Source organism: Roseobacter sp. HKCCA0882 (genome assembly GCF_037805225.1).
Classification (GTDB): Bacteria; Pseudomonadota; Alphaproteobacteria; order Rhodobacterales; family Rhodobacteraceae; genus M30B80.
In genome coordinates this window covers 1-228,170 of sequence record NZ_JBBLYI010000002.1, presented here as the reverse complement: position 1 = coordinate 228,170, position 228,170 = coordinate 1, and the positions used below count along the sequence as shown (strand labels likewise).

At 55.1% G+C, this 228,170-nt stretch carries 221 protein-coding genes, 2 tRNA genes, 1 other RNA gene and 2 riboswitches (1 of these 226 running past the window's edge); of the genes, 133 read left to right on the top strand and 91 right to left on the bottom strand.

Translation table 11 applies throughout. The features are described 5' to 3' along the window. A protein-coding gene (locus AAC622_RS09345) for an HAD family hydrolase (RefSeq protein WP_340261913.1) crosses the window boundary here: on the bottom strand, positions 1–285 show its 5' portion. The gene continues 423 nt to the left of window position 1, outside the view; only the first 285 of its 708 coding nucleotides appear in the window; it begins with the start codon at positions 283–285; the stop codon falls past the left edge of the window. A gap of 158 nt (positions 286–443) precedes the next feature. Between AAC622_RS09345 and clpS the strand changes: the two genes are divergently transcribed. The 3 genes from clpS to AAC622_RS09330 are packed head-to-tail and all read left to right on the top strand — an operon-like array spanning position 444 to position 2,640. After that, on the top strand, positions 444–764 hold the full coding sequence (gene clpS / locus AAC622_RS09340) for an ATP-dependent Clp protease adapter ClpS (protein ID WP_340256334.1): 321 nt from the start codon (positions 444–446) through the stop codon (positions 762–764). 21 nt (positions 765–785) lie between these two features. Beyond that, a complete protein-coding gene (locus AAC622_RS09335; RefSeq protein ID WP_340261912.1) occupies positions 786–1,808 on the top strand; it encodes a class I SAM-dependent methyltransferase in 1,023 nt (340 codons plus the stop codon). 19 nt (positions 1,809–1,827) lie between these two features. Continuing rightward, the gene (locus AAC622_RS09330) at positions 1,828–2,640 is read left to right on the top strand and encodes an SDR family NAD(P)-dependent oxidoreductase (protein ID WP_317656550.1); all 813 of its coding nucleotides are present in this window, start codon (positions 1,828–1,830) and stop codon (positions 2,638–2,640) included. A 58-nt stretch (positions 2,641–2,698) separates the two neighbouring features. On the opposite strand, the gene AAC622_RS09325 is transcribed toward AAC622_RS09330, so the two are convergent. Beyond that, positions 2,699–3,454, bottom strand: a complete 756-nt coding sequence (locus tag AAC622_RS09325; RefSeq protein WP_340261910.1) for a DUF1013 domain-containing protein — start codon at positions 3,452–3,454, stop codon at positions 2,699–2,701. A gap of 133 nt (positions 3,455–3,587) precedes the next feature. Between AAC622_RS09325 and AAC622_RS09320 the strand changes: the two genes are divergently transcribed. From AAC622_RS09320 to AAC622_RS09310, 3 genes are all read left to right on the top strand, one after another. Next, on the top strand, positions 3,588–4,235 hold the full coding sequence (locus tag AAC622_RS09320) for a ribonuclease T2 (RefSeq protein WP_340261908.1): 648 nt from the start codon (positions 3,588–3,590) through the stop codon (positions 4,233–4,235). Positions 4,236–4,304: 69 nt separating this feature from the next. Beyond that, the gene (locus AAC622_RS09315; RefSeq protein WP_340261906.1) at positions 4,305–5,300 is read left to right on the top strand and encodes a type I glyceraldehyde-3-phosphate dehydrogenase; all 996 of its coding nucleotides are present in this window, start codon (positions 4,305–4,307) and stop codon (positions 5,298–5,300) included. Positions 5,301–5,320: 20 nt separating this feature from the next. Further along, positions 5,321–6,769, top strand: a complete 1,449-nt coding sequence (locus tag AAC622_RS09310; protein ID WP_340261904.1) for an NAD-dependent succinate-semialdehyde dehydrogenase — start codon at positions 5,321–5,323, stop codon at positions 6,767–6,769. Between the two features lie 122 nt (positions 6,770–6,891). On the opposite strand, the gene recR is transcribed toward AAC622_RS09310, so the two are convergent. The 3 genes from recR to AAC622_RS09295 are packed head-to-tail and all read right to left on the bottom strand — an operon-like array spanning position 6,892 to position 9,623. Then, on the bottom strand, positions 6,892–7,503 hold the full coding sequence (gene recR / locus AAC622_RS09305) for a recombination mediator RecR (protein ID WP_340252709.1): 612 nt from the start codon (positions 7,501–7,503) through the stop codon (positions 6,892–6,894). Positions 7,504–7,508: 5 nt separating this feature from the next. Further along, the gene (locus AAC622_RS09300) at positions 7,509–7,853 is read right to left on the bottom strand and encodes a YbaB/EbfC family nucleoid-associated protein (RefSeq protein WP_317656544.1); all 345 of its coding nucleotides are present in this window, start codon (positions 7,851–7,853) and stop codon (positions 7,509–7,511) included. An 18-nt stretch (positions 7,854–7,871) separates the two neighbouring features. Next, positions 7,872–9,623 carry a DNA polymerase III subunit gamma/tau gene (locus AAC622_RS09295; protein WP_445322622.1) on the bottom strand — a complete coding sequence of 584 codons (1,752 nt, stop codon included), beginning with the start codon at positions 9,621–9,623 and terminating at the stop codon, positions 7,872–7,874. Between the two features lie 130 nt (positions 9,624–9,753). Between AAC622_RS09295 and AAC622_RS09290 the strand changes: the two genes are divergently transcribed. Then, the gene (locus tag AAC622_RS09290) at positions 9,754–10,071 is read left to right on the top strand and encodes a hypothetical protein (RefSeq protein WP_340261902.1); all 318 of its coding nucleotides are present in this window, start codon (positions 9,754–9,756) and stop codon (positions 10,069–10,071) included. Positions 10,072–10,073: 2 nt separating this feature from the next. Here AAC622_RS09290 and AAC622_RS09285 read toward each other — a convergent pair whose 3' ends face one another. Both AAC622_RS09285 and ffs read right to left on the bottom strand, forming a co-directional pair. Next, positions 10,074–10,790, bottom strand: a complete 717-nt coding sequence (locus tag AAC622_RS09285) for a CatB-related O-acetyltransferase (protein ID WP_340261901.1) — start codon at positions 10,788–10,790, stop codon at positions 10,074–10,076. A gap of 96 nt (positions 10,791–10,886) precedes the next feature. After that, positions 10,887–10,985, bottom strand: an RNA gene (ffs, locus tag AAC622_RS09280) — signal recognition particle sRNA small type. A 393-nt stretch (positions 10,986–11,378) separates the two neighbouring features. Here ffs and nudC point away from each other — a divergent pair. The 3 genes from nudC (at position 11,379) to AAC622_RS09265 (ending at position 12,927) form a co-directional block, all read left to right on the top strand. Next, positions 11,379–12,362 (top strand): NAD(+) diphosphatase, encoded by a 984-nt coding sequence (gene nudC, locus AAC622_RS09275; protein WP_340261898.1) that lies wholly within the window; start codon positions 11,379–11,381, stop codon positions 12,360–12,362. 94 nt (positions 12,363–12,456) lie between these two features. Beyond that, positions 12,457–12,660 carry a hypothetical protein gene (locus AAC622_RS09270; protein ID WP_340261896.1) on the top strand — a complete coding sequence of 68 codons (204 nt, stop codon included), beginning with the start codon at positions 12,457–12,459 and terminating at the stop codon, positions 12,658–12,660. Positions 12,661–12,714: 54 nt separating this feature from the next. Beyond that, positions 12,715–12,927, top strand: a complete 213-nt coding sequence (locus tag AAC622_RS09265) for a hypothetical protein (protein ID WP_340261894.1) — start codon at positions 12,715–12,717, stop codon at positions 12,925–12,927. A 2-nt stretch (positions 12,928–12,929) separates the two neighbouring features. Here the strand turns inward: AAC622_RS09265 and AAC622_RS09260 are convergent, their stop codons facing one another. Then, positions 12,930–13,850 carry a DMT family transporter gene (locus AAC622_RS09260; protein WP_340252700.1) on the bottom strand — a complete coding sequence of 307 codons (921 nt, stop codon included), beginning with the start codon at positions 13,848–13,850 and terminating at the stop codon, positions 12,930–12,932. Positions 13,851–13,922: 72 nt separating this feature from the next. After that, positions 13,923–14,777 (bottom strand): prephenate dehydratase, encoded by an 855-nt coding sequence (locus AAC622_RS09255; protein ID WP_340244834.1) that lies wholly within the window; start codon positions 14,775–14,777, stop codon positions 13,923–13,925. A gap of 116 nt (positions 14,778–14,893) precedes the next feature. Here AAC622_RS09255 and AAC622_RS09250 point away from each other — a divergent pair, with 116 nt between their 5' ends. The 5 genes from AAC622_RS09250 to AAC622_RS09230 all read left to right on the top strand — a co-directional run bounded on the left by AAC622_RS09250 (position 14,894) and on the right by AAC622_RS09230 (position 21,319). After that, the gene (locus tag AAC622_RS09250; protein WP_340261891.1) at positions 14,894–15,409 is read left to right on the top strand and encodes a c-type cytochrome; all 516 of its coding nucleotides are present in this window, start codon (positions 14,894–14,896) and stop codon (positions 15,407–15,409) included. A gap of 181 nt (positions 15,410–15,590) precedes the next feature. Next, a complete protein-coding gene (locus AAC622_RS09245; protein ID WP_340261889.1) occupies positions 15,591–17,462 on the top strand; it encodes an extracellular solute-binding protein in 1,872 nt (623 codons plus the stop codon). A 5-nt stretch (positions 17,463–17,467) separates the two neighbouring features. Continuing rightward, a complete protein-coding gene (locus tag AAC622_RS09240; protein WP_317656530.1) occupies positions 17,468–18,622 on the top strand; it encodes a microcin C ABC transporter permease YejB in 1,155 nt (384 codons plus the stop codon). Between the two features lie 7 nt (positions 18,623–18,629). Continuing rightward, positions 18,630–19,739 carry an ABC transporter permease gene (locus AAC622_RS09235; RefSeq protein ID WP_340263014.1) on the top strand — a complete coding sequence of 370 codons (1,110 nt, stop codon included), beginning with the start codon at positions 18,630–18,632 and terminating at the stop codon, positions 19,737–19,739. Beyond that, the gene (locus AAC622_RS09230; RefSeq protein WP_340261886.1) at positions 19,736–21,319 is read left to right on the top strand and encodes an ABC transporter ATP-binding protein; all 1,584 of its coding nucleotides are present in this window, start codon (positions 19,736–19,738) and stop codon (positions 21,317–21,319) included. The genes AAC622_RS09235 and AAC622_RS09230 overlap by 4 nt, the downstream gene beginning before the upstream one ends. A 68-nt stretch (positions 21,320–21,387) precedes the next feature. Here the strand turns inward: AAC622_RS09230 and AAC622_RS09225 are convergent, their stop codons facing one another. After that, positions 21,388–22,884 (bottom strand): D-alanyl-D-alanine carboxypeptidase family protein, encoded by a 1,497-nt coding sequence (locus AAC622_RS09225; RefSeq protein WP_340261884.1) that lies wholly within the window; start codon positions 22,882–22,884, stop codon positions 21,388–21,390. 262 nt (positions 22,885–23,146) lie between these two features. Between AAC622_RS09225 and hemF the strand changes: the two genes are divergently transcribed. Further along, positions 23,147–24,028: an oxygen-dependent coproporphyrinogen oxidase gene (hemF, locus tag AAC622_RS09220; RefSeq protein ID WP_340261883.1), complete on the top strand. Its 882-nt coding sequence runs from the start codon at positions 23,147–23,149 to the stop codon at positions 24,026–24,028. Here the strand turns inward: hemF and AAC622_RS09215 are convergent. Further along, a complete protein-coding gene (locus AAC622_RS09215) occupies positions 24,025–25,083 on the bottom strand; it encodes a glycosyltransferase family 4 protein (RefSeq protein WP_340261881.1) in 1,059 nt (352 codons plus the stop codon). The two genes, hemF and AAC622_RS09215, sit on opposite strands and share 4 nt — an antisense overlap. 48 nt (positions 25,084–25,131) lie before the next feature. Beyond that, positions 25,132–26,160, bottom strand: a complete 1,029-nt coding sequence (gene hemE, locus AAC622_RS09210; protein WP_340261878.1) for a uroporphyrinogen decarboxylase — start codon at positions 26,158–26,160, stop codon at positions 25,132–25,134. Positions 26,161–26,278: 118 nt separating this feature from the next. Here hemE and hemC point away from each other — a divergent pair, with 118 nt between their 5' ends. Next, positions 26,279–27,235, top strand: a complete 957-nt coding sequence (hemC, locus tag AAC622_RS09205; protein ID WP_340261875.1) for a hydroxymethylbilane synthase — start codon at positions 26,279–26,281, stop codon at positions 27,233–27,235. A gap of 78 nt (positions 27,236–27,313) precedes the next feature. Here hemC and AAC622_RS09200 read toward each other — a convergent pair whose 3' ends face one another. Next, entirely contained in the window at positions 27,314–28,783 is a 1,470-nt protein-coding gene (locus tag AAC622_RS09200) for an ABC transporter substrate-binding protein (protein WP_340261872.1), read from the bottom strand. Positions 28,784–29,076: 293 nt separating this feature from the next. Between AAC622_RS09200 and AAC622_RS09195 the strand changes: the two genes are divergently transcribed. Continuing rightward, positions 29,077–29,262, top strand: coding sequence for a hypothetical protein (locus AAC622_RS09195; protein WP_340261870.1), 186 nt, complete (start codon positions 29,077–29,079; stop codon positions 29,260–29,262). Here AAC622_RS09195 and AAC622_RS09190 read toward each other — a convergent pair. Then, the gene (locus AAC622_RS09190) at positions 29,259–30,542 is read right to left on the bottom strand and encodes an acetylornithine deacetylase/succinyl-diaminopimelate desuccinylase family protein (protein ID WP_340261867.1); all 1,284 of its coding nucleotides are present in this window, start codon (positions 30,540–30,542) and stop codon (positions 29,259–29,261) included. The genes AAC622_RS09195 and AAC622_RS09190 overlap by 4 nt on opposite strands. A 118-nt stretch (positions 30,543–30,660) precedes the next feature. Between AAC622_RS09190 and AAC622_RS09185 the strand changes: the two genes are divergently transcribed. The 3 genes from AAC622_RS09185 to AAC622_RS09175 are packed head-to-tail and all read left to right on the top strand — an operon-like array spanning position 30,661 to position 32,477. After that, entirely contained in the window at positions 30,661–30,939 is a 279-nt protein-coding gene (locus tag AAC622_RS09185) for a hypothetical protein (protein ID WP_340261865.1), read from the top strand. A gap of 42 nt (positions 30,940–30,981) precedes the next feature. Further along, positions 30,982–31,584, top strand: a complete 603-nt coding sequence (locus tag AAC622_RS09180) for a DUF1523 family protein (RefSeq protein WP_340244790.1) — start codon at positions 30,982–30,984, stop codon at positions 31,582–31,584. 11 nt (positions 31,585–31,595) lie between these two features. Continuing rightward, on the top strand, positions 31,596–32,477 hold the full coding sequence (locus AAC622_RS09175) for a LysR family transcriptional regulator (protein WP_340261863.1): 882 nt from the start codon (positions 31,596–31,598) through the stop codon (positions 32,475–32,477). Here AAC622_RS09175 and AAC622_RS09170 read toward each other — a convergent pair. Beyond that, complete coding sequence (locus AAC622_RS09170) at positions 32,474–32,818, bottom strand: ArsR/SmtB family transcription factor (protein ID WP_340261860.1); 345 nt, start codon at positions 32,816–32,818, stop codon at positions 32,474–32,476. The two genes, AAC622_RS09175 and AAC622_RS09170, sit on opposite strands and share 4 nt — an antisense overlap. Positions 32,819–33,062: 244 nt before the next feature. Between AAC622_RS09170 and AAC622_RS09165 the strand changes: the two genes are divergently transcribed. The 7 genes from AAC622_RS09165 (at position 33,063) to dnaE (ending at position 42,080) form a co-directional block, all read left to right on the top strand. Further along, positions 33,063–33,401, top strand: coding sequence for an AtpZ/AtpI family protein (locus AAC622_RS09165; protein ID WP_340261857.1), 339 nt, complete (start codon positions 33,063–33,065; stop codon positions 33,399–33,401). An 83-nt stretch (positions 33,402–33,484) separates the two neighbouring features. Then, complete coding sequence (locus AAC622_RS09160) at positions 33,485–34,264, top strand: F0F1 ATP synthase subunit A (RefSeq protein WP_411567109.1); 780 nt, start codon at positions 33,485–33,487, stop codon at positions 34,262–34,264. 56 nt (positions 34,265–34,320) lie between these two features. Then, the gene (locus AAC622_RS09155; protein ID WP_050928673.1) at positions 34,321–34,557 is read left to right on the top strand and encodes a F0F1 ATP synthase subunit C; all 237 of its coding nucleotides are present in this window, start codon (positions 34,321–34,323) and stop codon (positions 34,555–34,557) included. 89 nt (positions 34,558–34,646) lie between these two features. Continuing rightward, positions 34,647–35,195, top strand: coding sequence for a F0F1 ATP synthase subunit B' (locus tag AAC622_RS09150; protein ID WP_340244784.1), 549 nt, complete (start codon positions 34,647–34,649; stop codon positions 35,193–35,195). Positions 35,196–35,198: 3 nt separating this feature from the next. Beyond that, a complete protein-coding gene (locus tag AAC622_RS09145; RefSeq protein WP_340261854.1) occupies positions 35,199–35,774 on the top strand; it encodes a F0F1 ATP synthase subunit B family protein in 576 nt (191 codons plus the stop codon). Positions 35,775–35,958: 184 nt separating this feature from the next. After that, on the top strand, positions 35,959–38,475 hold the full coding sequence (locus tag AAC622_RS09140; RefSeq protein WP_340261851.1) for a GcvT family protein: 2,517 nt from the start codon (positions 35,959–35,961) through the stop codon (positions 38,473–38,475). A 110-nt stretch (positions 38,476–38,585) separates the two neighbouring features. Next, the gene (dnaE, locus tag AAC622_RS09135; RefSeq protein WP_340261848.1) at positions 38,586–42,080 is read left to right on the top strand and encodes a DNA polymerase III subunit alpha; all 3,495 of its coding nucleotides are present in this window, start codon (positions 38,586–38,588) and stop codon (positions 42,078–42,080) included. Positions 42,081–42,083: 3 nt separating this feature from the next. Here the strand turns inward: dnaE and AAC622_RS09130 are convergent, their stop codons facing one another. Next, complete coding sequence (locus AAC622_RS09130; RefSeq protein WP_317656489.1) at positions 42,084–42,284, bottom strand: SlyX family protein; 201 nt, start codon at positions 42,282–42,284, stop codon at positions 42,084–42,086. A gap of 137 nt (positions 42,285–42,421) precedes the next feature. Here AAC622_RS09130 and hisS point away from each other — a divergent pair, with 137 nt between their 5' ends. Genes hisS through hisG form a run of 3 tightly spaced genes read left to right on the top strand, consistent with a single transcriptional unit; the run spans position 42,422 to position 45,698 of the window. Next, positions 42,422–43,903, top strand: a complete 1,482-nt coding sequence (hisS, locus tag AAC622_RS09125) for a histidine--tRNA ligase (RefSeq protein ID WP_340261846.1) — start codon at positions 42,422–42,424, stop codon at positions 43,901–43,903. Next, positions 43,900–45,012, top strand: coding sequence for an ATP phosphoribosyltransferase regulatory subunit (locus tag AAC622_RS09120; protein WP_340261844.1), 1,113 nt, complete (start codon positions 43,900–43,902; stop codon positions 45,010–45,012). The genes hisS and AAC622_RS09120 overlap by 4 nt, the downstream gene beginning before the upstream one ends. After that, positions 45,009–45,698 carry an ATP phosphoribosyltransferase gene (gene hisG, locus AAC622_RS09115; protein ID WP_340261842.1) on the top strand — a complete coding sequence of 230 codons (690 nt, stop codon included), beginning with the start codon at positions 45,009–45,011 and terminating at the stop codon, positions 45,696–45,698. The genes AAC622_RS09120 and hisG overlap by 4 nt, the downstream gene beginning before the upstream one ends. Here hisG and AAC622_RS09110 read toward each other — a convergent pair. Continuing rightward, positions 45,695–46,126 carry a DUF1489 family protein gene (locus AAC622_RS09110; protein ID WP_340261841.1) on the bottom strand — a complete coding sequence of 144 codons (432 nt, stop codon included), beginning with the start codon at positions 46,124–46,126 and terminating at the stop codon, positions 45,695–45,697. The genes hisG and AAC622_RS09110 overlap by 4 nt on opposite strands. A gap of 117 nt (positions 46,127–46,243) precedes the next feature. Here AAC622_RS09110 and AAC622_RS09105 point away from each other — a divergent pair, with 117 nt between their 5' ends. Continuing rightward, positions 46,244–48,523 (top strand): adenosylcobalamin-dependent ribonucleoside-diphosphate reductase, encoded by a 2,280-nt coding sequence (locus tag AAC622_RS09105; protein WP_340261840.1) that lies wholly within the window; start codon positions 46,244–46,246, stop codon positions 48,521–48,523. 24 nt (positions 48,524–48,547) lie between these two features. On the opposite strand, the gene AAC622_RS09100 is transcribed toward AAC622_RS09105, so the two are convergent. Continuing rightward, the gene (locus tag AAC622_RS09100; RefSeq protein WP_340261837.1) at positions 48,548–48,730 is read right to left on the bottom strand and encodes a hypothetical protein; all 183 of its coding nucleotides are present in this window, start codon (positions 48,728–48,730) and stop codon (positions 48,548–48,550) included. 64 nt (positions 48,731–48,794) lie between these two features. On the opposite strand from AAC622_RS09100, the gene AAC622_RS09095 reads away from it, so the two are divergent. From AAC622_RS09095 to yghU, 6 genes are all read left to right on the top strand, one after another. After that, positions 48,795–49,628, top strand: coding sequence for a Hint domain-containing protein (locus AAC622_RS09095; protein ID WP_340261835.1), 834 nt, complete (start codon positions 48,795–48,797; stop codon positions 49,626–49,628). A gap of 20 nt (positions 49,629–49,648) precedes the next feature. Then, positions 49,649–49,885 (top strand): hypothetical protein, encoded by a 237-nt coding sequence (locus AAC622_RS09090; RefSeq protein ID WP_340261832.1) that lies wholly within the window; start codon positions 49,649–49,651, stop codon positions 49,883–49,885. 200 nt (positions 49,886–50,085) lie between these two features. After that, the gene (rpsD, locus tag AAC622_RS09085; RefSeq protein ID WP_340244762.1) at positions 50,086–50,706 is read left to right on the top strand and encodes a 30S ribosomal protein S4; all 621 of its coding nucleotides are present in this window, start codon (positions 50,086–50,088) and stop codon (positions 50,704–50,706) included. 131 nt (positions 50,707–50,837) lie between these two features. Next, on the top strand, positions 50,838–51,827 hold the full coding sequence (locus AAC622_RS09080; protein WP_340261830.1) for a YcjF family protein: 990 nt from the start codon (positions 50,838–50,840) through the stop codon (positions 51,825–51,827). A 212-nt stretch (positions 51,828–52,039) separates the two neighbouring features. Then, complete coding sequence (ileS, locus tag AAC622_RS09075; RefSeq protein ID WP_340261827.1) at positions 52,040–54,955, top strand: isoleucine--tRNA ligase; 2,916 nt, start codon at positions 52,040–52,042, stop codon at positions 54,953–54,955. A 44-nt stretch (positions 54,956–54,999) separates the two neighbouring features. Continuing rightward, positions 55,000–55,863: a glutathione-dependent disulfide-bond oxidoreductase gene (yghU, locus tag AAC622_RS09070; protein ID WP_340261824.1), complete on the top strand. Its 864-nt coding sequence runs from the start codon at positions 55,000–55,002 to the stop codon at positions 55,861–55,863. Here the strand turns inward: yghU and ygfZ are convergent, their stop codons facing one another. Further along, entirely contained in the window at positions 55,864–56,625 is a 762-nt protein-coding gene (ygfZ, locus tag AAC622_RS09065; RefSeq protein WP_340261821.1) for a CAF17-like 4Fe-4S cluster assembly/insertion protein YgfZ, read from the bottom strand. 137 nt (positions 56,626–56,762) lie between these two features. On the opposite strand from ygfZ, the gene AAC622_RS09060 reads away from it, so the two are divergent. Further along, positions 56,763–57,968: a pyridoxal-phosphate-dependent aminotransferase family protein gene (locus AAC622_RS09060; RefSeq protein WP_340261819.1), complete on the top strand. Its 1,206-nt coding sequence runs from the start codon at positions 56,763–56,765 to the stop codon at positions 57,966–57,968. 1 nt (position 57,969) lies between these two features. Here AAC622_RS09060 and AAC622_RS09055 read toward each other — a convergent pair whose 3' ends face one another. From AAC622_RS09055 to deoC, 3 genes are read right to left on the bottom strand one after another with little or no spacing between them, the layout of a single operon-like run. Continuing rightward, the gene (locus AAC622_RS09055; protein WP_340261817.1) at positions 57,970–59,073 is read right to left on the bottom strand and encodes a pyridoxal phosphate-dependent aminotransferase; all 1,104 of its coding nucleotides are present in this window, start codon (positions 59,071–59,073) and stop codon (positions 57,970–57,972) included. Positions 59,074–59,088: 15 nt separating this feature from the next. Further along, positions 59,089–61,452, bottom strand: coding sequence for an aldehyde dehydrogenase family protein (locus tag AAC622_RS09050; RefSeq protein WP_340261815.1), 2,364 nt, complete (start codon positions 61,450–61,452; stop codon positions 59,089–59,091). Between the two features lie 8 nt (positions 61,453–61,460). Next, a complete protein-coding gene (deoC, locus tag AAC622_RS09045; protein WP_340261812.1) occupies positions 61,461–62,474 on the bottom strand; it encodes a deoxyribose-phosphate aldolase in 1,014 nt (337 codons plus the stop codon). A 133-nt stretch (positions 62,475–62,607) separates the two neighbouring features. Here deoC and rpe point away from each other — a divergent pair, with 133 nt between their 5' ends. Beyond that, on the top strand, positions 62,608–63,294 hold the full coding sequence (rpe, locus tag AAC622_RS09040; protein WP_340261810.1) for a ribulose-phosphate 3-epimerase: 687 nt from the start codon (positions 62,608–62,610) through the stop codon (positions 63,292–63,294). Between the two features lie 51 nt (positions 63,295–63,345). Here the strand turns inward: rpe and ccrA are convergent, their stop codons facing one another. Then, positions 63,346–64,641, bottom strand: coding sequence for a crotonyl-CoA carboxylase/reductase (gene ccrA / locus AAC622_RS09035; RefSeq protein ID WP_340261807.1), 1,296 nt, complete (start codon positions 64,639–64,641; stop codon positions 63,346–63,348). A 348-nt stretch (positions 64,642–64,989) separates the two neighbouring features. Here ccrA and AAC622_RS09030 point away from each other — a divergent pair, with 348 nt between their 5' ends. Then, positions 64,990–66,957, top strand: a complete 1,968-nt coding sequence (locus AAC622_RS09030) for a protein meaA (RefSeq protein WP_340261804.1) — start codon at positions 64,990–64,992, stop codon at positions 66,955–66,957. Positions 66,958–67,079: 122 nt separating this feature from the next. Beyond that, a complete protein-coding gene (locus AAC622_RS09025; protein ID WP_340261801.1) occupies positions 67,080–67,388 on the top strand; it encodes an H-NS histone family protein in 309 nt (102 codons plus the stop codon). A 36-nt stretch (positions 67,389–67,424) separates the two neighbouring features. Here the strand turns inward: AAC622_RS09025 and AAC622_RS09020 are convergent, their stop codons facing one another. The 12 genes from AAC622_RS09020 to AAC622_RS08965 all read right to left on the bottom strand — a co-directional run bounded on the left by AAC622_RS09020 (position 67,425) and on the right by AAC622_RS08965 (position 77,342). Next, on the bottom strand, positions 67,425–68,609 hold the full coding sequence (locus tag AAC622_RS09020) for a type III PLP-dependent enzyme (RefSeq protein ID WP_340261799.1): 1,185 nt from the start codon (positions 68,607–68,609) through the stop codon (positions 67,425–67,427). A 178-nt stretch (positions 68,610–68,787) separates the two neighbouring features. Continuing rightward, on the bottom strand, positions 68,788–69,636 hold the full coding sequence (locus tag AAC622_RS09015) for an urea carboxylase-associated family protein (RefSeq protein WP_340261797.1): 849 nt from the start codon (positions 69,634–69,636) through the stop codon (positions 68,788–68,790). A gap of 222 nt (positions 69,637–69,858) precedes the next feature. Next, the gene (locus AAC622_RS09010; RefSeq protein ID WP_340252623.1) at positions 69,859–70,638 is read right to left on the bottom strand and encodes a succinate dehydrogenase iron-sulfur subunit; all 780 of its coding nucleotides are present in this window, start codon (positions 70,636–70,638) and stop codon (positions 69,859–69,861) included. 13 nt (positions 70,639–70,651) lie between these two features. Further along, the gene (locus AAC622_RS09005) at positions 70,652–70,951 is read right to left on the bottom strand and encodes a hypothetical protein (protein WP_340261795.1); all 300 of its coding nucleotides are present in this window, start codon (positions 70,949–70,951) and stop codon (positions 70,652–70,654) included. Positions 70,952–70,977: 26 nt separating this feature from the next. Then, positions 70,978–72,786, bottom strand: coding sequence for a succinate dehydrogenase flavoprotein subunit (gene sdhA, locus AAC622_RS09000; RefSeq protein WP_340261793.1), 1,809 nt, complete (start codon positions 72,784–72,786; stop codon positions 70,978–70,980). A 25-nt stretch (positions 72,787–72,811) separates the two neighbouring features. Next, a complete protein-coding gene (sdhD, locus tag AAC622_RS08995; protein ID WP_317656445.1) occupies positions 72,812–73,183 on the bottom strand; it encodes a succinate dehydrogenase, hydrophobic membrane anchor protein in 372 nt (123 codons plus the stop codon). A 19-nt stretch (positions 73,184–73,202) separates the two neighbouring features. Further along, the gene (gene sdhC / locus AAC622_RS08990) at positions 73,203–73,586 is read right to left on the bottom strand and encodes a succinate dehydrogenase, cytochrome b556 subunit (protein ID WP_340261790.1); all 384 of its coding nucleotides are present in this window, start codon (positions 73,584–73,586) and stop codon (positions 73,203–73,205) included. Between the two features lie 193 nt (positions 73,587–73,779). Then, a complete protein-coding gene (locus AAC622_RS08985) occupies positions 73,780–74,811 on the bottom strand; it encodes a MaoC family dehydratase (protein WP_340261788.1) in 1,032 nt (343 codons plus the stop codon). Positions 74,812–74,831: 20 nt separating this feature from the next. Further along, the gene (locus tag AAC622_RS08980; protein WP_317656441.1) at positions 74,832–75,047 is read right to left on the bottom strand and encodes a DUF1737 domain-containing protein; all 216 of its coding nucleotides are present in this window, start codon (positions 75,045–75,047) and stop codon (positions 74,832–74,834) included. Then, on the bottom strand, positions 75,040–75,594 hold the full coding sequence (locus tag AAC622_RS08975) for an NnrU family protein (RefSeq protein ID WP_340261784.1): 555 nt from the start codon (positions 75,592–75,594) through the stop codon (positions 75,040–75,042). The genes AAC622_RS08980 and AAC622_RS08975 overlap by 8 nt, the downstream gene beginning before the upstream one ends. Beyond that, a complete protein-coding gene (locus AAC622_RS08970) occupies positions 75,594–76,472 on the bottom strand; it encodes an HpcH/HpaI aldolase/citrate lyase family protein (protein WP_340261780.1) in 879 nt (292 codons plus the stop codon). Before AAC622_RS08970 ends, AAC622_RS08975 begins: the two co-directional genes overlap by 1 nt. A 117-nt stretch (positions 76,473–76,589) precedes the next feature. Then, positions 76,590–77,342, bottom strand: a complete 753-nt coding sequence (locus AAC622_RS08965; protein ID WP_340261777.1) for a sulfite exporter TauE/SafE family protein — start codon at positions 77,340–77,342, stop codon at positions 76,590–76,592. Positions 77,343–77,524: 182 nt separating this feature from the next. Between AAC622_RS08965 and mdh the strand changes: the two genes are divergently transcribed. From mdh to odhB, 5 genes are all read left to right on the top strand, one after another. Further along, a complete protein-coding gene (gene mdh, locus AAC622_RS08960; RefSeq protein ID WP_340261775.1) occupies positions 77,525–78,487 on the top strand; it encodes a malate dehydrogenase in 963 nt (320 codons plus the stop codon). A 277-nt stretch (positions 78,488–78,764) separates the two neighbouring features. Then, positions 78,765–79,958: an ADP-forming succinate--CoA ligase subunit beta gene (gene sucC / locus AAC622_RS08955; RefSeq protein ID WP_340261772.1), complete on the top strand. Its 1,194-nt coding sequence runs from the start codon at positions 78,765–78,767 to the stop codon at positions 79,956–79,958. Positions 79,959–79,962: 4 nt separating this feature from the next. After that, positions 79,963–80,844, top strand: a complete 882-nt coding sequence (gene sucD, locus AAC622_RS08950; protein WP_340261770.1) for a succinate--CoA ligase subunit alpha — start codon at positions 79,963–79,965, stop codon at positions 80,842–80,844. Between the two features lie 62 nt (positions 80,845–80,906). Next, positions 80,907–83,867: a 2-oxoglutarate dehydrogenase E1 component gene (locus tag AAC622_RS08945; protein WP_340261769.1), complete on the top strand. Its 2,961-nt coding sequence runs from the start codon at positions 80,907–80,909 to the stop codon at positions 83,865–83,867. Between the two features lie 5 nt (positions 83,868–83,872). Beyond that, positions 83,873–85,372: a 2-oxoglutarate dehydrogenase complex dihydrolipoyllysine-residue succinyltransferase gene (odhB, locus tag AAC622_RS08940; RefSeq protein WP_340261768.1), complete on the top strand. Its 1,500-nt coding sequence runs from the start codon at positions 83,873–83,875 to the stop codon at positions 85,370–85,372. 74 nt (positions 85,373–85,446) lie between these two features. Here the strand turns inward: odhB and AAC622_RS08935 are convergent, their stop codons facing one another. The 7 genes from AAC622_RS08935 to AAC622_RS08905 all read right to left on the bottom strand — a co-directional run bounded on the left by AAC622_RS08935 (position 85,447) and on the right by AAC622_RS08905 (position 93,893). After that, positions 85,447–86,388 carry a 2-hydroxyacid dehydrogenase gene (locus AAC622_RS08935; protein WP_340261766.1) on the bottom strand — a complete coding sequence of 314 codons (942 nt, stop codon included), beginning with the start codon at positions 86,386–86,388 and terminating at the stop codon, positions 85,447–85,449. Positions 86,389–86,462: 74 nt separating this feature from the next. Further along, positions 86,463–87,602: a rod shape-determining protein RodA gene (gene rodA, locus AAC622_RS08930; protein WP_340261763.1), complete on the bottom strand. Its 1,140-nt coding sequence runs from the start codon at positions 87,600–87,602 to the stop codon at positions 86,463–86,465. Beyond that, positions 87,599–89,566, bottom strand: coding sequence for a penicillin-binding protein 2 (gene mrdA, locus AAC622_RS08925; RefSeq protein WP_340261761.1), 1,968 nt, complete (start codon positions 89,564–89,566; stop codon positions 87,599–87,601). Before mrdA ends, rodA begins: the two co-directional genes overlap by 4 nt. A 2-nt stretch (positions 89,567–89,568) precedes the next feature. Next, complete coding sequence (locus AAC622_RS08920) at positions 89,569–90,096, bottom strand: hypothetical protein (protein WP_340261759.1); 528 nt, start codon at positions 90,094–90,096, stop codon at positions 89,569–89,571. Continuing rightward, positions 90,093–91,040 carry a rod shape-determining protein MreC gene (mreC, locus tag AAC622_RS08915; protein ID WP_340261757.1) on the bottom strand — a complete coding sequence of 316 codons (948 nt, stop codon included), beginning with the start codon at positions 91,038–91,040 and terminating at the stop codon, positions 90,093–90,095. The genes AAC622_RS08920 and mreC overlap by 4 nt, the downstream gene beginning before the upstream one ends. A 61-nt stretch (positions 91,041–91,101) precedes the next feature. Next, on the bottom strand, positions 91,102–92,166 hold the full coding sequence (locus AAC622_RS08910; RefSeq protein ID WP_411567104.1) for a rod shape-determining protein: 1,065 nt from the start codon (positions 92,164–92,166) through the stop codon (positions 91,102–91,104). A 161-nt stretch (positions 92,167–92,327) separates the two neighbouring features. Next, complete coding sequence (locus AAC622_RS08905) at positions 92,328–93,893, bottom strand: 2-isopropylmalate synthase (RefSeq protein ID WP_340261755.1); 1,566 nt, start codon at positions 93,891–93,893, stop codon at positions 92,328–92,330. Positions 93,894–94,216: 323 nt separating this feature from the next. Here AAC622_RS08905 and AAC622_RS08900 point away from each other — a divergent pair, with 323 nt between their 5' ends. From AAC622_RS08900 to gcvP, 10 genes are all read left to right on the top strand, one after another. Continuing rightward, positions 94,217–94,897 (top strand): SDR family NAD(P)-dependent oxidoreductase, encoded by a 681-nt coding sequence (locus tag AAC622_RS08900; protein WP_340261752.1) that lies wholly within the window; start codon positions 94,217–94,219, stop codon positions 94,895–94,897. Next, the gene (locus AAC622_RS08895; protein ID WP_340261749.1) at positions 94,891–96,420 is read left to right on the top strand and encodes a cryptochrome/photolyase family protein; all 1,530 of its coding nucleotides are present in this window, start codon (positions 94,891–94,893) and stop codon (positions 96,418–96,420) included. Before AAC622_RS08900 ends, AAC622_RS08895 begins: the two co-directional genes overlap by 7 nt. Before the next feature lie 105 nt (positions 96,421–96,525). After that, the gene (locus AAC622_RS08890; protein WP_340252579.1) at positions 96,526–97,077 is read left to right on the top strand and encodes a 2OG-Fe(II) oxygenase; all 552 of its coding nucleotides are present in this window, start codon (positions 96,526–96,528) and stop codon (positions 97,075–97,077) included. A 90-nt stretch (positions 97,078–97,167) separates the two neighbouring features. After that, positions 97,168–98,493, top strand: coding sequence for a glutamate--tRNA ligase (gene gltX / locus AAC622_RS08885; protein WP_340261746.1), 1,326 nt, complete (start codon positions 97,168–97,170; stop codon positions 98,491–98,493). Positions 98,494–98,570: 77 nt separating this feature from the next. Then, complete coding sequence (locus tag AAC622_RS08880) at positions 98,571–99,323, top strand: 5-oxoprolinase subunit B family protein (RefSeq protein WP_340261744.1); 753 nt, start codon at positions 98,571–98,573, stop codon at positions 99,321–99,323. After that, the gene (locus tag AAC622_RS08875; RefSeq protein ID WP_340261741.1) at positions 99,320–100,336 is read left to right on the top strand and encodes a 5-oxoprolinase subunit C family protein; all 1,017 of its coding nucleotides are present in this window, start codon (positions 99,320–99,322) and stop codon (positions 100,334–100,336) included. The genes AAC622_RS08880 and AAC622_RS08875 overlap by 4 nt, the downstream gene beginning before the upstream one ends. Beyond that, positions 100,333–101,085: a LamB/YcsF family protein gene (locus AAC622_RS08870; protein ID WP_340261739.1), complete on the top strand. Its 753-nt coding sequence runs from the start codon at positions 100,333–100,335 to the stop codon at positions 101,083–101,085. Before AAC622_RS08875 ends, AAC622_RS08870 begins: the two co-directional genes overlap by 4 nt. 93 nt (positions 101,086–101,178) lie before the next feature. Continuing rightward, a riboswitch (glycine riboswitch) is annotated at positions 101,179–101,270 on the top strand. A gap of 3 nt (positions 101,271–101,273) precedes the next feature. Next, positions 101,274–101,339, top strand: a riboswitch (glycine riboswitch). 66 nt (positions 101,340–101,405) lie between these two features. Beyond that, on the top strand, positions 101,406–102,509 hold the full coding sequence (gene gcvT, locus AAC622_RS08865) for a glycine cleavage system aminomethyltransferase GcvT (RefSeq protein ID WP_340261737.1): 1,104 nt from the start codon (positions 101,406–101,408) through the stop codon (positions 102,507–102,509). Between the two features lie 17 nt (positions 102,510–102,526). Next, positions 102,527–102,889 (top strand): glycine cleavage system protein GcvH, encoded by a 363-nt coding sequence (gcvH, locus tag AAC622_RS08860; protein WP_340244695.1) that lies wholly within the window; start codon positions 102,527–102,529, stop codon positions 102,887–102,889. A 22-nt stretch (positions 102,890–102,911) separates the two neighbouring features. Continuing rightward, positions 102,912–105,752, top strand: a complete 2,841-nt coding sequence (gene gcvP, locus AAC622_RS08855) for an aminomethyl-transferring glycine dehydrogenase (protein WP_340261734.1) — start codon at positions 102,912–102,914, stop codon at positions 105,750–105,752. Between the two features lie 3 nt (positions 105,753–105,755). On the opposite strand, the gene AAC622_RS08850 is transcribed toward gcvP, so the two are convergent. Further along, positions 105,756–106,280: a DUF4329 domain-containing protein gene (locus tag AAC622_RS08850; RefSeq protein WP_340261732.1), complete on the bottom strand. Its 525-nt coding sequence runs from the start codon at positions 106,278–106,280 to the stop codon at positions 105,756–105,758. Positions 106,281–106,499: 219 nt separating this feature from the next. Then, positions 106,500–108,155, bottom strand: a complete 1,656-nt coding sequence (gene ettA, locus AAC622_RS08845) for an energy-dependent translational throttle protein EttA (RefSeq protein ID WP_340261730.1) — start codon at positions 108,153–108,155, stop codon at positions 106,500–106,502. Positions 108,156–108,284: 129 nt separating this feature from the next. On the opposite strand from ettA, the gene AAC622_RS08840 reads away from it, so the two are divergent. Together AAC622_RS08840 and dacB are read left to right on the top strand one after the other, a co-directional pair. Further along, positions 108,285–108,905 carry a nicotinate-nucleotide adenylyltransferase gene (locus AAC622_RS08840; RefSeq protein WP_340261728.1) on the top strand — a complete coding sequence of 207 codons (621 nt, stop codon included), beginning with the start codon at positions 108,285–108,287 and terminating at the stop codon, positions 108,903–108,905. A gap of 62 nt (positions 108,906–108,967) precedes the next feature. Then, positions 108,968–110,449: a D-alanyl-D-alanine carboxypeptidase/D-alanyl-D-alanine endopeptidase gene (gene dacB, locus AAC622_RS08835; RefSeq protein WP_340261726.1), complete on the top strand. Its 1,482-nt coding sequence runs from the start codon at positions 108,968–108,970 to the stop codon at positions 110,447–110,449. Between the two features lie 3 nt (positions 110,450–110,452). On the opposite strand, the gene AAC622_RS08830 is transcribed toward dacB, so the two are convergent. Together AAC622_RS08830 and AAC622_RS08825 are read right to left on the bottom strand one after the other, a co-directional pair. Continuing rightward, positions 110,453–111,718 (bottom strand): SulP family inorganic anion transporter, encoded by a 1,266-nt coding sequence (locus AAC622_RS08830; protein WP_340261724.1) that lies wholly within the window; start codon positions 111,716–111,718, stop codon positions 110,453–110,455. 35 nt (positions 111,719–111,753) lie between these two features. Next, positions 111,754–112,173 (bottom strand): tellurite resistance TerB family protein, encoded by a 420-nt coding sequence (locus AAC622_RS08825; protein WP_340261721.1) that lies wholly within the window; start codon positions 112,171–112,173, stop codon positions 111,754–111,756. Positions 112,174–112,289: 116 nt separating this feature from the next. Here AAC622_RS08825 and AAC622_RS08820 point away from each other — a divergent pair, with 116 nt between their 5' ends. From AAC622_RS08820 to AAC622_RS08810, 3 genes are all read left to right on the top strand, one after another. Then, positions 112,290–113,870, top strand: coding sequence for a lysine--tRNA ligase (locus tag AAC622_RS08820; RefSeq protein ID WP_340261718.1), 1,581 nt, complete (start codon positions 112,290–112,292; stop codon positions 113,868–113,870). A 71-nt stretch (positions 113,871–113,941) separates the two neighbouring features. Further along, positions 113,942–114,376: a DUF4864 domain-containing protein gene (locus tag AAC622_RS08815; RefSeq protein ID WP_340252551.1), complete on the top strand. Its 435-nt coding sequence runs from the start codon at positions 113,942–113,944 to the stop codon at positions 114,374–114,376. Positions 114,377–114,471: 95 nt separating this feature from the next. Continuing rightward, on the top strand, positions 114,472–114,753 hold the full coding sequence (locus tag AAC622_RS08810; RefSeq protein WP_340261717.1) for a hypothetical protein: 282 nt from the start codon (positions 114,472–114,474) through the stop codon (positions 114,751–114,753). On the opposite strand, the gene AAC622_RS08805 is transcribed toward AAC622_RS08810, so the two are convergent. Beyond that, positions 114,750–115,229 (bottom strand): pyridoxamine 5-phosphate oxidase, encoded by a 480-nt coding sequence (locus tag AAC622_RS08805; RefSeq protein WP_340252547.1) that lies wholly within the window; start codon positions 115,227–115,229, stop codon positions 114,750–114,752. The two genes, AAC622_RS08810 and AAC622_RS08805, sit on opposite strands and share 4 nt — an antisense overlap. An 82-nt stretch (positions 115,230–115,311) precedes the next feature. On the opposite strand from AAC622_RS08805, the gene AAC622_RS08800 reads away from it, so the two are divergent. Beyond that, positions 115,312–115,908, top strand: coding sequence for a carboxymuconolactone decarboxylase family protein (locus tag AAC622_RS08800; protein ID WP_340261714.1), 597 nt, complete (start codon positions 115,312–115,314; stop codon positions 115,906–115,908). Further along, positions 115,901–116,389: a tRNA (cytidine(34)-2'-O)-methyltransferase gene (locus tag AAC622_RS08795; RefSeq protein WP_340252543.1), complete on the top strand. Its 489-nt coding sequence runs from the start codon at positions 115,901–115,903 to the stop codon at positions 116,387–116,389. Before AAC622_RS08800 ends, AAC622_RS08795 begins: the two co-directional genes overlap by 8 nt. Here the strand turns inward: AAC622_RS08795 and AAC622_RS08790 are convergent. After that, the gene (locus AAC622_RS08790) at positions 116,381–117,637 is read right to left on the bottom strand and encodes a lytic murein transglycosylase (RefSeq protein ID WP_340261710.1); all 1,257 of its coding nucleotides are present in this window, start codon (positions 117,635–117,637) and stop codon (positions 116,381–116,383) included. The genes AAC622_RS08795 and AAC622_RS08790 overlap by 9 nt on opposite strands. Positions 117,638–117,807: 170 nt before the next feature. Next, positions 117,808–119,997: an excinuclease ABC subunit UvrB gene (gene uvrB / locus AAC622_RS08785; protein WP_340263012.1), complete on the bottom strand. Its 2,190-nt coding sequence runs from the start codon at positions 119,995–119,997 to the stop codon at positions 117,808–117,810. Positions 119,998–120,440: 443 nt separating this feature from the next. On the opposite strand from uvrB, the gene AAC622_RS08780 reads away from it, so the two are divergent. After that, the gene (locus tag AAC622_RS08780; protein WP_340252539.1) at positions 120,441–120,752 is read left to right on the top strand and encodes an ETC complex I subunit; all 312 of its coding nucleotides are present in this window, start codon (positions 120,441–120,443) and stop codon (positions 120,750–120,752) included. Positions 120,753–120,812: 60 nt separating this feature from the next. Next, a tRNA-Arg gene (locus tag AAC622_RS08775) sits at positions 120,813–120,889 on the top strand. Positions 120,890–121,308: 419 nt separating this feature from the next. Here the strand turns inward: AAC622_RS08775 and AAC622_RS08770 are convergent. After that, positions 121,309–123,141, bottom strand: a complete 1,833-nt coding sequence (locus tag AAC622_RS08770) for a sigma-54-dependent Fis family transcriptional regulator (RefSeq protein WP_340261707.1) — start codon at positions 123,139–123,141, stop codon at positions 121,309–121,311. Positions 123,142–123,339: 198 nt separating this feature from the next. Between AAC622_RS08770 and AAC622_RS08765 the strand changes: the two genes are divergently transcribed. The 6 genes from AAC622_RS08765 to AAC622_RS08740 all read left to right on the top strand — a co-directional run bounded on the left by AAC622_RS08765 (position 123,340) and on the right by AAC622_RS08740 (position 129,868). Further along, positions 123,340–124,392, top strand: a complete 1,053-nt coding sequence (locus AAC622_RS08765) for an NAD(P)-dependent alcohol dehydrogenase (RefSeq protein ID WP_340261705.1) — start codon at positions 123,340–123,342, stop codon at positions 124,390–124,392. Positions 124,393–124,420: 28 nt separating this feature from the next. Further along, the gene (locus tag AAC622_RS08760) at positions 124,421–125,959 is read left to right on the top strand and encodes an ABC transporter substrate-binding protein (RefSeq protein WP_340261703.1); all 1,539 of its coding nucleotides are present in this window, start codon (positions 124,421–124,423) and stop codon (positions 125,957–125,959) included. A gap of 62 nt (positions 125,960–126,021) precedes the next feature. After that, positions 126,022–126,888, top strand: coding sequence for a carbohydrate ABC transporter permease (locus AAC622_RS08755; protein WP_340261701.1), 867 nt, complete (start codon positions 126,022–126,024; stop codon positions 126,886–126,888). A 1-nt stretch (position 126,889) separates the two neighbouring features. Further along, positions 126,890–127,735: a carbohydrate ABC transporter permease gene (locus tag AAC622_RS08750; RefSeq protein ID WP_340261699.1), complete on the top strand. Its 846-nt coding sequence runs from the start codon at positions 126,890–126,892 to the stop codon at positions 127,733–127,735. Positions 127,736–127,739: 4 nt separating this feature from the next. Next, entirely contained in the window at positions 127,740–128,792 is a 1,053-nt protein-coding gene (locus AAC622_RS08745; RefSeq protein ID WP_340261697.1) for an ABC transporter ATP-binding protein, read from the top strand. Further along, a complete protein-coding gene (locus tag AAC622_RS08740; protein ID WP_340261695.1) occupies positions 128,792–129,868 on the top strand; it encodes an ABC transporter ATP-binding protein in 1,077 nt (358 codons plus the stop codon). The genes AAC622_RS08745 and AAC622_RS08740 overlap by 1 nt, the downstream gene beginning before the upstream one ends. A 290-nt stretch (positions 129,869–130,158) precedes the next feature. Here AAC622_RS08740 and AAC622_RS08735 read toward each other — a convergent pair whose 3' ends face one another. Genes AAC622_RS08735 through AAC622_RS08725 form a run of 3 tightly spaced genes read right to left on the bottom strand, consistent with a single transcriptional unit; the run spans position 130,159 to position 132,589 of the window. Next, a complete protein-coding gene (locus AAC622_RS08735) occupies positions 130,159–131,328 on the bottom strand; it encodes an ROK family transcriptional regulator (RefSeq protein ID WP_340261693.1) in 1,170 nt (389 codons plus the stop codon). Continuing rightward, on the bottom strand, positions 131,328–131,807 hold the full coding sequence (locus tag AAC622_RS08730; RefSeq protein WP_340261691.1) for an RbsD/FucU family protein: 480 nt from the start codon (positions 131,805–131,807) through the stop codon (positions 131,328–131,330). The genes AAC622_RS08735 and AAC622_RS08730 overlap by 1 nt, the downstream gene beginning before the upstream one ends. Beyond that, on the bottom strand, positions 131,807–132,589 hold the full coding sequence (locus AAC622_RS08725; protein ID WP_340261689.1) for an ATP-binding cassette domain-containing protein: 783 nt from the start codon (positions 132,587–132,589) through the stop codon (positions 131,807–131,809). Before AAC622_RS08725 ends, AAC622_RS08730 begins: the two co-directional genes overlap by 1 nt. A 170-nt stretch (positions 132,590–132,759) precedes the next feature. On the opposite strand from AAC622_RS08725, the gene AAC622_RS08720 reads away from it, so the two are divergent. The 5 genes from AAC622_RS08720 to AAC622_RS08700 all read left to right on the top strand — a co-directional run bounded on the left by AAC622_RS08720 (position 132,760) and on the right by AAC622_RS08700 (position 137,452). Next, a complete protein-coding gene (locus AAC622_RS08720; protein WP_340261687.1) occupies positions 132,760–133,695 on the top strand; it encodes a sugar ABC transporter substrate-binding protein in 936 nt (311 codons plus the stop codon). 89 nt (positions 133,696–133,784) lie between these two features. Further along, on the top strand, positions 133,785–135,332 hold the full coding sequence (locus tag AAC622_RS08715) for an ABC transporter permease (protein ID WP_340261684.1): 1,548 nt from the start codon (positions 133,785–133,787) through the stop codon (positions 135,330–135,332). Beyond that, positions 135,322–136,293: a carbohydrate kinase family protein gene (locus AAC622_RS08710; RefSeq protein WP_340261682.1), complete on the top strand. Its 972-nt coding sequence runs from the start codon at positions 135,322–135,324 to the stop codon at positions 136,291–136,293. Before AAC622_RS08715 ends, AAC622_RS08710 begins: the two co-directional genes overlap by 11 nt. Then, entirely contained in the window at positions 136,290–136,958 is a 669-nt protein-coding gene (locus tag AAC622_RS08705; RefSeq protein ID WP_340252529.1) for a transaldolase family protein, read from the top strand. The genes AAC622_RS08710 and AAC622_RS08705 overlap by 4 nt, the downstream gene beginning before the upstream one ends. Positions 136,959–137,071: 113 nt before the next feature. Further along, complete coding sequence (locus AAC622_RS08700; RefSeq protein ID WP_340261680.1) at positions 137,072–137,452, top strand: HGGxSTG domain-containing protein; 381 nt, start codon at positions 137,072–137,074, stop codon at positions 137,450–137,452. Between the two features lie 267 nt (positions 137,453–137,719). Here AAC622_RS08700 and AAC622_RS08695 read toward each other — a convergent pair whose 3' ends face one another. From AAC622_RS08695 to AAC622_RS08680, 4 genes are all read right to left on the bottom strand, one after another. Continuing rightward, complete coding sequence (locus AAC622_RS08695; protein ID WP_340261678.1) at positions 137,720–138,889, bottom strand: tyrosine-type recombinase/integrase; 1,170 nt, start codon at positions 138,887–138,889, stop codon at positions 137,720–137,722. A 458-nt stretch (positions 138,890–139,347) separates the two neighbouring features. Beyond that, positions 139,348–140,196, bottom strand: a complete 849-nt coding sequence (locus tag AAC622_RS08690; protein ID WP_340261675.1) for a hypothetical protein — start codon at positions 140,194–140,196, stop codon at positions 139,348–139,350. Next, positions 140,193–140,927 (bottom strand): energy transducer TonB family protein, encoded by a 735-nt coding sequence (locus AAC622_RS08685; RefSeq protein ID WP_340261673.1) that lies wholly within the window; start codon positions 140,925–140,927, stop codon positions 140,193–140,195. The genes AAC622_RS08690 and AAC622_RS08685 overlap by 4 nt, the downstream gene beginning before the upstream one ends. Beyond that, positions 140,924–141,280 (bottom strand): hypothetical protein, encoded by a 357-nt coding sequence (locus tag AAC622_RS08680; RefSeq protein ID WP_340261671.1) that lies wholly within the window; start codon positions 141,278–141,280, stop codon positions 140,924–140,926. Before AAC622_RS08680 ends, AAC622_RS08685 begins: the two co-directional genes overlap by 4 nt. A 773-nt stretch (positions 141,281–142,053) precedes the next feature. Here AAC622_RS08680 and AAC622_RS08675 point away from each other — a divergent pair. Together AAC622_RS08675 and AAC622_RS08670 are read left to right on the top strand one after the other, a co-directional pair. Further along, on the top strand, positions 142,054–142,494 hold the full coding sequence (locus AAC622_RS08675; protein WP_340261669.1) for a hypothetical protein: 441 nt from the start codon (positions 142,054–142,056) through the stop codon (positions 142,492–142,494). Between the two features lie 92 nt (positions 142,495–142,586). Next, positions 142,587–143,540, top strand: a complete 954-nt coding sequence (locus tag AAC622_RS08670; RefSeq protein ID WP_340261667.1) for a hypothetical protein — start codon at positions 142,587–142,589, stop codon at positions 143,538–143,540. A 311-nt stretch (positions 143,541–143,851) separates the two neighbouring features. Here AAC622_RS08670 and AAC622_RS08665 read toward each other — a convergent pair whose 3' ends face one another. From AAC622_RS08665 to AAC622_RS08655, 4 genes are all read right to left on the bottom strand, one after another. Next, entirely contained in the window at positions 143,852–144,259 is a 408-nt protein-coding gene (locus AAC622_RS08665) for a hypothetical protein (RefSeq protein ID WP_340261664.1), read from the bottom strand. Positions 144,260–144,386: 127 nt separating this feature from the next. Then, on the bottom strand, positions 144,387–144,578 hold the full coding sequence (locus AAC622_RS12440; protein WP_445322621.1) for a helix-turn-helix transcriptional regulator: 192 nt from the start codon (positions 144,576–144,578) through the stop codon (positions 144,387–144,389). A 78-nt stretch (positions 144,579–144,656) separates the two neighbouring features. Continuing rightward, entirely contained in the window at positions 144,657–145,286 is a 630-nt protein-coding gene (locus AAC622_RS08660; RefSeq protein WP_340261662.1) for a hypothetical protein, read from the bottom strand. Next, positions 145,267–146,424 (bottom strand): tyrosine-type recombinase/integrase, encoded by a 1,158-nt coding sequence (locus AAC622_RS08655; RefSeq protein WP_340261660.1) that lies wholly within the window; start codon positions 146,422–146,424, stop codon positions 145,267–145,269. The genes AAC622_RS08660 and AAC622_RS08655 overlap by 20 nt, the downstream gene beginning before the upstream one ends. A gap of 420 nt (positions 146,425–146,844) precedes the next feature. Here AAC622_RS08655 and ihfB point away from each other — a divergent pair, with 420 nt between their 5' ends. The 4 genes from ihfB (at position 146,845) to trpB (ending at position 149,470) form a co-directional block, all read left to right on the top strand. After that, positions 146,845–147,123 (top strand): integration host factor subunit beta, encoded by a 279-nt coding sequence (ihfB, locus tag AAC622_RS08650; RefSeq protein WP_340261657.1) that lies wholly within the window; start codon positions 146,845–146,847, stop codon positions 147,121–147,123. Between the two features lie 23 nt (positions 147,124–147,146). Next, entirely contained in the window at positions 147,147–147,521 is a 375-nt protein-coding gene (locus AAC622_RS08645) for a LapA family protein (protein ID WP_340252523.1), read from the top strand. Positions 147,522–147,527: 6 nt separating this feature from the next. Continuing rightward, positions 147,528–148,169, top strand: a complete 642-nt coding sequence (locus AAC622_RS08640; protein ID WP_340261655.1) for a phosphoribosylanthranilate isomerase — start codon at positions 147,528–147,530, stop codon at positions 148,167–148,169. Between the two features lie 74 nt (positions 148,170–148,243). After that, positions 148,244–149,470: a tryptophan synthase subunit beta gene (gene trpB, locus AAC622_RS08635; protein ID WP_340261653.1), complete on the top strand. Its 1,227-nt coding sequence runs from the start codon at positions 148,244–148,246 to the stop codon at positions 149,468–149,470. Between the two features lie 56 nt (positions 149,471–149,526). On the opposite strand, the gene AAC622_RS08630 is transcribed toward trpB, so the two are convergent. From AAC622_RS08630 to AAC622_RS08620, 3 genes are all read right to left on the bottom strand, one after another. After that, a complete protein-coding gene (locus AAC622_RS08630; RefSeq protein ID WP_340261651.1) occupies positions 149,527–149,892 on the bottom strand; it encodes a DUF2237 family protein in 366 nt (121 codons plus the stop codon). A gap of 66 nt (positions 149,893–149,958) precedes the next feature. Then, positions 149,959–150,648, bottom strand: a complete 690-nt coding sequence (pth, locus tag AAC622_RS08625; RefSeq protein WP_340261650.1) for an aminoacyl-tRNA hydrolase — start codon at positions 150,646–150,648, stop codon at positions 149,959–149,961. 109 nt (positions 150,649–150,757) lie between these two features. After that, positions 150,758–151,384 (bottom strand): 50S ribosomal protein L25/general stress protein Ctc, encoded by a 627-nt coding sequence (locus AAC622_RS08620; protein ID WP_340243467.1) that lies wholly within the window; start codon positions 151,382–151,384, stop codon positions 150,758–150,760. 155 nt (positions 151,385–151,539) lie between these two features. On the opposite strand from AAC622_RS08620, the gene AAC622_RS08615 reads away from it, so the two are divergent. Then, a complete protein-coding gene (locus AAC622_RS08615) occupies positions 151,540–152,748 on the top strand; it encodes an MFS transporter (RefSeq protein ID WP_340261648.1) in 1,209 nt (402 codons plus the stop codon). On the opposite strand, the gene AAC622_RS08610 is transcribed toward AAC622_RS08615, so the two are convergent. Continuing rightward, complete coding sequence (locus tag AAC622_RS08610) at positions 152,745–153,908, bottom strand: alpha-hydroxy acid oxidase (protein ID WP_340261646.1); 1,164 nt, start codon at positions 153,906–153,908, stop codon at positions 152,745–152,747. The two genes, AAC622_RS08615 and AAC622_RS08610, sit on opposite strands and share 4 nt — an antisense overlap. Before the next feature lie 60 nt (positions 153,909–153,968). Further along, positions 153,969–154,763: a tryptophan synthase subunit alpha gene (gene trpA, locus AAC622_RS08605; RefSeq protein WP_340261644.1), complete on the bottom strand. Its 795-nt coding sequence runs from the start codon at positions 154,761–154,763 to the stop codon at positions 153,969–153,971. Between the two features lie 142 nt (positions 154,764–154,905). Between trpA and ychF the strand changes: the two genes are divergently transcribed. The 3 genes from ychF (at position 154,906) to AAC622_RS08590 (ending at position 159,263) form a co-directional block, all read left to right on the top strand. Continuing rightward, the gene (ychF, locus tag AAC622_RS08600; protein WP_340261642.1) at positions 154,906–156,003 is read left to right on the top strand and encodes a redox-regulated ATPase YchF; all 1,098 of its coding nucleotides are present in this window, start codon (positions 154,906–154,908) and stop codon (positions 156,001–156,003) included. 61 nt (positions 156,004–156,064) lie between these two features. Further along, positions 156,065–156,154: transfer RNA gene (locus tag AAC622_RS08595), tRNA-Ser, on the top strand. 76 nt (positions 156,155–156,230) lie between these two features. Further along, a complete protein-coding gene (locus AAC622_RS08590) occupies positions 156,231–159,263 on the top strand; it encodes a pectin acetylesterase-family hydrolase (RefSeq protein ID WP_340261640.1) in 3,033 nt (1,010 codons plus the stop codon). 56 nt (positions 159,264–159,319) lie between these two features. On the opposite strand, the gene AAC622_RS08585 is transcribed toward AAC622_RS08590, so the two are convergent. Then, positions 159,320–159,583 carry a hypothetical protein gene (locus tag AAC622_RS08585; RefSeq protein WP_340252499.1) on the bottom strand — a complete coding sequence of 88 codons (264 nt, stop codon included), beginning with the start codon at positions 159,581–159,583 and terminating at the stop codon, positions 159,320–159,322. A 162-nt stretch (positions 159,584–159,745) separates the two neighbouring features. On the opposite strand from AAC622_RS08585, the gene AAC622_RS08580 reads away from it, so the two are divergent. The 17 genes from AAC622_RS08580 (at position 159,746) to mnmH (ending at position 175,715) form a co-directional block, all read left to right on the top strand. Next, positions 159,746–160,777, top strand: coding sequence for a LacI family DNA-binding transcriptional regulator (locus AAC622_RS08580; protein WP_340261639.1), 1,032 nt, complete (start codon positions 159,746–159,748; stop codon positions 160,775–160,777). A gap of 115 nt (positions 160,778–160,892) precedes the next feature. Beyond that, a complete protein-coding gene (locus tag AAC622_RS08575; RefSeq protein WP_340261638.1) occupies positions 160,893–162,197 on the top strand; it encodes an ABC transporter substrate-binding protein in 1,305 nt (434 codons plus the stop codon). Positions 162,198–162,325: 128 nt separating this feature from the next. After that, positions 162,326–163,192: a carbohydrate ABC transporter permease gene (locus tag AAC622_RS08570; protein WP_317656336.1), complete on the top strand. Its 867-nt coding sequence runs from the start codon at positions 162,326–162,328 to the stop codon at positions 163,190–163,192. A 12-nt stretch (positions 163,193–163,204) separates the two neighbouring features. Then, complete coding sequence (locus tag AAC622_RS08565; RefSeq protein ID WP_340261637.1) at positions 163,205–164,035, top strand: carbohydrate ABC transporter permease; 831 nt, start codon at positions 163,205–163,207, stop codon at positions 164,033–164,035. An 11-nt stretch (positions 164,036–164,046) separates the two neighbouring features. After that, the gene (locus AAC622_RS08560) at positions 164,047–165,051 is read left to right on the top strand and encodes an ABC transporter ATP-binding protein (protein ID WP_340261635.1); all 1,005 of its coding nucleotides are present in this window, start codon (positions 164,047–164,049) and stop codon (positions 165,049–165,051) included. Next, a complete protein-coding gene (locus AAC622_RS08555) occupies positions 165,048–165,821 on the top strand; it encodes an L-iditol 2-dehydrogenase (RefSeq protein ID WP_340261633.1) in 774 nt (257 codons plus the stop codon). Before AAC622_RS08560 ends, AAC622_RS08555 begins: the two co-directional genes overlap by 4 nt. Next, positions 165,821–167,308 (top strand): mannitol dehydrogenase family protein, encoded by a 1,488-nt coding sequence (locus AAC622_RS08550; protein WP_340261631.1) that lies wholly within the window; start codon positions 165,821–165,823, stop codon positions 167,306–167,308. Before AAC622_RS08555 ends, AAC622_RS08550 begins: the two co-directional genes overlap by 1 nt. Before the next feature lie 70 nt (positions 167,309–167,378). Further along, a complete protein-coding gene (locus AAC622_RS08545) occupies positions 167,379–167,792 on the top strand; it encodes a VOC family protein (protein ID WP_317656331.1) in 414 nt (137 codons plus the stop codon). Beyond that, on the top strand, positions 167,789–168,229 hold the full coding sequence (locus tag AAC622_RS08540) for a YqaA family protein (RefSeq protein WP_445322620.1): 441 nt from the start codon (positions 167,789–167,791) through the stop codon (positions 168,227–168,229). Before AAC622_RS08545 ends, AAC622_RS08540 begins: the two co-directional genes overlap by 4 nt. A gap of 71 nt (positions 168,230–168,300) precedes the next feature. Further along, a complete protein-coding gene (locus AAC622_RS08535; protein WP_340261629.1) occupies positions 168,301–168,429 on the top strand; it encodes a hypothetical protein in 129 nt (42 codons plus the stop codon). A gap of 322 nt (positions 168,430–168,751) precedes the next feature. Continuing rightward, positions 168,752–169,105 carry a hypothetical protein gene (locus AAC622_RS08530; protein WP_340243444.1) on the top strand — a complete coding sequence of 118 codons (354 nt, stop codon included), beginning with the start codon at positions 168,752–168,754 and terminating at the stop codon, positions 169,103–169,105. 194 nt (positions 169,106–169,299) lie between these two features. Next, a complete protein-coding gene (locus AAC622_RS08525; RefSeq protein WP_445322630.1) occupies positions 169,300–170,370 on the top strand; it encodes a TRAP transporter substrate-binding protein in 1,071 nt (356 codons plus the stop codon). An 18-nt stretch (positions 170,371–170,388) separates the two neighbouring features. Next, complete coding sequence (locus AAC622_RS08520) at positions 170,389–170,943, top strand: TRAP transporter small permease (RefSeq protein ID WP_340261627.1); 555 nt, start codon at positions 170,389–170,391, stop codon at positions 170,941–170,943. Further along, the gene (locus AAC622_RS08515; protein ID WP_340261624.1) at positions 170,936–172,429 is read left to right on the top strand and encodes a TRAP transporter large permease; all 1,494 of its coding nucleotides are present in this window, start codon (positions 170,936–170,938) and stop codon (positions 172,427–172,429) included. Before AAC622_RS08520 ends, AAC622_RS08515 begins: the two co-directional genes overlap by 8 nt. Before the next feature lie 71 nt (positions 172,430–172,500). Next, entirely contained in the window at positions 172,501–173,385 is an 885-nt protein-coding gene (locus tag AAC622_RS08510; RefSeq protein WP_340261623.1) for an NAD(P)-dependent oxidoreductase, read from the top strand. Between the two features lie 3 nt (positions 173,386–173,388). Beyond that, positions 173,389–174,675 carry a glycerate kinase type-2 family protein gene (locus AAC622_RS08505; protein ID WP_340261620.1) on the top strand — a complete coding sequence of 429 codons (1,287 nt, stop codon included), beginning with the start codon at positions 173,389–173,391 and terminating at the stop codon, positions 174,673–174,675. Then, positions 174,672–175,715 (top strand): tRNA 2-selenouridine(34) synthase MnmH, encoded by a 1,044-nt coding sequence (mnmH, locus tag AAC622_RS08500; protein WP_340261618.1) that lies wholly within the window; start codon positions 174,672–174,674, stop codon positions 175,713–175,715. The genes AAC622_RS08505 and mnmH overlap by 4 nt, the downstream gene beginning before the upstream one ends. On the opposite strand, the gene AAC622_RS08495 is transcribed toward mnmH, so the two are convergent. Then, the gene (locus AAC622_RS08495) at positions 175,712–176,332 is read right to left on the bottom strand and encodes a GcrA family cell cycle regulator (protein WP_340252483.1); all 621 of its coding nucleotides are present in this window, start codon (positions 176,330–176,332) and stop codon (positions 175,712–175,714) included. The genes mnmH and AAC622_RS08495 overlap by 4 nt on opposite strands. 266 nt (positions 176,333–176,598) lie before the next feature. Between AAC622_RS08495 and AAC622_RS08490 the strand changes: the two genes are divergently transcribed. Next, complete coding sequence (locus AAC622_RS08490) at positions 176,599–177,396, top strand: ABC transporter permease (RefSeq protein ID WP_340252481.1); 798 nt, start codon at positions 176,599–176,601, stop codon at positions 177,394–177,396. Here the strand turns inward: AAC622_RS08490 and argF are convergent. The 3 genes from argF to metF form a co-directional block, all read right to left on the bottom strand. Continuing rightward, on the bottom strand, positions 177,393–178,319 hold the full coding sequence (gene argF, locus AAC622_RS08485; protein WP_340261616.1) for an ornithine carbamoyltransferase: 927 nt from the start codon (positions 178,317–178,319) through the stop codon (positions 177,393–177,395). The genes AAC622_RS08490 and argF overlap by 4 nt on opposite strands. 27 nt (positions 178,320–178,346) lie before the next feature. Then, positions 178,347–179,525 (bottom strand): aspartate aminotransferase family protein, encoded by a 1,179-nt coding sequence (locus AAC622_RS08480; protein WP_340261614.1) that lies wholly within the window; start codon positions 179,523–179,525, stop codon positions 178,347–178,349. A gap of 269 nt (positions 179,526–179,794) precedes the next feature. Continuing rightward, on the bottom strand, positions 179,795–180,661 hold the full coding sequence (gene metF, locus AAC622_RS08475) for a methylenetetrahydrofolate reductase [NAD(P)H] (RefSeq protein WP_340261611.1): 867 nt from the start codon (positions 180,659–180,661) through the stop codon (positions 179,795–179,797). Positions 180,662–180,756: 95 nt separating this feature from the next. Between metF and AAC622_RS08470 the strand changes: the two genes are divergently transcribed. Together AAC622_RS08470 and AAC622_RS08465 are read left to right on the top strand one after the other, a co-directional pair. Beyond that, a complete protein-coding gene (locus AAC622_RS08470; protein ID WP_340263003.1) occupies positions 180,757–181,668 on the top strand; it encodes a LysR family transcriptional regulator in 912 nt (303 codons plus the stop codon). A gap of 114 nt (positions 181,669–181,782) precedes the next feature. After that, positions 181,783–182,583, top strand: coding sequence for an inositol monophosphatase family protein (locus AAC622_RS08465; protein ID WP_340261608.1), 801 nt, complete (start codon positions 181,783–181,785; stop codon positions 182,581–182,583). On the opposite strand, the gene AAC622_RS08460 is transcribed toward AAC622_RS08465, so the two are convergent. Together AAC622_RS08460 and AAC622_RS08455 are read right to left on the bottom strand one after the other, a co-directional pair. Beyond that, the gene (locus tag AAC622_RS08460; RefSeq protein WP_340261606.1) at positions 182,580–183,506 is read right to left on the bottom strand and encodes a tyrosine recombinase XerC; all 927 of its coding nucleotides are present in this window, start codon (positions 183,504–183,506) and stop codon (positions 182,580–182,582) included. The genes AAC622_RS08465 and AAC622_RS08460 overlap by 4 nt on opposite strands. Positions 183,507–183,510: 4 nt before the next feature. After that, on the bottom strand, positions 183,511–184,224 hold the full coding sequence (locus AAC622_RS08455; protein ID WP_445322619.1) for a DUF484 family protein: 714 nt from the start codon (positions 184,222–184,224) through the stop codon (positions 183,511–183,513). 238 nt (positions 184,225–184,462) lie between these two features. On the opposite strand from AAC622_RS08455, the gene AAC622_RS08450 reads away from it, so the two are divergent. The 3 genes from AAC622_RS08450 (at position 184,463) to AAC622_RS08440 (ending at position 188,769) form a co-directional block, all read left to right on the top strand. After that, entirely contained in the window at positions 184,463–186,670 is a 2,208-nt protein-coding gene (locus tag AAC622_RS08450) for a primosomal protein N' (protein ID WP_445322618.1), read from the top strand. Between the two features lie 84 nt (positions 186,671–186,754). Continuing rightward, on the top strand, positions 186,755–187,849 hold the full coding sequence (gene hisC, locus AAC622_RS08445) for a histidinol-phosphate transaminase (RefSeq protein ID WP_340261604.1): 1,095 nt from the start codon (positions 186,755–186,757) through the stop codon (positions 187,847–187,849). Continuing rightward, a complete protein-coding gene (locus tag AAC622_RS08440) occupies positions 187,846–188,769 on the top strand; it encodes a prephenate/arogenate dehydrogenase family protein (RefSeq protein ID WP_340252467.1) in 924 nt (307 codons plus the stop codon). The genes hisC and AAC622_RS08440 overlap by 4 nt, the downstream gene beginning before the upstream one ends. On the opposite strand, the gene AAC622_RS08435 is transcribed toward AAC622_RS08440, so the two are convergent. Next, entirely contained in the window at positions 188,766–189,773 is a 1,008-nt protein-coding gene (locus AAC622_RS08435; protein ID WP_340261602.1) for a DUF2125 domain-containing protein, read from the bottom strand. The two genes, AAC622_RS08440 and AAC622_RS08435, sit on opposite strands and share 4 nt — an antisense overlap. Positions 189,774–189,832: 59 nt before the next feature. On the opposite strand from AAC622_RS08435, the gene AAC622_RS08430 reads away from it, so the two are divergent. The 3 genes from AAC622_RS08430 (at position 189,833) to AAC622_RS08420 (ending at position 193,217) form a co-directional block, all read left to right on the top strand. Continuing rightward, a complete protein-coding gene (locus AAC622_RS08430; protein ID WP_340261600.1) occupies positions 189,833–190,396 on the top strand; it encodes a gamma-glutamylcyclotransferase in 564 nt (187 codons plus the stop codon). 83 nt (positions 190,397–190,479) lie between these two features. Beyond that, the gene (locus AAC622_RS08425) at positions 190,480–191,682 is read left to right on the top strand and encodes a biopolymer transporter ExbB (RefSeq protein WP_340252461.1); all 1,203 of its coding nucleotides are present in this window, start codon (positions 190,480–190,482) and stop codon (positions 191,680–191,682) included. Continuing rightward, positions 191,682–193,217, top strand: coding sequence for a peptidoglycan -binding protein (locus AAC622_RS08420; RefSeq protein WP_340261598.1), 1,536 nt, complete (start codon positions 191,682–191,684; stop codon positions 193,215–193,217). Before AAC622_RS08425 ends, AAC622_RS08420 begins: the two co-directional genes overlap by 1 nt. Before the next feature lie 150 nt (positions 193,218–193,367). Here AAC622_RS08420 and clpA read toward each other — a convergent pair whose 3' ends face one another. After that, positions 193,368–195,704 (bottom strand): ATP-dependent Clp protease ATP-binding subunit ClpA, encoded by a 2,337-nt coding sequence (gene clpA / locus AAC622_RS08415; protein ID WP_340262998.1) that lies wholly within the window; start codon positions 195,702–195,704, stop codon positions 193,368–193,370. A 163-nt stretch (positions 195,705–195,867) separates the two neighbouring features. Further along, positions 195,868–196,656, bottom strand: coding sequence for a hydroxyacylglutathione hydrolase (gene gloB / locus AAC622_RS08410; protein ID WP_340262997.1), 789 nt, complete (start codon positions 196,654–196,656; stop codon positions 195,868–195,870). A gap of 63 nt (positions 196,657–196,719) precedes the next feature. On the opposite strand from gloB, the gene AAC622_RS08405 reads away from it, so the two are divergent. The 6 genes from AAC622_RS08405 to AAC622_RS08380 all read left to right on the top strand — a co-directional run bounded on the left by AAC622_RS08405 (position 196,720) and on the right by AAC622_RS08380 (position 202,666). Beyond that, positions 196,720–197,508 (top strand): methyltransferase domain-containing protein, encoded by a 789-nt coding sequence (locus AAC622_RS08405; RefSeq protein ID WP_340261596.1) that lies wholly within the window; start codon positions 196,720–196,722, stop codon positions 197,506–197,508. A 296-nt stretch (positions 197,509–197,804) separates the two neighbouring features. Continuing rightward, complete coding sequence (locus AAC622_RS08400) at positions 197,805–198,365, top strand: F0F1 ATP synthase subunit delta (RefSeq protein ID WP_340261594.1); 561 nt, start codon at positions 197,805–197,807, stop codon at positions 198,363–198,365. Then, positions 198,365–199,903, top strand: coding sequence for a F0F1 ATP synthase subunit alpha (atpA, locus tag AAC622_RS08395; protein ID WP_340252453.1), 1,539 nt, complete (start codon positions 198,365–198,367; stop codon positions 199,901–199,903). The genes AAC622_RS08400 and atpA overlap by 1 nt, the downstream gene beginning before the upstream one ends. A 12-nt stretch (positions 199,904–199,915) precedes the next feature. After that, positions 199,916–200,794 carry a F0F1 ATP synthase subunit gamma gene (locus AAC622_RS08390; protein ID WP_340261592.1) on the top strand — a complete coding sequence of 293 codons (879 nt, stop codon included), beginning with the start codon at positions 199,916–199,918 and terminating at the stop codon, positions 200,792–200,794. Between the two features lie 18 nt (positions 200,795–200,812). Then, the gene (gene atpD, locus AAC622_RS08385; RefSeq protein WP_317656290.1) at positions 200,813–202,237 is read left to right on the top strand and encodes a F0F1 ATP synthase subunit beta; all 1,425 of its coding nucleotides are present in this window, start codon (positions 200,813–200,815) and stop codon (positions 202,235–202,237) included. Between the two features lie 12 nt (positions 202,238–202,249). After that, the gene (locus tag AAC622_RS08380) at positions 202,250–202,666 is read left to right on the top strand and encodes a F0F1 ATP synthase subunit epsilon (RefSeq protein WP_317656289.1); all 417 of its coding nucleotides are present in this window, start codon (positions 202,250–202,252) and stop codon (positions 202,664–202,666) included. A gap of 106 nt (positions 202,667–202,772) precedes the next feature. On the opposite strand, the gene AAC622_RS08375 is transcribed toward AAC622_RS08380, so the two are convergent. Beyond that, positions 202,773–203,801 carry a ribose-phosphate pyrophosphokinase gene (locus tag AAC622_RS08375; RefSeq protein ID WP_340243405.1) on the bottom strand — a complete coding sequence of 343 codons (1,029 nt, stop codon included), beginning with the start codon at positions 203,799–203,801 and terminating at the stop codon, positions 202,773–202,775. Positions 203,802–203,905: 104 nt separating this feature from the next. Here AAC622_RS08375 and AAC622_RS08370 point away from each other — a divergent pair, with 104 nt between their 5' ends. Then, complete coding sequence (locus AAC622_RS08370; protein WP_340261590.1) at positions 203,906–204,505, top strand: 2-hydroxychromene-2-carboxylate isomerase; 600 nt, start codon at positions 203,906–203,908, stop codon at positions 204,503–204,505. Here AAC622_RS08370 and AAC622_RS08365 read toward each other — a convergent pair. The 6 genes from AAC622_RS08365 to AAC622_RS08340 form a co-directional block, all read right to left on the bottom strand. Continuing rightward, positions 204,502–205,557, bottom strand: coding sequence for a threonine aldolase family protein (locus tag AAC622_RS08365; protein WP_340261589.1), 1,056 nt, complete (start codon positions 205,555–205,557; stop codon positions 204,502–204,504). The genes AAC622_RS08370 and AAC622_RS08365 overlap by 4 nt on opposite strands. Further along, complete coding sequence (locus tag AAC622_RS08360; RefSeq protein ID WP_340261587.1) at positions 205,554–206,006, bottom strand: YcgN family cysteine cluster protein; 453 nt, start codon at positions 206,004–206,006, stop codon at positions 205,554–205,556. The genes AAC622_RS08365 and AAC622_RS08360 overlap by 4 nt, the downstream gene beginning before the upstream one ends. Further along, entirely contained in the window at positions 206,003–206,929 is a 927-nt protein-coding gene (locus tag AAC622_RS08355; protein ID WP_340262996.1) for a bifunctional riboflavin kinase/FAD synthetase, read from the bottom strand. Before AAC622_RS08355 ends, AAC622_RS08360 begins: the two co-directional genes overlap by 4 nt. Positions 206,930–207,000: 71 nt before the next feature. After that, the gene (locus AAC622_RS08350) at positions 207,001–207,453 is read right to left on the bottom strand and encodes a MaoC family dehydratase (RefSeq protein ID WP_340261585.1); all 453 of its coding nucleotides are present in this window, start codon (positions 207,451–207,453) and stop codon (positions 207,001–207,003) included. A gap of 124 nt (positions 207,454–207,577) precedes the next feature. Next, on the bottom strand, positions 207,578–208,468 hold the full coding sequence (locus tag AAC622_RS08345; RefSeq protein WP_340261583.1) for a TIGR01459 family HAD-type hydrolase: 891 nt from the start codon (positions 208,466–208,468) through the stop codon (positions 207,578–207,580). Positions 208,469–208,578: 110 nt separating this feature from the next. After that, positions 208,579–209,502, bottom strand: coding sequence for a manganese-dependent inorganic pyrophosphatase (locus AAC622_RS08340; RefSeq protein ID WP_340261581.1), 924 nt, complete (start codon positions 209,500–209,502; stop codon positions 208,579–208,581). A gap of 272 nt (positions 209,503–209,774) precedes the next feature. Between AAC622_RS08340 and groES the strand changes: the two genes are divergently transcribed. Next, a complete protein-coding gene (gene groES / locus AAC622_RS08335) occupies positions 209,775–210,062 on the top strand; it encodes a co-chaperone GroES (protein ID WP_317656274.1) in 288 nt (95 codons plus the stop codon). 53 nt (positions 210,063–210,115) lie between these two features. Next, positions 210,116–211,759, top strand: coding sequence for a chaperonin GroEL (groL, locus tag AAC622_RS08330; protein WP_340261578.1), 1,644 nt, complete (start codon positions 210,116–210,118; stop codon positions 211,757–211,759). Between the two features lie 91 nt (positions 211,760–211,850). Here the strand turns inward: groL and AAC622_RS08325 are convergent, their stop codons facing one another. Continuing rightward, a complete protein-coding gene (locus AAC622_RS08325) occupies positions 211,851–212,078 on the bottom strand; it encodes a DUF1150 family protein (RefSeq protein WP_317656272.1) in 228 nt (75 codons plus the stop codon). Then, positions 212,075–212,530, bottom strand: a complete 456-nt coding sequence (locus AAC622_RS08320) for an Hsp20 family protein (RefSeq protein ID WP_340261576.1) — start codon at positions 212,528–212,530, stop codon at positions 212,075–212,077. The genes AAC622_RS08325 and AAC622_RS08320 overlap by 4 nt, the downstream gene beginning before the upstream one ends. Before the next feature lie 205 nt (positions 212,531–212,735). Between AAC622_RS08320 and AAC622_RS08315 the strand changes: the two genes are divergently transcribed. The 4 genes from AAC622_RS08315 (at position 212,736) to carB (ending at position 218,076) form a co-directional block, all read left to right on the top strand. Then, entirely contained in the window at positions 212,736–212,954 is a 219-nt protein-coding gene (locus AAC622_RS08315) for a YdcH family protein (protein ID WP_340261574.1), read from the top strand. 59 nt (positions 212,955–213,013) lie between these two features. Next, positions 213,014–213,505: a 5-(carboxyamino)imidazole ribonucleotide mutase gene (purE, locus tag AAC622_RS08310; RefSeq protein WP_317656268.1), complete on the top strand. Its 492-nt coding sequence runs from the start codon at positions 213,014–213,016 to the stop codon at positions 213,503–213,505. Next, entirely contained in the window at positions 213,495–214,571 is a 1,077-nt protein-coding gene (locus AAC622_RS08305; RefSeq protein ID WP_340261572.1) for a 5-(carboxyamino)imidazole ribonucleotide synthase, read from the top strand. Before purE ends, AAC622_RS08305 begins: the two co-directional genes overlap by 11 nt. A gap of 175 nt (positions 214,572–214,746) precedes the next feature. Beyond that, positions 214,747–218,076 (top strand): carbamoyl-phosphate synthase large subunit, encoded by a 3,330-nt coding sequence (carB, locus tag AAC622_RS08300; RefSeq protein ID WP_340261570.1) that lies wholly within the window; start codon positions 214,747–214,749, stop codon positions 218,074–218,076. Positions 218,077–218,084: 8 nt separating this feature from the next. On the opposite strand, the gene AAC622_RS08295 is transcribed toward carB, so the two are convergent. Then, positions 218,085–218,522, bottom strand: coding sequence for a YHS domain-containing (seleno)protein (locus AAC622_RS08295; protein WP_340261568.1), 438 nt, complete (start codon positions 218,520–218,522; stop codon positions 218,085–218,087). A 140-nt stretch (positions 218,523–218,662) separates the two neighbouring features. On the opposite strand from AAC622_RS08295, the gene AAC622_RS08290 reads away from it, so the two are divergent. Next, positions 218,663–219,253, top strand: coding sequence for a thymidine kinase (locus tag AAC622_RS08290; protein ID WP_340262994.1), 591 nt, complete (start codon positions 218,663–218,665; stop codon positions 219,251–219,253). Here the strand turns inward: AAC622_RS08290 and AAC622_RS08285 are convergent. The 4 genes from AAC622_RS08285 to AAC622_RS08270 all read right to left on the bottom strand — a co-directional run bounded on the left by AAC622_RS08285 (position 219,245) and on the right by AAC622_RS08270 (position 221,458). Then, on the bottom strand, positions 219,245–219,580 hold the full coding sequence (locus AAC622_RS08285; RefSeq protein ID WP_340243381.1) for a tRNA-binding protein: 336 nt from the start codon (positions 219,578–219,580) through the stop codon (positions 219,245–219,247). The genes AAC622_RS08290 and AAC622_RS08285 overlap by 9 nt on opposite strands. Before the next feature lie 5 nt (positions 219,581–219,585). Beyond that, a complete protein-coding gene (gene proC / locus AAC622_RS08280) occupies positions 219,586–220,398 on the bottom strand; it encodes a pyrroline-5-carboxylate reductase (protein ID WP_340261565.1) in 813 nt (270 codons plus the stop codon). A 30-nt stretch (positions 220,399–220,428) separates the two neighbouring features. Then, on the bottom strand, positions 220,429–220,932 hold the full coding sequence (locus tag AAC622_RS08275; protein ID WP_317656260.1) for a type III secretion system chaperone family protein: 504 nt from the start codon (positions 220,930–220,932) through the stop codon (positions 220,429–220,431). Between the two features lie 280 nt (positions 220,933–221,212). Further along, a complete protein-coding gene (locus AAC622_RS08270; RefSeq protein ID WP_340261563.1) occupies positions 221,213–221,458 on the bottom strand; it encodes an accessory factor UbiK family protein in 246 nt (81 codons plus the stop codon). A gap of 141 nt (positions 221,459–221,599) precedes the next feature. Between AAC622_RS08270 and lgt the strand changes: the two genes are divergently transcribed. From lgt to AAC622_RS08250, 4 genes are all read left to right on the top strand, one after another. Then, positions 221,600–222,526 (top strand): prolipoprotein diacylglyceryl transferase, encoded by a 927-nt coding sequence (lgt, locus tag AAC622_RS08265; RefSeq protein ID WP_340261561.1) that lies wholly within the window; start codon positions 221,600–221,602, stop codon positions 222,524–222,526. Next, positions 222,526–223,614, top strand: a complete 1,089-nt coding sequence (locus AAC622_RS08260) for a class I SAM-dependent methyltransferase (protein WP_340261558.1) — start codon at positions 222,526–222,528, stop codon at positions 223,612–223,614. Before lgt ends, AAC622_RS08260 begins: the two co-directional genes overlap by 1 nt. A 1-nt stretch (position 223,615) precedes the next feature. Further along, the gene (pgeF, locus tag AAC622_RS08255; protein WP_340261556.1) at positions 223,616–224,392 is read left to right on the top strand and encodes a peptidoglycan editing factor PgeF; all 777 of its coding nucleotides are present in this window, start codon (positions 223,616–223,618) and stop codon (positions 224,390–224,392) included. A gap of 128 nt (positions 224,393–224,520) precedes the next feature. After that, entirely contained in the window at positions 224,521–224,661 is a 141-nt protein-coding gene (locus AAC622_RS08250; protein WP_340261554.1) for a hypothetical protein, read from the top strand. An 11-nt stretch (positions 224,662–224,672) separates the two neighbouring features. Here AAC622_RS08250 and AAC622_RS08245 read toward each other — a convergent pair whose 3' ends face one another. Then, a complete protein-coding gene (locus AAC622_RS08245; protein ID WP_340243371.1) occupies positions 224,673–225,173 on the bottom strand; it encodes an Lrp/AsnC family transcriptional regulator in 501 nt (166 codons plus the stop codon). A gap of 245 nt (positions 225,174–225,418) precedes the next feature. Here AAC622_RS08245 and trxB point away from each other — a divergent pair, with 245 nt between their 5' ends. Together trxB and AAC622_RS08235 are read left to right on the top strand one after the other, a co-directional pair. Continuing rightward, positions 225,419–226,384, top strand: coding sequence for a thioredoxin-disulfide reductase (gene trxB, locus AAC622_RS08240; protein ID WP_340261552.1), 966 nt, complete (start codon positions 225,419–225,421; stop codon positions 226,382–226,384). A 210-nt stretch (positions 226,385–226,594) separates the two neighbouring features. Continuing rightward, on the top strand, positions 226,595–228,170 hold a 1,576-nt coding region (locus tag AAC622_RS08235), incomplete at its 3' end, for a bifunctional sulfate adenylyltransferase/adenylylsulfate kinase (protein WP_340261550.1).

Here is a 228,170-nt window from a genome sequence, read left to right as displayed (position 1 = left end):
GTCCTGACCTGCGGCCAAAATCTCCCCGATTACTGCACCGCTGACTTTTCCTTCGGTGACTTCAATCGCGGTTTCAATCATGGAGAGCATGAACCCTTTAATGCCAAATCCGTAATGGCCGATATTGCGCCGTTCTGCCGCCAAGAGGCGGTTGTGCAAATCGTCTTCGGCGCAGCAATCCGCCAAAAGTTCTGCAAAGCGCGCTTGGGTTACGCGGTAAAATTCCTCGTTCTGCCAAAGCGTATCATCCGCGTCCAAACCGATTATTTGCAGCATTTTTGTCATTGGGTTATGCACGACCTCAGGCAGTTGCCTTGTGGCCCCTTTTCTGAATCACCTTGCGGCTTATATAAAGGCACATGGACAATGGCACCATGAGCACGCCAGTTTTAGACCAGATGGCCAGTTTTGGAGTAGATATGCGGCGCGATGGCTTGACGATGATGGCGAAACCTCCTGTGGAGGAAAACGACACCACCGTTATATCCAAAACAAAACCAAAAACGCAGCGGCCCCCGATGTATAAGGTGCTGCTTTTGAATGACGACTATACCCCAATGGAGTTTGTCGTTCACGTTCTTGAGCGCTTCTTCGGTATCTCTCATGCGCAGGCGGTCGAGATTATGCTGACTGTGCATAAAAAAGGGGTGGCCGTTGTGGGTGTCTTCTCTTATGAGATTGCCGAAACGAAAGTGGCGCAGGTGATGGAATTCGCGCGCCGCAATCAGCATCCGTTGCAATGCACCATGGAGAAAGAGGACTGATCCCCAGTCCCGCCGTCGCTTATGACCCCAGACAGATGGATTTCCGCGCTTGAGCAAAACGCGCTCAGCTTGCCGCCTCTTTCGGCGGTTTTGATTTATGGTGCCAGTGGCGACATGCAACTTGATGTGTTCGGACAGGCCCGTCTGTTGGCTGTGCAAGGGTTTTACCCCGATCACGCCCGCGTTGTGGCCCGTGGAATTGATGTGCATCCTGATCTGCCAGCCGATGCGGTGGATGCGTTTGATCTGGCTTTGGTTGCGGCCCATAAATCAAAAAAATTGACCCTGTCGCGGATCGCAAAATCCCTGATGGCATTGCGCAAGGGTGGCATTTTGATGGTGGATGGGGCGAAAACCATCGGGATTGAATCGATCCTCAAGGCCCTAAAATCAACCTTTGACGGCGTAGAAGTTTTTTCAAAATCGCATGGCAAATTGATTTGGTTCATGCGCCCAGATGTCCTGCCCCAAACCTGCGCGGAATGGGTTGGCAGCGCCACGAAAACTGAAGATGGCCATATCGTGCCAATTGGCAGCTTCTCTGCGGACGGGCCAGATCAAGGATCGGAAATTTTGATTGCACTGGCCCCTAAACTTAAGGGACGCGTTGCTGATCTTGGGGCGGGTTGGGGATATATCGCTGCGCATATTCTGGATGAACAGGATAGCATTGAAACCCTCGATTTGATTGAGGCCGATCACGCGGCGCTTGAGGCCGCGCGCCAGAATGTCGGTGATCCGCGCGCGCGTTTTTTCTGGGCTGATGCGACAGCATTCAAGCCCGACGCGCTTTATGATGCGATTTTGTGCAATCCGCCTTTTCATACATCACGCGCGGCTGATCCTGCCTTGGGGCAGGCCTTTATTTCGGCGGCAAGTCGCCTGCTTAAGCCTTCAGGACAATTTTTGATGGTCGCAAATCGCCACCTGCCCTATGAATCGGTGCTGAAGGCGAATTTTTCAACGGGTCGCATGTTGGCCGAGATGCAGGGCTACAAGCTCTATCAAGCTGGGAAACCGAAAGCTGCGCGATCTGCGCGATGATCGGCAAAGGGGTTTTGGAATGTCTTTATCCATCCAAGGAAAAACTGCGATTGTGACGGGGGCCGCCAATGGGATTGGCCTTGCGATCGCGCGTCATTTTTCTGACCTTGGCGCGAATGTCGTGTTCACAGATCGCGATGAAGAGCGGCTTTTTGATGAATGTGGCGCCTCAGATGATGAGCGCGCGCCAAATATTCGCGCCTTTGCAGGAGATTTGAGCGAAAAGCTGACAGTGGCCAATTTGATCTCGGCCACGATTGATGCCTTCGATCGGGTCGATATTTTGGTCAATGCGTGCCGCCAGATCATACCAACGGACCCGTTTGATCCTGCCGATACCAGCATTGAGCAAATGTTGCAGCAAAACCTGTTTACATCGCTTCGCCTGAGCCAAGCCGTTGCAAAAAAGATGATTGCCCAAGCCGAAGGGGATGACCGCGATGATGAGACGCGCGGCGCGATTGTGAATATCTCGAACATCGCTGCGATGCGCAGCCATCCTGATTTGATGGGCTATTCGGTGTCGTTAGCGGCGCTTGAGCAATCTACGCGGTCTTTGGCATTGTCCCTCGCCCCAAATCGTATTCGTGTGAATGCTGTATCTTTTGGGTCTGTGATGTCAGCGAGCCTTCAAGCGGGTTTGGCAGAAGATGAATTGAAGCGCAAAGACATCCAAAGCCACACACCGCTTGGCCGCATTGCTTCAGCGCGCGAAGTGGCGGGTGCGGCCCAATTCTTTGCCTCGGATGGGGCGGGATTTGTTACAGGGCAAGTTCTCTGCGTGGATGGTGGGCGCAGCTTGCTTGATCCTGTTGGCGTGCCTTTGCATTAAAAAACCGCGCAACCTTTGGGGCGCGCGGTTTTCAGATGGCAGGCTTTATAACGCCTGATTATTTGTCGTCTTTGTCTTTATCATCTGGCAGGTTAAAGAAGCTGTCCGCATCATAGGTCTTTTCGGTTTCGTCCTCGTCCTCATCGGCGGCAGACGAATTGCCTGAGAGGCTGAATGTTTCAAGACCCGAAATCGCGCTTGGCATTTTTGGCTCTGGATCACCTACAAGGCTTTGTTCGGTCGAGACCAATTTACGGCGCTCATCATCGGTCATAACCAGACCTTCTTTGGCGCGTTTCGCGTTGGCTGATTGCACGGCGGCATCCAATTCAGACTGCTTGCACAGACCAAGCGCAACAGGGTCGATTGGTTGAATGTTGGAAATGTTCCAATGGGTGCGTTCGCGGATCGCTTGGATGGTTGGTTTGGTGGTGCCAACCAATTTGCCAATCTGGCCATCGGACAGCTCTGGGTGGAATTTGACCAACCAAAGGATTGAAGCAGGACGATCCTGACGCTTGGACAGGGGCGTGTAGCGTGGGCCACGGCGCTTTTCCTCGCCCAGTGCGGCGGGGTTATGCTTCAGCTTTAGATTATGCGCAGGGTCTTTCTCGCCACGCTCAATCTCGTCTTGGTCGAGTTGGTTATTGGCAATCGGGTCAAAACCCTTGACGCCTGTGGCTACGTCACCATCTGCAATCCCTTGCACTTCCAATTCATGCAGCCCGCAGAAATCGCCGATCTGCTTAAAGCTGAGCGTGGTGTTATCCACCAACCAAACGGCGGTGGCCTTTGCCATGATAGGTTTTGTCATTTTTAGCTCCTTTTCGGATGCAATCGGGCGGGCGCTGAAACAACGCTGCGGCGGGGGCCGCAATTCCTCGATTTCGGGGAAGTTGCCCGTTATATAAGGCAGCGATTGGCGCAAGGAAAGAGGGAAACGCGAGATGGGGTGCAGATTGATACGTGCGGGGCTTTTGGCCTTTGCGCTATGTGGTGCGGCACTTTCTGCGCGGGCCGATCAGGCGGGCGTGCTTGACCTCTATGTCTTAGCCCTCAGTTGGAATTCGACATGGTGCGCGATTGAGGGGGATGAGCGTGGGGCGGCGCAATGCGAGACAGGCGCACACCATGGGTTCACCTTGCACGGGCTTTGGCCACAATATGAGGAGGGGTGGCCCAGTTATTGCTCAACACCCGCGCGCGGCCCAAGTGATGCGTTGACGGCGGGCATGGTTGATATCATGGGAAGCTCAGGCCTTGCCTGGCACCAATGGCGTAAGCATGGGGTCTGTTCTGGCCTGCCTGCTGAGGATTACTTCGCCCTATCGCGCCGCGCTTATGCGGCGGTGACTGTGCCAGCGGTTTTGACCCAACTTAATCGACCTGTGCGCCTGCCAGCCGAAGTGGTGGAGGACACGCTCCGCGAAGCCAACCCTGATCTCAGTGACAGTGGTGTTGTCACCACCTGCCGCGAAGGTCGCATCGCAGAGCTGCGCATTTGTCTGACCCGCGATTTAGAGCCCCGTGATTGCCCTGCCGATATGGGGCGCGATTGTTCTTTGCGTGAGGCGCTGTTTGATCCAATCCGCTAATGCGTGCTTGCACCTTCGCGGTGGGCATGCATCACTCGCCCGCTCACAGCAATCAGGAGATTCGGCATCATGACCGCCCCCATTCGTGTGGCAATAAACGGCTTTGGTCGCATTGGGCGCACCGTGCTGCGCGCGTGGCTTAAGGGCGGTTGGCCCGAGGTTGAGATTGTCGCCATCAACGACATAGCCCCCCTAAAGACCTGCGCTTACCTGTTCGAATATGACAGCGTCTTTGGCCCTTACGCGGGCGAGGTGAGCTGCGGTGATGGCGCATTGGTGATTGATGGGCGCCCGATTGCCTTTACCTGCGAGCCTGATCTAGCGGCGCTGCCCCTTGCGGGGGTGGACATTCTGATGGAATGCACGGGGCGCGCCATGGATCGGCGGATTGCTGAGGCAGGTTTGCGCGCAGGTGCCGCACGGGTGCTGATTTCTGGCCCCTCCCTTGATGCTGATGTGACGCTGGTCTTGGGGGCGAATGATGCGGCCCTATTGCCCGATGCGCGCATTGTGTCGAACGCATCTTGCACCACCAATGCCACAGCCCCCCTGATACGGGTTCTCGATGAGGCCTTTGGGGTTGAGACGGCTTTGATGACGACAGTGCATTGTTACACGGGCAGCCAACCCACCGTGGATATGCCGATGGGGGATTTGGTGCGGTCCCGCGCAGCTGCCTTGTCGATGGTGCCCACAACAACCAGTGCGGAAAAGTTGATTGATCTTGTGCTGCCCCATCTTGCGGGGCGGATCACAGGCTCGGCAATTCGGGTGCCAACGGCAAGTGTCTCTTGTATCGATTTGGCGGTCATCACCGAGCAGCGGCCATCGGTTGAGGCGGTGCGCGATGTCCTGCGCGCAGCCGAAGGGCCAATCTTAGGCTATACTGAGGCGCCTGTTGTCTCGACTGATCTTCGGGCGCGCCCCGAGTCGTTGATCGTGCAAGGGGATCAGATCAAACGCTCCAAAGGCGGGATGCTGCGCGTCTTTGGGTGGTATGACAATGAATGGGGATTTTCTGCGCGCATGTTGGATGTGGCGCGCAAGATGGGGGCGCAAGCCTAAATAAGAAAGGAGCGAGGAGCATGGCAGATTGGAAAAACTGGATGCGCGAGGCGAATTATATCGCAGGCGCATGGGTGGGCGCAGATGATGGTGCGACCTTGGATGTTACAAACCCCGCTACGGGCGAGGTGATTGGGCAAATTCCGAAATCTGGCCACTCAGAAACCATGCGCGCGATTGATGCAGCCCATGCAGCTTTTCCCGCTTTTGCGGCGATGGACTTGATGGGGCGCTTGGCGCTTTTGTGGAAATTGCACGATGCGTTGATGGATAACCAAGACAGTTTGGCCGAATTGTTGACCCGCGAGATGGGTAAACCTTTGGCAGAAGCGAAGGGCGAAATTGCCATCGGTGCGCAATATCTGCGGTGGTATGCAGAGGAGGCTCGCCGTGTGAAAGGCGAGATCGTTCCTGCAGGCGTCAATGGTCGCCGTATTTTGGTAACAAAGCACCCTGTGGGTGTTGTGGGCATGATTACGCCTTGGAATTTCCCCTCCTCGATGCTGGCCCGCAAACTTGCGCCTGCTTTGGCGGTTGGCTGCACAGCTGTCGCGAAGCCTTCGGAAGAAACCCCATATTCAGGCTTGGCTTGGGCAGCTTTGGCCGAGGACGTGGGCTATCCCAAAGGGGTGATTAACATCGTCACGGGGGATGCGCCCGCCATTGGTGGTGCGATGATGGCGCGCCCTGAATTGCGCAAAGTGACCTTCACGGGCTCGACCAATGTGGGCAAATTATTGATCCGCCAGTCAGCTGATACAGTCAAGAAAGTCTCAATGGAATTGGGGGGGAATGCCCCATTCATCGTTTTTGACGATGCTGATCTGGATCGTGCGATTGACGGGGTTATGGCCTCTAAGTTTCGCAATTCTGGTCAGACCTGCGTTTGCGCCAATCGTGTTTTTTTGCAGGCAGGCGTGCATGATGAATTCGTGGCGAAACTGGTTGAGAAAACCCGCGCGCTGAAACTTGGAAATGGCATGGATGCGGGCGTGACCCAAGGGCCGTTGATCAATCAAGCGGCGTTGAAAAAGGTCGAGGGCTTTGTGGAAGACGCCAAAGCCAAAGGTGCCACTGTGGCCACGGGCGGCATGCGGGATCAATTGGGCGGCACATTCTTTCAGCCAACGGTTTTGACAGGGGCCAAAGCCGACATGGAATTTGCCCAGGAAGAAATCTTTGGCCCTGTTGCGCCCGTGTTCAAATTTGAGACAGATCAAGACGGGGTTGATATGGCCAATAACACCCGCTTTGGCCTTGCGGCTTATGCCTACACCTCTGACTTAGCGCGCGCGATGCGCCTTGATCGGGATTTGCAATATGGCATGGTCGGGATCAATTCTGGCATGATCACCACGGTTGAGGCGCCCTTCGGCGGCGTCAAGGAATCGGGTCTTGGCAAAGAGGGCGGCAGCCAAGGTGTCGAAGATTATCTTGATACCAAATATGTCTGCATTGACGGGCTCTGATCCCACTTCCCTCGACCTGATGCGTGTGGGGGATTGCGCATAGCGTCGAGGGGCGCGTGGATGCGCATTAGGCATGCATATGCCCTGACCTGTAAAACGACAGCTTATATTTGAGATTTAGGTTAAAATGATTTCCGCGCGCTCAAGGCCGCGGAAATCGTGCCATCGTCAAGATAGTCCAATTCGCCCCCGATGGGCACACCTTGCGCCAGTGATGTGATTTTCACGTGTCCTTCGCGCGCCATTGGGGCGAGTTCGCCCGCAATGTAATGGGCGGTGGTTTGACCATCAACGGTGGCATTCAGCGCAAGGATCACTTCTTCAATTCCATCTCTTGCGACCCGCTCAATAAGGCGCGGGATACGCAGATCGTCAGGGCCAATATCGTCTAGTGCCGATAGCGTGCCACCCAAGACATGATAACGCCCGCCAAAGGCGCGGCCGCGTTCCATCGCCCAAAGATCGGCGACGTCCTCGACCACGCAGATTTGGCCATTGCCCCGCTTGGGGTCGGTGCAAATCGCGCAGACCTCATCGGTGCCGATATTGCCACAAGAGAGGCATTCACGCGCATCACGGGCCACTTCGGCCAAGGATTGCGCCAAGGGCGTCATCAGGCCTGCGCGTTTTTTGATCAGGTGCAAAACCGCACGCCGTGCCGAGCGTGGCCCAAGACCAGGCAAGCGCGCCATCAGCGCGATCAATTCCTCTATTTGGCGCGCGCCTTCGCTCATCGAAATCAGAAGGGCAGCTTCATGCCTGCTGGCAGGCCAAGCTCAGCAGTGATTTTTTGCAATTCTTCCTGACTGCGATCAGAGGCTTTTGCTTGCGCATCTTTGATGGCGGCCAAGATCAAATCTTCGACCACTTCCTTGTCATCCCCATTAAAGATGGAGGGGTCGATATCCAAACCCACCAATTCGCCCTTGGCGCTGGCTGTGGCCTTCACGAGGCCTGCACCTGCTTCCCCTGTGACGCGGATTGTGTGCAGGTTTTCTTGCATTTCCGCCATGCGGGTCTGCATTTCTTGTGCCTGTTTCATCATCTTGGTCATATCGCCAAGACCGCCAAGGCCTTTGAGCATATCCATCATCCTTTGTGGTTAATCGTCTTCGAACGGATCCCATTCATCTTCGATCTCGGGCAAGGCCTCGACCGCAGCATGGGCCTGAATATCGGTGTGACTGCGAATATCTGTAATTTGGGCGTGTGGAAAGGCCAAGAGGACGGCCTGCATCAGCGGATGGTCTTTGGTCTCTTTTTCAAGCTCGGCACGCTCCGCATTCGCCTGTTCTTCGATGGTGGGTGCGCCGCCCGAGGAGACGACCGAGACCACCCATCTTGTCCCTGTCCATTGCGTCAAGCGTTGGCCAAGGCGTGGCCCCAAATCTTCGGGCGCGCGGTCAGTAGGTTCAAATTCAATGCGCCCCGCGCGATAGGAGGCCAAGCGCAAAGTGGTCTTAACCTCAACCAACAATTTGATGTCGCGCATCTCTTCGATCAATGCGACCACATGCTCAAAAGTCGGGTATCGGGCCAGTAGGGCCTCTGGGGCCTCGGAAAGGGCCGCTTGCGGCGCGCCATTTGTGCCGCCTGTGCTGCTTGGAAGGCTTGAGCCTCGCGCGGGTGCGCCATGCGATCCGCCTTGTGTGGGGGCTGGCCCGCGCGGTGGTGCGGCAGGGGGCGGTGTTGTGGATTGCAGCTTACGGATCAAATCATCGGGGCTTGGCAATTCGGCCACATGGGTCAGGCGGATCACGGCCATTTCGGCGGCCATCATCGCATTGGGGGCAAAGGCCACTTCCTCAAGCGACTTCAGCAGCATCTGCCACATCCGCGACAAGGCGCGCATTTGCAAATCCCCCGATAGCGCCACCCCGCGGCTGCGCTCATCAGGCGAAATAGAGGGGTCTTCAGCGGTTTCGGGCGAGATTTTCACAACCGACAGCCAATGGGTTATATCGGCCAAATCCCGCAAAACTGCCATTGGGTCAGCGCCATCGGCGTATTGCGTGGCCAATTCATCCAATGCACCCTTGGCATCGCCGCGCATGATCATCTCAAACAGATCCATGACACGCCCGCGATCTGCAAGGCCGAGCATCGCGCGCACTTGTTCCGCGCTGGTTTCGCCTGCACCATGGGAAATTGCCTGATCCAAAAGGCTGAGCGCATCGCGCACAGACCCTTCCGCCGCGCGCGTGATCAGGGCCAAGGCTTCGTCCGTGATTTCGGCTTTTTCCAGATCCGAGATTTTGCGCAAATGCGTGATCATCACCTCAGGCTCGATGCGGCGCAGATCAAACCGCTGGCAGCGCGACAATACGGTGACAGGCACTTTGCGAATCTCTGTGGTCGCGAAGATGAATTTCACATGGGCGGGCGGTTCTTCCAATGTCTTAAGCAGCGCGTTGAACGCGCTGGTCGACAGCATGTGAACCTCGTCAATTATGTAAATCTTATAGCGCGCGCTGGCAGAGCGATAATTGACGCTTTCAATAATCTCGCGGATGTCATTCACGCCGGTGCGTGATGCCGCGTCCATTTCCATGACATCGACATGGCGCCCTTCGGCGATAGAGGTGCAATGTTCGCATTGCCCGCAGGGTTCAGTCGTGGGCTTGCCCGCACCATCAGGGCCAATGCAGTTTAGGCCTTTGGCAATAATTCGTGCGGTGGTCGTTTTCCCTGTGCCGCGAATGCCCGTCATAATGAAGGCTTGCGCGATGCGATCGGCGGCAAATGCGTTTTTCAGTGTCCGCACCATGGCCTCTTGCCCGATCAAATCGGCGAAACTTGCGGGGCGATATTTGCGCGCAAGCACCTGATAGGCTTGATCGGTGGTTTGGGTCATAGGGTTTTCCAACGGCTCTTGACGGTTTTTGCTTGGCAGAACGGCGCCCTGCCTGCAGGGTTATTAGCAAACTAGGCGCAGATGAGCGGCGCGGCAACCGCTTCCTGCGCGCAAAGCAAGCGGGGACGCGATGAGCGATAGATCACGGCTTTTGATATTCCTGTTTTTGATCCTGGCCAGCGTCTTTGTCGCGCTGGTTCATCTATGGGCCGCTCTTGTTGAGGGTGGGTTTCGGGCCATCCCGTTATCGGTGGTGTCGATCTTTGTGTTGATCCATTTGCCCGCAACCGCCGCAGGCACTTGGTTATGGCGCCAAGGGGCCTTGGGGCGGATGCGCTATTTGGTGCATGGGCTGACCCTCTATTTTTGCGTGGCCCTGTTCTTCGCGATGGCGGGGAATTTTATTTGGGCTTCACTTGTGAATGGCCTTTATGGTGGGGGCAGCTAAGGTCATGACGCCTCAGGCGGTATGATCCCAGACCAGTCCCATATGGTGCGCCGCTCATCGGGCATTTTAGGTGAGGAGGGTTTTGCCTCAAACCCATCCAAAAACGCCAAAGGATCGTCAAAAGTCAGGTCAGATAATGCTTCGGGGGTGATCTCCCACCACGCGCTGCATTGAAGCCGTGTTGCAATCTCAGGCGCAAAACGGGGGCGGATGACGCGGGCGGGGTTGCCGCCAACAATCATGTAATCTGCCACATCGCGCGTCACCACAGAACCCGCTGCAATCACCGCGCCATTGCCGATGGATATACCATCACGCAGCAGCACATCTTGGCCAATCCAAACGTCATGACCGATACGCACAGGCCGCGCCGCGCCATCATACCGGGAAGAGTCAGGCAAGGGGGGCAGGTCAAACATCCGCCGCCTGCGGGGTTGATATTGCACAGGCGAGGTTGTCACCCAATGATGCGGATGGCTGGCCCCCATTACGCGGACATTTTCGCTGATCGAGCAATATCGCCCAATCCAACCCACAATAAAAACGGAATGGCTGTAGGAATAGGCGCCAAGCGGCATCAGACCTCTTGGATTATGCTGACTGTGACGTTCAAACTTGGCGCTTGCATTGTTCAAAACATGGCCCGCGCGCAGCTTTGGGTAAAAACGCATGGGCAGCGCCTCGACCAACGCCAGATCGGTGCAGCGAAAGCGATTCATTGCAGCCTATTCCCCGAAATTCCGTAACCCAAGCCACAGCTTGGTTGCTTTTACGCACCGCCGCAAGGGTTCAGGTGGCACTTATTTTCAAGGGAAAGGTGAGAGGCTGGACAACGACCCAAGCGGGACTCGTTACGGCTGCTTCCTTCCGGATCTGACCGGGTTGGCGAGGAGCCTGTCCGCGCCAACCTCTCAACGCGTAAATAGTCAATCTTGGCTCTTGGTGCAAGGGCTGCACAAAAAATGCGGGCTAAAGCGTGATTTCAAATTGCTCGAACCCTTGGGCCGAGACGCCAGAATAGGCCAGACCATTCAAATCTCGCTCTTTCCCGACCTCCAGCGCAGTAGGTGGTGTCGTGAAAATAGTCATATTCGGTCAGATGAGCGTGTAAATCGGTGGTCGCAAAAAGCGTGACCTTCAGACGCGCGGACCGCGCCGTCCCTATGATGATCTGTCCCGCAGCCAAATCTCATCCCCTTATGATGGGGGCATCATACAACCATAAGGGTAGTTCTGCGCAATCCTATTCTTGTTGCACCCCGTTCACGTCTCTGTAAGGTTTGGGCGCGAAGCAAGGATCACATCACATGCCCCTTTTACAAACTGCCTCTGCGGTCACCTTTGGTGGATCGAATTTAGATCGTGCGGCGCATTTGCGGGATGATCCTGTGCAATTGGGGCAAATTGCAAAGGCGCATATCTTGGTTCTGTGGCGCGGCAAGGTGCTATGTCAGCGCGATGCAGAAACGGGTCTGGCGTCCTTGTGCTTTTTGCCAAAAGACGCAGCGCTTTTACGAGATCTCGCAGAGGAGGCGCGGTTGTTTTTGGGGCTGTCCGAGGATGGGGCGGCCTATTTTGTGCAAGACCTGAGCGATTGGAATCCTGAATTGCCAGAAGGGGTCAGCTTGAACTCCTTTGTTGATCTGTCCGAGCAGGCCCATCCAGATGCGCCCGAGGGCGCTGTGTTTTTGGAATTGCGCAGCATTATGATCACCCTGCCTCCACGCGCAGCAGAATTGGCGGCAACAGCCCGTGCTTTGTTGAATTGGCACAGCTCGCATCTCTATTGCGCCAAATGTGGCAGCCCTTCGCAGATGGTGCAAGCGGGGTGGCAGCGCAAATGCCCCGCCTGTGGCGCCTCGCATTTCCCGCGCACGGATCCCGTGGTGATCATGCTTGTGACCTATGGCGATCAAATTTTGTTGGGGCGTTCGCATGGTTGGCCCGAAAGGATGTATTCCGCACTCGCAGGGTTTGTCGAACCTGGTGAGACAATCGAGGCCGCCGTGCGCCGCGAAGTGTTGGAAGAAGCGGGGATCACCACATCCGAAGTGCGCTATGTTGCCAATCAACCTTGGCCTTACCCCAACTCTTTGATGTTTGGCTGCCTAGCCACCGCCACAAGCACAAAGATTACGGTTGATCCAAATGAATTGGACGATGCGCGATGGTTAAGCCGCCAAGAGGCGATGGATGTCTTTTGTGGGTCACACCCAGAAATATCTTCGCCGCGCAAGGGCGCAATTGCGCGGTTTTTGCTGGAAAACTGGCTCGCAGATCGGTTCATATAGGCTGCAAAAGGTGCGCGACTGGGGTGGTCTTTGGCCAGACGCCCTGCCTTCACAGCGCGCAAAGGATCGGCGTATAGCATTGGGGTGATCAGCTATGAAATTCAAAGCGACCGAAGATATTGATGCCCCGCTGGAACTGGTGTTCGAGCGGTTTTGCGATTTTACGCAGATCGAAGCCGATTTGACGGGACGCGGCGCCAAGCTCGTGCGGGAAGGCAGGTGGTTGCAGCCCCGCAAAGGCACAGGGTGGTCAAGTGAGATCAAATTGCGCGGCCGTGCGCGCCCTGTTTCTTCGTAAATCACGAATTTCATCCACGAAGAGGTGATGGTGATTGAAAGCCAAATCGGGAGAATGCAGACAATCTATGAGCTGCGCTTTCAAGGCATCAATCCGCAAATGTCGCGTGCCAGCGCGCCCTTGGAGTTGAAGCCAACCACGTTAAGTGCGCGGCTAGTGATTCAATCTTTGAAACTTGCGCGGGGCCGCGTTTTGCAACGGATGACGGGCTATTTGGTGCGCCGTGGCAATGAGGTCGAGGCGGAATATCGCGCCTCCTTGGGCTAGGTTTAGCCTTGCGGCGTCATGGCCTTGCGTTGACGTGCGCGCTCTATCCCCAATTGACGTTCTCTTAGTATGATGGCGATCCCTGCCGTGATGATGATGGCCGCACCCACCAACATGGTCGTGCTTGGGATTTCGTCAAATATCATATAGCCCACCCCAAGCGCCAAGAGCATCGAGCTATATTCAAACGGCGCTATCAAGGAAGCATCGGCTTCGCGATAGCTTGAGGTGAGCAGAATCTGACCCACGCCGCCTAAAACGCCAGCCAAGATCAAGAGCATCGCTTCGCGGGGCCCAGGGATGACCCACCCCCATGGTAGGGTCAAAAGGGACATTAAGGTCGCCGTGATTGAAAACCAAAAAACGATGGCCGATGTGGTTTCAGTTGCAACCATTTTGCGCACAAACACCTGTGCAAGGGCCGCGCATACCGCGCTCATCAAAACAATCATTGCGCCAAGCGCCTCGGCATGGGTGGTGTCAGCGCCGCCAAGGCTGAGGCGCGGAGAAAGAACAATCACCACGCCAAGCATCCCCAAAGCCACCATGCTGAGGCGAAAAAGCCGTACATCTTCGCCCAAGAACATGGCGGCAAAAACAACCACCAAAATCGGCGCGGCATATCCAATCGCGGTTACTTCGGGCAATGGCAAAAGGCCAAGCCCCGCGAACCCAAGCCCCATCGCACTGGTGCCCACAACCCCACGCCAAACATGGCCCAAGGGCGAGACTGTGCGCAGGCCGGTTGACAATTCATGTCGCATCCACAGCCATGCGATGATCACAGGCAGCGCAAAAAATGATCGAAAGAAAACGGCCTGACCCGGCGGCACATGGTCAGAGGTGGCTTTGATCAACGATGCCATTGCCACGAAAACGCATACAGATGCGATTTTCAGGGCAATGCCGCGAAGGGGGTTCATGTGAGGGGCGCTCGCGCAAATCTTGTGTCGGCGCAAACCTTGCGCGAGGCGCGATGGCAATGCAAGGGCGGATTAGGCCCCGTAATCGCGGCTAGGATCAGCGGGATAGCTGCCTAAGATTCGCAACTCGCTGGTGAAATATTCCAACTCTTCCAAGGCCAATTGCACAGCGCGATCATCGGGGTGCCCTTCGATATCGGCATAAAATTGTGTCGCCGAAAAGGATCCCCCAACCATATAGCTTTCAAGCTTGGTCATGTTCACGCCATTGGTCGCAAAGCCGCCCATGGCCTTGTAAAGCGCCGCAGGGATGTTTCGCACGCGAAAGACGAAGGTGGTCATCATATGTTCCGCGCGTGGGCGCAGATCGGCCTTTGGCTCCATGATCAAGAATCGTGTGCGGTTGCTATCTTGATCCTCGATATGACGGGCCAAAATATCGAGATCATAAATTTCAGCAGCAAGTTCCGAGGCAAGCGCGGCTTTGGCTTTGTCGCCCCATGCAGCAACATCGCGCGCGGCGCGGGCATTGTCGGTGGTTACACAGCCTTTAATGTTGTTTTCTTTCAAGAATTTCGAGCATTGCGGCAAAAGAACCAGATGCGACCACGCCTCTTTTACGTCAGAAATCTGGCTACCTTTGACACCCAAAAGATTGATGTGAACGCGCACAAAGGCCTCGCCCACGATATAAAGGCCGCTTTCAGGCAACAGACGATGAATATCGGCCACACGGCCATAGGTCGTGTTTTCTACGGGCACCATCGCGGCTTGAGCATCGCCTTGGCGCACCGCATCCATCGTTTCCTCAAAGCTTGCACAGGGCAGCACATCCCAATCGGGGCGTGCTTCGCGGCAGGCTTGGTGAGAATAGGCACCAAGCTCTCCTTGAAAGGCGATGCGGCGTGGGTTTGCGGTGGCAGTCATAATAAATCTTTCAGATGGGCGTTCTGTCGCGCTTCCTATACCTTGCCATCTTATGTTGGAAGAAGATAGATAGCCCTCAACTCGGGCTAGAGAACGGGAACGACATGTTTGATACAATGACTATCACGAAAGCAGGCGCATCGCTTTGCGCAGCCCTGCTTACACTTCTCTTCGCTGGTTGGGCCAGTGACGGGCTATATTCCGTTGGCACTGCAAGCCATGGTGAAGAACACGTTAGCGGCTATCCGATTGAAGTGGCCGATGCCGGTAGCGCCGAACCTGCCGAAGAGGTGGTTGAGGTTGCCTTTGCCGATGTATACGCCGCCGCAGATGCGGGCGCTGGTGAAGGCCTGTGGCGCCAGTGTCAGGCCTGCCATTCGCTGGAGCAAGGCGCCAACGGTGTAGGCCCCTACCTTTATCGCGTTGTTGGCCGCGCAAAGCATTCGGTTGACGGATTCAACTATTCGGATGGCCTCCGCGCCTTAGAAGGCGATTGGACACCAGAGAACCTCAATGGGTTCTTGGAAGCGCCCCGCGAATATGCTCCAGGCACCGCCATGGCCTATAACGGGATGCGCAAGATCGAAGACCGTGCAAACCTGATTGCGTATCTCGCGACTATCGGCAACTAAGCTCGTCTTTAGAGATTGTATTTTTCAGAAGGCCGCCCTGACATGGGGCGGCTTTTTTCATTCACAGATTCGCGCGCAAACTTCATGGGGTCTGGTTCTTTGCTGTGTGATCGCTAAGTTATTAGGAAATGACATATCGCCCTCTATGGGCGCACTCAGAGATAATGGTCGGGAGGTTGCGATGCACGAGAGACGGATGGTGCCTAAATCCTTGGCAACGGGCCTGATGGGGGCCGTGATAATTGGCATGGGTGTCACGCAGGCATTTGCGCAAGACTTGATCGAAACCCACGCCATATCTACCTTCGGAACACCAAAATACGTAGCGGATTTTGAGCATCTCGACTATGTGAACCCAGATGCGCCACAGGGTGGGGAGATGTCTTTTTCGTGGCCCTCGGGCACGTTTGACTCGCTGCACCCTTACACGCGCGTGGGTAATTCGGCGGTTTTGTCCTCGATTTTCTTTGAATCCATGCTGACAGGCACGGCGGATGAAATCGGCGCCTCTTATTGTCTTTTATGCGCAACCATGCGGTTTCCTGAGAACCGTGACTATGTGATTTTCACCCTAAGGCCAGAGGTGCAATTCTCAGATGGCACGCCTGTCACCTCGGATGATGTGCTGTTCTCTTACGAAATTCTGCGCGATGAGGGTTTGCCATCCTTCCGTGCATCTCTGCCCATGACTATTGAAAGTGCGGAGGTTTTGGGCCCGCGCGAGATAAAATTCACCTTCAATCCCGAAAGCCCGCTGCGTGGTCGGATTGAGGCGGCGGGTGGCTTGCCCGTTTTCAGCCGTGCTAGCCATGAGGCATCAGGTTTGGCCTTTGAAGACAGCCGCCTCACGCCCCTCATCGGCTCTGGGCCTTATGTTTTGGGCGAAGCGGATCCGGGTCAACGTGTGGTCTATGTTCGCAATCGGGACTATTGGGGAAATGATCTGCCCATCAATCGCGGGCGAAACAATTTCGATAGCATCCGAATTGAATATTATGGCGATGCGATTGCCGCCTTTGAGGGGTTTAAGGCGGGCAATTACCTGTTCCGTCAGGAATCCAGCAGCCAAACTTGGGCCACGGGTTATGATTTCCCGCGTCTGAATGATGGGATCATTATTCGCGAAGAATTGCACGATGGGTCGACCACTTCGGGTCAAAGCTTTGCAATGAATTTGCGGCGCGAAAAATTCGCTGACCCGAGTGTGCGCGAAGCGATTGCGTTGATGTTCAATTTTGAATGGACGAACCAGACCTTGTTCTATGGACTTTACGCGCCGAATACGAGTTTCTGGGAAAACACCTATTTGGCCGCGCATGGCCTGCCATCTGAAGCTGAGTTGGCGCTTCTAGACCCATTGCGGGATCAACTGCCTGCGCGGGTCTTTACCGAAGATGCCTTTGCCACCCCGCCCTCTGATCCTGATCGCAGTCTCGACCGCCGCGCCGCGCGCCGTGCCTCTGCCTTGCTTGAGGAGGCGGGATGGGTCGTTGGTGATGACGGGATGCTGCGTGACGCAAATGGCGCAACATTGGATGTGGAATTCCTAAATGCCAGTCCGTTGTTTGATCGGATCATCAACCCCTATGTCGAAAACCTACAGGCGATTGGGGTGAACGCCATTTTGACCCGCGTTGACCCTGCGCAATTGCAACAGCGGCAACGAGATGCGGATTTTGACATTATCACGGATCACTTCCCTATGGGCTTTGAGCCGGGATCAGGGTTGCGCCAATATTTTGGGTCGCTTGGGGCGGATGAGTCACTCTTTAACGTCATGGGTTTGGCCGATGAGGGTGTCGATGCCTTGATCGAAAAAGTGGTCGATGCTGAAACGCAGGAGGAGTTGACCCCCGCCGTGCAGGCGCTTGACCGCGTGCTGCGTGCCCATGTCTTCCGCGTGCCACAATGGTATAACCCCAACCATTGGGTCGCCTATTATGACATCTATCGCTATCCCGATACGCTGCCGCCCTATGATCTTGGCTTCCTCGATTTCTGGTGGGTTGATCCCGCGGCTGAAGCCGCGCTCGAAGAACAAGGCGTGTTGTAAGCTTTATGGCAAGCTATATCCTCAGACGTCTTTTGCTGATGATCCCCACATTATTGGGGATCATGGTGATCAATTTCGCCCTTGTGCAATTCGTGCCAGGTGGGCCGATTGAGCAGGTGATCGCACAGCTTGAGGGGGAAGGGGATGTATTTGCAGGCATTTCTGGCGGCGGCGGTGATGCAGGCGCGCAGATGGAGCAGGTCGGCAGCGATTACCAAGGCGCGCGCGGCTTGCCGCCGCAATTTTTGGATCAGCTGAAGCTAGAATTTAACTTCGCGCGCCTTGTTTGCGAAGATGGGTTTACGGGCACCCCTTCGTTGCGTGCGCCAGAATGTGTGGCCGAAGACATCCCTGCGATGGAGCGGTTTTTTCTTATGATGGGGGATTATCTGCGCTTTGATTTTGGCGACAGTTATTTCCGCTCAATCTCTGTGGTGGATTTGGTGATCGAGAAATTGCCTGTCTCCATCACCTTGGGGCTGTGGTCGACCCTCATCGCCTATTTGGTCTCGATCCCGCTTGGCATCCGTAAGGCGGTGCGCGATGGCAGCCGCTTTGATACTTGGACAAGCGGGTTGATCATCGTGGCCTATGCGATCCCTGGGTTTCTGTTTGCGATTTTGCTGTTGGTTTTGTTGGCGGGGGGCAGTTATTTTCAGATTTTCCCGCTGCGTGGTCTGACTTCGGACAATTGGGAAGATCTGAGCCTCTTGGGTAAGATCGGGGATTATTTCTGGCACATCACCCTACCTGTGCTTGCCTCAACCATTGCAGCTTTTGCCACGCTGACGCTTTTGACTAAGAACAGCTTTTTGGACGAGATCAAAAAGCAATATGTCATGACAGCCAAGGCAAAGGGGCTGTCGGAGGGGCGGGTGCTTTATGGGCATGTGTTCCGCAATGCAATGCTGATTGTCATCGCGGGCTTTCCCGCGGTTTTTGTGTCGGTATTTTTTGGCGGCTCACTGATCATCGAGACGATTTTTTCCCTCGATGGTTTGGGGCGTTTGGGCTTTGAAGCGGCTGTGAGCCGTGATTACCCCGTGATTTTCGGGACGCTTTTTGTGTTTGGGCTGATTGGTCTGGTCGTGGGGATCTTGTCCGATCTGATGTATGTTTGGATCGACCCGCGCATTGATTTTGAGACGCGGGAGGTGTGAGCGCATGATCACGCTCTCCCCTCTCAACCAACGCCGTTGGCGCAATTTTAAGGCCAATCGCCGCGCGCTTTGGTCATTGATGATCTTTCTTGTGCTTTACGGGATTAGCCTATTCGCTGAAATCATTACCAATGATAAACCGATTTTGGTGCAATATCAGGGCGGCTATTACACGCCTATTTTCAACTTTTACCCTGAGACAGAGTTTAGCGGCGATTTCCGCACCGAGGCGGTTTATCGTGATATTGAGGTGCAATGCCTGATCATCTCGGGCGGGTCAGACGCCTGTTGGGATGATCCTGAAGGCGTGATTGAAACCGTTCAAACCACAGGGCGTGTTGATGGCGTAGAGGTTGTAAAAGGATGGCTCCTTTGGCCGCCTATTCCCTATAGCTACAATACCGTCAACGATATCGGGCGCGCGGCCCCATCGCCGCCTGACGGGAACCATTGGCTTGGCACGGATGACACCGCACGGGATGTTTTGGCGCGTGTGATCTACGGGTTCCGTCTTTCGGTGACATTCGCGCTGATCGTCACCGCGCTGGCCTCGGTGATCGGAATCGCGGCAGGGGCGGTGCAGGGCTATTTTGGCGGTGTCATTGATCTTATTTTCCAGCGTGTGATCGAAATTTGGGGCGCGACCCCTAGCCTTTATATCATCATCATCGTCGCCGCGATTTTCACCATGGATTTCTGGCTCTTGGTGTTTTTGATGGTCTTATTCGGTTGGACATCCCTTGTCGGGGTTGTCAGGGCCGAGTTTTTGCGCGCCCGCAATTTCGAATATGTGCGCGCGGCCCGTGCGCTTGGCGTCTCGGATCGCGTGATTATGTTCCGCCATGTGTTGCCAAATGCGATGGTGGCCACGTTGACCATGCTGCCCTTTATCGTCACTGGCACGATTGGTTCCCTGGCTGCGCTAGATTTCTTGGGTTTTGGCCTGCCCTCATCCGCCCCGTCTTTGGGCGAGATGACCTTGCAGGCCAAAAACAACCTGCAAGCACCATGGTTGGCCTTCACGGCGTTTTTTGCCTTTGCGATCATGCTGTCGCTGTTGGTGTTCATTTTCGAAGGGGTGCGCGATGCGTTTGACCCCAGAAAGACGTTCCAATGAGCCTGCTGTCGGTCGAAAATCTACGCATCACCTTTCAGCAAGATGGGCGGCATATCGAGGCAGTGCGCGGTGTGTCTTTTCACATCAAGGCAGGGGAAACTGTTGCTTTGGTGGGCGAGTCTGGATCAGGCAAATCTTTGACCGCGCTTTCTACTGTATCGCTTTTGCCCGATGCGGCCGAAGTATCGGGCGAGGTGCGCTATCGCGGCGAAGGTTTGATCGGCGCGCCTGAGGCGCGGCTGCGCGCGGTTCGGGGCAATGATATAAGCTTTATCTTTCAAGAGCCGATGACATCGCTGAACCCCCTGCATACCATTGAAAAGCAACTGGGTGAGGCGCTGAGCCTGCATCAGGGCCTGAGCGGTGCAGAGGCGCGAGCGCGCAGTGTCGCGCTTTTGGAGAAGGTTGGTATCCCTGATCCTGCGGCGCGGCTCGGGGCCTATCCGCATCAATTGTCAGGCGGACAACGGCAGCGCGTGATGATTGCAATGGCCTTGGCCAACGGGCCTGAACTTTTGATCGCAGATGAGCCAACCACTGCGCTTGATGTCACCATTCAGGCGCAAATCCTTGATCTTTTGGCCGAATTGAAAACATCCGAAGGGATGAGCCTTTTGTTCATCACGCATGATCTCGGTGTTGTGCGCAAAATCGCGGATCGGGTGTGCGTGATGCAAGCGGGCGAAATTGTTGAGCAGGGCAAAACAGCGGATGTTTTTGGGGCGCCTCAGCATCCATATACCCAAAAGCTTTTGGCGGCTGAGGCCACGGGCGCGCCTGCCCCTGTGGCAAAAGATGCGCCCGAAGTGATCGCATGTGACGCCTTGCGTGTTTGGTTTCCAATCACTGCGGGGCTGCTGCGCCGCAAAGTGGGGGATGTGAAGGCGGTGAATGCTGCCACTCTCTCAATCCGCGCAGGGGAGACAATTGGCATCGTGGGCGAGTCGGGATCGGGTAAAACCACGCTGGCGCTTGCGCTGATGCGCTTGATCTCGTCACAAGGGCCGATCCGCCTTGAGGGGCGAGACATTCAAAGTTTGAAAAGCGCGGCCATGAAACCCTTGCGCCGCGATATGCAGATTGTGTTCCAAGACCCTTATGGTTCGCTTAGCCCGCGCATGACGATTGAACAAATCATTGCCGAGGGGTTGAGCATCCATCACCCTGAAAGCAAATCCGCGCGACAAGACCGCGTGGCTGAGATTTTGCGTGAGGTGGGGCTTGATCCAGCCATGATGCATCGTTACCCGCATGAATTTTCGGGCGGTCAACGACAGCGCATCGCAATTGCGCGTGCGATGGTGCTTGATCCAAAGCTTGTCGTTCTAGACGAACCAACATCGGCACTTGATATGACCGTGCAAGTTCAAATCGTGGAATTGTTGCGCGAGCTGCAAGCAAAAAAGGGGCTGGCCTATTTGTTCATCAGCCATGATCTGCGTGTTGTGCGTGCCCTAGCCCATCGGATTTTGGTGATGAAGTCAGGCGATGTAGTCGAAATGGGCGAGGCAGCGCAGGTCTTTGATGCACCCGCCCACCCCTATACGCAATCGCTGCTACATGCTGTTATCAGCCATTAGATGACTGAAGAATGTAGTGCACTGCGCATCTTGCACAGTGATTTTGACAACAAACCTATAGTCGAAATTTACGGCCCAACTACCATGCAGGCTGTGTCGCGCGCCACAAGCCGTGCGCAGGCGCGGGTGGCTTCATCTTCTGTCATGCCCGCGAATTGCGCCTCAAAGCCACCTTGGCGCTGGGTAACATGGCGCAGGGCCTGTTGCAGCGAAGATTCCGACAAAGCCGTTTGCAGCAGCAAACGCTCAGCGGTATTCTGGGTGGGGTAACGCCCCAACGATATCGCATAAAGCCGCTCGCCCGTAGACGTGGCACGGATCACAATTTCGGGCGCAGAAGGCAATGCGTTTTCAGAAAGTGCTGCCGCCAATTCGATTGGGCGTTGGCTTGGCAAAGGCGCCTCTTCTGGCGCAAGCGCGTCCTCATCTAAACTTGCAAGGGCGGGGCTTGGTGCGTCATCCACGATCACGGGTTGGGTGTCTGCCTCGCTGATGACAGAGGCCGCCCCTTCGGCACTGGGGGCTGCGGCTATGAGCGCCTCCTCAATTGCCACATCAATCGCGGCGAGTAAGGTTTCACTTGGCGGTGTAATTGGAAGCGGGCGCGGTTGCGGCACTAGGCTGCGCGCAACAACCCCTGAGGGGCGGATCGTGCGTGCAACTGGCCCGCGCTCGTAATCGCTGGCAGGCTCACTCCCGCCGCCGCCTGAGCCGCCTGAATAGACGGGGAAGCCTACCAATCTCAATTCGGCATGGGCAGGCGCGCGGGCAAAGCCCATATCCAATAACTCCGAGACGCGTTGGTTGCGCCATGCCGTAGATTGGCCGCCAAAGACAGTGGCAATGATGCGCACATTGCCGCGCTGGGCGGAGGCCACGAGGTTAAATCCTGCGGCGCGCGTATAGCCTGTCTTGATCCCATCGGCACCACGATAGGCCGACAAAAAAGCGCGGTTCGTGTTGCGCACAGTCGCGACACCTGCATCAGTCGAAAGGCGCGAGAACAGGTTATAATATTCTGGATAGTCATAAACCATGCGCCGCCCAAGCATTGTCATGTCATTAGCGGTCGACAAATGGCCCTCCGCAGTTAGGCCATGGGCATTGCGAAATGTTGTGCGCGTCATCCCCAGGGCTTCTGCGGTACGGGTCATGCGCCGTGCAAAAGCTGCCTCTGACCCCTCTATCGCTTCGCCAATGGCCGTTGCAGCGTCATTGGCCGAGCGCACAGCCGCCGCGCGCACCAAATAGCGTAGGCGAATTTGCTGGCCACCGCGCAAACCGAGTTTCGAGGGGGGTTCTGCGGCCGCGTTTTGCGACACCGTAACCAAGGTGTCCATGGTAATTTCGCCAAGCCGCACCGCCTCAAAAGCGATGTAAAGCGTCATCATCTTGGTCAGAGAGGCGGGGTGCAGCCGTGTATCCGCATTACGCGAATGCAAAACCTCGCCCGTTCGTGCGTCAATCACCATAGCCGCATAAGGCGCGGCCTTTACGGGTGTCGCAGCGAAAAAGACAACAATTAAAAGCCCCAAGAGGGCGGAAAAAAACCGATTATATGCCACGAGACCTGCTCACTCTGCCTCAATTAACCGTCTGACGCGGTTGTTATCCTCCGACAATACGGCAGAAGTTTGAAAAAATCCATGATAAACTATTGGAAGGTTTCAGCTTTCTTGATCACAAGAAATTTGTGGCGTGGTGTGGGCCCGATGCTTGCATTTGCAAGCGTATTTTTCATATTTCATTCGGATTTTTGCTTTCAGCGCGTGACCTTATGTCAAAGGTGGTGTTAGGTATGCGCAATACAACTGTAGGACGATTTGCATGACCGATCCCTTTGATGAGCGCAAAGCCCGCGCTGCCGCGTGGTTTAGGCAATTGCGCGATGATATCGTGGCTGCGTTTGAAGATTTGGAAGACCGCCACCACAGCGCCGATGCCGTGGGACGATTTGATGTGTCGCAGACTAAACGTCATTCTGAGGATGGCAGCGATGCAGGGGGCGGCCTCATGAGCGTGATGCGCGGGGGCAGGGTCTTTGAGAAGGTCGGTGTCAATGTGTCCACTGTGCATGGCACATTGGGCACGCGCGCCGTAGCGGCAATGTCTGCGCGCAAAGATATGGAAGGCCTGCGGGATGACCCGCGCTTTTGGGCTTCGGGTATCAGCTTGGTTGCGCATATGAACAACCCGCATGTCCCTGCGGTGCACATGAATACACGCATGTTCTGGACGCCGCACGGGTGGTGGTTCGGGGGCGGTTCTGACCTCAACCCTTGCATCGAATATGAGGAAGACACAGCGGATTTTCACGCTGTTCTCAAGGCGCATTGCGATAAGCATGGTGACGACATCTATCCCCGTTTCAAAGCATGGGCAGATGAGTATTTCTATGTGCCGCATCGTGGTCGTGCGCGTGGGGTCGGTGGGATTTTCTACGATGATCTGAACACGGGCGATTGGGAGGCAGATTTCGCCTTTACCCAAGATATCGGTCGTGCCTTTCTGCCCGCTTTTTTAGGCGTGGTCGAAAAACGGCGCGAGATGAAGTTTAATGAGGCGGATCGTGACGTTCAGTTGATTCATCGCGGTCTCTATGCCGAATATAATCTCGTTTATGATCGCGGCACAAAATTTGGCCTCGAGACAGGCCATGATGCCAATGCTGTTTTGATGAGCCTGCCGCCTTTGGCGAAATGGGTTTAAGTCTCGTTCAAGAGGCGCTGATAGACTGAGATAATCGCATCTGCTTCGCGTTCTAGCGAAAAGTGATCAACCGTATGGGCGCGGGCAGCCGCGCCCATTTTGCTGCGCAACGGTGCATCCTGCAAAAGGTGGTCAATCTGAGTCTCTAGCGCCGCTTGGTCTTCAATCCCGACCAGATACCCGGTTTCCCCATCGCGGATCAGTTCTTCGAATGCACCTGCGCGGGTGGCTATTACGGGAACACCACAGGCCATTGCCTCGAGCGGGGTTAAGCCAAACCCTTCGTGTCGCTGCGGGGCCACAAACAGATCCAGCGCCTGATAATAGGGAATAATCTCATGCGTTGGAACTTCGGCTGGGAAATGAACCCGCCCTGTAAGACCCGTTGCAGCGATCTTTGCCTTTAGCGCTTTCAGATAGTCTTTATGCCGATCGGTTGCGCGGCCCAAGATAACCGCCTCTGCCCCCTCATGTTTGGGCAGAAGGTTGATCATTGCATCCACAAACCGATCTGTCCCTTTTGAGGGGCGAATACGGCCATAACATCCGATCAATGGCCCTTTGCCAAAGCCAAGCTTGGCTTTCAGCGCGCTGTAATCGGGCGCAGGGCTGAACGCGTGAACATCAATTCCGTGCAAAATCACAGTTGCGGGTCGATCTAAGAAAGCCGCCGTTTTCTGAGACGTAGCGATCACATGATCCATCTGGCCAATTAGCCATTTCGTGTAGCGCGTGTGGTTTCGTTGTGATGCGGAGGTGAACAGCAGTTTTAACCGCTTTCCAAAAACATGCTTCAGCACGATCCCCGCCAACATTTCATTATTGCGCCTTGCGTGCCAGACGCGCAGGCCATGTGGCCCGTTTTTCGGCATTGTAAGCAGATCATTGAGCGGGATTTGTGGCAAGCCTGCGGGCAAGCCGCGCCCCACGACGGCTATCGCCACCTTTTCAGCTTGATGCGGCACGAGGCGCACAATGGTCGCTGTCACCCCAGACAAGCGTTGCTTGAAATTGGGGGCGAGGATGTCGATTTGATCAATCCGTGGGTGCGCCATGCCCCGAGCGTTACCGCGCAAACGCGGCATGGGCAAGCGCCGCGCGACTTACGCGCGGCGAATTTCCTCAAGCAGAACGCGCACATTTTCAGGATCAGCTTCAGGTGTAATGCCATGGCCGAGGTTGAAAATATGAGGCCCGTTTTTCAGTGCGTCCACAATGCGCCGCGCCTCTTGGCGCAAGGCATCACCGCCTGTGATCATCAGCTTGGGGTCAAGATTGCCCTGCACGCAGCCATCTTTTTGCAAATGCTGGGCCGCCCATGTCGCATCAACACTCGTGTCGAGGGCCAAACAATCCGCACCAACAGCCTTTGCGAAGCCGATATATTTGTCGCCTGCCTCACGCGGGAATGTGATAACGGGCAAGCCTGGAAAACGCTTCTTCATCTCTTGGGTTATCTTTTTCGCGGGCTCTAGCGCATATCGGTCAAAAGCCTCGCCTTTCAGCGAGCCTGCCCAACTGTCAAAGATTTTTACAACCTCTGCGCCGGCTTCGACCTGCTTTGAGAGATATTCGATGGTCGCATCGGTCAGCAGATTGATGAGCGCGTCAAAAGTTGCAGGATCTTCTTGGCGCAGTTTATGTGCGGGCGCTTGGTCGGGTGTGCCGCGCCCTGCGATCATATATGTGGCCACTGTCCATGGCGCGCCTGCAAAGCCAATGAGTGTGGTCTCTCTGGGCAATTCTTGCGACAAGATTTTAACGGTTTCATAAACGGGCGCGAGATGGTCGTGGATTTCGTCCTTGCCCTTCAAAGGCTTTAAGCCGTCTGGCCCAGTGATTGTAGAGAGGCGTGGGCCTTCACCCGTGACAAACCACAAATCCGCGCCAAGCGCATCGGGGATCAATAGAATATCTGCAAAGAGAATTGCAGCATCGAACCCGTAGCGGCGGATTGGTTGCAAGGTGACTTCTGCCGCCAGATCGGGTGTGTAGCAGAGCGAAAGAAAATCCCCAGCCTTTGCGCGTGTCGCGCGATATTCGGGCAAGTAGCGCCCCGCTTGGCGCATCAGCCAGACGGGTGGGGTGGGGAGGGTTTCGCCGCTCAATGCGCGCAGAAGTGTTTTTGTCATGGTAGATCCGATTTTCTTGTACCAAATTTCTTTGGATGTAGGCTCAATCCTGTCCTAACCTGCCCAAGCCATGCTGTCTATGGTTGTCATGTCAAGTTGACAGAGTTAGAAAGAACCCATGAAAAACGAACGACCAACTCCCGCCTCTCCGCTGCGCATTGGCACGCGTGGTTCTCCCCTTGCTTTGGCGCAAGCCTATGAGACGCGCGCGCGGCTTGCGGCGGCCTTTGATCTTCCACATGAGGCCTTTGAAATTGTGGTTATAAAAACCACAGGTGACAAGGTTTTAGACCGTCCCCTCAAGGAAATTGGCGGCAAGGGTCTGTTCACTCGCGAGATAGAAGAAGACCTGCTATCTGGGGCGATTGATATTGCGGTGCATTCCATGAAGGATATGCCCGTGTTGCAGCCCGAAGGTTTGCTGCTTGATTGCTACCTCCCGCGCGAGGATGTGCGCGATGCATTTGTGTCACTTGAATTTGACAGTCTCGATGCCTTGCCCGCTGGCACGAAGATTGGCTCATCTTCGCTGCGTAGGCGTGCGCAATTGACTGCGCGCCGTCCTGATCTCGAGGTGGTCGAGTTTCGTGGCAATGTGCAGACGCGAATGAAAAAACTGGAGGGCGGGGTCGCAGGAGCCACGTTTTTGGCGCAGGCAGGTCTTAATCGATTGGGCATGGCCGATGTCGCGCGTTCTGCCATTTCACCCGAAGATATGCTACCAGCTGTTGCACAAGGCGCTATCGGGATTGAGCGGCGCGCGAATGATCCCCGCACGGCCGAGATGTTGGCCGCTATTCATGATCGCGACACTGGCATCAGGCTTGCGGCAGAGCGCGCGTTTTTGGCGGGGCTTGATGGCTCATGCGAAACCCCGATTGCAGGTCTGGCCGAGATTGATGGCCCTATGTTGCGTCTGCGCGGCGAGTTATTGCGCCCCGATGGCAGCGAGGTCTTGAGCGAGGATCGCAGCGCCCCCATTGCTGAGGCCGCGAAGCTTGGCGCGGATATGGCGCGAGATTTACGCGCGCGCGCAGGTGAAGGATTTTTTGATTGGATCACCGCCAAGGCTTGAGGCGCGCGTGACAAGAGATGAAAAAAGCCCCGCTTCGCAGATGCAAAGCGGGGCTTTTTTAACGGGACATCGCGTGCCCTAGTCCCAAGAGACGCCTGTCAGATCATTGGCCTGTGTCGGCGAATTTTCCCAAAGACCACGGATGCGCGCATCCGCAACTCCTGTTTTGGCCAACTGAAACAGGTAGCCGTTCACATAATCATCCGCGATCATGCGCTGCATTTGTCCGAGCAAGTCGCTGCGCGCAGCAGGATCGCTTTCCAAGGTCAGCGCCTCGTTCAGCGCAACAAACTCGGGACGGGCATATTGGAAATAGTAATCCTCTCGCGCATAGATGCCGATATCCATCGGTTCGGTATGGCTGACGATGGTGAGATCAAAATCGCGACCACGGAACACCTGCTCGAGCCACTGCGCCCATTCTAAATTGGTGATTTCTGTCTCAATGCCAATCTCACGCAGTTGGGCCGCAATGATCTCTCCACCACGGCGCGCATAGGCTGGCGGGGGCAGCATCAGACGCAATGTTACCCCGTCTAGCCCTGCCTCTTGCAGCAAAGCACGCGCGCGTTCTGGGTCGTAATTCGATTGCGCGGTCAGATCGACATAGTCGGGATTATGCGGCGCGAAATGTGTGCCAATGGGTGTGCCATAGCCAAACATAGCCCCGTCAATAATGTCCTGCCGATTGATCGCGTGCGAAATCGCCTCTCTTAGGCGGATATCATCAAGCGGGCTTTGCTTGTTGTTCATCGCCAAAATTGTCTCGCCTTCGGTCGAGCCGACAATCACGTTGAAGCGCGGGTCTGCCTCGAATTGGGTCAAAGTTTCAGGCGCTGGGAAATTTGGGAAAGCATCGACATCACCTGCCATCAATGCGGCATAGGCGGCATTTGGATCCGTGATGAAGCGGAAGGTTGCGCTGTCGAGCGCGATGGGCGTGCCCCAATACGCGGCATTGCGGGCCAGTTCCACGCGATCCCCTTGCACCCAATCGACAAAGCGGAAGGGGCCTGTGCCAATGGGGTTGGTCGCGTTTGTTTCTGCGCTTTCGGGGGCCACGATCACCGCATCCCCCCAAGCCATCTTGAACAAAAAGGCCCCATCAGGGGTGTTTAGCGTAACCACAACGGTGTCAGGGCTTTCTGCGACAACAGAGGCGATACCTGCAAAGAGGGCGGCCTGTGCGTTGGTGGTGCCCTCAGCGCGGGCCCGATCTAGGCTAAAGACCACATCATCCGCATTCATGTCGCTGCCATCGTGAAACTGCACATTTGGCGCGAGGGTGAAGCGATAGGTCAAACCATCGTCTGAAATTTCCCATGACCGCGCAAGCGCAGGTTGCACAGAGCCGTCAGGGCCGAACCGTGTCAGGCCTTCAAAAACATTGGCATAGACCACCTCATCAATGGCCGCTGCTGCACCTGCTGTAGGGTCTAGATTTGGCGGCTCAAGCACCATCCCGATTTTGATGCTATTGCCTTGCGCAAAGGCGCATGTGGTGGAAATGATCAACGCCGTTGCGGCGGATGTTAGAAACCGAACCATGTGGCCCTCCCGCGAAAGTTCACAGGGCCATCGTAGTGCCGCAAGGCTTGGTCTGGCAAGCGTTCTGGTTGTATTGCGGCCTGCTTGCTGTGCCTTTTGGGGGAATTGGGATAGGCGGAAGGCTGCGCATACTGTCGCAGAACTGTCATTTCCGACTCGCCCGAATCGTAACGAGAGGTTAACGCTCTGAAACGGACCGGCACTTGCTGGTTCTGATAAGCCCCTCGAGCATAGCGCGAGATACGCTTCGCGGCGGTGCGCTAAGACAAGGGTCGAACTCGGGAGATACGCATATGTTATGCGATACAGCACAGACTATCCTCGCCCTGTCTGCCGAAGAGGTCAGTAGTTTCGTAAAAGAGCAAGCCAGCAGCCGCAAACTTTCGGGGCTGATGAAGGCTTTGAACGATGCGGCCCTTAAGGGTGACAAGATCGCGCAACGCGCGATTGAGCATATGGGTTTTGTTCTTCAGCCCTAAGCTGTTGGTAGCAATTCTGCCAATGTCAGCGCCATAACAAGCGCGCTGTCTGCCATGTCATCAACCCCAACCCATTCATCGGGTTGGTGAGCAAGCTCCAAAATACCTGGCCCGTAGGCGATGCAGTTTTTCAACCGACCAATGCGGTCGATATGTTTTTGGTCATAAGTGCCTGGGCTGACCACATATTCCGCTTTTTGGGCCAACACGCGTTCGATGGCCTGGCCCACCGATTGCACAAGCGGGCTGCTTTCATCCGTCATGCTCGGTTGCACCTCGAACAGATCGGAAATCTCGTAGTCAAATCGGGGGCGGCTGGCTTTGATTTGCTCTAGCATATCGGTCAATTCCGCTTTGACCGCTGCGATGTCCTCTTCAATCAAAAAGCGGCGATCAATCACGATGCGGCAGCGATCTGCAACACATGGTGCGGGCAGGCCAGTGTAATCCTCGGCCTGTTCAGCCTCGCCCCCATGGATTGAATTGATATTCAGCGTGGATTTGCGCGCCTGCGGCGGCACGACTGGCATTGCAGTGGTTTTCCCTGCGAGGAGTGGCAAAAGATGCGTTTCTATTTCTGCGAGAACCGCGCCCATGTGAGAGATGGCGCTGTCGCCCAAGAATGGCATTGAGCCATGCGCGATGCGCCCCTTCGTTTCGACCTGTGCCCACCAAACGCCACGATGGCCAAGGCAGATGCGGTCTTTTTGCAAAGGTTCGGGGATAATGACATGCTGAACGCGGGCAGGGTCAAATCTGCCCTGCTCGGCCAGATAGGCAACGCCGCCAAAGCCACCTGACTCCTCATCTGCGGTGGCAGAGATTTCAATCGCACCTGCGAATTTTGGGTAGGTGGCAATAAAGGCCTCAGCTGCGATGATTGAGGCTGCAAGCCCACCTTTCATATCGCACGCCCCGCGCCCGTAGATGCGGCCATCTTCGAGAACCCCACCAAAAGGCGGCTTCGTCCATCCATGCCCAACCTCCACGACATCGTGATGGCTGTTGAAATGAACGGTGTCCCCCGCTGCGCCGCCCTCATAGCGCGCCACCATGTTCCATCGTGGATATGTATCGCTATCGGCAAGCGCGCCTGTGGCGCGGATTAAGTCAACCGTGAACCCCGCTGCCTCCAAGCGCTGTTTGAGATAGTCGCAAATTTGGCGATAGTTTTGACCGGGCGGGTTGAGGGTGGGGATGCGGATCAAATCTTGGGTCAGTGCGATCAAATCGTCCCGCCGTGCGGCAATCGCAGTTTCAAGTTGATCTTTGCTGTCCATTTTTGCCCCACCTTCTGTCTTTTTCAGCTTGCTGTGGGAATTTGCGCATTGCAAGCCCGTGCAAATTTTTGCGCCGTGCCTATATCAAGGATGAGACACGGATCTGGGAGAACAGGGTGTGATTATTCGCATAGCCTTGCTGATGGCGGTGCTTTTGACAGTGGTCTTTGTATCGCTTTATTTTTATTTGCGCGCAGGCCAGCGTGAGGCCTTAATCGCGGAATGGCAAAAGCGGGATCCGTCTGATGCCGCGAATGAGCATCGTGAGGATTGGATCAATCGCCGTCTGGCAGGATCTATGCGTAAAATCGCGCTGCGTTTGGCGGTTCTGGTTTATGCTTTGCCACTGGCGGCGCTGTTCCTTTATGTTGGGTACACCGATCCGTTCGCGCCTTAGGGGGCGCAATGGGAAAATAAACGACAAAGGGGCAGGCGGCGCATGCGTTGGCCACGGATCATAGCATTACTGATATTGGGCGCGCTCCTTGTCGCGTTCTTCCACTATACGCTGCCGCAGCGTGATATTTTGCGGATCACGCAGACAGAAATCATCAGGCAAGATTTTTCAGGCCTCAACCGCATCTTCTACGCGCGCGGCGATACAGGCAGCGCACAACTCGCATCGCGCGATTTGCGTTTGATCAATACGGTCGATGCGCAGGGCGAGGTTCACGTGTTCCGCAATGAGGATACGGGCTTTGGGTGGCCTCCTTATTTCAAGTTGGACAGCTCAGACCTGCAGGCCGAAGCGGCAAACCTGATTTCGACTGCGGCTGACCCGATTTGGGTAGCGGTTACCCATTACGGATGGCGTTCGCGCATTTTGACGACCTATCCCAATGCTGTGGCCTTGCGTCAGGTGGCAGGGCCAGATGTGACGCTGATCCCATGGATGCCGATTACAATTCTCGTCCTTCTTTTGGTTGTCTTGTTGGCCCTATGGCGCTTGTGGGAGCGGTTTGAAGCCCGCATTCTTGATCCGCTTTATGACAGGGCGGCTGTGTTTTGGTCGAAAAGCCGTGATCGTTTGCGCGGCAAGTAAAGGGTGCGATGATGGATGCATGGGATGAGGTGCGCACGGCTTATCATGTGGCACGACTGGGCACGGTGTCTGGGGCCGCAGATTATCTATCGGTGCATCATGCTACAGTGATCCGTCATATAGATGCGCTTGAAGGGCGTCTTGGGGTGCGGTTGTTCCATCGTCATGCACGCGGCTACACCCCCACCGAGGCCGGGCAGGATTTGCTTGCGACTGCCGCTGAAACTGAAGCGCGGTTTTCACAATTGGCCTCGCGTATTGCAGGGCAGGGCGATACGCTGTCGGGGGAATTGGTGCTGACCGCGCTTGGCTTTGTGGCGCAGTTGTTGATGCCCGCATTGGCCGAATTGCAAAACGATCATCCAGATTTGCGCATTTGTTTGGTGACGGATGAACGCGTCTTTCGGATGGAATTGGGCGAGGCGCATATTGCCATTCGTGCAGGGTCTGCCCCATCGGAGCCTGATAATGTCGTGCAGCCCTTTTTCACGCTCAGGGCGCGTCTTTGTGCAACCAAGTCCTATCTCGAACAGCACGGGCCATTCAGCCTAGAAACAGCAGCGCAGCATCGCTTTGTGGCAACCACTCAAGCCGATAGCCGCGCGCCGTTTTTAAGATGGCTCAAGGATCATGTGCCTGAAGATGCAATCGTGTTTCGGGCCTCCGATTTCGCGAGTGCGATTGAGGCGGTTCATGCGGGGATCGGCATAGGCTTTGCGCCGGCCTTTGCCCTTGAGCAAAATGCAGACTTGATTGAGGTAATGCCCTCACTGGACGAATGGAATTCTTCTGTCTGGTTGGTCACCCATGTCGATTTGCATCGCAGCCCAAAGGTGCAGCGCGTCTTGGCCTATCTTAAAGATAACGCCAAAAATATCGTGGGGACCGTTTAACCGCCCTGCGTATCAGCCCCATTCAATTCGCGAGCGAGAAAGGCTTCGAACTCGTCTAGGTGGATGGGTTCGAATTGACCAAACCCCTGCATCCAAACACTTGCGGCGCGCAGCGCGTCAGGCTCGAGTTTGCACCACTTGACCCGTCCCCGCTTTTCTTGGGCAATCAGTCCCGCATGGGCAAGGATGGCGAGGTGCTTTGAGATCGCAGCCAGAGACATTTCAAACGGTTCCGCCACATCGGTCACGGCCATGTCATCTTCCAGCAGCATCGACAAGATCGCGCGGCGGGTTGGGTCTGCCAAGGCAGCAAAGGTCAGATCCAGGGAACTGGTGCTCATATTGGCATCCTATCCTGCCTTCTGAGGCAATCGTCAACCATTTGGTTGAATATGGGAAATTGTCGAAAATTGCCGCAGACCTTCTGACGGGTGGATTTGACCAACTTGTCGCAGGTAATTTTATTACTTTATATTCAATATCTTATGCATTTCTCTGCGGGTGCAAAGTTTCGTTGACTCTGGCGCGGCCTGTTCTTAGGTTCCGCGCGACACCCGAGGGGCGTTTTCTGAAGGTGCTTTGCACATGACCGAGCCATCGCCAAATCCCGACCGCCTTAAGGGGTTGGAAGAAAAACTGGCAAACATTCGGTCGCGCGAAGCCGACAAGAAACCACCGATGGGGGAGCATTATTCCCAAGCGCAGCACGCGTGGAGGATGGTGATTGAACTGGTCAGCGGGTTGTTGATCGGTGTTGGTATAGGCTGGGGCTTGGATAGCCTCTTGGGCACGCGCCCTTGGCTGATGGTCGTTTTTACATTGCTGGGCTTTGTGGCTGGGGTCAAAACGATGATCCGATCTGCGCAAGAGCTTCAGAACCAAGCCCAAGCCCGCGAACACGCGGATGAGGGCGACGCAAAATAAGGGGATACACCGTGGCTTCGGATGTAACGAATTCTGATCAGAACAAGCCCTCTAATTCGGGCAAGCCGATCGCATTTGTCCTTTTGGCCATCGCGGCTGTGCTTTTCGTCCTGGGTCTCCTTGACGATTATGAAGGCGGCTTGGCGATCCACCCGATGGATCAATTCGTCATCTCCCCATTGTTTGGTGACACGCTGAACTGGTACACGCCGACCAATTCCACGCTCTGGATGGCGCTCAGCGTCATCGCGATTGTGGCGTTGATGGTCATGGGCACGCGCGGTCGCGCCGTGGTTCCGTCGCGCGGCCAGTCGGTCGCTGAGCTGATCTATGGCTTCGTGCGTAAGATGGTCGAAGATGTTGCAGGCAAAGATGCGCTGCCCTTCTTCCCCTATATTTTCGCCCTGTTTATGTTCATCCTGCTGTCGAACCTCTTGGGCCTGATCCCAATGAGCTTTACCACCACATCGCACATCGCGGTGACTGCGATTTTGGCGGCGGCGGTATTCCTGACAGTGACCTTGGTGGGGTTCATCAAGAACGGCGCAGGCTTCCTCAGCCTGTTCTGGGTCAGTTCCGCGCCATTGGCGTTGCGCCCGATCCTTGCCATCATCGAATTGATTTCGTACTTCGTGCGCCCCGTCAGCCACTCTATCCGTCTTGCGGGTAACTTGATGGCGGGCCACGCAGTTTTGAAAGTGTTTGCAGGTTTCGCTGGCGCGATGGGCGCCGCAGCCTTCGCCCCAATCTTGGGCATTGTCGCGATCTACGGGCTCGAAGTGCTCGTATCCGTGATCCAAGCTTATGTGTTCACCATCCTAACCTGCGTCTATCTGAAAGACGCGCTGCATCCGCACCACTAAGCGGATCACGGTTCAGGACATCTACTCAGCCAATTCCAACGTAAGGAGAAACGGAAATGGAAGGCAATATCGCAGAACTCGGTCAATTCATCGGTGCAGGCCTTGCCGCTATCGGCTCTGGCGCAGCAGCGATCGGTGTGGGCCATGTTGCAGGCAACTTCCTCGCAGGTGCTTTGCGTAACCCATCTGCAGCTGCAGGTCAGACCGCAACGCTCTTCATCGGTATCGCGTTCGCAGAAGCTTTGGGGATCTTCGCGTTCCTCGTTGCACTTCTGCTGATGTTCGCAGTCTAAGCCTTTAGCGAACCATCCTTACGGCTGGGTCGCTTTGAGCGCAGCGCGCGACAGCGGCCCAGTGTAATCACCGGTTCCAGGAGGACATGATGGCAGAGACTGCCCACAACGTTGCCAGTGCAGCCCATGGTGGTGAAGCCGCCTCGGGGGGTATGCCGCAACTCGACTTCTCCACCTTCCCGAACCAGATTTTCTGGCTCGTGGTTACACTGGTGGTCGTTTATTTGATCTTGAGCCGCGTGGCGTTGCCCCGCGTTGCATCCGTTTTGGCAGACCGCCAAGGCGCGATTGCAAAGGACATTGCCGCTGCTGAAGACCTCAAAGCCAAAGCTGCTGAAGCGGAAGAGGCCTATAACAAAGCCCTCGCTGATGCGCGCGCGCAAGCGCAAGACATCATCGCCCAGACCCGCAGCGAAATCGCGGCTGAATTGGCGGACGCAACTGCAAAAGCGGACGCGCAGATCGCTGCGAAGGCAAAAGAATCTGAAGCGCGTATCGGTGAGATCCGCGCAGGCGCTGTGAAAAACATTGAAGCGGTCGCAAAAGATGCGACAGCCGAGATTGTAACGGCTCTTGGTGGTGGCAAGCCCGATGCCAAGGCGCTGAAAGCGGCCATTGCAGAGCGGATGAAAGGATAAGCCATGACACTGCGTTACGCGACCTTGGCAACATCTGCCCTGACCCTAATCGCGGCGCCTGCTTTTGCAGCAGGTGGTGATTACGGCTTTGCGTCTTTCTTCAACACCAATTACGTGGTGCTGATTGGCTTCATCTTGTTCTTGGCGCTGTTGTTCTATTTCAACGTGCCTGCGATGATCCTCAAGATGTTGGATGACCGCGCGGAAACCATCCGTTCCGAATTGGATGAGGCCCGCAACCTACGCGATGAAGCGCAAGCCGTTCTGGCTGCCTATGAGCGCAAAAGCCGCGAAGTGGCTGAGCAATCTCAGCGCATTATCGACCACGCCCGCGAAGAGGCTCGTTTGGCTGCCGATGCTGCCAAAGACGACCTCAAGCAATCCATCGCGCGCCGCCTAAAGGCAGCTGAGGAGCAGATCACGAGCGCCGAAGAAAAAGCGACCCGTGAATTGCGCAACCGTGCTGTGGATGTTGCGATTGCGGCGGCGGCAAAGATTTTGGCCGATAGCACCACTGCAACCGATGCGAACAAGCGCATTGATGCGGCCATCGCCGAAGTGGAAAGCCGCCTGCACTAAGCAGGTATGCTTGGAAGGTAAAAGTTATGAAAAAGGCCCCCTGAGAGGGGCCTTTTTTTTGTTGATTATGTGGCCTGTGTCACAGATGTCGTTTTCTGTCTTTTTTCGGTCGGGCGGGCGAGGCCGCGCGGCTTGACCTCTGGCAAGAGGGGACAACCACAGATCACGCGCGGGAGCGGATATCATGAAGACACATGTCAAAGCCTTGGTTGTCGGCGGCGGTGCCGTTGGCGCATCTATTGCCTATCATCTTGCAAAAGCGGGATGGCAGGATGTGATGCTGTTGGAGAGGGATGAATTGACCTCTGGCTCGACATGGCACGCGGCTGGACTTTTGCCATTGTTCAACATGAGCTACGCAACCAGCCATATTCACGACTATTCTGTGAAATTCTATAAGACGTTGGAAGAAGAGACAGGCCTCAACGCAGGGTTTGCTGTGGTCGGTAACTTGCGCATGGCGCAGACCGATGCACGCATGGACGAGTTCCGCCTTTATGCATCGACCGCTGAGACGGTTGGTATTCCCTACGAGTGGTTGACACCTGCGCAGATTAAAGACCGCTACCCGCTGGTGCGCACAGAAGATCTCAAAGGGGCGCTGTTCCACCCGACTGACGGCTATATCAACCCTGCAGACGTGACCCAAGCCATGGCCAAGGGCGCGCGTCAGCGTGGCGTGATCATCGAGCGCAAATGGCAAGTTGATGGCTATGAATGGACAGGCGAGGCATGGCGCGTCACTGTCACCAAGATGGTAGAAAAGGGCGGCAATTTGGTTCCGTCTGAGGAAACCCAAGTGATCACTGCCGAACATGTTGTGACCGCAACAGGAAACCATGCGCAGCGCACAGCGAAATTGTTGGGCATCAAAATCCCCGCCATCCCAGTCGAGCATCAATATATCGTCACGGAGCCTGATCCAGAATTGGTGGCCTTCCGTCAAAATGGCGCGCCCGAGCATCCCGTTTTGCGCGATGCAGATGCAAAATGGTATGTGCGCGAAGAACGCGGTGGGTGGATTCTAGGGCCTTATGAAGAAGGCGCACCTGCCTGTTTCAAATATGCTGTGCCCGACAGTTTCCGCGCGGATCTCTTCCCGCTCGATCTGGAGCGGATTGAAGAAGAATATATGTCCATGATCCACCGCATCCCGTCCAGTGAGACAGTGGGTCTGAAGGATGATTACAATGGCCCGATCTGCTACACCCCCGATGGGAACCCATTGGTCGGCCCTGCGCCTGGCCTGCGGAATATGTGGTTGGCTGAAGGTTTTAGCTTCGGCATCACCGCAGCAGGTGGCACAGGCTATTATTTGGCGCAGATGATGGTCGAAGGTGAGGCGGAAATCGATATGGCCAGCCTTGACCCTAAGCGTTACGGCCAAGATTGGATGACGACCGAATATGCAGCGCGCAAAAATGAAGAATGCTATGCGCATGTCTATGTTCTGCACCACCCTGACGAAGAGCGCGAAGCCTGCCGGCCTTTGCGCACAGGCCCTGCCTATGATCGTCAAAAGGCACTTGGCGCGCAATTTGGCTGTGTGAACGGATTTGAACGTCCAAACTACTACGGCCCCAAAGATGCGCCGTCTCAATTTGACCATGATGCGCGCAGTTTCCGCCGCGGCGGATGGTGGAACTTTGCTCGCGAGGAAGCGGAAGCGATCCGTAAAACCGCTGGCCTGATTGATGCAACAGCCTTTGCCAAGCATCGTGTGTTCGGGCCTGGAGCGACTGCTTTCTTGGATTGGTTTACCTGTAACGCATTGCCCAAAGTGGGACGGATTAACCTGACCTATGCGCTGACCGATTCAGGCACGACCCGCACCGAATACACTATCATGCGGATTGCTGAGAATGATTACTACCTCGTCTCTGCAGGCGCGTGGGAGGCCTATGACGGCGATTATCTGCGCAAGGCCGAAGAAGATTTCTGGGCCAAAACCCAAAGCACAGGCAACTGGTTTGCGGTCGAGAATGTGACCACGAAATGGGGTGTCTTTGCCCTTGCGGGGCCAAATTCCCGCGCGATCTTGAACGAGCTTGTCCGTGACGCAGAGCCAGAAACACGCCTCTCGAACAAGCGTTCGCCGTGGCTGTCTGTGCGCGACATCGAGCTGGGCATGGTGCCTGTGCGCGCTGCGCGTGTGGCCTATACAGGTGAGTTGGGTTGGGAGTTGCACCATCCGATTGAGATGCAAAATCACCTGTGGGATCAACTTATGGCTGCGGGCGAAAAGCATGGGCTCAAGCTGGTTGGTGCGCGTGCGCAGAACTGGCTGCGTCAGGAGAAATCCTATCGTGCCTTTGGCAATGAACTTGGCCGTGATGCTACGCCATTGGAGGCGGGCCTAGATCGCTTTGTTGATCTCTCGAAGGAGTTCCATGGCAAGCAAGCAATGCTTGATAAGGGTATCCGCTCTAAATGTGTGACGCTGTTAATAGACGGGCCTCAGGATGCTGACCCATGGGGGCGCGAAGCCTTGTTTGATGGCGAAACCCGTGTTGGGCGTCTGACATCAGGTGGCTATTCCGTGCATTTCGGAAAACAGATCGGCATGGGCTATGTGAAACCTGACTATGCGCAGGTTGGGCAAAAGCTGAAGGTGATGATCATGGGCGCGCTTTATGATGCGGAAATTACCGAAGACAGCCCTTATGATCCGAAGAACGTCACGATCCGCGTGGATGGCTGATCCAACCTGATCGAGACAGGGTTCCTCCCGTGAAGGCCGCCTGCATCCCTTTGGAGATGCAGGCGGCTTTTTTGCTTTTCTGCTCGGCGCGCATTTCATAGGTTGGGTTTATGTCAAAGCCTCGATTCATCCATTTGCGTGTGCATAGCGAATATTCGCTGCTTGAAGGGGCGATGCGGATCAAATCTTTGCCCCAATTGGTGGCCGATGCAGGCATGCCCGCTGTTGCAGTGACAGACACCAACAACATGTTCTGCGCGCTTGAGTTTTCCGAATATGCGGTCAAGGCAGGTGTGCAGCCGATATTGGGGTGCCAGATTGATTTGGCCTATGAGGCGGCAGCGCAGGGCGAGAAACCGCGCCCCCCGCGCGGCATTGTTCTTTTGGTGAAATCGCGTCAGGGCTACTTGAACCTATTAAAGTTGAATTCGCATGTCTACTTGCGCGGCGATGGCCAGATTCCCCATGTCACCCTTGATGAATTGGCGGCGCATAATGAGGGGTTGATCTGCCTTTCTGGTGGCCCTGAGGGGCCGTTTGGCGCCCTGCTCTCTGCGGGGCAAATAGCCAAAGCCGAAGGATTGATGGCGCGATTGGCTGAGATCTTAGGGGATAGGCTTTATGTTGAATTACAGCGTCACCCCATAGATCAGGGTCTGCCCGAGGCAGAGGCGCTGAGTGAGCCGCATCTGATTGATATGGCCTATAAGATGGGCCTGCCCCTTGTGGCGACCAATGACGTCTATTTCCCCAAACCAAAAATGTATGAGGCGCATGACGCGCTGATCTGCATTGCGCAAGGGGCCTATGTCGATCAACAAGAACCACGCCGTATCCTGACATCTCAGCATTATTTCAAAACCCCCGAAGAGATGCTGACACTCTTCGCTGATCTGCCCGAGGCGATTGAAAACACGGTCGAGATTGCACAGCGCTGCGCCTATCGCGCGCGCACCCACGACCCGATCTTGCCGCGCTTTGCCGAGAACGAGGTGGAAGAACTGCGCCGTCAGGCCAATGAAGGTCTGCAAGCGCGCCTTGCGGTGATCCCGCATGCGGCATCAGTTGAGGACTATCAAAAGCGCCTCGATTTCGAATTGGACATCATCGAGGGGATGGGCTTCCCGGGCTATTTCTTGATCGTGGCCGATTTCATCAAATGGGCCAAGGGGCATGACATCCCAGTCGGGCCTGGGCGCGGGTCGGGTGCAGGCAGCCTTGTGGCCTATGCCTTGACCATCACCGACCTTGATCCTCTGCGTTATAGCTTGCTGTTTGAGCGCTTCCTCAATCCTGAACGCGTCTCAATGCCCGATTTCGATATCGACTTCTGTATGGATCGCCGTGAGGAGGTGATCCAATATGTGCAGGAAAAATATGGTCGCGACCGCGTGGGGCAGATCATCACCTTTGGTGCGCTGTTATCCAAGGCGGCCGTACGCGATATCGGGCGGGTTTTGCAAATGCCCTATGGTCAGGTGGATCGCCTGTCAAAAATGATCCCTGTTGAGGGGGTCAAACCCGTGAGCATTGAAAAAGCCTTGGCCGATGAACCGCGCCTGCGCGAAGAAGCGCAGGCCGAAGAAGTGGTCGCGCGGCTTTTGGATTATGGTCAACAGGTCGAGGGGCTTTTGCGCAATGCCTCAACCCACGCCGCGGGCGTTGTGATCGGTGACCGCCCTTTGGACGAGTTGGTGCCACTTTACCAAGACCCGCGCTCGGACATGCCTGCAACCCAGTTTAATATGAAATGGGTAGAACCTGCGGGCTTGGTGAAATTCGATTTTCTCGGTCTCAAAACCCTGACTGTGGTGCAAAATGCCATTGATCTGATCCATTCATCGGGCCGCGATTTGCATGTCGCACCAGATGGCCACGCGCTCTATCAACCGCCTGAGGGGGCAGAAAACCAGATCAACGCGATCCCGTTAGACGATGAAGCGACCTATGCGCTCTATGCTTCGGCCAAGACGGTTGCGGTGTTTCAGGTGGAAAGCTCGGGCATGATGGATGCCCTAAGGCGTATGCGCCCCACCTGCATTGAGGATATCGTGGCCCTTGTGGCGCTCTATCGCCCGGGCCCGATGGAGAATATCCCAACATATTGCGAGGTGAAGAACGGGATCAAAGAGCGTGCCTCGATCCATCCGTTGATTGATCACATCCTCGAAGAAACGCAAGGCATCATCGTATATCAAGAACAGGTGATGCAAATTGCGCAGGTCATGGCAGGCTATAGCCTAGGCGGTGCGGATTTGCTGCGCCGCGCCATGGGTAAGAAGATCAAAGAGGCCATGGATGCCGAACGCCCCAAATTCGTGGAGGGGGCAAAGGCAAATGGGATCGACAAGGCCAAGGCCGAAGAAGTGTTCGACCTTCTAGAAAAATTCGCCAATTACGGCTTCAACAAATCGCACGCGGCCGCTTACGCGGTTGTCAGTTATCAAACCGCTTGGCTTAAGGCGAACCATCCTGTCGAATTCATGGCTGCGGTGATGAATTGCGATATTCATCTGACGGATAAGCTGTCTATTTACAGCCAAGAGGTGGGTCGCCTTGGCATCGAGATCGTGCCGCCTTGTGTTAATCGCTCGCTTGCCACGTTCTCCGTGTCCGAAGGGCGCGTGGTCTATGGCTTGGGTGGCTTGAAAAATGTCGGTGTCGATGCAATGCGCCTGATCGTTGAAGGGCGCGGAGATCAGCCCTTTGCATCGCTCTTTGATTTCGCTCGGCGGGTTGATTTGAAACGGGTGGGCAAGCGGCCGCTTGAGATGTTGGCGCGCGCAGGCGCCTTTGACGAACTGGATGCAAACCGCCGCCGCGTGTTTGACAGTTTGGATGCGCTGGTCGCCTATTCTGCTGCAATTCACGATCAAAAATCGTCAAACCAGACCTCCCTATTCGGGGAAGGGGGCGATGATTTGCCTGAGCCACGCCTGTCTAATCCGCCAGATTGGTTGCCGAATGAACGGCTTTCCCAAGAGCATCAGGCGGTTGGTTTCTATCTTTCTGGCCATCCTTTGGATGAATATATGCCAAGCTTGAAACGCTCAGGCTGCTTGTCGCTGCGTGAGGTTGAGGCGCGGGTGCAAGGGGGGGCTTTTGTCACCAAATTGGCAGGGGCGGTTGCGGTCAAGCAAGAGCGCAAAAGCCAGCGCGGCACCCGTTTTGCCTTTGTGGGTCTTTCTGATCCAACGGGACTTTACGAAGTCACAGTGTTCTCTGACCTGCTCGAATCTGCGCGGCATCTGTTGGAGGCGGGCCAGAATGTGGTGTTGACCGTTGAGGCCACCTATGAAGCGGAGCAATTAAAACTCCTAGCTCGCGCAGTGCAGCCCATTGATGCGGTTGCCGCACAAGGTGGGGCTACAGGCTTGAGGGTGTTTGTCGAGGACGCGACCGCTTTGCCGCAATTGGCCAATGTGTTGGGCGAGGCCAAAAAGACCAATGCATCGCGGGTGACAGGCCCAATTCAATTATGCCTGACAGCCGCCGATCTTCCGGGTGAGGTCGAAGTCCTCTTGGGCGAGGATTACCCCGTCAATCCCGCCATAAAAGGGGCGCTGAAATCTTTGGGCGGTGTCATCGCGGTGGAAGAGGTTTAACCCTCACCAATGGGGCGGTTTTTGATTGGCGGCGGGCATATCGCCTGCGGCTTCACGATCTGCCTCACGCTGCATCAGCATCTCAACACGGGCAGTGAGACGGGTGATTTCGCGATCTTGGCGTGCGACCACCTCCGAGAGGTCATCGACTGTACGGGTGAGATGGGCCAAATGCATTTCCAAATCATCGCGAGAGGCGCTCATGGGGCCTATGATCCTTGTCTGGGATTGTGTCGTTGCGTTCGGATGCAAACTAACCTTTGCAGGGGCCCCATGACCACCCCTCTCTTGCCCCTTTGACGCGAGGGCGCTACACCACGCGCGAGATCGAGGATATGGTTATGGCAAAAGAGAAAAAACAGCCCCGCCCTAAGGCAGAGACGCCGCGTGGATTTCGCGATTACTTCGGCGCGGAGGTGTTGGAGCGGCAAGAGATGCTTGCCAAAATTGCCGAAACCTATCAGCGCTATGGCTTCGACCCGCTTGAGACATCGGCCGTGGAAACCGTGGAGGCCTTGGGAAAATTCCTGCCTGACACGGATCGCCCCAATGAGGGCGTTTTTGCTTGGCAGGAGGAGGAAGACGGCGGTTGGGTCGCGCTGCGCTATGATATGACCGCCCCCTTGGCCCGCGTAGCGGCGCAACATCGCAATGATTTGCCAAGCCCCTATCGCCGCTACACCTTTGGCCCCGTTTGGCGCAATGAGAAGCCAGGGCCGGGGCGCTTCCGCCAATTCTACCAATGCGATGCCGATACGGTCGGCGCGGCCAGCGTTGCCGCAGATGCCGAGATTTGCGCTATGCTGTCAGACACGCTTGAGGCTGTGGGTATTCCGCGCGGCGATTATGTGGTGCGGGTGAACAACCGTAAGGTGTTGGATGGGGTTCTGGCGACCATTGGATTGTCCTCCGAGGATGAAACCACCCGCCAAGCTGTGCTGCGCACGATTGATAAATTCGACAAAGTGGGCCGCGAAGGCGTGATCCAATTGCTGACCAAGGGCCGTTTGGATGAGTCTGGGGCTTATATCGATGGCGTGGGTCTTGATGCGGCAGCGGCCGATCAGATCGTGGCATTCCTGTTGGCGCGCGCAGACAGCAATGCCGAGACTTTGGTGATGCTGCGCAAGCTGATTGGCACATCTGCGATTGGTGAAGCTGGGGTGGCCGAACTTGAAACCATTGCCACGCTGGTTGATGCGCAAGGCTATGGCCCCGACCGGATCGTGATTGATCCTTCGGTGGTGCGTGGCCTTGGCTATTATACGGGCCCCGTGTTCGAGGCGGAGTTGACCTTTGAGATTCTGGATGACAAAGGCCGCCCGCGTCAATTTGGGTCTGTTGCAGGCGGCGGACGTTATGACGATTTGGTTAAACGCTTCACAGGCCAAGATGTGCCTGCAACGGGTGTGTCCATCGGGGTTGATCGCCTCTTGGCCGCATTGCGCGCCAAAGGGCGGATCAGCGGCGCGATGCAGGGACCTGTCGTGGTAACGGTCATGGATCGCGACCGCATGGCGGATTATCAAGCCATGGCGACTGAGTTGCGCAATGCGGGCATCCGCGCGGAGGTTTACTTGGGCAACCCTAAGAATTTCGGAAATCAGTTGAAATACGCCGATAAACGCGAAAGCCCTGTTGCGGTCATCCAAGGTTCGGACGAGGCCGCGCGCGGCGTGGTTCAGATCAAGGATTTGATCTTAGGGGCCAAGATTGCAGCCAATGCAAGCCTTGAGGAATGGAAGGCGCAACCTGCACAGCGCGAAGTGGCGCGCGGTGATCTGGTCGCCGAAATTCGCGCTATATTGGAGCGTCAGGGATGAGCCAAAAAGCGGCCATTCGTTCGGAGGCGGAGCGGTTCTTTGCGGCATTTCAAGCCGCAGGCGCCGTGGCTTTTGAGGCCGATCATTTGCTGCCTGCTGGTACGCTGCTTGATCTCTATGGCGAAGATATCCGCGCGCGGGCCTATGTCACGCATGACCCCAATCGCGGCGAAATGATGCTGCGGCCCGATTTCACCGTGCCCGTGGTGCAGCGCCATATGTCGGACGGGGCGGAGCCTGCGCGTTACAGCTACATGGGCGAGGTTTTCCGCAAACAGGAGGCCAGTCCCGCCCGCGCGAGCGAATATCTGCAAGTGGGATATGAGCTGTTTGATCGTGATGACCCTGCGCGCGCAGATGCCGAAGTCTTTGCCCTTTTTACCAAATTGCTTGCCCCATATGGCCTGCGTGCCGTCACTGGCGATATTGGCGTGGTTTTGGCCGCGATATCTGCCCTTGACACAACCGAGCGGCGCAAACGCGCCTTGCGGCGCCATGTGTGGCGTCCGCGCCGTTTTCGGCGCTTGCTAGATCGTTTTTCAGGCCGCAGCGATGCCCCTGCGACCCGTGCAGCATTGATTGCCCAGATGGCCGATTTAGGGCCTGAAGCCATGATTGATGCCACTGAAAATTGGAGTGGTCTACGCAGCCCCGCTGATGTCTTGCGCCGTATGCGCGCTTTGGCCGAGGATGATGATGCGCCCAGTATTTCGGCGGCGCAGGCCGAAGCCTTGGAGCGGGTTTTGTCTTTGCGCGAAACCCTGCCAAACGCAGTCGCACAATTGCGGGATTTGGCTGTGGATTTACCGCAGATCGACAGCGCCATTTCAGGCTTGGTGCGCCGTATTGAGGCGCTGTCCGCCGTAGGTGTCGCCGTAGATGACCTATGGTTCGAGGCCTCCTATGGGCGGACAAATATGGAATATTATGATGGGTTTGTGTTTGGCTTTTTCAACGAAACTGACCCGCATATGCCCCCCGTTGCCACAGGTGGACGCTATGATGCGCTGACCAAAATCTTGGGCAATGGCCGTGAGATTGCTGCCGTGGGCGGGGTGATCCGTCCTGAATTGCTGCATGGCCTCTCGCGTCAGGGAGGTGGCATATGACTTTGCGTATTGCGGTGCCGTCTAAGGGGCGGTTGATGGAAAAAACCTTTGATTGGTTTGTAGCGCGTGGGGTTGAGATGCGCCGCGCAGGCTCAGAGCGCGATTATGCCGCCGAAGTTTCGGGGGCGGATATGCAGTTGATGTTGCTGTCTGCGGGAGAAATTCCGCGCGAAATGGCGGCGGGCCGCATTCATTTGGGCGTGACGGGCACCGATCTTGTGCGTGAGAAGATCCCCGCATGGGATCAGTCGGTCGAAGAATTGGCCGAGCTTGGATTTGGCTCTGCGGATTTGGTTTTGGCCGTGCCGCAATGTTGGATTGATGTGGATTGCGTGGATGATCTTGATGCCGTTGCCGCAGATTTCCGCGAGGCCCATGGGATGCGTTTGCGGATCGCCACGAAATACCATCGTCTGGTGCGGGACTATCTGCGCGCTGCAGGGGTTGCCGATTATCAATTGGTTGACAGCCAAGGCGCGACCGAGGGCACCGTGGCGCATGGCACGGCGGAATTGATTGCTGATATCACCTCAACAGGGGAAACCTTGCGGGCCAATAACCTGAAAATCCTGTCGGATGGGATGATCTTGCGCAGCCAGGCGATGCTGTTTCGGGCCCGCGGCGCAGATTGGACGGATGGGGCCCGAGCCGCCCTTGACGGGCTGAAAACCAAGCTTTCGATCTAAAGAACGCCGATTTCGGCCAAAGCGGTTTGCAATTCACGCGGCAAAGTTTCTTCTTCTGCGCGATTGGCGTTTAAATCGCGGGGGCTGTCTTCGGGTTTGAGGTAGCGCCACCCTTGAAACGGGCGTTTGGGCGTGGGTGTTACGCGGGTGACGTCTTGTTCCAAAACGATGCCGCAGCGTCTGATCCCATCGCCGCGATCAACTTCCTCTAGGGCCAAGATTTTTTGGCGGCACAGGATCAATCCTTTGAACACCCAATAAAGCGACCCGCCTGCAAGAACTTCTGCCTCACGCTTGGGCCACATCCGTGTCACATGGCGCGGCAGGCCCGATGGCCCTAAGGCGCGCGGGTTCTTTTGCCAGTTCAAAAGATCCTGCACCTCTTCGGCGCCGACACATAATTTGACCAGATTTATGGTGCTGCTCATATCTATTCCCCAAAGTCCCTCAAGATATGGTATGCTATTTTTCGCAAGGTTCAAGTTGACCGCTTGCGACAAGGCCCCTAGTTTGTGTTTCCCCATCTGATCGTGAAAGTCTGCGCTATGTCTCGTTTTTCTGCCCCAATTGCTGAACAAATTTGGGATATGAAATATCGCCTCAAAGAGGCGGATGGCACACCCATTGACCGCACTGTCGAGGACACATGGCGGCGGATCGCGCGGGCTTTGGCCTCGGTGGAGAAAGATCCCGCCTATTGGGAAGAAAAATTCTACGAAGCCCTTGAGGATTTCAAATATCTACCCGCTGGTCGCATCACGGCAGGTGCGGGAACGGGGCGCAGTGTCACGCTTTTCAATTGCTTTGTCATGGGCACAATTCCCGACAGCATGAGCGGCATTTTTGATATGCTCAAAGAGGCGGCTTTGACGATGCAGCAGGGGGGTGGGATCGGCTATGATTTCTCGACCATCCGACCCAAAGGCGCGGATGTTAAGGGGGTGGCCGCGGATGCCTCTGGCCCTCTGAGTTTTATGGATGTTTGGGATTCCATGTGCCGCACGATTATGTCGGCTGGCTCGCGCCGCGGCGCGATGATGGCAACGATGCGCTGCGACCACCCAGACATCGAAGATTTTATTACCGCAAAATCTGATGCGGCGCGGCTGCGGATGTTCAATGTCTCTGTTCTCGTCACCGATGCCTTTATGGAGGCGGTCAAAGCGGACGGGCCTTGGGAATTGGTTTTTGATAATAAGGTTTACCGCACGGTGCAGGCGCGTGACCTGTGGAATCAGATTATGCAATCGACCTATGATTACGCTGAGCCAGGTGTGATTTTTATCGATCGCATCAACCAATCCAATAATCTGGCCTATTGCGAAACTATTGCGGCAACCAACCCGTGCGGCGAACAACCTTTGCCGCCCTATGGGGCGTGTTTGCTCGGCTCTGTTAACCTTGCGCGGCTTGTGCGCGCGCCCTTTGAGGCGGATGCGGCCCTTGATCTTGATGCGCTTAAGGATTTGGTGCGGGTCGCTGTGCGGATGATGGATAACGTGGTGGATGCCAGCCGTTTTCCCCTCGAGGCGCAGGCCCGTGAGGCCCAAGCAAAGCGGCGCATTGGTTTGGGGGTGACGGGTTTGGCCGATGCCCTTTTGATGCTTGGCCTGCGCTATGGGGCCGATGACGCTGTGGCGCAATCCGAGATTTGGATGAAGGAAATTGCCCATGCGGCCTATTGGGCTTCGGTTGAATTGGCGCGAGAAAAAGGCGCATTCCCCTTATTTGACGCCGAGGCGTTCTTGGCGTCCGGGAATATGGCGCAAATGGATCAAGATTTGCGTGAGGCGATAGCCAAAGATGGCATCCGAAACGCGCTTTTGACCTCGATTGCGCCCACAGGCACCATCAGCCTTTATGCGGGAAATGTGTCCTCTGGGATTGAGCCCGTTTTTGCCTATAGCTACACGCGCAAAGTGTTGCAGCGGGATGGGTCACGCAGCGAGGAGGAGGTGACCGATTACGCGGTCAAACTTTGGCGCGAAAAAAGGGGTGACGTAGAATTGCCCGCGTTTTTTGTAAATGCCCAAACCCTTGCCCCTGCTGATCATGTGCGCATGCAGGCAGCCGCGCAGAAATGGGTGGATAGTTCGATTTCGAAAACCATCAACGTGCCGCAAGATATCAGCTTTGAGGCTTTCAAAGATGTCTATCTGCAGGCTTATGAAACGGGCTGTAAGGGGTGCACCACTTATCGCCCCAATGATGTGACAGGCAGTGTCCTGAGTGTTTCTGAGGCAGAAGCAAAGCCAGATGGCGCCACCGCGCGCGAGGCCTCTACGGGCGAAGTGGTTTATATCTCCGAGCCGCTAGAGCGGCCGCAGACCCTAGAGGGCAATACCTATAAACTGAAATGGCCCGATAGCCCGCACGCGATTTATATCACGATCAATGACGTAGTGCTCAGCGGTCATCGTAGGCCGTTTGAGGTGTTTATCAATTCCAAGAATATGGAACATTATGCGTGGACAGTGGCGTTGACGCGGATGATGTCGGCTGTCTTCCGCCGCGGCGGTGATGTGAGTTTCGTGGTAGAAGAACTCAAAGCCGTGTTTGATCCGCGCGGGGGGGCATGGATTGGGGGTAAATATGTGCCCTCGATCTTAGCGGCGATTGGCGGTGTTATCGAACGGCATCTGATCTCAATTGGGTTTATTTCGGGCGAGGGGATGGGGTTGAAAACCGACCCCACCGCCGAGGTTTATGATTTGGGTGCAGGCCGCACAGGGGCGGCAGAGTGTAATTCCTGTGGGTCGTCTGCGATGCGGATGAGCGAGGGGTGCATGACCTGCACCGATTGTGGCTATTCAAAATGCGGCTAAGGTCCTGTGGATAACGCACCACAATCATAAACAAATTTTAGACACAATTTTATTATTAACTGCCTTGTGAACGCGGCTGCCGTAATCTGGCCCCGTCAGGTTTATTGTGCGCTCGCCTTTGGCCAGAGTGACGTTTGCAAGGATTTTTAATAATGCGATTTGGTTCCAAAGCGCGTCAAAAGGGGATTCACAGAACGAATCACCCATGCTAGCTTGCCTCCCAAGCCGAAACATAAACGGCACGCATTGAGGCAAGTAAGGCAGGCATCGCATGAGCATGGGGTTGCGCGGTGCGTTCATCATTTCTTGGGCGCAGACGCGGATCGAGGGAGACTCGGACTATAACAAGAAAGATCTGGCTGAAGGGATGAGTTGGAGCTGGCACGGTCGTGCCTTCCCGCTTGAAGGCAAAGACGCCGCCCTTGTTCTGACATCCAGCCGTGATCTTCTCCAACTTCGTGCCAAAGCGGCGCGGGTCGTGCATAAGTTCATGCAAAGACCCGCGCCCCTGCCTCACTTGTCGAGCGACTTTGACAATCCCCTGTATCGTGATGTGATGGTGCTGTCCGATGGTGTGCGGTTTTTTAGTGCCGTTCCCCTCACCCTTGAGGATAGCCGCGAAACGGTGTTGCTCTTTCCCGATGGCATGCCACCCTCGCGCCAACATTTGACAATCATCTCTTTGGGCGGCGGGTGTTCCGCGCGCTTTCGGCGCCAAGGCCCTATTGTTTGCTTTGTCAAAGGCACGCGATTGGCGGCACTGAAAGGGGAAATTGCGGTCGAGGATGTGCGGGCAGGGGATTATCTTGTCACCCGCGACAATGGTCTGAAAGAAGTCCTATGGGTGGGCCAGCGCAGCCTGTCAGGCGCGCAACTTTTTGCCATGCCACATCTTCGCCCAATTCGATTGCCGCAGGGTCTTTTTGGGAAAGGCAAACCTGAACCCGATCTCTTGGTGTCCCCTGATCATCGCGTGTTGATTAAATCGCCCGAGGCGCGGGCGCTTTGGGGCGAAGATGGGGTCATGATGCGCGCACAGGATTTGGTAGGGGATTTGGGCGCGCGGGTGGATCACCGCGCGGCCTCTGTCACATATTTCACGTGATGCTTGAGGGGCATCAGGTCTTGATTGCAAACAGTGTCGCGGTTGACAGTTTCCACCCCGCTTATGCGGCACTGCCCGAGGACGAGATGGATGCCGATGCGGCCGCCTGCCTAGATGACCTTTATGAACGTCACCTATATCTTGCAGGGCATCCCGATCTTTTTGGCCCCGCTGTGCGGCGGATGTTGGGCGCGGCGGAGGCCGCGATTTTATCCGCGCATCTAGGGCCATCGCGTGGGATTTACGGCTTAAGCTAGGCTTGAATTCCCCCATGCGCTTGACAGCGCGAGGAATCCCCTATAGCCCGCGCGTCACTGAGGCACCGTTTGCGGTGCTTCTTTTCATTGGTGTTGGTGGCCCCCGCAAGGGAATGCCTGTCGGCCAAAGCGAAAGCAGCGGCAAAGGACAACGCCCTTCATAGCTCCGATCTGGGGCGTTCTAACGAAGGAGATCAGCCGTGACCAAACGCACGTCTGCCAAGTATAAAATCGACCGCCGCATGGGCGAAAACATTTGGGGTCGCCCCAAATCCCCAGTAAACCGCCGCGAATATGGCCCAGGCCAGCATGGTCAGCGCCGCAAGGCGAAACTGTCTGACTTCGGCACGCAGTTGCGCGCCAAGCAGAAGCTGAAGGGCTATTACGGCGATTTGACCGAAAAGCAATTCCGCCGCATCTATGCAGAAGCAGAGCGCGTAAAAGGTGATACAGGTGAAAACCTTATCGGCCTGTTGGAGCGCCGCTTGGACGCCGTTGTTTACCGCGCGAAATTCGTGCCAACCGTTTTTGCGGCCCGCCAATTCGTAAACCACGGCCATGTTTTGGTGAACGGCAAGCGCGTCAATATCCCATCCTACCGCGTGAAGGAGGGTGATGTTGTTGAGGTGCGTCAGAAATCTAAGCAATTGGCAACAGTTCTGGAAGCTGTGCAATTGGCAGAGCGTGATGTGCCTGACTATGTCGAGGCCGACCATTCCAAAATGACCGCGACTTTCGTGCGCACTCCTGGTTTGGGCGATGTGCCATACCCCGTCGTGATGGAACCAAACCTCGTGGTTGAATTCTACGCGAAGAACTAATCTTCGCCGCCACAAGTTCAGAAGATCAAAAGCGCGCCCCCTGTGGCGCGCTTTTTTGTGACTGTTCCTCTGCAGGGTTCTTTGCTTATGCTCTCCCTTGCGGGTGACGGAGAAGTGAGGAGGGGGGGCGTATGGCCACGCGGAAAAACCCAATCATTTTAGATGAGGCAGCGGAGAGCGTTGGTGGCGCATCCCCCGTGGACGCGCCTGCGATTTTTGACGCGCCATCCGCCGCGCCCGATGAACCGCCCGCGCCCCAAAAGATGTCAGGTGCATCGCGGTTTTTGCTCTGGTCGGCGGGCGGCCTTGCCAGTGCTCTGTTGATCAACGCTGTTTGGGGTTTTGTTCTTGATATGATGGCGCGCGGCACAATCTGGGGGCAGGTGGCCCTTGCGATTGTGGGCCTGTTTTTCGTGGCTGTAATCGTCTTTGCGATCAGCGAATGGCGGGCCTGTGCGCGGCTGTCGCGCATGACGGCTTTGCAGGCTGAGGCTCAATCGGCCTTGACCGCCCAAAACCTAGCACAGCTTTCCGCTTTGATCCCCAAACTGCGCGCGCTTTATCGCGACCGCATGGGCGTGCAGGGCGCAGCAGACCACCGTTTGCAGAGTGTCGAGGATGTGCTTGATGCAGATTTGCGAATGGGCGTGATTGAGACAGCGTTTTTGGAAGGGCTAGATGCACAGGCCCGTGCTGAGGTGGCCCAAGCCACCCGCCGTGTTGCCAGTGTCACGGCCCTCGTCCCGATGGGGTCGCTTGATATGGTCATCAGCTTTTGGATCAATCTGCGGATGATCCGCCGTGTGGCCGAGATTTATGGCGGGCGTGCGGGCACGTTTGGCGCCATGCGCTTGGCGCGGTCAGCGATTGCGCAACTTGTGGCGACAGGGGCCATTGCCATTGGGGATGATTTGCTCAGTTCTACTTTGGGCGGGTCATTGGCAGGGAAATTATCGCGCCGCTTTGGTGAAGGCGTCTTCAATGGGGCGATGACCGCGCGGCTTGGGGTAATTGCGATGCAGCTTTGCCGACCTTTGCCCTTTCACGCCTTACCCCGCCCAGCTTTGCGCAGTGTTTTGTCCGAGGCATTTTCTGGGCTTTTCACGGGGTCAAAGGGCTGATCGCGCAAAGCGCAGCTTTACCCCGCGCGCCTGCAGCGATATAGGGCTAAACATGAGACGGATGAACACGCAGATTTCCCTACGAATTATCTGCCCGGCGCTCTGATCAGCAGGGCCGCCGGGACTAAGGTGTTGAGCTATCGCGCCGCTCTTTCCCCTCTCATTGGTCATGGCTTGCCATAACCCGTTTCAGCCAATAGGACGTCCTTCCCATGTGTGCCGATCTTCCCGATTATAAAGACACGTTGAACCTTCCCCAAACTGATTTCCCGATGCGCGCAGGCCTGCCACAGCGCGAGCCTGATTGGCTGGCCCGTTGGGAGAAAATTGGCGTTTATCAACGCCTGCGCGACAAGGCGGCAGAGGCGGCTAAGGCAGGCGCGCCACGCCCACCATTCGTGCTGCATGATGGGCCCCCCTATGCCAATGGTAATCTGCATATCGGTCACGCACTGAACAAAGTGCTGAAGGATATGGTTGTGCGCAGCCAACAGATGATGGGCCATGAGGCGCGCTACATTCCTGGTTGGGATTGTCACGGCCTGCCCATCGAATGGAAGATTGAGGAGGCCTATCGCGCCAAAGGCCAAGATAAGGATAAAATTGACGTTGTCGATTTTCGTCAGGAATGCCGCCGCTTTGCCGAAGGGTGGATTGATGTGCAGCGCGCGGAGTTCAAGCGCCTTGGCGTAACAGGGAATTGGGACAAGCCATACCTCACCATGGATTTCCACGCCGAGGCGGTGATCGCGGGCGAGTTTATGAAATTCCTGATGAACGGCGCGCTTTACCAAGGCTCGAAGCCCGTGATGTGGTCGCCCGTTGAAAAGACCGCATTGGCCGAGGCGGAAGTGGAATATCACGACCGCCAGACCGATGCGATTTGGGTGCCGTTCAAGGTGCAGAATTCTGGCGCGCTTGGTGGTGCTTTTGTCGTGATCTGGACAACCACCCCTTGGACGATTCCGCAAAACCGCTCGATTTGTTTTGGCCCTTTGATTTCCTACGGGCTTTACGAGGTCACCGCGACCCCTGACGAATGTTGGGCCAAGGTTGGTGATCGCTATCTTGTAGCTGATAAACTGGCCGAGGATGCGCTTGGCGCGATGCGTCTTGAGGCGGGCCACTACACGCGCCTGCGTGACGTCAGCGCCGATGAATTGGCCACGCTTGTCACCCATCACCCGCTGAATGGGGCTGAGGGCGCGAATGGCGAATGGGATTTTGAGGTCAAACTTTTTGCAGGCGACCATGTCACCGATGATGCGGGCACGGGTTTCGTGCATACCGCGCCAAGTCACGGGGATGATGACTATCAAATCGGCCTCAAGCATGGGCTTGAGATGACCTATAATATTCTGGATGACAGCAGTTTCCGCGCTGATCTGCCTTTCTTTGCAGGGCTTCGCGTCATCGAAGAAAACGGCAAGGCGGGTAAGGCCAATAAGGCCGTGATCGACAAGCTGGTTGAGGTTGGCGGCCTGCTGGCCCGCCGCCGAATCACCATCTCGGACGCGCATAGCTGGCGTTCAAAAGCGCCTGTGATCCGCCTGAACCGCCCACAATGGTTCGCCGCCATTGATCGCGAGATTGGCGGGGATGACAACTATGGCAAGACCATCCGCGAACGCGCGCTGCGCTCGATTGATGAATTGGTGACATGGACACCGCAGACCGGGCGCAATCGTCTGCATTCGATGATCGAGGCGCGGCCCGATTGGGTGTTGTCGCGGCAACGTGCATGGGGGGTGCCGCTCAGCTGTTTTGTCAAAAAAGATGCACAGCCAAGTGACCCCGATTTCTTACTGCGCGATGACGCGGTGAATGCCCGCATCCTTGAGGCCTTTGAGGCTGAGGGCGCAGATGCATGGTATAAGGAGGGGGCCAAAGCCCGCTTCTTGGGCAATGAATATGACCCAGATGCCTATGAGCAGGTCTTTGATATCTTGGATGTTTGGTTTGACTCTGGCTCGACCCATGCCTTTGTCTTACGGGATCGCGAGGATGGCTCAGAGGACGGGATTGCCGATCTCTATCTCGAAGGCACAGACCAGCATCGCGGGTGGTTCCATTCCTCGATGTTGCAGGCTTGCGGCACAATCGGTCGCGCGCCCTATCGCGGTGTTCTGACCCATGGCTTCACGCTGGATGAGAAGGGCATGAAAATGTCCAAATCCTTGGGCAATACGGTCGCGCCGCAGGCGGTGATTGACCAATATGGCGCCGATATTCTGCGGCTTTGGGTGGCGCAATCCGATTACACGGCGGATTTGCGCATCGGGCCTGAGATCTTGAAGAACGTGGCCGACAGCTATCGCCGTTTGCGCAATACGATGCGGTTTATGCTTGGCTCCTTGGGTGATTTAACGGAAACCGACTGCACAGAAGCCGCCGATATGCCCGAGTTGGAGCGGTTCATCCTGCATCGTTTGTCAGAGTTGGATCGGATCGTGCGCGAAGGCTATGCGAAATATGATTTCCAAGGCGTGTTCCAAGCGCTGTTCAATTTTGCGACCACTGATTTGTCGGCCTTTTACTTCGATATCCGCAAAGACGCGCTTTATTGTGATGGTGATACTACGCAACGCCGTGCGGCGCGCACAGTTTTGGATCACCTATTCCAACGCCTGACCACTTGGCTTGCGCCAATTTTGACCTTCACCATGGAGGAGGTCTGGCTTGAGCGGAACAAAGACCCTGAGGCCTCAGTGCATCTGGTGGATTTCCCCAACACCCCTGCGGCGTGGCATGATCCAGACTTGGCCGCGAAATGGGCGATGATCCGCCGTGCGCGCCGCGTGGTGACAGCCGCGCTTGAGGTGCAGCGCCGTGACAAGGTGATTGGGGCCTCCCTAGAAGCCGCGCCTGTGATCTACGTGGCAGATGCCGCAATGCGCGCAGCGCTGCAATCTGTGCAGTTCGAGGATTTGGTCATCACCTCTGCGGTCACGCTGAGCGATGAGGCGATGCCCGCGGATGCCTTCACCTTGCCCGAAATTGAGGGGGTTGGTGTGGTCTTTGCCAAAGCGGATGGCGAAAAATGTGCGCGCTGTTGGAAGATCCTGCCTGATGTGGGCAGCCACAGCCATGCCCATGTTTGCGGGCGCTGCAACAGCGCGTTGACCTGAAAGGGTTAGGTTCCTTTTTATGTTCAAGAAATGAGGGACGGATCATGTCGGAAAATGCGCCATATACACCGCCAAAGGTTTGGGTTTGGGACAAGGAAAATGGCGGCAAATGGGCGGGTTTGAACCGCCCAATTGCAGGGCCTACCCATGACAAGGATTTGCCACGGGGCGATCATCCGTTTCAGCTTTATTCATTAGCCACCCCCAACGGGGTAAAGGTCACGGTGATGTTCGAGGAATTGCTCGCCGCGGGTCATGCGGCGGAGTATGACGCTTGGCTGATCCGTATCTTGGATGGCGATCAGTTCGGTTCCGGCTTTACTGATGTGAACCCCAATTCGAAAATTCCCGCGCTGATGGATTATTCTGGCCAAACCCCTGTGCGCGTTTTTGAATCGGGCGCGATTTTGATGCATTTGGCCGAAAAATTTGGCGCCTTCTTGGGCCGCCCAGAGGATCGGCCAGAACTCTTGTCGTGGCTCATGTGGCAAATGGGAAGCGCGCCCTATTTGGGCGGCGGTTTTGGGCATTTCTATGCCTATGCCCCATTTGCGCAAGAATACCCGATCAATCGTTTCGCGATGGAGGTGAAGCGCCAATTGGATGTGCTTGATCGTCATCTTGCAGGGCGCGATTGGATGGTGGGGAATGAGATAACCATTGCCGATATTGCCATTGCCCCATGGTATGGTCGCCTTGTGCGCGGTGAGGCCTATGACGCGGGTGAGTTTCTCTCTGTGCATGACTATAAAAATGTGGTCGCTTGGGCCGAGCGGTTCTATGCCCGCCCTGCTGTGCAGCGCGGTGCGATGGTCAACCGCACCTATGGCCCGCTTGAAGGGCAATTGCACGAGCGTCATTCTGCCGATGATTTCCTGAACCGCGCGCAGGATAAAATCGACGGGTGATTACTCCGCGAAATGCACCTCGGCTGCGCCCGCCTGCATAACAGGTTGGGCGCGGTCAAAACGTAAGTACGCCAGTGCTTGATCCCCAGAAATGCTATGAAGCTGCCCGACCTTGCGGCCGTTCGCGGTGATGAGGTCGCCTTCCGCAGCTGTGCCGCTGACTGTGACCCGCGCCAGCCCTTTGCGCAACTCGGTCTTGTGTTTCATCCGCGCTGTCACCTCTTGGCCGACATAGCACCCTTTTTTGAAATCCACACCATTTAGCCGCTCAAATCCAAGTTCTAGGATATAGCTGTCATTGGGGATCAGTTCGCGCCCATGCTCGGGGATCAAATGGGCAATGCGCGTTGTTTTCCATTCTGCTGCATCCCATAAGTTGGGCAAGCCCGACTGGCCATAGGCGCGCCAACCAAGGGCAGGGTCACGCGGATCAGCATATGCCCCTTGTGGCAGGGTGCCATGCCCCACGGCCACTGTCATATCCGAGAGGGTCAGTGCTACATCTGCGCGCAGCTTATACATCGACAAGCGCTGCATCAGCGGTGCGGCCAAATCACCGTCCACATCAAGCAAAACGCGATCGCCGCGGGTCAGCATCAAAAAATCAGCCAGATACTTCCCTTGCGGGCTCAGGATCGCGCTGTAGCGCAGCCCTTCGGCATCTTCAGGGACGGCATTGGTGGTCAAACCTTGCAAGAATTTCTCGCGGTCAGACCCTGATACCTCAATGATTTTACGATTTTGTGGCTGCTCTTTGGTCATGGCGCTGTTTCCCTTGTCTTGACCAGAGAGCTAATCATTCTTGCGCTCTTGCCAAGGCCGTCAGAGTAATTGAAATTGCACCAAGACGCAAAAGCATGTGCCTTGCTTTTTGCCGATTTCAACAAAGGGACACTTCCATGAGCCTTGCCAACGGTCGTCACTATCTTGCCATTCCTGGCCCTTCGGTCATGCCTGATTGCGTATTGCAGGCCATGCATCGTCCCGCGCCGAATATTTACACGGGCGAGTTGGTCGAAATGGTGCATGGGCTGATCCCTGATCTCAAGGCGGTTGGTCGTGCGCAAAAGGCGAATGTGGCGATTTATATTGCCAATGGTCATGGTGTCTGGGAGGCGGCGCTGTGCAACACGTTGTCGCGGGGCGACAAGATTTTGGTGCTTGGCACGGGGCGCTTCTGCCTTGGATGGGGCGAGTTTGCGGCGGGTTTGGGTATTGACTGCGAGATCATTGATTTTGGCCCTCAATCCGATATCGACATGACCCGCGTGGCCGAGGCCTTGGCGGCAGATAAGGCTCATGAGATCAAGGCCGTTCTCGCGGTGCAGGTGGATACCTCTAGCAGTGTGCGCAATGATATTTTGGCCCTGCGGCAGACCTTGGATGCAGCGGGGCACCCCGCGCTGTTGTTCTCTGACAACATCGCCTGTCTCGCCTGTGATGCGTTTGAATTTGACGCATGGGGCGTGGATGTGATGGTCACAGGCAGCCAAAAGGGTTTGATGACCCCGCCCGGGATTGGGTTTGTCTATTTCTCGGAAAAAGCGGATAAAGCGCGGGGACGGGCCAATTGTGTGACGCCCTATTGGGATTGGCGGCCCCGTGTGAATCCGACCGAATTTTACAAATATTTCAACGGCACTGCGCCGACCCATCACCTCTACGGGTTGCGTGTGGCTTTGGACATGATCTTGCATGAAGAAGGGTTGGAGGCCGTTTGGGCGCGCCATGCGACTTTGGCCCGTGCTGTATGGGCGGCCTTGGAGCGTTGGGGCGCGAATGGCCCTGTTGCGGCCAATATTGCTGATCCTGCGAAACGCTCGCATGCTGTGACCACCGTGGATATGGGCACGGGGAATGGCGCGAAGATGCGCGATTGGATGACAGCCACGGCAGGCGTGACACTGGGCATCCCGTTGCAGGGGTTGCGGCCTGACCCTGCGCGCGCAGTTGATTTTTTCCGTATCGGCCATATGGGGCATGTGAATGCGCATATGGTTTTGGGCCTGTTGGGCAGTTTGCAAGCAGGTATGAAGGCGATGCAGATCCCGCATGACCCAACTGGGTTAGAGGCCGCGATTGAGGTCATTGGCGAAGCAGGCTGATCTAGCCGAGGGCGGCAAGCGCCTTTGGCAATTCTGCCTCAAGATGTGCCAACATCGCGGCATCCCCGCATGAGATGCGGATTGAGCGATTGAGCGGGGCAATGGCGGGCATGCGGAGAAATACGCCGCGCTTGGTCAACTCGTTGAGAAGCGCCGCTGCATAGGCGCCATCGCGCCCGCAATCCACTGCCATGAAATTCGTGGCCGAAGGCAGCGGCGTTAAACCATTATCTTGCACGATACGGGCAATTTCGGCGCGAGCTTGGCTGATTTTCTTAACGGTTTGGTTGAGGTAATCTTGATCCTTCAGGGCCGCCAAAGCGCCCGCTTGTGCGATACGCCCCATCCCAAAATGGTTGCGGATTTTGTCAAAGGCACGGATCAGCTCGTGATGGCCGATGGCATAACCCACGCGAAGCCCCGCAAGACCATAGGCTTTGGAGAAGGTGCGCATTCGGATCACGCGGGGATGGCTGACATCCATCGCAGGAATGGCCTCTTGCGGCGCGGTATCGGCATAAGCCTCGTCCAAGATCAGCACCGTCTCAGGGGGCAGCGCGGCGATTAGCCGTTCGATTGCCTCGGCCTTGTGCCATGTGCCCATAGGATTGTCGGGATTTGCAAGATAAAGCAGCTTTGCGCCGGTCGCCCGCGCCGCCGCAAGCAGTGCTTCAGGGTCTTCGTGATCGTCTTTGTAGGGCACAGTTGTAACCTGCCCACCGAATCCCGCGACATGGTAAAGAAAAGTGGGGTAAGCCCCAAGCGAGGTAACGACAGGATCCCCCTCGGCCACCAACAGCCGCACCAAATATCCAAGTAACCCGTCTATCCCTTCGCCCACCACGATGTTTTCAGGCGCGACCCTATGGTGCGCTGCAAGGGAATTACGCAAATTATAGAGTTCAGGATCGCCATACATCCACACATCGCGCGCTGCGGCCTGCATTGCGGCGATGGCCTTGGGTGAGGGGCCAAAGACACTTTCATTGGCGCCAAGCCTTGCGACAAAGTTAAAGCCTTGCGCGCGTTCTTGCGCCTCGGGGCCGACAAACGGGACTTTTGCGGGCAGGCTATCAATAAGCTTGGTGTAGCGTGGGCTGGTCATGAAATGGTTTGGTCCTCAGGCCCCGTATGGAACCCAAACGGTTTTGACTTCAGTTGCTTCTTCCAAAAATACCACGCCCTCACAAGCGGGATTGCGCCAGTCGGGACTTTTGCCCTTATAGCCTGGCAGGCCCCAACTGCGTTTGAGGTTGAGAGAGGCCTTCGTGTCAATGAGATGCGCATCCATATTTGCATTGAAATTCCAGATTGCATCAACGGCCATATGCGCTGCTAAATCTGTGGCCATCTCGGATGGGTCGCCCGTCACAATATTGATCACGCCTGCGGGCACATCGGATGTGTCGAGCACTTGATAGAAATCAGTCATCGCAAGACCACCTTCCAAACTGGGCAGGAGAACCACGCGGTTCCCCATCGCGACCGCAGGCGCAAGAAGCGAAATTGCGCCCAAGAGCGGGGTGTTTTGCGGGGCTATGATGCCAATCACCCCGACCGCCTCGCGTAGCGCCATCGCCAGGCCGCGCAAGGGCACGGCCCGCGCTTCGCCTGCGAATTTGTCAGCCCATGCGGCATAGCTGAACAGGCGGCTTAGGCTTGTTTCAACCTCCGCTTTGGCGGTGGCTTTGGATTGTCCTGTGAGATCACAGAGACGTTCCGCAAATTCCTGTCCGCGCGCCGCCAAATTCTCGGCGAGGTAATACAGGATTTGCGCGCGACTATGGGCCGGCATCGTGCCCCATCCTGACGCGGCTTCCGCAGCCTCAACGGCGTTGCGAATATCCTTGCGGTTGCCGCGGCCCAATTGGCCAAGCATGTCGCCCGATTTTGACCAAATTGGAATGACATGGCCGCCATCAGGGCGCACTTGTTTGCCGCCGATGTAGAGTTTGGCTGTGCGGTCTATCGCGGGTGTATTGGCCTGCTTGGGCGTTGCAGGGGCGGGGTGGTGCACTGGTTTTTCAATTTTGGTCAGGGGCAGCGGTGCCTTCATATAGGCGCGCAGCCCCTCAACCCCACCTTCACGACCCACCCCTGATTGACGCACCCCGCCAAAGGGCGCGGCAGCGTCAAACATATTGGTGCCATTGACCCAGACAACGCCCGCCGCCAATTTCGGGGCAATATCAAGCGCAAGGCTGATATTCTCACTCCAGATTGACGCGGCAAGGCCGTAACGCGTGTTATTGGCAAGGCTCACGGCCTCCTCAGGGGTGCGAAACCGCGCGGCCACAAGAACGGGGCCAAAAATTTCTTCCTGCATCAGGGGGTGGGCGGTGCCGAGATCAGTGATCAGCATCGGCGGCAAAAAGCAGCCTGTCTCAGGCAAGGCACATTCCGGGCTGAATGCATCAACACCCGACACCATGTCGCGCACGCGGGCGGCTTGGCTGTCATCGACCATCGCGCCGATGTCGATGGATTTATCCAGCGGATCACCCACGCGCAGTTTTGCCATCCGCGCGCGAATTTTGGCATAGACCTCATCGGCCACGCTGTCCTGCACCAACAGGCGTGACCCAGCGCAACAGACCTGCCCTTGATTGAACCAAATCGCATCAACCAAGCCCTCAACAGCGCTGTCGAGATCGGCATCATCAAAGACGATGAAAGGCGATTTGCCACCCAATTCGAGGCTGAGTTTCGTGCCTGATCCTGCGCGGGCTTGATAAATTTTGCGCCCAACTTCGGTCGAGCCTGTGAAGGCCAATTTGTCGATACCTGCATGCGCGGCCAAATAGGCACCCGCTGTGCCATCCCCTGTTATGATGTTCACAACACCTTTGGGCAGGCCAACCTCCTGACAGATTTCTGCGAATAGAAGGGCGGTCAACGGGGTGAACTCGGCAGGCTTTAACACAACAGTATTGCCCGCGGCCAAGGCAGGGGCAATTTTCCACGCGAGCATCAACAGCGGAAAGTTCCAAGGAATGATTTGCCCACAAACGCCAAGCGGTTGATGGTCTTCGGCCACAGTTCCGCGCAATTGGGCGAGGCCTGCATGATAGTAGAAATGCCGCTGAGCAAGCGGGATATCGACATCGCGTGCCTCGCGTATTGGCTTGCCATTGTCGAGGGTTTCGAGAACTGCAAAGAGGCGACTGTGTTTTTGCAACGCTCGCGCCAAAGCATAAAGGTAGCGCGCGCGCGCATGATCGCTGAGCCGTGACCATGGCCCAAAGGCCTTTCGCGCCGCGCTAATGGCCGTGTCTATCTCGGTTTCAGTTGCTTGCGCGACATGCGCCAGAACCTCGCCACGGGCAGGGTTGCGGGTTTCGAAATGATCTTGGCCCTTAGTGAAGCTGCCATTGAGGAAATGTCCAAACTGGCCATGATGCCCCGCAATCCATGCGCGCGACTCAGTATCGGCTTCGGGCGCGGTGCCATAGTCCATGGTTTCGAAAATTTCGGTGATATTCATGATCTGCCTCAGGCCATCGGGTGATTGTAACGGGCGGAATAAGCACCCGTGGCTTGGTGTTCGAGTTGGCGTTCAATATCGCCAAGTAGAGAGGACGCGCCAAAGCGGAAAAGCTGCGCGGACATCCAAGCTTGTCCCAATTCTTCTTTCATCAGCGCCAGATAGGTCAGCGCGTCCTTCGCTTTGGAAATGCCACCTGCGGGTTTGTAGCCGACCTTAAACCCTGTGCGCGCCTCATAAGCGCGGATTGCGCGGATCATGGTTAAGCTGACGGGTAGGGTGGCATTGACCGCTTCCTTACCTGTTGAGGTCTTGATGAAATCTGCGCCCGCCATCATGCAAACGAGGCTTGCGCGCGTGACATTGCGCAATGTTCCAAGTTCGCCCGTGGCCAAGATCGCTTTGACATGAGCTGCGCCGCAAGCCGTGCGAAACTCTCGCATCTCGTCATAAAGAGCTTGCCAATTCCCCTCGAGGACATGGCGGCGCGAAATCACAATATCGATTTCTTGCGCGCCCGCGGCAACGCTTTCCTTGATCTCTGCCACGCGCAGATGAAAGGGCGACAACCCCGCAGGAAAACCGGTGGATACCGCTGCCACAGGGATGCCGCTGCCGTCCAGCGCCTTAAGCGCAGGCTCGACCATGTCGTGATAGACGCAGACCGCCCCCACTGTGATCTGCGGCAGTCCCAGACGCTCTAGAATATCTGCGCGCACGGGCTGCTTGGCCTTTTCACAAAGCCGCGCCACCCGCGCTTTGGTGTCATCGCCTGACAATGTGGTCAGGTCGATCATCGTTACGGCGCGGGCAAGCCATGCTGTTTGATATGCCTTTTTCACGCTGCGCCTTGTGCCAATTGTGGCTGCGCGCCGTTCAATTGCAGATCGATTTGCTGTAGCACGCGCAACCCAATCAAGGTCCAGCGCCATTCCCTCGTTGCGGGGGAGGTGCAATTGCGGCAGCTGCGCATGGCCCGTCTGGTGGCCCGTTGCGGCAAAAGTTTTGGTGGTTTGGGTCATGTTTTGGCGTCACTCATTCAGTCAACTCTTACGCTTACACGCGCGGCGATGCTTGACAAGGTGGTGACAGGGGTAGAATTGAGCGTTAAGGGAGAGACATCGCTTTAGCCCAAACTTTTGAAAGCCCTGCCCGATGTCCTTTGATCGCTCGATAAAAATCGCCCCGTCTATTCTCTCTGCGGATTTTGCCAATTTTGGTGCAGAGATCCGCGCCATTGAGGCGCAAGGGGCGGATTGGGTGCATATCGATGTCATGGATGGGCATTTCGTGCCGAACCTCACCTTTGGCCCGCCTGCGGTGAAGGCCTTTCGGCCTCATGTAAAAACGGTCATGGATGTGCATCTGATGATCGCCCCTGTTGACCCCTATATTGATGCCTATGCGGATGCAGGGGCAGATATTTTGACCGCGCATATTGAGGCGGGCCCGCATATTCACCGCACGCTGCAGGCCATTCGTGGTGCAGGCATGAAAGCTGGGGTGGCGTTGAACCCTGGAACACCCGCCGACAGTGTCGCGCATCTTTTGGATTTGTGTGATTTGGTTTGCGTTATGACGGTCAACCCAGGCTTTGGCGGACAGAAATTTATTGATCTGACGGACAAAATCTCGCGTCTGCGCGCGATGATCGGGGATCGCCCGATCCATATTGAGATCGATGGGGGCGTTGATCCCGTAACCGCACCACTGGTGGCTGCCGCGGGCGCGGATGTGTTGGTTGCAGGCTCAGCCGTTTTCAAGGGTGGCTCGGTTGATCGCCCTGAGGTTTACGGCGACAATATCGCGTCTATCCGAAAAGCAGCCGCATCCGCGCAATAAAAAAGGCGCGCAAAACTGCGCGCCCTTGGATTGGGTTGTTTTAAAGAGTTGCTATGCTTTATTGGGGCCCGCCTCAAGCACGTCTTCCAAGGTACGCAGGCCTGTGCGGGGGGCTTGAACCAACACGGACATATTGCCGGGCTTGTGTTGGTTATTTAGCATTTTGCTATGCGCATCGGGCAATTCGGCCCATGGCATGACCTCGGACATACACGGATCAAGACGGCGCTCGCACATTAGGCGATTTGCAGCTGCAGCTTGCTTAAGATGGGCAAAGTGGCTGCCCTGCAAGCGCTTTTGATGCATCCACATATAGCGCACATCAAAGGTGCAGTTGAACCCTGTCGTGCCCGCACAGATAACAACCATGCCGCCCTTTTTGCACACGAGAGTTGAGACGGCGAAGGTCGATTCACCTGGGTGCTCAAACACCATATCGACATTCACGCCTTTGCCAGTGATGTCCCAAATTGCTTTGCCAAAGCGGCGGGCCTCTTTTAGCCACGCGTTATATTCTGGGGTGTTCACCTTGGGCATTTGACCCCAGCAGTCAAATTCCTTGCGATTGATCACACCTTTTGCGCCAAGGCTGAGGACGTAGTCGCGCTTGCTTTCATCTGAGATGACGCCAATCGCATTCGCGCCTGCGGTGTTGATCAACTGAATGGCATAGACACCAAGCCCACCTGATGCCCCCCAAACCAGAACATTCTGGCCAGGTTTTAACTCATGCGGGTGATGGCCAAACAGCATACGATAGGCCGTGGCAAGGGTCAGAGTGTAGCACGCGGATTCTTCCCAAGTCAGATGCTTGGGGCGTGGCATTAACTGCTGAGCCTGCACACGGGTAAACTGGGCGAATGACCCATCGGGGGTTTCATAGCCCCAAATGCGCTGTGTCGGCGAGAACATTGGATCACCGCCATTACATTCTTCGTCATCCCCGTCATCTTGGTTGCAGTGGATGACGACCTCGTCCCCAACTTTCCAAGATTTCACTTTGTCGCCAACGGCCCAAACAATGCCTGCGGCATCAGAGCCTGCGATGTGATAGGGGGCGCCATGCCCATCGAAGGGGCTGATCGGTTGACCCAAGCCCGCCCAAACGCCGTTATAGTTCACACCCGCAGCCATAACCAGAACCAAAACTTCTTGGCTGTCGATGCTGGGTGTTTCTAGCACCTCAAGCTGAAATGCTTTGTCGGGCGTGCCGTGGCGCTCTTTCCGGATGGCCCATGCGTGCATTTTTGGCGGCACATATCCCATCGGCGGCATCTCGCCCATATCATAGAGGTCTTTTTCGGGCGCATCGTAGTAGAGGGGCGTCTGATTGCTGTCCAAAGCCATTGGGGCCTCCGTAAATTGCGCCCCAAGGGGCGTGTGGTGCTGCGATGCGGAATCGCTGATGTGCTATTGCAGCATAGAATATCAAGGGTTGCGCAACAATTCAAATAAAAATACAAATTTTGAGAAATAAAATGTCTCACATGGTGTGGCGTCTCGCTTTTTTAGTCGCATCAGCTTGCCAAGATTATAGGCAGATATCAGTTAAAATATTGATTTTATTATAAATTATTTTAGGCCGATGAGCGCGTGCCTTTATTCTGCATTGCAGCGAATTGACAGAGACATAAAGTTTTCCATATACCTCTATTTAAGTAAGGATATTGCTAAAGACGAATCTGGAGGGCGCTGATGGCCGAGATGCAGAAAGATAAGCCTTGGTTGATCCGCACCTATGCGGGCCATTCTACGGCCAAAGCCTCGAACGCGCTGTATCGGAGCAATCTGGCCAAAGGCCAGACGGGCCTATCCGTCGCCTTCGATTTGCCTACCCAAACGGGATATGACAGCGACCATGCGCTTGCGCGCGGTGAGGTGGGTAAGGTCGGCGTGCCCGTCAGCCATTTGGGCGATATGCGCACCCTATTTGAGAATATCCCGCTGGAGCAGATGAACACCTCAATGACCATTAACGCGACTGCGCCTTGGCTTTTGGCGCTCTATATCGCGGTGGCTGAGGAGCAGGGCGCCGAGGTGGCGGCCCTACAAGGCACAGTGCAAAACGATCTCATCAAAGAATACCTGTCGCGCGGGACATATATTTGCCCCCCTGCGCCGTCTCTACGTATGATCGCAGATGTGGCTGAGTATTGTTATACGCATGTGCCAAAATGGAATCCGATGAATGTCTGCTCGTATCACCTGCAAGAGGCGGGTGCGACACCCGAGCAAGAACTGGCATTCGCCCTTGCGACAGGGATTGCGGTTCTTGATGCGCTAAAGCCCCGCGTGGCAGCAGAAGATTTCCCCGCACTTTGTGGTCGCATCTCCTTTTTTGTGAATGCGGGCATCCGTTTTGTGACCGAGATGTGCAAGATGCGCGCTTTTGTTGATCTTTGGGATGAAATTTTAGAACAGCGCTATGGCGTGGAAGACCCTAAATTCCGTCGCTTCCGATATGGGGTTCAGGTGAACTCTCTCGGCCTGACAGAGCAGCAGCCTGAAAATAATGTCTATCGCATCCTGATTGAGATGCTCGCCGTGACATTGTCGAAACGCGCCCGCGCGCGGGCGGTGCAATTGCCTGCATGGAATGAGGCCTTGGGCCTGCCGCGCCCATGGGATCAGCAATGGTCGATGCGGATGCAGCAGATCATGGCCTATGAAACCGATTTGTTGGAATATGGCGACCTTTTTGACGGCAACCCTGTGGTGGATGCCAAGGTCGAGGAATTGAAATCAGGTGCGCGGGCCGAATTGGCCAATCTCGACTCGATGGGCGGCGCGATCATGGCGATTGATTACATGAAAGCGCGTTTGGTCGAAGCGAATGCTGACCGTGTGGGGGGGATTGAGCGGGGCGAGACCACTGTTGTCGGCGTCAACCGCTTTATGCAATCAGAACCTTCGCCTTTGGTCGATGAAGAGGGCGGGATCATGGTTGTTGATCCTGCCGTTGAGGCCGACCAAGTCGGGCGCCTTACTGCGTGGCGCGCCGCACGTGATGGCGCCGCTGTCGAGGCAGCTTTGGCGCGATTGCGCGATGATGCAACTTCAGGGCGCAATGTCATGCCCGCCTCGATTGACGCCGCAAAAGCAGGTGTGACGACTGGCGAATGGGCCGAGGTTATGCGCGCCGTGCATGGTCAATACCGTGGCCCAACGGGTGTTTCGAAATCTGTGTCGAACAAAACCGAAGGTCTGGAGGATATCCGTGCCGCCGTGGATGCGGTCAGCGATAAACTGGGCCGCCGTCTTAAGTTTATGGTGGGCAAGCCCGGACTTGATGGGCATTCCAACGGGGCGGAACAAATCGCCTTCCGCGCGCGCGATTGTGGAATGGATATCAGCTATGAGGGTATCCGCCTGACGCCCGAGGAAATTGTTCAAGCGGCCCTTGCGGAAGAACCCCATGTTATTGGCCTGTCGATCCTATCAGGCAGCCACGTGCCTCTGGTCGAGCAATTGATGGGGCATTTGGAGGCAGCAGGATTGGGGCATTTGCCTGTGGTTGTCGGCGGCATTATCCCGGAGGCGGATGAAAAGCGCCTTTTGTCTATGGGTGTGGCGCGGGTTTATACACCCAAGGATTTCGAATTAAATCGTATTATGTTTGATATCGTGGCCTTGGTTGAACCCCGTTCCGTTGCGGCTGAGTAAATAATAACGTGCTATATTTTCAATAATTATAGCGCGCGCATTAAATATATTCTTGTTGCCAATATAAAATAACAGGCTTAATCCTTCTGCCAGTTTGAAATTCCAAACGGGTTGGAGACATTATGTCTATTGATCTTTCAAAAATGTCGAAAGATGAGCTTGTCGCACTTCAAAAAGATGTCGCAGCGGCAATTAAAGATTTTGATAAACGGAAAAAGAAAGAAGCCCTGATTGCAGCCCAAAAAGCGGTGCAAGAATTTGGGTTTAGCCTTGAAGAGGTGTTGGGCGGTCGTAACGCGGGTGCGAAAGTTGCGCCACGCTATCGTAACCCCAGCAATCCTGACCAAACATGGACGGGCCGTGGCCGCAAACCCCTTTGGGTTGTGGATGCGTTGAATTCTGGAAAATCTTTGGATGATCTAGCGATCTAAAATGAATAAATCCGCCCAAAAGGGGCGGCTTTTCTTTTAAATGGCAACCACATCTAAAGGTGGAAAGCCATTAAATCCCACGGATGCATAGGTTGATGTATAGGCCCCGCAGGCGCGGATGATGATTTTATCTCCGCCCTTCAGCCCAAGCGGCAATTGCACGGGCCGCTTTTCATAGAGAACATCCGCGCTGTCACAAGATGGGCCTGCAAGAATGCAGGGGCCCGTAACTTCGTGGTCGCGCTCTGTGATGAATTGATAGCGGATCGCCTCATCCATTGTCTCGGCGAGGCCTGAGAATTTGCCAATATCAAGATAAACCCAACGGCATAGGTCATCGCTTGATTTGCGCGAGACAAGCAGCACCTCTGCGGCGATCATGCCCGCCTCACCGACCAGACCGCGGCCAGGTTCAGCCATGATCTGCGCCACATCCCCAAAGCGGGCGTGAACCTGATCCATAACGGCGCGGGCATATGCGGTGGGGTGTGGGATGTCATCGCCGTAAAAGGCGGGGAAACCGCCACCGATATTGAGCAAGTCCAAACCATGCCCTGCGGCTTGCGCGGCGTGCCAAACGGCGGCGATCTGATCAAGCGTATCAGCCCACATCATCGGATCACGGGTCTGGCTGCCCACATGGAAGGACAGGCCGCGCGGGGTCAAACCAACCGCCTGGGCGTGCTCGATCAGGCCCAATACAGTCTCGCGGCTTGTGCCAAATTTGCGTGTCAGCGGCCAATCGGCACCTGAGGCTTCGACAATCACGCGGATATAGACCTGGGCATTCGGGGCATGGGTCGCGATTTTGTCCAACTCTTCCACAGCATCGGCGGCAAAGAGCGTGATCCCTTGCGCATGGGCATAGGCAATATCGGCAGGGCGTTTAATCGTGTTGCCGTAAGAGATATGCGCAGGCCGCGCGCCATGGGCCAAGCAGGCCTCAATCTCGGCGCGAGAGGCCGCGTCAAAATGCGCGCCAAGACCTATAAGACGGGCCAAGATTTCAGGCGCAGGATTGGCTTTGACCGCGTAATGAATATCCGCATGGCCCAAGCCCGCTTTGAGTGCGTGATACTGCGCTTCAATCCGCTCCAGATCCAGAACAAGGGTCGGGCGATCAAAGCTTGTGCTGCGGATATAGCCCAAGAGACGGGCATCGGGATCAATGGGTTGAGAAATAGCTTCGCAAACCGAAGGCTCGGCAAATGTAGCGTTCATAGGCATCTCCAATAGACATGGGCCGAAACTCGACCAGACGTTCCAAGGGAGACGTTACCGTCGCTACATTAACCGCGTGGGTGCTAGCCCACCTCGCCAGAGGCGCGTGCGTTGGCGTCTGTGCGCGGGCGTTTGCATCACCTGCGATCAAATAGCAAGAAGTTTTTTGCAGCCCGCCTCACAAACCATGGCTGCGGTCGTAACCATTGGCGGGGCGGGGGGTAAATTCAGCGGTCAACTCGCTGTCAAACACCTCCACCAACATCGGGTGGCAGGTAGCGCTGTCAGAAGAATGTTCCGCCCCGCAATCCCCACCCGGACAGGCAGAGAGCGCGCCCAAAAGATCCATCTCGGCCAGAAAATCCAGATGATCCCCCGCCCGCGCGGGCGTGGCCTTCATAAAATATTGGCCCGTATCACGGGTGAACCCTGTGCACATAAACACGTTGAGCACGTCATGCACCACCATCTCGGCCTCGGTCAAAGATAGGCCGCGATGTGAGGCCAGCGCGCGGGTCAGGTTGGAATGACAGCAGTGGTGATACTGCCCGCCAGACAGCAGGTTATGCGTATAGGGGTCGCAGCGCGTGCCGATCACATCATGCACCGCGCCGCCAAAATCATCGCGCCCATACCACGCCAAACTGTCCTCAAGGATCAGGGCCATGGCGCGCAGATGCGGCAGGATGGAATAAAGCGTGTGGCCTGTGCTGACATGGCTGCCATGGATGGCGCGGGTTTTGCCCGAAAAGAACCGCTCGGACAGATCATGCGCATTCCACAGGTTGAGATCCCCCACCTGCGCCCCTTGCGGCAGGGAGATGCGGAAGGATTGCCCTGCCTTCACCTCGAAACAGGCCGCCTCGCGTGGGGGGATCAGCACCTCGGCGGTTTTGCGCCAGTGCTTGCGTGCGCGCGCCATACGTGCAGGGTCGGGCGCGGGCAGGCTATCGGTGGGATAGCAGATTACTGGCGTCACCGCGCGGCGCCCTTCGGCATCCTGTGGGGCCGTTATATGGTCTGTCATAGTGCTCCCTCCTGCGTTACTTGGGCAGTTGTAATTTCACAGTGCAATTCTCCGTCTCAAATGGAGAAGTGGTATTTGAGCAAGAAGGCGCTTTTTATGCGATGTTGAGCTACGCGGATTTGATTTATGTGATTTCGGATACCTATGAGCGGCCACAAATTTATTGTCTGTCAACATAGTGCTGAAAACTAAAAGGGCCTTTGGGCCCCTTTTTCTTTCACCTCATAACTGCCGTTCCACCATCATCTTTTTGATATTGGCGATAGCCTTGGCGGGATTTAGGCCTTTGGGGCACGTTTTGGTGCAGTTCATGATCGTGTGGCAGCGATAGAGTTTGAACGGATCTTCCAGCTCGTCCAAACGCTCGCCCGTGGCCTCGTCACGGCTGTCGATGATCCACCGATAGGCGTGCAGAAGCGCGGCTGGTCCAAGGTAGCGATCGCCGTTCCACCAATAGCTAGGGCAGGAGGTGGAGCAGGAAGCGCACATCACACATTCATAAAGCCCATCCAATTTTTTGCGGTCTTCGATGGATTGGCGCCATTCCTTTTCAGGGCGCTGCGTTTTCGTCTCAAGCCAAGGCATGATCGAGGCGTGCTGCGCGTAGAAATGGGTCAGGTCGGGTATCAAATCCTTGACCACGGGCATATGGGGCAGCGGATAGATTTTCACATCGCCCTTGATCTCATCCATGCCATAGATACAGGCCAGTGTGTTGATCCCGTCAATATTCATCGCGCAAGACCCGCAAATTCCCTCGCGGCACGAACGGCGGAAGGTGAGCGTTGGGTCGATCTCGTTTTTGATCTTGATCAGCGCGTCCAAAACCATCGGCCCGCAGTTGTCCATATCCACCCAATAGGTGTCGACACGGGGGTTTTGCCCGTCATCGGGATTCCAGCGGTAAATCTGGAATTTGCGCAGGTTTGTGGCCCCCTCGGGCTTGGGCCAAGTTTTGCCCGTTGTGATCTGCGAATTCTTTGGAAGTGCGAGTTCTACCATGGTCGTCTCCGTCTCACTGGCTGCCCGTTTCGGGGTAGAGGGGTGTTTCGGGCGCTTGGCCCGTCAATCTGATAACGCAGGTGGTGTAGACATCTCCGGGGTCGCGCCCTGCGAGGTAGTCTGAGGAAAGGCCGATTTGCATACCCGCAGATGTGCCGCCAGTGCCAACACCGACCGCAATCTGGGTTTGCGGTCGTGTCGCCGCATCTGCGCGTTGGCGGCATTGTGCTTCTGCCTGCGCCAATGTGGGCGGTGCGGGGGGCGTGCAGGCGGCCATCAGCGCCACAGCAAGGAGGGGCCTAGTGCATATCATGGCCTGCAGTCCCACCGCATTCTCCCTTAGTAAACCCGCGCTTTCGGGGCAATTTTCTTGAGGTCAATCCCGCCTTCTTCATGCGTGGTCAGCGGGTCAAGATGAACGGGGCGATAATCGAGCGCCACTTTTTGATCCTCAACCACCGCAAGGCTGTGCTTGCGCCATGTTTTGTCATTGCGGTCGGGATAATCCTCATGCGCATGTGCACCACGGCTCTCTTTCCGCGCTTCAGCCGAGACGATGGTGGCCAAGGCGTTTGGCATCAGGTTGGTCAGTTCCAATGTTTCCATCAGGTCTGAGTTCCATACGAGGCTGCGATCGGTGACTGATAGGTCATCCATCTTGGCGGCAACCGCCTCCATTTTTGCGCACCCTTCCGAAAGGGTCTTATCGGTGCGGAAAACAGCCGCATCTGCCTGCATGGTTTTCTGCATCTCAAGGCGCAATTCGGCTGTGGCGACCGTGCCCTTCGCATGGCGCAACCCATCAAAGCGAGCCAAAGCTGCATCAAGGCTGGCTTGGTTCAATGCGGGATTGGGGGTGTCAGGATTGACAACCTTGCCCGCGCGGATTGCAGCAGCACGGCCAAAGACCACAAGGTCGATGAGCGAGTTTGACCCAAGGCGGTTCGCCCCATGCACCGAAGCGCAGCCTGCCTCACCCACGGCCATCAAGCCGGGGACAACCGCATCTGGATTGTCCTTGGTTGGGTTCAGCACCTCGCCCCAGTAATTGGTGGGGATACCGCCCATATTGTAATGCACAGTCGGCAGCACGGGGATTGGTTCGCGGGTTACATCCACGCCTGCAAAAATCCGTGCGCTTTCCGAGATGCCTGGCAGACGCTCTGCTAGGGTTTCAGGCGGCAGGTGGTTGAGGTGCAGGAAGATATGATCTTTTTCTTTTCCAACGCCACGGCCTTCGCGGATTTCCATGGTCATACAGCGTGAAACCACATCGCGTGACGCAAGATCCTTATAGGTTGGGGCATAGCGCTCCATGAAGCGCTCACCCTCGGAGTTGGTCAGATAGCCGCCTTCGCCGCGCGCGCCTTCCGTGATCAGGCAGCCTGCGCCGTAAATCCCTGTGGGGTGGAATTGCACGAATTCCATATCCTGTAGGGGCAGACCCTGACGCGCGACCATGCCGCCGCCATCGCCTGTGCAGGTATGCGCTGAGGTTGCACTGAAATAGGCGCGGCCGTAGCCACCTGTGGCCAAAACGACCATCTTGGCATTGAACGCGTGCAGCGTGCCATCGTCCAATTTCCAAGCCAGAACGCCTTGGCACTGGCCGTCTTCGGACATGATCAGATCAGTCGCGAAATATTCGATGTAGAAATTCGCGTTATTCTTCAACGACTGGCCGTAGAGTGTGTGCAAAATCGCGTGACCTGTGCGGTCTGCGGCGGCGCAGGTGCGCTGCACGGGCGGGCCTTCGCCAAATTCAGTGGTATGGCCGCCAAAGGGGCGTTGATAAATCTTACCCTCTTCGGTGCGCGAGAATGGAACGCCGTAATGTTCCAACTCATAAACCGCCTTGGGCGCTTCACGGGCGAGGTATTCCATCGCATCCGTATCGCCAAGCCAGTCCGACCCTTTGACTGTGTCATACATATGCCACTGCCAACTATCAGGCCCCATATTGCCAAGTGAGGCTGCGATGCCCCCTTGTGCCGCAACAGTGTGAGAACGGGTTGGGAAAACCTTGGTCACACAGGCGGTCTTAAGACCCTGTTCTGCCATGCCCAAGGTCGCACGCAGGCCCGATCCGCCCGCGCCAACAACGACAACGTCATAGCTGTGGTGATGAATTTCGTAGGAAGCGGTCATGTTCCGTCTGCTCCTGTTTGTCTGTTCAGAACGCGAGTTTTGCAATCGCGAAAAGCCCGATCGCCATCAGCCCGTAGGAGATGATCGAAAAGGCGATGAGAAGGCCTTTGCGGGTCAAGCCGCCGGTGTAATCCTCAACCACCACTTGGATGCCGAGGCGGAAATGGTGGAGGCCCACGATCAACATCAGCGCGATAATCAGCGCGCGCAGCGGATGACCGAGCGCTGCGATCACCGCGTCATAAGGTTGGCCCAAAAGTGGCCCGAAGGTGAACACGAAAAGCGGGGTCAGAACCATGAGCGCCACCGAGGTGAGGGTCATTGTCCAAAAATGTTCTGTGCCTGAGCGAGCAGAACCAAGGCCGATCACGCGTTTGCGGTCTGTTGCGAATTTCATAACCTATGCCTTTCCTGCCTTAGACAAAGATGAGGGTGAGAATGGTCAGCACCACCGCGCCCACAATCATGGCCCATCCCATGCGGTCTGCTGCCTCAAGCTCTAGCCCGCGGCCAGTGTCCCAGATCAGGTGACGCAGCCCGCCAAGCGTGTGATACCACAGCCCCAATACGGAAAGCGTCATCACGACATCTCCAAGCATTGATGTCATCAGCCCGTCCACGAGATCGAAATAGGCCTTCCCTGTCGCTGCGGCCAATAGCCACCAAACGATAAGCAAAGCCGAGCCAAGCATCGCGATACCCGTGATGCGGTTTAGGATTGATGTCGCGGAATTGAGCTGTTTGCGATAAATCTGCAAATGCGGCGACAAAGGGCGATTGCCCCGATTTACGTCTGCCATTCTGGGAACCCTCTCAGGTTGTCTTGGTCTGGTCGTCTGTTCAACGACCATCCATACCCGAATTTTCGCCCCTGTCACGGGGGGAGTGAACGCTAACAGGTGAATTAAGGGCAAAATTAGGTGATTTATTGCCGCAGTTGGCCCATTGTGATCACAATCAGAAATCCTGTGATCACTAAATTTCTGTGGAATCTCAGCGTGGCATGAGTGTCCAGTAATCCAGATCAAGCAACACATGGGGCAGATATTTGCCTGCCTCATCGCGCAGCTGTCCTGCGGTGCCTGCCGCGCTGGTGGCAACCAATCGAAGGCGCAGCGCGCCGATATCAGGCGATGCAGTCTCAGCTTTATCCAACACTTCAGACCATGCGCGGATTGTTGTGCCTGCAAAGCATGGGTTGGCATGGGCGCCTGCGTTTATGCCCGCAATCATCTGCGCATTTGCCAAGCCATTAAAGGACAAAGCCCGCGCCATGGAGATGACGTGGCCCCCATAGATCAATCGCTGGCCGTCATCGCGGAAGGTCGCGTCAAAATGCACTTTGGCCGTATTCTGCCAAAGGCGGGTGGCCATCATATGTTCGGCCTCCTCAATGGTTACGCCGTCCACATGTTCGATCACCTCGCCAATTTCATAATCCCCCCAAAGATGTGGCTCTCCTGCCAGAGTGGTCGGGTAATTGGCGAAAGTAAGGCCTTGGGGAATAGCCAAATCGTCTGGTGCAATGACCTTCGCCAAATCTGGGATCACGGTTTCTGGTGCGGCGGCATCAAGATTGTTTTTGCGCACCATGACCCAACGCACATAATCAAGCACCACATCGCCGTTTTGATTGCTGCCTTGTGTGCGCACATAGACCACGCCAGATTTGCCGTTGGAATTTTCCTTGAGGCCAATGACCTGACTTTTTGAGGTCAGGCTGTCACCTGCGTAAACGGGCTGCAAAAACCGCCCCTCAGCATAGCCTAAATTAGCAACGGCATTGAGCGAAATATCGGGCACAGTTTTGCCAAAGACGATGTGGAAGGTGATCAGGTCATCCAATGGACTTTGAGCCAGCCCGCAGGATTGGGCAAAAGCGTCAGAGGAATGCAACGCGTGGCGTGCAGGATAGAGCGCGTGATAGAGTGCCCGCTCTCCACCCGAAACTGTGCGCGGAACGGCATGTTCAATCACTTGGCCGAGGCGATAATCCTCGAAAAAATTGCCAGAATTGGTTTTCATGCCGCCATTCCTTTGCGTGTTTATTGCTGCCCGAGTTTCATATCGGGGTGGTAGGCATCTGCGATAGTTTTCGTGACTGCCTGAGCGCAGCGCATTTTGTTGGTGCTTGGATCAAAGGCATAGGATGGACTGCCATAGAGCACCCATCCCTTCGCCAACGCATCCGACACTTTGTGGCAGAAGGCCGATGTGTCCTCTTCGGTGAGAAGCCTATAAATTACGTTTGACTCAGCCATAGGGGAAATACCCCAGTAATGTGTGGATATAGCCCACAATGCCCATCACGATGATCCCGATGACCAAGGCCAAGATGTCCTTGACGATACTTGGATTGGCGGGACGCACCCAATCGCGACCTTGGCGGTTGATGATGATGACTGAGGCCACAGCCCAAGCCAACATTCCCCCAAACAAAATGATTGAGGCCAAATCGCCATTCACCAAAAGGTGGGCAATGGCCCAAGCCTTAATCGCAGACAATTGTTTGTGGCGGATGCGGGCCGAGAGGGTGCCTGACATGTGCGAAAGCGCGAACAGCCAGAACGCGATCTGCACCAAAAGATTGTTGATATGGGTGAAGAAGGCTGGGGGTGACCAAATCTGCACCACGGGTGCTGCACGATAGCCGATGATCATCAGCACAACACCTGCAAGCGTCGCAAGGGTCAGGATCAGCCGACCTTTTGGATCCCCCATGTTGGCACGAAAATCAGGTGCAAGCCGTTTGACCCAATGTCCGCCCGCGAACAGGACAAGCCCAAGGATGAGAAGGAGATAGCCCATTAAATTTGCTCCAATTCTGCAATTGCTTCTGCTTTTGCAAGCATGGCACGGGCTGTCTCGACATGGAGGTTTTCAACGATCTTACCATCTACAACCGCGACCGCCTCGCCACGCGCGATGGCGGCATCATAGGCATCTATCTGTCGGCGGGCGAGGTCAATTTCAGCCTCAGACGGAGAAAAGACCTTATTTGCAATCTCAAGTTGCGCGGGATGGATCAAGGTTTTTCCATCCATGCCCCAATCGCGCCCCTCAAGGCATTCGGCATGAAGACCGTCTTCATCTTTAAAAGCGTTATACACCCCATCAATACAAACAATCCCATGGGCGCGCGCCGCCATAAGGCAGGACTGCAGCGCGAAATGCATCGCGCCTCTGCTGCGCGATCCTAAATCCTTGGCCAAATCATTCGTGCCCATAATGAAACCCGCCATGCGTGGGGCTGCGGCAATCGCGGCGGCATTCAAGATGCCCAGTGGCGTTTCCATCATCGCCCAAATCTGGGTATCCCGCGCTGCGGGTATGGTGTCGAGTAGGGCCGCAACCGCCTCGATATCTGCGGCGGTGTTCACTTTTGGCAGTAAGATCGCTTCAGGGCCAATCGCGGCAAGAGCGGCCAGATCATCCTTGCCCCAGACTGTGTCGCTGCCGTTGATCCGCACGATTTGTGCGCGCTTGCCATAGCCGCCCTGTTGCAGGCGATTTTTAAGAATGTCGCGCGCTGGTATTTTCTCATCAGGGGCGACAGCATCTTCAAGGTCAAAGATAATCGCATCAGTTTGAAGCGTCTGCGCCTTTTCCAAGGCACGTTCCTTAGAGGCAGGAATATAGAGAACGGAGCGATAAGGGCGGGCGCTGCGTGCGGATGAATCGGACATATGGCCACCTTTGGGCTGATTGATTCTGCGTTGCAGCATAAAAAGCAGGATGAGTGCGCGACCGCAAGTTACGTTTTGACGCATCTGTAGGAAATTTTGTTGCGCGCGCCTGATAGATCAGAATAGCCCATCGTAAATTAACTTCACGCCCGTTAGCACCAATGCGACATAGGTGATGCCGAAAAATAGCCGCTCTGGGATGGCGTGATGGGCCTTAACACCCACCCATGTGCCGAAAATGGCAACAGGGGCAAGCAGCGCCACATCGCCCATCAAGTCCCATGAGAAGAGGCCAAGATAGGCGTAGCTTGCGAATTTCATCAGGTTGATTGCCCAAAACACAATAACCGTGGTTGCTTGGTATACTGTCTTTCCCACATTGCGTTGCGACAGCATAAACACCGCTACCGCAGGCCCGCCTGCGTGGGAAATAAAGCTTGTGAAGCCTGCTGCGACGCCCGCGATGATGCCATCGCGACTTGAGAAATCGCGCGGTTGCGGGGAAATCCATCCCCGCGCGCGAGCCAATTGAAACAGGGGAAAGAGCAATGCAATCGCCCCAATCAGGAGGCGCAGCGCATCAGCTGAGATGATTTTGAACAATAAGATCCCAGCGATACAGCCAAAGACAGACCCAATCACAAGCACCCGGGTTGAGGGGCCATCCCATTGCTTCCAATAGGGTTTGAGGGCTGAGAAATCCATGATGATCAGAAGGGGCAGCATAAGGGCCAAGGCGTGGGTTGGCTCCAGCACGACAGCGAGAATCGCTGACGAAACAAACCCAATGCTAGACCCAAATCCGCCCTTTGACATGCCTCCGACAAAGACCGCAAATGCCGCCAGCAGCCATAGCCATCCCTCTAGCATTTTGCCCTCTTTGTTTGCTGAATTATGACCAAAATACAGTGTTTTGAGTGAAGGGAAACCCCCGATGCTCGGGCCGCATATGGTGCGTGATGCGCTTTGTGCCGCAGCGCAGAGACTTGCAACAAGGCAGGGGCGGTTGTAGGGGTCGCTTCAGTTTCAACTCGGATCCGGAGACATATCTCATGGCCAGACCTAAGATTGCACTGATCGGCGCAGGACAGATTGGCGGCACGCTTGCCCATCTCGCGGCGCTGAAAGAATTGGGCGACGTTGTCCTTTTTGATATCGCCGAGGGCACCCCTCAGGGCAAAGCCCTTGATATCGCCGAATCTGGGCCTTCTGAAAAATTCGATGCCAAGCTTAAGGGCACGAATGATTACGCCGATATCGCGGGCGCTGATGTATGCATTGTGACTGCAGGTGTTCCACGTAAGCCTGGCATGAGTCGCGATGATCTCTTGGGGATCAACCTCAAAGTCATGAAATCTGTTGGCGAAGGCATTCGCGATCATGCGCCCAATGCCTTTGTGATCTGTATCACCAACCCATTGGATGCGATGGTTTGGGCCTTGCGCGAATTTTCTGGTCTGCCGCATGAAAAGGTTTGCGGCATGGCAGGCGTTTTGGACAGCGCGCGTTTCCGCCATTTCTTGGCGGAAGAGTTTGATGTGTCCATGAAAGATGTGACGGCGTTTGTTTTGGGCGGTCATGGTGACACGATGGTGCCGTCTGTGCGCTACTCAACAGTTGCAGGTATTCCTTTGCCTGACCTGATTGAAATGGGTTGGACAACGAAGGATCGCTTGGATGCTATCGTGCAGCGCACTCGCGATGGTGGGGCTGAAATCGTGGGTCTTTTGAAAACGGGCTCTGCATTCTATGCGCCTGCGACATCCGCGATTGAGATGGCCGAAGCCTATCTCAAAGACCAGAAGCGTGTTTTGCCATGCGCGGCCTATTGTGATGGCCAGTTTGGCTTGAAAGGCATGTATGTGGGTGTTCCCACAGTCATCGGTGCAGGTGGTGTTGAGCGCATCGTTGAGATCAAGCTGACCAAAGACGAGCAAGCGATGTTCGACAATTCTGTCGCTGCCGTGAAGGGTCTTGTGGATGCTTGTAAAGGCATCGATGAGAGCCTCGCTTGATCTAAGCGGAGAATTCCGAAACCTATCTAAAAGGCGGCGCTTAGCGCCGCCTTTTTTGGTTTTGATGGATGGTGAGTCGGCAAAGTTAATACACTCTTAAGGCGAGTAGGCCGCAGCCCTGCCTTGGAAACCCGTTTGTGATCACGCTTATTTTTTCTGTGATCACAAATGTCGAATTTTGCGCTTAAAACTAAGCTGTTGGGCAGATTGCCGTTTATTTTATGCGGCGGGATGTGCTTACACGCCGTGAAACGACAGCAACACACGGGACAGTTTCATGAACATTCATGAATATCAGGCGAAAGCCTTGCTTCGCCAATACGGCGCACCGGTCAGTGATGGCCGCGTTGTTCTGAAAGCCGAAGAGGCCAAAACCGCAGCGGGCGAATTGGATGGCCCGCTTTGGGTGGTCAAGGCGCAGATCCACGCAGGCGGTCGCGGCAAGGGTAAGTTCACAGAATCCGATGCGGGCGAAAAAGGCGGCGTGCGCCTTGCCAAGTCGGTCGAAGAGGCCGCAGCCGAAGCCAAAAAGATGTTGGGCCGCACCCTTGTGACCCATCAAACTGGCCCCGTCGGCAAAGTTGTGAATCGCATCTATATCGAAGATGGGTCGGGCATTGAGCGCGAGCTTTACCTCGCCCTTTTGGTGGATCGCCAATCGAGCCGTATCTCCTTCGTCTGCTCCACTGAGGGCGGCATCGATATCGAAGATGTGGCCGCAAAGACACCAGAGAAAATCCTGTCTTTCGCTGTTGATCCTGCCACTGGATACCAAGCCTTCCACGGGCGCCGCATTGCCTTTGCGCTTGGCTTTGAAGGCAAGCAGGTCAAAGAATGCGTAAGCCTGATGGGCATCCTCTATAAGGCCTTCGTTGAGAAAGATATGGAGATGTTGGAAATCAACCCGCTGATCGTGACGGATGAGGGCAGCCTTAAGGTGCTAGACGCGAAAGTTAGTTTTGACGGCAACGCCATTTATCGCCATGCGGATATTGCGGCGCTGCGCGATGAGACCGAAGAAGACGCCAAAGAATTGGCCGCGTCCAAATTTGACCTGAACTACATCGCGCTTGATGGCGAGATTGGCTGTATGGTCAACGGCGCTGGTCTTGCAATGGCCACGATGGATATCATCAAGCTTTATGGCGCTGAGCCCGCGAACTTCCTTGATGTGGGCGGCGGTGCAACCAAGGAAAAGGTGACCGAGGCGTTCAAAATCATCACCTCTGACCCCAACGTAAAAGGTATTCTTGTGAATATTTTTGGCGGCATCATGCGCTGCGACATCATCGCCGAAGGCGTTGTGGCCGCAGTGAAAGAGGTGGGTCTGCAGGTGCCACTGGTCGTGCGCCTTGAAGGCACAAACGTGGAGAAGGGCAAGGAGATCATCAACACTTCTGGCCTCAATGTGATCGCGGCTGACAATCTGTCGGACGCGGCCCAGAAAATCGTTAAAGCGGTGAAAGGCTGAGCTTATGGCTGTTCTTGTCGATGAAAATACAAAAGTCATTTGTCAGGGTTTCACGGGAAGCCAAGGCACATTCCACTCGGAACAGGCGATTGCTTACGGCACAAAAATGGTTGGTGGCGTGACCCCTGGTAAAGGCGGTCAGACCCATCTCAACCTCCCCGTTTTTGACAGTGTGCATGAGGCGAAAGCCAAGACCGAAGCAAACGCATCGGTGATCTATGTGCCACCGCCCTTTGCGGCTGACTCCATCCTTGAGGCGATTGATGCCGAGATGGAATTGATCATCTGCATCACCGAAGGCATCCCTGTGCTGGATATGATGAAGGTCAAGCGTGCTTTGGAGAATTCATCCTCCAAGCTGATCGGGCCAAACTGCCCCGGTGTGATTACACCTGACGCCTGCAAAATCGGCATCATGCCTGGCCATATCCATCGCCGCGGGTCGGTTGGCGTGGTGTCGCGCTCTGGCACATTGACTTATGAGGCTGTGAAGCAAACCACAGATGTCGGTCTGGGCCAGTCCACTTGTGTCGGCATCGGGGGTGACCCCATCAAAGGCACCGAACATTTGGATGTGTTGGAATGGTTCTTGGCGGACGATGAAACCCAATCGATTATCATGATCGGTGAAATTGGTGGTTCCGCGGAAGAAGAAGCGGCGCAATTCCTCAAAGACGAAGCCAAGCGTGGCCGCAAGAAGCCTGTGGCGGGCTTTATTGCAGGGCGCACGGCCCCTCCAGGCCGCCGCATGGGTCATGCTGGCGCCATTGTTGCCGGCGGCAAAGGCGGAGCAGACGATAAGATCGAAGCGATGAAATCCGCAGGGATCGTGGTGGCAGACAGCCCCGCAACCCTTGGTGAAGCGGTTCTCAAAGCAATCGGTTAAACACAGTTGCCTCGCGCGCTCAATTTGATCGTGCGGGGCTATTCCATTTCTCAGGTGCGGTCATGACTGAACAAAGCCCGAATGATATCTTCCACGCCTCAAGCTTTATGCAGGGGCATAATGCCGAATATCTCGAACAGCTTTACGCGCGTTATGCGCAAGACCCAAATTCGGTCGAAGAAAGTTGGCGGGCGTTTTTTGCTTCGCTTGGCGATGCACCAGCTGACGCAAAGGCCGAGGCCGCAGGCCCCTCTTGGGCGCGTGGTGACTGGCCGTTGCAGCCTGCCGATGATTTGACCCATGCGCTCACGGGTGAGTGGCCCGCCGCAGCGGTCGAAGTCAAAGGCGCAGAAAAGAAAATCCGCGAAAAGGCGGCAGATGCAGGCATCGAGTTGACCGATGCACAGGTGCAGCGCGCTGTTTTGGACAGTATCCGCGCACTGATGATCATCCGCGCCTATCGTATCCGTGGTCATTTGATTGCCGATATCGACCCGCTTGGCATGCGCGACCATATCCCCCACCCAGAACTTGATCTGCGCAGCTATGGTTTCACCGATGCGGATATGGATCGTCCGATTTTCATCGATAATGTTTTGGGCCTGCAAATGGCATCAATGCGCCAGATCATGGAGATCGTGAAGCGCACCTATTGTGGCACATTTGCCCTGCAATATATGCACATCTCTGATCCCGAGCAGTCCAGCTGGCTCAAAGAGCGGATTGAGGGTTATGGCAAAGAGATCGCCTTCACCCGAGAGGGCCGTAAGGCCATCTTGAACAAATTGGTCGAGGCCGAAGGTTTCGAGAAATTCCTACATGTGAAATACATGGGCACAAAGCGTTTCGGCCTTGATGGTGGCGAGGCGTTGATCCCCGCGATGGAGCAAATCATCAAACGCGGTGGCGCGCTTGGCGTGAAGGAAATCGTGATTGGCATGCCCCACCGCGGGCGTCTCAGCGTTTTGGCCAATGTGATGGGCAAACCTTACCGCGCGATTTTCAACGAATTCCAAGGCGGCAGCTTTAAGCCTGAGGATGTCGATGGATCAGGGGATGTGAAATATCACTTGGGCGCGTCTTCGGATCGCACTTTTGATGATAACACTGTCCACCTTTCCTTGACCGCGAACCCAAGCCACCTTGAGGCGGTTAACCCCGTTGTTCTGGGCAAAGTGCGCGCCAAGCAAGATCAGTTGGGCGACACAGAACGTCACCAAGTTTTGGGTATCCTTTTGCATGGTGATGCGGCCTTTGCGGGGCAGGGTGTTGTTGCAGAAGGCTTGGGGCTTTCGGGACTGCGCGGTCACCGCACAGGCGGCACAATCCATATCGTGGTGAATAACCAAATCGGCTTCACCACTGCGCCCCATTTCAGCCGTTCCTCGCCCTATCCAACAGATATTGCTTTGATGGTTGAGGCGCCGATTTTCCATGTCAACGGGGACGATCCCGAAGCCGTTGTTCATGCTGCAAAAGTTGCTACGGAATTCCGTCAGAAATTCGGCAAAGATGTTGTGATTGATATCTTCTGCTATCGCCGCTTTGGTCACAACGAAGGCGATGAGCCGATGTTCACCAACCCGATGATGTATAACCGCATCAAGAAGCACAAAACGACCTTGCAACTCTATACCGAGCGTTTAGTGCAGGACGGGCTGATCCCCGAAGGTGAAATCGAAGATATGAAGGCGGCCTTCCAAGCCCGTCTGAATGATGAGTTTGAGGCAGGTAAGGAATATAAGCCTAACAAAGCGGATTGGCTTGATGGCCGTTGGAGTCATCTCAACCGCGAGGGCGAGGATTACCAACGCGGTGAGACAGCAATCAAGCCCAAGACGATGAAAGAGATCGGCAAGGCCTTGGTGACCGCGCCCCAGAACTTCGTGCTGCATAAGACTGTGGCGCGTCTTTTGGAAACGAAACAAGAGATGTTCGACACGGGCCAAGGGTTTGATTGGGCGACTGCCGAGGCTTTGGCCTTTGGCAGCTTGCTGACCGAAGGATATCCAGTTCGCCTTGCAGGCCAAGACAGCACCCGTGGCACATTCAGCCAGCGCCATTCGGGCCTGATCCATCAGGAGAGCGAGGAACGCTATTATCCTCTCAATAACATTCGTGAGGGCCAAGCGCGCTACGAGGTCATCGACTCGATGCTGTCCGAATATGCGGTGCTGGGCTTTGAATATGGCTACAGCCTTGCGGAACCGAATGCCTTGGTCATGTGGGAAGCGCAATTTGGTGATTTCGCCAATGGCGCACAAATCATGTTTGACCAATTCATCTCATCGGGCGAAAGCAAATGGTTGCGGATGTCTGGATTGGTGATGCTGTTGCCGCACGGGTTTGAGGGCCAAGGCCCCGAGCATTCCTCCGCGCGTCTTGAGCGGTTCTTGCAAATGTGCGGTCAAGATAACTGGATTGTGGCCAATTGCACCACACCGGCCAATTATTTCCATATCTTGCGCCGCCAGATCCATCGCAGCTTCCGTAAGCCATTGGTTCTGATGACGCCGAAATCCCTTTTGCGGCATAAAAAGGCCGTCTCACGGGCGGAGGAGTTCACAACAGGGTCTTCCTTCCACCGCGTGCTGTGGGATGATGCCCAATATGGCAGTTCGGATCTCAAGCTGAAATCAGACGATAAAATCCGCCGTGTCGTCATCAGTTCAGGCAAGGTCTATTATGACTTGCTTGAAGAGCGCGATGCGCGTGGTCTGGATGATGTCTATCTCTTGCGTCTTGAGCAATTCTATCCATTCCCTGCGATGTCGCTGATGAAGGAATTGGAGCGCTTTAAGACCGCAGAGATTGTCTGGTGTCAGGAAGAGCCGAAAAACCAAGGGGCTTGGACATTCGTTGAACCAAATCTTGAATGGGTTCTGACACGGATTGGGGCAACCCATAGCCGCGCCACTTATGCAGGCCGCGCTGCTTCGGCTTCGCCTGCGACTGGCCTAGCCTCACAACATAAAGCACAGCAAACCGCGCTCATCAACGAAGCGCTGACGATCGAAGGGTAAAGACAATGGCGACAGAAGTCCGCGTGCCCACTTTGGGCGAATCCGTGACCGAGGCCACCGTGGCAACTTGGTTCAAAAAACCAGGGGATACAGTCGCGCAGGATGAGATGCTGTGCGAATTGGAAACCGATAAAGTGACTGTTGAAGTTCCTGCCCCCGCCGCAGGCACATTGGGCGAGATCGTTGCGGGCGAGGGCGAGACGGTTGGCGTTGATGCTTTGCTCGCCACAATTGCGGCCTCGGGTGCAGGCACCAATGCTGCGGCCCCTGCCGCAAAGCCAGCGGCCGCTGCGTCTTCGGGTGCATCGGTCGATATTATGGTTCCCGCGTTGGGCGAGTCTGTGACCGAAGCCACCATCGCCACATGGTTCAAACAGGTCGGCGATACGGTCGCGCAAGACGAGATGCTGTGTGAATTGGAAACGGACAAAGTGTCGGTCGAGGTTCCCGCCCCCGCTGCAGGTGTTTTGGCGCGCATTGATGCGGCCGAAGGTGCGACCGTAAATGCAGGCGGGCAGCTTGGTGTCATTTCCACCGATGGCGCGGCTGTCGCCGCCCCTGCCGCAGCACCCGCTGCGGCCCCTGCTGCCGCTGCACCGACAAGCAGAGGTCGGGATGTAGAAGATGCCCCATCAGCCAAGAAGCTGATGGCGGAAAAAGGCATTGACCCCGCGGCTGTTCAAGGCTCGGGCAAGGATGGACGCATCATGAAAGAAGATGTTTTGAAGGCCGCAATTGCCCCCGCTGCAGCGCCTGCTGCTGCCCCTGCCGCCGCTCCGCGTGCGCCTGTCGCCGCCGAGGATGCTGCCCGCGAAGAACGGGTCAAAATGACCCGTCTGCGCCAGACGATTGCAAAGCGTCTGAAAGATGCGCAAAACACTGCAGCGATCCTGACCACCTATAACGAGGTGGACATGACCGAGGTGATGGCCCTGCGCAACGCCTATAAAGACGAGTTCGAAAAGAAGCACGGCGCGCGTTTGGGCTTTATGTCCTTCTTCACCAAGGCCTGTATCCACGCCTTAAAAGAGGTGCCTGAGGTGAACGCTGAAATCGATGGCACCGACATCGTCTACAAAAACTTTGTACATATGGGCATCGCGGCAGGCACGCCACAGGGTCTGGTTGTGCCAGTGATCCGTAACGCCGATCAGATGTCTTTTGCCGAAATCGAAAAGGCGATTGCCGAAAAGGGCAAGCGCGCGCGCGATGGCAAGCTGTCTATGGCCGAGATGCAGGGCGGCACGTTCACCATTTCGAATGGTGGGGTTTACGGCTCGCTCATGTCCTCGCCGATTTTGAACCCGCCACAATCGGGTATTTTGGGGATGCATAAAATCCAAGACCGCCCCATGGTCATCAATGGCGAGATCAAAATCCGCCCAATGATGTATCTGGCGTTGTCCTATGACCACCGCATTGTCGATGGCAAAGGCGCGGTGACCTTCCTTGTCCGCGTCAAGGATGCACTGGAAGACCCACGCCGTTTGTTGATGGATCTCTGATCCCCACAAACGACTGAGAACACGACCGCGAAACGCCCCCGTTCTGGCTGCATCGGATGGGGGCTTTTTGCTGCCTAATACCCTGCCGCGCGATCCACCAGATGCAAGAGGGCCTCGCCCGCCTCACCACGGCGGATATTCTCGGCAATGGTTTCCGATGCCGTCTCGGCCCTTGTGGCAGAGGCGATATGCGGGGTTACAGTGACCCGTGGATGGCGCCAATAGGGATGTGAGGCAGGCAGGGGTTCGATGGTGAAAACATCCAAAGTGGCCGCTGCGATCTTGCCTGTATCAAGGGCGGCCAAAAGCGCGGCATCCTCGATCAAACTGCCGCGCCCAGGGTTGATGATCTTGGCCCCATGGGGCAGGGCGGCGAGGGTGGTTTGATTGATCAGCCCGCGCGTGGCGGCGGTGTCGGGCAGAAGTGTTACCAAAATCTCGGCATGGCGCATTGCATCGAAAAGCCCGTCTTCACCATGATAGCACGCGATGCCTTCGATTGATTTGGGGCTTCGCGACCAGCCTGCGACATCAAAGCCAATCCGCGCAAGGCTTTGCGCTGCAGCCGCGCCCAATACACCAAGACCCAAGATGGTCACCTTGCGATCCCGCGCCAAGGGCGGCACCAAATTGGGGCGCCAGACCCCATCTTGCCCTGCAAGGAAATCGTCAATCATGAGGTGATAACGCAGCACATGACCCATGACGAATTCGAGCATACCTTGCGTTAGGCCATAATCGACCATGCGGGCAAGCGGCATGGTGATTGTTTCATTGCCGACAATATCCTCAACCCCTGCCCAAAGGCTCAGCACGGCCTTTGCGCGGGTGAAGGGGGTAAAATCCTGTAGCCCCGAATTGGGGGCGTAGATGATATAATCCACCTCAGCTGGGTCAGCTTCAGTGGTTAGGCCCATGGTATCAACCCCTGCCTTCTGCAACGCCTTGCGCAGTGCGGGTTCATATTCCGCCCATTTTTCAGATTTTGCAGCGAAAAGGATGGTGGGGGATGGCATGGCCTGCTCCTGAAATATGAGATGCGATTAGGGCTATCAGAGGGCGCAGGGCGGGAAAACCCGCCAATTTCACTTTAGCGTGGACGATGGATATGGGCCGATTGCACCAAACCAAACGCTGCTAAAAGCACCATCATTGCTGAGCCGCCATAAGAGACGAGCGGCAAAGGCACGCCCACCACGGGGGCCAACCCCATGACCATTGCCATATTGATCGCGAAGTAGAGGAAAAAAGTTGCTGCAATCCCAATGCTAAGAAGCGAGGCAAAGCGATCTTTGGTAGAAAGGGCCGTCCAAATACACAAGGCTACAATCAGTAGATAGATAAACAGGAGGGAGGATGCACCGATAAAGCCAAATTCCTCAGCCAAGGTCGTGAAGATGAAATCGGTGTGTTTTTCGGGCAAAAAGTTTAAGCGGCTTTGCGTGCCTTCCATAAATCCCCGTCCAGAAAACCCGCCCGATCCAAGCGCGATCTGACTTTGGGTGATGTGGTATCCGGCGCCAAGCGGGTCTTGGGTTGGATCGAGGAAGGTGTCGATGCGGCGGAATTGGTAATCTTTGATCAATTGCCATGATGTGCCGCGTGATGCGAACACAGCAAAGGCCGCGCCCACGCCCGCCGCAATCAACCCGCCAAAATAGGCCCAGTGAACGCCTGCGGCAAAAACCACCGCGCCACCGCCCAAAAGCAGCAGGAGGGCTGTGCCCAAATCGGGCTGCTTGAGGGTCAAAAACACAGGCACCAAGATCAAGAGCAGGGGCGGCAGGATATAGAGCGGATGCGATTTCTTCGTGGTATCGAGGCGCGCATAATAGGCGGCCAAGACCATCACGATGGTGATTTTTGCCAATTCGGAGGGCTGCAAGCGGAACCCACCAAGGTCAATCCATCGTTGTGCGCCCATACCGACCGTGCCGAAAAACTCGACCACGAGCAGCAACACAAGCGAGAACGCATAGCCCAACCATGACACCATCCGCCAAAAGGCAATTGGGATCAGCGCGATGATGAACATTGCGGCCATGCCGAGCGCGAAACGCTGCACTTGCGGAATGACCCAAGGTCGTGTTGAGCCCCCCGCAACCGAATAAAGCATCATAAACCCGATGCAGGCTACAAGGGTCAGAAGTAACACAAGCGGCCAGTTGAAATACAGAACCTTGCGCCACCCGCTTGGCATCGTATTGATCTGGTAGAGTGAAAAACTCATGCGCGGCTTGTCCCTGTGGTGCCAGATGTTGGGGCATCTGGACTGCCGCGTCGCGGCAAAAGGGTCATGGCGGCATGGCGCTCCTGTACTGCCGCGCGCTGGTTTGCGGGATAGGCGTCCAACGGGGGCAGATCATCAAACATCGCATAAAGCAAAATGTCGCGCGCAAGGGGCGCTGCTGCCGCCGACCCACCGCCGCCATGTTCCACGATCAGCGCAATGGCATAGCGTGGTGCATGTGCGGGGGCATAGCCCACAAAAAGGGCATGATCGCGCCGCTCCCACGGCAGGTCTTCATTGCGGATCACGCCTGCGGCCCGCTCGGCGGCGGTGATATTGCGCACTTGGCTTGTGCCTGTTTTGCCCGCAATCAAATAGTCCTGCAAAACAGTGCGGCTGCCTAAGGCTGTGCCGCGCGACCCATTGGAGACTTCAAACATCCCATCGCGAATTTTTGCCAGATTGGCAGGATTTACATCCAAAGGCATGATGGCAAGGTAATCAGGTTCCACCCCGTCTACGCTGCGAATAAGGCGCGGATTAAGGTTTAGGCCAGAGGCAAGGCGCGCGGTCATCACAGCCAGTTGCAACGGTGAATTAAGAATAAAGCCCTGACCGATTGACGCGTTGAGCGTGTCGCCCATCACCCATGGCTCGCCACGGTTGGATAATTTCCAATCCATCGTGGGTGCAATGCCCGTTGCCACGCCTGAAAGAGGCACATCATGGCGCACGCCGCAGCCCAGCCGTTCGGCCATGGCTGAGATGGCATCAATGCCCACGCGTTGCGCAAGATCGTAATAATAGACGTCACAGCTTTGCGCGATGCTTTGCACCATATCCATCCGACCATGGCCGCCCCGCTTCCAGCAATGAAAGCGCCGATTGCCCAACTGTAGGGATCCACTACAAAACACAGTGTCGGACGGATCAATTAGCCCTGCCTCTAGCGCGGCCAAGGCCACGACCATTTTATAGGTCGATCCGGGCGGGTAGAGGCCCTGCGTGGCTTTATTGGCCAAGGGGCGGTAGGGGTCGGTGTTGAGCGTTTCCCAGATGGACGATGGGATGCCGCGCACAAAGAGGTTCGGATCATAGGTGGGCGCTGAGGCCAAGGCGAGAATGTCGCCATTTTGGGTGTCGATCACCACCGCGCCCGCGCTTTCGCCTTCAAGCCGCGCTTCGGCATAGTTTTGGAGATAGGCATCAACTGTCAGTCGCACATCCGCACCAGGTTGGGCCTCACTGCGGTCAAGCTCGCGCATCACGCGACCTGCGGCGTTCACCTCGACCCGCTTGCTGCCTGCGCGCCCGCGCAAGACATCCTCAAGCCGCGCTTCGACATTGTAGCGCCCGACTTGGAAATCGGGGATTTGCAGCACGGGATCCGTGTCCCCTGTCGTCTCAAGATAATAGTCCGAGACAGGCCCCACATAGCCCACAACGTGAGAGAAATCTGCCCCAAGCGGATAATCCCGCGACAATCCCACATCAGGCGTGATCCCTGGAAGTGCGGGGGCATTGACCGAAACCAGAGAGAACTCCTCCCATGATAGACGATCTGCGATGGTGACAGGCACGAAGGGCGGGCGGGACATCATCTCGTCACGTGCCCGATCTAGTTTCGCGCGGTCGATATTCACAATGCGGCTCAAGCGCGACAGCACCAAATCCACATCCCCCGCATCCTCGCGCACCATCGTGATGCGGTAATTGGGCGAGTTGTCTGCCAGAACTGTGCCATGGCGGTCATAGATCACCCCACGCGCAGGGGGCAACAGGCGGAGGTTGATCCGATTTTCTTCGGCCAAAAGCCGAAAATCATCAGCCCGCTCAAGTTGCAAATAACGCATGCGCCCTGCCAGCACGAGGCAGGTGGTGCTCATAAGCCCACCCAAAACCAACGCGCGGCGGGACATTTGCGCGTTATTATCTTGGTTTTTGCGTTTCTGACTGCGGGCCATGGTTAAACATTGTCTGGGTCTGCGGCGGATAGTTTATCCAAACCAAGCAAATATTTCGAGATCACAACCAGCGCAGGGTAAGCTGCGATGGTCACAATCGCGTGCAAGGCCACCTCGCCAAAGGGGGGCTGATCCGCCAAAAGCAATGTCAAAAGCACCCGCTCGGCCAAAGTAACAGACAAGATCACGGCGATCACAGTGCCGAACTCGCTGAGAAACGTCATGTTTTCGATTTGCGGTTGGCGTTTGCGCAGACTTTCGGTGGCTAAGACTATCAGCAGCGCACCCAAGCCGACAGGCGCGTGGGTCAAAAAGTCTGAGATCAAGAAAACGATGGCAATAGCCCCAAGCGGGACAACATTGGGATGCCTGAGCAGCCAAGCAAGGGTTAGCGCCGTGATCAAGTCGGGGCTTGGCAGACTACCTTCGTCAAAACCTAAAGGCAGGATTTGCCAAAGAAGGATGAACAGGCAGAGCGCCAGATAATAAGCGCGATAAATCCATATGCGGAGGGTCAAAGGGTCGGTCATGTGCCATCCCCCTCCGTGTCTTGTGCTGCGGCGGTTTCTGGCACGGGGTCGGCTTCGATCTGATCCCCTGTTCCCCCATTTTCGGGCAAGGGCGGGCCGATCAATGTGTCGCTGTCATTGAGCGGCACAACATCGGGGTTGCGCATGACCCGCAGGAAATTCAGCCGACCAAAATCAGCAGCAAGCCGTGCGCGCAGGTCGCGTTCTGGGTCAACGACCACTTGGCCAACCAACAGCCCCGCAGGGTATAATCCGTCCGCGCCCGATGTCACGATACGATCCCCTGCGGCGATGTCTTCGGGGGTTTCGATGAAATCAATAAGCGGGGCGGCGCTGTTGTCGCCTGTCAGCAAGGCCTGCTGCCCAGATGGTTGGATCAATACAGGCACGCGGCTGTTGCTATCGGTCAACAATAAAACGCGCGCTGTGCGTTCCCCAAGGCCCGCGATCCGTCCGACCAAGCCAAGCCCGTCCATAGCGGCCCATCCGTCTTCCACCCCATCGCGCGCGCCCACATTCAGCAGAACTGAGCGGCGGAACGGCGATCCGCTATCAGCCAAAACAATCCCTGAAATCCAAGTCAGCGATGGGTCAGGCTGAACGCGGTTCAAATCCAAGAGGCGGGCATTTTCTTGTTCAAGCTGAATCGCCGCCTCGCGCCATGCGCGCATCTGTTGCAACTCGCGGCGCAGCTGTTCGTTCTGTTCGTAGAGGCGCGCGTAAGATTGGAAATCATCGACCATCCGCGCAAGCCCAGTAACGGGTGCCATAGCCCATTCCATGTTGGGAACGATGCGTTCTACCACAGCGGCGCGGATGCGTTCTGCGCGCGGGTTGTCAATGCGCCACAGCAAGATGAACCCGAAAAGGACGATGATCAGAATGACCACCAAAAGGCGGCGTGTTGGATTGGCGAGATTTTCCTCGTGTCTATCCCGTGCCATATCCGCATAACCTTGTCATCTCGCCTCAGCCTCTCTGCCCGTAGACAGGAGACTGACCCAATCACGACTCGTAATCAATGGCGTGGCGGAGTTGCTTTTCATATTCAAGCGCCTTGCCCGTGCCAAGTGCGACGCAATTGAGGCTTTCATCCGCAACGGAAATGGCGAGGCCAGTCTGTTCACGCAGCGCCAGATCAAGTTCGCCCAAGAGTGCACCGCCACCTGTCAGCATAACCCCGCGATCTACGATATCAGCCGCCAAATCTGGTGGTGTCGCTTCAAGCGCGCTCATCACCGCCTCGCAAATCTGTTGCACAGGTTCAGACAGCGCCTCGGCCACATGGGCTTGGTTCAGTTCAATCTCTTTTGGAACCCCGTTTAAAAGGTCACGGCCACGGATTGCCATAACTTGCCCTTTGCCATCACGCGGCATGATTGCGGTGCCGATGGTTGTTTTGATCCGCTCAGCCGTGCTTTCCCCAACAAGCAAGTTATGCTGACGGCGCAGATAGGAGATGATTGCCTCATCCATGCGGTCGCCGCCGACCCGAACAGAGCGGGCATAGACCACATCGGCAAGTGACAAGACCGCCACCTCTGTGGTGCCGCCGCCAATATCAACAACCATGTTGCCCGTTGGGTCTGTGATGGGCATCCCTGCGCCAATGGCGGCTGCGATGGGTTCTGAGATCAGGCCCGCCTTGCGCGCGCCTGCGCCCAACACGGACTGACGAATTGCGCGCTTTTCAACGGGGGTGGCCCCGTGCGGCACGCAAACGATAATCTTTGGCTTAGTGAAAGTTGTGCTTTTATGCACTTTGCGAATGAAATGTTTGATCATTTCTTCCGCAACATCGAAATCTGCAATCACCCCATCCCGCATCGGACGGATCGCCTGAATGGAACCAGGGGTGCGGCCCAGCATCAGCTTGGCATCCTCGCCAAAGGCCAGTGCCTTTTTCACGCCGTCCTTGACCTGATAAGCCACCACGGAGGGTTCGTTAAGAACAACACCCTTGCCACGCACATAGACCAGCGTGTTTGCGGTGCCCAAATCAATCGCCATATCGGCAGTGAATAGTCGTCCAAGTCCAAAGGCCATAATGTGGCGATCCCAAATAGTCATCCTACGCAGCCGAGGTTGACCCGTTAGCAGCCGATCATCCTCTGAACCGCATATAGGCAAAGGCCCATGGTAAGGTAAAGAACAATAAGGGCGTTTTTACCAAACCGCCGATGGTTGTAGCAAAAATCTGCCCCAAATGTGGGGCGGATTTTAGGATTGGCTTAGTTTGCGTCCCGATAGGAAACCTCCTTGCGGTCGCCGCCCGCTTTCCCACGCCGCAGGATCAGACGATTGAGCGCGTTGATATAGGCCTTCACGCTTGCCACAACGGTATCGGTATCTGCTGATTGCGCGGTTGCAATGCGTCCCTCTTCTTCCATCCGCACCGAGACGGTGGCTTGCGCATCGGTGCCTTCGGTCACCGCATGCACTTGGTAAAGTTGCAAACGGGCCGAATGTGGGAAGGCTTGTTTGACGGCATTAAAGGCGGCATCCACAGGGCCATCACCCGTTGCCACAACAGTTTTTTCTTCATCTCCCACACGGATCACCAGATCCGCATTCTGGGGGGCTTCGGTGCCGCAGATGACACGCAGGAATTTCAGTTCCAGATGGTCAGAGGCATCAATGGCGCCTGCATCTGTCACCAAGGCGATGATATCATCGTCAAACACTTCTTTCTTGCGGTCTGCCAATGCTTTGAAGCGCACGAATACATCATTGAGCTGATTATCGGCCAATTCAAGGCCCAAATCCCTGAGCTTTGCGCGCAAGGCCGCGCGACCAGAGTGCTTGCCCAGTGGCAGCGATGTCCCAGAGAGGCCGATATCCTCGGGGCGCATGATTTCGAACGTATCGGCCGATTTCAGCATTCCATCTTGGTGGATGCCCGATTCATGCGCAAAGGCATTTTTACCGACAATCGCCTTGTTGAACTGCACAGCAAACCCTGAAACTGTGCTAACGCGGCGCGAGATGTGCATGATTTTCTTAGCATCCACGCGGGTGTGATAGGGCATGATGTCATTGCGCACGCGCATGGCCATCACGACCTCCTCAAGGGCGGTGTTTCCTGCCCGCTCACCCAAGCCGTTGATGGTGCATTCAATCTGACGCGCCCCGCCTTCCACTGCGGCCAAGGCATTGGCGGTCGCCATGCCGAGGTCATTGTGACAATGGGTGGCGAAGATGACATCCTCTGCGCCAGGCACATCCGCGATAAGGCGTTCAATCAGGCGCGCGCTCTCGCGGGGGGCTGTGTAGCCGACTGTGTCGGGGATGTTGATGGTGGTCGCGCCTGCCTTGATGGCAATTTCTACAACGCGCTTGAGATAATCCCATTCGGTGCGGGTGGCGTCCATCGGCGACCATTGGATATTGTGGCAAAGATTGCGCGCATGGCTGACCGTCTCGTGGATGCGCTCGGCCATTTGATCCATCGAGAGGTTCGGGATCGCGCGGTGTTGGGGCGAGGTGCCGATAAACGTGTGGATGCGCGGGCTTTTGGCGTGGCGAACCGCCTCCCAGCAGCGGTCAATGTCTTTGAAATTCGCACGCGCAAGGCCGCAGATCGTGGCATTTTGGGTTTGCTTGGCAATCTCGGAGACAGCCGCAAAATCACCTTCTGAGGCAATTGGAAAGCCAGCCTCGATGATATCAACACCCATCTCGTCAAGAAGGGCTGCGATCTCGAGCTTTTCAGCATGGCTCATGGTCGCGCCTGGGCTTTGTTCGCCATCGCGCAATGTCGTGTCAAAAATCAAGACGCGGTTTTTATCGTTCGTCATTGGGTTCTCTCCCCAGCCAGTCTTTTGCGGCCCTGTGCATCTGCAAAGCGGCCTTGTCAATCAATGATGCTTTGTTTTGGTGAAGCTTTCGGCGCTAAATCCCCCCTGAGCGGTCGCGCCGACTGGCACGCTCAGAGGCGGCTAAGAAGAAGCGCTAGCAATGCGTTTAGGCCGCCTGCTGGGCGGCTGTGCATCGCTGTCATATGTATCGCAGTCTTGGTCATGATGCTCAGACTATGCCGCGCAAGATCAGGGATGAAAACCCCCTTTTTCACCCCAATGTCAAACTTGCCCCGCCTGCGCCGCCCCCTACATCACGCCCTATGACAGAGAATAGATTTCAGCGCGTTCTCATTGTGGGCGCATCAGGTGGCATCGGGCGCGCATTGGTTGCCCATTATCGCGAAAGTGGTGCTGAGGTGTCTAGCCTGTCGCGCCGCGAGGACGGCTTTGATCTGACCGCGCCTGCCACAGTCGAGGCCCATTTAGCGGCACAAACTGGCCCATTTGATTTGGTCGTTGTCGCCACAGGGGCGCTTGAGATTGACGGCAAAGGTCCTGAGAAATCTTTAAGCCACGTCAATGCAGACGCGCTTGCGCGGCAATTTGCGATCAACGCCATTGGCCCCGCTTTGATCTTGCGCCATGTGCCGCGCTTGATGGATCAGCAGGGCGCGGGCGTCTGTGCCGTCTTGTCCGCGCGGGTGGGATCGATCGGGGATAACCGCGCCGGCGGGTGGTATGGCTATCGGGCGGCAAAGGCTGCGGTCAATCAGATCGTGCGGACAGGGGCGATTGAATTGGCGCGCAGTCACAAACGCGCGGCCTTGATTGCCCTACATCCTGGCACAGTGCGCACAAAATTCACCGAAAACTATCTTGGGCGCCATCCTGCCGTTGCGCCCGAGGAGGCCGCCGCGAATATCGCGCGTGTTTTGGCAGGGATCGGCCCCGCGCAAACAGGCCAGTTTTTCGATTGGAAAGGCGAGCCTGTGCCATGGTGAATTCCCCGCCCCGCTTGATCCTGATTTTAGGGGATCAATTAAGTCCCGCTATCGTGGCGTTGCGCGAAGCAGATAAATCCCGCGACATCGTGGTCATGGCTGAAGTGTGGGATGAAGCGAGCTATGTGCCGCATCATCCCAAAAAAATTGCCTTGATCTTTGCAGCAATGCGCAAATTCGCGCAAGAATTGCGGAATGATGGCTGGTCTGTCGCATACACCCGCCTTGACGATGCGCAAAATGCGCAATCCTTGGTGGGTGAAGTCATCCGCCGCGCTGCTGAAACCGGCGCACAAGAGGCGATTGCCACAGCCCCTGCCGAATGGCGCGTGATTGCCGCCTTGGAGGATTGCCCAATCCCCGTTCATCAATTTCCTGATGATCGTTTTTTGTGTCATGCCTCAGAATTCGCCGATTGGGCGGAAGGGCGTAAAGAATTGCGAATGGAGTTTTTTTACCGCGAAATGCGCCGCAAAACAGGGATTTTGATGGCGGGTGATCACCCTGAAGGGGGAAAATGGAACTTCGACCATGACAATCGCGAACCGCCAAAGGAAGGGCTGTCCAATCGTATGCCCCCGCAATTTGAACCAGATGAAACCGTCCTTGAGGTGCTTGATCTGGTTGAGTTGCGATTTGGCGCACATTTTGGCCGCTTGCGCCCCTTTTGGTTTGCGACAACCCGCGCCGAGGCTTTGGTTGCGTTAGAAGATTTCATCCAGAACCGCCTCCCTGATTTTGGGCGGTATCAAGATGCAATGGTGCAGGGCGAGGCGTTTCTGAACCATTCGATCTTGTCGATGTATTTGAACATTGGGCTGTTGAATTGGAGCGAGATTTGTGAGGCGGCTGAGGCAGCCTACCGCAAAGGAACGGCGCCCCTAAATTCGGTCGAGGGGTTCATTCGCCAGATCATTGGTTGGCGTGAATATATTCGCGGCATTTATTTCTTTGAGGGGCCAGATTACACATCGCGCAACGCGCTTGGGCATAGCCGTAGCTTGCCTGCGTTTTACTGGTCGGGCGATACGGACATGGCCTGTCTGCGGGATGCGATCCTGCAAACGCGTGACCATGCCTATTCGCACCACATCCAACGCTTGATGGTGACGGGGAATTTTGCGCTTCTTGCGGGGGTTGATCCCAAAGAGGTGCATGAATGGTATCTGGCGGTTTATGCCGATGCCTTTGAATGGGTCGAAGCTCCCAATGTGATTGGGATGAGCCAATTCGCCGATGGCGGCATTGTGGCCTCAAAACCATATGTCTCGGGCGGCAATTATATCCATAAGATGTCAAATCATTGTGGGCGTTGCGCTTATAAGGTGAAAGAAAAAATTGGGGCGCAAGCCTGCCCCTTTAATGCGTTCTATTGGCATTTCTTGATCCGAAACAAAGAAAAATTCGCAAAAAATCCGCGTATGGCGCAAATGTATCGCGTTTGGGCTAAGATGGATGCCGATACACGCGCCGCAACCCTTGAGACAGCCGAGGCCAATTTGGCGCGGCTTGATCAATTGTGAGGATCATTTTGGGGCTTCCCAAACCCGTGGGATTTTGCACATAGCTTAATGGTGCCTCCTGCCGATCATTGGGATCGGGGCAGGGTGGTGCGATGGGTTTCTGACATGATGGATGTTTACGCTGCCCCCGCGGCATTCACCGAGGCTGAATGTCTGCGTATTTTGGATCAGATCGCGTCTGCCCCTACCCGCGATGCGAAACTGGTGGGACTAGCGCAGCACCATAATGTGCGCCGTGCGGATCTGGTTTGGTTGGACGAGGTCGAGGGATGCGAATGGGTGACCGAGCGCGCGATTGATCTTGTGCGCGTGGCCAATCGTGAGATGTTTGATTTCGACATCACCGATTTTTCCGAAAGCCCACAGGTTGCCCGATATGACAGCAGCCGCGAAGGTCATTTTGATTGGCATTCCGATATTGGGGATGGCCGATTGGCCGCGCGGCGCAAATTAACCATTGTCATCCAACTTGATGCAGGGGTGGGATATCAGGGCGGGGATTTGCAGATCATGCCAAGCAACCACACTGTGACTGCCGCACGCGGGCGTGGGGATGCGGTGATGTTTCCGTCTTTCATGTTGCATCGGGTGACGCCCGTCACCAAAGGCACGCGCCATTCGCTGACCTTGTGGTGTCACGGCCCAAGCTTTCGCTAATGGGATTTCGCAACATCTCACCCGCAGCGATATGGACAAATCTGATGGGCTGTGAAACACGGGGCGCTTGATACACAGGAGATTTCGAGCATGACAACAGTCACCCGTTTTGCGCCGTCCCCAACTGGCTATTTGCACGTTGGCAACCTGCGCACGGCTTTGTTCAATCACCTGATTGCGCGGCGCACAGGCGGCAAATTTATCTTGCGCCTTGATGATACGGATCCCGAACGCTCAAAGCAGGAATATGCGGATGCGATCCGCGAAGATTTGGAGTGGCTGGGCCTGACTTGGGATCAGGAGGAGCGCCAATCGGCGCGGCTTGATCGATACGAGGCCGCCGCCCAAGACTTGCGCGACAAAGGACGATTTTACGAGGCGTTTGAAACGCCCACAGAACTCGACCTTAAGCGCAAAAAACAACTGAATATGGGGCAGCCGCCCGTCTATGATCGCGCTGCGCTTAAATTGAGCGAGACCGAGCGCGATGCATTGCGCGCGGAGCGTGGTATGGGCGTTTGGCGGTTCTTGTTGGATCAAGAACGGATCGAGTGGACGGATGGTATTTTGGGCGATTTGTCGATTGACGCGGCCAGCCTGTCTGACCCTGTTTTGATCCGTCAAGATGGGCAGTTTTTGTATACATTGGCCTCGGTGGTCGATGACACAGATATGGGCATCACCCATGTTGTGCGCGGGTCGGATCACGTGACCAACACAGCGACACAAATCCAGATTATGGCTGCCCTTGGCTTTGCTGCGCCTAACTTCGCGCATCATTCACTTTTGACAGGCCCGCAGGGTGAGGCGTTATCGAAACGACTTGGCACTTTGGCCTTGCGCGATTTGCGCGCAGCAGGGGTGCATCCTATGGCGTTGTTGTCGTTGATGGCGCGGCTTGGATCCTCCCAACCTGTTGAGATTGCAAGCAGTCTTGATGAGTTGGCTACTGGATTTGATTTGGCGCATTTTGGCGCGGCCCCGACAAAATTTGATGTTGATGATTTATATCCGCTGACCGCACGCATTCTGGCAGCGCAAGATTTAAGCGTGGTGGCAGATGCGGTGCGGGCTGCGGGGGTGCCAGATGATCTCGCACCCCTATTCTGGCAGGTGACGCGTGAAAACATCACCACGCTGCATGATCTGGCGGGGTGGTGGCAGCTGTGCCGTGATGGTGCGGCCCCATTGGTAGACGCAGAGGATCAAGCATTCATTGCCGAGGCCCTCGCCCTGCTGCCTGAGCCACCTTACGGGCCAGAGGCATGGTTGAACTGGACGAACGCGGTGAAAGACGCCACGGGACGCAAGGGGAAATCCCTTTTCATGCCGCTGCGCAAAGCTGTGACAGGGCGTGAGCGCGGGCCTGAAATGGCCGATCTTTTGCAGTTGCTGCAAAACAAGCCCACGCTGTAAGCGCCTGTTGAAAGCACTGCCTTTTTCATGCCACCCTAATCACCATTGGGGTGGCAAATAGAAAGGTTCAGGTTCTCGTGAACGCGCAAGCCGCAAAACCGCCAAAATTCCCCGAGATTTGCCAGACGGGTTATGCTGGACTGGTTGTGCGCTTTGGCGATCAATTGAGCGAAGCAGGCAATCGCGCAAGCCTTGCCTTCGCTGCTGAGGTGACTGCCGCAGGTCTGGCGGGGGTTTTGGAAGTCTCAACCGCCCTGCAATCTGTCCTTTTGCGGTATGACCCGCTGCTTGCATCCCCTGAAGCACTCCGCGAGGATCTCGCGGCGGTTCTTAAGCAGCGCGATTGGTATGCTGCATCCCTGCCTCAGGGGCGCGCGCTTTGGGAGGTGCCTGCCTGTTTTGGCGGTGCATATGGCCCAGAATTCGAACAGGCTTGTTCGCTCGCAGGTGTCAGTCAGGCTGAGGCGGTTGCAGAATTGTGTGCAACCCCGCTTCGGGTTCAGGCAATCGGGTTTGCGCCGTCACAGCCCTATTTGGGAGAGTTGCCACCCAATTGGGACTTCCCAAGACAGGCAACCCTAAATCCGCAGGTGCCAAAAGGGGCGTTGGTTGCAGCAATTCGCCAGATTGTTCTGTTTTCCGTGCCATCGCCAACGGGCTGGCTGCATATTGGTCAAACGGGCCTCAGCCTGTTTAACCCCGCGCGTGACCCCGCCTTCATGTTGCGGGCGGGAGACGAAATTGCACTTCGGCCTGTTTCTGAGGCGGAATTTGAGACGTCATGTGCCGCCGCGCCATATGGCGGTGCTGTACGGCGGGCTCTGCCATGACGGCAACTTTTCTTTTTCACCAATCAGGGCCTGCCGTGACTGTGCAGGATTTGGGGTGGCACGGCTATGTCGCCCAAGGTGTGTCGCGCGGCGGGGCGATAGATATAGCAGCGATGGCAGATGGCGCGGCCTTGTTAGGGCAATCGCCCAACTTTGCAGCGTTAGAGATGGCAGGGTTCGGCGGTGTCTTTAGCGCCACCCGCGACTGCGTCATTGCGCTGACGGGGGCCGAGATGCGCGCGGATTTGGATGGGCGTGCTTTGGCATGGAATGCAACCCATGCTGTGCCTGCGGGCGCGAAACTGCAGATCGGGCCTGTCATGCGCGGAGTTTATGGGTATCTGCATATATCAGGCGGATTTGAGCCACCATTGATCTTGCAGGGGCGCGGAACGCATTTGGCCGCAGGCCTGCGCGCGGCAATTTGCGCGGGGGCGGAACTGCCCTTTGGCGCATCCTCCGCGACCCGAGCAGGCCTGTCCCTAAATGTGGCAGATCGCAGTGCGGGCGGTGTCATTCGCATTTTGCCGACCCTACAAAGTGATATGTTCGGAGCTGATCTGTTAGCGGCGTTTCAAAATACAAGTTTCACGCGCGACCCGCGCAGCAATCGGATGGGGGTGCGGTTGGCCGCGCTCGATGCGCCCAATTTCGCACCTGAGGCCGCGCGCAATATCCTTTCTGATGTTGTGATGGAGGGGGATATCCAGATCACAGGCGATGGAACACCTTATGTTTTGATGGCCGAAAGCCAGACGACAGGGGGCTATCCACGGATCGCGCAGGTTCTGCCTTGTGATTTGCCGCGCTTGGCGCAACTCTCAAGCGGGGCCGAGGTCAGGTTTCAGATGATCAGCCACGGCGAGGCGGTAGAGATTGAGCGCACCGCACAGGCTGTGCGCGCGCAACTTGGGGCCATGTGTAAGCCAGTTTTGCGTGACCCGCGCGAGGCAGGCGATCTTCTGGCAATGCAATTGATCAGCGGTGTCACCGCTGGGGAGGACGAGGGATGAAGGTCGATCTCAATGCCGATTTAGGCGAAGGTTTTGGCCCTTGGCCAATGGGGGCTGATACGGCGATGATGGATGTGATTTCATCGGCCAATATCGCCTGCGGCTTTCACGCGGGCGATCCCGATCAGATGCTAAAATCCATGGCAGCTGCAGTGGCGCGTGGCGTGGGCTTAGGCGCGCATCCGGGGTTTCCTGATTTGCAAGGGTTTGGACGGCGCCCGATGCAGATGAGCCATGCAGAGGTGGCCAATATGGTAACCTATCAAACAGGCGCTGCCATGGCGATGGCGCGCGCGGCGGGGGGGCGCTTGCGCCATGTCAAATTGCATGGGGCCTTGGCCAACATGGCGGCTGATGATGCGGCCCTTGCACGCGCCGCCTATGAAGGGGCGTTGCGGGCGGATCCTGACCTGATCGTTATGGTGATTGCTGGCACAGATCAGGAAGAAGCGGCCCTTGCCATCGGTGCCCCAATCGCGCGCGAGATTTTTGCGGATCGGGCCTATTTGCCAAATGCCCGCCTGCAAGATCGCAAAATTGCAGGCGCGGTGATCCATGATCCAGAGCAGGTCGCGACACGCATTTTGGCGATGTTGCAGGAGGCCGCGATTATTGCCGAGGATGGAACCCGCATCCCCACACAAATTGATACAATCTGCCTGCATGGGGATACGCCGCAGGCGGTTGAGATTGCCCGTAATTTGCGCACGCGCCTTGAGGCGGAGAATATCCAAATCGCGCAATTTTAATTGCTTCTGCGAAGGTTCTGCCGTTTTTTATGGCGCAATAGTCGTAAATGGTGCGATTATTCTTGATGCTCTGCGCGGCATTAATTATGATAGACGCATATACAGGGAGACATTGCGCCACTTGCGCAAGGCCGAAGGAGCAACCGCCCCGGTAAACTCTCAGGCAAAAGAACCTGTATGTGCGAAAACTCTGGAGAGTGATGCGGTGTTGCGCATCCGCCGAAGGGATAACGATCTCAGGCGAAAGGACAGAGGGGGCATCGACAGCCGATTTTTCGGCGTAACCGATTCCGAGTACATCTCGGGGTGTTGGAGGGTTGATGGCCGCGGGACTTTTGGAACTGCCACTTAAGGGGCTTCACGCAGAACTAGGCGGAAAATTCGTGCCTTTTGCGGGCTACTCTATGCCCGTGCAATATGCTGCGGGCGTGATGGCCGAACATCTTTGGACGCGCGAAAAGGCGGGACTGTTTGATGTCTCGCATATGGGGCAGGTGCGGCTGCCCTTAGATCAAGCTTCGGCACTTGAGCGGATCGCGCCCATTGAGGTTGAAGGCCTCGCAGAGGGTCGCCAGCGCTATGGTTTCCTCACCAATGAGGCGGGTGGTTTGGTCGATGATTTCATGATCGCGCGCTATGAAGATTGTTTCGTTATCGTGATCAATGCCGCCCGCCGCGCCGAGGATTTGGCACTGTTTGAGAAACATTTGACGGGCTTTGAGGTCATCACTGACCGTGCCCTTTTGGCTTTGCAGGGGCCACTGGCCGAAAGCGCGCTTGCGCGTCTGCTGCCTGATGTAGCGACACTGCGCTTTATGGATGTGCGCAGATTGACATGGCAAGGTTCGGAGCTGTGGCTGAGCCGTTCTGGCTATACGGGCGAGGATGGGTTTGAGATTTCCGTGCCTGTTCCCGTCTGCAATGCCTTCGCCCGCGCTTTATTGGCGATGGATGAGGTTGGGCCCATTGGTTTGGGGGCGCGTGACAGTCTGCGGATGGAGGCGGGCCTGCCCTTATATGGCAACGATCTTTCCGAAACCATTTCCCCAGTTGAGGCAGGCTTGTCTTGGGGTATTTCCAAATCACGCCGCCCCGATGGGGCCAAGGCGGGCGGGTTTTTGGGCGTTGGGGTAATTGCCTCTCATCTTGCGGGTGAAGCTGCGCGCAAACGGATCGGTCTTGTGCCAGAGGGGCGCGCGCCGATGCGCGGCGGTGTGCCCCTGTTTTTGTCAGAGACAAGCCAAACACAAATCGGCGAGATCACTTCGGGTGGGTTTAGCCCAAGCCTGGGTCACCCGATTGCGATGGCGCTGGTGCAATCTGACACGGATGCAGATGCGCCAATCTGGGGCGAATTGCGTGGCAAACGACATCCTATGCGGCAGGTTGATCTGCCATTTTTCAAAACATCCTACAAACGATAAGACAGGGAGACATCCAAATGCGTTTCACAGAAGAACATGAATGGTTGTTGGTCGATGGTGATCTGGTTGTGGTCGGCATCACCGAACACGCGGCCACTCAATTGGGTGATGTGGTTTTCGTAGAATTGCCAGAGCTTGAGACTGCAGCCGCGAAGGGTGATGAGGTTGTGGTTATTGAATCTGTCAAAGCAGCCTCTGACATCTTGGCCCCGCTGGATGGTGAGATTGTCGAGGTCAATGACGCCTTGGTTGATAACCCCTCTTTGGTCAATGACGATCCCACCGGTGAGGCGTGGTTCTTTAAGATGAAGGTAGACGATCTCTCTGCGGTCGATGCCTACATGACCGAGGATGAATACAAAGATTTCATTGGCGAATAAGCCCCCCGAGCAGGTGTGAGACATGACAAAGTGGATGCGTGAAACCTATGATCCAACCGATTTTGGCAATCGCCGCCATATCGGGCCTTCCCCTGCCGAAATGGCAGAGATGTTAAAGGTGATCGGTGCACCAGATTTGGATGCGCTGATTGATGAAACATTGCCGAAGGATATTCGTCAGACCAAGCCACTTGAATGGGCGGCGATGTCTGAGGCGGAATTGCTGGCGCATATGCGCGAGATTGCAGCCAAGAATAAGGTCATGGTTTCGATGATTGGGCAGGGGTATTACAACATCCATACCCCGCCTGCGATCCAACGCAATGTCTTGGAAAACCCTGCTTGGTATACGGCCTATACCCCCTATCAGCCTGAGATCAGCCAAGGCCGCCTTGAGGCCCTGCTCAATTTCCAGACGATGGTTGCTGACTTAACAGGGCTTGAGATTGCCAATGCTTCGCTTCTTGATGAGGCCACCGCCTGCGCCGAAGCGATGGTGATGGCCGAGCGCGTTGCAAAATCAAAGGCGCGTGGTTTCTTCATCGACCAAAATTGCCACCCGCAAAATATTGCCGTGATGCAGCGCCGTGCAGAACCTTTGGGGATTGAGGTGATTATGGGCGATCCGAAGGATATGGACGCAAGCACGGTCTTTGGTGCGATTTTTCAATATCCAGGCACATTTGGGGATCTCCATGATCCATCTGCGCAAGTTGCGGCCTTGCATGCTGCAAATGCCGTGGCGATTGTTTGCACGGATTTGCTGGCCCTAACAGTTCTGCGCGAGCCTGGGGCGATTGGCGCCGATATCGCGGTGGGCTCAGCGCAACGCTTTGGTGTGCCGCTGGGATATGGTGGCCCGCACGCAGCATTTCTTTCCTGTCGCGAGGCCTATAAGCGGGCCATCCCGGGTCGGCTTGTTGGCGTATCGGTCGATGCGCAGGGGCGCCGTGCCTATCGGCTGTCCTTGCAGACGCGCGAGCAGCATATTCGCCGCGAGAAAGCCACCTCGAATGTCTGCACTGCGCAGGCGCTTTTGGCCGTCATGGCCTCGCTTTATGCGGTGTTCCACGGCCCGCGCGGATTGCGCGCGATTGCGCAGCGGGTGCATTTGCACGCAGCGCGTCTCGCCAAAAGTCTGGAGGCGGGCGGCTTTGCGCCGCTGACGCAAAGCTATTTTGACACGATCACAGTCAAGGTCGGGGCCAAACAATCGCGGATCATGGCCGCGGCTGTGGCGCGGGGGATCAACCTGCGTGATGTTGGTCAAGATCGGATTGGTATTTCCGTGGATGAGGTGACAACCGAAGCCCATTTGGCCGCGGTCTGTGAGGCGTTTGGCACACCGCTTTTGGATGCGGTTGAAGCGCCATCTATCCCTGACGCGCTCTTGCGGGAAACAGAGTATCTCACCCATCCGATTTTCCACATGAACCGCGCGGAATCCGAGATGATGCGGTATATGCGCCGCCTGTCGGATCGTGACTTGGCACTGGATCGTGCCATGATCCCGCTTGGCTCTTGCACGATGAAGCTGAACGCCGCGGTTGAGATGATGCCAATCACATGGCCCGAATTTGGCGGGCTGCACCCTTTTGCGCCACAAGATCAGGCCGAGGGCTATGCGCAAATGCTGGCGGCCCTGTCGGATTATCTGTGCGAGATCACAGGCTATGATGCGATGTCGATGCAGCCCAATTCGGGTGCGCAAGGTGAATATGCAGGCCTTTTGACCATTGCCGCCTATCATCAGGCGCGCGGGGATCATCATCGCAAGATCTGTCTGATCCCTGTTTCCGCACATGGCACCAACCCTGCCTCTGCACAGATGGCGGGAATGGATGTGGTTGTGGTCAAATCTGCGGAAAACGGTGATGTTGATCTTGAAGATTTCCGCGCTAAGGCCGAGGCGGCGGGTGATCGTCTGGCCGCTTGCATGATCACCTATCCGTCCACCCATGGCGTGTTTGAAGGCACGGTGCGCGAGATTTGTGAGATCACTCATGCCCATGGGGGCCAAGTCTATCTGGATGGTGCGAACCTCAACGCCATGGTGGGCCTGTCCAAACCCGGTGAGATCGGGGCAGATGTGAGCCACTTGAACTTGCACAAAACCTTCTGCATCCCGCATGGTGGTGGCGGGCCGGGCATGGGGCCGATTGGCGTGAAGGCGCATCTTGCCCCCTATCTGCCGGGACATCCAGAATTGGACAGCGACCAAGGGCCTGTGTCGGGCGCGCCCTATGGTTCGGCTTCGATCTTGCCGATTTCTTATGCCTATATCAAATTGATGGGTGGGGCAGGTCTGACGCAGGCCACCAAAATCGCAATTCTCAATGCCAATTACATCGCCAAGCGCCTATCGGATGCCTATCCGATCCTTTTCACAGGGCAGGGCGGGCATATCGCGCATGAATGCATCCTTGATTGCCGCCCCTTTGCCGAGGCGGGCGTGACGGTCGATGATATCGCCAAGCGTCTGATGGATAACGGTTTTCACGCGCCCACGATGAGTTGGCCTGTGGCAGGCACATTGATGGTCGAACCAACCGAAAGCGAAACCAAGGCGGAGATTGACCGCTTCTGCGATGCAATGCTCGCTATTCGGGCGGAGATTGCCGATGTCGAGGCGGGCAAAATCGCCGCCGAAGACAGCCCCTTGCGCCATGCGCCCCATACGGTCGAAGATTTGGTTGGCCCATGGGAGCGCGCCTATAGCCGCGAGGTGGGTTGCTTCCCTGCGGGGGCGTTCCGCGTTGATAAATATTGGCCGCCCGTGAACCGCGTGGACAATGTCTATGGCGACAGGCATCTGATTTGCACCTGCCCGCCCGTCACAGATTATCTGGACGCGGCGGAATAGGCCCTAACCCCCGAAGCGGCGATACAGCTGATCGAGCGTGTAGGTTTTGGCTGCTTCGGGATGTGGCTCTGAGACAACATTTGGGTCTGCGGGCAGACAATTCTCGCCGCAGACCTGACGCATCACGCCCCTCTGGCCATCAATAAACCATAACCGCCCCGCAGGGGTGGCGACCCATCCATTCGTGCCACGGCTCATATCGCCCTCAACATCAATCGTGGAGGGCACCTCATTATCATAGCGCGGATCAAAAGCAGCATGGGTGTGCCAAGAGGATATAATCCGCATCCCCGCAGGCGCCTCCATCATCGCGCAACTGTCGCGCCCGCCCCAACTGGATTTCGAACTGGACAAGCGCCCCGCTTGATCGCGCAGGACGTAGCCACAGACCTCGCGGTTATAGGTGATGGAATGGCGGTTCATGGAGTGCATCAGTGCCATGACCAATTGCTGTTCATCCGCATCTTGCGCATGGGCGGGCAGGCCGAGGCATAGGCCAACGAACAGACTTGCAAGGGTCAACTTCATCTTGGGCGGTGCTCCCTGAACCAGTTGCCTATAAGATAAAGGAATTGGGGGAGTAAACCAGAGCTTAGGTTTGGGAAATCTAGGAACTCATGTCGTGTTTCTTAAGATTGGCGAGTGTGGGGTCTGCGCTCACGGAGTTGAAAATGAATGCAGCGTTCGGGTTCATCGTCAGAATTCACCCGAGAGAAAGCCGCCCCGCAGCGGGGCGGCTTTGTTATCTCACCGCGCGAATTTCTTGTATTTCACCCGTTTCGGCTCAAGCGCATCTGGCCCGAGGCGGCGTTTTTTGTCTTCTTCGTAATCGGAGAAGGCGCCTTCGAACCATTCCACATGGGCCTCGCCTTCGAAGGCGAGGATATGGGTGCAGATGCGGTCAAGGAAGAAGCGGTCGTGGCTGATCACCACGGCGCAGCCTGCGAAATCCGTCAGCGCGTCTTCGAGCGCGCGCAGGGTTTCCACGTCTAAATCGTTGGTCGGTTCGTCCAACAGAAGAACATTTCCTCCTGATTTCAAAAGTTTGGCCATATGCACGCGGTTGCGTTCGCCCCCTGACAGAAGGCCCACTTTCTTTTGCTGATCTCCGCCTTTGAAGTTGAAGGCCGAGCAATAAGCGCGGCTGTTCATCGTGGCATCGCCCAGTTCGATGATCTCGGCCCCGCCCGAAACCTCTTCCCAAACTGTTTTTTCTGGATCCAGTGCATCGCGGGATTGGTCGACATAGGATAGCTTGACCGTATCGCCATATTCAAGCGTGCCCGCGTCAGGCCCTTCTTGGCCCGTCAGCATCCGAAACAGCGTGGATTTACCCGCGCCGTTTGGCCCGATCACGCCCACGATCCCGCCAGGCGGCAAGCTAAAGCTGAGATCTTCGATCAATAACTTGTCGCCATAGGCCTTGGTCAGGTTTTCGATTTCGATCACCTTTTGACCCAAGCGTGGCCCATTGGGGATGACGATCTGTGCGCGGCTGATTTTATCGCGCTCGGATTGGCCCGCCAATTCTTGATAGGCGTTGATACGGGCCTTTTGCTTGGCCTGACGCGCCTTTGCGCCCTGTCTGATCCATTCCAATTCGCGCTCAAGAGTTTTCTGGCGCGATTTATCCTCGCGGGCTTCTTGCTCAAGGCGTTTGGCTTTTTGCTCCAGCCAGCTTGAGTAATTGCCTTCGTATGGAATGCCGCGGCCGCGGTCGAGTTCGAGAATCCAGCCTGTGATGTCGTCCAAAAAGTAACGGTCATGGGTGACGATCAAAATCGTGCCTTTGTAGTCGATCAAATGCTGCTGCAACCAAGCGATGGTTTCCGCGTCCAAGTGGTTGGTCGGTTCGTCCAACAGCAGCATATCAGGCGCTTCAAGCAGCAATTTGCACAGCGCCACGCGGCGGCGTTCCCCGCCTGAAAGATGCTCTGGCATGGCCTCATCGGGCGGGCAGCGCAAGGCCTCCATGGCCACATCAATCTGGCTGTCGAGATCCCACAGGTTGTTGCTGTCAATCTCATCTTGCAACGCGGCCATTTCATCGGCGGTTTCATCCGAATAGTTCATGGCCAATTCGTTAAAGCGATCGAGCTTGGCTTTTTTCTCGGCCACACCCAGCATGACGTTTTCGCGCACTGTGAGGGTTTCATCGAGTTGCGGCTCTTGGGGCAGATAGCCCACCTTTGCGCCTTGCGCGGCCCATGCCTCGCCAGAGAAGTCCTTGTCCCAGCCCGCCATAATCCGCAGCAATGTGGATTTACCTGCGCCGTTGACACCGACCACACCGATTTTCACACCGGGCAAGAAGCTGAGGCGGATATTCTCGAAGCATTTCTTGCCACCAGGATAGGTCTTAGAGACACCGTCCATGTGGTAGACATATTGATAGGAGGCCATGCGTGCGTTGTCCTTTGAGAGTAGATTTTTTCCTCTTCTAATGGGGATGGCTGCTTTCGGCAATCGCTTCGCCTGCTTTCCTTGCGGCTTTGCTTCGTGATAGAGGCGAAGGTGGACCTGTGATTTGTCGTGGAAGTTTATCCCGTGTTTCGCCACACCTTGCCTTTTGCCCCTGAGGCTGCCCGCATTGGCCTCTTTGGTGGTTCGTTTGATCCGCCACATGCGGGGCATTTGCATATCAGTCGTGAGGCGCTCAAGCGGCTGCGCTTGGATCAGGTTTGGTGGTTGGTAAGTCCAGGTAATCCGTTGAAATCTCGCGGGCCTGCGCCCCTTGATGCGCGGATTAACGCCGCGCGGGCCTTGCAAGCGGGCCATCCGAAACTGCGGGTCACGGGCATTGAAGCGCAGCTTGGCACAAGGTTCACTGCGCAGACCTTGCGACAAATGCAGGCGCTTTATCCAAAGCTGCGGTTTGTGTGGATGATGGGGGCTGATAATTTGGCCCAGTTTCACCTGTGGCAGGATTGGCAGGAGATCATCTCAAGTCTACCGATTGCTGTTTTTGCGCGCCCGCAAGCGGGGTTGCCTGCCCGCTTCTCGAAAGCTGCGCGCGCGTACGATGCCGCGCGGGTGGCGCCTGAATTGGCCTATAGCTTGGCCGATTACGAAGCCCCAGCTTGGACTTATCTTACCCTACCTTTGCGCAGTGAAAGTTCATCACAATTGCGCGCAGCGGGTGTATGGTCTTGAGAAACCCGTTCGGGCTTGGCTTACTGCGCGGCAAGATTGGCAAAGGATAACGAGGTGGGCAGATGATCACGCGGCGCGGGGTTTTGGCGGGTGGTATCTCGGCTGCGGCAAGCGCGGCCTATGGGCAGGCCCCGTTGTCCTCCCTCGTGCCGATGCCGCGTCCGACCGCGCCCACCCCCGCAGGTGCCGCAGGTCTTGAGAACCTTATTGCCGCAAGCCCCTATCAAGGCGCGGTGGCCGCTGTTGTGGCCGATGCGCGCACGGGCGAGATATTACAGGGCCATAACGCCAGCGCAAACTTGCCCCCCGCAAGCACGATGAAGGTTTTAACCACGCTTTACGCGTTGGACGCCCTTGGGGCAGGCTATCGATTTGCAACGCGGGTTTTGGCCACGGGAAATTTGCGAAACGGGCGGCTTGAAGGGGATCTTTGGCTGTATGGCGAGGGGGATCCCCATTTGGACACCACGGGGCTTGCCATGCTGGTCACGGGCCTGCGCGATATAGGTCTGCGCGAGGTGACAGGCGCGCTGCACCTCGTGGATACATCCCTGCCGTCCATTCCCCTTATTGATGCGACACAGGCCGATTATGCGGGGTATAATCCTGCAATTTCGGGTCTGAACTTGAATTTTAACAGGGTCTATCTGGCATGGGAGCAGGGAACGAATGGCCTACAGGTTGGGCTTGATGCCCGCGCTGATGACTTGCGCCCTGCGGTTTTGGGAATTGGCTTGACTGTCGCGGATCGCGCGGCCCCTATTTTGGACTACCGCGCGGAAACTGCAACGGCGCGCGAGGGTTGGTCGGTGGCCAGATCGGCCCTTACGGGTGAGGGGGGACGCTGGTTGCCTGTGCGCAATACGGCCGCCTATGTGGGCGAAGTTTTTGCCTCGCTTGCGCGATCCTCTGGCATTGTGCTGAGCAGGGTGCAGCGCGCAACTGCCGTGCCGTCTGAGGCCGTGGTTCTTTCGGAAATTTCAAGCACGCCCCTTGATGGGATGCTGCGCTCTATGCTGCGCTATTCGACAAATCTCACGGCTGAGGTCGTAGGATTGCGCGCAACACAAACCCTAACGGGGGCGGCCAATCCAAGTTTGCGCCAATCTGCCGATCACATGGCGGCACGGCTTGATGGGCGCTATGTGTCGGGGCGGGCTGAGTTACATGATCATTCTGGCTTGCAGGATTTAAGCCAGATGACGCCTGTGCAAATGGTGCAGGCTTTGGTTGCGGCGGGGCCAAGGGGGCGCTTGCGAAACCTGTTGCGGGCGCATCGCGTGAATGACGAGGTGCAAGCCCAAATTGGCACGGCCGAGATTGTCACCAAAACAGGCACGTTGAATTTTGTCTCGACCTTGACCGGCTATATTGAGGGTCCCAATCGGCCCTTAGCCTTTGCAATTTTCAATGCGGATTTGCCCCGCCGTGCGGCGCTTGGCCCTGAGGAGCGCGACCGCCCCCCCGGTGGGCGGACATGGATAGGTCGCGCCCGCACATTGCAAAATGATATGCTAGTGTCATGGCTGCGCGGCTTTGGCTGACATTTACCGATCAGGCGGCGTCCAATCTTGCGGCGGAACTTTGCGCCGCTTCAGTCTCAGCGCAAGGCCGATGGCCACACCCGTAGCGATTGCAACGGTTAGATCCGTGAAGACTGTCAAAACGAGCGTTAGCACAAAGAGGCCACGATCAGAGACGGGCCCCGCTGTTACATAGCTGCGCCAATGATGTGGTTCGGACATATTCCAAGCTGTCAGCAACAGAAGCCCGCCCAAAGCGGGCAGGGCCAAGTAATTTGCTAAAGGCGCTGCAAAAAGAAAGACCAACAAGATGACCCCCGCATGCACCATCCCCGCAACAGGGGTTGTGCCGCCTGCGCGAACATTGGTCGCCGTGCGTGCAATCGCACCCGTTGCGGGAAGCGATCCAAAGGCCGCACATGCCAGATTGGCGACACCTTGCGACATCAATTCTGCATTTGGGCGATGCACATTCTTGGTCATCCGATCTGCGACCATCGCCGATAAAAGCGACTCGATCCCTGCCAGAAAGGCGATGATGAGGGCAGAGGGCAGCAATTCTAACACGCGCTCATAGGTGATCTGGGGCAGGGACGGCCAAGGAAATTCGGTGGGTAAAGCGCCAAAGCGACTGCCGATTGTGGCCACATCAGGTAGGGACATAAACGCCAGTCCAGACGCCCCCGCGACAGCTAAAATCAAGCTCGGGAAGCGTGGAAAGAACCGCCGCAAAAGGACGATGGCCGCCATGGTTGCAAGGCCAATCGCAAAGCTTGGCAGTGCGATTTGATCACGCGCCTGCCAAATAGCGGCCAGTTTTCCCAAGAAATGCGCGGGCGCATCATTTAAGGGAATTCCCAAAAAATCGGGCAGTTGGCTTGTGGCGATAATCACCGCAATGCCAACGGTAAATCCGTTGATCACGGGTTCTGGCACATGCGCGATGAGGCTGCCTGCACGAAACAGTGCAGCGAGCGATAGGATCACGCCCGCGATCAGCGTGGCCAATACCAAGCCATCCATCCCATGTTGAGAGATGACATCATAGACTACAACGATGAACGCGCCTGTTGGCCCGCCAATTTGCACATGACTGCCGCCAAGGGCGGAAATTAGGAACCCGCCCACAATCGCGGTGATCAGCCCATGAATGGGTTCTGCACCCGAGGCGATCGCAATCGCAAGGCACAGGGGAATGGCCACCATCGCCACAGTGACGCCTGCAAAAACGTCACGCGTTGCTGCCGCTGCCGTATAGCCCGGCCACGTGCTTAGGATTTGTGGTTTCATGGTGCCGCCATCGAATCGCGGCGAAAATTGCCGCCTTAAAGTGTAATATGCCGCGCGCGTGCGCCGCGTTCAATCGCTGCCGCCGCAAGACGATCAATGTCCAATTGATAGCGGATTTCCATTAGCATACGCAGTTCCGTTTGCCCCAATAACCCATCTGCGGCGGCCACATCGCAGCACAGCGCATATGCGGTTTCATGGAGCTTTTCTGGCAAGGCTTGGTTCACTAGACCAAACAGCGCATCCAAGCCATCTTCCTCTTCGAACAGGTCGAACACAGTTTTTGAGACATTTTGCATCCGATCTGCATCGTAATTGGCAAAGACTGGCAAGTTATTCACTAAGGCCTCGATGGTGACCAGCTCAGCGGTGCCGACTGACTCATCCGAGAGCGAGACTGCCATCATGAGCGCAACGAGCGCGTCTTGCGCAGAAAGGGAGGTTGCAGAGCTCATGCGGGATCCTTTCAGGGTTCTGTTTTGGGTTTAGATTATTGACCCCGCTCGGTTGCCGCAATAGGTGCAGGGGCAATGCGGCCACCCGATGCCGCGCTTGTGATGGATGAAGCCAAATGTCTGATTTTCGTGATGCCGCCCTCAGTTCCAAAGCTTGGCCTTTTGAGGAAGCGCGCGCGATTTTGAAACGGTATGAAAAAGCCCCGCCTGAAAAGGGCTATGTGCTGTTTGAAACGGGCTACGGCCCCAGTGGCTTGCCACATATCGGCACATTTGGCGAGGTGCTGCGCACCACAATGATCCGCCGCGCCTTTGAAGCGATCAGCGACATTCCAACGCGTCTCATTTGTTTCTCGGACGATCTTGATGGGATGCGGAAGGTTCCGGGCAATGTGCCTAACCAAGACATGCTGCGTGAGCATCTACAAAAGCCGCTGACATCTGTGCCTGATCCGTTCGAAGAATTTGACAGTTTTGGCGACCATAACAACGCCATGCTGCGGCGGTTTCTCGATACATTTGGTTTTGAATATGAGTTTTATTCGGCGACCGAATTCTATCGGTCAGGCCAGTTTGATACCGTTCTAAAGCGTGCTGCGGAGCGCTATGACGATATCATGAAGGTGATGTTGAAATCGTTGCGCGAAGAACGCCAACAGACCTACTCCATCTTCTTGCCGATCCACCCTGAAACGGGCCGCGTGCTGTATGTGCCGATGAAAGAGGTGAATGCGCAGAACCATACGATCACCTTTGATGATGAGGATGGGCGTGAATGGACGCTGCCCGTGACGGGCGGCAATTGCAAATTGCAGTGGAAGCCTGATTTTGGCGCGCGCTGGGCGGCGTTGGGCGTTGATTTCGAAATGTATGGCAAAGACCATTCCACAAACACGCCGATTTATGACGCGATTTGTGAAATCTTAGGCACACCTGCGCCGCATCATTTCACCTATGAATTGTTCTTGGATGAGACAGGGCAGAAAATCTCGAAATCGTCTGGCAACGGGATTTCGATTGATGAATGGCTCAGCTACGCCTCGACCGAGTCCTTGAGCTATTTTATGTTTGGCAAACCCAAAACCGCCAAGCGGCTTTATTTTGATGTGATCCCCAAGGCCGTGGATGAATATCACCAACAATTGCGGGCTTATTCTGATCAGGACTGGGCGCAGAAATTATCCAACCCTGTGCATCACATTCATAACGGCATTGTGCCTGCCTCCGATATGGTGGTCAGTTTTGCGATGTTGCTCAATCTTGCCTCTGTGGCTGGGGCGGAAGACAAGGAAACCCTATGGGGGTTCATCCGCCGTTATGCGCCTGATGCCTCGCCTGAAACCAATCCAGATATGGATCAAGCGGCGGGTTTTGCGGTGCGGTATTACAATGATTTTGTGAAGCCAGAAAAAACCTTTCGTCTGCCCAATGACACAGAGCGCGCTGCCCTTGAGGATCTTGTTGCGCGGCTCAAGGTCTATGATGGGCCGATTGAAGATGAGGCGCTGCAAACGCTTGTCTTTGCGGTTGGCAAAGATCATGGGTTCGAGCCGCTGCGCGATTGGTTCCGCGCACTTTATGAGGTGTTGATGGGCGCAAGCCAAGGCCCGCGCTTTGGCGGGTTCATCGCGCTTTATGGTGTGAACGAGACAATCGCGCTGATCGAGGCAGGATTGCGCGGCGATTTGGCGGCATGAGGCGCAATTGACCTTTACCTTTTGCCCCCTACCTCTTGCCAGCAAGGGATAGAGGTCAAAGGTCATCAGGCGTGATCCGTCATTATGTCATCACTTTGATTCTGGTTCTGGGGGTGGGCTTGGCCGGTGCGCCGCGCTCGGCGCTGGCGCAGTCTGCACCTGAGATTGATAATCGCGTTGAAGCGACCATTGCCGCCCAGCTTGAAGCCTTTCGCGCCCAAGACATCCCCCGCGCATGGAGCTATGCAAGCCCCCTTATTCAAAATTTATTTGGCGATCAGGATCAATTTGCCCGCATGGTCGAGCAAGGTTATCCCATGGTGTGGCATCCACTGACCTATCGGTTTGGTGCGGCGCGTATGACCCAAACTGGCGTTTTTCAGCAGGTCGAAGTAATTGATCGCGATTGGCAAAGCCATCTTTTGATTTACGAAATGGTCCAGATTGCGGGTGATTGGCGGATCAATGGTGTCCATTACATGCCGCAGCCGCCCGCCTCGGTCTAAGGATTAAGACGTTTTTAACGCGTTTGACGTGGAACCCCTCCGCAACGCATCTATCAAACCAATATTTTACATTCTGCGAGGTTCGGTTCAGGGCTTTGCGGGACACCCAAAACCCTGTGACGCTTGCCGTCACGGAAAACAGCCCGCAGCAGGTTTGGGAGGTGGATTTGCGCGATTGGCTGCCCTTTGAGGGTCAGGCGCGGGTTGCGGCCTCTGCCCTGCCTGAGGGGCCGTTGCGCAACAGCGCCAATGTTGTCCAATACGTCACCCCCTATGCCACCACGCGGCATCGGGTTGGGCGCGGCTCAATTCGCCTGAACTGGCCTCAGCCTGTGCGTGGCACATTGCAATTGACCGCGCGCTGTGACACGCCCTAAGGCCGCAGATCATCGGGGGTAAGGTGAAAGGCCTGACCAAAGCCGCCATTTAAAAACGCGGCTTTGACGGTGAATTCCACCATACGGAAATCGCCAAAATCAAAATAGAGCTTTGCTTTGGGATAGGCGGCCAGATAGGCCGCCTTTTTTTCGGCCTTGTCACAGGGCAGGGCATAGGTTTCTAAACTCAGGCGGGGATGGGTCAAAGGATCGCCGCGATCATGCACAGAGCCGATCAACAGCCCACAGTTTGGCCGCTCTGCCAAGGCGCGACTATGCGCGGAGAGATCTGAAATAAGACTAAGAATTTGTGCTGTCTCAGGCAGCCAGACATAGGCGACACGGCTGAGAGTGGGCGCACCTGTCTGCGGGTCAGTGACTCCAAGCGCCGCATAGTTATGGTCTGCCAATATCCCACGGGCCAATGCGCGCGCCGCATCGTCGGTCGGGCGTATGGGGTTTGTCGCTTTTTCCATTGGCCCGCGCCTTTCGCTTGCAAGTTTTGCCTCTGCGCGCCACGGTCTGCGCAGCACAGGGAAAAGAAGGGAGACCCGCATCATGGCATTGATCCGCCCGCTTGAGGAAGAGGAAATGGAGCGCGATCTGGCAGATCACGTTCAGTTTTTCAAAGGGCCGTTGGGGGTGATCCCAAATTCTGTGCGCACCATGGCACATCGTGCGCCAATCGCGCGGGCCTTTACCGATTTGAACGTGGCGGTCATGACGGATTACGGCGCAGTCACGCCTGAATTCAAACGCCTGCTTGGGTATGTGTCCAGTCAGGCATCAGGCTGCCTGTATTGTCAGGCCCATATGATCTTGGCCTCCGAGCGGTTTGGCGCGTCAGAAGATCGGTTGAACGATGTGTTCACCTTTGAAGATAGCCCCCATTTTACCGAGGCCGAGAAAGCCGCCTTGGCCTTTGCGCAGGCGGCAACCCTTGTGCCAAACGCGGTGACACCAGAAATCGGCGCACGCCTTAAGGCGCATTGGGGCGAGTCTGCTGTGGTCGAGATCATGGCCGTTGTCGCGCTGTTTGGGTATCTTAATCGTTGGAATGACAGTATGGGATCCGCCCTAGAAGATCTTCCAATCAGCAAAGGTGAGGCGCGTTTGAAAGACGCCACTGGGTGGAGTGTCGGCAAGCATGTCTGAGCGCCCCCAAGCCCCGCATCAGATGAAGATCGTGTTGTTCCAACCTGAGATACCCGGGAACACGGGCACGATTGGGCGCACTTGCGTGGGCTTGGATATGGAATTGATCTTGATCCGACCCTATGGGTTTGAGCTATCGGAGAAATCAGTACGCCGCGCGGGATTGGATTATTGGAAACATGTGCGCCTGACAGAATATGATGATTGGGAAGCGTTTATCGCAGCGCGCAGGCCGCGCGCGGATCAGTTGTTTCTCTTTGAAAATGATTGGGCGCAATCGGCCTACGAGGTCGAATTTCCCCAAGATGCCTATTTGGTTTTTGGCCGTGAGACGACAGGGCTGTCTCCTGAGATTATCGCAGCCCATGCGGATCGGCTTGTCTCCTTGCCGATGTATTCCCCGCATATTCGCTCTTTGAATCTGGCGAATATCGCTTGCGCGGCAGCCTACCAAGCCTTGCGCAGTCACGCCTTAGCGTAAAGCGGTCAGCAGGGTTTGCGAGGGTTGGCCTGTGATGGGCCATCCTCTTTCAGCCTCAAAGGCGCGAATGGCGGCTTCGGTTGGGCGGCCAAATACGCCATCAATCTTGCCAATCTGATAGCCACGCGCCTTAAGGCCCCCTTGGATAGCGCGGCGATCTTCGATCAGCAGTCCATATTGATCTGGTGGGAATGGCGTTGATATAGGCCCCGCCCCAGTCAGCCGCCCTGCGAGGTAGATGACACCAAGCGCGTAATTATCCGATGCATTATATCGCAAGAGCGCGCTGAAATTGGGCGAAACGAGGAACCCAGGCCCGTTTGGCCCTGCAGGCAACAGCAGGGCGGGATTGCCCAAATTGCGGGTGGGCGTCACCACAGGCACCACGCCGCGCGCAATCCAAGTGGCAAGCGTGCTTGGCGCGCCGCGCCCAGAAGGCCCCGAATATCCTTGGGGCAGGCGCACCTCGCAACCCACGCCAAATTGGCTTTGCCATGCGCCCCCTTCGCGCAGATAGGCGGCGGTTGAGGCCAAGGCATCTGTGGGATCAATGCTCCAAATATCTTTTTTGCCATCACCATTGAAATCCACCGCATGGGCCGCAAAGGTGGTGGGAATGAATTGGGTATGCCCCATGGCCCCTGCCCATGATCCTTTGAGGTTTTCGGCGGTTGTATGGCCTTGCTGTAAAATCCGCAGAGCAGCAAAAAGCTGCGCCTCGAAAAAGGCCGCGCGCCGTCCGTCATAGGCAAGGGTCGATGTGGCTGAGATCACGGGAATATCCCCGCGCTTTGTACCAAACTCGCTTTCAACGCCCCAAATCGCCGCCACCACTTCGCGTGGGACGCCATATTGGTCTTCGATGCGGCGCAAGAGGCGCGATTGATTGGTAAAGGCTGCGCGGCCCGAAGTCACCTTGGCCTCAGAGGCGACAAGGTTCAAATAATCCTCGAAACTGCGAGAGAATTCTGCCTGATTGCGGTCGCGGGTCACGACACCTGGCAAATAGCCTGTGCCACGGAAAGCTTGCGAAATGGTGACGGGGTGTATTCCCCGTGCTTCTGCGCGAGATTTGAAATTGGCCACCCATTGGGCATAGCCCGCATTTGGGGTTGGTTGCAGATCAGGCGGGGTTGGGCGCAAGAAGTTTTGACCTGCTTGGGTCAAGCCATCCAACGGGTTTGGCACGCACCCGCCAAGCAGGGATGCGCCCGTGGTTAGCATCATCATGCGTCTGGTGAGGGTCATGCTCGTGGCCTCTTGTTCTTGTGCGCGCCCTTCTACCAAATTCTTCGCGCAAGGGCGATAAGAATGCGGGATGATGATCCACAAAAATTGGCAGATGTACCGTTTCAGAGGCCTTTGTCGGCGCGGTTAAAAAGGCGAGCTTGGGCTGTGAGGGCGCGCAGGGTGCCGCCCTATCTGCGACGCTTGACCCCACCCCGTTGCCCAGGCCGCCCTGCGGTGCTGCGTCCTTTTGCGGCGCTTGCCGCCTCGACCGCTTCATCCACGGCAGATTGGCGGGCCAACGGGTCATCCGCCACAGCCAGTTCCACCGCCTCTAGGCGCTTGACCTCATCGCGTAAGCGCGCGGCCTCTTCAAATTCCAAATTCTCTGCTGCTTTGCGCATCTGCGCGCGCAGCCCATCGAGATGGGCAGCCAGATTTGCACCGACCATAGGTTTGTCGACTTTTGCGGTGACGCGGCTCATATCCACATCGCCTTGATACAGCCCCGCCAAGATATCCTCGACATTCTTTTTCACTGTTGTGGGGGTGATCCCGTGTTCCTCATTATAAGCGATCTGCTTGGCGCGGCGGCGATCCGTTTCCGCAATCGCGCGTTCCATGCTGCCTGTGATCCGGTCAGCATACATGATGACACGGCCATCCGCATTTCGAGCGGCCCGTCCGATGGTTTGAATGAGCGAGGTTTCAGAACGCAAAAAGCCCTCTTTGTCGGCATCCAAAATTGCGACAAGCCCACATTCGGGAATGTCCAATCCTTCGCGCAACAGGTTGATCCCGATCAGAACGTCAAAGGCGCCAAGGCGCAAATCGCGCAAAATCTCGATCCGTTCGATTGTGTCGATATCGCTATGCATATAGCGCACGCGGACGCCTTGTTCATGGAGATATTCGGTCAAATCTTCGGCCATGCGCTTGGTCAATGTGGTGACAAGCACACGCATGCCCTTGGCCGCGACTTGGCGGATTTCATCCAACAGGTCATCCACTTGCGTCTCAATTGGCCGGATCTCAATTTGCGGGTCTAACAGGCCCGTTGGACGGATCACTTGTTCGGTAAAGACGCCGCCTGCCTGTTCCAATTCCCAAGTAGCAGGGGTGGCCGAAACAAAGATAGATTGTGGCCGCATCGCGTCCCATTCTTCGAATTTCAGCGGTCGGTTATCCATGCAAGAGGGCAGTCGGAACCCGTGTTCGGCTAAAGTAAATTTGCGCCGATAGTCTCCGCGATACATGCCCCCGATCTGCGGAACAGTAACATGCGACTCATCGGCAAAGACGATGGCGTTATCTGGAATATATTCAAACAAGGTGGGGGGCGGCTCGCCCGGGGCGCGGCCTGTCAAATAGCGCGAATAGTTCTCAATACCGTTGCAGACGCCTGTAGCCTCAAGCATTTCGATGTCGAAATTTGTGCGCTGTTCAAGGCGCTGTGCCTCAAGCAGTTTCCCGTCAGCCACAAGATGATCCAAGCGCTGGCGCAATTCTTCTTTGATGGCCTTCACCGCCTGTTGCATGGTTGGGCGTGGGGTGACGTAATGCGAATTGGCGTAGATACGGATTTTGTCGAATTTATCGGTGCTTTGACCCGTCAGCGGATCAAATTCGGTGATGCCTTCGAGTTCCTCGCCAAAAAACGAAAGACGCCATGCCCGATCTTCGAGGTGCGCAGGCCAAATTTCCAAACTGTCGCCGCGCACCCGGAATGAGCCGCGCTGAAACGCCTGATCATTGCGCCGATATTGCTGTGCAACCAAATCGGCCATGACCTGCCGTTGATCATAGTCTTGTCCTGCGAATAGATCGACTGCCATAGCCGTATAGGTTTCGACCGAGCCAATGCCGTAAATACAGGACACCGATGCCACGATGATCACATCGTCTCGTTCCAACAACGCGCGGGTGGCGGAATGGCGCATCCGGTCAATCTGTTCGTTGATCTGGCTTTCTTTCTCAATGAACGTGTCCGTGCGCGGGACATAGGCCTCGGGTTGATAGTAATCGTAGTAGCTGACGAAATACTCGACCGCGTTATCGGGGAAAAAGTTTTTGAACTCCCCGTAAAGCTGAGCTGCCAAGGTCTTGTTATGGGCAAGTATGATTGCGGGGCGCTGTGTTTCTTCAATCACCTTGGCCATGGTAAAGGTCTTGCCCGTGCCAGTTGCCCCCAACAAAACTTGGTTGCGATCCCCATCTGTTACGGCGGCTGCAAGCTCGGCAATCGCGCGGGGTTGGTCGCCCGCGGGGGTAAACTCGGTCTGCATCACAAAGCGCTTGCCGCCTTCGAGTTTTTCGCGTGCCAAACGATCGCTATTGGCGCGTCCCTCGCGTGGGGACGCAGCGCGTGGCAAATCGGGCATAGAGCTTGGCGAATTGTTATGCATTTTGGCCCTTCCACAGGTCACACGCATGGTCTGTGCGCAGGGTCTATCCTATCGCGCTGCGCGCCAAGGACAAGCGATAGAGGGCTCATTCATTGGGGCGCTGTGAGGTTTCCAAAAAGTTAATCAACTCAGAACAATTTGTCGCAAATTTATACAACTTTAAGGAGAAATTTTGATTACATCCGAGAGAAAATTTCCGTAGCTTTTTCTTGCAAGCAGCAAATTGATTGTCGGTCGGGATCGCACCACCCACCCCTCGCTCCCTAGATCTCGGCCGGCAATTCAATTTTGGGGTATTTCCTGATGCCCGCGCTCATCTTCATCTTGCAACTTCCGCGCGTTTTGCCGATATGTGAACCAGTTTTGATGGCTGAGCGATACCCCGAACGCTCAGAACCAATAGAATGACGGAGCAAGCCATGGTCGCGCGCATTTACAAACCCGCCAGAACCGCAATGTCCTCGGGCACTGCAAAAACCAAGGATTGGGTTCTAGAATTTGCTCCTGAGAGCGCGCCCGAGATTGATCCACTGATGGGGTGGACATCAAGCGGCGATACGAAAGCGCAAGTGCGCCTTTATTTCGACAGCCAAGAAGCGGCCGAGGATTACGCCCGCGCCCATGGGATCGAAGCAGTGGTGTTGCGCCCCAAATCGCGCAAGCCAAATGTGCGCGCAGGCGGCTATGGCGAGAATTTCGCCACCAACCGCCGCACGGTTTGGACGCATTAACCCAACATCCCCCTTTGCCCGTTTACGCAGGCCCCAAGATTGGGTAATCATCCCGCATGCGGTCCCTTAGCTCAACTGGATAGAGCAGCTGACTTCTAATCAGCAGGTTCGGGGTTCGAGTCCTCGAGGGATCGCCATTAAATCAATAACTTAGATAGTTTTGGTAAGTCTTGAGACCTATGCAGGGTGCCATATGGGTGCCAAAAATGGTCCGGGGTTACTTGGCCTGATCAAATTCCCGCAATAAAGAATCGTGCACCGAGAGCCCCCTGATATCAGACCGTGCGCCTCGGACCCCGCGCCTTGGTCATAGGTTGGTAGATTCATTGAATGGCTTTTTCGTTAGATAGCACTTGGCATCCAATCCTGTTGGTCAGCAGTAGGATGCACGTTCAATAGACGCGATGGCTGAGCCTGCCTCGAGCCTTGCATATCGGCCGCCTGAATATCTCCTGCAATCAAGCGCAAACCCGTTTCTGATTGCTATGGCCTCTGTATAATCGCAATCTTAGTAACAAAGAAATTACTAATGGTGAAACATCTGTTTCTAAACGCATTAGGTAGTCACGTGAGAATAGACCGTATTTCTGGACACACCTAACTTTCGTGATGCCAAGGCGACGTTAGAGTTGCATTGGCGAAAAACCCGGTTGATTTCATTGCACTTGGCCTCGCGTGCAGTGTTGCCAATGCATTTTGGGCATGCTGTTTCTTTATTTTGCGACTGACTCAAGTGGCGGAGTACTTGCTCCTCGCGGATGATGCCGCCTGGGCACTGTACCATTAATATTTTTAGGCGGTTATCGAGATCGTTCAAATTTTGGTCATAGGGCATTCTTTTCAACGCCTCGATCGCTCCAGTAGACAATCGATAATCTTCAGACATTTTGTCCAACATAGCTTGTGCTATCTGACTAAAGTCAGTCCGTTCCAAAAGATTTGGTAATTGTAGACTTACCTGTGAGAGGCCTGAAAGTGACATCTTAACGGTAGGTAACCAATCCTTATCGCAGACAAACTTCGCTGTACCAGTCGAGATTATCAGCCAGTTGGATTTAGTTTTGGATTGGAGTAAGCGATTGACGACATGGGCAAGTTTTTCTGCTGCGGCCGTATCAATTTTAGCTAAATTCTCAAGGACTAGAGTACCGCCTGAATTAATATTGAAATTAGTTTTTTCAGTCGCGCCTAATACTTCTGCTATTAAGCCCTCACCGTCTGACTCAAACTTTATCATTGAGCAGTCCAAAACTATTAGTGGTTTTGCTGGGTTGATCTCGGTGTGAACAGTTTGAGCAAAAGTTGTTTTGCCAGTTCCAGCATCCCCAATAACAGCCAATGGTGCGCCGACTTTGGCCGAGCGTAACGCAAGCCTGAAGCAATCTGCAACTTGCTCATCTCTGACTACTAGACGCCCCGTCGAAGCTTTTAGGCTAAAAACTGCGGGTACGCTTAAGGACACGGACTGTCTTGAAATAGTCCCGCGCGGATGAGGGCGTGTGATGCGTAGGCGGGCAAAATAGGAAGAGTTCAACCAGTCAACGAGGCGAATGACATCTCCCTGCATTAAAGGCTTTAGAGCTGCGCTGAACCTATTTTGGAAAACTTGTTCAAACGATTTTTTGCCATGCGTCTCAATGCCATTCAAAATGTCGGCTGCTCGACGATTTATCCCAGTCAAGTTGCCATGTTGATCGATACTAATCATACCCACGCTCTGAGTGCTGAGATACTCTTCGCGTGGATGGAACTGTAAGATTATATCTTTTCGATGCTCATCAACAAATAAACGATTTTCAATATTGAGGGCGGCGAGGCTAACAAGTGCTTGGGTATGGAACTGGCGTGCTGCCACTTCTGAAGAAGCATCTAGAAGGCCAACGATCTCACCTTTGCTGTCGAAGATCGGAGTTGAGACACAAGAAACTCCACCGTGTTTCGAAAAAAAGTGTTCTCCCCCAGTGACCATCGCTGTTTTGCCCGCATGAAGAGCTAGGCCGAGCGCGTTCGTACCGCGCATTTCTTCGCTCCAAATTGATCCCAAGTTGATACTGCGAGAGCAGTCACTCTCCTTAAATTCATTGTCCATTATAACGTCGAGAACAATGCCCTCGCGATCAGCGAAGGCAGTAAGATAATTAGTGCCTGCAATTTGTTTGCTAAGGAGCTCTAATTCTGGCCGTACAATCGACAGTAGCCGCTCATGTTTTTCGAGACGCTCTCTCAACTTACCGTAGGAGAGTACTGCGTCAGTCGGTTCGCCTAACGGATCCAGTCCATGTCTCAAACATCGATGCCAGCTGTCGGCAATCATTTCTGGAACTGCACCAGCAGCAAAAGCGCCTTTATTTTCTAAAGACGCACGCGCTCTCATGAATAATGACTGCAAGGCCCTCACCTCCCAATGACGGCGGTCCGGTCCAAGGCAGTAAGAACTTTGTTTACTTAAATTTCAACTGTATTGCGCATTTTTTGAACACCTAACACGAGTTGGGAAACAATTTCTGAACACGAAGCAGACACATAAATCGCTCCAAGTGCGCCATCCTAGTGACAGCTAAATCGACATGCGTTTGGGAGGACAGACATGAAGGCGCAGGTGCTACACAAATATGACGACGATCTGACGGCGTCATCATGGTTGAGCTATGACAATGTGGATGACCCGGTAATAGCCAAGGGCTCAGATGTCATCGTGCGTATTGGTGGTGCGGGCGTCTGCCGAACTGATTTGCATGTCATTGAGGGGGTCTGGAGGCCCCACATGGACCCGACAGGCAATGGCTTGTTGCCCCTCATTTTGGGTCATGAAAATGCCGGATGGATTGAAGATATTGGGCCCGAGGTGGAGGGTCTAAAGAAGGGTGACCCTGTCATTGTTCATCCCAAGATATCTAATGGAACCTGTTTAGCATGTCGCCGTGGTCAGGATATGCATGGGGATGGCACATTTCCCGGTTTGGATAGTCATGGCGGTTATGCGGAGGCGCTAGTCACATCAGCTCGTAACGTTGTGACACTGCCAAAGTCTTTAGCGCCTAAGGATGTGGCGCCCTATTCCGACGCGGGCTTAACGGCATATCGAGCGGCCAAGAAAGCGACGCGGCACCTTTTGCCGGGCGAGTATTGTGTGATTATCGGTGCAGGTGGTCTCGGGCACATAGCGATCCAGGTCCTACGTGCAATGTGTGCGGCAGAAATAATTGTAGTCGATACATCCAGTGCGTCTTTGCAGCTCGCTGAGGAGTGTGGGGCCGATCACCTAGTCCGCGCGGATGGTGGCGAAGTGGAAGCCGTTTTATCCCTTACGAAGGGCCGGGGTGCCGAGGCAGTCTTGGACTTTGTAGGCGAAAAAGGAACCACCGCAAAAGGTATTCAAATGACCCGCAATGCGGGCAGCTACTACGTCATCGGCTATGGAGAAGACGTACAAGTTCCGACCGTCGACCTAGTGATTACTGAAAAGAATATCATCGGTAATTTGGTCGGCACTTGGGCCGAACTGACTGAACTTATGGAACTTGCCAACCGTGGTTTGGTCAATCTCGAAACCCGTGAGTACAAACTTTCTGACGCCAATCTTGCGCTGCAGGATCTGCATCACGGGAAAATTAGCGGACGGGCAGTCCTAGTTCCGTGAACAAACCAATACATAGGGAGGAATACCAATGAAAAGACAGCTGAGTTGTTCTTTTTCTGCTCTAGCTCTGGGAATGGCAAGCTTCGTGGCTGCCCCTCAGGCAATGGCACAAGATTACACATCTTTTGGCATCGATGCCGATTTGCCAGGCACTTGTAATTATGCCGCGATCGATGCCAAAGACTATTCGGGCCGCACTTTAAATATTATTACGCATGCGATCCCCGTTATTGGAGAGCCGACCGCACTGCACGCGGAACAATTTGCCGAATTGACCGGTGCTGAAGTCAATGTGGTCCACGTACCATTCGGCGATCTGTTTCAGAGGATCATGATCCCGTTCCAAAGCGGTCAGAATGCCTATGACGTCCTTTTTTATGGGTCTCTTTGGATCGGCGACTTCAATCAATTTCTTGAGCCGGTTCCAGACACTTATCTGAACTCAACAGGCATGTCAGACGTAACAGATAGCTTCCTCGGTGTGGCTACTTGGAATGGTCAGATGATCCAATACCCGATGGACGGAGACCGTCACTACCTGAAGTATCGTACCGATGTGTTTGAAAATGACGAGCTTCGTGCGCGTTTCCTTGCAGAAACTGGCCGCGAACTGACCATTCCAGCGACTTGGGAGGAGTACAATCAAGTTGCTTCCTTCTTCTCCGGCTTTGATTGGGATGGCGATGGTGAGATCAATTATGGCTCAGCTGAAGTAGCCAAACGTGATGACTTGATGTTCTCTGCTTTTATTAGCCGAGCAGCTCCATATGCGAAGCATCCAGAAGTTACTGGTGGTTTTTTCTTCGATCTCGAGACTATGGAGCCGTTGATCAACACTCCTGGTTTTGTGCGAGGTCTGGAGCTATTCGTTGAGGCTCAGCAAGCGTTCCCTCCAGGAGGAACAAATTTTGGGCTCGGGGATGAGATCTTCTCGTTTGGTGGTGGCCAGACTTTGATGAGCTATTCGTGGGATGACGCGTTTATTCAAGCCCAACAGGAAGACAGCCGTATAAGAAACATGGTCGGCGCGGCCCCGCTTCCTGGCGCGACTGAAGTCTGGAATCGTATCTCTGGTCAGTGGGATACTTTTGAAGAGCCAAGTCGCGCACCGTATATGACGTGGGGTTGGTCCTCCGCGGTATCGGCACTCTCCGATGAGCAAGAGATGGCGTTCGATTACCTCTGCTTCTTTGCCAACGAGTCCAATACATTCCATGATCTTCAAATTGGCCGTTTCGGAGTTAACCCCTACCGCAGCAGTCATTTTGACAGCGGCTTCTGGCAGGGACTTGGCTGGGATGCTTCTGTGGCAGATAGCTACGTAACCACTCTGTCTGAAATGGAAGAAAGCCAAAACCGAGTGTATGACCTAAGGGTTCCTGGCGTTGGGCAGTTTATGTCTTCAATGGCTAACGGGGTGGCCGCCGCGCTAGCAGGTCAGAAGACGCCACAGGAAGCTCTCGACGAAGTTGCTGTTGAATGGTCGGAGATCGTAGAGCGTATCGGTGTCGACAGACTGCGTGAAGCATATGCGAACGTCGTGCGTCTCGAAGACAATGAAGGTTGAGGTAAATTGAAATTTGGTGGGAGGTCAGCGGTCTGACCTCCCATTTACCTAAGGTAATCTACATGCTTAAGCCCAAACATTTTTTTCTCCTACCTGCGTTATTAACGCTTGTCGCAATTATTATTTTTCCACTGATTTTCACCGTGCGTGTCAGCTTTTCAAGTTGGGACGTCTACCAGGCAGGCCTCGACTATATTGGCGGACGAAATTACTTGCGTGTGTTTGCGGACGCACGATTTTGGGAAAGTTTAGTGCGACTTTGTACCATGAGTGCTGTCACTGTAACGTTGCAATACGTGATAGGGTTTGCTCTGGCGCTAGCCGTCTGGAAACAAATGGCTGGTGGCCGAATATTTCGAGTTTTATTTCTCGTTCCAATGATGACCACGCCGGTCGTTATGTCCGTAATTTGGCGGACAATGTTTCATGAAAGCCTCGGCCCAATAAATGACATACTTTTATCTTTAGGGATGGGGCCTGTTCCATGGCTATCTAGCGCAGCGGGTGCGTTTGTGAGCGTGATGGTTGTGGAAATCTGGCAGTGGACGCCATTTATGTTCTTGTTGCTGTTCGCTGGGCTCGTCTCTCTACCCCGAGAACCGTATCTCGCAGCGTCGATTGATGGGGCTGGGCCGATCCGGACATTTTGGCAAGTGACCTTCCCCCTAATGGCACCAATTTCTATTGGCGCGGTAATTATTCGACTTATTGAGGCCTCAAAGATTATGGACACGGTCTACGTGCTGACTTCCGGTGGGCCCGGCACCGCCACTGAGACCCCTTCCTATTATATCTACATCAGAGGGCTGAGAGATTTTCAGGTTGGGTATTCAGCCGCTTTGTCTCTGACCTACCTTGTTTTGATGATCATTACACTCACGGTCATCGCCAAGCTTTTGATGCGCTTTCTTGTCGGAAAGGATGCATGAGATGAGCCGTAGCTATCAGTTAATCAAATATATCTGCCTGCTCGCATGGTCCGCCTTCGTTGTATTCCCTTTTCTTTGGGCACTCTCAACTTCCTTTAAGGACGCTAACGCTGTGACCAGCGGAGCACGTTATATTCCGTGGCTCGAATTTGAGCCCTCTACCATTGGTTGGCGGACACTCTTCGCAACCGGAAGCCAAGGCATCAATATCGTGGGGCCGTTTATCAACTCTGCTACGGTAACTTTAATAGCCAGCATCATAAGCCTATCACTAGGGACTTTGGCCGCCTACGGACTTAGCCGTTATCAATTTCGTGCGGGTTTCGTAAAGAATAGCGACATCACTTTTTTCTTCATTTCGCAGAGAATTATGCCGCCCATCGTCTTGGCGATCCCGTTTTTTTTGATGCTGCGAGAAATCAATGCACTCGATACCGTGGCTGGTTTGGTCATAGTCTACGTAGCTTTACTACTCCCGATAGCCGTATGGGTAATGATTGACTTTTTTGGGTCAATCCCTCGTGAACTGGATGAGATGGCAATGATTGATGGCTGTACACCAGTAGGCGCTTTTTTCCGGGTAGTGCTACCAAATTCAATTGCGGGCTTGGTAGTGGCGGGAATGTTTTGCCTGATTTTCGGTTGGAATGACTTTTTCTTTGCCTTCACGCTGACCTTCACGGAAACGCAGCTTCTGCCAGTGGCAATCGTTTCGCTCAATTCGTCAGTGACGCCGTGGTGGTCGCTATCAGCTTTTGCGTTAATCTCAGTGACACCTCTGGCACTCATAGCGGTAGCCGTTGAACGCTTTATGTCGCGCGGATCACTAGCCGGAGCATTCAGGTAAGATCATGCTGAAAGTAAATAACCTATCCACTCATCACCATAAGCTCCCATTAAAGGCTTTAAACGCCTCATTTGAAGCTGGAAGAATTTATACTGTCTTGGGTCGTACAGGCGCAGGAAAGACTGAATTGTTGCGCTCGCTTATTGGCCTGGATGCCATCTCTGGAGGGCACATTGAGCTGGACGGAGCTGATTTGGCTCGTACTCCCATAAGATCTCGCCAAATGGCGATGGTCTATCAACAGTTCATTAATTATCCGCATCTTAACGTTCTTAAAAATGTTACGTTTCCGCTGCTTCGTATGAAGCTTGAAACGGCTGAGGCAGAAACCCGAGCGCGGACTGCTTTGCGCCTAGTTGGCCTTTCGGACTTTGAGGAGAGGATGCCATCGGAATTGTCAGGTGGGCAGCAGCAACGCGTTGCTCTCGCGCGCGCCATTGTCAAACAGTCGCGTATACTGTTGATGGACGAACCTCTGGCAAACCTTGATTATAAATTGCGCGAACAGCTGCGAGAAGAATTTCCGCGTCTTTTGGAAAATAATGCTGATGGCATCATCATTTACGCCACGACTGAACCTGGTGAAGCGATGCAATTGGGCGATCAGCTCGTTATCATGCACGAGGGAAGGATTATTGCGCAAGGAGATCCGGCCGATCTTTTCCAAAACCCGCCGAACATAGATGCAGCTCGCGTAATAAGCGAGCCACCAATTTCCATCTGCGATGCACGCGTGGAAGGAGGGCGTCTGTTCATGTCAGGGGGATTTGAAGTTATTGATAGTTCACTTGAGCTGCCCAGTGATGGGAAGGTTTTTGTTGGTATAAGGCCTGTTTCTCTCGCACCTGGGGGAACTATTCGCGCGCGCGTCACACTCGCCGAGTTTTCCGGATCGGATACGATTGTCCACTTGGCTCTACCTTTTGGTGAAGCCGTGATGCTGGTTGAAGGCATCCAAAACTATGAGCCAGACGACTGTTTCGGTGTTTCACTTGACACAAAATCGCTGTTGGTTTTCTCGCAACAGGGCCAAAACATAACCGTTCGGAGGTCATGATGGCTGAGATCACTTTAAAGGGCCTAGGCCATTCCTACAAAGCAAATCCCAAATCCGAGGCGGATTACGCTCTCAAGCCTGTTGATTTGGTTTGGGAACAGGGCAAGACTTATGCGCTATTGGGGCCATCTGGCTGCGGTAAAACAACAATGCTCAACATCATTTCAGGGCTATTGAAGCCCTCTGACGGTCAACTTTTGTTTGATGGCAAAGATGTTACTGCTGCTACAACTTCTGAGCGCAACATCGCACAGGTTTTTCAATTCCCAGTAATTTACACGACAAAGTCTGTACGAGGCAACTTAGCCTTTCCGTTAGAGTGTCGAAATTGGCCGAAAGAGAAAATCAAAGATAGAGTGGAATACATTGCTGCACTTTTGGATTTAACGGAGATCCTTGACTATCCTGCACGGAAGCTCAGCGCAGACCAAAAACAACTCATTTCGCTGGGGCGCGGTTTGGTTCGTAATGACGTTAGTGCTGTTTTACTCGATGAGCCACTAACTGTTATTGATCCACAGATGAAGTTCACGCTTCGCCGCAAATTGCGAGAAATAAATCGCGCCACCGGCATCACTATGATTTTGGTTACCCACGACCAAAGCGAGGCAATGTCTTTCGCGGACGAAGTGGTGGTAATGAAAGATGGCTGCGTTCAACAAAGTGGCTCCCCGGAGCAACTATTTGCACGGCCAAATAACGAGTTTGTCGGTTATTTTATTGGCTCGCCACCCCTCAATCTTTTCTCCGTACAATTTAGAAATGAATGCTTATATGTACCCGTCCTTGACCAATTGCTGCCTGCTGACGCAGGTGGATCCCTAGAAACGATAAAAGTCGGCGTGCGGCCCGAACATTTGAAAGTCCAAAAGTCTTCGGAAGAGGATCCCCAAGCTCATGTCACTGGGATTGACGATCTGGGTATTGAGCAAGTGTTTTCAATGCGCGGGAGAAATGGAGAACTTTTCAAAGTCAAGTCACGGTTAAACCGAGATCTATTGTGCGGGGACTCTGTTGAAGTCACAGCAGCAGAAAAAGATGTAATGATTTTTAAAGAGGGATTATTAGTACGCTAGTAATTGTTGGGACACCCTATATCAGACCGTGCGCCTCGGACCTCGGACCTCGGTCATGGGTTGATAGATTTATTGGAGGACGGTTTTGAAGGGGGACTTGGAGGTAGCTTTGTCGCGCAGTCATCAAACATATTGGAAATCAAGAGGTCTATATCTTACCCTAAGCTATCAGTTTATTTGATTTCAATCGTGTAAAACATTGCAGCTTCAGAGCAGAGGGCCACAATACATTAACAACTAAACAAGACCATCCAATCGCGGGCATAAAATTGTTTTGATCTTTGTGATGGTTAGGTTTTGTCCAAAGCATATTCAGCCAAGATAGGTGCAATGCCAGAGCCAATAGCACGGGCGGAAATACCTATCTCACCAGAAATAATGGTGGTGCCTTTTAATCCGCGATGATCATAATGAGCGAAAGCGGCGTCATTAACGGCCTTTATAAGTTCAGCGTTGAGATGGCGTGTGAGTGAGCTGTCAACGATTATTGCATCAGCATCAAACAGGGCTTGTGCAATTACTGCGGCAAAGGCGATTTGTGGTGCGGCTACATCAAGCCAACTTCTAAAAACCGCTCTGGCAGTATCATCATGCAGATTTTCCGTATAGAAAACGTCCGAGGCCAGACCGCCAGCTTCTGCACTTTCTTCTAAATAGTGCAGCGAGGCGCCTTCCAATAATTGTTGGGCCTTTCCTTCTGCCACTACAGATATTGGCATTGAGGCTATGGCACCGGCAAGATTATTTTGACCAGTGTATAGTTTGCCGTTTACGGCGATGCCTCCACCAATAAATGTGCCAACATAAATATAAACAAAGCAATCGTGGCCTAGGCTGTTACCAGTTGCTATTTCAGCCAAGCAGGCTGCAGAAGCATCATTGAGAGCCGTGACTGGAAGCGCAAATGCATTTTCCAAGTCAGTGGCAAGATTGGCTGTAGCCCAATGTGACATTGCACCTTCTGGAGCGCCGACCGTGGCTTCCCATGCTTCAAGTTCATCGGGTAGTGCGATGCCGATACCAACAACACGTGAACGTTGGCCATCGGTCAGCGCTGCAAGCAAATTAGCAACCTCCCTTAACACACTTTCACGGATTGTCGGAAAATGTGGAAAATCGTAGTACTCGAGCCGCTGTTCGATAATTTGATAGTCAAATCCCATAACTATGACTTCAAGCGAACGACGGCCAACTTTGATACCAATTGACAAAACTCCATCCGGATCGAGTGAGTAAGGCGTCGAGGGCTGTCCAATTTTTCCTTTAATAGAAGCCTCAGCACGTAATAGCCCCTCGCTAACGAGGCGGTTCACAATAACTGTTGCCGATTGCGCACTGAGACCAGACGCGCGTGTAAGGTCCGCTTTGCTCATCGAGCCATTTGCTCTTATCAGCTCCAACAAAAGCAATTCATTGTGTGGGCGCTTGATTTGCGATTGGATATGTTTGTCTTTCGGCATCAACCCTTTGCCCATTTGCGTTGAACATGAGTAGCGTCTACTTCGATGCATCCGCCGATTACGCCCTTTCGCAATATCACATTCGCAAAAAGGTTGATCTCACTGGTAGCAACCACTGCGTAACAACGTTGGATCCGATCGTATAGAGACGCCCCGTGAGAAACTTCAATTCGTTTAATGTGCCCGAGCGCATCGATCAGGTGTCCGTCTATTTTCTCGTGAACTTCGGATCGGCGATCAGGCTGAGCAGGATTACAACTCCGTATCGCTGGGCAATTCACATCAGAATCCAAAGGTAGCACCGACAAGATTGCCGCAAGCACTCGATCGACAGATAGCCCATCTGCCCTTACGAGTCGTTTCGCATGCGCCTCGGCAGGATAATTTCCATCGACAATAGCAATTTCATCTCCATGCCCCATAGCGCGCAAGTTCGCTAACAAATCTGGGCCGAGCACAGGATCAATGCCAAGTAACATTAGATATAACTCGCATCTTCGTGCACGCCTTGATCGACGCCAGTGATCATTGCAACGACGTCGTTCCCACTTGCAGTCTTTGCGTCTAAAACCCCGGCAATCCGGCCTTGACGGAACACGACTATGCGGTCCACCAAATTAAACACTTGCCTCAAATTGTGAGAAACGATGATCACAGGAATGCCGCGTTTTTTGAGCCCACGAATAATATTTTCTACCTTAGTAGTTTCCTGGATACCCAGTGCCGCAGTCGGTTCATCCATAATGATGAGCTTGCTTCCCCAGCCAGCTGCTCGACTGATGGCCACACACTGCCTCTGACCTCCTGACATTCCTGATACTGCTTGCTTAGTGTCTGGGATCTTAATACCCGTCTTTTCCAGCAATTCACCTGCTCTCTGCTCCATGTCTTTTTTCTTAAGCCAAGACAGCGGCCCAAACTCAAAATACACTTCTTCGCGGCCCAGAAAAATATTTTCGGGCACGTTGAGGTGATCAGCTAGTGCAAGATTTTGATAGACGGTCTCAATCCCGTAAGCGCGCGCATCTTCAGGTGCCTTAAACCGCACAGATTCGCCTTCGATTAGAACTTCGCCTGAGGTGGGTTGCTCGACACCTGTGATATTTCGCACAAAGGTTGATTTGCCTGCGCCGTTATCTCCAACGATGGCTATATGCTCATCCGCATACATTTTAAAATCAGCGTCATTAAGAGCCTGTACACCCCCGTAGTGCTTTGTTAACCCACGTGTTTCTAAAACAATTTTACGGTCAGCCATCATTTCCACCCTCCCAAAGTCAACGCTTCTGCACACGGAATGAGCATCATTGTGTCAACTAAGTCAATAATTAAATCAAATTGAATTAGTTATTGACATGTCTCCAGTTTGACGCTTTCACTGTCGCCAATGCCTGCTGAATGTGGCTCGGCGTTTTTTGGGAGGACTCTAAATTGAAACTTAATCTTAAACTCGCAAGCGTGGCTGTAGCCGCCGCTTTGATTGGCTCTGCAGCAAACGCTCAAGACGTCATTGGCTATATCACCAAATCCGCTACCAATGCTGGATGGATGATGATCAACCAAGGCGCAGAAGACGCTGCCGCAGAGGAAGGTGTGACGCTGGTCGCAGTTGGCCCCTCATTCCAGGGCGATCTATCAAGCCAGTTGGAAGTATTTGAGAACCTAGTCGCGCAAGGCGCTGCGGCCATTGCGGTGGCACCAGTCGACAGCGCGGGCATCGCCCCTGCAGTCAATGACGCGATGGCGGCCGGCATCCCTGTTGTTGCGGTAGACACCGGCGTCTCAGGTGCCGAAGTCACATCTTTCGTGGCCACCGACAACTACGCCGTCGCGAAGGTCCAAGGTGCAGTTGCCGCAACTCTGATCGATGATGGCCAGCCCATTATCTACGTGACAGGCAACCAGGCACAGTCAACTGGTCAAGAACGTCGTAATGGCTTTATCGAAGCCTTTTCTGCGGCGCGCCCAAACTCCGAAATTCTCGAAGTCCCAACTGAATGGAACAGCCAAGAAGCTCAAGAGGGTGTAGAGGCAATCCTTAACAGTCGTCAGGATATTGCAATGGTCGCCAATGCTTGGGATGGCGGCACAATGGGTGCCATTGCAGCTCTGCGCAACCTTGGTTACGGCGCTGGCGATGTGCAACTCGTAGGTTTCGACGGCGCAAGCGACGCGATCGTCGCGATGCGCGAAGGTTGGGTACATGCTGACACTGCCCAAATGCTATACCAAATGGGCTATCAGGGCATCCGTGCCGCAGCAGCAGCCGCTCGTGGTGAAACCGTATCGCCCCGTATCGACACAGGCTTTTTCCTTGTGACACCTTCCACTTCAGCTGTTTACAGCGAAATGGTTGGCATCGAGTGATCTAGCAAAATACGTTGAGGGGCGCGTCATACGGCGCGCCCTTTTTTTATCCCTTAAATTTGGATGAGACAAAAACTATGGAGCGCGGCGTGGAAAATCAAAAAAAACGTTCACTGCAAGACAGTGCCGTCATTGCAATGGTAAAATTTTTCCGTGCCGATTGGTCGGGTGCATTTTTGGCAATTCTGATACTTGGCATTGCCATCGAACTAGCCACCACTGGACGACCATTTTTTCATCCTTCTAACTTAATGACCATATTGAATAACTCGGCGGCAATAGGAGTTATCGCAGCGGGAATGACTTTGGTCATTATTACAGCTGGGATCGACTTGTCGGTTGGCTCAGTGATGGGAATGGCTGCAGCCCTGACTGGGTACGTGGTCAGTTTCTGGGGCTTTCCGCCATCTGTGGCAATCTTCACAGGATTGGCCCTCGGTCTAGCAGTAGGTTTCTTCAACGGCTCACTTGTCGCCTATTTCGGCATGCCTGCCTTTATCGTAACACTTGCAGGCCTTTCTATTTGGCGGGGCACTGGTCATTTGGCAACCGGTGCTCAGGCAACTCCTGAGCTGTCAGCGACCTTTGATTATTTTGGGCGCTACAATCCTTTCGCAAGTCTGCGTGAGGCTTATACAAACGATGAGCTCACTGGCGTTTGGAATAGCATTGGCGGTTTTGTTGATGCCAACTGGATAAACTTCTTCCGAACCTTTCAGATGTCGATGCTAATCTTTGTCGGTTTTTTTATCCTGCTGACTATCATTATCGCGAACACTCGTTATGGGCGCTGGGTATACGCGATTGGCTCGAATGAGCCGGGAGCACGCCAAGCCGGGATAAACACCGCTCGCTACATGTTAATCACGTATATGTTCTGTTCGTTTACTGCTGCATTGGGTGCGTTGCTGTTCCTAGGTCGCGCACCATACGCCAAGTCGGACTATGGCCAAATGTGGGAACTTGATGCGATTGCCGCAGTGGTAATCGGGGGAACTTCACTTTTTGGGGGTCGGGGGTCGCTGTGGGGCACCTTCATGGGCGTGATCTTGCTAAAATTGATTAATAACGGCCTGACGCTCGCCCAGCTAGACACATTCTGGCAGATGGTGGTGACAGGCCTAATTATTCTGATCGCTGTGGGGATCGATATCGTTAGGCAATCAAAAAATCCCGAAAGTGTGCGCAAACTGCTAGCTGCAATTTCTACGGTGATGGCATTTTTGGCAGCTATGACACCTGGCGCAATTTACTTACGCGCCAAGATAGCGATCCTAGAACATAATGCTGCAGAAGCGCTGAGAGCAACGGGTGCACAATTAGCGCCTGGACAAAATGCCCGCCTATTATCCCCGTCTGACTTGGAGGCTTTTGAGGCGGCTCTGAACGCTAATATTGGCGCGGCTGCGCTTCTGTCCTTGTTGGTACTTGCTTCTGGATATGTGGTATTCAAAGGGAATACGATGCTTACTTGGGTTCTATCTGCCTGCTTTGTATTAATGATGCTGCCCCTTGTAACGATGGGCTACCAAATCACGGTCCCATTCTTAGTATTGGGAGCAGCCGTGGCTGTAGGTAGTAATTTTGTTTCCATACTCTTCGATAGAGCGCGTGCACTTAATGCTAATGCCACCTAAATCCCTGATTGCCGTCGGTGGTGAAAATCTCATCGACTCCATCCAAGATCAAAGCGGTAGTGCGCCTGATGGTTACTTTCACAACCTAGGCGGCTCACCCTACAACGTAGCCGTCGCCCTTGCGCGTCAGGGAATAACTACTCATTACATCACGCCGATTTCGTCCGATGCATTCGGCGACCGCTTGGCGGCACATCTACGAGATCAGGGAGTTGTCACCTCTGGACCACGTCTTGCAGCGCCGACTACGCAAGCAATCGTCACGCTCGAAAAAGGGGTGCCAAAATACCAGTTTTTGAGAGATGGTACTGCTGAACGCATGGTGACCACTGAAATCTTGCAGTCAGCCTTTCCTGCCGCTGCAACGCATTTCCACATCGGGTCATTAGCTCTGGCAGACGGTTCAGATGCAGCTGTTTGGGAAAAGGCTTTCATTGATGCCGCGAGACTTGGCATCTGCACCTCTCTCGACCCAAATGTGCGTGCTTCGTTGATCACTGATCCTGTTAGCTACAGGAAACGAATTTCGCGACTATTAACCAACTCAAGCATCGTCAAACTTAGCGATGAAGATTTAGACTGGCTGTACCCTGGCCTGGACTATTTAAATGCCATTACAAAACTGCGCGAGCAAACTACAGCTAAACTAGTTGTTTTGACCAAGGGCCCGGAGGGCGCTGAAGCTTGGACCTCTCAACATTACCTGAGCCTTGCCAATCCCCAATTCAGTGGACTGGTCGATACCATAGGCGCTGGCGATACATTCATGGGCACTTTGCTTGCTGGTTTGGCCAACAATGATCAATTGACATCTAACGCCCTTGATCAGATTACGTCAGATAATCTTGCTTCATTAATAAAACGTGCGATATACGCCGCGTGTCTTAATTGTACTAAAGAGGGCTGTGATCCGCCTTTTGCAGAGCGGTTAGAGCAGGCCTTGTTAGAAGAGAGACTATGAAGCTTTATCTCGACACCGCTGATCGCCAAGAATGGCGTGACCTAATGCCAACGCAGATATTTCGAGGCATTACGACGAACCCGATATTAGCGGCACGCGCAGGTCTAGATTATCCGAATGTCGATTGGACGAGTATGGCGGCTGAGGCCGTGGATCTAGGCGCTGTGGAGCTTCATGCGCAGGTTTTTGGTCCGATAGAAGGATACGTTGACTGGGCCGGCCAGCTATATGAGGCAGGCCGGAAGTCAGGCATCGAAACAATTGTGAAAATTCCACTAGTAGAGGCAGCAATTCGTGCCACGCCAGGCATAAAAGAACTGGGAGGACGGATTTTGATGACTGCCTGTTATGATGCCAAACAAATGTTCGTGGCCCAGGCTCTGGAAGCGGATTTTATTGCTCCATACTTTGGCCGGATGATGGAGGCCGGGGTAGACGCAATGGGTCATCTAGCGACGATGGCGCAAATGAATAACGGATGCGAAAAACCCTGTTCTGTCCTTGTAGCGTCATTACGTTCACCTGACCAGATGGTGTCGCTTGCCGATATTGGGCATGACTGCTTCACAATTGCGCCTAGTGTCGCTCGTTCACTCTTGGAGTGCGGTCTAAGCGTCGCGGCATTTGAAGATTTCGAAGCCATAGCAAAATCGGGTCTGACCTGATTGCTCTTGCTATAATATTTTCATCCTAAGAGCCTGAGCAGGAACTAACTTGGAAAGTACATCTTAGCCAACCCCTCTATTTGCGTTATACTATAACAGTCATATAGGGGGCTATGATGCGGTTCATAAAAGGTAATGAGATCGGCTTGGCGACTAGGTTTGGCCGAGAATGGGAGGGCCAACGCTGTGGTGCTAGAACTATGGCTGGAAATCCCTGTCAGCGCCCCGCGGTAAAAGCAACAGGGCGCTGTACGCGCCATGGCGGCAAGTCGACTGGACCGCGGACCGAGGAAGGCCGTGCGCGGATCGCGGCGGCACAAACGAAGCATGGGCAGTTAACTAAAGAGAAGCGGGCCGAAGCTAAGCAGAACGCAGCAGTTGGACGGCAAATCCGTGCTGAGCTTGCGGAAATCGAAGCTTGGGCCTTGGACCGCGGACACTTGGAGAAGGATTGGCGAGAAAAGCTGAGCAAGGCCTTGGTGCTTGAAGGCTGATCCTCGGACCTCGGTCATTTGCCTTATATACCTTTTAGGGGGGGGGTACCTTGAAAAAAAATTCAGCGAAAAATTTGGAAAATAGCGTAAACCGCGTAAACTGAGGTAATTTACTCGTTTATATACAGTGACTTACGGTGGTTTACGGTGCTGTTTTCTTACCGTAAACCGTTTGTAAACCGTAAACCATATGGTCAGTTGCCCTGAGCTCACTTTTTGGTTTTGGTTTGAGGGGGTACCCCCCCCTTATTGCTCTATATAGGGAAATCAAGCGGCGCCGCTCTGTTTTGCTTGTAGCTGGTCCAAGTAGTCCGCCCATGCTTGTAAAGCGTTGCGTCTCTCACTCAACAATTCTTGGCGCTGATAGACGGCCATCACACCCGAAACCACACCGCTTTGATGGCTCAGGATTTTGTCAATGACCATTGGCGCTAAAGAGAGGTGTTCAACAGAGTGCGTTGCAAAGGTACGACGTAGATCATGAAGTCTCCAATCACTAACGCCACTATCCCTGTCCAAGCGGGTTTTCGCATGGCTGAAACCACTTGATGCGGTGGAACCTGTGACCGTGAATAAATAATCACTTCCAAGGCGTCTTGGCAGCTGTTCGATGAGCCGCATGGCTTGTTCACTTAAACCTACGATATTGGCCTTACCGTTTTTTGAGCGTTCTTTTCCGATGGTCCAGGTTCTATTCTTAAGGTCTATCTCGGACCAAAGTGCGCCAGCAACTTCAGCACGCCGCTGACCAGTTAGGATCAGCAACTGCATCATAGGCCCAAAAGGGTAGCCGAGTTGTTCTGCTGCCTGCCACACGACGCGCAGTTCATCCTGGCTTAGGACGCGATCGCGAGATGCTTCTGTCGCAGCCCTAGGCAGGTGCTCTGCCGGGGAGAGGTCTATAAGGTCGCGTTCGGCAGCCCATTTGAAAAACCGCTTTAGGTAGGCCCTAACGCGATTAGCTTGGGTTCGTTTCCCTGCATCCTCTAAGCCATCAATGATGCTGAGCAGATCATGCTTTGTTACCTGATTGAGGAGTTTGCCTCGCAGGGCCGGATCAACATGCAGAGCAATGGCGTTTTGTACATTGCGAAAAGATTTGCGCGAAGCCTGCTCGCGTTCGTACCAGAGTTCTAGGGCCTCCTTAAAGCGCAAGGGCGCAGCTTGTTTTTGCGAAATGCCGTCGCGAATCTCTTGTAGCGTTTCACGGGCACGCTCTCGTGCCGTGGAGAGAGACATGGCAGGGTAAGATCCCAGTGTCCGACGTACGCGTTGACCATTTATGCGGCCGAAAACAATCCAGGATTTTATGCCCGTCTTTGAAACGCGGACAGCGAAGCCCGGCTGGTTAGCATCATAAACCTCGTAACGTTCCTCACGTGGTTTGAGGTTCTTGATGAACGTGTCGCTGAGACGTGTACTTGAGAAGCTAGGCATATTGGGGTGCCACCTGGGGTGCCAAAAATTGTTAATGCGCTGATACCACAGTGTACCCAATGGACATCAAATCTGCAATTAATAACAGTAAAATAAAGAAAAAATCAACGAAACGGACAACAGTAGACTATATCAGCAGCTGACTTCTAATCAGCAGGTTCGGGGTTCGAGTCCTCGAGGGATCGCCATTAAATCAATAACTTAGGCCTTGCTGATGTGTGGTTTCCTAAAGCAGGGAAACACAGGGGAAACTATTTCTCATGATTGCTGTATAACAAAGGGGGGGCGAAAACTCCGCGTTTCTGTCGCGGTAATAGTTCTAAGCGCACATTTTTCCCTAAAAAGGTAAAAATTTTTTCTACCGCCTTTTGCTCTTTAGCACTTGGCTTAGGAACTAGGGTTTAGAGGTGAATAACAATGTCCACACTCTACGCGACAGCAAGTTACTAGTGTAACTGTCACCTTAGCCGCATTTGGTTTGGGTTGAACACGAACTCCACCGTTTTCCATTGGTCAAATTTGTCGGGTGGCAAATTAAATCCATTTGCACCGCAGCGTAAGATTGCTCTCCGTGCGCTTTCAAACAACTCCATAATTGCGGTTGCTGAGCCAGAAGTTGAATCAATTAATTCAATGCTATCTGGAACTGCTCGACCTTCTATGGTGAGTTCAACTCGTATTGTTACTTGATTGCGTTGAGCTTCAGCGCCAAGCGCTCCAGTGTTCCAGCAGGCTCTGACATTGGTAATTAACTCATCAATTTCGTCGACCGCCAGAGGCTCCGAAATGCTGGGTGTAGTTAAGATTTCTGAAAATAATTCCTCCCATCGTTCGTCTACAATGGCTTCCAGAGAGCGCTCCTGTGACGGTGTTTCAGGGCTTGAAGAGGGAGTAACATCTTCATCATTTAACTCAACGCATGTGCCAATGCTCAAGCTCGGATAACGCTGGATGTCATCGCCATGAATAAAGCCAAAATTATAAGAGCGAGTGAACCGCAAGGTTTCCGTGCTGAGGTTGATCTGACTAGTTAAATCACCGCAGATGATGTCTTCCGAGTCGCTCAAGTCAGTCGTCGATTGGCAGATTAAACTCCAGTCATTTCCAAAAACTTGTGCTCTTCCGAAACCATCAGTGATTGATATTAAGTATTTGCGGTCTGTGTCGAAGACATTTGGAACCCATTGGCGTGTGCCTTCATCGAGAACGAAGCCCACTCCTCTGTCAGCTGCACACAAATACCGTTCAGCCTTCACAGGCGAGGCAAGCGCGGTAGCGATCAGTGCGGCTGTCAGGAGGTGTTTCATCTTAATCTTATTGGTAAATCAAAATTATAGCGCGCGGCGGCAATACCTTCTGGCGCCCGTTCAAAAGGCGCACTGTTTTCGATCCAGCTCAATAGCTGCTCATCAAGATTAGTGTTGCCTGTGCTGGATAAAATTTGGGTGGTGGAAAGATTGCCGTCGGTATCTATCACCAAGCGAATGGTTGCAACACCGACCCCGCTTGGACGATTAGGGCTGGCTTCCATTGAACTTAAAATACTGGAACCCCAATCACTCATTAACCTCATTATTGTCTCTCGACTGACTTCTGCCTCTCGACGGACTTCGACCTCTGAGGTTACTCGCTCGCTGGACGATACTGGTGGCAACGCGGCTTCATCACCAGTCAGCCCACGAGTGCATTGGTAGTCATATCGCTCAACCATACCGATGTTATTAGTGCTATTATCGTATGGAAATTCCGATAGAACTAAATAAGGGCGGGTTAAATAAAACGTTGTAACGAATTGATCCGATCCACCGTCCAAAATCTGCGCCCAAGAAATCAAGGCATCATTCCAAACTAAGATTTGCGTGGTGTAGACACTTCCGTATGAGGCTTGTTGGATAATCTTCTTCTCGCTCAGATCGAGAGTAATTTCAGTTCTATCACGTGGGTTGTCGAGGTTTGCACAATAAATACTGGCAATCTCCCCTCTGACAGGCGAGGCAAGCGTGGTGGCGATCAGTGTGGCTGTCAGCAGGTGTTTCATATCGGACGCACACACTGAACAAGCTCATCCAGGCTAGCAAGGCCAGGAACAAGATTTGCAAGCCAGGAGGATTGTAATCTTAATGTTGCTCTATCTAGCATTAACATTCTTATCATTGAGAATTGATCGTCATTAAGTAGGTTGGTCCATCCAATCACGTGATCATTCCATATTAAAACCTGGGTCTCCATGTCTTCATCTTGATTAAGCTGAAATACGGTCTGTTGTTCTGTATCGAACACAAACGTTATTGGCTCACCGTTGGGATATGTGCATTGCATCTCAAGGACCTCTGCCTTTATCGGCGAGGCAAGCGCAGTGGCGATCAGTACTGCTGTCAAAAGGTGTCTCATGCTGATTATCCTCGTTTGTAACCTACAGCCAGATTGTGGTCAGTTTCACACATATCGCCAGAACAGCACTCAAAAATGTTAGACTTGCATGTTGCGCACTGCTCATGCCCATGCACGACAATCGTGTTTAGCGGTGACTGACACCTGGGGCATCTCTGCTTGTTGAGATTAGATGGATTCAACAGGTTATCCATTATTAGCGCGGCTCCCAATTTTACCACTCAGTATGGGTCACCATATCAATTGGTGTAGTTGTAGATACAACGTTTCATTGATGGATCGCTTTTACCCATTAGCGTTCGTTCAAGAGACGATTATAATCTCTTGTGAGTTGTTCGTGTTCGCGGAGTAGCTCGTTATACTCGCGGACTAGTTGATTGTGATCTCGAAGCAAATCTTCGTAGGTGTCCACGCATTCGTCTACCTGAGAGACGCATGCATATCCTCTGTAGTCGCAAGTTCCATAGTCGAAACAAGTTGCCATTTGATCAACGCACATCGCATTGGAAGAACAAACTTTGTCGCCATAGTCTAAGCATGCAGGCTGTCCCCAACTGCATGAAAAGGACTGTGAGATAGCCTGCGTAGTCGTGGTCACCAATATCAGAACCAAGAAATACATTATGCCATGGCGTGAGTAACTCATATTTAATTTGGTGGTTTGCATGGAACGTCAGCCAATAAACTACTTACACTCACACAAAGCTTTCGGTCTCAGCCTGCAATCGTTAGAGTTAATTTACAAGTGTTGGTGATTATATTGGGACCTGGCTATGAAGCCTTTAATGCTGCCCCTCGTTATTTCGACTGTGCTGATTGCAGTTGGGTCTAGTTCAGCGCATGCCGAATGCCCCGAGATTTCCGAAGATCGCACGATATGTGAATTTGCATCCGATGCTGCTGAGCGAATGGCCTTATCGCTGCCTCAGCAAATCTCAGCGAATATGACCCTCGAACAAGTGTATGCCGTTGAAAATCATATTTGGATGACCGTGACGCTAAATTACAGTGAGGGTGAATTGAATAGATCAGTCGAGGCAGCTGGTTCAACGCGGGGTATGGTTGACAGCACTATGGAGACTAATACGAAAAATTGGCTTTGCAGTGCCCCTGATCTCAGTGAGTTCATAGAGTTTGGAGGGGCGATCGGCTACAATTACAGGTTTATCGATGGTCAGCGTTACCTATCGATAGAGGTGGATAGTTGTAGCTGATTTGAAATGATTGCTAGTTCTAAATGACGCTGAATGAGTTTGGAAAAGAATGAGACACTTCCTGTCTCATGGTTGTATGTGAGGACAATCACATGGCTATATTGGCACGAAACGTGAAAGCATTGATTAGGCATTTGATGGTTGTGCCTTTCGTGTGCTTTGTTGGCCATGCTGATGCATACGACCTATCCCCCTTAGAAAATGCCATAGAGGCGCTTGCCGCGACAGGCGATCTGGCCACAACAGTTGAGCAGGACTTGGGGAACGAGGCTCTCGAAGATGTATCTGAGAGCTGGCCGAATATGGCTGCTGCTGCGCGACGTAGTTTTTTATCTGATCATTTTGATATTGTCTTGGTCTCACTGAAGGGAGACGATGGCAGCTATAGTCGCACAATAAATGTTTCGCTAAGAGATGACTTGCCGTTGGCAATATCTCCTGAACCCAATTTCAGCTACTGTGACCAGCTCGAGGGTATGGTCGAAGAGGCTTTTGGAGACCCCTCAGTTTTTCTCGACAGATCAATCCCCATAACCCGCACTAGCGAGATAACGTCTTCCGCAACCGATAATCATCATTCGGTTCGTAATTTTGAGAGTTATGGAGTGGAGTCTGTCTGTGTTGCTACATATTTCAAGGCTGGCGACGTCTTAACAATGACATTCATTGCTGGCATTGGTCTAAAAGAGCAAAGCGAACTGTCTCTATTGAAGCCATTGGTCCCGATCTCCTGTCAATTTGAGGGTCAATTACTCTGGGATGGTAATCCTGTTGAAGGCCGCGCAAACGAACGGTTCGAGTTTGATTTTGTGTTGGATGAAAATCGAAACGAAATTTTAAGGTCGAACAATATAAAGCTGGCAGACGCTCAGTTTACCGATGCTCACGTATCTTGGACTTGGGTTACTTCTGACAGCTCAGAAACAGATTTTAGAGTGAATCGTTATTCTGGTTTGGCTACTATGGAAATACACTCGACCGATCAGCCGATTACTTTCCGTCAATCATCTGGAGCGTGTGAAGTCCAGCGCGACAGAAGATTTTAACTAGGTGTTAAATTGTCAATTTGGTCAGCGTTTTAGTTTGATCTTATTTTGATGGGCTATGTTCGTAGCATTCTTGATGATCGTCTTGAGGTGAATTGCATCCATACTTGGTTTATTCGGTTTTAATCTAAGCTACCCCTGTCGGGCGCGGTGCATGTGTCATCTGCCTATGGCTAGAATATATAAATGTCCTGGTTCTTGTGACGCGCATGCATCCATAAACTCAATTCACGTCACATATTTTGTGACTGCTTAGGTCGCTGTCTTCATAATTCAGGGCTGAGCGTCACAAGTCTTGTGACGCGGTGTCACTAATTCTGTGCGGGGTTTTCATTTTTTATAGTCATGAAACGCTTGCCAGCAGGACGACCCGTGCGGTCATCAACGTATTCTTCTAGTAACCAATTAGCAGTTTGACCGATCCCAGACGGGCCGAGATACGGCTCGGACGTTTTTGTGATGAAGCCCATTTTTTGAAGCTCTGCAAAACGTTGACCAATTGAATTTCGATGCAAGCCCAAAAGGTTCTCGCACTCCCTATAGCTCAGCCTAATGCTCCCGTTATTGTTCCCTACATAGCGTCGCTTAAGTTCAATATAGAGACAGCGTGAAGGTAGGCTGAGGTTCCGCCAAGCCTCAGTTTTTAAAATCCATTCAGGCAGTTGAACAAAGCGTCCTTTCGCATGGCGCGGATGCTTTGATTTTGAAGACCGTCCCATGAACTTATCCCTAGGTTCGTAGCTGCATTTTGGGCATACGTTTCGAGCAATTAATCGATAAGTTTGATGCTGATTTGTGTGGTTGGTCGGTCAAAGCGCAATAAAGCTGCGTGTGACCGACCCGAAATTAGTCAGCCTGTTGACGGTGCTTGCGCACACACTCTGAAATCCAATCTAGAACTTCGGATTCCAACCATCCTGAACGATGGTCTGAAATTTTGAGGGGCTTTGGGAAGCGGTCTTCTCGAGCCATACGTCGAATATGAGGAATTGATATAGAGGTTCGCTCTGAGACCTCTTTTGCTTTTAGTATCCGCATTGATCTCTCCTATGCATCTATTAATGCAATGAGGATCATGCGGAACCGTGGTGCGAAACAGTTTGGGTTTCGCATTATTTAGATGCGGAGTTTTAGATACATACTCAACAGAGCTTGATAATACTGGCCGAGGCTGTCGTTGTTTTCTGACCGTTCTTCAATTGCTCGCAAAGCCGCTAGTTTTGATTGGCGTTCTGCCAAATCTCTAATTGCCCCAGCTGGGCCAGCACCTCTGTTGAAGCGGCTTCTAAGCGCTCTGACCTGCGTTTCCTGCAGGCCTGTGTCATTGGCGACTATTGTGACGGCCTCCTTGAGCTTTAGCCCCCATGCTCGACAGTATTCAGTCATTGCGATTACGAGTGTATTCATCTCGTTTGACTGGCTTAAACTAGGTTTCCCGCCGAGATTGACGTTTGGGTTCTTGTGGCCAATGAGGACATTTGAAGCACCACTGTAAGTGTTCCGAAACTCTTCCATCAAACGAAAGAGGGGACGTGTTTCTAAGTGGGGATGGGTCTCGTCTAGGAGCCTTTTGATTGCAGCAAGCAGACCATTCGCTTGATTGAACGCTTCGAACTTAACATCATCGAACTCGGGCTTCTTGTCCTTGTGCAGCTTTAACGTTTTCTCAAACACAACGTCCGTTGCTTTAAGGGTGGCATCTAGGGCTTCTAGGGAGGTTTTTGGTTTATCCTGCGATGATTTCATCGAGCCTGTCCGCCCAAGCTTGGAGTGCATCAAGTTTTTCCTGATAGTAAGGGTAACGGTCGTAGTCTGCCGTGACATCTTTTTCGATGTGATTGACGACTTTTTTGATTAGGTATTGGCTATATCCGAGGCGACCTAGGTTCGAAATTACGGCAGCCCTAATGTCGTGCAGCACCCAATCTTTGACACCTGATGAGCTGTTTACCTGGCGTTTGTGACTTGAAAAGCCATTGATGGGTTTGTCACCAATGATGCCAGACTTTAATAAAAACTCTCCTTCTTGCTGAAGTAAGTCATTCACAATTTCTCGTGCCTGGCGGGACAGAGGAACCATGTGTTCACGCTTGTTTTTTGTGTCCGCACCACTCAACAACCAGCCTTCTTCAGAAATTTGCGAGCGTCGCATGTGGGCGGTCTCTGTCTCTCTCTGGCCGCATAGCATTAATAGCCTCAGAAACGCCCTGTAAGGGCCGCTGAGCGCCTCTGATGCATGCCATAGGTCGCGAAGCTCAGAGTCCGTAAGCAGCCTGCGTCGAGGGGTTTCTTGGTAGGGTTGCTCGACCTGCTCAGTTGGTGCGTGTTCAAGGTAGTCTCGTCGAACGAGCCATTTGAAAAACTTACGCATGTGTGCAAGCGCGCGGTTGGCTGTCGTGCCTTTGCCTTGGTCTAGCAGGTTGTCCAAGATCGTGTGAATGTCAGCCCGCTTCACTTGCTGTATGGGCGTGCTGCCTAATTTTGGTAGGAGGTGCAGGCGTAAATTATCTTCGGCCTGCTTCCAGCTTCTATTTCTGGGCTTTTCATATTTTTCAATGAACTCTTTTGCCATAACAGCGACAGTCATCTCAGCTTCTTTGCGTCGATCCTGTTTCTCTTTTCGCGGATCGATTCCTTTTGCGACCAATCTGCGGGCTTCGTCTGCCATCTGCCTTGCGTCACGCAAGGAAATGTCTGGATATTTCCCAAAGGTTATCGTGCCTGTTTTCTTGTCCAGTCTAAAGCTGAAGCGGAATGATTTGATGTTGTTCGACGTGTGTTTGATTCCGAGGCCGCTGCAGGTTGCGTCGCCATAGTGCTTTTCGCCTGAGCTGGGAGGCGTCAGCTTTTGTAGCCATAAGTCGGTGAACTTTACTTTACTCATCGAGGGAAACTTCTGGGAAACATAATTGATGATTTTCTATGATCACCATGATACGAAATGTTTCATTTGTTTGCAATTATCCTTTAAAAAATAGAATAAAAGCAAGATCATATGGCGGTGATGATCCATCATGATGTCATTAGAGCGACTAACTTCTAATCAGCAGGTTCGGGGTTCGAGTCCTCGAGGGATCGCCATTTTTCCGTAACGCTTGCACGAATCACGCGGTGTGTCCGTCATGGGGGGCACAGGGAGAGGTCTATGTGACATCTCTGCGATATGCTGAATTTCCTCGCCCGCGGGCTGATATCCGCGCATCTGGCGGCCAAACCTTAAAAAAATCCTGCTTTTCGGTTCCTAGGCGCGTATGAAAGGCTTATACAGTTTCGCAACACACATGCGCTTGCGGGGAGGCATGACATGATAAGATCAGAACTTGTGCAAAAACTCGCGGAGGAAAATCCGCATCTTTATCAGCGCGATGTTGAGCGGATTGTGGGAGCAATTTTTGACGAAATCATCGAAGCCATGGCGCGAGGAGATCGGGTCGAATTGCGCGGCTTTGGCGCGTTTTCGGTAAAAAAGCGTGATGCACGCGTGGGCCGCAATCCGCGGACGGGCGAGGCTGTATCAGTCGAAGAAAAACATGTTCCCTTCTTTAAGGCGGGCAAATTGCTGCGTGACCGATTGAATTCGTAACGAGAACTGCGCGAGGGTAAGGCGTGATCCGAATAATAAAGCTGAGTTTCATTCTCTGTGTCGCGGTGGTTCTGATTGTTCTGGCGATTGCCAATCGCGATCCGGTGGTGATTAATCTTTTACCTGCCGATTTGGCGCTGTGGCTGCGGATAGATTTGTCTATATCCCTCCCTCTGTTCTTGATCATTTTCGGCGCGATTACCGCAGGTTTGGTTCTAGGCTTTGTTTGGGAGTGGCTGCGCGAACACCGGCATCGTGCGGATGCATCGCGCGCGAAGCGTGATGCGACACGCCTGTCGCGGGAATTGGAAACCCTCAAGGGCGAGGCACGGGCGAAAGAGGGTCAGGACGACATTCTTGCCTTGTTGGAGGATGGCAAGCCCTTGCGGCTTGGTTGATCCCTGATGAGCATTTCCATTAAATTTTGTGGCCTTTCTCAGCCTGCCGATATTGCGGCTGCGGCTGAGGCGGGTGCGCGCTATGTGGGTTTTGTATTTTTCCCAAAATCACCCCGCGCGGTTAGCCTGACACAGGCCCGTGACTTGGCGCTTGCCGTTCCCGTAGGCGTGGCCAAGGTGGGTTTGGTGGTCGATCCAGAGGATGGTTTTCTCGATCAACTTCTGGCCGAAGTGCCGCTGGATATTTTGCAATTGCACGGCCATGAAACACCTATCCGTGTGGCGGAAATCCGTGCGCGCACGGGCCTGCCTGTGATGAAGGCCATTGGTATCGCAGATGCGGATGATTTGGGGCAGATTGCGGATTACGCGGCGGTCAGTGATCAATTGCTGATTGATGCCAAGCCGCCGAAAAATGCTGACCTTCCTGGGGGGAATGGTCTTTCTTTTGACTGGCGGTTGTTGGCCGGGCGCAGATGGCCTGTGCCATGGATGCTGGCGGGTGGATTGACGCCTGACAATGTGCGGCTTGCCGTGCAAATGACAGGCGCGCAGCAGGTTGATGTTTCATCAGGCGTGGAAAGTCGGGCAGGGGTAAAAGACCCTATGCTGATCCATGCTTTTGCCGATGTGGTGAACGGGGGCTAAACCTTGTCCCTTTCTCTTGCTCAATTCTTGCGCCCGCGCTAGGCAGTGGGTCGAATGTGAAAAAAGGTGCCTCCATGCCCGATGATATCTTGAACAGCTTTATGACTGGCCCTGATGAAAGCGGCCGCTTTGGCCAATTCGGCGGGCGGTTTGTATCAGAAACCCTGATGCCGCTGATTTTGGAATTGGAAGCCCAATATGAACGCGCCAAAACAGATCAATCCTTCTGGGATGAAATGCATGATTTGTGGACGCATTATGTCGGCCGTCCGAGCCCCCTCTATTTCGCAGAACGCCTGACCGAGTATTTGGGCGGCGCGAAAATCTATCTCAAGCGAGATGAGCTAAACCATACGGGCGCGCACAAAATCAACAATGTGTTGGGTCAGATCATTTTGGCCCGCCGCATGGGTAAGACACGGATTATTGCGGAAACAGGTGCGGGCCAGCATGGCGTGGCCACGGCGACAGTCTGCGCAAAATTTGGCTTGAAATGCGTGGTCTATATGGGCGCGCATGATGTTGAACGCCAAGCGCCCAATGTGTTCCGCATGAAACTGCTTGGGGCCGAGGTTGTGCCTGTGACGTCAGGCCGTGGCACTTTGAAAGACGCGATGAACGATGCCTTGCGCGACTGGGTGACGAATGTGCGCGATACATTCTACTGCATCGGCACGGTCGCAGGCCCGCACCCATATCCCGCGATGGTGCGTGATTTCCAAGCGATCATTGGCAAAGAGGCCCGCGAACAGATGTTGGCCGCCGAAGGCCGTTTGCCAGATACGATCATTGCGGCCATTGGCGGCGGTTCAAATGCGATGGGGCTGTTTTACCCCTTCTTGGATGACAAGGAGGTGCAGATCATTGGCGTTGAGGCCGGTGGCAAAGGCGTCAATGACAAGATGGAGCATTGCGCAAGCTTGACAGGGGGGCGTCCGGGTGTGCTGCATGGCAACCGCACCTATTTGCTACAAGACGAAGATGGACAAATCCTTGAGGGTCATTCGATTTCGGCGGGGCTCGATTACCCTGGCATCGGGCCTGAGCATTCATGGCTGCACGATATCGGCCGTGCTGAATATGTCTCGATCACCGATAGCGAAGCTTTGGAGGCGTTTCAGCTGTGCTGCCACCAAGAGGGCATCATTCCCGCGCTAGAGCCAAGCCATGCTTTGGCCCATGTGATGAAAATCGCGCCGATCCTGCCAAAGGATCATTTGATCTGCATGAATATGTGTGGTCGCGGTGATAAGGATATCTTCACAGTGGCCCGTGCCTTGGGATGGGAGATGCAGGGCTAATCCCCGCATCTCTCCCCATTTATGCCCGCTCTGCGCCTAAACCATGGGTTCGGGTGTCACTCGATCTGATGCAATTCCAATACGGTCAGCGGAATGAGTTCGAGCGCACGCATATGGGTTGCGTGTAGGTTCACCTTTGGTGCAACGCCCTCTTCATGAGCCTGTAGGAACCGCGAGGCGCAAAGGCACCAGCGATCGCCCTCCTTTAAGCCAAGAAATCCATATTCGGGGCGGGGTGTGGTTAAGTCATTGCCCACATATTTTGAAAAGGCCAGAAATTCGCGGGTCATGACCGCGCAGACAGTATGCGCGCCGAAATCATCATCGCTGGTGTCGCAGCACCCGTTGCGAAAGAAGCCCGTCATTGGATCGCGGCCGCAGCTTTGCAGCGGCGCACCAAATACATTTACGCTTTCATCCATCGTCTATCCTCATACGCGCCAAAGGTGTTGCGAGAGAGGGATAGGAACACCCAAGGCGCTAAAAGTTTATCGAAACCGATCAACCAGCTTTTGTAACGGGCTTCGGCTGTCTTGCGGTGTCTCTACGGCCTCTGCGGGGGATGGGGCCGTGTCGCGTGATTTACGCCTCGGCGCTGTTTCGCGGACGGGTGTGGTGGTTTGTAAGGCCACAGCATTTTGGAACTGCGCGCCATTATCCTCGGCAAGGGCTTTGGCCCCATTCGAAATGCCCCGCAACATCATCTCTAGCCAAGACTGATCGGCCTTGGAAAAATCAGACAGAACATAGGCCGCGACCCAATCCTTGTGGCCTGGATGACCAATACCAAGCCGCACCCGGTGATACGCCTCACCAATATGGTCATGTAGTGACCGCAGACCATTATGCCCTGCATGCCCCCCGGACGACTTAAGCCGAAGTTTCGATGGGGCAAGGTCAAGCTCGTCATGAAAAACTGTGACATCTTGCGCAGTCAGTTTAAAAAACCGCATTGACTCGCCCACGGATTGCCCCGAGCGGTTCATATAGGTTTCTGGCTTGAGCAAGATCACCTTTTGGCCGCCCAGAACCCCTTCGCAGATTTGGCCTTGAAATTTGCTGCGCCACGGAGAGAATCCATGATCTGCAGCAATATGATCCAAGGCCATGAACCCGATATTGTGACGGTTCTGGCTATATTTCGCGCCGGGATTTCCAAGACCAACCCAAAGTTTCATAACTGCTGTGATACCCCGATTGCCCGTCCCGTGAAAGGGTGGTGTATGATAAAATAAAGGCGCGAAGAAATCTTCGCGCCTTTATCAATTCGTCAGAAGATCGGCCTGATTATTCGGCTGCTTCTTCTTCGCCTTCAGCAGCGGCTTCGTTATCTGCACTTACCAGACCCGATGGGGCGGTGATATTTGCGATCACGAAATCGCGGTCGATTGTTGGCTTAACGCCTTCTGGCAGGGTGACGTCAGAGATGTGGATCACATCGCCAATGCCGCGGCCTGTCAGGTCAACAGTGATACCTTCAGGGATGTCACCTGCAATCACCGAAAGCTCAACCTCGGCGCGCACGACTGTCAAAACGCCACCGCGTTTGATGCCAGGTGCGGCTTCGTGGTTGATGAAGTTGACAGGGATGAACAGCTTCACACGCGAAGTGCGGCGCAAGCGCATCAAATCAACATGGGTCGGCAGATCTTTTACCACATCGCGCTGCACGCCACGGCAAATGACGCGCACATCTTCTTGACCTTCAACCTTGAGGTTGAACAGAGTCGAGAGGAAGCGGCCTTCTTTCAGGCGCTTGAGCAATTGGTTAAAGGGGATTTGAATCGCAAGAGGGTCAGCCCCACCGCCATACACAATACCGGGCACTTTGCCTTCACGGCGAGCTTGACGAGCGGCCCCCTTGCCTGTCCCCGTCCGTGCCTCGGCGATAAGATCAGGAATCTCACCAGCCATAGCTATATCTCCATATGTTATGGGCCGCCTCCAAGGGTGTCGGGCCCGTGAAGCCGCGCTCTTACAAGCATTTTCCACCTTTGACCAGAGCTAAATCTGCCATTTTTCTCATATATCGCTTGAGCCATTCCAATCGGCGGGGTAGCGATTTCAGCATGCATGCGCTCGCCAAAATTAGACAGGATCTTTCGCTGACCATCAGGCCCGTCTTTGGCTTTATGGTTTTGGGCATCTTTTGGGGCTCTTATGCGGCGCTTGCCCCGCAGATAAAGGCCCAGATCGGGGCAGGTGATGGGCTTTTTGGCACGCTTTTGCTGATGTCCGCTTTGGGGCTTGTTACGGCAATGTGGTTGGCGCCTCGGGTGGATCGGCATTTGGGCAAATGGGGGCTGCCCCTTGGCGCGGGTCTATTGGCCTTGTCGTTTGCGGTTTTGGGTGCGGCAAGCCGACCCTTGGAGTTTGGCATTGGGATGATTTTAGCGGGGGCGGCTTCGGGGTTGACGGATGTTATTATCAATGCCCGCGTCTCAGAGGCAGAGGCCGCTTATAAGCGTCCGCTTATGTCACTTAATCATTCGATGTTTTCTTTCGCCTATGCGCTTGCTGCATTGAGCGCAGGCGCGGCGCGGGAATTTGATGCCTCAGCCTTACAGGTTTTTTTGGGGTTAGGGGTCATCGTTGCTTTGGCACTGCCCATTTTGCGCAGCCCATCTTTTTTGGTCGGTGCTTCGCAGGATGGCGCAACGGAGCAGGGCGTTGATTTGGCCAGCTTCTGGTCGGGTTTGGTGATCTGGCCTGGATTGGTGGTAATGTTTGGCTTCATGTCAGAGGCCGCGATGGAAAGTTGGTCTGCCTTGCACATTGAACGCTCGCTCGGCGGGCGGGCTGTCGAAGGGGCGATTGGCCCCTTCATGTTGGGCTTAACGATGGGGATTGGCCGTCTTGCAGGGCATTTTCTCACGCAAGCGCATGATACGCTGCGCATGGTTTCGCGCGCGGCGTTGGTTTCGGCGGCGGGGGCGGTGATCGCCGCTTTCGCAGTGACGCCCGAGATGGCCTATACAGGATTTGCGATCCAAGGATTGGGCGTCTCGATTATCGCGCCATTGGCGCTAGGTTTGGCGGGGCAACTCGCAGGGTCTGGGGAAAGAACGCGAACCATCGCCTGCGTGTCGGTCATTGGGTTTGCGGGGTTTTTGCTCGCCCCCGCAACAATGGGATGGATGGCAGAATTGGCCAGTCTGCGGGTGGCTTTTGGCATGATCGCGGTGATTTTGCTCATCATCCCGCTGATCTGCGCGCGTGCGCTGCGCCCCCTCTCACCTGCGCGTGGCGGGCAAGAGGGGCGCATCAGCGGGGTTTAGCCCCACTCGCCACTAAAGTTTTTCGGAACGAGCAGGTTGTGACGTCCAAGGGCCTTCACATCACGCTCGCCGCACAGCGCCATCGTGCTGTCCAGTTCCTTATGGATCACTTCCAAAGCGCGGGTAACGCCTGCTTCCCCCATGGCGCCAAGCCCGTTGACGAAGGCGCGCCCGATATAGGTGCCTTTTGCCCCCATGGCCAAAGCCTTTAGCACATCCTGACCAGAGCGAATGCCACTGTCGAGATGCACTTCGATCTTGTCGCCCACCGCGTCCAAAATCGGCTCTAACATACGGATTGAGGACAAGGCCCCATCCAATTGCCGCCCGCCATGGTTGGACACAACAATAGCATCCGCGCCGACCTTTGCGGCCATTTTTGCATCTTCGGCATCCAAAATGCCTTTGATGATCACAGGGCCGTCCCACATTTTGCGGAATTGTTTAATGCGTTCCCAATCAAGGCTTTGATCAAAGGCTTGCGCCGTCCATGAACTCAGCGAGGAGGGGTCATCAATCCCATCGACATGACCCACAATATTACCAAAGAAGCGCCGCTTTGTGCCAAGCATCTCAAGGCCCCATTGCACCTTGGTCATCATATCAGCCACGGATTTCACAGTGAATTTGGGCGGTGCTGACAGCCCGTTTTTGAGGTCTTTGTGGCGTTGACCCAAAAGCTGCAAATCCACTGTAATCACGATGGCCGAGCATTTAGCGTCTTTCGCGCGCTGAAACAGACGCGTCATGAAATCATCGTCTTTGAGCGTGTAGACCTGAAACCAGAAGGGTTTGCTGGTATGTTCCGCCACATCTTCGATGGAGCAGATCGACATAGTCGAGAGGGTGAAGGGCACACCGAATTTTTCTGCGGCCCGCGCCGCTTTGATCTCGCCATCAGCGCGCTGCATACCCGTCAGCCCAACAGGGGCCAAGGCCACGGGCATAGCCACATCATGGCCAATCATGGTCGAGGCTGTGCTGCGGTTTGACATATCGACCGCCACCCGTTGGCGGAGGCGGATCAGGTCAAAATCGGATGAGTTTTCGCGGAAGGTCTGCTCTGTCCAGCTGCCCGATTCTGCGTAATCGTAGAACATCTTTGGCGTGCGCTTTTGATGCAAGCGGCGCAGGTCTTCGATTTCGGTGATGACGGGCATGGTGGCACTCCTCCGCAAGGCTGGTAAGGAAGTCTTACCAATTCTTGCGAAGGCCCGCAATCATTTGGCGCGATGCGCCCCATCGGCCAAGGATTTCACAAAGGCGGTGATCTCTGGCACGGTTTTTCCCTGCTCAATCAGGCTGACAATCGCGGACCCCACGACCGCCCCATCGGCAACGCCAGCAATCGCTTCGGCGGCCTCAGGCGTTTTGATGCCAAAGCCCACAATCACGGGCAGATTGGTCTGGGATTTGATCCGTGCCACTTCTGGCCCAACATCACCCGCCTGCGCATTGGCGGCCCCTGTGATGCCCGTGATCGAAACATAGTAAATGAAGCCCGATGTATTTTCCAACAGCTTGGGCAGGCGTTTGTCATCACTGGTCGGTGTCGCCAGACGGATGAAATTCAACCCTGCGTTTTGCGCGGGAATGCACAGCTCGCTGTCTTCTTCGGGAGGCAAATCAACGATGATCAAGCCGTCAATGCCCGCCTCCTTGGCTTGCTCCAAAAAGCGATCCACACCGCGGCTGTAAATCGGGTTGTAATATCCCATCATCACAATCGGTGTGTCATTATCGGTTTTGCGTAACTCACGCGCTATTTGCAGCGTTTTGTCTAGGGTCTGCCCCCCTTCAAGCGCGCGCTGCCCCGCAAGTTGGATGGTCGAGCCATCCGCCATTGGATCGGTAAAGGGCAGGCCCAATTCGATGATATCCACACCCGCCGCAGGCAGGGATTTGATCAACTCAAGCGAGGTGTCGTAATCAGGATCGCCCGCCATGACATAGGCGACAAAGGCCTTCTTGCCCTCTTGGGCCAGCCGCGCAAAAGTGGTGTCGATCCGTGTCATAGATGCCTCCCGCGAAATCGTTCGGTTGGGGTTTGCGGCAAATAGCGGCGGAAATCAATGGGGCCTGACGGCTTCGGGCCATTGCCCCGCCGCGCACTTGGCCCTAGAAGGCAGCCAACGCGCATCACGGAGGTCGCTTGCAATGGGTTTCAAAATGGGAATCGTGGGTCTGCCCAATGTTGGGAAATCCACGCTGTTCAACGCCTTGACCAAAACCGCAGCCGCACAGGCTGCGAATTTCCCCTTTTGCACCATCGAGCCGAATGTGGGCGATGTGGCCGTGCCTGACCCACGCCTTGAGAAATTGGCCGCGATAGCAGGCTCAAAACAGATCATTCCAACCCGCATGACCTTTGTCGATATTGCGGGCCTCGTGCGCGGGGCCTCTAAGGGCGAGGGGTTGGGCAACCAATTCCTAGCCAATATTCGCGAGACCGATGCCATCGCCCAAGTGTTGCGCTGCTTCATTGATGATGATGTGACCCATGTGGAAGGCCGCGTTGACCCCGTGGCCGATGCTGAGACCATCGAAACCGAACTGATGCTCGCTGATCTCGAAAGCATCGAGAAACGCCTGCAAAACCTGACCCGCAAAGTGCGCGGTGGCGACAAAGAGGCGGTGCAGCAAGAGCGCCTTTTGAAAGAGGCGCAGGCGATGCTAGAGCAGGGCAAACCCGCCCGCATGGTCGAGGTGGCAGAGGATGACGCGAAAGCGTGGAAGATGTTGCAACTTCTGACCACCAAGCCCGTGCTATATGTTTGCAATGTGGACGAGGCCTCTGCCGCCACGGGCAATGACCTCTCCGCGCGGGTTGAGGAGATGGCCAAGGCGCAAGGGGCGGCTTCGGTCGTCATCTCAGCCGCGATTGAGGAAGAAATCAGCCAATTGCCCGCCGAGGATGCCGCCGTGTTCTTGGGCGAAATGGGTCTAGAGGAGGCAGGTCTCGACCGCCTTATTCGCGCGGGCTATGACCTTCTGGCATTGGAAACCTATTTCACCGTTGGCCCGAAAGAGGCCCGCGCATGGACGATCCGCCACGGCACCGCTGCGCCACAAGCCGCAGGCGTGATCCATGGCGATTTCGAGCGCGGCTTCATCCGCGCCGAAACCATCGCCTATGAGGATTACGTCACCTTGGGCGGCGAGGTCGCAGCCAAAGACGTAGGAAAAATGCGGGTCGAGGGGAAAAACTACATCGTCAAAGATGGTGATGTGCTGCATTTCCTCTTCAACGCCTAATCCCGCCGCGCCACAAATTCCCCCCTTGCCCCTGCGCGCCCATGTCGTTAGACGGGTCAGCGGAGACGTGGCCGAGTGGTCGAAGGCGCTCCCCTGCTAAGGGAGTAGACGGGAAACCGTCTCGTGGGTTCGAATCCCATCGTCTCCGCCATTTCAAATCTAATTTTCAAGAAAGTTGAACTTTCGCGTTTCCGAAATAATACTCCCATCAGATCATGGGAGTAGTTATGCAAAAGTTTGTCATTTCTTGTGCAATAGTACTGACCGCGGCATCGCAAGCAGTAGATGCGCAACAAACAGAAACTACAGGTTTCGAACAGCATCCAATTTTCACAGCGCAATTCATATTGAACCAGCTTGGATATGACGCTGGTCGTGTTGATGGTGACTACGGCCCTAGAACAGCTGCCGCAATTTCTGAATTTTATCGGGAAACAAGTCTCGATGATGACGACCCCACCGTGGTCGATACCTCGGACTTGCTTGCTCTCATCAGTGTTGCGGAAGAAGCAGGTCTAAGAACAGCGCCTTTCGCTGGCTTTGAACACGAGAATTCAAATTCTGAATTTCTCTATCCGCCTCTTAGCCCGGCGATCACTAGAGAACGATATTGGTTTGGGCATTTTTGGTCGAACCACGACTTCAACAACGATGGGCTACTCGATTTCATCTACACGGGAACCATGAACCCAGAAAACGTCGAGGTGACTGGCGAAAATACAGCTGGATTGTGCGGAGGAAGTGATTGCGAAGGCGACATGCCTGGACCTACGTTATTTCTACAAAATGAAAGCGGAGCATTTATTGATCGTAGTGATCTGTTTGTAGATCTGCGCAGTGTTCCTGGTCAGTCTTTGGCACGACAAAACTTAGTTGCTGACTTTAACGGTGACGATATTCCTGACCTGTTCGTTGCAGATCATGCAATTGGTCATCACGATGGCATTAGAGACAGTTATTTTTTGAGCCAGCCCAATGGAACTTGGCTGGAAAGCTCCAACACACATCTGAGCGATCCAAACTATCAGATTTTTGATCACGGTGGTGCAGTTGGAGACATAGATGCAGATGGAGACGTAGACATTGTCCTCACCGAACTTGCAAACAAGCTGACTTGTTGGATCAACGATGGCTCTGGATTCATGTCTAGGCGGACATGTGGCGATGTTAATGCGTTCGCTATCGAGCTAGGCGATATGGATGGAGATGGTGACCTCGATTTGGTTCATGCTGGCCATGAATATGGAGGCTCTTCTCCCACAGGCATTGCCCTGAACGATGGTCGCGGCAATTTCATTCGTTCTGTTCGGTTGCCCACAATTGAGAGTTGGGGAACGGTCCCTGAAGTGGGCCTATGGGATCTAGACACGGATGGTGATCTCGACATCGTCTTGTCACGTGCGGGTATCTTATACGTTGGCACCGGTGTGCAAGTAATCGAGAACCTCGGCGACGGCTCCTATGGCTCCTCCTTCTATCCAATTGTTACTGCACCAGATGGTTATGTTGCAGAACATGAAGGCAATGAATGGAACAATTTCATTGAAAACTTCCGCTTTCATGATGTCGATGCGGATGGCCTTGTCGACGTGGCATTCATTGGCGGTGGGGGCGATGATCAACAAAACGCTCACATGGTCAGAGGGGCGTATCTCAAAAATGTTGGTGGATTGGCGTTTTCACATATTCCGGCAAGTGATCCCGCCAACCATGTGCTTCGTGTTCCTGAGAGCCTATTTAATGGAGCGGGCAGCCGAGGCAGAATTCTGAGTAATGCTGGTATTCCTTTCGGCAATATCTACGCCGCGGCATTTAATGACTTTGTTGGTGACCATTCTGATCAGTCATTCTCCATGGATGATTTTTTCGCTTTAGCGTCACCAATCCAGTTGCCAACGTCTGGCGCTGTCATAACGGCAATGGGTAATTTAGAGATTCATGATCGTGTTCTAGCTGGCAAATACGATGTTGTTATCGAGTGGGCTGGTCGAGAATTCGTCGCGACATTCTGCCAAGAATATTACCCTCAATTTGACTTTCTTGCGAACCGGCTGGTGTTGGGAGCGGATCAGGGTTTTGGTGGTTTTGACGAATTAGCGCAGTTCGCAACCAACTCTTGTGCATTCTATCAAGGACGTGTCGCTGTTGGTGCTTGGGAAGCGGACCCTGCCATTTCTGTGACCGGCTTGGATGCCGTTTTAAACGATCTAAACCGTCAAGAAGTTGGGCTAGAGCTGATAGTCAAAATGCCAATGCTAACCGACGAACAACGCAATGAAGTTCTCACTACCGTGGGTGGCCAAGTTGTAGATATGCTTGGAAATGAACAAAGCATCGAGGTGGCGGAAGGCAACGGTTCGTCCGGCTCAGGTGAAACATCAAGCTCTGTTTTCTACACCAACTCTGCTGAGGCAGTTTGTAGTAACGGTGAACAAGCAGCATTTCATGTTTATCGCACTGGGTCGGATCAATGGTTCGTATACTTACAGGGTGGTGGCCTAGCATCAAACGCTGAAGAGTATTTGTCTCGCGTCCCAACTTGGACGACACCCCGCACTCAACAGGGCTATCTTCAAGACATGCCCGCCGTCGAAGATTTTCTCAACAAAGGCTACAATGTGGCAGTAATCCCCTATTGTTCGAATGACCTATACCAAGGTTCTCACACGCACACTATCCGTGGTGAAACGGTGTATTTCCGGGGACGAGCAATAGTAGAGGATGTCATCAACCAATTGGCTCCTGACCTGTCAGCTGCATCTCGTTTAGTGTTTGGTGGCTCGAGTGCCGGAGCTATTGGATTGGGTTACAATGCTGACTTGATTGCTCAATTTGAAAACCCATACCTGCTGGTAGACAGTTTTTGGCTCGATACTGAATCCAGAGCTGTCCGAGATAGTTGGAGTGGACCTAATTGGGATGCAATCGAACAGTTTGTATATGCCAACATGCCACAACACTGTGGGTCACAATGGGCCAGTTGTTTTCCACAGAGAACACATTTCGACCGATATGGATTCGAGAACGTCTTCTTCATCTGGAATATGGGTGATCCCTACATGAGAGGCGATACCAACGCCAATCGAGCGAGCATAGAAAGTGATCTCGCTTACTACGGGCAAGGCCTATCCATAAAGAACGGCGAAGAGTTACATCCTGACTATGCCGACTGGGTTCATGGAATGCTTTTCAATGATTTCTACGATTTCCCGTTGGATGGCGGCTCTCTGCAAGAGCGGATATGGGCGTGGTTGAATTAAATGGAAAGGAGGCCATCTCTGGCCCCTCTTTCGCATCGCTTTTTTCTCACGCATGATCACATCATTTGCGACAAAAAATAGATTGGGGCCGCGATTGCAAAAGTCGCACAGGCCGCTTTGGACAGGCACACGGCGCAGGCCAACGGGCCTTTGCCGCTGGTCATTTCACCAAACCATCCCAAAAACGCACCGACTGCATAGCCTGCTGCTTCGCGTTTCAGCTGTTGTTGTTTGATTGATACCTGTGACTGGGCATAACGCGCTTTTAGATCAATTTGGCCTTTTTGCGCCATGTCACGGGTCATTGATTGGTCATTCATCCTCGCCTCCTAAATCATGTCAGTTCCGCTGACTTAGTGCCGTGGCGCGAAAGGCAAGGCGTAAGGTTAAGCTGCGGGCCGTATCGGAGATTTTCTCAAGTCTTGATTTTTTCCGCGCGATAAGAAAACGTAAAGCTTGGTAAAAAATTGAAAGTGAGACAAATGGAAGATCGGCCCGTGCGCAATATGGAGGAGTTTGCCGCCTTTTGCGGGGTGTCGCGTCCGACTGTGTCAAAATATTTTCACGACCCCGAAAGCGTCCGCCCCGCCACCCGAGCCAAAATTGAGCAGGCGTTAGAGGAAAGCCATTATCGCCCCAATATCTTTGCGGTGAACCAGAACCGCAAACTGACGAAGAACATCGGCATTGTTTTGCCCTATCTGGCAGACCCGTTTTTTGCCGAAATCGCAAGGCGGATTGAGACATTAGTAATTGCGCAGGGGTTTCGCCCAATTTTGCTTAGCTCGCATGGCGATCCGCAGCTTGAGGTTGGCAATTTGGACGCACTACGCGCGATTAAGCCTGCGGCTGTTTTATTGGCCCCGCTTGGGCGCGCCTCTGATCGGGCGGCGTTGGAAGGCTTTTGCGCTGATGTGCCCACAGTAAATTTTGATGCCAATATTGAGGGGATCGGCGAGGCCTTTGTGGGTCACAACAACGAACAAGCAACCGATAAGATGGTTGAATATCTGACCCGCACAGGCGAGCCGCCCGTATTTTTTGAGATGCGCACGCCGCCCAACCCAAATGCGAATAAACGCCGCTTGGCCTATATCGGCGCGATGGAGCGATTGGGGTTCGCACCACAGGTCGTGCAGGCCCATGGGGAAGGTTGGGCGCTCGAGGAGATCGGCTATAACGAAGGGCGGCGGGTGATTATGGAGCGCGCCTTTTCAAGCAATACGATTTTCTGTAGCAATGACCGCTTGGCCATTGGCTTTTTGGCGGCGGCTTATGAATTGGGTTTGCGCGTGGGGCGCGAGGCGGATTGCGCGCTGCGGGTGGCGGGGCATGACAACCACCCCGTGGCGCGGTTTACCTGCCCGACCTTGACCACGATCTCGCATGATTATGCGCGCATTGCCACGAAAAGCGTTGAGACAATGATGGCTTTGATCGAGTCGGGCGAACGCGGCGATACCCGACAAGTGACGCTGTTTGATGGCGAGTTGATTATGCGCGCTTCGGCATAATCTAAGGTTATCAAGGGCTAAGATAAAAATTTACACGCGTAAATTTTTTTATTGACGGGAAACAAGTCTTGTCAGTAACGTCTGGTCACTGAATAGAATCCTTGGGAGGAGTAGGATGACTATGAAACGCTCGTTGCTTGCAGCGACAGCTTTGTCTGTGCTGACTGCTGGCGCTGTGATGGCGCAGACCATCACAATCGCAACCGTAAACAATGGCGATATGATCCGTATGCAGGGCTATACGGATACATTCACAGAACAAACTGGTATCAATGTTGAGTGGGTGACCCTTGAGGAAAACGTGCTGCGTCAGCGCGTGACCACTGACATCACCACAAATGGTGGCCAGTTCGACATCATGACCATCGGCATGTATGAGGCGCCGATCTGGGGTTCTAATGACTGGCTTGTGCCTTTGGACGACCTCAGCGCCGAATACGATGTGGCTGACCTTCTGCCTGCAATGGCAGGCGGTTTGAGCCATGATGGCACGCTATACGCGGCACCTTTCTACGGCGAAAGCTCAATGGTGATGTATCGCACAGACCTGATGGAAGCAGCGGGTCTGGAAATGCCAGAAGCGCCAACTTGGGCCTTCATCCGCGAAGCGGCGGCAGCGATGACAGATCGCGCAAATGAAATCAACGGCATCTGTCTGCGTGGTAAGGCAGGCTGGGGTGAAGGCGGCGCTTTCATCACTGCAATGTCCAACTCGTTTGGCGCACGTTGGTTTGACATGGACTGGAACGCACAGTTCGACACACAGCCATGGCGTGACACGTTGGAATTCTTTGTTGGCATGATGAATGAATCGGGCCCTGCGGGCTATGCCACCAACGGCTTCAACGAGAACCTGTCGCTGTTCCAGCAGGGCAAGTGCGGTATGTGGATTGACGCGACTGTTGCGGCATCCTTCGTCACCAACCCCAATGACTCGACTGTTGCAGATCACGTAGGTTTTGCCCTGGCACCTGATAATGGCCTTGGCAAGCGTTCCAACTGGCTCTGGGCTTGGGCCTTGGCTATCCCTGCGGGCACACAGCAAGCAGATGCAGCCAAGCAGTTCATCGAATGGGCGACTTCCAAAGAATATATCGAATTGGTTGCCGCCAATGAAGGTTGGGCAAACGTGCCTCCTGGCGCGCGCACCTCGCTCTATGAGAACCCCAACTACACAGACGTTCCATTTGCAGACATGACACTTCGTTCGATCTTGTCCGCAGACCCGAACGACTCGACCGTTGAGCCAAGCCCCTATGTCGGCATTCAGTTCGCAGCGATCCCAGAATTTGCGGGCATCGCATCTGAAGTGAGCCAAGAATTCTCGGCAGTTTATGCAGGCCAGCAGTCCATTGATGAGGCTTTGGAAAAAGCACAAGCCATCACCAATGAAGCAATGGAAGCAGCGGGCTATCGCTAAGCGGTAACCCACCTCCCCAAGAACGTGGGAGGCGTCTCAAGGTCGCCTCCCACATTTTCCGACATCGCCCCAATATTTGATAATATATATTGACCAGACCCGATGTCTGTCCCGTGAAGGATTTGCCGATGGCCACCCAACATTCACGATCCGCTGCGCGTGTGATGATGGCCCCTGCCGTGATCTTGCTGCTTGGTTGGATGCTTGTTCCGTTGACCATGACCTTGTGGTTTTCGTTTCGGCAATATCTGCCGCTGCGCGGTGGCGACCAAGGCTTTATCGGGTTTGAGAATTACATCCGCTTTATCAGCTCAAGTTCGTTTTGGCCTGCGGTTCAAACCACCCTTGTGATCGTGCTGGGGGTTTTGGCCATCACTGTTATCCTTGGGATCTTCCTCGCCATGCTGTTGGATCAGCCCATTTGGGGGCAGGGTGTCGTGCGGATCATGGTCATCGCGCCCTTTTTCGTTATGCCCACTGTATCGGCTTTGGTGTGGAAGAATATTTTTATGGATCCCGTCAATGGCCTGTTCGCGCATTTGTGGCGCGCTTTTGGGGCCGAACCTGTTGTGTGGTTGTCGGATGTGCCGATTACATCGCTGATCATGATTGTCTCGTGGCAATGGCTGCCTTTTGCTACGCTGATTTTGCTAACCGCGATCCAATCTTTGGATGGTGAGCAACTAGAGGCCGCCGAAATGGATGGCGCAGGCCCTGTTGCAAGGTTTTTCAATCTGGTGCTGCCGCATTTGGCGCGGGCGATCACGATTGTGATCTTGATCCAGACGATTTTCTTACTGTCTATTTTTGCCGAAATTTTTGTGACCACTGGCGGGGCCTTTGGCACGCGGACGCTGACCTACCTGATCTTCCAACGCGTGTTGGAAAGCCAGAATGTGGGTCTGGGGTCTGCGGGCGGGGTCTACGCCATCATCCTTGCCAATATTGTTGCCGTCTTTTTGATGCGCATCGTTGGCAAGAATTTGGACGCGTGAGGAGGAAACGCTATGGCCCGCGCAGTCACCCCAAACCGTAAGCTCATCAATACTTTGGTTGCATGGACGATTGGCTTTTTGATCTTCTTCCCGATCTTATGGACGATCCTGACAAGCTTCAAAACCGAGGCGCAAGCGATCAATGACCCGCCTTTATTCTTGTTCTTTGACTGGACGCTAGAGAATTATGGCGTTGTGCAGGAGCGGTCGGACTACACCCGCTATCTGTGGAATTCGATCATAATCGCGTTTGGTTCAACCGCGCTTGGCCTGTTGGTGGCGATCCCCGCCGCTTGGGCTATGGCCTTTGTGCCTTCCAAACGCACCAAGGATATTTTGCTTTGGATGTTGTCCACCAAAATGTTGCCTGCGGTTGGGGTGCTTTATCCCATTTACCTGCTCTTCATTGAGCTTGGCCTTCTCGACAGCCGCTTTGGTTTGGTTGTGGTGATGATGCTCATCAACCTGCCGATCATTGTCTGGATGCTCTATACCTATTTCAAGGAAATCCCGAGCGAGATCCTAGAGGCCGCGCGGATGGATGGCGCGAGCTTGCGCGAGGAAATCCTGTATGTGCTGACACCAATGGCCATTCCAGGAATTGCCTCAACCATTTTGCTCAATGTCATTTTGGCGTGGAACGAGGCGTTTTGGACATTGAACCTCACAGCGGCCAATGCGGCCCCGCTGACGGCCTTCATCGCCAGTTATTCTAGTCCAGAAGGGCTGTTTTACGCGAAGCTATCGGCAGCTTCGACCATGGCGATTGCGCCCATTCTTGTGATGGGGTGGTTCAGCCAGAAACAACTTGTGCGCGGCCTGACCTTTGGCGCGGTTAAATAAGCGGAGCGGAAATGGGACAGATCACATTAAACAAAGTGTCCAAGAAATTCGGGGATGTCGAAGTTATTCCGCCGCTGGATTTGGACATTAATGATGGCGAGTTTGTCGTCTTTGTCGGCCCATCAGGCTGCGGGAAATCCACGCTTTTGCGTTTGATCGCAGGGCTTGAGGATGTCAGCGATGGCGCGGTGATGATTAACGGGGTGAATGCAACTGACATTGCCCCAGCCAAGCGCGGTCTGGCGATGGTGTTCCAGTCTTACGCGCTTTATCCGCATATGTCGGTGCGCAAGAATATCGCGTTTCCGCTGCGTATGGCGGGGCTGAGCAAATCGGAACAAGACGCCCGTGTTGCGCAAGCGGCAGAGGTTTTGAATCTAACGGATTATCTCGACCGTAGGCCAGGGCAATTATCGGGTGGTCAGCGTCAGCGCGTGGCCATTGGCCGTGCCATCGTGCGCGAGCCTGCCGCATTCTTGTTTGACGAGCCTTTGTCAAACCTAGATGCGGCGCTGCGGGTTGGGATGCGCCTTGAGATCAGCGAATTGCACAAGCGCCTGAAGACCACGATGATCTATGTGACCCATGATCAGGTCGAAGCGATGACCATGGCCGATAAGATCGTGGTCTTGCGTGCAGGCGTTATCGAACAGGTGGGAAGCCCTTTGGAGCTGTATCAGCGCCCTTGCAACACCTTTGTCGCAGGCTTTATCGGATCACCCAAGATGAACCTGTTAGGCGGTGATCTGGCTACACCTTATGGCGCCCATACGATTGGCATCCGCCCCGAGCATTTGGAAATTTCCACAAGCAAAGGCACATGGTCAGGGCAGGTTGGTGTGTCTGAACATTTGGGGTCTGACACGTTTTTGCACGTTCAAATCGAGGGCCATGCCGAACCAATCACCGTGCGGATCTCGGGTGAGATGGACGTAGATTACGGCGCGACTGTGCATTTGACGCCAAACCCCGATCACATCCACCGCTTTAATGCAAAGGGGCTCCGCCAGTCATGACACGGCTTGTTGGGAAAAAGGCGCTGATCACGGGGGCTGCGCGCGGCATCGGATACGCGTTTGCGCAGCGCTACATTGCAGAAGGCGCAGAGGTTGCAATTGGCGACATTAACATCACCCGCGCCCGAGAGGCGGCAGCGGCGCTTGGCCCCAAGGCGTGCGCGGTTGAAATGGATGTGACAGACCAAGCCAGTATCGAGGCTGCCGTGGATGAGGTTGAAGCCAACCTTGGTGGGATTGATATCTTGATCAACAATGCGGCGCTTTTCACCGCTGCCCCCATTGTCGAAATCACGCGCGCCGATTTTGACAAGGTCTTTGCGATCAACGTGGCGGGCGTTCTGTTTACCATGCAGGCTGTCGCCAAGAAAATGATTGCCCGCGGGCAGGGGGGCAAGATTATCAATATGGCCAGCCAAGCAGGGCGGCGCGGTGAGGCCTTGGTGGGGGTCTACTGTGCCTCTAAGGCGGCTGTGATCAGTCTGACCCAATCCGCAGGGCTGAACCTCATTTCCCATGGGATCAATGTGAATGCGATCGCGCCTGGCGTGGTAGATGGCGAGCATTGGGACGGGGTGGATGCGTTTTTTGCAAAATATGAGGGCAAGCCGCTTGGCCAGAAAAAGCGCGAAGTCGGCGAAGCCGTGCCTTTCGGGCGCATGGGGCAAGCTGAAGATTTAACAGGCATGGCCGTGTTTCTGGCAAGCGCGGATGCCGATTACATCGTGGCCCAGACATATAATGTCGATGGCGGGAATTGGATGAGCTGATGCGAGACGTGCCCATGATTGCTCTTAGCCAAGATAACCTTTCAAGCCTGCCTTCAAAGATTGCGCGGCCCAGTTATGATCGAAGCGCGCTTTCGGCAGGAATTGTTCATATTGGCCTTGGGAATTTCCACCGTGCGCACCAATCGTGGTATTTGCATCGCCTGATGGAGCAGGGTCTGGCGCATGATTGGGCGATTATCGGTGCAGGCGTGCGCCCTTACGATGACGTGCAGCGTCAAAAAATGCTGGCACAGGATTGTCTGACGACATTGATAAAGCTTGATCCCGAAGGTGTCTCTGCCGAAGTGGTCGGGTCGATGATTGATTACATCCCTGTGGTTGAGGGTAATGGCCCGCTGATCGCGCGCATGGCTGAGGCGGATATTCGGATTGTCGCCCTAACTGTGACCGAAGGTGGCTATTATATCGACCCTGTTACGCTCGGGCTTGATGAGGCCCATCCTGATATTGTGCATGATGTGGCCCATCCTGACCAGCCGCGCACGGCCTTTGGCGCGATTGTTGCGGCCTTGCGGCTGCGCCGTGCCAAGGGGCAGGGGCCAATCACGTTGCAATCTTGCGATAACCTACAGGGCAATGGCGCGGTTCTGCGTCAGACGATTGTGTCGCTTGCGCGTCTTATGGATGCTGATTTGGCCGATTGGATCAACACCGCCTGCAGCTTTCCCAATTCGATGGTGGATTGCATCGTCCCTGCGACAGGGCCGAATGAATTGGCCTTGGTCGAGGAGTTTGGACTGCATGATCAAGTGCCCGTCACCCACGAGGCCTTTCGCCAATGGGTGATCGAAGATGATTTTTGTGCGGGCCGCCCCGATTGGGATTTGGCCGGTGCGACCTTCTCGGATCACGTTCACGCGTTCGAGGCAATGAAAATTCGCATTCTAAACGGCGGACATCAGGTGTTGGCCAATGCAGGTGAGGTTCTGTCACTTGCCACAATCTCTGCTGCGATGGGGGATGCGGATGTTGCGCCCTTTTTTGCAAAAGTAGTGCGCGAGGAAATCGCGCCCCATGTGCAGCCCGTGCCAGATATGACCCCCGCCGATTATGTGACGCTGATTGAGCGGCGCTTTGGCAATGAGATGATTGTCGACACAACGCGCCGCGTGGCGTTTGATGGCTCGTCCCGTCATCCAGGTTTTGTGCTGCCTTCGTTGCGCGATGGTTTGGAAAAGGGCAGCTCAATTTCAGGGCTCGCTTTGGTCGAGGCCGCATGGGCGCGCATGTGTGCCGCCACCCGCGAAGATGGAACAGTGATTGAAGCGAATGACCCTAATTGGTCTGATTTGCATCAGACGGCGCTTGTCGCAAAATCTGATCCAATGGCATGGCTTTCTATGTTGCGGATCTATGGTGATCTGGCCGATGATCCGCGCTTTGCGACAGCATTTTGTGATTGGTTGACTTTGATTTGGTCGCAAGGGTTGCGCGCTGCTTTGCGCGCCTATGTGGCGGCGGATTAAGCCCTTGGCATTTGTAGGGTCTTTGCGCCTATAGTCGGGGCACATATCTTCGACAACAAAGGCCCGCAGCATGAAGCTAGAATTTCACCATATCAATTTCGTCTCCGAAGATGTGGATCGGTTGCACGCGTTCTACACGGGTGTTTTGGGGTTGGACGACATCCCAATCCAATCTTTCCCGCGCCCTGAGGCAACTTCGCAAAGCGGGTATGATGGTAAAATTCGTTTTGCCACGGATGGGCAGATGCAGATGCATCTTGCCACAAAGGATTTGTCTGTCGCCTTTCGCAATGGCGAGGTGATCAACCCTGTTGAACGCGGGCATATTGCCTTTCGCACAGATGACATTGCAGCCTTTATGGCGCTGCTTGACCAACATAACATTCCTTATTCCGATTATGGCACTGCCTTTGCGAAAGAATGGCATCAGGTCTTTTTCCATGATCCCGAGGGCAATGTGATCGAGGTGCACCAAGCTGTATGATGGGGGGTCTGTGGCTTCTTTTTGGGACGGCTTTCCTTGCGGCAAGCCTAATCCCCGCGCAATCTGAGGCGGTCTTGGTTGGTCTAATCCTTGGCCAGACCTATCCCGTCTGGCTGTTGGTCTTGGTCGCTGGGATTGGCAATGTTTTGGGCTCTTGTTTTAATTGGGGTTTGGGGCGCGTGGCTGAAACACAAGCCGATAAACGCTGGTTTCCGATATCCCGCGCGAATTTGGCCCGCGCGCAAGACCGCTATCAGCGTTGGGGTTGGATCAGCCTTTTGGCCTCATGGGTGCCAATTATCGGTGATCCGATTACGCTTGCCGCAGGGGTGATGCGCGAGCCTCTTTGGCGGTTTGTATCGGTTGTCAGCATCGCCAAATTTGGTCGATATATCGTTTTGGCGACCACTGTTTTGGGTGCTGTGCATTTCTTTTGAGATTGGGGGTTTCCAGCGGGCATTCTCTCTCTATCTCCCGCCTTACACAGATCAAAGCCGAGGAAAAAATAATGAGCGATTGTGGATGCGGACGTTCGCCAACGGGTAAATGTGTGGGTTGGCATAATCTGACCGAAGAAGAATATCTCGAAAAGAAAGATGCTTGGCAAAAGCGTCAGGCCGAAAAAGACGCCAAGTGATCCGCGCGGCACTCAAACGGTTTGGGGGTTGAGAAAGAGACTGATCTGCGTGCCACTTTGAGCATGGGCGTTATTTAAGCGCGCAATCAAGGACATCGAACGAAAAAGACGGGGCGCGTGACGGCGTATGGGTTGGGAGAGTCGCCCCATACGCCGTTTTCGTTTTGATGGTTAAAAGCGGAAATTAGGCAAATCAAAAAAATTATCATTTTGATCTTTTATGATAGGTAGTAATTTTATAGGCTCGGCTTAAGCAGCGCTGCCCATTTAGTAGTTTGGGGCGGCGTTTTGGTTTCGTATGTTAGTTGGTGAGGGTAGTTTGATGTCAAAGCAGATGGCGCTGGTCGATCTTAATCTATTGGCCGAAACAAGCCGATTTCCAGTTTTGAAAGGTTTCATGCGTTCGCCAGCGCATTGGGAATTGCTTTGTAATATCTATGTCCTAGATGGCGATGAAACCTATGGCATCAACGACTATATCGACATGTGCAAAACGGGCAGTGTGACCCGATTGACGCTCTCCAATTTTCTGCGCGCGCAAATTTCGAATGGCGCCTTGGAGGTGCAATTTGGTGCCAAGAAAAGCCGCAAAACCCTGACCTTGTCCAACAGCCTGAAGGCAGAGGTCGAGAACTATTTTGCGCTGCGCACTCGCTTGATGAAAGAGCAAGCCTAAGCCAAAACGCGCCCTGAACTGCGCCGGAAGTCGCCTTTGGTAGGCGCAGTGTCGCAGCATTGACGGCGCAGATTGGCGAAATAGGTGTTTCACATTCCCCATGGCAGGGTTTATCAGCGTGATAGCAAACGCAATTGGCCGTGCCTATCTTGCGGATATGAACCATGGGCTATCATTTTGGGGGATGGTTGGTGATGACCTCTTTTTCAGGACTTTCAAATAAACTCACTGGGTTGATACGGCGCAGCTTGATAGCGGCGGCCGTTGGCTTTGCTGCGCTCCCCTCTATGTCTCATGCGCAAGAGGTGACGTTACGACTTCACCAATTCTTGCCCGCACAATCCGTTGTGCCTGCGCAGATTTTGGATGTCTGGGCCGATAATGTCGAAGCGGCCTCTGGCGGTCGGATTGAGATTGAACGCTATCCATCTATGCAGCTTGGCGGCACGCCGCCTGAATTGATTGACCAACTCCGCGATGGTGTGGCGGATATTGTTTGGACTGTGGTGGGCTATACGCCCGGCCGCTTCCCCACCACTGAGGTTTTTGAGCTGCCCTTCATGGTCGAAGATGCGGCAGCGGCCTCACACGCCTATTGGACGATGTTCGAGCGGCACATGGCGCAAGGTGAATTCGCCGATTACCATGTTTTGGGGACTTGGGTGCATGGCCCGGGCGTGTTCCACGCCAATGCGCCCATTTCAGTGCCCAGTGACCTTGAGGGGATGAAAATCCGTGGTGGCTCGCGACTTGTGAACCAACTGCTAGAGCAATTGGGGGCCGAACCAGTTGGTATGCCTGCCCCCGCTGTTCCCGAGGCTCTTTCGCGCGGCGTGATTGATGGTGCGACCTTCCCGTGGGAGGTTACATCCTCTGTGCGCGTGGCTGAGTTGATCTCTTATCACACCGAATTCGAAGGGCCTGCCGTCTATAACCTCACCTTTGTTATGGCGATGAATAAGGATGTTTACGCGGGGCTGCCCGATGATCTGAAGGCGGTCATTGACGCAAATTCAGGGCTAGAGTTCTCCGTTTTTGCGGGACGCACACAGCAAGCCGCAGATGCGCCTGCACGCGATATTGCCGTGGATTTGGGAAATGAAATCATCACGATCCCAGAGGCGGATGCAGCCCAATGGCGCGATCTTGCCGCGCCTGTATACGAGGCATGGGTGGCCGATATGGCGGCGCAGGGGCGTGATGGCGCGGCTCTGATTGATGAGGCGCGCGCCTTGATGGCCGAATATGAGGCCGCAAACCCCTAAGCCCAAGTGGAAGGGGATATGCGCCTCATGTTGGACAGGTTCTTTCATCGCGTGGCGATTGTAATGGCCCTCGCGGGGGGCATTGTTTTATGCGCTGTGATTGTGATGGTGGGCCTGTCCGTTTTTGGGCGCGCCTTTAGCGACCTTGCTCATGGCCTGCGTGATAGTCTGCCTTTCTCACAAGCGCTGATTGATCTGGGCCTTGGGGCTATTCGTGGTGATTTTGAATTGGTCGAAGCGGCCCTAGGATTTGTCATTTTCGCCTTCATGCCCCTTGCGTCTTTGCAGCGGGCGCATGCACGGGTTGACCTTTTGACCCCCTATCTGCCCCGCAGCGTAAAGAGGGGAAGTAATCACTTGAGCGCATGGGGATTTGCCACGGCATTTGCCGTCATGGCGGCCATGTTGTCAGTGGGAACATGGTCAAAATATCAATCAGGTCAGACCTCGTTTATCCTCGCCATTCCCGTATGGATGCCGCAAGCGGCGGCTGTCATTGCGGCTTGGGTGGCGGCCATAGTCGCGCTCTATCTAGCGATGCGCCAATTTGGGCAAGGGTCGCAAGATGAGTGATCTTTGGATCGGCATCCTGTCTTTTCCGACCTTGCTTGCGCTGATTTTTCTGCGCATCCCGATTGGGTTGGCAATGTTTGGAGTTGGCTTTTTGGGCCTGTCTGCCGTGCAGGGGGACGCCAGTTTGGCCTTAGGGCGACTGCGAAGTGAAAGCTACACGACATTCTCAAATTATGCGCTCTCCATCATCCCGATGTTTCTTTTGATGGGCCATTTCGCCACTTTGGGTGGAATGAGCCGTGCGCTTTTTGATGCGGCGGCCTCTTTCTTAGGGCATCGGCGGGGTGGGGTAGCGATGGCTGCGATTGGGGCCTGTGCGGGGTTTGGGGCCATTTGCGGCTCCTCCCTGGCCACAGCGGCCACGATGGGGCGGGTTGCCTTGCCCGAACTGCGCGTCAAGGGCTATTCGGGGGGGCTTGCCACCGCCACATTGGCGGCAGGGGGCACCTTGGGCATTTTGATCCCCCCCTCCATCGTTTTGGTGATTTATGCGATCCTGACGGAACAAAATATCGCTAAGCTTTTCGCCGCCGCGCTGATCCCTGGGGTTTTGGCGGCCCTTGGGTATATGGCGGCCATTGCGATTTATATGCGCCGCCACCCTCAGGAAGGCAGGCTGAGCCCGCGTGCCCCTTGGGTGATGCGCGCGCGGGCTTTGCGCGCAACTTGGCCTGTGTTGGCGGTGTTTTTGGTGGTGGTGGGCGGCATTTATGGGGGCATTTTCACCCCCACCGAGGGCGCTGCAATCGGCGCGCTTGGGGCGGGTGGTGTGGCTTGGGCGCAGGGCGGTTTGACGCGCGAAACCCTCGCGCAAAGCCTGCTGCAAACGGCAAGTTCGACCGCGATGATATTTTTCATCATTCTAGGCGCTGCCTATTTCAATGGGTTTCTTGCCCTCACCCAAGTGCCGCAAGGCTTGGCCGAATGGGTTGGGGGTCTGGGATGGAACCCCTATGTGATCCTCTTGCTGATCTTGTGCCTTTACCTGCTGTTTGGCTGCGTCATGGACAGCTTGTCGATGATCCTTCTCACGATACCGATTTTTTCCCCTGTCATCTTATCCCTTGATTTCGGCCTGTTGGATTTCACTTCGCTACAGCTTGAGGCTGTGGCCGAGGTTCTGCGCGGTGATCTCTCTGGCTTTGCAGCGGATCAATTGGCCGAGGCGCGGGCCGCCTTGGAGGCAGGCCTCCCCCTTGCCCAAGATACGGCGCGGGCATTGGGGATCAATTTGACAGAGGCGCGTGTCGCGCGGATGGAGGCCGAATTGGTGGCTATTTGGTTCGGCATCCTTGTGCTGATTGTGGTGGAAACAGGGTTGATTACGCCACCTGTTGGGATGAACCTCTTTGTGATTTCCGCAATGGATCGCGACACGCCTGTCTCGGCCACCTATCGGGCGGTTTTTTATTTTGTTACCAGTGATCTGTTGCGCGTGGCCTTATTGGTGGCCTTTCCTGCGATCACTTTGATCTGGCTGATCTAAGCCTTGCTCGTGCCGCGCTGCGGGCTAGGATAGCAGAAATCTGAAAAACTTCGGCAGGGAGAGAGACAGCAATGGCAAAACTTGCATTTTTGGGCTTGGGCGTGATGGGCTATCCGATGGCGGGCCATCTGCAAAAAGCGGGTCACGAGGTGACAGTCTATAACCGCACCACCGCCAAGGTAGAGAAATGGGCGGCAGAGTATGGGGGCGGCTTCGCCACCACCCCTCGCGCTGCCGCCGAGGGCGCGGATGTGGTTTTGTCTTGCGTGGGCAATGACGATGATTTGCGGGCCGTTGTGCTTGGGGATAAGGGCGCTTTGGCAGGTATGGCCAAGGGCGCGCTTTACGTGGATCACACGACAGTTTCCGCGATTGTCACGCGTGAGCTTGGCGCAACCGCAGCCGCATCTGGTGTGGGTTGGGTTGATGCCCCCGTCTCAGGGGGGCAGGCAGGCGCAGAAAATGGACAACTTGCCATCATGTGCGGTGGTGCGGATGCCGATTTCGCCCGTGCAGAGAGCATCGTTGCCGCTTATTCCAAGGCGACAGTCCATTTCGGGGAATTGGGCAATGGCCAAATCACCAAAATGATCAATCAAGTCTGTATCGCAGGCGCCATTCAAGCCGTTTCTGAAGGGCTGTTCTTCGCGATGCAGGCAGGTCTTGATGCGAAAAAAGTGGCCGCCCTTGTGTCGCAAGGGGCGGGCGGGTCATGGCAATTGGCCAATCGCGCCGAGACAATGGTGGACAATAAGTTCAATCACGGCTTTGCGGTGGATTGGATGCGCAAAGACCTCGCCATTGCCTTGGGGCAGGCCAAGGAATTGGGCATTTCACTGCCTGTGACCGCCATGGTGGATCAATATTACGGCGATGTGCAGGCTTTGGGGGGCGGGCGTTGGGATACGTCTAGCCTGATCCAACGCTTCCGCAAATTGCATGATATGGATATCTAACGCATGGAACAGTCGGCGGCCCCCACGGATCTTGAGGGGTTTTTGCGGGATATATTTGACGCGGCGATTGCCGCCGTTGATCCGCGCACAATTCTTGCTCCCTATTTGCCTCGGCGCCCAAAGGGCCGCGTGGTGGTTATGGGGGCGGGGAAGGCCACAGCGCGGATGGCGCAGGCGGTTGAGGCCGCATGGGGGCCATGCGAGGGGCTGATTGCCGTGCCCCATGGCGCAAGCCTGCCTTTGCAGGGGATCGAGGTGGTAGAAACCGCCCACCCCGTGCCTGACGCGGCCAGTGAAGCCACGGCGGTGCGTCTGCTTGAACTGGCGCAAGGCTTAGGCGCGGATGATCTTGCGCTGTTTCTCATCTCTGGTGGGGGATCGGCGCTTTTGGCCGCCCCTGCCCAAGGGGTTAGTCTTGCTGATAAGCAAGCGGTGCATCGCGCGCTTTTGCGCTCGGGCGCGTCCATTTCGCAAATGAATATTTTGCGAAAGCACCTCTCTGCGATCAAAGGCGGCCATTTGGCTGTGGCGGCCCATCCCGCGCAGGTGGTGACCCTCTTGATCTCGGATGTGCCAGGCGATGACCCCGCGATTATTGCATCGGGGCCGACTGTCCCCGACCCGTCAACCATAGATGAGGCGCGCGCCATTGTGGGGCGTTACGCCCTTGATCTGCCGCCAAGCGTATCGGCGCGCCTTGGGTCAGGGCAGGGCACGCCGTCCGCGGATCACCCTGTATTCGGGGCAGCACAGACCCATATGATTGCAACGCCCATGGCGTCGTTACGCGCCGCGCAGTCGCGTGCGAAGGCGCTTTGGTCTGATCTGAACGTGGTGATCTTGGGTGACGCTTTGGAGGGGGAAGCGCGCGATTTTGGCCAAGCCATGGCAGGGATCACGCAATCCATCTTGCGTCACGGTGCACCATTTTCGGCGCCTGTGTTGCTTTTGTCGGGCGGGGAAACCACCGTCACCATTGGGCAGGCCAAGCCTGGGCGGGGTGGCCGCAATTCCGAGTTTCTTTTGTCCTTTGCCACCCATGCGCCCCAAGGGGTTTATGCTTTGGCCTGTGATACGGATGGGATAGATGGGGCAGGCACCAATGCAGGCGCGATCTGGTCTCCGCGCGTGGCCCGCCAAGGCGCAGAACTCGATAAACGCGCCTTTCTTGCGGCCCATGATGCATTGCAGTTTTTTGAGATGGCAGATGGTGTTGTCACCACTGGCCCAACCCATACCAACGTGAATGATTTTCGGGCCATCCTGATCCCTGCGGATGCTGCGCTATGATTGCCCTTGATGGCTTGAATTTTAAGGTCCTTGCCGACTTTGACGCGATTTTGGATGTGCGCAGCCCATCTGAATTTGCAGAAGATCATATGCCCAATGCCATCAGTTGCCCCGTGCTGTCCGATGAGGAGCGCGCGCGGGTTGGCACGGTTTACAAACAAGACAGCCCCTTTGCCGCGCGCAAGATCGGGGCGGCCTTAGTTGCGCGGAACGCGGCGTATCACATTGAAACCCAACTGTCCCATCATGACGGCGCATGGCGTCCCTTGGTTTATTGTTGGCGTGGGGGGCAGAGATCCAATTCTTTCGCAACCATATTGCGCCAAATCGGATGGCGGGCAGAAGTGGTTGAGGGCGGCTATCGCGCATATCGCAGATTGATCGTGGCACGGCTTTACGAACAGCCTTTGGGGCTGCGGATCATTCGCCTTGATGGCAATACGGGCAGCGCCAAGACGGAAATCTTGAACCGCCTTGATGCGCGCGAGGTGCAGGTGTTGGATCTTGAAGGCATGGCGCGCCACCGCGGTTCGAGCTTGGGTCAAATGGCAGGGGTGCAGCCGAGCCAAAAAGCATATGAATCTGCGATTGCCGCAAAACTGGGTCGCTTTGACTCGTCCCGCCCCGTTCTAGTTGAGGCAGAGTCTGCGCGCATCGGCATGTTGCGCATACCGCCCATGCTGTGGGTCGCGATGCGCGACAGCCCGCGTATCATGCTAGATATCAGCCCTGCTGCCCGCGCCACCTATCTCGCCAAAGCATATGCAGATTTAACCGCAGATCAGGTGGAATTTGCCGCGCGACTTGAGCATTTGCGCGGGCTGCAAAGCAACGAACGCCTTGATCAGTGGCAAGATATGATCCGCCAAGGGGCGTGGCCTGATTTGGCGCTTGAGTTGATCAAGCATCATTATGACCCTGCCTATGCGCGCTTGCGCAGCACAGAGGCAGAGGGGTCGCAGATGATGCGCATCACAAAAGGCAGCCTTGGCCCCGCAGAGATAGCCCAAATCGTGGATGAGATCGCAGCCGCGCTTTAACGGCGGCGGTCGCGTCTGGTGCTCATGGGTTGGAAGGCAACGCCAACATGGGCCTCGCAATAGGGTTTACCCTGTTGCACAGGCAGGCCGCAGAAATAAAAATTCTCTGTGGCGGGGTCGCCAATGGGCCATTTGCAGGTGCGCTCGGTCAACTCCATCAGGCTGATCCGCTTGGCGTGGTTTTCCACTTCTTTCACCTTGGCCAAGGCCTCGGGGCTGATTTCATTTGCCGAAGGCTGCGGCGGCAATGGTTGACCTGCGGGAACAATCGGTTTGCGCAAAGGCGTGACATTATTCGCGCGTGGCACAGGGGCTGTGGCAGGGGCTTCTGCTGCGGGGCGCGGCTTGGGGCTTGGTTTCGTCTCAGCGGCTGTGTCGCGCTTTGCATTGGCGCGCGCCGTTGCGGCGTTTGGCTCGGCAGGGGCCTTCGTCTCTTTGGGCGCTTTGGCCGTGCTTGCAGGGGTGGTGGTCGAGCGGTTCGACAAACCCAAGCGATGCACTTTGCCGATGACGGCGTTGCGCGTAACCCCGCCCAACTCTTTGGCGATTTGGCTTGCGGATTGCCCTTCGGCCCACATTTTCTTGAGTAGCTCTACGCGCTCATCGGTCCAGGACATCACGTCCCTCCTGCATCAGATATGGCTTTGTGGCCCTTGCGGCCCATCCTTACACAGCGCAATCGCGCCAGTCATAAAGATAGGGATATGGGCGTTTTACACCCGAAAGTGAAGCCCTATTCTAACTGTCCCACTCGCCAAGACAAGAGGCGAAGCGGTGGCGAAAGGGTCAAGGCGGCGGCTGACCTTGTCAAAGCATGGGGGGTTGAGATGCGGCAGGGGCTGCTCTACCTGTTGGGGCATCGATAAAGGGCGGAGAGCAGGCAATGTCAGCAGAAATGGGCGCGCGCCGATTTGGTCGGATGAATTGGTTGGGTCTTTATACCTTGATCTGGCGCGAGGTGATGCGCTTTGCCACTGTGTGGAGCCAAACAATTCTCGCGCCTTTGGTGACTGCCGCCTTGTTCATTGCGATTTTCTCGCTCGCCATTGGTGCAAAACGCGGGGATGTGATGGGGGTGCCGTTTGTGCATTTCATTGCGCCGGGGATATTGATGATGACAGTCATCCAAAACGCATTTGCCAACACGTCCTCCTCCCTCGTGATTTCAAAGGTGCAGGGCAATATCGTTGATACATTGATGCCGCCCTTGAGCCCGCTTGAATTGGTTGTGGGGTATATGGCGGGCGGTATCGCGCGCGGGATTTTGGTGGCGCTTTGCACGATGGCGGTGATTTTTCCCTTCATCGGGCTTGGGGTTGCGCATCCCCTTTGGGCGCTTGTCTTTGTGATCCTTGGCGCGGGGTTTTTGGGTCTTGTCGGCGTTGTCGCGGGGATCATCGCGCAGAAATTCGACCAGATTGCCGCGATCACAAATTTCATTGTGACCCCGCTGAGCTTTCTTTCAGGCACATTCTATTCGATCGAGGGCCTGCCCAATTGGCTTTATGTGGTGAGCCACGTTAACCCAGTTTTCTATCTGATTGATGGTTTGCGCTATTCAGTCTTGGGTGTGTCGGACAGCAGCCCCGTTTTGGGGCTCGCTGTCGCAGGTGGCGCCACGGTTGCCATTGCCTTTGCGGCTTGGGCGATGTTCCGTTCAGGCTATCGCCTCAAGAGTTAAAGACCAAGACACCACCGCATCACGGCTTTTTGGGCGTGCAGGCGGTTTTCGGCCTCGTCAAAGATCACGGATTGTGGGCCATCCATCACCTCATTGGTGACCTCTTCGCCGCGATGCGCGGGCAGGCAATGCATGAATAATGCATCTTCCTTGGCCTGTGCCATCAGCGCGGCATTGATCTGATAGGGGCGCAATTGGTTGTGGCGGCGTTCCTTGGTGGTTTGGCTGTCATGCATCGACACCCATGTATCTGTCACAACCAAATCTGCCCCCTCCACGGCACGCGCAGGATCGCGCACAATTTCGATTTTCGAGCCTTTGGCGCGGGCTTCTTCGATGAAGACGCGCTCAGGATCAAGGGTTTCGGGGCCCGTAAAAGTCAGGTCAAACCCAAACTGCCCTGCGGCATGGATCATTGAGGCGCAGACATTGTTTCCGTCTCCCGACCAGACCACTTTTTTGCCTGCAATCGGCCCGCGATGTTCCTCATAGGTCAGGATATCGGCGATGATCTGGCAAGGATGGGTGCGGTTGGTCAGCCCGTTGATGACAGGCACGGTGGCATTCTCTGCCAATTCCAACAGCACATCCTCCTCGAAGGTGCGGATCATGATCAGATCAACATAGCGAGACAACACCCGCGCCGTATCTGCGATGGTTTCGCCATGGCCAAGCTGCATTTCGCTGCCAGAAAGCACCATGGATTGGCCGCCCATCTGGCGCACGCCCACATCGAAAGAAACGCGGGTGCGGGTCGAGGGTTTTTCAAAGATCAGCGCCACCATATGCCCTGCAAGCGGCTGCGCGTCATCGGCTGCCCCTTTGGACCGGCCTGCCCGTGCTTGTTTCATCGCGGCCGCCTGATCAATAATAGCCCGTAAATCGCTTGGCGTTGTTTTATGGATATCGAGAAAATGGTTCATTGTTTTTTCTTTCATTCGCGGCAGCGATCACGCGCCTGCGTCAAGGGATTCAAGCGCATGTGACAGCCGCGACACTGCCTCTTGCGCTTCGTTTGCGGTCAAGGTGAGGGGAGGCAGGAGGCGCACCACATTATCCGCGGCAGGCACGCTGAGCATCAATTGCGTTTGCGCGGCGCGCACAAGATCAAGGTTGCTGATTTTGCACTTCAGACCGAGCATCAGACCCTTGCCGCGCACCTCCTCGAGATGGTTGGGGAATTGTGCGATCAAACCCTCTAAGCCCTGACGCAACACACCGCTGACCCGCGAGACATGATCAAAAAATCCATCTTCTAGCATGGCCTCCATAACGGCGGTGCCAACCGCACAGGCCAAAGGATTGCCGCCATAGGTTGACCCGTGGCTGCCTGCAACCATGCCGCTGCCCGCGTCTTCGGTGGCGAGAACCGCACCCAGTGGAAAGCCGCCGCCAATGCCCTTGGCAACCATCATGATGTCAGGGGTTACGCCTGCCCATTCATGGGCGAACAGCCGCCCCGTGCGGCCCATGCCACATTGCACCTCATCAAAGATCAGCACCGTGCCTGTCTTGTCGCACAGATCACGCAGACCTTTTAGGCATTGCTCAGGCACGGGACGAATCCCGCCTTCGCCTTGGATCGGCTCGATGATGACGGCGCAGGTTTGATCTGTGATGGCCGCTTCAAGCGCGGCGTGGTCGCCCCATTTCAAATGCGTGAAATTTGGCATTAACGGGCCAAAGCCCTTGATCATCTTCTCAGACCCTGCCGCTGCAATTGCACCCGTTGAGCGGCCGTGAAACGCGCCCTCAAAGGCGACAATCTCGACACGATGCGCCGCGCCTTTTTCAGCATGATATTTGCGTGCCATCTTGATCGCCAACTCGGCGCTCTCGGTGCCTGAATTGGTGAAAAAGACCCGATCTGCGAATGAATGTTCGGTCAATAGATCACCAAGGCGCTCCTGTTCAGGGATCGTGTAGAGATTGGAGACGTGCCACAGTTTTTGTGCTTGATCATTGAGCGACTGCACCAGTTTGGGATGGGCATGACCGAGCGCGTTGACCGCAATGCCCGCCGTCATGTCCAAAAATCGGCGACCATCTGCCTCGACCAGCCAAGCGCCTTCACCCTTCACGAAGGAAAGCGGAGTGCGGTTATAGGTTGGAAGAATCGAGGAAGTCATCGCTCGGAAATCCTTGTGGTTGACCGCGTCATCAGCGGTTTTGTGAAAGTCGGGATTGAACAGAGGAAAAAGCTGCTGCGCAAGGGCAGCGGGACAAAAAATGCACCAAATCGCACACAAGAAGCGGCGGGGAGGGCCAAGGCCTTAGCGTCGGCGGCGCTTTTGAGCGATAGGATGCGGTTTTGTTGTCATGGGCTGCGGCATAAAGTGTTTTCTGCCAACAGGCCAGAGAAAAAACGGCGCCCATCTGAGGGCGCCGTTTTTATGCTTTATGCAACTTGTGCCAAGGCTTGTTTCGGGGTCACGCCAAGGGCAGCGCAAATATCGCGCGTCAATTCAGGCGTGTTGAGGGTGTAAAAATGCAAATCCTCAACGCCGCCTTCGATCAAATCGGTGCAAAGTTCGGTGCACAGGGCGGTCGACAGCAGCGTTTCGCGGTCATCGCGGATGGCCTTTTCATAGGCCTCATCCACCCAAGCGGGGATATTCGCGCCGCAGGCCGATGCAAATCGGCGCACGCGTGTCCAATTGTTGACGGGCAAAATTCCAGGAATAATCGGTGCAGTGATACCCGCATCCGCACAAGCATCGCGGAAGCGGAAAAACGTATCAGCTTCAAAGAAAAACTGTGTGATTGCGGAATTTGCACCCGCATCAACCTTGCGCTTCAGGAACTCGACACAGGCATCTAGGTTTTCTGCCTCTGGATGCGGGTCAGGATAAGCGCCCACACGTAGGTGGAATTTGCCCGTTTTGGCCAAGGCCTCAACCAATTCGACCGAACTTGCAAATCCCTCTGGATGGGGGGTGAATTTGCACGCACCTTTCGGCGGGTCGCCGCGCAATGCCACGATCTCGGTCACGCCCGCCTCAGCATAGCTGTCCGCAATGGCCAAAGTTTCTTCGCGGGTTGCGTTCACACAAGTCAGATGCGCCGCAACCGCAACGCCATAATTTGCGTGGATTGTTTTCACAGCATCATGGGTCAAATCCCGCGTTGTGCCGCCTGCGCCATAGGTCACAGAGACAAACTCGGGCGAGAGCGGGGCCAACTTGCCCAATGTTTCCCACAGGCGGAAGCAGGCCTCAATCGACTGAGGTGGGAAGAATTCGAATGAAATGCGCGGTGTGGACATGGTGATTCTGAAATCCTTGAATTGCTTGAGATCTTGTCGCATAGAGATGTTCAGTGAAGCAAATTCATAAAATTCATCATCAACATGAGGTTGATATGCATATCGAGTTCCGTCACCTGCGCACGATCAAAGCGATCCATGAATGCGGTGGCCTCGCCAAAGCGGCGGATCAGTTGCACATCACGCAAAGTGCCTTGAGCCATCAGATCAAGGGGCTTGAGGATCAAGCGGGGTTGGAACTATTTGTGCGCCGCTCCAAACCCATGCGGCTTTCTGCGGCGGGGATGAAGCTATTGCGTTTGGCTGAAGAAGTTTTGCCACGCATCGAGGCCTTGGAAGATGAGTTTTCAGGCCTTCGGTCTGGCAAAGCGGGGCGGTTGCACATCGCGATTGAATGCCACGCTTGTTTTGACTGGCTTTTGCCCGTGCTTGAGGCTTTCCGCACCGCATGGCCAGAGGTTGATGTCGATATTCGCCCCGGTTTGCAATTCGAGGCCCTGCCTGCCCTTCTGCGCGAGGAGGTGGATTTGGTTGTCTCCTCTGATCCAGAAGATTTGGATGGGGTCGATTTTACCCCGCTCTTTGATTATGAGCCTGTTTTCATCTGCTCTAAGGATCATCCGCTTGCACAAAAGGATTTCATCAGCGCCGAGGATTTCGCGCAGGAAACCTTGATCACATACCCCGTAGATCGCGCGCGGTTGGATGTATTTACCGAAGTTTTGATGCCCGCAGGGATTGAGCCAAAAGCAATTCGGCGGGTCGAGCTCTCTGCCGTGATCGTTCTTTTGGTGGCCTCCATGCGCGGGGTGGCGGTTTTGCCCGATTGGGTTGTGCGGGGGCAGGCGTTGCAAAACGCCTCCATTGTCTCGAAACGCCTGACACAAAGCGGGGTGACCAAACGTCTCTATGGGGCTACGCGTGCCGAAGATACGGCCAAGCCCTTTATGGCCAATGTGCTGCGCCTTGCGCGCACTGAGCCACCAAAATTACAGCGCCGTGGTTAGGGCGCGCGCAGATTTTGAAGAATTCGCGCCCCTGCACCCTTGGCACTTGGCCCCGCGCGGGCTATAGGGCGCGCCTGTTGCTTGGGCGAAACGCCCCCCGAAAGGAATACCGCGATGCAAGGTTCTGCAAATCTCAACGTTATGATCAAAGCTGCCCGTAAAGCGGGGCGCAGCTTGTTGAAAGATTTCCGTGAGGTTGAGAACCTTCAAGTTTCTTTAAAAGGGCCGGGCGATTTCGTAAGCCGTGCGGATCGGGCCGCGGAGGAAATTCTGCGCGAAGAATTGATTGGCGCACGCCCCAATTATGGCTTTTTGGGCGAAGAAGGTGGCGAGATTGCAGGCACTGACCCAACCCGCCGTTGGATTGTTGACCCGCTTGATGGCACGACAAACTATTTGCATGGTCTGGCCCATTGGGCCGTGTCCATCGCGCTTGAGCATAAGGGCGAGGTCGTCTCTGCGGTGGTATATGATCCAAGCCGCGATGAATTGTTTTTTGCCGAAAAAGGTGCGGGCGCGTGGCTTAATGACAGTCAACGCTTGCGCGTCTCCGCCCGCAATCGCTTGATTGAATCAATCTTTGCAATGGGCGTTCCATTTGGCACGCAGAAATATCTGCCCGCTGTCTTGCGCGATATGGGTCAGCTTTTGCCCGTTTGCGCAGGGGTTCGCCGCTTGGGTGCAGGCTCGCTTGATCTCGCCTATGTGGCGGCGGGGCGCTATGAGGGCTTTTGGGATTACCACCTTAAGCCATGGGATTTTGCCGCAGGTCTGTTGATCGTGCGCGAAGCGGGCGGCTTTGTTGAGCCGATCCGCGAAGGGCAGGATATGATGGTGGATGGCCACCTGATTGCCGCCGCTGAGCCGATTTTTGAGGCTTTTGCGAAAATCATCCGCAGCCGCGAGGACAGTTAAACCGCGCGCGCCTTGGGATGGGCGGTTTCGTAAATCTCAACCAATCTTTTGGTGTCAATCGCGGTATAGGCTTGGGTTGTCGATAGGCTTGCATGGCCAAGCAATTCTTGAATGGCGCGCAAATCGCCCCCTGCATTAAGCAGATGGGTTGCAAAGCTGTGCCGCAGCGCGTGCGGTGTAGCGCTTGGGGGCAGGCCAAGCTGCATCCGCGCTTTCTCAACAATCAGTGCAATGATGCGCGGGTTCAGCGCGCCGCCGCGAATGCCGCGAAAAAGCGGCGCATCGGCTGTCAATTCATAAGGGCACAGGTCGGCATAGCGCGCCAATGCGTTGCGTGCAGCGGGCAAGACGGGCAATTCGCGTTCCTTATTGCCCTTGCCGCGCACCCGCAAGACATCGCCTAAGGGGAGGGTCGCCCCTGTGAGGGCCAAAGCCTCACCACGGCGTAAACCGCATCCATAAAGCAGCGTGACAATCGCCAAATCTCGAGCCTGCACCCATGGGCGGTGATCTTCGCTGGCAACTTGGTCAAGCAGGTGGCGTGCATCCCCTTCGCTCAGAGGGCGCGGTAGGCTGCGTTGATAGCGGGGCGCGCGCATAGAGAGCACCACGCTTGCATCAAAGCCATCGTGGTCTGACCACCAATTGTAAAAACTACGCACCGATGACAAGGCGCGCGCCAAAGATCGGGCTGATACACCGCGCGCGCGCATCGCGGCCATATAGGCCCGCATATCGCGCAAGCTGACAGATTTTAGGGCGTTTGGGTCGCGGTTATCTGGGTCATGGCGGGCGTGAAATTCAAGAAAATCACGCAAATCCCGCCCATAGGCCTCGATCGTTGTCTCCGCACGCCCCTCCACCCCGCGCAAATGGGTGATCCATCGCTCGAAAAGATCACGGGTGGCGGGGGCAATCAGCATGGGTTTAGCCCAAATAGGTATGCATCACGCGCTCATAGACGCCTGCAAAAAACGCCAAGAGGTCAGTCCCTTGGCTCGGGCGGAATTGATGCGGGTCTTCTGCGGCAAAAGCCAACATCCCAGGCAGTCGATCTGGCCCCATATCCAGACGCACAAGACCCTCGGATTTGATCCATTCTGCGGCCGTGCCAAAAACCTGTTCGGCATGGGGGCTTGCGCCGCGCAATGTAACCTGACGCGAGGGCACATCGCGCCCGCCTGTGAGATAGGCATCAACAAAACCTGCAGGCACGATGGAGAGAACCTCATCAAGACCGCTCAGGTCATCGGGGTCACGTTCTTCGGCCTCATGGCTTTCGAGAACCAATTTTGCGCGATCAACGCGCAGGATTTCAGGCAGGTCTGCGGCTGTAATTTTCAAAAAATCTTCGAAATTCTCGGCCTCTAACACACGCAACACGGCGCGGTGAATTTGATTAGTGCCCGTCAGATTTTCATAGGCCGCCGCGATCACAGAGCGATGCGTGTCCTCTAGGCGTTCAAGGCGGCTTTCCAATCGCTCCATTGCAATGCCGCGCATATCGACCACATTACCGCCCATCAGCCGATCATTGGCCGAGATCAGAACGCGCATTAGGTCGCGATCCTCTAGGATTAATTCAGGGTCTTTGAGAATGCGCTCACGCCAATCGCCGAGCATTTCTGCTTTCTGTGTCACTGTCCTTGCCTCATTCTGCGCGCCCCGCCTTTTGGGGGGCATCTCATTTGTGCCACGGTCTGGTGCCGTGTTGCTTACTCGCTACGCCGTCACCTTACACCAAAGCTTTTCCGATTTCTGCCCTGTTTTTTCGCTTCTGCAAATTATGGGGCGGTGGGGTCTTGGTTTTGGTGCTTTTCATCGCGGCGCTTGCGTGGTTCTTTGCATATATCCCGCTTGACCTTGAATGCAAAAGAGAATGAACGCCAACGCGATGGAAGCTGATTTTTTCACTGAAGGGACGCTTGTTGGTGTGCTGACCGCTGAACCGCTGGATCGCGTGCTGGATTATCGCGCGCCAGAGGGGGGCTGTGAGATCGGTGCCTTTGTCGAAGTGCCGCTTGGCCCGCGCCGCGTGATTGGCGTGGTTTGGGGGCGGGGGCAGGGGGGCTATGACCCTACAAAAATTCGTAAAATCGCGAATGTGGTTGATGTGGCGCCAATGCGCCCTGAATTGCGCCAATTTCTAGAGCGCGCTGCGCAATACACCTTTACGCCCTTGTCAGCGATGCTGCGTTTGGCCACGCGTGCGCCTGCATTGGGGGCTTCGCCTCAAGCGCGCAGGCTCTATACGCGGGGGGCGACCACGCCGGCACGGATGACGGATGCGCGAGCCCGTGTCATGGATGTGATTGACGAATATGGCGGCGCCGCGCTGTCGCAAACCGAATTGGCGCAGGCGGCAGGGGTCAGCAGCGCGGTCATCAAAGGATTGGTCGAACAAGGCGCATTGGCGCAAGTCGAGGCTCCCCGCGATGCGCCTTTCCCCGCTTTGGATCATCACCTTGAAGGCAAGAACCTCAGCCCTGATCAGGCGGATATCTCGCGCCGCTTGCGCCACAAAATTGCGGTAGGCGGCTTTGGGGCCAGTTTACTCAAGGGGGTCACGGGGTCAGGCAAAACTGAAGTCTATCTTGAGGCGGTTGCGGAGGCTTTGGCGAAAGGTCAACAGGCGCTTGTCCTTTTGCCTGAGATTGCCCTTTCTGCCGAATTCCTGACGCGGGTTGAAGCGCGGTTTGGTGCGCGCCCTGCCGAATGGCATTCAGGGATTACCATGGCCGAACGGCGGCGCGTCTGGAAAATGGTTGGCGAAGGGGGGGCGCAATTGGTGGTGGGCGCGCGCTCTAGCCTGTTCTTGCCGTTCCGCGATTTGGGTTTGATCGTGGTCGATGAAGAACATGATGCCTCCTACAAGCAGGAAGACGGCGTGTTCTATAATGCCCGCGATATGGCTGTTCTGCGCGGCTCCGTTGCAGGCGCGCAGGTGATCTTGGCATCGGCGACCCCTTCGCTTGAGACATGGGCGAATGCGGAGGCGGGTAAATATGAACGCTTTGATCTGCCCGCGCGGTTTGGCGCGTCAGAATTGCCACAGATGAGCGCGATTGATATGCGCCTTGAAGATGTGCCCTCGGGGCAATGGATTTCACCAAGCTTGGCGCATGAGGTGGCGGCGCGTATTTCAGCAGGTGAGCAAAGCCTGCTGTTCCTTAATCGCCGTGGGTTTGCGCCGATCACCCTATGCCGTGCTTGCGGTGTGCAAATCGCCTGTGATCATTGTGATGCCCGCATGGTTGAACACCGCTTTCAAAAGCGGCTGATTTGCCATCAATGCGGAGAGACGAAAGATATTCCCGAAACCTGCCCCGCCTGTGGCGTTGAGGGGAAGTTGACGGCCTTAGGGCCTGGGGTTGAACGCATTGCCGAAGAGGCGCAAGCCCTGTTTCCACAGGCGCGCGTGGCGATTTTATCATCGGATTTGTTTGGCTCCGCCCGAGCGCTGAAAGCGCAGATTGCCGAGATTGCAGAAGGCGGATGCGATATTATCATCGGCACGCAATTGGTGGCCAAGGGGCATAATTTCCCGAACCTCACCTTGGTTGGGGTGGTGGATGCTGATCTTGGGTTGCACGGCTCTGACCTGCGCGCGGCTGAGCGCAGTTTTCAGCTGATGCGCCAAGTTGCGGGCCGCGCAGGGCGCGCTGAAAAAGCAGGGGTCGCCATGATGCAGACCTATCAGCCCGAGCACCCCGTGATCACCGCCATTCTTGCCAATGATGATGAGGGGTTCTGGCGTGCCGAGGCTGCGATGCGCGAAGCGGCCGCGATGCCACCCTATGGCAGGCTCGCGGGGATCGTGATCTCAAGCCCAGATTTGGCCGAATGTTTTGATCTGGGCAATCATCTGGCCCGCCATGATGGTGCGCTGCGCCATATTCAGGCGCAGGTTTTTGGCCCTGCCCCTGCGCCTGTCGCACGGGTGCGGGGGCGGCATCGTGTGCGCCTTTTGGTCAAGGCCCCAAAAGGCGCGCCCATTCAAGCGGCGCTTGCGCACTGGCTGAACGGATTGAAATATTCCAACAAGCTGCGTCTCTCGGTCGATATTGATCCGCAAAGTTTCTATTGATCTGGCAATTTTTGCGCGGGAACTTCCCTTGGCGCGCAAGCCCCGTTAGAAGGCGAGGGTGATTTGACAAGAAGGATCGCATCCATGAGCGCGCGCGGCACATATCCTGACCCCAAGGCAGGTATCATGCAGATTGCCCTTTATCAGGGCGGATTGAGTGCGCTTCAGGGGCATCAAAACCCGATCAAACTGTCGTCAAACGAAAATCCGTTTGGGCCAAGCCCCAAGGCCCGCGCGGCGATTGAGGCGGCAGCGGCGGATATGCACCGCTACCCTGACACGGGCCACACGGCGCTGCGGGCCGCTATAGGCGCTCTGCACGGGCTTGACCCTGATCGCATCATCTGTGGCGTTGGTTCGGATGAGGTGATCCAGTTTCTGTGCCACGCTTTTGCGGGGCAGGGGGATGAGGTTCTGTTCACCGAGCATGGATTTGCCATGTATCGCATCTGTGCACTGATGGTTGGCGCCACACCCGTTGAGGTTCCCGAGGCGGATTTTCGTGTCGATATTGATGCCGTGATCGCGGGGATAACGCCACGCACCCGATTGGTGTTTATTGCTAACCCTGCAAACCCAACTGGCACCTTTCTCAGCCATGAGGAATTGACGCGTTTGGCCGATACAATCCCGCTAAATTGTTTGATGGTCATCGATGCGGCCTATGCAGAGTTTGTCGATGGGTATGATGGCGGCGCAAGCCTCGCAACAGAGCGCGACAATGTTGTGATGACCCGCACCTTTTCCAAGCTTTATGGGCTTGGGGGCCTGCGGGTGGGATGGGGCTATGGCGCGAAAGGGTTGATTGAAATTTTAACGCGTTTGCGTCAGCCCTTTAACCTCTCAACCCTTGCGCTTGCAGGGGCAGAGGCGGCGATTGCAGATCAAGACTTTGCCCAAAATTCGGTGCGCATCAACAATGCCGAGCGCGATACCCTGACGCGAGGCTTGCGTGATTTGGGGATCAAAGTTTCGGACAGTGAAGCGAACTTCATCTTGGCCCGTTTCGAGGATGAGGCGACCGCTGACGCGGCTGATGCGTTTTTCAAATCGCGCGGCATTATCGTGCGGGCGCCAAAGTCTTATAAAATCCCGCATGGGCTGCGGATCACCATCGGGCAGCCCGAGGATAATGTTCATGTTCTGGCGGCAATGCGCGCCTTCAGGGGGGCGAAATGAGCCAGTTTTACACCCGTGTTGCCCTAATCGGTCTGGGGCTGATTGCAGGCTCAATGTCGCTTGCGATGCGCCGCGCGGGTCTTGCTGGCGAGGTGGTGGGCTATGCCCGCTCGCCCCAGACGCGGGATGTCGCGCGCGAAATCGGGCTTTGTGATCATATCGCGGATGATCTGGCCAGCGCGGTTGCGGGTGCGGATTTGGTGGTTCTTTGCGTGCCTGTTGGCGCGATGGAGGCTGTAGCGCGCGAAATGGCCCCGCATTTGGCCACAGGTGCCACAATCTCCGATGTGGGATCGGTGAAGCGCGCGGTGATCGATGCGGTCGCCCCGCATTTGCCACGAGGGGTGGATTTCATCCCAGCGCACCCGCTTGCAGGCACCGAACATTCTGGCCCCCGCTCGGGCTTTGCCGAGTTGTTTGATAATCGCTACGTCCTCCTCACCCCAGAGGCAGACAGCAACCCTGATGCGGTGGCGCGATTGCGCGCCCTGTGGGAAGGGTGCGGTGCCAAGGTTGAGGAAATGGACGCAGATCATCACGATCTGGTTCTTGCCGTCACCAGCCACACACCGCATTTGATCGCCTACACGATGGTCGGTGTCGCTGATGATTTGCGCCGCGTGACGGATAGCGAAGTGATCAAATATTCTGCGGCGGGTTTCCGTGATTTCACCCGCATTGCAGCCTCTGATCCGACCATGTGGCGGGATGTTTTCTTGTCCAACAAAGATGCCACCCTAGAGATTTTGGGGCGCTTTACCGAAGAATTATTCGCCTTGCAGCGCGCTATTCGGCGGGGCGATGGGGATCATCTGCACGCCTATTTCACCCGCACCCGCGCCATTCGGCGCGGCATTATTGAGGCGGGGCAGGATACAGATGCGCCTGATTTTGGCCGGATCCCGCGCAAGAAAGATTAACGCAGGATCAAGCTTGGTGCGGGGCCAATGGGGATCGGCCCTGCAAAGACCGCACCCCCGCTAAAGCGTAAGATGATATCAAGGTTTTCGGGCTGGCCCGAGAGCTGAGCAAAAAACCCAAGCCCGCCATCTAGCATTTGATACAAGTCTTGCGAGATGACCCGAGCGCGCAAGGCCATATCTAACATCGCGCGCCAGTTTTCCGCCCTAAGCGCCAGATCACCCTCAGCTATGCCTTGTGCATCCACTGTGACCGCGCCCGAAGCGCGCAAAACCATATCCCCCCAGATGGCAGAGGCTTCGTCAATTTGGATGGCCGTAAATTGCGGGCGGGCCTGTTCAAGCGCGTCCAAATCCCACGGGCGCTCAAAGGTAAAAGTGGCATCAAGGCTGGATTGCTCGAAAATCGTAGGCATGACCCCCGCAGGATCAAGCCGCGCGCGCAGGCCTTGGGGGAGAGATAACCCCTCGATTGCGGCATTCAGATCATAGGTTTGATCCTCATTCTGCAATCGGGTGAATGTGATCGTGGCCGCGTCTAAACTGGCTTGCCAAGCAGCGTCATTCGCGCGCTGAAGGGTGAGATCGCGCAACTGGGTCGCCGCCCCTGACACTGCCAGATTGCGGGTTGGTTCAAGCTGCAAATTGGACTGAAACTGCGCCGAAGCGATATCGAAACGTGCTTCGGGCGTGGCAAAAACATGGGCGCTTGGCCATGTAACGGATATGTCACCTGCAGACAGCAAGGCCTGATTAATCAAGATTGCTGGGCCTGACCAAAGCCACCCTGTTTCAGGGTCAGCCAGTTCCAAATTCGGGATTGTGGCATTTAGGCTGAGGGGAAAGCCCTTCACCTCAATCGGATCATGTGAGACAAGCCACCCATCGGCTTGGCGTGCTTCGAACCATGCTGCGAGGGTCGATTTGCTTGCTGCGGCAAGCCCAAACCAAACCCCACTGGCCAACAGGCAAAGGGCCGCGATGATGATGAGAACCTTTTTCATGCGCCATTCCTTAACGCTGCGCGTCAGGACTGCCAAGCGCCAAAGCGAGGCGGCATCTCATGTCTGAGGCACAGTTTGAACCTCTCTGGGTCTTTGGCTATGGCAGCCTAATCTGGAACCCAGGCTTTCCTGTTGCGCAGACCGCGCATGCGCGGCTTATCGGATGGCGGCGGTCGTTTTGCATGTCCTCTATTCACCACCGCGGCACGCCCGAGGCACCAGGGTTGGTTTTGGCCTTGGATCAGGCCGAAAATGCCCATTGTGACGGGGTAGCGTTTCGCGTGACTGATGGTCATGAAAGCGCAACCTTGGAATATTTGCGCGAGCGTGAGTTGGTCAGCTCTGCCTATCTTGAGACGCGCCAAACGGTGCATCTGTCAGCGGGTTGGACGCTTGAGAATGTGCTGACTTTTGTCATTGACCCTGACCATTGCCAATATCGCGGCGATCTTGACCTTGAGACCCAAGCCCAGATTATCGCGCGCGCTGTGGGTGGGCGGGGGCCAAACGATGAATATCTGATCAACACAGCCGAGCATTTGCAGCAAATTGGCGTTCCTGATACTGATTTACTGTGGCTACAAGCACGCGTTGCTGACATAAAAGCCGCGATAAAACCATAGTGATTTTGTGTCCCCCTGTTGGCAGAGCCATTGAAGGGCGGTAGGTTGGTTCCCAGCAATGACATGGGGCAGGAGAGTTTTTGATGAGCGGCAGCAACAGAAGCGGGGCGCAGTCTAGTTTCACACGCCCCACCCGCCAGATTTTCCTGATGATGATCATATGCGGCTTGGTCGCGGCAGGTGGCGCAGTGGTTTATCCTATGGTGCTGCCTGTTTTCCTCTCTAACCCCTATCTCAATGGCACCATAGGCGTGGTGTTCTTGGTCGGCGTGATGGCCTGTTTCTGGCAGGTGCTGCAGTTATTTTCTTCGGTGCGCTGGATCGAGCGTGCGGCACAGCAAGGCCTTACAGATCAACGGCGCCCCGAACTTTTGGCGCCTTTAGCCGCCGCTTTGCAAGGGCGTGGCGCACGGATGCAGCTGTCGACCATGACTACCCGTTCCGTATTGGATTCCGTCGGCGCGCGGATGGAGGAAAGCCGTGACATCACCCGCTATTTGGCGAATTTGTTGATTTTCCTCGGCCTTTTGGGCACATTTTTTGGATTGGCCACAACAGTGCCTGCAGTAGTGGATACAATTCGCGGCCTACAGCCAAGCGCCGATGAAGATGGGCTCGCGGTATTCTCGCGGCTGATGACGGGGCTTGAAAGTCAGTTGGGGGGGATGGGCACGGCCTTCGCCTCCTCGCTTTTGGGGCTTGCCGGCTCTTTGGTCGTGGGGCTTTTGGAACTTTTCGCAGGACATGGTCAGAACCGTTTTTACCGAGAAATGGAAGAATGGCTCTCCTCCATCACGCGAATGAGCTTTTCCTCGTCTGATGCCGATGGAGATGGCGGCGGCGTGGATCGTGCGGCCGTGGCCACAGTCTTGGATCACATGGTTGACCAGATCGACAGCCTTCAGGCGATGTTCGCGCAATCCAACGTCCGTCAGGCTGAACTTCAAGCGCGGATGGTAGAGATGACCAGCGCGGTTGTGGCTTTGGCCGAGCGGATGACCCCTCAATCGCAAGAGATCGCAGCACGTCAGGCTCATGCGCAAGAACAACTGGTCGAGCGATTGGAGCTTCTGGGCCATCTGGGCGGATTTGACGATGAAGCCCGCGCGCGAATGCGGTCAATTGACATCCAGCTTGTGCAAATTTTTGAACAAATGGCGGCGCGGGCAAAGCAGTCGTCTGGCGACGATAGCGAAGTACGTGCGCTGCGCCGTGAGATGGCCGCGCTGACGGCCGCTATTCGCCGTGTGACTGAGGCGGATGAAAACGGGCAAGGACAAGCCTGATGGCTTTTCACCGCAGAACGGGAAATCGGTTTTCCGCCGCGATTTGGCCGGGTTTTGTGGATGCTATCACCGCATTGCTGATGGTGATGATTTTTGTGCTGACTATTTTCATGGTGGTGCAGTTTGTTCTGAGTGATCGGATTGCCATGCAGGACGATGAGCTTGATGCGTTGAGTGATCAGATTGCCACTCAGGACAATGAGCTGGATGCTCTTAACGCAGAATTGAATGCGCTCAGTGATGCTCTTGGGTTAGAACAGGCCCGCTCTAGCGATCTTGAAACGCGCCTTGCCACATTGGGCGGCCAGTTATCCGAGGCACAGGCAAGCATCGCCTCCTTTGAAGAGCAGGTGGCAAGTCTCTTGGCGCGCCAGGCTGATTTGCGCGCTCAAGTGGACAGCACGCGCGCTGAACTTGCAGAAACACTCTCCCGCGAGGAGGCGTTGAACCTTGCGCTTGCGCAAGCGCGCAGCGAGATTGACAGCGCCGCTGAGGCCGCGCGTTTAGCTGCAGCGCGGCGCGAGGCGCTTGAGGCACTATTGGCAGATTTGCGCAGTGAGAACAGCGATCTGCAAACCCAACTGTCTGAAGAAGAAGCCGCACGCATGGCCGATGCTGCGGCAGCCCAAGCCCTTCGAGAGAGATTGGCGAATTCTGACGCGGAATTGACTGCCCTGACCCTTGTATTGGAGGAGGAGCGGGCAAGGGCAGAAGAAACGCTGACCCTATTGGCTGCGGCGCGTGCGGCGCAAGAAAACTTACCCGCCATTGAAGATTTGCAATCACAACTGTCTGAGCGAGAGGCCCTTTTGGCGGTCGCCAATGCCGAGCTTGCAACGACACAGGCGCAATCGACTGCAGCGCAGCGGCGTGTGGTTGTTCTAAATGAGCAGCTTGCAGCCCTGCGCGCGCAACTCGCCGCGCTTGAAAATATCTTGGACGAATCCGAGGCGCGCGATGAGGAAGCACAGGTGCAAATTGACGCGCTCGGAACTCGATTGAACACGGCTCTCGCCCAAGTCGCGGCCGAGCAGCGCGCGCGAGCTGATCTAGAAGCAGCAGAAGCACAGCGTTTGGAACGCTACAGATCTGATTTCTTTGGTCGCCTAAGAGAGGTGCTTGAGGGGCGTGATGGCGTGCGGATCGTGGGCGATCGTTTTGTGTTTTCCTCTGAAGTCTTGTTCGAGAGCGCCCGCGCTGATTTGAGCCCTGAGGGGCGCGCACAGATTGCCAATGTGGCTGAATTGCTGTTGCAGGTTTCCGATGAAGTTCCTGATGGCATCGATTGGATCATTCGTGTCGATGGGCATACCGATAATGTGCCACTGTCGGCCAATGCGGAATTTTCGAACAACTGGGAATTGTCGCAGGCGCGCGCATTATCCGTGGTTATCTATATGAACGAAGAATTGGGCATTCCTGCTGAAAGACTGGCCGCCACAGGGTTTGGTGAATTCCACCCCGTGGCCGAAGGGGACAGCGCCGCAGCGCGTGCGCAAAACCGCAGGATTGAACTTAAGTTGACCGAGCGTTAGCGCAGTTCGATTTCTGCTGGGCGTATTGAGATAAGTTTACCTTCGGGGATCAGTCGGATTCCTCAGATGCATCGTCCCGTTTCCCGCTTGGTGCGTGAAGGCCAGAGGCACGAAAACACTGTGCTTGGGCGCTCTGTAATGCGCCTCTGGTCATTCTGCTGTTAGCAGCGGCGGCTTTTTCGAACTGATCCGCGGTGGCGCACCGTTTTCAATGCGCAGGTCGATTTTGCCGTCTTTGACACCGACCTTCACATTGCCACCCTTGGCGAGTTTGCCAAACAGCAATTCCTCGGCCAGTGGCTTTTTGATTTGTTCTTGGATCACACGGCCCAAGGGGCGCGCGCCCATACGATCATCATAGCCCAAATCGGCCAAAAGTTCAGCTGCGGGTTTGGTCAGCTCGATCGTCACATTGCGATCAAGCAGCTGCGCCTCAAGTTGCAGCACGAATTTCTCAACCACCTGCAGGATTACATCTTTTGGCAGCGCGCCGAAACTGATCACCGCATCCAAACGGTTGCGGAATTCAGGTGTGAAGGTGCGCTCAATTGCGGCGGTATCCTCACCTTCGCGGCGGTCGCGACCAAATCCAATGGCCGCCTTCGCCTGTTCGGCTGCGCCCGCGTTTGAGGTCATGATCAAGACAACATTACGGAAATCGACCGAGCGGCCATTGTGATCTGTCAACGTGCCGTGATCCATCACTTGAAGAAGGATATTGAAAACATCAGGATGCGCCTTTTCGATTTCGTCCAGCAGCAACACGCAATGTGGATGCTGATCCACGCCATCGGTCAAAAGCCCACCTTGATCGAACCCGACATAGCCTGGCGGGGCGCCAATCAGGCGAGATACTGCGTGTTTTTCCATGTATTCGGACATGTCAAAACGCAGCAACTCGACCCCAAGGGTATCGGCCAATTGCTTAGCCACTTCGGTTTTGCCAACACCTGTTGGCCCCGCGAAGAGATAGTTCCCAATGGGCTTTTCTGGTTCCCGCAGACCCGCGCGCGCCAACTTGATCGCAGATGCCAAGGCCTCGATCGCTCTGTCTTGGCCGAACACCACGCGCTTGAGCGTTTTTTCCAAATCGCGCAGTACCTCTGCATCGTCTTTTGAGACGTTCTTTGGTGGTATGCGCGCGATTTTTGCGACCACGGCTTCGATTTCCTTCGGGCCAATGGTCTTGCGCCTCTTGCTATCTGGCAGCAGGTGCTGTGCCGCGCCTGCCTCGTCAATAACGTCGATCGCTTTGTCGGGCAATTTGCGGTCGTTGATATAACGCGCCGCCAGTTCAACCGCGGTGCGGATCGCATCGGCGGTGTATTTCACATCATGGTGGCTTTCGAAATAAGGCTTCAGCCCGCGCAAAATTTTCACCGAATCCTCAACGGATGGTTCATTGACGTCAATCTTCTGGAAGCGGCGCGAGAGCGCGCGGTCTTTTTCAAAATGTTGACGGAACTCTTTATAGGTTGTCGATCCCATGCAGCGCAATTTGCCGCCCTGCAAGGCGGGCTTAAGCAGGTTTGAGGCATCCATGGCCCCACCCGATGTAGCACCGGCCCCGATGACAGTATGAATTTCATCGATGAAAAGAACCGCGTCAGGATGGTCTTCCAATTCGTTGACCACGGCCTTCAGCCGTTCTTCAAAATCACCGCGATAGCGTGTGCCTGCCAAAAGCGCGCCCATGTCGAGCGAATAAATGGTGGATTTCGCCAAAACCTCAGGCGTTTCGCCCTCGACAATCTTTTTCGCCAGACCTTCGGCAATGGCGGTTTTGCCAACACCAGGATCACCGACCAAGAGCGGGTTGTTCTTGCGGCGGCGGCACAGCACTTGAATGCAGCGTTCCACCTCATCATGGCGACCTATCAGCGGGTCAACATCGCCATCATGCGCCTTTTTGTTCAGATCAACGCAATATTTGGCAAGGGCGGATTCCTTTGCATCACTACCCTCAGGCGGATTGCCACTTGTTTCAACGCCCTCGTCCATCGGATCAGTCGCGCCCGAAACAGGGCGGCTTTCCCCAAAAGACGGATCTTTCGCCACGCCATGTGCGATGAAATTCACCGCGTCATAGCGGGTCATATCCTGCTCTTGCAGGAAATAGGCTGCGTTTGACTCGCGCTCTGCGAAAATTGCGACAAGGACGTTTGCCCCTGTGACCTCGGTGCGACCCGAGGATTGCACATGGATCGCGGCGCGTTGGATCACCCGCTGGAAGGCCGCGGTCGGCACCGCCTCAGAGCCCTCGATATCTGTCTCAAGCGTGGCCAATTCTTCATCAATGAAGGTGATAAGCGTCTCGCGCAGGGCATCAATGTCTACGCTACATGCGCGCATGACTTTGGCCGCGTCAGGCTCGTCCAACAGCGCCAGCAGAAGATGTTCCAATGTTGCCAATTCATGCTTGCGCGCATTCGCCTGCGCCAAAGCCGCATGGATGGCCTGCTCTAGGGTATTTGAAAACGACGGCACGATAAGTGCTCCTTTCGTTGCGGCCAGAGGCGCAAGCGGGTTCGGCCCGCCTTCACTGAGTCTAGCCATAGCCTCATGCTATTAAGCTTCGGTTTTATTTTGCCAGTTTCAAGCTAAACTTGAAAAAAAACCTGCGATCGGCGCAAATTTGCGTGAAAATCCATCAGAACTGATCTTTGCGCTGCCTGATCTCGGCAAAGCATTCTGCGTCACTGGCATCTGTCATCTCCAAATGTGCTTTGATTTGCGGGTCTTTGGCGCGCAGGAACGGGTTTGTGTCCAATTCCATGCCAAGGCTGCTTGGCACTGTTGGCAAGCCTTTTGCGCGCGCCTCGTCAATGCGGGTGGCGCGAGCTTGGAGCGCCTTGTTTTCGGGATCGATGGTCAAGGCAAACCGCGCATTTGATTGGGTGTATTCGTGGCCAGAACAGACAAGCGTATCACGCGGAAGTGCGGTCAGTTTTGACAGGCTTTGCCACATCTGAGCGGGTGTGCCCTCAAACAGGCGACCACAGCCAAGCGCCATGAGGCTGTCAGCAGTAAAGATCACGCCCGCCTGTGGGAAATGAACGGCGATGTGCCCCACAGTATGGCCAGACACATCGTACACCGTGCCACGCAAGGCCCCGATTGCCATGACATCGCCTTCGTGCAGCGCGTGGTCAAGCGCGGGCAGCCTGTGGGCATCTGCGGCTGCCCCCCAAACGCGAATTGGGCTGTTGGTCGCCGCATGCAGATCGGGCAACCCGTCCACGTGATCCCAATGGTGGTGGGTTAAGAGAACGTCCGTAATCACCCATCCGCGCCGCGCACATTCGGCAACAATGGGCGCGGCTTCTGGCACGTCTACGATCAAGGTCTGACCTGTTTCGCGCAGATGCAACGCAAAGGCGTAATTGTCCTTGAGGCAGGGGATTGTCACAATTTCAGTGGCGGGTGCGGCGGTGGTCATGGCAATCTCCTCAGCTTCGTGGCACATATGGCCTAAGACAATCGCAGCGGACTGGCTTTTGCAATGCATCTTGATGTCGTTGATTTGCGTCAATTTTACTATCGCACCCGATTGGGGCGAATTGCGCAAAAGGCTGTGCGCGATGCGATGTTGTCACTTTGGCCTAACGCAAGTGGGCAGACTGTGGTGGGCTTTGGCTTTGCCGTTCCGCTTTTGCGCCCGTATCTCGATCAATCGCGCCGCGTGATTGGCTTGATGCCGCAAGGGCAGGGGGTAATGCCTTGGCCTGCGGGGATGTCGAATGTTGCGGCCCTGTGCGAAGATGCGCGGTGGCCCTTGTCTGAAGGGATGGCAGATCGCTTGGTGATGCTGCATGGGCTTGAGACAAGCGATGATCCTGCGGCGCTCTTGGACGAAGCCGCGCGCGCGCTTGGGGCAGGGGGGCGGGCCTTGTTCATTGTGCCAAATCGCGGAGGCTTGTGGGCGCGCAGCGATGCCACGCCCTTTGGCTATGGGCGGCCCTACAGCCTCAGCCAGCTTGAGGCACAATTGCGCCACCATGGCTTTGTGCCAGAACGTCACCGTGCCGCACTTTTTGCGCCACCAAGCCATGCGCGGTTCTGGCTTAGGTCTGCCGATATGATGGAACGCGCGGGGCGCTGGATGAGTTCGCACTACGCAGGCGGTGTGATCATGGTTGAAGCGAGTAAGCAGGTCTTTGCCCCTACAAAACGGGGTCGCGCCGCACGCATGCGCAATCCCTTGCGTATCCTTGATGGGGTTCCAAGCCCTGCAACAGGCCGCGTGCGCCGCCAAAAAGGCGCCTCTATTTCGCAGATGCAGAATCGCTAAGGCTGGCCAAAAGAGGCCAACTCGGGACGTTTGCGCCTAAATTAGGGCCAAAATTGTCTCCCTGCGCGCGATTTTTTTTAGCTTCAAAGCGTCGCATCTGCAGAAAGATTTGGTTAACCTCTGAAAAACAATGATTTTGTCAAAATCATGTTTGTGCCATCGGCGGTTGCAGCAAATTAAACCCTCTGCTAAACGACCGCCAAATCTGAGGAACGGCGGCACCTTCAAGTCGCGAAGAACGAACTGCTCGGGCGTGATCCTCACGCTGCCCGAGCCAAATTGTTGAAAGGGTGGACGTGTCCGAATCGGCTTCGATCTCAACCGGCATCGCCGCGCGCTACGCGACCGCGATGTTCGACCTGGCCACCGAGGCGGCAGCGATTGATGCGCTGGCCAAAGATGTTGACGCGCTCGAAGCCGCATTGGCCGCAAGCGCGGACCTGCGAGATTTGATCTCCTCCCCGATCTACCGCCGTGACGAGTCTCAGGCTGCCGTTGGCGCTGTCGCTAAGGCGATGAAATTGGGTATGATTGCAACCAATACGTTGCAAGTCATGGCGCAAAAGCGCCGTCTTTTCGTTCTGCCGATGGTGCTGCGCGCCGTGCGCGCCCAAATCGCAGAAAGCCGTGGCGAGATGACCGCAGAGGTCGTATCTGCCAAGGCCCTGACCAAAACCCAAGCGGATAAACTGGCAAAAGCCCTGTCAGCCTCCGTGGGCAAGAAAATTAATTTGAATGCGACCGTTGATGAAAGCCTCATTGGCGGTCTTATCGTAAAGGTTGGCTCGAAGATGATCGATAGCTCGATCCGCTCCAAGCTCAACTCCCTCCAGAACACCATGAAAGAGGTCGGATAATGGCGATCCAAGCTGCAGAGATTTCCGCGATCCTGAAGGAACAGATCAAGAGTTTCGGTCAGGATGCAGAAGTGGCCGAAGTTGGCCGCGTGCTGAGTGTTGGCGATGGGATCGCCCGCGTTCACGGTCTTGATAATGTTCAAGCGGGTGAAATGGTCGAATTCCCAGGTGGAATTATGGGCATGGCCCTCAACCTTGAATCCGACAACGTAGGTGTCGTGATCTTCGGCTCTGACCGTGACATCAAAGAAGGTGACACTGTTAAACGCACGAATTCGATCGTGGACGTTCCTGCTGGCCCAGAATTGCTTGGCCGCGTTGTAGACGGCTTGGGCAACCCACTTGACGGTAAAGGCCCGATCAAGTCGAAAGAGCGCCGCGTTGCGGACGTCAAAGCGCCTGGCATCATCCCACGTAAATCCGTGCATGAGCCTATGGCAACAGGCCTTAAGGCTGTTGACGCGATGATCCCCATCGGCCGTGGTCAGCGCGAATTGATCATTGGCGACCGTCAGACAGGCAAAACTGCCGTGGCTTTGGACGCGATCCTGAACCAGAAAAGCTATAACGAAGCGGCTGGCAAAGACGAAAGCAAGAAGCTGTATTGCATCTATGTTGCGGTTGGCCAGAAGCGTTCGACTGTTGCGCAGTTGGTGAAGAAGCTCGAAGAGACAGGCGCGATTGAATATTCCATCGTAGTGGCCGCGACCGCTTCTGACCCTGCTCCGATGCAGTTCCTTGCGCCATATTCCGCGACCGCGATGGCCGAGTATTTCCGCGACAACGGCAAGCATGCGCTGATCATCTATGATGACCTGTCTAAGCAAGCTGTTGCTTACCGCCAGATGTCCTTGCTGCTTCGCCGTCCCCCAGGGCGTGAAGCCTATCCTGGTGACGTTTTCTACCTCCACTCTCGTTTGTTGGAGCGTTCGGCAAAGCTGAACGAAGATCTTGGTGCAGGGTCTTTGACCGCTCTGCCCGTGATTGAAACCCAAGGCGGTGACGTTTCGGCGTTTATTCCGACCAACGTGATTTCGATCACAGACGGCCAGATCTTCCTTGAAACTGACTTGTTCTATCAGGGTATTCGCCCTGCTGTGAACACAGGTCTATCCGTGTCGCGCGTGGGCTCTTCTGCCCAGACCAATGCCATGAAATCGGTGGCAGGTTCGGTGAAACTGGAACTGGCGCAGTATCGCGAAATGGCGGCCTTCGCGCAGTTCGGGTCTGACCTTGATGCGGCGACACAGCGTTTGCTGAACCGCGGCGCGCGTCTGACCGAGTTGATGAAGCAGTCACAATATGCACCGCTGACAAACGCAGAAATCGTCTGTGTGATCTTCGCGGGTATCTCTGGCTTCCTCGACAAGATCGCCGTGCGCGAAGTTGGCCGCTTTGAGCAAGGCCTGCTTCAGCATCTGCGTGGGAAGCACAAGGATGTTCTCGATTGGATCACCAATGAAGATCCAAAGATCAAGGGTGATGCAGCCGACCGACTGAAGGCAGTCATCGAAGAATTCGCCGCAGATTTCTCGTAAGGGGACGGGTTTATGCCAAGTCTCAAGGATCTGAAAACACGGATCGAGTCGGTCAAATCGACCCGCAAGATCACCAAGGCCATGCAGATGGTGGCTGCTGCAAAACTGCGCCGTGCGCAGGAAGCAGCCGAAGCTGGGCGGCCTTATGCCGAGAAAATGGCAGCGGTGATTGGCGGGCTGGCCGCTTCGGTCGGTGGGTCGGACAGTGCCCCGCGCCTTTTGGCAGGGACAGGTCAAGACCAGACACATCTGCTCGTTGTCATGACAGCCGAGCGCGGTTTGTGTGGGGGCTTTAACTCCACCATCGCGCGCCTTGCAAAAGCGCGCATTGCCGAGCTGACCGCGCAGGGCAAAACTGTGAAGGTTTTGACTGTCGGCAAAAAAGGCCGTGAACAACTGCGCCGCGATTATGCAAACCTTTTGATTGGTCACGTTGACCTCTCCGAAGTGAAGCGCGTGGGTTACGAAAACGCAGCAGCCATCGCAAAGGATGTGATGGCACGCTTTGATGCGGGCGAATTTGATGTCGCCACCATCTTCTACAATCGCTTCCAGTCGGTGATTTCTCAGATCCCAACTGCGCAGCAAATCATCCCTGCTGTTTTTGAAGATGCTGCAGAAGATGTTGGGGCAGAGACGCCCTATGACTACGAACCTTCCGAAGAGGCAATCCTGTCTGATCTGCTGCCCATTGGCGTGACAACGCAGATTTTTACAGCGCTTCTCGAAAATGGGGCCTCGGAGCAGGGGGCGCGTATGTCCGCAATGGATAACGCAACCCGCAACGCAGGCGACATGATCGACAAACTGACGATTGAGTTTAACCGCTCACGTCAGGCTGTGATCACCAATGAATTGATTGAAATTATCTCGGGCGCGGAAGCGCTCTAAGGAAACCGGAGACACGACATGGCACAAGCAGTCGGCAAAATTACTCAGGTCATCGGCGCTGTCGTTGACGTGCAGTTCGAAGATCACCTACCGGAGATCCTGAACGCGCTTGAGACCGAGAACAATGGTAAGAAACTGATCCTCGAAGTGGCGCAGCACTTGGGTGAAAACACCGTGCGCACCATCGCGATGGACGCAACCGAGGGTTTGGTGCGCGGCGCGAAAGTGACCGATATGGGCGCGCCAATCACCATTCCAGTGGGCAACGCCACATTGGGCCGCATCATGAACGTTGTGGGCGAGCCCATTGACGAAAAAGGCCCTGTGAAAGCGGATGAAACCCGCGCCATTCACCAGCCTGCGCCTGAGTTCGCGGAACAGTCCACCGAGTCTGAGATCCTCGTTACAGGTATCAAGGTAATCGACCTTCTCGCGCCTTACGCGAAGGGTGGTAAAATTGGTCTGTTCGGTGGTGCGGGCGTGGGTAAAACCGTTCTCATCATGGAATTGATCAACAACATCGCCAAAGTGCACTCGGGCTTCTCGGTGTTCGCGGGCGTTGGTGAACGCACCCGTGAAGGCAATGACCTTTACCACGAGATGATCGAATCTGGCGTCATCAAGCCAGACGCGTTGAGCGAAAGCCAAGTGGCCTTGGTCTACGGCCAGATGAACGAACCTCCAGGGGCGCGTGCGCGTGTGGCTTTGACGGGTCTGACCTTGGCGGAACAGTTCCGTGACCAGTCGGGCACAGACGTTCTGTTCTTCGTGGACAACATCTTCCGCTTCACGCAGGCGGGTTCTGAGGTGTCAGCGCTTTTGGGCCGTATTCCTTCTGCTGTGGGCTACCAGCCAACACTTGCGACCGACATGGGCGCGCTGCAGGAGCGGATCACATCGACCAAAGCTGGCTCGATTACTTCGGTTCAGGCGATCTACGTTCCTGCGGATGACTTGACTGACCCTGCACCTGCAACCTCGTTTGCGCACCTTGACGCAACCACGGTTCTCAGCCGTGCGATTTCGGAATTGGGCATCTACCCTGCGGTTGACCCGCTCGACTCGACCTCGCGTCTGCTTGACCCCGCTGTGATTGGTGAGGAGCATTACAACGTGGCTCGTGACGTTCAGGGTATCCTTCAGCGTTACAAATCGCTGCAGGACATCATCGCCATCCTCGGCATGGACGAATTGAGCGAAGAAGATAAGCTGACAGTGTCTCGCGCACGTAAGATCCAGCGTTTCTTGTCGCAGCCATTTGACGTGGCGAAGGTCTTCACTGGCTCTGATGGTATTCAGGTTCCATTGGAAGACACGATTGCCTCCTTTAAGGCGGTTGTTGCAGGCGAATATGACCATCTGCCAGAAGCCGCGTTTTACATGGTGGGCGGTATTGAAGACGTGAAAGCCAAGGCCGAGCGTCTGGCAGCAGAAGCAGCCTGATAGGAGGGCCGAATGGCCGAAGCGTTCAAATTTGACCTCGTCTCTCCCGAGCGCCGCTTGGCCTCGTTAGATGCGACCGAGGTGCAAATCCCTGGTGCAGGGGGTGATATGACGGCGATGGCAAACCACGCGCCCACGATCACCACTTTGCGTCCGGGTTTGCTGCAGGTCATCCATGCGGGCGGTCAGGACGATTACATCGTTCTGGGTGGCTTTGCCGAGATCAGCGCCGACAAGGTCACTGTTCTTGCAGAGCGTGCATTGCCCCGCGCGGAAGTAACCAAAGAACTCTATGCCGAAATGGTGGAAGAGTATCGCAAGGCACATGAGACTGCGAAAGAGACATTCAAAAACGAGCCTGGCCCCGTGGATGACGCGGCCAAGCTTCTGTCTGACATGGTGGCATTGGGCGATCACATCAACCTGTGATCCCCTCGCCCCTGAGGACACATATCAGAAAAGGCGCGCCCATGAAAAAAGGCGCGCCTTTTTTCATGGGCGCGCCGTTGAGTGTGTTGTGCCAGAAAGTGGCCGCTTAGCGGCCCCACATTCCGTTGGGATACAGCCCCTCATAGATCGGCACGAGGGTTTCCGTCTCAAACAGCGATGAGACGCTTGTGCCATTCCAGATGTTCAAAATTGCCTGTGCAAACATGGGCGCGGTGGGAACGATGCGAATATTGGGGCAGTTTTTGACAGCTTCGGTTGGCTCGATCGTGTCGGTCAAAACTAGGGATTTCATGACCGATTTGCTCACGCGCTCTACCGCAGGGCCAGACATCACGCCGTGGGTGATATAGGCATGCACTTCGGTTGCACCATGTTCAAGTAACACTTCGGCCGCTTTGCACAATGTGCCAGCGGTGTCGCACATATCATCCACGATCAAGCATCGCTTGCCTTCGACATTCCCGATCACGGTCATTTCAGCAACCTCACCTGGCTTTTCGCGGCGCTTGTCCACGATTGCCAAAGGCGCGCCAATACGCGTGGCAAGTTCGCGCGCACGCGCCACGCCGCCAACATCGGGCGAGATCACCATGACATCATCCACCTTGCCCTCAAATTGATGCAAGATATCCAGCGCGAAAATCGGGCTCGCATAGAGGTTGTCCACGGGGATATCGAAAAAGCCTTGGATCTGTGCGGCGTGTAAATCCATGGTCAATACGCGCTCAACGCCGCCTTCGGCAATCAGGTTCGCCACAAGTTTCGCAGAGATTGGCGTGCGCGCCTTGGTGCGGCGGTCTTGGCGGGCATATCCAAAATAGGGGATCACCGCCGTTATACGTGCAGCAGATGAGCGGCGCAGCGCGTCAGCGATAATCAACAGCTCCATCAAGTTGTCATTGGCAGGCTTCGATGTGGGCTGGACGATGAACATATCCTCGCCGCGCACGTTCTCGTAAACTTCCACGAAAATTTCTTGGTCGTTGAAACGTTCCACGCGGGCATCCACAAGACCGACTTTCATGCCGCGATGCATCGACATCCGTTTTGCAATCGTCTTGGCCAATTCGCGATTGGCGTTACCAGAAATCAGTTTTGGGTCTGAGGCGCTCATCTTTTCGCAAAGTCCTTGATCTGTGCAGGGCGCGCCCCATTTGGCGCGTTGACACCCCCTAGCACTCAGGCCAACGTGACGCAAAGCCAAAAAGGATCCGCGAAATGTCGCATATTGATTATTATTTCTCGACCATCTCGCCCTACACCTATCTCGCGGGAAAGCGACTTGAGGAGATTGCCGCTGCACATGGGGCGACCATTCGGTATCGACCTTTGGATATTATCGCCCTTTTTGCGCGCACGGGCGGCACACCACCCGCCGAACGCCACCCCGCACGGCAGGCCTATCGCCTGCAAGAACTACAGCGCCAGTCTAAGAAGACGGGGCTTGCCCTGACGCTGAAGCCTGCATTTTTCCCAACCAATTCTGCGCCTTCATCTTATGCCATTATTGCGGCCCAAAACGAAGGTGGCGGGGATTTGGCCGAACTGGTTCACGGGGTCACGCGCGCGGTGTGGCGCGAGGAAAAGAACATTGCAGAGGATGATGTGATCCGCGCTGCTCTGACGGCTGCAGGCTTTGACCCCAGCTTGGCAGATCGCGGGCTGTTATCAGGGGCCGAAGAATATGCTGCCAATCTCGAAGCCGCGGTTGAGGCAGGTGTTTTTGGCGCGCCCTTCTATTTGGTGGATGGGGTCACGCATTTCTGGGGGCAAGACCGCCTAGACGATCTTGCGCTCCATTTAGAGGGCAAGCTTTAGCCCGCCCTAAAGCAGTCCAATAGAGCTTGGACCTTGCTCTGTGAGCATGACCAATCGGTGACGAGGCGACAGAGGATCAACTCATCCTCTGGCCCCTCAAGCGTGGCGTTGAAGGGAAAGAGGTAATATTGCGCCCCCGCCGCAAAGGCGCGTTTATGGGCTGCACGGGGAAGATGCGCGAACAGCATATTGCCCGCAGGCTCATGGGCGATATGCACCCCCTCGATCTGCGCCAAACCTGCGCGCAATTCTGCCATGCGCGCATTGGCGGATTGCGCCAATCGCAGCCAGAGATCATCGAGCGTATAGGCCTCCATCTGTACAGAGAGAAAGCGGTGCTTTGACCATAGATGTGCGCCACGCTTGCGGCGCAATTCAAATTCCCACGCCTTTTTCGGGTCGAACAGGATCACGGCCTCAACACCCATGCAGCCGTTCTTTGTGCCGCCAAAACTGACTGCATCCACACCCGCTTTCCATGTCATATCGGCAGGGCGGCAGCCAAGGGCCGCGCAGGCATTGGCAAAACGCGCGCCATCAAGATGAACGGGCAGGTCATAGGATTTTGCAACATCACTGAGCGCCTTGATCTCGCTTAGGCTATAGGCGGTGCCGACTTCGGTGATATTGGTTAGGCTCACAGGGCCGCGCTGCATGCCATGCACACCTTTGTCGCCCGTATGTGCAATGGTCTGCGCCAAGCCATCAGGGGTCATCTTGCCCCCTTCGCCTTCGACCAAGGCCAGTTTCGCGCCATTGGCATAGAATTCGGGCGCGCCGCATTCATCTTCTTCGATATGGGCGATGCGATGGCAGAAGATCGACTGCCACGGCTGCACCATCACCGACAAGGCCAAGGCATTGGCGGCTGTGCCCGTGCTGACGAGATAAACCGCCGCCTCTGGGGCCTCGAACAGGTCGCGGATGGATTGGCGCACGCGTGCCATGGCGTCATCTGCACCATAGGGCATGGCATAGCCCTCATTGGCCGCTGTAATGGCCGCAATCACATCTGGATGGGCGGGGCCTGTATTGTCGGAGGCAAAGTTCATAATCCTGGCTCCTCGATAATGTAATCTTCCCAGTCTTCTTCTGGAATGTCGAATTCGGCAACCGTGATCCCGCGCGCGGAAATCCCCGCTTGGTGCACAGTTTCAGGATCCCCTGACACCAAAGGGTGCCACCAATACAAATCCTTGCCCTCATGCAGCAATCTATAGGCGCAGGTTTCAGGCATGAAATAGGCGACATCCTTCATGCCCTCAGGGGTCAATTGGATACACTCGGGCACAAGTGTCTTTCTAATTTCATATTGTCCGCATCGGCAGGTTGCATCATCGAAAAGGCGGCAGGCAACCCGTGTCAGGGCCACCTCGCCCGTATCGGCATCTTCTAGCTTGTTGAGACAACATTTCCCGCACCCATCACAGAGGCTTTCCCATTCTTGTGCCGTCATATCGGCCAAGGATTTGCGTTTCCAAAAGGGGGCTTTCTTGTTCATAACGCAGCGAGGATCTCGCGCGCCATCTGGCTGTCGCGATCCATTTGGGCGATCAAGGCCTCAAGGCTGTCGAATTTCTCTTCACCACGCAGAAACTCGACCAGACCGACAGACATATCCATGCCGTAAATATCGCCCGAAAAATCAAAGATGAAGGTTTCGAGATTTGGCTCTTGCCCATTGAACATGGGCCGCACGCCAAGACTGGCCACGCCGTGATACTGGCCCGCATATGGCCCGCTGCGCAATTCAACCAAAACTGCGTAAACACCAAGTTTGGGAACGTGCAGACCATCCAATGACATATTGGCGGTGGGGTAGCCCAATGTGCGCCCCCGCTTCTCGCCATGGATCACGGGGCCTTCGATCCGGTGCCAGTGGCCAAGCATGTCGCGGGCTTGGCGCGGATCACCCGACCTGAGCGCGTCTCGGATAGCGGTGGATGACACGGCCACACCGGCCGTATTCAGCAGATCGACCACAGTCACATCAAACCCATAACGCGCCCCGAAGGCGCGCAGCATATCGGTTGTGCCTTTGCGACCTTTGCCAAAACAGAAATCCGCACCCACGACCAGATGCTTCAGACCCAGCCCCTCAACCACCACTTCGCGGATGAAATCTTCTGCATCAAGTGCGGAAAGGGTGCGATTGAAAGGCAGCTCATAGAGGATCTCCACCCCCATTTTCTCAAGGCGATTGGCGCGGGCTTCGGCATTCATCAGCCGAAATGGCGGGGCGTCAGGGTTAAAGAATTCGCGCGGATGCGGCTCGAAGGTCAAAACCCCTAAAGGAGCCTCATGACCGCAGGCAAGGTCGATGCAATGCGCGTGACCTAGATGCACGCCATCGAAATTCCCAATGGCCACAGAGGCGCCACGGTTTTCGGGTCGGACAAATTGATGGTCACGAACGATACGCATACTGCCCGAATATCCAAGCCCGCGATCTAGGGCAAGCATCGGGTCGGTAAAAATCCTGCGCCGCTGCGAGGTTAATCGAATTTCCGTGACGGGGCGAGGACGACTGCCTCGCCGTTGAGGACAGGTTTGCCATCAATCAGGCAGCGCGTCTCAAGGGTCACACGGCGCTTTGCGTGGTCTATCGCGGTCACTTCCACCTCGGCCCGCACTTGATCACCAGGGCGCACGGGTGCCATGAATTTCAGCGTTTGACCCAAGTAAACAGTGCCATGCCCCGGCAGTTGTTCGCCGATAACGGCTGAAATAAGCCCTGCGGTTAGCATCCCATGGGCGATGCGCCCCTCAAAAATCGTCTCACGGGCGTAATCATCGTCAAGATGAACGGGGTTTCGGTCGGTTGAAACCTCGGCGAAAAGCTCAATATCGCGGTCGCTGACAGTTTTGGTCAAATGCCGCGTCATCCCCAATTCGATATCTTCGATGCAGATCGTCCCACGGGGGAGGTTATGACTCGTGTCCAACATTCCAGTCTCCAAGAGAAATGCCCTTCGTTTGGAACTCACCATAGCAAATTTCTGCAATGCAGCAACAATTAAATTAAATCAGGAGCGCCAATGTTGTAATTTTGTTGCGCGACAATTTGCCCAATTAGCGTAAGAACCCAATGCTAAATGTTGGGTTTTGACCGCTATCTTTCAGATATTGAGCAAGTTTTTCTGGATTTGGCTGATCGGTTGTTGCTGTTTCTTCGCGGGCCAAACCGCCTGTGATAAACAGCGTATCAATGCCTTCGCCAATCCCGCCCTGCACATCGGTAAAGATGCCATCTCCAATGGCCAAGATTCGTTCGTCACTGATATCATGGCAATTTTGCACCAAGCGCCGCCGTGCCAGATCATAGATGGGCGGGTGGGGCTTCCCGAAATAAAGGCTCTCGCCGCCCATCTCGGTGTAAAGTTTCGCCACTGCGCCAGCGCAATATTCGCGGCTTTCTCCACGGTCCACCACGATGTCAGGGTTTGCGCAGAGAAGCTTGAGCCCGAGTGTTTTCGCCAAAAGCAATTGCGGGCGCAGCACATCAGGTTCGGCATGGGGATCAAACGGGCCCGTGCAAACAATCCCTTCGGCTTCGGCCACATCGACCTTGGTCAGGGTTACAGGGTTTTCAATCAGTTTCATCGGGGCGAAAAATGTGTCATCGCGCGGCTCGCCAATGAAATAGACCTTCTCGCCAACTGCCCCCGTTAGCATCGCCGCCCGTGCGCTGTCGCCAGAGGTTGCGATCATGTCCCACGCATCGCGGGGAACCCCCATTGCATCCAACTGCTTGGCAATCTCGACATGGGCACGTGGGGCATTGGTGACCAAAACAACAACACCCCCTTTGGTGCGAAAGGCCTGCAGCGCCGCAATCGCGTCAGGAAAAGGGGCGATGCCATTATGCACGCAGCCCCAAAGGTCGCAAAAAAGCGCGTCATAGCGTTCGGAAATCTCGGAGAGGTGAGAGATGGTTGCGGGGGCGTTTGCGCTATGGCTCATGGGGCGGGCTTTCTCTTTGAGGCTCTTCGCGCCTCTCTTACCGCGCCCTGTGATGGGATGAAAGGAAAAGGGCGGCCCTCAGGCCGCCCTTTCATCAAACTTTCATCTGATTAAAGCGCGAGGTTCGGGATGATCTGCTTTTTGCGGCTCACAATCCCTGGCAGCACGACCTGATCGGCATCGCCCACAACAGTGGAAAAACTCTTCTCGGCCACTTGGCGCACCAGATCGTTTGGCACCAAAAGCGTGGCTTCTTCGCGCAAAATATCGACGACAAATAACAAAACCTGATCGGCGCCGTCCTCTTTGGCGACTGTGATCATGCTGTCCATCAGGCTTGCTTTGCGGGACAAAACCGTTGCGGGCGCAGTTGTCTCCAGAACGGAGACACGGAAGGTCTTGCCCCCCACCTCGTAGGTTTTGCTGTCCATGCGCAGCAACTCTGCATCAGAAAAGCGCGAGACATCAGATTTCGCCGCAAACATTTCAGCAGCATAATCGGGGATAGACACGCCCAGATCAGCAGCGAGGCCTTCGGCCACGGCGCGATCATGATCGGTTGTGGTCGGGGAGCGGAATTCCAACGTGTCAGACAGGATGCAGGACAAGGCAGCACCTTTCGCCCAATTTGGCATTTTCGCCGCATCATCACCCATCAGGTCAATCATCAAGGTCGCTGTGCAGGCCAAGGGGCGGATGGTGATATCAATCGGCCCTTTCGTTTCAAGCCCGCCCACCAGTTTGTGGTGGTCAATGATGGCCTGAACATCGGCAGCGTTGATTGAGGCAGGCAGTTCTGCAGGGTTGTTGGTGTCGACCACAACGCACGCCTGACCTTCTGCAACATCGTCAATAAGCCGCGGTTTTGGCAAATCCCATTTCTGCAAAACAAAGGCGGCTTCGGTGTTTGGCTCACCCAAAAGAACGGCTTCTGCCTCTACGCCCTTCACCTCATTAAGATACCATGCCCACAAAATCGGGGAGCCAGTGGAATCTGTGTCTGGCGATTTGTGGCCAAAGACCAAGGTGCTCATGTCATTATCCATCTATTTTTGTGAAAACTCGCGCGCCTTATAGGGCAGGGCTTTCGCCATGTCACGGGGGGCAAAGGCGGGAATTTGTCGCGGCTTTGGCTTTAATTTCCATAATTTCGGCAGGATTAGTCTGCCCGGGAAATTTTTTTGAAATTTTCCGCCTGCGGCCCGTTGACACCTCCGCATCCCCTGCCTATCTGCCTGTCGTTAGCACTCGCACAGACTGAGTGCTAATACAGTGAAACATACGAACCTTAAGGAGTGTTCGACAGATGGCATTGAAACCACTGCATGACCGCGTGCTGGTTCGCCGCGTAGAGAGCGACGAAAAGACCAAAGGCGGTCTGATCATCCCCGATAGCGCAAAAGAGAAACCCGCAGAGGGCGAAATCGTCTCCGTTGGCGAAGGCGCACGCAAGGACTCGGGCGAGCTGATCGCAATGAGCGTCAAAGCTGGCGACCGCGTACTGTTCGGCAAATGGTCTGGCACCGAAGTCACGGTTGATGGCGAAGAACTGCTGATCATGAAGGAATCGGACATTCTCGGCATCATCGCCTGAGACCGTTCCTGATCGAATTTTTAACCTGATTTCATCCAAGGAGGAGCCCTGAAATGGCTGCCAAGGAAGTCAAATTCAATACCGATGCCCGCGACCGTATGCTCAAAGGCGTTAACATCCTTGCCAATGCGGTAAAGGTGACCCTCGGCCCAAAAGGCCGCAATGTGGTTCTTGAAAAATCCTTCGGTGCACCACGCATCACCAAAGATGGTGTTTCCGTGGCGAAGGAAATCGAACTGGAAGATAAGTTCGAAAACATGGGCGCGCAGATGGTCAAAGAAGTGGCATCGCGCACCAATGACGAGGCGGGTGACGGCACCACCACTGCAACTGTTCTGGCCCAAGCCATCGTGCGCGAAGGCATGAAGTCGGTTGCGGCGGGCATGAACCCAATGGATCTGAAGCGCGGCATCGATAGAGCAGTGACGAAAGTCATCGACAGTATCAAAGCATCTGCCCGCCCTGTTGCAGATTCTGATGAGGTTGCGCAGGTCGGCACGATCTCGGCAAATGGCGAAGCGCAAATCGGCCGCATGATCGCAGACGCGATGCAGAAAGTCGGCAATGACGGCGTGATCACTGTTGAAGAGAACAAAGGCCTTGAGACCGATGTTGAGGTCGTAGAGGGCATGCAGTTCGACCGCGGTTACCTTTCGCCTTACTTCGTCACCAACCCTGACAAAATGGTTGCAGAGTTGGACGACTGCTTGATCCTGTTGCATGAGAAGAAATTGTCTTCCTTGCAGTCAATGGTTCCACTGCTCGAGTCTGTGATCCAGTCTCAGAAGCCCCTTCTGATCATCGCTGAAGATGTAGAAGGCGAAGCCTTGGCGACCCTCGTGGTCAACAAGCTGCGCGGCGGTCTGAAAATCGCTGCGGTGAAAGCACCTGGTTTTGGCGATCGCCGCAAAGCGATGCTTCAGGATATCGCCATTTTGACCGGTGGTCAGGTGATCTCCGAAGATCTTGGCATGAAGCTGGAAAGCGTTACGCTTGATATGCTCGGCTCCGCGAAGAAGGTGATGATCAAGAAAGACGACACCACCATCGTTGACGGCGCAGGCGATAAGGCCGAAATCGAAGCACGCGTTTCGCAGATCCGTCAGCAGATCGAAGAAACCTCTTCCGATTACGACAAAGAAAAACTGCAAGAGCGCGTTGCCAAATTGGCAGGCGGTGTTGCGGTTATCAAAGTCGGCGGCATGAGCGAAGTCGAAGTGAAAGAGCGCAAAGACCGCGTGGATGACGCGTTGAACGCAACCCGCGCTGCCGTTCAAGAAGGCATCGTTGTGGGCGGCGGTGTTGCCCTCGTGCAAGGTGCAAAAGCTCTGGACGGCCTGTCTGGTGAAAACGCGGATCAAGACGCAGGTATCGCCATCGTGCGCCGTGCGCTTGAAGCGCCACTGCGCCAGATTGCGGAAAACGCAGGCGTTGACGGTGCGGTTGTTGCGGGCAAAATCCGCGAATCCAAAGACGTCAAGTTTGGCTTCAACGCTCAGACCGAAGAATATGGCGACATGTTCAAATTCGGTGTGATCGACCCTGCGAAAGTGGTGCGCACTGCGCTTGAGGATGCAGCTTCTGTTGCAGGCCTCTTGATCACCACCGAAGCAATGGTGGCCGACAAGCCAAAGAAAGATGACGCACCTGCAATGCCTGACATGGGCGGCATGGGCGGCATGGGCGGCATGATGTAATCATGCTTCCAAGGCCCTGTGGCTTTGGACAAAAGAAAGGCCCGCGTTACGCGGGCCTTTCTTCATTTGGGGTAAATGAAACCGTTGCGTGTTAATGGACGCTTACAGGTGTCAGATCATTTTGGCGCGCCACAACGAAGGCCAAGGCGCGATCTTTGACGAGGGCCAATTGCGTACCTTCCTCGGTTCCAATTGCGTAAAGCTGTTCGCGCGCACCCGCTTGGGCGCGGATCTCCGAAGGGAGGCTCGCCACATCAACGGGGCGGATATAAACGATAGGCCGCTCGGACTTGCTCTTTGGGTGTTCGGGATTGGTCATAATCTTCCCCCTTTCGTTTGCAGCGATTTTGAGGCTGCACCAGAATTTGAAATCTCAATCTTGCGCACAACGCTATCGGGCTGCAGGCGATGCAGGTCGATATGCAACAGCCCATGCTCCATCGTGGCGCCTGTCACCTCGACCCCATCGGCCAAGACAAAGCTGCGCTGAAATTGCCGCGCCGCAATCCCACGATGTAAAAAGATGCGCTCCGCATCCTCATCTGATTGGCGGCCACGGATCACCAATTGGCGATCTTCTTCTGTGATTGAGAGATCTGTTTCGGCAAAGCCTGCCACCGCTAAAGTGATGCGATAAGCCGTGTCGCCGCGTTGTTCGATATTGTAGGGGGGGTAACCATCATTCCCAGATTTCACAGTGCGTTCGACCAAACGTTCGAGTTGATCAAAGCCCAACAGAAACGGGTGCGTCCCAAGGGTTAGTTTCGTCATAAGGCACATCCTTTGATAAGCGATCTGTGCAAGCGCCAGCCCCGTAATTCGGCAACTGGATCCGAGGTAAATATGGGGCCTGCCCAGTCCCCCTGCAAGCCCTGTTTGCATCTGGATTACGCAGGCGCGCCATTTCCTTTGCGTGGAGTGCAATGTCACAGTATGGTGCGGCACCACCCCAGATTCAGAAAGACATAAGCGCCCCATGAACGCCCCGACCGAAATGAGCCACGAAGACGTGCTGCGCATCCGCTTGGAGGTGCTTAAGCGCGAGCATCGGGATTTGGACGAGGCGATTGCCGCCCTTGAGACACGGCCAAGCCCTGATCAATTGACGCTGCGCCGTCTGAAAAAGCAGAAGCTGTCCCTCAAAGATGCGATCACCGGCATTGAGGATGAACTCACCCCTGACATCATTGCATAGCGGTTTGATCTCGCTATAGTGCGCCCCTCTCACAAGGCTTATCGCAAAGGATCCTCCCCATGGCGGATATCGAAATTGGCATCATCATGGGCAGCCAGTCTGATTGGCCCACCATGCGCGAAGCCGCCGAAATGCTTGACGCGTTGGGCGTTCCTTACGAAACGAAAATCGTTTCTGCGCATCGCACACCTGATCGGCTGTGGGACTATGGTAAAACCGCCGCAAGCCGTGGCTTGAAGGTGATTATCGCAGGCGCAGGTGGGGCCGCGCATTTGCCAGGTATGATGGCTTCAAAGACGCGGGTGCCCGTCATCGGCGTGCCCGTGCAAACCAAGGCCTTGTCTGGGGTTGATTCGCTTTATTCGATTTTGCAAATGCCGCGCGGATTTCCTGTCGCGACCATGGCGATTGGCGCTGCGGGGGCGGCCAATGCTGGGCTGATGGCGGCGGCCATTTTGGCCGTGCATGACGCAGATCTTGCCGCGCGTCTGGATCAATGGCGCGCTGATCTCTCCGCTTCGATCCCTGAGGAACCTCAAGATGACGCATGAGGTTCTGCCCAATGGCAGCGTGATTGGTATTTTGGGGGGCGGTCAATTGGGGCGCATGCTTGCTATGGCCGCAGCACGCCTTGGATATAAAGTTCGGATTTTCGAACCAAGCGCACAGGCCCCTGCGGGTGATGTTGCAATATCCGTGACGCAAGCGGGATATGATGATCATGAGGCGCTCAAGGCCTTTGCGCTGTCTTGCGATGTGTTGACCTTTGAATTTGAAAATATCCCAAGCGCGGCCTTGGCCCTGCTCGAAGATACGCGCCCGCTCTTTCCTGCGCGCACTGCGCTTGAAGTGTCTCAGGATCGCTTGGTAGAGAAGGATTTTCTCAACAGTCTTGGTCTGAAAACAGCGCCTTATTGTGCGATTGATGCGGCCGACGGCGTGGCGCAGGCCCTTGAAAAAACGGGCTGTCCCGCGATCCTAAAGACCCGCTGTTTTGGGTATGACGGCAAGGGGCAAGCGCGGGTTATGGCCGCGTCCGAGGCCGATGCCGCTTATGCTAGCCTCAATGGGGCGCCTGCAATTGCCGAGGGCTTTGTAAAGTTTAGCCGAGAGGTTTCGGTGATCATTGCGCGCGGGCGCGATGGCCGTGTCTCGGCCTATGATCCAGGTGAAAACATCCACCGCGATGGCATTCTTGCAACCACCACTGTCCCTGCTGACTTGCCTGCCATGCTGCGCGCAGATGCAGTTTTGCTGGCCTCAAAAATTGTCACGGCTTTGGATTATGTGGGCGTAATGGGGGTCGAGCTGTTCGTCACGCCTGAGGGCTTGGTCGTCAATGAGATTGCACCACGGGTGCATAACTCTGGCCATTGGACGCAAGCAGGCTGCGCAGTCGATCAGTTCGAGCAGCACATCCGCGCCATCACTGGTTGGCCCTTGGGGGATGGCAGCCGTCACGCAAATGTTGAGATGGAGAATCTCATCGGTGATGATGTGGCGCGCGCGGCGGAAATGGCCGAGACAAAAGGCGTTCAAATCCACCTATATGGTAAGGCTGAAACCCGTGCAGGCCGTAAGATGGGCCATGTTAATCGAGTGACCGGCGCGGCGTGATCCTGCCTCTTGGAAAGGGTGTAGGAAATTTTGCCGCGCTTCTGCCCTTGCGCCGCGCTCTCGCTTGACTATAACGCCATCAATTTGCACCGCTCTCGAAGCGCGCCTTTGCGTGCGCGGTCGCACCCTGATGTTTCGCCGTTTGTAGGCCCGCAGCCAATACCGAGGTTTTCCGATGCCCAAAAGAACCGATATCCGCTCCATCATGATCATCGGCGCGGGGCCAATCGTCATTGGGCAAGCCTGCGAATTTGACTATTCGGGCGCACAAGCCTGTAAGGCCCTACGCGAAGAAGGGTATCGCGTTATTCTGGTCAATTCTAACCCCGCGACCATTATGACCGATCCAGAACTGGCCGATGCCACTTATATCGAGCCGATCACCCCCGATGTTGTCGCAAAGATCATCGAGAAAGAGCGCCCCGATGCGCTGTTGCCCACCATGGGCGGCCAGACGGGTCTGAACACCGCTCTCTCACTTGAAGAAGCGGGTGTGTTGGAGAAATTCGGGGTCGAGATGATTGGGGCAAAGCGCCCTGCGATTGAAATGGCCGAAGACCGCAAGCTGTTCCGCGAGGCGATGGAACGTATTGGCCTTGAAAACCCGCGCGCCACGATCGTTGCAGCGCCGAAAAAAGAGAACGGCAAATTCGACATCGCCGCAGGTCTGCGCGATGCGATAGAGGCCTTGGAAGACATCGGTCTGCCCGCCATCATTCGCCCCGCCTTTACCTTGGGCGGCACAGGCGGCGGTGTGGCGTATAACCGCGAAGAATATGAGTATTACTGCCGCTCTGGGCTTGAGGCCTCGCCCGTGGCGCAGATTTTGGTCGATGAATCGCTGCTTGGTTGGAAAGAATACGAGATGGAGGTCGTCCGCGACAAAGCGGATAACGCGATCATCGTCTGTTCCATCGAAAACGTAGATCCGATGGGTGTGCATACGGGCGACAGTATCACAGTCGCGCCCGCGCTGACCCTGACCGATAAAGAATACCAGATCATGCGCAACGGCTCGATTGCTGTGTTGCGCGAGATTGGCGTTGAGACGGGCGGCTCCAACGTTCAGTGGGCGATTAACCCTGCCGATGGGCGGATGGTGGTGATCGAGATGAACCCGCGCGTGTCGCGTTCATCGGCGCTTGCCTCTAAGGCCACGGGGTTCCCGATTGCGAAAATCGCGGCTAAATTGGCCGTAGGTTACACATTGGATGAGTTGGACAATGACATCACCCGTGTCACCCCTGCCAGCTTTGAGCCAAGCATCGATTATGTTGTCACCAAGATTCCACGCTTTGCTTTTGAGAAATTCCCCGGCTCTAAGCCCGAATTGACCACGGCGATGAAATCCGTGGGCGAGGCAATGGCCATTGGCCGCAGCTTCCATGAGAGTGTGCAAAAAGCCTTGGCCAGCCTTGAGACGGGTCTGTCTGGCTTTGACGAGATCGAGATTGCGGGCGCGCCTGATAAGGCCACCATCACGAAGGCGCTCAGCCTGCAGACGCCTGATCGTCTGCGCGTGATCGCCCAGGCCATGCGCCATGGTCTGACCAATGACGAGATCGGTCATGTCACCAAATTTGATCCATGGTTCTTGGCCCGCATTCGCGAGATCGTGGATGTCGAGGAGGATATTCGCACCAATGGCCTGCCGCGCGAGGCGGATGCCTTGCGCAAGATCAAGATGATGGGCTTCACCGATGCGCGTTTGGCGACACTGACGGGCCGCAGCGAGGCCTCTGTGCGGGCTGATCGCACCAGTGCAGGGATCGTTGCCGCATTTAAGCGGATCGACACCTGCGCGGCCGAGTTTGAGGCGCAGACCCCCTATATGTATTCCACCTATGAGGCCCCTGTGATGGGCGATGTGGAATGCGAAGCGCGTCCCTCGGATGCGAAAAAAGTTGTGATTTTGGGCGGCGGGCCAAACCGCATTGGGCAGGGGATCGAATTTGATTATTGCTGCTGCCACGCGTGTTTTGCGCTGACGGCGCAAGGCTATGAAACCATCATGATCAACTGCAACCCAGAGACGGTTTCGACAGATTATGATACATCCGACCGCCTGTATTTCGAGCCTCTCACCTACGAGCATGTGATGGAAATTCTGCGCGTGGAGCAGGACGCAGGTACATTGCATGGGGTTATCGTGCAATTTGGCGGTCAGACCCCGCTGAAATTGGCCAACGCGTTGCATGAGGCAGGTATCCCAATCCTTGGCACATCGCCCGATGCGATTGATTTGGCGGAGGATCGCGAGCGGTTCCAGCAGCTTGTTCAAAAGCTTGAGCTTAAGCAGCCCGAAAATGCGATTGCCCATTCTGACGAGGAAGCAAAAGCCGCGGCTGAGGCCTTGGGGTATCCTTTGGTGATCCGCCCCTCTTACGTTCTGGGTGGTCGCGCAATGGAGATCGTGCGCGACACAGCACAGCTTAACCGCTATATCGCAGAGGCTGTGGTGGTGTCTGGCGACAGCCCTGTGCTTCTTGACAGCTATCTTGATGGCGCGACCGAGGTTGATGTGGATGCGCTGTGCGATGGTGACGCGGTTCATGTCGCGGGCATTATGCAGCATATTGAGGAGGCGGGCGTGCATTCAGGCGATAGCGCCTGTTCCTTGCCGCCTCATACGCTTAGCGATGCGATTATCGTAGAGATCTCCCGCCAGACCGAGGCACTGGCGCGCGCGCTCAATGTGGTTGGTTTGATGAATGTTCAATTCGCGGTTAAAGGCGATGATATCTATTTGATTGAGGTCAATCCACGCGCTTCGCGCACTGTGCCCTTTGTGGCCAAGGCCACGGATAGCGCAATTGCCTCTATCGCAGCGCGCTTGATGGCGGGAGAGAAACTTTCGGTTTTCCCCAAGGCCGCGCCTCATCAACCTGTGGATGACAACGCGTCTATCCCGATGGGCGACCCGATGAGCCTGTCAGATTTCCGCACGCCGTGGTTCTCGGTCAAGGAAGCGGTGCTGCCCTTTGCCCGTTTCCCTGGCGTGGATACGCTGCTTGGGCCAGAAATGCGGTCAACGGGCGAGGTGATGGGGTGGGATCGCAGCTTTGCGCGTGCCTTCCTCAAGGCGCAGCTTGGCGTGGGAACTGTTTTGCCAACGGCAGGCACAGTGTTCTTGTCGATCAAAGATGCGGATAAATCGCCGCTCTTGGTGGAGACTGCGCAAACCTTGACCGATTTGGGCCTCAAGATTTTGGCCACCTCAGGCACGGCGAAATTCTTGGCCGATCACGGGATTTCATCTGATGTGGTCAACAAGGCCTATGAAGGTGGGCGCACGATTGTCGATATGATGAAGGACGGGATGGTTGATCTGGTATTGAACACGACCGAAGGCGCGCAAGCGGTGGAAGACAGCCGCTCGATGCGCACAGTCGCGCTCTATGACAAGATCCCCTATTACACCACGCTTGCAGGCAGCCATGCGGCAGCCTTGGCCATGAAAGCCGCACGTGAGGGTGAATTGGCGGTGCGTTCGCTGCAGGGGTAAAGCCCCAATTACAAGCCCGCGCGGAGGTTTGGCCAATTGCGGGCAATATGTCCCGCGACATCCTGTTCCCAGCGGCGTTGAATGCGCCGGTTGGCGTTGAGGTATAATTTCCCGTCAACGATGCGCCATGCACCAGGGTCAATCGGGGCCGTGTAACCTTGCGATATGGCCCAAGCGCAATAGCCCCCATATTGCGGGGCAAAGGCTTCGGGGCTGTTCAAGAATTGCGCGCGGTTGGCTGCTGATGCAAAATGCCATGTGGCGTTGTCCCAGTGCGCGGCGAAGTCTGCCGCACCTTTGGTGGCGGCGCCATTGGTGAAATAGGCCACAGGATCATATCCCCGCAAAGCCACGCCATCACGTTGGAAGACTGCCTGAGCAAGCAGAGGCTGTGTGACGAGCGGCAGTGCTAAGCTTGACTTTATGACTGCGCGGCGGGTGATCATGGTGGGTGCTCCTGTTGCAAAACTGGGCTTGGGTATAGCCTGTTTTTAGATCACGGGTTTTGAACATCGTGTGAGAGGGCGCGCTTGCAAGGTGGGCGCATCTATTGGCATATGGCGACAAAGGAACAACAGGGCGCGCCATGGCCAAGCTATATTTCAATTTTTCGACTATGAATGCGGGCAAGTCGACCTTGCTTTTGCAAGCAGCCCATAATTATAGCGAACGCGGCCAGACCCCATTTCTGCTGACGGCGCATCACGATACGCGCGCAGGCCAAGGCCGTATTGCAAGCCGCATTGGGCTGTCGAAAGAGGCCGTAACCTTTGCCCCTGATACGGACTTGTTCGCGCTTATCGAGACAGCGCACAGAGCGCAGCCAATTGATTGCGTCTTTCTGGATGAAGCGCAGTTCCTCACTAAGGCACAGGTCTGGGAATTGGCGCGCGTGGCTGATGATTTGAGGCTGCCCGTGATGACCTACGGCCTTCGCGTTGATTTCCGTGGTGAATTATTCGAAGGCTCCGCCGCGCTTTTGGCCTTGGCGGATGATCTGCGTGAGATCAGAACGATTTGCCATTGCGGGCGCAAAGCCACGATGGTGGTGCGAAAATCCCCTGATGGCAGCGTTGCCAAATCGGGAGAGCAGGTGCAAATCGGCGGCAATGAAACCTATGTCAGCTTGTGCCGCCGTCACTGGCGCGAAGCGGTCGGCGATAGCCCGTCAACATAGTCGCGCTCCAAGGGGCGCATCCTTGTCGGGCACGGCCAAAACCACATCCCCGCCCGCATCATGAAATCCAAGCACAAGCGCCTCGGACATGAAGGGGCCGATCTGGCGGGGTGGGAAATTCACCACGCCCATAACAAGCTTGCCCACCAATGCCTCGGGCGCATAATGCGCGGTGATTTGGGCCGAGCTTTTTTTGACCCCAATCTCTGGCCCATAATCCACCCATAACTTGATTGCAGGTTTGCGGGCCTCGGGAAAGGGCTCGGCGCGGGTGACGCGCCCCACGCGAATGTCGACCTTCAGGAATGTTTCAAAATCGGTTTCCATCAGGCTTATCCTTTCAGCGCGCGAGATCGCGCCGCCGCAGCCTTGACTGTTTCGCGGATGAGGGGGGCGAGGCCGCTTGCCTCATCCATCAAAACCTCTAGTCCCGCCTGCGTGGTGCCATTGGGCGATGTCACGTTGATGCGCAATTGTTCTGGGCTTTCGCTGGCCTCTCGGGCCAAGGCCCCTGCGCCCGCGACTGTGGCCTTTGCCAATTCCATCGCCATCGCGTCAGGCAGGCCTTCGGCGCGCGCGGCAGCAGCGAGACAGTCAATCATATAGAAGACATAGGCAGGGCCAGAGCCCGAGACGCCTGTCACAGCGTCAATCTGATCTTCCGTTTCAAGACGCACCACCTGACCGACGGCAGATAACAGGGTTTCGCCAAGCGCAAGATCGGCTTGGCTGCATTGCCCGTTGCCAATAAGCGCGGTGATCCCTCGCCCGATTGCGGCGGGGGTGTTGGGCATGGCACGGATAATTTTGGTGGATGCGCCAAATTCGGCTTCAAATCTGGCGATTGGTGTGCCTGCCGCCACAGAGATCACCAATGTCTCACGGCCCATATGCGCCGCAAGATTGGGTAAAGCTTCGCCCATCATCTGCGGTTTTACCGCGATAATGGCCACAGCGGCATTCGCGGGCAGGGGCGTGTTAACATTTACCCCCGCAGCCTTGAGCCAATCAGAGGGGTGCGGGTCAATTACGGTCACGCAGGCAGATGGTATTCCTCGTGCAAGCCACCCTGCCAACATTGCAGAGCCCATTTTCCCACAGCCGAAAATCACCATGCCGCGCGCGGCAATATCGTCATACGTCATCACTCATCCCCTGTTGCGGTTTGCAACAGGTTAGGCGCGACCGAACCCTTCGGCAATGGCCACTTGGATTGCTTCGCTCGGTGATTGGCTGCCCCAACAGGCCAATTGGAAGGCGGGGTAATAGCGTTCGCTTGCCAAAATGGCGGTTTCAACCATGCAGGCAATCTGCTCAGGGCTTGCCAGTTGATCCCCTGCGAGAACCAAGCCGTAGCGATAGACCATCATCTTTTGCTCGGCCCAGAAGCTGAACGCGCCCGCCCAGCATTTGTCATTGGCAAGGTTCAATGTCTCGTAAAGCTTGCCCATAGATTCGGCGGGTGGATCCATGTCGAAGGTGCAGATCATCCGCAGCGTTTCGTCATAGCTCGACCATGCCAGCGTCACCGAATAGGTGCGCCACTGACCTTCAAGGGCCATTGCGATTTGATCATCGGCAACACGGTCGAAATCCCATTCATGCCGTGTGGCAAGTGTTTCAACGATATCTATGGGATGGAGGTCTTCGACATCCATATACTGCTCGGAAAGTGACATTGCCCTAGGCCTCATTCTTGGCAGCCTGTCGCGGGCGTTGGGTTCAATCCCAATTTGCCCACTAAGGCTGGGTGACTCCACTAAGGGTCGGCTGATGTGCGCGGCCCCATACCAAATATGGTGCGGTTACTTTCTTCGCCTGTAAAGCAATATTTTGATGACGCACCCAGAAATTGCGGTTTTCCTAATCCTGTCCACAAGAAATTGGGGGCTGTGCATAAAGATAGGGCGGGTTTGGTCTGGCCAAACCCGCCCTTGTTCAACTGCGCTGTGACCGCGCTTATTTCTTTTTCTTTTCCAATGCCTTTAGCCGCGCAGACAGCGCCTCATTTTCTTCGCGCGCTTTTTGGGCCATTGCGCGCACGGCATCAAATTCCTCGCGGGTGACAAAGTCGCGATCCGCAAGCCAGCGATCCATCAGCGATTTCATCGCATTTTCCGCTTCCTCGCGTGCGCCTTGGGCCACACCCATGGCGTTGGTCATCAATTGGCTGATGTCATCCATCATCTTATTGCGGGTTTGCATAGGCTGTCCTCTTGTCTCGCGGCGGGGCGCGTTTATACATTCGACCTTGATATGGGGTAAATGGCGCGCCGCTTCAAGGTTGACATCGCCGCATGGGGGTCTATCCAACAAGGGTTCCCACGCGCATCTAAAAGGGCCGCTATGTTTTACGCGATACCGTTTCCAGATATCTCGCCCGCGCTCTTCTCAATTGATTTTGGTGGGTTTCACTTTGCCCTGCGGTGGTATGCGCTGGCCTATATCGCTGGATTTCTCATCGCTGCATGGATGATCGGACGGCATTTGCGCAAATCCACGCTGTGGAGAAATGCCACCGCCCCGATGTCCCCTGAGATTGTAGAACCGCTTTTGACATGGATGGTCTTGGGCGTGATCCTTGGGGGGCGGCTTGGATATGTGCTGTTCTATCAGCCAAGCTATTACTTGCAAAACCCTGCTGAGATTTTGCAGGTTTGGCAGGGGGGGATGTCTTTTCATGGTGGCTTTTTGGGTGTTGTCATCGCGGGGCTTTGGTTTTGTCGTGTCCACAAGGTCAGCATAGCAAGCCTTGCCGACCTGTTAGCCTTGGCTACCCCGCCTGCGCTCTTTCTGGGGCGCAGCGCCAATTTCATTAATGCCGAGCTATGGGGGCGACCCACCGATGCGCCTTGGGGCGTGATCTTTCCCGGGGCCGCGGCACAGGACTGTTCGGGCCCTGTGGGGATTGTGATGGATGCAGGCATGCAAGTTTGTGCGCGCCACCCGTCACAGCTTTACGAAGCGCTTCTTGAGGGGCTCATCTTGGGGCTTGTGATCCTGTATGTGATCCATCGCCAAGGGGCGTTGCGGGTGCCAGGGCAAGTGGCGGGTCTGTTTCTTGCAGGCTATGGGGTGGGGCGGTTCATTGTCGAATATTTCCGCCAACCTGATGCACAGTTCTTCCTGAACCATCCGCGCGGTTATGCGCTGTGGCTGTCTGATGATATCGGTCTGAGCATGGGGCAGATCTTGTCATTGCCCATGGTCATTGTGGGGCTAGTGGTGATCTTGGTCGCGCGGCAGGTCACGCGGCGTAAGGCAGGTGCCTAATGGGGGCAGGGCGCGCGCAGGATCGGCTGTTGCGCCGTATCGCGCAGTCAGGCCCGCTTTCTGTGGCCGAGTTTATGACCGAGGCGCTGCTTCACCCTGAATTTGGGTATTACATGAAGAAACCCGCTATTGGTCGGGGCGGGGATTTTGTGACGGCACCCGAAGTCTCGCAAATCTTTGGCGAGATGATTGGGTTGTGGTTGGTGCAGGTTTGGTCTGACCAAGGCAGACCATCCGATGTAAATTTGGTCGAGCTTGGCGGCGGGCGCGGGACCTTGATGGCCGATATTCTGCGCGCTGCAAAACTGCTGCTCGAATTCACCCAAACGATCAGATTGCACATGGTCGAAGCCTCGCCCTTGATGCGTGCAGCCCAAGCAGAGGCTTTGGGACAGTATCAACCGCAATTTCACGACACTATTGCCACCCTACCTGACGGGCCGCTTTATTTGGTGGCGAATGAATTTTTTGATGCCTTGCCCATTCGGCAATTTCGAAAAGGGCGTGATGGATGGCATGAACGCCAAATCGGTGCAGATCAGGGCGCGCTAATATGGGGGCTTGGCCCTGTCATTGCGCCCGATTGGATAACGGCCCGTTTTGGCGACATGCCAGAGGGTACGATTGTCGAGGTTAATGCTGCGGCCGAGGCGATTGCATCAGATATCGGGCGGCGCATTGATGCGCATGGCGGTGCGGCGCTTTTGATTGATTACGGGGATTGGATCAGCGCAGGCGACACCTTTCAAGCCGTCAAAGATCACAGATACGCCGATCCATTGGTGGATATTGGCACATCCGATCTGACCGCCCATGTGGCGTTTCAGCCTTTGGCGGCCAGTGCCGCACCCGCCCGCGCGGCACCGCTACAGACGCAAGGTCTGTTTCTTGAGCGTCTTGGGATCACCGCACGGGCGCAGGCGCTTGCGCAAAAATTGCACGGTGAAGCGCTTCAATCACATATTGCCGCGCATCGTAGGTTGACCCACCCCGAAGAAATGGGACAGCTATTCAAAGTGCTGGGTCTTACGCAACAGTCTGCGCCCGCCCTGCCAGGTTTGGATGATCTTGAAATAAGGGATATGTGAGATGGCTGCGCATTTCGCTCCAATTGACCCGATCACATCGCCGCTTTTGGGGGCAGCAAAGCATGGTTTTTTTACACGCAAGGGTGGTGCATCTAGCGGTATTTTTAGCAGTCTGAATTGTGGTGCGGGATCATCTGATCAATCAGATTTGGTCGAAATCAACCGCGCGCGCGTGGCGCGTGAGATGGGGGTTGCGGAAGATTGCCTTGTGACGGTGTATCAAACGCATTCCGCGGATGTTGTCTTGGTTGAAGGCCCGATTGGCGGCGGCACCCCTGAGGCAGATGGTCTGGTTTCCTGCAGCAAGGATTTGGCCATTGCGATTCTCACAGCCGATTGTCAGCCCGTCCTGTTTCATGAAGCGGAGGCTGGCGTGATTGGCGCTGCCCATGCGGGTTGGAAGGGCGCGCGGGCAGGGGTGCTTGAGGCCACGATTGACTTGATGGTTGCACAAGGGGCGGTGCGCGAAAAAATCAAAGCGGTGATTGGCCCTACGATCAGCCAAGCGAATTACGAGGTCGGGCAAGAATTCTTTGAGGAATTCGTAGATGATGATCCGCAGTCTGCGCGGTTTTTTATCAATGGGGCGGCACCTGATAAATATCTCTTTGATTTACCAAGCTATGGATTAACGCGCCTGCGCAATGCGGGCATCGGGCAGGCAGAATGGTGCGGGCATTGCACCTATCGTGACGAAGAACTGTTCTTCTCCTACCGCCGTGCCACACATCGGGGCGAGGCGGATTACGGGCGCCTGATTTCGGCTATTAGCCTTTAGGCTTTGCCGCGCAATCACCTTTTTCTTTCCCCAAGCTGACGGGATTTCGTCCAATCTTTGACAGATTTGGACGCGACTTTAGATCCATCGAAGCGCAATGTTGCGCGAATCTTTTTGGAGGGTCTGAGATGAAAACACGTTGGATGGAGTCGGTGATCGCGATGACCGAGCACGAGGCGCCACGCATGCCTTGGATGCGCGATGAAACCGAAGTGCAGCGACCAGCGATGACAGATCGTGCAGAAATTGGCTTGAAACGGGCAGGATAATCCGCTTCGCCTTAATCCATCTTGGCCAGTCGGTCTTCGAGAACTTCGAAGGGCACGCCTGGTTGATCTTTAGCCCCACGAATGACAAGCGATGTACGCACGCTTGCAACATTCGGGGCGGCGGTTAGGTGTTCGGTAAGGAAGCTTTGGAATGTGGACAGGTCAGGCGCCACGCATTTCAAGATGAAATCAATCTCGCCGTTCAGCATATGACATTCGCGCACGAGGGGCCACTCGGCACAGCGGTTTTCAAAGGCGACCAAATCAGCCTCGGCCTGACTGTGCAGGCCCACCATGGCGAAAACCTGAACTTCGAAACCAAGCATCCGCGCATCGACATCCGCGTGATAGCCGCGGATATAGCCCGACTCCTCCAAAGTGCGCACGCGCCGTAGGCAAGGGGGTGCAGAAATCCCAACGCGTTTGGCCAATTCCACATTGGTCATCCGCCCGTCACTTTGCAGTTCCGCAAGAATCTTGCGGTCAATCGGATCGAGTTTGGTCGTTGGCATTATTGTTATCCTCTCGCTCGCGACTTTGCGATCCTGAGCGATAATGCCAGAAATACGCAATTTTATTTCGCACCCGCGCAATATATGGAATATTGAGCTCCGCTTTGCAAGGCTTAGGCGGGGCTTTCATCGCGGGCGATCGGTGGTTATATCAGGATCAAGATAAGTGCTGCGCTGTGTCGTTCGGGTGTCATTGCCCATGCTGCTATGGCGGCGCGTGACAGGTTTAATGAAGGATCCATCTCATGAGTGCAACCCGCCATACCCGTCTTTTGATTATTGGCTCTGGCCCTGCGGGCTATACGGCGGCGGTCTACGCCAGCCGTGCTATGCTCGAGCCGATTTTGGTGCAAGGCATCCAACCGGGCGGACAGTTGACCATCACAACGGATGTTGAAAACTGGCCGGGTGATGCCTCCGTCATGGGGCCTGATCTCATGGTGCGGATGGAGAACCACGCCCGCGAGATGGGGGCGGAGATCATCTCGGATCATATTTCTGATCTCGATTTGTCGCAGCGCCCATTCCGTGCTTCGGGCGATACAGGCACAACATATACGGCCGATGCGGTGGTTCTGGCGACAGGCGCGCAGGCGCGGTGGTTGGGCTTGCCCTCTGAAGAGCATTTCAAGGGCTTTGGCGTGTCGGCTTGTGCCACCTGTGATGGGTTCTTCTATCGCGGGCAAGAGGTGGTGGTTATCGGTGGCGGCAATACAGCCGTTGAGGAGGCGCTGTTTCTCACCAATTTCGCCTCAAAGGTCACATTGATCCACCGCCGCGATAGCCTGCGTGCGGAAAAGATCATGCAAGATCGCCTTTTCAAAAATCCGAAAATCGAGGTGATCTGGAACCATGAGGTGGATGAGGTGGTCGGCACAGATGCCCCCCGTGGTGTTGAGGCGGTCAAAGCGCGCCATGTCGAGACAGGCGCCATCACCGAAGTGCCTTGCAAAGGGTTTTTCGTGGCCATTGGCCATGCACCTGCCAGCGATTTGATCAAGGATCAGCTTAAGCTGCATTCGGGCGGTTATGTTTGGGTTGAACCTGGCACGACCCGCACCTCGATCCCTGGCGTTTTCGCGGCGGGGGATTTGACCGACCACACCTATCGCCAAGCGGTTACAAGCGCGGGCATGGGCTGTATGGCCGCTTTGGATGCCGAGCGATGGTTGGCGGAACAAGCGGCAGGTGATGTGAAAGCCGCCGAATAGGGCTAAGAACAGGGATTGCGTGATTGCCGATTTTTCAGCACCGCCATTTCGTTTGTGGCGGATCGGCAATCACGCTGTTTCTTTTTTCTTTGAAAAAGACAGCTTTGCTTGAATTTCGCCACATTCGGGGTCTATGGCGGCGCTGAATGCGGGGCCGTGTCGTTTTCTTGCGGCCCCTAATGTTTTGACCCTTGTTGGAAAGTAAACTTGATGGCTGCCCAATTTCACGCCCCGATCCCTGAACTTTATGTCTCTTACGACTCCGCGCAGAAGCTAAAGCTTGAGGCGGCGGAGTTGGTTTCATGGGATCTGACCCCGCGCCAAATCTGCGATTTGGAATTGCTGATGAATGGCGGGTTCAACCCGCTCAAAGGGTTTTTGGGGCAGGAGGATTATGATGGCGTGGTTGAGACCATGCGTCTGGCCGATGGCACGCTTTGGCCGATGCCGATCACGCTTGATATTTCCGAGGATTTCGCCGCCAAGGTCGAGACAGGCCAAGATATCGCACTTCGCGATCAAGAGGGGGTGATCCTTGCGATCCTCTCTATCTCTGACAAATGGGTGCCCAATAAGGCGCGCGAGGCAGAAAAGGTGTTTGCCGCAGATGATCTGGCCCATCCTGCAGTGAACTATCTGCATCATGTGGCAGGCCCCGTTTATTTGGGCGGGGCGATCACGGGCATCCAACAGCCCGTGCATTACGATTTCCGCGCACGCCGTGATACGCCCAACGAGATGCGGGCCTATTTCCGCAAATTGGGGTGGAAGCGGATTGTTGCCTTCCAAACCCGCAACCCGCTGCACCGCGCGCATCAGGAATTGACCTTCCGCGCCGCCAAAGAGGCACAGGCAAACCTATTAATCCATCCTGTGGTTGGCATGACCAAGCCCGGCGATGTGGATCACTTTACCCGTGTGCGCTGTTACGAGGCGGTGCTTGATAAATACCCTGCCGCAACCACAACCATGAGCTTGCTGAACCTTGCCATGCGCATGGCTGGCCCGCGCGAGGCGGTCTGGCACGGCTTGATCCGCGCCAATCATGGCTGCACCCATTTCATCGTGGGGCGCGATCACGCGGGGCCAGGAAAGAATTCAAACGGCGAAGATTTCTATGGCCCCTATGACGCGCAGGAGCTGTTCAAGAAGCACCAAGATGAAATTGGCCTTGAGATGGTGGATTTCAAGCACATGGTCTATGTGCAAGAAAAGGCCCAATATTACCCCGCAAATGAGGTGCTAGAGGGCGATACGGTTCTGGATATTTCGGGCACGGAACTGCGCCGCCGCCTGCGCGAGGGGTTGGAAATTCCCGAATGGTTCTCCTTCCCTGAGGTGGTTAAGGAATTGCGCCGCACCTCTCCACCGCGCAGCAAGCAGGGCTTTACAGTGTTTTTCACGGGGCTTTCAGGCTCGGGCAAATCGACCATTGCGAATGCCCTGATGGTCAAGCTGATGGAAATGGGCGGCCGTCCTGTGACGCTGCTTGATGGGGATGTGGTGCGCAAGCATCTCTCCTCGGAATTGGGGTTCAGCAAGGAACACCGCGATATCAATATTCGCCGCATTGGCTATGTCGCTTCGGAGATCACGAAGAATGGCGGGATCGCCATTTGCGCCCCCATCGCGCCTTATACAGCGACCCGCCGCTCGGTGCGCGAGATGGTCGAAAGCTTTGGCGCTTTTGTTGAGGTGCATGTGGCCACCAGCCTTGAAGAATGCGAGCGCCGTGACCGCAAGGGTCTCTATAAATTGGCGCGCGAGGGCAAAATCAAGGAATTCA

Coding starts and splice junctions, on each gene's coding strand:
- clpS (WP_340256334.1), top strand. CDS start 444: ATGGCGAAACCTCCTGTGGAGGAAAACGACACCACCGTTATATCCAAA.
- AAC622_RS09335 (WP_340261912.1), top strand. CDS start 786: ATGACCCCAGACAGATGGATTTCCGCGCTTGAGCAAAACGCGCTCAGC.
- AAC622_RS09330 (WP_317656550.1), top strand. CDS start 1,828: ATGTCTTTATCCATCCAAGGAAAAACTGCGATTGTGACGGGGGCCGCC.
- AAC622_RS09325 (WP_340261910.1), bottom strand. CDS start 3,454: ATGACAAAACCTATCATGGCAAAGGCCACCGCCGTTTGGTTGGTGGAT.
- AAC622_RS09320 (WP_340261908.1), top strand. CDS start 3,588: ATGGGGTGCAGATTGATACGTGCGGGGCTTTTGGCCTTTGCGCTATGT.
- AAC622_RS09315 (WP_340261906.1), top strand. CDS start 4,305: ATGACCGCCCCCATTCGTGTGGCAATAAACGGCTTTGGTCGCATTGGG.
- AAC622_RS09310 (WP_340261904.1), top strand. CDS start 5,321: ATGGCAGATTGGAAAAACTGGATGCGCGAGGCGAATTATATCGCAGGC.
- recR (WP_340252709.1), bottom strand. CDS start 7,503: ATGAGCGAAGGCGCGCGCCAAATAGAGGAATTGATCGCGCTGATGGCG.
- AAC622_RS09300 (WP_317656544.1), bottom strand. CDS start 7,853: ATGCTCAAAGGCCTTGGCGGTCTTGGCGATATGACCAAGATGATGAAA.
- AAC622_RS09295 (WP_445322622.1), bottom strand. CDS start 9,623: ATGACCCAAACCACCGATCAAGCCTATCAGGTGCTTGCGCGCAAATAT.
- AAC622_RS09290 (WP_340261902.1), top strand. CDS start 9,754: ATGAGCGATAGATCACGGCTTTTGATATTCCTGTTTTTGATCCTGGCC.
- AAC622_RS09285 (WP_340261901.1), bottom strand. CDS start 10,790: ATGAATCGCTTTCGCTGCACCGATCTGGCGTTGGTCGAGGCGCTGCCC.
- nudC (WP_340261898.1), top strand. CDS start 11,379: ATGCCCCTTTTACAAACTGCCTCTGCGGTCACCTTTGGTGGATCGAAT.
- AAC622_RS09270 (WP_340261896.1), top strand. CDS start 12,457: ATGAAATTCAAAGCGACCGAAGATATTGATGCCCCGCTGGAACTGGTG.
- AAC622_RS09265 (WP_340261894.1), top strand. CDS start 12,715: ATGCAGACAATCTATGAGCTGCGCTTTCAAGGCATCAATCCGCAAATG.
- AAC622_RS09260 (WP_340252700.1), bottom strand. CDS start 13,850: ATGAACCCCCTTCGCGGCATTGCCCTGAAAATCGCATCTGTATGCGTT.
- AAC622_RS09255 (WP_340244834.1), bottom strand. CDS start 14,777: ATGACTGCCACCGCAAACCCACGCCGCATCGCCTTTCAAGGAGAGCTT.
- AAC622_RS09250 (WP_340261891.1), top strand. CDS start 14,894: ATGACTATCACGAAAGCAGGCGCATCGCTTTGCGCAGCCCTGCTTACA.
- AAC622_RS09245 (WP_340261889.1), top strand. CDS start 15,591: ATGCACGAGAGACGGATGGTGCCTAAATCCTTGGCAACGGGCCTGATG.
- AAC622_RS09240 (WP_317656530.1), top strand. CDS start 17,468: ATGGCAAGCTATATCCTCAGACGTCTTTTGCTGATGATCCCCACATTA.
- AAC622_RS09230 (WP_340261886.1), top strand. CDS start 19,736: ATGAGCCTGCTGTCGGTCGAAAATCTACGCATCACCTTTCAGCAAGAT.
- hemF (WP_340261883.1), top strand. CDS start 23,147: ATGACCGATCCCTTTGATGAGCGCAAAGCCCGCGCTGCCGCGTGGTTT.
- AAC622_RS09215 (WP_340261881.1), bottom strand. CDS start 25,083: ATGGCGCACCCACGGATTGATCAAATCGACATCCTCGCCCCCAATTTC.
- hemE (WP_340261878.1), bottom strand. CDS start 26,160: ATGACAAAAACACTTCTGCGCGCATTGAGCGGCGAAACCCTCCCCACC.
- hemC (WP_340261875.1), top strand. CDS start 26,279: ATGAAAAACGAACGACCAACTCCCGCCTCTCCGCTGCGCATTGGCACG.
- AAC622_RS09200 (WP_340261872.1), bottom strand. CDS start 28,783: ATGGTTCGGTTTCTAACATCCGCCGCAACGGCGTTGATCATTTCCACC.
- AAC622_RS09195 (WP_340261870.1), top strand. CDS start 29,077: ATGTTATGCGATACAGCACAGACTATCCTCGCCCTGTCTGCCGAAGAG.
- AAC622_RS09190 (WP_340261867.1), bottom strand. CDS start 30,542: ATGGACAGCAAAGATCAACTTGAAACTGCGATTGCCGCACGGCGGGAC.
- AAC622_RS09180 (WP_340244790.1), top strand. CDS start 30,982: ATGCGTTGGCCACGGATCATAGCATTACTGATATTGGGCGCGCTCCTT.
- AAC622_RS09175 (WP_340261863.1), top strand. CDS start 31,596: ATGGATGCATGGGATGAGGTGCGCACGGCTTATCATGTGGCACGACTG.
- AAC622_RS09170 (WP_340261860.1), bottom strand. CDS start 32,818: ATGAGCACCAGTTCCCTGGATCTGACCTTTGCTGCCTTGGCAGACCCA.
- AAC622_RS09165 (WP_340261857.1), top strand. CDS start 33,063: ATGACCGAGCCATCGCCAAATCCCGACCGCCTTAAGGGGTTGGAAGAA.
- AAC622_RS09155 (WP_050928673.1), top strand. CDS start 34,321: ATGGAAGGCAATATCGCAGAACTCGGTCAATTCATCGGTGCAGGCCTT.
- AAC622_RS09150 (WP_340244784.1), top strand. CDS start 34,647: ATGGCAGAGACTGCCCACAACGTTGCCAGTGCAGCCCATGGTGGTGAA.
- AAC622_RS09145 (WP_340261854.1), top strand. CDS start 35,199: ATGACACTGCGTTACGCGACCTTGGCAACATCTGCCCTGACCCTAATC.
- AAC622_RS09140 (WP_340261851.1), top strand. CDS start 35,959: ATGAAGACACATGTCAAAGCCTTGGTTGTCGGCGGCGGTGCCGTTGGC.
- dnaE (WP_340261848.1), top strand. CDS start 38,586: ATGTCAAAGCCTCGATTCATCCATTTGCGTGTGCATAGCGAATATTCG.
- AAC622_RS09130 (WP_317656489.1), bottom strand. CDS start 42,284: ATGAGCGCCTCTCGCGATGATTTGGAAATGCATTTGGCCCATCTCACC.
- hisS (WP_340261846.1), top strand. CDS start 42,422: ATGGCAAAAGAGAAAAAACAGCCCCGCCCTAAGGCAGAGACGCCGCGT.
- AAC622_RS09120 (WP_340261844.1), top strand. CDS start 43,900: ATGAGCCAAAAAGCGGCCATTCGTTCGGAGGCGGAGCGGTTCTTTGCG.
- hisG (WP_340261842.1), top strand. CDS start 45,009: ATGACTTTGCGTATTGCGGTGCCGTCTAAGGGGCGGTTGATGGAAAAA.
- AAC622_RS09110 (WP_340261841.1), bottom strand. CDS start 46,126: ATGAGCAGCACCATAAATCTGGTCAAATTATGTGTCGGCGCCGAAGAG.
- AAC622_RS09105 (WP_340261840.1), top strand. CDS start 46,244: ATGTCTCGTTTTTCTGCCCCAATTGCTGAACAAATTTGGGATATGAAA.
- AAC622_RS09100 (WP_340261837.1), bottom strand. CDS start 48,730: ATGGGTGATTCGTTCTGTGAATCCCCTTTTGACGCGCTTTGGAACCAA.
- AAC622_RS09095 (WP_340261835.1), top strand. CDS start 48,795: ATGAGCATGGGGTTGCGCGGTGCGTTCATCATTTCTTGGGCGCAGACG.
- AAC622_RS09080 (WP_340261830.1), top strand. CDS start 50,838: ATGGCCACGCGGAAAAACCCAATCATTTTAGATGAGGCAGCGGAGAGC.
- ileS (WP_340261827.1), top strand. CDS start 52,040: ATGTGTGCCGATCTTCCCGATTATAAAGACACGTTGAACCTTCCCCAA.
- yghU (WP_340261824.1), top strand. CDS start 55,000: ATGTCGGAAAATGCGCCATATACACCGCCAAAGGTTTGGGTTTGGGAC.
- ygfZ (WP_340261821.1), bottom strand. CDS start 56,625: ATGACCAAAGAGCAGCCACAAAATCGTAAAATCATTGAGGTATCAGGG.
- AAC622_RS09060 (WP_340261819.1), top strand. CDS start 56,763: ATGAGCCTTGCCAACGGTCGTCACTATCTTGCCATTCCTGGCCCTTCG.
- AAC622_RS09055 (WP_340261817.1), bottom strand. CDS start 59,073: ATGACCAGCCCACGCTACACCAAGCTTATTGATAGCCTGCCCGCAAAA.
- AAC622_RS09050 (WP_340261815.1), bottom strand. CDS start 61,452: ATGAATATCACCGAAATTTTCGAAACCATGGACTATGGCACCGCGCCC.
- deoC (WP_340261812.1), bottom strand. CDS start 62,474: ATGACCCAAACCACCAAAACTTTTGCCGCAACGGGCCACCAGACGGGC.
- rpe (WP_340261810.1), top strand. CDS start 62,608: ATGTCCTTTGATCGCTCGATAAAAATCGCCCCGTCTATTCTCTCTGCG.
- ccrA (WP_340261807.1), bottom strand. CDS start 64,641: ATGGCTTTGGACAGCAATCAGACGCCCCTCTACTACGATGCGCCCGAA.
- AAC622_RS09030 (WP_340261804.1), top strand. CDS start 64,990: ATGGCCGAGATGCAGAAAGATAAGCCTTGGTTGATCCGCACCTATGCG.
- AAC622_RS09025 (WP_340261801.1), top strand. CDS start 67,080: ATGTCTATTGATCTTTCAAAAATGTCGAAAGATGAGCTTGTCGCACTT.
- AAC622_RS09020 (WP_340261799.1), bottom strand. CDS start 68,609: ATGAACGCTACATTTGCCGAGCCTTCGGTTTGCGAAGCTATTTCTCAA.
- AAC622_RS09015 (WP_340261797.1), bottom strand. CDS start 69,636: ATGACAGACCATATAACGGCCCCACAGGATGCCGAAGGGCGCCGCGCG.
- AAC622_RS09010 (WP_340252623.1), bottom strand. CDS start 70,638: ATGGTAGAACTCGCACTTCCAAAGAATTCGCAGATCACAACGGGCAAA.
- AAC622_RS09005 (WP_340261795.1), bottom strand. CDS start 70,951: ATGATATGCACTAGGCCCCTCCTTGCTGTGGCGCTGATGGCCGCCTGC.
- sdhA (WP_340261793.1), bottom strand. CDS start 72,786: ATGACCGCTTCCTACGAAATTCATCACCACAGCTATGACGTTGTCGTT.
- sdhD (WP_317656445.1), bottom strand. CDS start 73,183: ATGAAATTCGCAACAGACCGCAAACGCGTGATCGGCCTTGGTTCTGCT.
- sdhC (WP_340261790.1), bottom strand. CDS start 73,586: ATGGCAGACGTAAATCGGGGCAATCGCCCTTTGTCGCCGCATTTGCAG.
- AAC622_RS08985 (WP_340261788.1), bottom strand. CDS start 74,811: ATGAAAACCAATTCTGGCAATTTTTTCGAGGATTATCGCCTCGGCCAA.
- AAC622_RS08980 (WP_317656441.1), bottom strand. CDS start 75,047: ATGGCTGAGTCAAACGTAATTTATAGGCTTCTCACCGAAGAGGACACA.
- AAC622_RS08975 (WP_340261784.1), bottom strand. CDS start 75,594: ATGGGCTATCTCCTTCTCATCCTTGGGCTTGTCCTGTTCGCGGGCGGA.
- AAC622_RS08970 (WP_340261780.1), bottom strand. CDS start 76,472: ATGTCCGATTCATCCGCACGCAGCGCCCGCCCTTATCGCTCCGTTCTC.
- AAC622_RS08965 (WP_340261777.1), bottom strand. CDS start 77,342: ATGCTAGAGGGATGGCTATGGCTGCTGGCGGCATTTGCGGTCTTTGTC.
- mdh (WP_340261775.1), top strand. CDS start 77,525: ATGGCCAGACCTAAGATTGCACTGATCGGCGCAGGACAGATTGGCGGC.
- sucC (WP_340261772.1), top strand. CDS start 78,765: ATGAACATTCATGAATATCAGGCGAAAGCCTTGCTTCGCCAATACGGC.
- sucD (WP_340261770.1), top strand. CDS start 79,963: ATGGCTGTTCTTGTCGATGAAAATACAAAAGTCATTTGTCAGGGTTTC.
- AAC622_RS08945 (WP_340261769.1), top strand. CDS start 80,907: ATGACTGAACAAAGCCCGAATGATATCTTCCACGCCTCAAGCTTTATG.
- odhB (WP_340261768.1), top strand. CDS start 83,873: ATGGCGACAGAAGTCCGCGTGCCCACTTTGGGCGAATCCGTGACCGAG.
- AAC622_RS08935 (WP_340261766.1), bottom strand. CDS start 86,388: ATGCCATCCCCCACCATCCTTTTCGCTGCAAAATCTGAAAAATGGGCG.
- rodA (WP_340261763.1), bottom strand. CDS start 87,602: ATGAGTTTTTCACTCTACCAGATCAATACGATGCCAAGCGGGTGGCGC.
- mrdA (WP_340261761.1), bottom strand. CDS start 89,566: ATGGCCCGCAGTCAGAAACGCAAAAACCAAGATAATAACGCGCAAATG.
- AAC622_RS08920 (WP_340261759.1), bottom strand. CDS start 90,096: ATGACCGACCCTTTGACCCTCCGCATATGGATTTATCGCGCTTATTAT.
- mreC (WP_340261757.1), bottom strand. CDS start 91,040: ATGGCACGGGATAGACACGAGGAAAATCTCGCCAATCCAACACGCCGC.
- AAC622_RS08910 (WP_411567104.1), bottom strand. CDS start 92,166: ATGACTATTTGGGATCGCCACATTATGGCCTTTGGACTTGGACGACTA.
- AAC622_RS08905 (WP_340261755.1), bottom strand. CDS start 93,893: ATGACGAACGATAAAAACCGCGTCTTGATTTTTGACACGACATTGCGC.
- AAC622_RS08900 (WP_340261752.1), top strand. CDS start 94,217: ATGACAGAGAATAGATTTCAGCGCGTTCTCATTGTGGGCGCATCAGGT.
- AAC622_RS08895 (WP_340261749.1), top strand. CDS start 94,891: ATGGTGAATTCCCCGCCCCGCTTGATCCTGATTTTAGGGGATCAATTA.
- AAC622_RS08890 (WP_340252579.1), top strand. CDS start 96,526: ATGATGGATGTTTACGCTGCCCCCGCGGCATTCACCGAGGCTGAATGT.
- gltX (WP_340261746.1), top strand. CDS start 97,168: ATGACAACAGTCACCCGTTTTGCGCCGTCCCCAACTGGCTATTTGCAC.
- AAC622_RS08875 (WP_340261741.1), top strand. CDS start 99,320: ATGACGGCAACTTTTCTTTTTCACCAATCAGGGCCTGCCGTGACTGTG.
- AAC622_RS08870 (WP_340261739.1), top strand. CDS start 100,333: ATGAAGGTCGATCTCAATGCCGATTTAGGCGAAGGTTTTGGCCCTTGG.
- gcvT (WP_340261737.1), top strand. CDS start 101,406: ATGGCCGCGGGACTTTTGGAACTGCCACTTAAGGGGCTTCACGCAGAA.
- gcvH (WP_340244695.1), top strand. CDS start 102,527: ATGCGTTTCACAGAAGAACATGAATGGTTGTTGGTCGATGGTGATCTG.
- gcvP (WP_340261734.1), top strand. CDS start 102,912: ATGACAAAGTGGATGCGTGAAACCTATGATCCAACCGATTTTGGCAAT.
- AAC622_RS08850 (WP_340261732.1), bottom strand. CDS start 106,280: ATGAAGTTGACCCTTGCAAGTCTGTTCGTTGGCCTATGCCTCGGCCTG.
- ettA (WP_340261730.1), bottom strand. CDS start 108,155: ATGGCCTCCTATCAATATGTCTACCACATGGACGGTGTCTCTAAGACC.
- dacB (WP_340261726.1), top strand. CDS start 108,968: ATGATCACGCGGCGCGGGGTTTTGGCGGGTGGTATCTCGGCTGCGGCA.
- AAC622_RS08830 (WP_340261724.1), bottom strand. CDS start 111,718: ATGAAACCACAAATCCTAAGCACGTGGCCGGGCTATACGGCAGCGGCA.
- AAC622_RS08825 (WP_340261721.1), bottom strand. CDS start 112,173: ATGAGCTCTGCAACCTCCCTTTCTGCGCAAGACGCGCTCGTTGCGCTC.
- AAC622_RS08820 (WP_340261718.1), top strand. CDS start 112,290: ATGTCTGATTTTCGTGATGCCGCCCTCAGTTCCAAAGCTTGGCCTTTT.
- AAC622_RS08805 (WP_340252547.1), bottom strand. CDS start 115,229: ATGGAAAAAGCGACAAACCCCATACGCCCGACCGACGATGCGGCGCGC.
- AAC622_RS08800 (WP_340261714.1), top strand. CDS start 115,312: ATGGCATTGATCCGCCCGCTTGAGGAAGAGGAAATGGAGCGCGATCTG.
- AAC622_RS08795 (WP_340252543.1), top strand. CDS start 115,901: ATGTCTGAGCGCCCCCAAGCCCCGCATCAGATGAAGATCGTGTTGTTC.
- AAC622_RS08790 (WP_340261710.1), bottom strand. CDS start 117,637: ATGACCCTCACCAGACGCATGATGATGCTAACCACGGGCGCATCCCTG.
- uvrB (WP_340263012.1), bottom strand. CDS start 119,997: ATGCCCGATTTGCCACGCGCTGCGTCCCCACGCGAGGGACGCGCCAAT.
- AAC622_RS08780 (WP_340252539.1), top strand. CDS start 120,441: ATGGTCGCGCGCATTTACAAACCCGCCAGAACCGCAATGTCCTCGGGC.
- AAC622_RS08765 (WP_340261705.1), top strand. CDS start 123,340: ATGAAGGCGCAGGTGCTACACAAATATGACGACGATCTGACGGCGTCA.
- AAC622_RS08760 (WP_340261703.1), top strand. CDS start 124,421: ATGAAAAGACAGCTGAGTTGTTCTTTTTCTGCTCTAGCTCTGGGAATG.
- AAC622_RS08755 (WP_340261701.1), top strand. CDS start 126,022: ATGCTTAAGCCCAAACATTTTTTTCTCCTACCTGCGTTATTAACGCTT.
- AAC622_RS08750 (WP_340261699.1), top strand. CDS start 126,890: ATGAGCCGTAGCTATCAGTTAATCAAATATATCTGCCTGCTCGCATGG.
- AAC622_RS08745 (WP_340261697.1), top strand. CDS start 127,740: ATGCTGAAAGTAAATAACCTATCCACTCATCACCATAAGCTCCCATTA.
- AAC622_RS08740 (WP_340261695.1), top strand. CDS start 128,792: ATGGCTGAGATCACTTTAAAGGGCCTAGGCCATTCCTACAAAGCAAAT.
- AAC622_RS08735 (WP_340261693.1), bottom strand. CDS start 131,328: ATGCCGAAAGACAAACATATCCAATCGCAAATCAAGCGCCCACACAAT.
- AAC622_RS08730 (WP_340261691.1), bottom strand. CDS start 131,807: ATGTTACTTGGCATTGATCCTGTGCTCGGCCCAGATTTGTTAGCGAAC.
- AAC622_RS08725 (WP_340261689.1), bottom strand. CDS start 132,589: ATGATGGCTGACCGTAAAATTGTTTTAGAAACACGTGGGTTAACAAAG.
- AAC622_RS08710 (WP_340261682.1), top strand. CDS start 135,322: ATGCCACCTAAATCCCTGATTGCCGTCGGTGGTGAAAATCTCATCGAC.
- AAC622_RS08705 (WP_340252529.1), top strand. CDS start 136,290: ATGAAGCTTTATCTCGACACCGCTGATCGCCAAGAATGGCGTGACCTA.
- AAC622_RS08700 (WP_340261680.1), top strand. CDS start 137,072: ATGATGCGGTTCATAAAAGGTAATGAGATCGGCTTGGCGACTAGGTTT.
- AAC622_RS08695 (WP_340261678.1), bottom strand. CDS start 138,889: ATGCCTAGCTTCTCAAGTACACGTCTCAGCGACACGTTCATCAAGAAC.
- AAC622_RS08690 (WP_340261675.1), bottom strand. CDS start 140,196: ATGAAACACCTCCTGACAGCCGCACTGATCGCTACCGCGCTTGCCTCG.
- AAC622_RS08685 (WP_340261673.1), bottom strand. CDS start 140,927: ATGAAACACCTGCTGACAGCCACACTGATCGCCACCACGCTTGCCTCG.
- AAC622_RS08680 (WP_340261671.1), bottom strand. CDS start 141,280: ATGAGACACCTTTTGACAGCAGTACTGATCGCCACTGCGCTTGCCTCG.
- AAC622_RS08675 (WP_340261669.1), top strand. CDS start 142,054: ATGAAGCCTTTAATGCTGCCCCTCGTTATTTCGACTGTGCTGATTGCA.
- AAC622_RS08670 (WP_340261667.1), top strand. CDS start 142,587: ATGGCTATATTGGCACGAAACGTGAAAGCATTGATTAGGCATTTGATG.
- AAC622_RS08665 (WP_340261664.1), bottom strand. CDS start 144,259: ATGGGACGGTCTTCAAAATCAAAGCATCCGCGCCATGCGAAAGGACGC.
- AAC622_RS12440 (WP_445322621.1), bottom strand. CDS start 144,578: ATGCGGATACTAAAAGCAAAAGAGGTCTCAGAGCGAACCTCTATATCA.
- AAC622_RS08660 (WP_340261662.1), bottom strand. CDS start 145,286: ATGAAATCATCGCAGGATAAACCAAAAACCTCCCTAGAAGCCCTAGAT.
- AAC622_RS08655 (WP_340261660.1), bottom strand. CDS start 146,424: ATGAGTAAAGTAAAGTTCACCGACTTATGGCTACAAAAGCTGACGCCT.
- ihfB (WP_340261657.1), top strand. CDS start 146,845: ATGATAAGATCAGAACTTGTGCAAAAACTCGCGGAGGAAAATCCGCAT.
- AAC622_RS08640 (WP_340261655.1), top strand. CDS start 147,528: ATGAGCATTTCCATTAAATTTTGTGGCCTTTCTCAGCCTGCCGATATT.
- trpB (WP_340261653.1), top strand. CDS start 148,244: ATGCCCGATGATATCTTGAACAGCTTTATGACTGGCCCTGATGAAAGC.
- AAC622_RS08630 (WP_340261651.1), bottom strand. CDS start 149,892: ATGGATGAAAGCGTAAATGTATTTGGTGCGCCGCTGCAAAGCTGCGGC.
- pth (WP_340261650.1), bottom strand. CDS start 150,648: ATGAAACTTTGGGTTGGTCTTGGAAATCCCGGCGCGAAATATAGCCAG.
- AAC622_RS08620 (WP_340243467.1), bottom strand. CDS start 151,384: ATGGCTGGTGAGATTCCTGATCTTATCGCCGAGGCACGGACGGGGACA.
- AAC622_RS08615 (WP_340261648.1), top strand. CDS start 151,540: ATGCATGCGCTCGCCAAAATTAGACAGGATCTTTCGCTGACCATCAGG.
- AAC622_RS08610 (WP_340261646.1), bottom strand. CDS start 153,908: ATGCCCGTCATCACCGAAATCGAAGACCTGCGCCGCTTGCATCAAAAG.
- trpA (WP_340261644.1), bottom strand. CDS start 154,763: ATGACACGGATCGACACCACTTTTGCGCGGCTGGCCCAAGAGGGCAAG.
- ychF (WP_340261642.1), top strand. CDS start 154,906: ATGGGTTTCAAAATGGGAATCGTGGGTCTGCCCAATGTTGGGAAATCC.
- AAC622_RS08590 (WP_340261640.1), top strand. CDS start 156,231: ATGCAAAAGTTTGTCATTTCTTGTGCAATAGTACTGACCGCGGCATCG.
- AAC622_RS08585 (WP_340252499.1), bottom strand. CDS start 159,583: ATGAATGACCAATCAATGACCCGTGACATGGCGCAAAAAGGCCAAATT.
- AAC622_RS08580 (WP_340261639.1), top strand. CDS start 159,746: ATGGAAGATCGGCCCGTGCGCAATATGGAGGAGTTTGCCGCCTTTTGC.
- AAC622_RS08575 (WP_340261638.1), top strand. CDS start 160,893: ATGACTATGAAACGCTCGTTGCTTGCAGCGACAGCTTTGTCTGTGCTG.
- AAC622_RS08570 (WP_317656336.1), top strand. CDS start 162,326: ATGGCCACCCAACATTCACGATCCGCTGCGCGTGTGATGATGGCCCCT.
- AAC622_RS08565 (WP_340261637.1), top strand. CDS start 163,205: ATGGCCCGCGCAGTCACCCCAAACCGTAAGCTCATCAATACTTTGGTT.
- AAC622_RS08560 (WP_340261635.1), top strand. CDS start 164,047: ATGGGACAGATCACATTAAACAAAGTGTCCAAGAAATTCGGGGATGTC.
- AAC622_RS08555 (WP_340261633.1), top strand. CDS start 165,048: ATGACACGGCTTGTTGGGAAAAAGGCGCTGATCACGGGGGCTGCGCGC.
- AAC622_RS08550 (WP_340261631.1), top strand. CDS start 165,821: ATGCGAGACGTGCCCATGATTGCTCTTAGCCAAGATAACCTTTCAAGC.
- AAC622_RS08545 (WP_317656331.1), top strand. CDS start 167,379: ATGAAGCTAGAATTTCACCATATCAATTTCGTCTCCGAAGATGTGGAT.
- AAC622_RS08540 (WP_445322620.1), top strand. CDS start 167,789: ATGATGGGGGGTCTGTGGCTTCTTTTTGGGACGGCTTTCCTTGCGGCA.
- AAC622_RS08535 (WP_340261629.1), top strand. CDS start 168,301: ATGAGCGATTGTGGATGCGGACGTTCGCCAACGGGTAAATGTGTGGGT.
- AAC622_RS08530 (WP_340243444.1), top strand. CDS start 168,752: ATGTCAAAGCAGATGGCGCTGGTCGATCTTAATCTATTGGCCGAAACA.
- AAC622_RS08525 (WP_445322630.1), top strand. CDS start 169,300: ATGACCTCTTTTTCAGGACTTTCAAATAAACTCACTGGGTTGATACGG.
- AAC622_RS08520 (WP_340261627.1), top strand. CDS start 170,389: ATGCGCCTCATGTTGGACAGGTTCTTTCATCGCGTGGCGATTGTAATG.
- AAC622_RS08515 (WP_340261624.1), top strand. CDS start 170,936: ATGAGTGATCTTTGGATCGGCATCCTGTCTTTTCCGACCTTGCTTGCG.
- AAC622_RS08510 (WP_340261623.1), top strand. CDS start 172,501: ATGGCAAAACTTGCATTTTTGGGCTTGGGCGTGATGGGCTATCCGATG.
- AAC622_RS08505 (WP_340261620.1), top strand. CDS start 173,389: ATGGAACAGTCGGCGGCCCCCACGGATCTTGAGGGGTTTTTGCGGGAT.
- mnmH (WP_340261618.1), top strand. CDS start 174,672: ATGATTGCCCTTGATGGCTTGAATTTTAAGGTCCTTGCCGACTTTGAC.
- AAC622_RS08495 (WP_340252483.1), bottom strand. CDS start 176,332: ATGTCCTGGACCGATGAGCGCGTAGAGCTACTCAAGAAAATGTGGGCC.
- AAC622_RS08490 (WP_340252481.1), top strand. CDS start 176,599: ATGTCAGCAGAAATGGGCGCGCGCCGATTTGGTCGGATGAATTGGTTG.
- argF (WP_340261616.1), bottom strand. CDS start 178,319: ATGAACCATTTTCTCGATATCCATAAAACAACGCCAAGCGATTTACGG.
- AAC622_RS08480 (WP_340261614.1), bottom strand. CDS start 179,525: ATGACTTCCTCGATTCTTCCAACCTATAACCGCACTCCGCTTTCCTTC.
- metF (WP_340261611.1), bottom strand. CDS start 180,661: ATGTCCACACCGCGCATTTCATTCGAATTCTTCCCACCTCAGTCGATT.
- AAC622_RS08470 (WP_340263003.1), top strand. CDS start 180,757: ATGCATATCGAGTTCCGTCACCTGCGCACGATCAAAGCGATCCATGAA.
- AAC622_RS08465 (WP_340261608.1), top strand. CDS start 181,783: ATGCAAGGTTCTGCAAATCTCAACGTTATGATCAAAGCTGCCCGTAAA.
- AAC622_RS08460 (WP_340261606.1), bottom strand. CDS start 183,506: ATGCTGATTGCCCCCGCCACCCGTGATCTTTTCGAGCGATGGATCACC.
- AAC622_RS08450 (WP_445322618.1), top strand. CDS start 184,463: ATGAACGCCAACGCGATGGAAGCTGATTTTTTCACTGAAGGGACGCTT.
- hisC (WP_340261604.1), top strand. CDS start 186,755: ATGAGCGCGCGCGGCACATATCCTGACCCCAAGGCAGGTATCATGCAG.
- AAC622_RS08440 (WP_340252467.1), top strand. CDS start 187,846: ATGAGCCAGTTTTACACCCGTGTTGCCCTAATCGGTCTGGGGCTGATT.
- AAC622_RS08435 (WP_340261602.1), bottom strand. CDS start 189,773: ATGAAAAAGGTTCTCATCATCATCGCGGCCCTTTGCCTGTTGGCCAGT.
- AAC622_RS08430 (WP_340261600.1), top strand. CDS start 189,833: ATGTCTGAGGCACAGTTTGAACCTCTCTGGGTCTTTGGCTATGGCAGC.
- AAC622_RS08425 (WP_340252461.1), top strand. CDS start 190,480: ATGAGCGGCAGCAACAGAAGCGGGGCGCAGTCTAGTTTCACACGCCCC.
- AAC622_RS08420 (WP_340261598.1), top strand. CDS start 191,682: ATGGCTTTTCACCGCAGAACGGGAAATCGGTTTTCCGCCGCGATTTGG.
- gloB (WP_340262997.1), bottom strand. CDS start 196,656: ATGACCACCGCCGCACCCGCCACTGAAATTGTGACAATCCCCTGCCTC.
- AAC622_RS08405 (WP_340261596.1), top strand. CDS start 196,720: ATGCATCTTGATGTCGTTGATTTGCGTCAATTTTACTATCGCACCCGA.
- atpA (WP_340252453.1), top strand. CDS start 198,365: ATGGCGATCCAAGCTGCAGAGATTTCCGCGATCCTGAAGGAACAGATC.
- AAC622_RS08390 (WP_340261592.1), top strand. CDS start 199,916: ATGCCAAGTCTCAAGGATCTGAAAACACGGATCGAGTCGGTCAAATCG.
- atpD (WP_317656290.1), top strand. CDS start 200,813: ATGGCACAAGCAGTCGGCAAAATTACTCAGGTCATCGGCGCTGTCGTT.
- AAC622_RS08380 (WP_317656289.1), top strand. CDS start 202,250: ATGGCCGAAGCGTTCAAATTTGACCTCGTCTCTCCCGAGCGCCGCTTG.
- AAC622_RS08375 (WP_340243405.1), bottom strand. CDS start 203,801: ATGAGCGCCTCAGACCCAAAACTGATTTCTGGTAACGCCAATCGCGAA.
- AAC622_RS08370 (WP_340261590.1), top strand. CDS start 203,906: ATGTCGCATATTGATTATTATTTCTCGACCATCTCGCCCTACACCTAT.
- AAC622_RS08365 (WP_340261589.1), bottom strand. CDS start 205,557: ATGAACTTTGCCTCCGACAATACAGGCCCCGCCCATCCAGATGTGATT.
- AAC622_RS08360 (WP_340261587.1), bottom strand. CDS start 206,006: ATGAACAAGAAAGCCCCCTTTTGGAAACGCAAATCCTTGGCCGATATG.
- AAC622_RS08355 (WP_340262996.1), bottom strand. CDS start 206,929: ATGCGTATCGTTCGTGACCATCAATTTGTCCGACCCGAAAACCGTGGC.
- AAC622_RS08350 (WP_340261585.1), bottom strand. CDS start 207,453: ATGTTGGACACGAGTCATAACCTCCCCCGTGGGACGATCTGCATCGAA.
- AAC622_RS08345 (WP_340261583.1), bottom strand. CDS start 208,468: ATGAGCCATAGCGCAAACGCCCCCGCAACCATCTCTCACCTCTCCGAG.
- AAC622_RS08340 (WP_340261581.1), bottom strand. CDS start 209,502: ATGAGCACCTTGGTCTTTGGCCACAAATCGCCAGACACAGATTCCACT.
- groES (WP_317656274.1), top strand. CDS start 209,775: ATGGCATTGAAACCACTGCATGACCGCGTGCTGGTTCGCCGCGTAGAG.
- groL (WP_340261578.1), top strand. CDS start 210,116: ATGGCTGCCAAGGAAGTCAAATTCAATACCGATGCCCGCGACCGTATG.
- AAC622_RS08325 (WP_317656272.1), bottom strand. CDS start 212,078: ATGACCAATCCCGAACACCCAAAGAGCAAGTCCGAGCGGCCTATCGTT.
- AAC622_RS08320 (WP_340261576.1), bottom strand. CDS start 212,530: ATGACGAAACTAACCCTTGGGACGCACCCGTTTCTGTTGGGCTTTGAT.
- AAC622_RS08315 (WP_340261574.1), top strand. CDS start 212,736: ATGAACGCCCCGACCGAAATGAGCCACGAAGACGTGCTGCGCATCCGC.
- purE (WP_317656268.1), top strand. CDS start 213,014: ATGGCGGATATCGAAATTGGCATCATCATGGGCAGCCAGTCTGATTGG.
- AAC622_RS08305 (WP_340261572.1), top strand. CDS start 213,495: ATGACGCATGAGGTTCTGCCCAATGGCAGCGTGATTGGTATTTTGGGG.
- carB (WP_340261570.1), top strand. CDS start 214,747: ATGCCCAAAAGAACCGATATCCGCTCCATCATGATCATCGGCGCGGGG.
- AAC622_RS08295 (WP_340261568.1), bottom strand. CDS start 218,522: ATGATCACCCGCCGCGCAGTCATAAAGTCAAGCTTAGCACTGCCGCTC.
- AAC622_RS08290 (WP_340262994.1), top strand. CDS start 218,663: ATGGCCAAGCTATATTTCAATTTTTCGACTATGAATGCGGGCAAGTCG.
- AAC622_RS08285 (WP_340243381.1), bottom strand. CDS start 219,580: ATGGAAACCGATTTTGAAACATTCCTGAAGGTCGACATTCGCGTGGGG.
- proC (WP_340261565.1), bottom strand. CDS start 220,398: ATGACGTATGACGATATTGCCGCGCGCGGCATGGTGATTTTCGGCTGT.
- AAC622_RS08275 (WP_317656260.1), bottom strand. CDS start 220,932: ATGTCACTTTCCGAGCAGTATATGGATGTCGAAGACCTCCATCCCATA.
- AAC622_RS08270 (WP_340261563.1), bottom strand. CDS start 221,458: ATGCAAACCCGCAATAAGATGATGGATGACATCAGCCAATTGATGACC.
- lgt (WP_340261561.1), top strand. CDS start 221,600: ATGTTTTACGCGATACCGTTTCCAGATATCTCGCCCGCGCTCTTCTCA.
- AAC622_RS08260 (WP_340261558.1), top strand. CDS start 222,526: ATGGGGGCAGGGCGCGCGCAGGATCGGCTGTTGCGCCGTATCGCGCAG.
- pgeF (WP_340261556.1), top strand. CDS start 223,616: ATGGCTGCGCATTTCGCTCCAATTGACCCGATCACATCGCCGCTTTTG.
- AAC622_RS08250 (WP_340261554.1), top strand. CDS start 224,521: ATGAAAACACGTTGGATGGAGTCGGTGATCGCGATGACCGAGCACGAG.
- AAC622_RS08245 (WP_340243371.1), bottom strand. CDS start 225,173: ATGCCAACGACCAAACTCGATCCGATTGACCGCAAGATTCTTGCGGAA.
- trxB (WP_340261552.1), top strand. CDS start 225,419: ATGAGTGCAACCCGCCATACCCGTCTTTTGATTATTGGCTCTGGCCCT.